The sequence below is a fragment of the Pseudorhodoferax sp. Leaf267 genome, assembly GCF_001422405.1.
GTDB lineage: Bacteria > Pseudomonadota > Gammaproteobacteria > Burkholderiales > Burkholderiaceae_C > Pseudorhodoferax.
The window spans coordinates 614,634-840,082 of the sequence record NZ_LMMV01000001.1 but is presented as its reverse complement, the minus strand read 5'-3'; the positions used below and the strand labels follow the sequence as shown (position 1 = coordinate 840,082).

204 protein-coding genes, 1 other RNA gene, 4 pseudogenes and 1 riboswitch (2 of these 210 cut by a window edge) are annotated in these 225,449 nt (G+C 68.9%); of the genes and pseudogenes, 100 read left to right on the top strand and 109 right to left on the bottom strand.

Going from position 1 to position 225,449, the window contains the following annotated elements; translation table 11 throughout:
* Positions 1-53, bottom strand: the beginning of a protein-coding gene (locus ASF43_RS03700; RefSeq protein ID WP_056176770.1) for a PA2169 family four-helix-bundle protein. 898 nt of this gene lie to the left of the window's left edge; only the first 53 of its 951 coding nucleotides appear in the window; the start codon lies at positions 51-53; its stop codon lies off the left edge, out of view.
* 280 nt (positions 54-333) lie between these two features.
* Here ASF43_RS03700 and ASF43_RS30375 point away from each other — a divergent pair, with 280 nt between their 5' ends.
* Entirely contained in the window at positions 334-678 is a 345-nt protein-coding gene (locus tag ASF43_RS30375) for a hypothetical protein (protein ID WP_056176767.1), read from the top strand.
* A gap of 58 nt (positions 679-736) precedes the next feature.
* Here the strand turns inward: ASF43_RS30375 and ASF43_RS03690 are convergent, their stop codons facing one another.
* Together ASF43_RS03690 and polA are read right to left on the bottom strand one after the other, a co-directional pair.
* Complete coding sequence (locus ASF43_RS03690; RefSeq protein WP_056176765.1) at positions 737-1,636, bottom strand: dienelactone hydrolase family protein; 900 nt, start codon at positions 1,634-1,636, stop codon at positions 737-739.
* A 93-nt stretch (positions 1,637-1,729) separates the two neighbouring features.
* Positions 1,730-4,534, bottom strand: coding sequence for a DNA polymerase I (polA, locus tag ASF43_RS03685; RefSeq protein ID WP_056176762.1), 2,805 nt, complete (start codon positions 4,532-4,534; stop codon positions 1,730-1,732).
* A gap of 54 nt (positions 4,535-4,588) precedes the next feature.
* Between polA and ASF43_RS03680 the strand changes: the two genes are divergently transcribed.
* From ASF43_RS03680 to ASF43_RS03670, 3 genes are read left to right on the top strand one after another with little or no spacing between them, the layout of a single operon-like run.
* Positions 4,589-4,915 (top strand): hypothetical protein, encoded by a 327-nt coding sequence (locus ASF43_RS03680; RefSeq protein ID WP_056176759.1) that lies wholly within the window; start codon positions 4,589-4,591, stop codon positions 4,913-4,915.
* A gap of 4 nt (positions 4,916-4,919) precedes the next feature.
* A complete protein-coding gene (locus ASF43_RS03675) occupies positions 4,920-5,891 on the top strand; it encodes a homoserine kinase (RefSeq protein WP_056176757.1) in 972 nt (323 codons plus the stop codon).
* Entirely contained in the window at positions 5,888-6,661 is a 774-nt protein-coding gene (locus ASF43_RS03670; protein ID WP_056176755.1) for a BPSS1780 family membrane protein, read from the top strand. The genes ASF43_RS03675 and ASF43_RS03670 overlap by 4 nt, the downstream gene beginning before the upstream one ends.
* A gap of 1 nt (position 6,662) precedes the next feature.
* Here ASF43_RS03670 and ASF43_RS03665 read toward each other — a convergent pair whose 3' ends face one another.
* The 5 genes from ASF43_RS03665 to ASF43_RS03645 all read right to left on the bottom strand — a co-directional run bounded on the left by ASF43_RS03665 (position 6,663) and on the right by ASF43_RS03645 (position 10,051).
* A complete protein-coding gene (locus tag ASF43_RS03665) occupies positions 6,663-7,463 on the bottom strand; it encodes an ABC transporter ATP-binding protein (protein ID WP_056176753.1) in 801 nt (266 codons plus the stop codon).
* Positions 7,460-8,143: a molybdate ABC transporter permease subunit gene (modB, locus tag ASF43_RS03660; RefSeq protein WP_056176751.1), complete on the bottom strand. Its 684-nt coding sequence runs from the start codon at positions 8,141-8,143 to the stop codon at positions 7,460-7,462. Before modB ends, ASF43_RS03665 begins: the two co-directional genes overlap by 4 nt.
* Positions 8,144-8,200: 57 nt before the next feature.
* Positions 8,201-8,548 carry a winged helix-turn-helix domain-containing protein gene (locus tag ASF43_RS03655; protein WP_056178081.1) on the bottom strand — a complete coding sequence of 116 codons (348 nt, stop codon included), beginning with the start codon at positions 8,546-8,548 and terminating at the stop codon, positions 8,201-8,203.
* 39 nt (positions 8,549-8,587) lie between these two features.
* Positions 8,588-8,950: a YqjD family protein gene (locus tag ASF43_RS03650; RefSeq protein WP_056176749.1), complete on the bottom strand. Its 363-nt coding sequence runs from the start codon at positions 8,948-8,950 to the stop codon at positions 8,588-8,590.
* Positions 8,951-9,103: 153 nt separating this feature from the next.
* Positions 9,104-10,051 carry a lysylphosphatidylglycerol synthase transmembrane domain-containing protein gene (locus ASF43_RS03645; protein ID WP_056176746.1) on the bottom strand — a complete coding sequence of 316 codons (948 nt, stop codon included), beginning with the start codon at positions 10,049-10,051 and terminating at the stop codon, positions 9,104-9,106.
* Between the two features lie 219 nt (positions 10,052-10,270).
* Here ASF43_RS03645 and ASF43_RS03640 point away from each other — a divergent pair, with 219 nt between their 5' ends.
* Positions 10,271-11,050, top strand: a complete 780-nt coding sequence (locus ASF43_RS03640) for a hypothetical protein (RefSeq protein ID WP_056176743.1) — start codon at positions 10,271-10,273, stop codon at positions 11,048-11,050.
* Positions 11,051-11,094: 44 nt separating this feature from the next.
* On the opposite strand, the gene ASF43_RS03635 is transcribed toward ASF43_RS03640, so the two are convergent.
* Complete coding sequence (locus ASF43_RS03635) at positions 11,095-13,491, bottom strand: UvrD-helicase domain-containing protein (RefSeq protein ID WP_056176741.1); 2,397 nt, start codon at positions 13,489-13,491, stop codon at positions 11,095-11,097.
* A gap of 100 nt (positions 13,492-13,591) precedes the next feature.
* Here ASF43_RS03635 and ASF43_RS03630 point away from each other — a divergent pair, with 100 nt between their 5' ends.
* A complete protein-coding gene (locus tag ASF43_RS03630; protein ID WP_056176737.1) occupies positions 13,592-14,281 on the top strand; it encodes an HPP family protein in 690 nt (229 codons plus the stop codon).
* 6 nt (positions 14,282-14,287) lie between these two features.
* On the opposite strand, the gene flhC is transcribed toward ASF43_RS03630, so the two are convergent.
* The 4 genes from flhC to ASF43_RS03610 form a co-directional block, all read right to left on the bottom strand.
* Positions 14,288-14,833 (bottom strand): flagellar transcriptional regulator FlhC, encoded by a 546-nt coding sequence (flhC, locus tag ASF43_RS03625; RefSeq protein WP_056176734.1) that lies wholly within the window; start codon positions 14,831-14,833, stop codon positions 14,288-14,290.
* A gap of 184 nt (positions 14,834-15,017) precedes the next feature.
* Positions 15,018-15,344, bottom strand: coding sequence for a flagellar transcriptional regulator FlhD (flhD, locus tag ASF43_RS03620; RefSeq protein ID WP_056176731.1), 327 nt, complete (start codon positions 15,342-15,344; stop codon positions 15,018-15,020).
* A 179-nt stretch (positions 15,345-15,523) separates the two neighbouring features.
* The gene (locus ASF43_RS03615) at positions 15,524-16,153 is read right to left on the bottom strand and encodes a DUF2242 domain-containing protein (RefSeq protein WP_056176728.1); all 630 of its coding nucleotides are present in this window, start codon (positions 16,151-16,153) and stop codon (positions 15,524-15,526) included.
* A 94-nt stretch (positions 16,154-16,247) separates the two neighbouring features.
* Complete coding sequence (locus ASF43_RS03610; protein ID WP_056178080.1) at positions 16,248-16,973, bottom strand: hypothetical protein; 726 nt, start codon at positions 16,971-16,973, stop codon at positions 16,248-16,250.
* 129 nt (positions 16,974-17,102) lie between these two features.
* Here ASF43_RS03610 and ASF43_RS03605 point away from each other — a divergent pair, with 129 nt between their 5' ends.
* From ASF43_RS03605 to ASF43_RS03595, 3 genes are all read left to right on the top strand, one after another.
* Entirely contained in the window at positions 17,103-17,342 is a 240-nt protein-coding gene (locus ASF43_RS03605; RefSeq protein WP_056176725.1) for a hypothetical protein, read from the top strand.
* A gap of 85 nt (positions 17,343-17,427) precedes the next feature.
* The gene (locus tag ASF43_RS03600; protein ID WP_056176722.1) at positions 17,428-19,260 is read left to right on the top strand and encodes a M14 family metallopeptidase; all 1,833 of its coding nucleotides are present in this window, start codon (positions 17,428-17,430) and stop codon (positions 19,258-19,260) included.
* A gap of 79 nt (positions 19,261-19,339) precedes the next feature.
* Complete coding sequence (locus tag ASF43_RS03595; protein WP_056176719.1) at positions 19,340-19,744, top strand: hypothetical protein; 405 nt, start codon at positions 19,340-19,342, stop codon at positions 19,742-19,744.
* A 12-nt stretch (positions 19,745-19,756) separates the two neighbouring features.
* Here the strand turns inward: ASF43_RS03595 and ASF43_RS03590 are convergent, their stop codons facing one another.
* The 14 genes and pseudogenes from ASF43_RS03590 to ASF43_RS03525 all read right to left on the bottom strand — a co-directional run bounded on the left by ASF43_RS03590 (position 19,757) and on the right by ASF43_RS03525 (position 36,321).
* Entirely contained in the window at positions 19,757-20,395 is a 639-nt protein-coding gene (locus ASF43_RS03590) for a hypothetical protein (RefSeq protein ID WP_056176716.1), read from the bottom strand.
* Entirely contained in the window at positions 20,392-21,501 is a 1,110-nt protein-coding gene (zapE, locus tag ASF43_RS03585) for a cell division protein ZapE (protein WP_056176713.1), read from the bottom strand. The genes ASF43_RS03590 and zapE overlap by 4 nt, the downstream gene beginning before the upstream one ends.
* Positions 21,502-21,514: 13 nt before the next feature.
* Positions 21,515-22,942: a dihydrolipoyl dehydrogenase gene (gene lpdA, locus ASF43_RS03580; protein ID WP_056176710.1), complete on the bottom strand. Its 1,428-nt coding sequence runs from the start codon at positions 22,940-22,942 to the stop codon at positions 21,515-21,517.
* 171 nt (positions 22,943-23,113) lie between these two features.
* On the bottom strand, positions 23,114-24,385 hold the full coding sequence (gene odhB, locus ASF43_RS03575) for a 2-oxoglutarate dehydrogenase complex dihydrolipoyllysine-residue succinyltransferase (protein WP_056176707.1): 1,272 nt from the start codon (positions 24,383-24,385) through the stop codon (positions 23,114-23,116).
* 35 nt (positions 24,386-24,420) lie between these two features.
* On the bottom strand, positions 24,421-27,300 hold the full coding sequence (locus tag ASF43_RS03570) for a 2-oxoglutarate dehydrogenase E1 component (RefSeq protein ID WP_056176704.1): 2,880 nt from the start codon (positions 27,298-27,300) through the stop codon (positions 24,421-24,423).
* Positions 27,301-27,494: 194 nt separating this feature from the next.
* On the bottom strand, positions 27,495-29,225 hold the full coding sequence (gene soxB, locus ASF43_RS03565; protein WP_235578113.1) for a thiosulfohydrolase SoxB: 1,731 nt from the start codon (positions 29,223-29,225) through the stop codon (positions 27,495-27,497).
* A 61-nt stretch (positions 29,226-29,286) separates the two neighbouring features.
* Positions 29,287-29,928 carry a sulfur oxidation c-type cytochrome SoxX gene (gene soxX / locus ASF43_RS03560; protein ID WP_056176701.1) on the bottom strand — a complete coding sequence of 214 codons (642 nt, stop codon included), beginning with the start codon at positions 29,926-29,928 and terminating at the stop codon, positions 29,287-29,289.
* 10 nt (positions 29,929-29,938) lie between these two features.
* A pseudogene (locus tag ASF43_RS03555) lies at positions 29,939-30,546 on the bottom strand (sulfur oxidation c-type cytochrome SoxA).
* 65 nt (positions 30,547-30,611) lie between these two features.
* On the bottom strand, positions 30,612-30,923 hold the full coding sequence (gene soxZ, locus ASF43_RS03550; RefSeq protein ID WP_200932414.1) for a thiosulfate oxidation carrier complex protein SoxZ: 312 nt from the start codon (positions 30,921-30,923) through the stop codon (positions 30,612-30,614).
* Positions 30,924-30,935: 12 nt separating this feature from the next.
* Positions 30,936-31,406: a thiosulfate oxidation carrier protein SoxY gene (gene soxY / locus ASF43_RS03545; protein ID WP_056176698.1), complete on the bottom strand. Its 471-nt coding sequence runs from the start codon at positions 31,404-31,406 to the stop codon at positions 30,936-30,938.
* Between the two features lie 66 nt (positions 31,407-31,472).
* Complete coding sequence (locus ASF43_RS03540; RefSeq protein ID WP_056176696.1) at positions 31,473-32,519, bottom strand: c-type cytochrome; 1,047 nt, start codon at positions 32,517-32,519, stop codon at positions 31,473-31,475.
* Positions 32,503-33,939 (bottom strand): annotated as a pseudogene (gene soxC, locus ASF43_RS03535) (sulfite dehydrogenase). The gene ASF43_RS03540 and the pseudogene soxC overlap by 17 nt, the downstream one beginning before the upstream one ends.
* Complete coding sequence (locus ASF43_RS03530; protein ID WP_082497566.1) at positions 33,936-34,310, bottom strand: helix-turn-helix transcriptional regulator; 375 nt, start codon at positions 34,308-34,310, stop codon at positions 33,936-33,938. The pseudogene soxC and the gene ASF43_RS03530 overlap by 4 nt, the downstream one beginning before the upstream one ends.
* 100 nt (positions 34,311-34,410) lie before the next feature.
* Positions 34,411-36,321 carry a propionate--CoA ligase gene (locus tag ASF43_RS03525; protein WP_056176691.1) on the bottom strand — a complete coding sequence of 637 codons (1,911 nt, stop codon included), beginning with the start codon at positions 36,319-36,321 and terminating at the stop codon, positions 34,411-34,413.
* 81 nt (positions 36,322-36,402) lie between these two features.
* On the opposite strand from ASF43_RS03525, the gene ASF43_RS03520 reads away from it, so the two are divergent.
* The 8 genes from ASF43_RS03520 to fghA all read left to right on the top strand — a co-directional run bounded on the left by ASF43_RS03520 (position 36,403) and on the right by fghA (position 44,612).
* On the top strand, positions 36,403-36,873 hold the full coding sequence (locus tag ASF43_RS03520) for a helix-turn-helix domain-containing protein (protein WP_235578112.1): 471 nt from the start codon (positions 36,403-36,405) through the stop codon (positions 36,871-36,873).
* On the top strand, positions 36,851-38,026 hold the full coding sequence (locus ASF43_RS03515) for a fumarylacetoacetate hydrolase family protein (RefSeq protein WP_056176688.1): 1,176 nt from the start codon (positions 36,851-36,853) through the stop codon (positions 38,024-38,026). Before ASF43_RS03520 ends, ASF43_RS03515 begins: the two co-directional genes overlap by 23 nt.
* 102 nt (positions 38,027-38,128) lie before the next feature.
* Positions 38,129-38,482 carry an FKBP-type peptidyl-prolyl cis-trans isomerase gene (locus ASF43_RS03510; RefSeq protein WP_056176685.1) on the top strand — a complete coding sequence of 118 codons (354 nt, stop codon included), beginning with the start codon at positions 38,129-38,131 and terminating at the stop codon, positions 38,480-38,482.
* A 186-nt stretch (positions 38,483-38,668) separates the two neighbouring features.
* Positions 38,669-39,241 carry a nucleotide exchange factor GrpE gene (gene grpE / locus ASF43_RS03505; protein WP_056176682.1) on the top strand — a complete coding sequence of 191 codons (573 nt, stop codon included), beginning with the start codon at positions 38,669-38,671 and terminating at the stop codon, positions 39,239-39,241.
* Positions 39,242-39,356: 115 nt separating this feature from the next.
* Positions 39,357-41,321 (top strand): molecular chaperone DnaK, encoded by a 1,965-nt coding sequence (dnaK, locus tag ASF43_RS03500; RefSeq protein WP_056176679.1) that lies wholly within the window; start codon positions 39,357-39,359, stop codon positions 41,319-41,321.
* A gap of 89 nt (positions 41,322-41,410) precedes the next feature.
* Positions 41,411-42,559, top strand: a complete 1,149-nt coding sequence (gene dnaJ, locus ASF43_RS03495; protein ID WP_056176676.1) for a molecular chaperone DnaJ — start codon at positions 41,411-41,413, stop codon at positions 42,557-42,559.
* An 87-nt stretch (positions 42,560-42,646) separates the two neighbouring features.
* A complete protein-coding gene (locus ASF43_RS03490) occupies positions 42,647-43,756 on the top strand; it encodes an S-(hydroxymethyl)glutathione dehydrogenase/class III alcohol dehydrogenase (protein WP_056176673.1) in 1,110 nt (369 codons plus the stop codon).
* A 10-nt stretch (positions 43,757-43,766) separates the two neighbouring features.
* Positions 43,767-44,612: an S-formylglutathione hydrolase gene (gene fghA / locus ASF43_RS03485; RefSeq protein ID WP_235578111.1), complete on the top strand. Its 846-nt coding sequence runs from the start codon at positions 43,767-43,769 to the stop codon at positions 44,610-44,612.
* Here fghA and ASF43_RS03480 read toward each other — a convergent pair whose 3' ends face one another.
* Positions 44,613-45,710: a PA0069 family radical SAM protein gene (locus tag ASF43_RS03480; protein ID WP_056176667.1), complete on the bottom strand. Its 1,098-nt coding sequence runs from the start codon at positions 45,708-45,710 to the stop codon at positions 44,613-44,615.
* Between the two features lie 284 nt (positions 45,711-45,994).
* Between ASF43_RS03480 and ggt the strand changes: the two genes are divergently transcribed.
* Positions 45,995-47,719: a gamma-glutamyltransferase gene (ggt, locus tag ASF43_RS03475; RefSeq protein WP_056176664.1), complete on the top strand. Its 1,725-nt coding sequence runs from the start codon at positions 45,995-45,997 to the stop codon at positions 47,717-47,719.
* A 60-nt stretch (positions 47,720-47,779) separates the two neighbouring features.
* Here ggt and ASF43_RS03470 read toward each other — a convergent pair whose 3' ends face one another.
* A complete protein-coding gene (locus ASF43_RS03470) occupies positions 47,780-48,676 on the bottom strand; it encodes a hypothetical protein (protein ID WP_156373117.1) in 897 nt (298 codons plus the stop codon).
* Positions 48,677-48,848: 172 nt separating this feature from the next.
* On the opposite strand from ASF43_RS03470, the gene ASF43_RS03465 reads away from it, so the two are divergent.
* The 3 genes from ASF43_RS03465 (at position 48,849) to ASF43_RS03455 (ending at position 52,219) form a co-directional block, all read left to right on the top strand.
* The gene (locus ASF43_RS03465; RefSeq protein ID WP_056176658.1) at positions 48,849-49,154 is read left to right on the top strand and encodes a hypothetical protein; all 306 of its coding nucleotides are present in this window, start codon (positions 48,849-48,851) and stop codon (positions 49,152-49,154) included.
* A gap of 39 nt (positions 49,155-49,193) precedes the next feature.
* Entirely contained in the window at positions 49,194-51,872 is a 2,679-nt protein-coding gene (locus tag ASF43_RS03460) for a CHAT domain-containing protein (protein ID WP_082497565.1), read from the top strand.
* A 140-nt stretch (positions 51,873-52,012) separates the two neighbouring features.
* Positions 52,013-52,219, top strand: coding sequence for a dodecin (locus tag ASF43_RS03455; protein ID WP_056176654.1), 207 nt, complete (start codon positions 52,013-52,015; stop codon positions 52,217-52,219).
* A 21-nt stretch (positions 52,220-52,240) separates the two neighbouring features.
* Here ASF43_RS03455 and ASF43_RS03450 read toward each other — a convergent pair whose 3' ends face one another.
* Complete coding sequence (locus ASF43_RS03450) at positions 52,241-54,043, bottom strand: YbhB/YbcL family Raf kinase inhibitor-like protein (protein ID WP_156373116.1); 1,803 nt, start codon at positions 54,041-54,043, stop codon at positions 52,241-52,243.
* Positions 54,044-54,316: 273 nt separating this feature from the next.
* On the opposite strand from ASF43_RS03450, the gene ASF43_RS03445 reads away from it, so the two are divergent.
* Both ASF43_RS03445 and ASF43_RS03440 read left to right on the top strand, forming a co-directional pair.
* Complete coding sequence (locus ASF43_RS03445; RefSeq protein ID WP_056176653.1) at positions 54,317-54,802, top strand: hemerythrin domain-containing protein; 486 nt, start codon at positions 54,317-54,319, stop codon at positions 54,800-54,802.
* A 94-nt stretch (positions 54,803-54,896) separates the two neighbouring features.
* Positions 54,897-55,121 carry a hypothetical protein gene (locus ASF43_RS03440; RefSeq protein WP_056178070.1) on the top strand — a complete coding sequence of 75 codons (225 nt, stop codon included), beginning with the start codon at positions 54,897-54,899 and terminating at the stop codon, positions 55,119-55,121.
* 103 nt (positions 55,122-55,224) lie between these two features.
* Here ASF43_RS03440 and ASF43_RS03435 read toward each other — a convergent pair whose 3' ends face one another.
* From ASF43_RS03435 to ASF43_RS03425, 3 genes are read right to left on the bottom strand one after another with little or no spacing between them, the layout of a single operon-like run.
* On the bottom strand, positions 55,225-57,561 hold the full coding sequence (locus ASF43_RS03435) for a xanthine dehydrogenase family protein molybdopterin-binding subunit (RefSeq protein ID WP_056176651.1): 2,337 nt from the start codon (positions 57,559-57,561) through the stop codon (positions 55,225-55,227).
* Positions 57,558-58,604 carry a xanthine dehydrogenase family protein subunit M gene (locus ASF43_RS03430; RefSeq protein ID WP_056176648.1) on the bottom strand — a complete coding sequence of 349 codons (1,047 nt, stop codon included), beginning with the start codon at positions 58,602-58,604 and terminating at the stop codon, positions 57,558-57,560. The genes ASF43_RS03435 and ASF43_RS03430 overlap by 4 nt, the downstream gene beginning before the upstream one ends.
* Complete coding sequence (locus ASF43_RS03425; protein WP_056176646.1) at positions 58,601-59,176, bottom strand: (2Fe-2S)-binding protein; 576 nt, start codon at positions 59,174-59,176, stop codon at positions 58,601-58,603. The genes ASF43_RS03430 and ASF43_RS03425 overlap by 4 nt, the downstream gene beginning before the upstream one ends.
* Positions 59,177-59,403: 227 nt before the next feature.
* Here ASF43_RS03425 and ASF43_RS31975 point away from each other — a divergent pair, with 227 nt between their 5' ends.
* The 5 genes from ASF43_RS31975 (at position 59,404) to ASF43_RS03405 (ending at position 62,948) form a co-directional block, all read left to right on the top strand.
* The gene (locus tag ASF43_RS31975) at positions 59,404-59,529 is read left to right on the top strand and encodes a hypothetical protein (RefSeq protein ID WP_255358082.1); all 126 of its coding nucleotides are present in this window, start codon (positions 59,404-59,406) and stop codon (positions 59,527-59,529) included.
* A gap of 77 nt (positions 59,530-59,606) precedes the next feature.
* Positions 59,607-59,858: a DUF3072 domain-containing protein gene (locus ASF43_RS03420; protein WP_056176644.1), complete on the top strand. Its 252-nt coding sequence runs from the start codon at positions 59,607-59,609 to the stop codon at positions 59,856-59,858.
* 83 nt (positions 59,859-59,941) lie between these two features.
* Complete coding sequence (locus ASF43_RS03415) at positions 59,942-60,406, top strand: (2Fe-2S)-binding protein (protein WP_056176642.1); 465 nt, start codon at positions 59,942-59,944, stop codon at positions 60,404-60,406.
* Positions 60,403-62,745, top strand: a complete 2,343-nt coding sequence (locus ASF43_RS03410) for a xanthine dehydrogenase family protein molybdopterin-binding subunit (protein ID WP_082497564.1) — start codon at positions 60,403-60,405, stop codon at positions 62,743-62,745. The genes ASF43_RS03415 and ASF43_RS03410 overlap by 4 nt, the downstream gene beginning before the upstream one ends.
* Before the next feature lie 17 nt (positions 62,746-62,762).
* A complete protein-coding gene (locus ASF43_RS03405) occupies positions 62,763-62,948 on the top strand; it encodes a hypothetical protein (RefSeq protein ID WP_056176640.1) in 186 nt (61 codons plus the stop codon).
* A gap of 26 nt (positions 62,949-62,974) precedes the next feature.
* Here the strand turns inward: ASF43_RS03405 and rng are convergent, their stop codons facing one another.
* From rng to ASF43_RS03360, 9 genes are all read right to left on the bottom strand, one after another.
* On the bottom strand, positions 62,975-64,486 hold the full coding sequence (gene rng / locus ASF43_RS03400) for a ribonuclease G (protein ID WP_056176633.1): 1,512 nt from the start codon (positions 64,484-64,486) through the stop codon (positions 62,975-62,977).
* Positions 64,487-64,553: 67 nt separating this feature from the next.
* On the bottom strand, positions 64,554-65,603 hold the full coding sequence (locus tag ASF43_RS03395; protein WP_056176631.1) for an aminotransferase class I/II-fold pyridoxal phosphate-dependent enzyme: 1,050 nt from the start codon (positions 65,601-65,603) through the stop codon (positions 64,554-64,556).
* A gap of 22 nt (positions 65,604-65,625) precedes the next feature.
* On the bottom strand, positions 65,626-66,069 hold the full coding sequence (locus ASF43_RS03390) for an SRPBCC family protein (protein ID WP_056176629.1): 444 nt from the start codon (positions 66,067-66,069) through the stop codon (positions 65,626-65,628).
* Positions 66,070-66,156: 87 nt separating this feature from the next.
* On the bottom strand, positions 66,157-66,462 hold the full coding sequence (locus tag ASF43_RS03385; protein ID WP_056176622.1) for a hypothetical protein: 306 nt from the start codon (positions 66,460-66,462) through the stop codon (positions 66,157-66,159).
* Positions 66,463-66,560: 98 nt separating this feature from the next.
* Positions 66,561-67,844 carry a TRAP transporter large permease gene (locus ASF43_RS03380; RefSeq protein ID WP_056176619.1) on the bottom strand — a complete coding sequence of 428 codons (1,284 nt, stop codon included), beginning with the start codon at positions 67,842-67,844 and terminating at the stop codon, positions 66,561-66,563.
* 3 nt (positions 67,845-67,847) lie between these two features.
* Positions 67,848-68,306, bottom strand: a complete 459-nt coding sequence (locus ASF43_RS03375; protein WP_056178067.1) for a TRAP transporter small permease — start codon at positions 68,304-68,306, stop codon at positions 67,848-67,850.
* Positions 68,307-68,356: 50 nt separating this feature from the next.
* Positions 68,357-69,346, bottom strand: a complete 990-nt coding sequence (locus ASF43_RS03370) for a TRAP transporter substrate-binding protein (protein WP_056176618.1) — start codon at positions 69,344-69,346, stop codon at positions 68,357-68,359.
* An 87-nt stretch (positions 69,347-69,433) separates the two neighbouring features.
* Positions 69,434-71,029, bottom strand: a complete 1,596-nt coding sequence (locus tag ASF43_RS03365) for a tannase/feruloyl esterase family alpha/beta hydrolase (RefSeq protein WP_056176616.1) — start codon at positions 71,027-71,029, stop codon at positions 69,434-69,436.
* 125 nt (positions 71,030-71,154) lie between these two features.
* Positions 71,155-72,105, bottom strand: coding sequence for a LysR substrate-binding domain-containing protein (locus ASF43_RS03360; RefSeq protein ID WP_056176615.1), 951 nt, complete (start codon positions 72,103-72,105; stop codon positions 71,155-71,157).
* A 147-nt stretch (positions 72,106-72,252) separates the two neighbouring features.
* On the opposite strand from ASF43_RS03360, the gene ASF43_RS03355 reads away from it, so the two are divergent.
* Entirely contained in the window at positions 72,253-73,671 is a 1,419-nt protein-coding gene (locus ASF43_RS03355) for an FAD-binding oxidoreductase (RefSeq protein WP_056176612.1), read from the top strand.
* A gap of 125 nt (positions 73,672-73,796) precedes the next feature.
* On the opposite strand, the gene ASF43_RS31540 is transcribed toward ASF43_RS03355, so the two are convergent.
* The 11 genes and pseudogenes from ASF43_RS31540 to ASF43_RS03305 all read right to left on the bottom strand — a co-directional run bounded on the left by ASF43_RS31540 (position 73,797) and on the right by ASF43_RS03305 (position 82,867).
* Positions 73,797-74,471 (bottom strand): HipA domain-containing protein, encoded by a 675-nt coding sequence (locus tag ASF43_RS31540; RefSeq protein WP_056176609.1) that lies wholly within the window; start codon positions 74,469-74,471, stop codon positions 73,797-73,799.
* A 338-nt stretch (positions 74,472-74,809) separates the two neighbouring features.
* A pseudogene (locus tag ASF43_RS32150) lies at positions 74,810-74,995 on the bottom strand (HipA N-terminal domain-containing protein); the annotation flags it as partial.
* Between the two features lie 55 nt (positions 74,996-75,050).
* The gene (locus ASF43_RS03345) at positions 75,051-75,269 is read right to left on the bottom strand and encodes a type II toxin-antitoxin system Y4mF family antitoxin (protein ID WP_369803215.1); all 219 of its coding nucleotides are present in this window, start codon (positions 75,267-75,269) and stop codon (positions 75,051-75,053) included.
* A gap of 260 nt (positions 75,270-75,529) precedes the next feature.
* Complete coding sequence (locus tag ASF43_RS03340; RefSeq protein WP_056176604.1) at positions 75,530-76,132, bottom strand: nucleoside triphosphate pyrophosphatase; 603 nt, start codon at positions 76,130-76,132, stop codon at positions 75,530-75,532.
* Positions 76,129-78,003, bottom strand: coding sequence for an ABC transporter ATP-binding protein (locus ASF43_RS03335; RefSeq protein ID WP_056176601.1), 1,875 nt, complete (start codon positions 78,001-78,003; stop codon positions 76,129-76,131). Before ASF43_RS03335 ends, ASF43_RS03340 begins: the two co-directional genes overlap by 4 nt.
* Positions 78,004-78,015: 12 nt before the next feature.
* On the bottom strand, positions 78,016-78,495 hold the full coding sequence (rlmH, locus tag ASF43_RS03330; protein WP_056176598.1) for a 23S rRNA (pseudouridine(1915)-N(3))-methyltransferase RlmH: 480 nt from the start codon (positions 78,493-78,495) through the stop codon (positions 78,016-78,018).
* Positions 78,496-78,501: 6 nt separating this feature from the next.
* Positions 78,502-79,266 (bottom strand): ribosome silencing factor, encoded by a 765-nt coding sequence (rsfS, locus tag ASF43_RS03325; protein WP_056176595.1) that lies wholly within the window; start codon positions 79,264-79,266, stop codon positions 78,502-78,504.
* Entirely contained in the window at positions 79,263-79,874 is a 612-nt protein-coding gene (nadD, locus tag ASF43_RS03320; RefSeq protein ID WP_369803214.1) for a nicotinate (nicotinamide) nucleotide adenylyltransferase, read from the bottom strand. The genes rsfS and nadD overlap by 4 nt, the downstream gene beginning before the upstream one ends.
* Positions 79,865-80,779 carry an oxygen-dependent coproporphyrinogen oxidase gene (gene hemF, locus ASF43_RS03315; RefSeq protein ID WP_056176594.1) on the bottom strand — a complete coding sequence of 305 codons (915 nt, stop codon included), beginning with the start codon at positions 80,777-80,779 and terminating at the stop codon, positions 79,865-79,867. The genes nadD and hemF overlap by 10 nt, the downstream gene beginning before the upstream one ends.
* Complete coding sequence (gene purD / locus ASF43_RS03310) at positions 80,776-82,065, bottom strand: phosphoribosylamine--glycine ligase (RefSeq protein WP_056176592.1); 1,290 nt, start codon at positions 82,063-82,065, stop codon at positions 80,776-80,778. Before purD ends, hemF begins: the two co-directional genes overlap by 4 nt.
* 82 nt (positions 82,066-82,147) lie before the next feature.
* Positions 82,148-82,867: a YebC/PmpR family DNA-binding transcriptional regulator gene (locus tag ASF43_RS03305; protein ID WP_056176590.1), complete on the bottom strand. Its 720-nt coding sequence runs from the start codon at positions 82,865-82,867 to the stop codon at positions 82,148-82,150.
* Positions 82,868-82,933: 66 nt separating this feature from the next.
* On the opposite strand from ASF43_RS03305, the gene ASF43_RS03300 reads away from it, so the two are divergent.
* The 7 genes from ASF43_RS03300 (at position 82,934) to ASF43_RS03270 (ending at position 91,537) form a co-directional block, all read left to right on the top strand.
* The gene (locus tag ASF43_RS03300; RefSeq protein WP_056176587.1) at positions 82,934-84,451 is read left to right on the top strand and encodes a helicase HerA-like C-terminal domain-containing protein; all 1,518 of its coding nucleotides are present in this window, start codon (positions 82,934-82,936) and stop codon (positions 84,449-84,451) included.
* Positions 84,448-85,341, top strand: coding sequence for an alpha/beta fold hydrolase (locus tag ASF43_RS03295; RefSeq protein WP_056176584.1), 894 nt, complete (start codon positions 84,448-84,450; stop codon positions 85,339-85,341). Before ASF43_RS03300 ends, ASF43_RS03295 begins: the two co-directional genes overlap by 4 nt.
* A 50-nt stretch (positions 85,342-85,391) precedes the next feature.
* Complete coding sequence (locus ASF43_RS03290) at positions 85,392-85,748, top strand: hypothetical protein (protein ID WP_156373115.1); 357 nt, start codon at positions 85,392-85,394, stop codon at positions 85,746-85,748.
* 124 nt (positions 85,749-85,872) lie between these two features.
* Positions 85,873-88,011 (top strand): TonB-dependent siderophore receptor, encoded by a 2,139-nt coding sequence (locus tag ASF43_RS03285; RefSeq protein WP_056176579.1) that lies wholly within the window; start codon positions 85,873-85,875, stop codon positions 88,009-88,011.
* A 6-nt stretch (positions 88,012-88,017) separates the two neighbouring features.
* Complete coding sequence (locus ASF43_RS03280; protein ID WP_056176570.1) at positions 88,018-88,758, top strand: ABC transporter ATP-binding protein; 741 nt, start codon at positions 88,018-88,020, stop codon at positions 88,756-88,758.
* Positions 88,755-90,182 (top strand): DUF3526 domain-containing protein, encoded by a 1,428-nt coding sequence (locus ASF43_RS03275; protein ID WP_056176567.1) that lies wholly within the window; start codon positions 88,755-88,757, stop codon positions 90,180-90,182. The genes ASF43_RS03280 and ASF43_RS03275 overlap by 4 nt, the downstream gene beginning before the upstream one ends.
* Positions 90,179-91,537 carry a DUF3526 domain-containing protein gene (locus ASF43_RS03270; protein ID WP_056176564.1) on the top strand — a complete coding sequence of 453 codons (1,359 nt, stop codon included), beginning with the start codon at positions 90,179-90,181 and terminating at the stop codon, positions 91,535-91,537. The genes ASF43_RS03275 and ASF43_RS03270 overlap by 4 nt, the downstream gene beginning before the upstream one ends.
* 19 nt (positions 91,538-91,556) lie before the next feature.
* On the opposite strand, the gene ASF43_RS03265 is transcribed toward ASF43_RS03270, so the two are convergent.
* Positions 91,557-92,069: a GAF domain-containing protein gene (locus ASF43_RS03265; RefSeq protein ID WP_056176561.1), complete on the bottom strand. Its 513-nt coding sequence runs from the start codon at positions 92,067-92,069 to the stop codon at positions 91,557-91,559.
* Positions 92,070-92,147: 78 nt separating this feature from the next.
* On the opposite strand from ASF43_RS03265, the gene ASF43_RS03260 reads away from it, so the two are divergent.
* The 6 genes from ASF43_RS03260 to ASF43_RS03235 all read left to right on the top strand — a co-directional run bounded on the left by ASF43_RS03260 (position 92,148) and on the right by ASF43_RS03235 (position 98,491).
* On the top strand, positions 92,148-93,194 hold the full coding sequence (locus ASF43_RS03260; protein ID WP_056176558.1) for a metal-dependent hydrolase: 1,047 nt from the start codon (positions 92,148-92,150) through the stop codon (positions 93,192-93,194).
* An 88-nt stretch (positions 93,195-93,282) separates the two neighbouring features.
* On the top strand, positions 93,283-94,542 hold the full coding sequence (locus ASF43_RS03255) for a GTP cyclohydrolase II (protein WP_200932412.1): 1,260 nt from the start codon (positions 93,283-93,285) through the stop codon (positions 94,540-94,542).
* Positions 94,543-94,666: 124 nt separating this feature from the next.
* Complete coding sequence (locus ASF43_RS03250; RefSeq protein ID WP_056176554.1) at positions 94,667-95,944, top strand: URC4/urg3 family protein; 1,278 nt, start codon at positions 94,667-94,669, stop codon at positions 95,942-95,944.
* 28 nt (positions 95,945-95,972) lie between these two features.
* Positions 95,973-96,602 (top strand): uracil phosphoribosyltransferase, encoded by a 630-nt coding sequence (gene upp / locus ASF43_RS03245; protein ID WP_056176552.1) that lies wholly within the window; start codon positions 95,973-95,975, stop codon positions 96,600-96,602.
* A gap of 10 nt (positions 96,603-96,612) precedes the next feature.
* Complete coding sequence (locus ASF43_RS03240; protein WP_056176549.1) at positions 96,613-97,446, top strand: LOG family protein; 834 nt, start codon at positions 96,613-96,615, stop codon at positions 97,444-97,446.
* Positions 97,447-97,489: 43 nt separating this feature from the next.
* On the top strand, positions 97,490-98,491 hold the full coding sequence (locus ASF43_RS03235) for a BMP family protein (RefSeq protein WP_056176546.1): 1,002 nt from the start codon (positions 97,490-97,492) through the stop codon (positions 98,489-98,491).
* A 6-nt stretch (positions 98,492-98,497) separates the two neighbouring features.
* Here ASF43_RS03235 and ASF43_RS03230 read toward each other — a convergent pair whose 3' ends face one another.
* Genes ASF43_RS03230 through ASF43_RS03220 form a run of 3 tightly spaced genes read right to left on the bottom strand, consistent with a single transcriptional unit; the run spans position 98,498 to position 100,503 of the window.
* Positions 98,498-99,493, bottom strand: coding sequence for a sensor domain-containing diguanylate cyclase (locus ASF43_RS03230; protein ID WP_082497562.1), 996 nt, complete (start codon positions 99,491-99,493; stop codon positions 98,498-98,500).
* A gap of 21 nt (positions 99,494-99,514) precedes the next feature.
* Positions 99,515-100,126, bottom strand: coding sequence for a chemotaxis protein CheC (locus ASF43_RS03225; protein ID WP_056176539.1), 612 nt, complete (start codon positions 100,124-100,126; stop codon positions 99,515-99,517).
* Positions 100,123-100,503, bottom strand: coding sequence for a response regulator transcription factor (locus ASF43_RS03220; protein WP_056176537.1), 381 nt, complete (start codon positions 100,501-100,503; stop codon positions 100,123-100,125). The genes ASF43_RS03225 and ASF43_RS03220 overlap by 4 nt, the downstream gene beginning before the upstream one ends.
* Before the next feature lie 188 nt (positions 100,504-100,691).
* Between ASF43_RS03220 and ASF43_RS03215 the strand changes: the two genes are divergently transcribed.
* The 5 genes from ASF43_RS03215 to ASF43_RS03195 all read left to right on the top strand — a co-directional run bounded on the left by ASF43_RS03215 (position 100,692) and on the right by ASF43_RS03195 (position 106,515).
* Positions 100,692-102,248, top strand: a complete 1,557-nt coding sequence (locus ASF43_RS03215; RefSeq protein WP_056176536.1) for an ABC transporter ATP-binding protein — start codon at positions 100,692-100,694, stop codon at positions 102,246-102,248.
* Complete coding sequence (locus tag ASF43_RS03210; RefSeq protein ID WP_056176532.1) at positions 102,245-103,306, top strand: ABC transporter permease; 1,062 nt, start codon at positions 102,245-102,247, stop codon at positions 103,304-103,306. Before ASF43_RS03215 ends, ASF43_RS03210 begins: the two co-directional genes overlap by 4 nt.
* On the top strand, positions 103,303-104,226 hold the full coding sequence (locus ASF43_RS03205; protein ID WP_056176530.1) for an ABC transporter permease: 924 nt from the start codon (positions 103,303-103,305) through the stop codon (positions 104,224-104,226). Before ASF43_RS03210 ends, ASF43_RS03205 begins: the two co-directional genes overlap by 4 nt.
* Before the next feature lie 38 nt (positions 104,227-104,264).
* On the top strand, positions 104,265-105,545 hold the full coding sequence (locus tag ASF43_RS03200) for an amidohydrolase family protein (protein ID WP_056176528.1): 1,281 nt from the start codon (positions 104,265-104,267) through the stop codon (positions 105,543-105,545).
* A 265-nt stretch (positions 105,546-105,810) separates the two neighbouring features.
* Positions 105,811-106,515, top strand: coding sequence for a glutathione S-transferase N-terminal domain-containing protein (locus ASF43_RS03195; protein WP_056176525.1), 705 nt, complete (start codon positions 105,811-105,813; stop codon positions 106,513-106,515).
* Between the two features lie 10 nt (positions 106,516-106,525).
* Here the strand turns inward: ASF43_RS03195 and ASF43_RS03190 are convergent, their stop codons facing one another.
* The 3 genes from ASF43_RS03190 to sbcB all read right to left on the bottom strand — a co-directional run bounded on the left by ASF43_RS03190 (position 106,526) and on the right by sbcB (position 109,308).
* On the bottom strand, positions 106,526-106,945 hold the full coding sequence (locus ASF43_RS03190) for an RcnB family protein (RefSeq protein WP_082497561.1): 420 nt from the start codon (positions 106,943-106,945) through the stop codon (positions 106,526-106,528).
* A 99-nt stretch (positions 106,946-107,044) separates the two neighbouring features.
* Entirely contained in the window at positions 107,045-107,863 is an 819-nt protein-coding gene (locus ASF43_RS03185) for an NAD-dependent protein deacetylase (RefSeq protein ID WP_056176518.1), read from the bottom strand.
* Positions 107,863-109,308: an exodeoxyribonuclease I gene (gene sbcB / locus ASF43_RS03180; protein ID WP_056176516.1), complete on the bottom strand. Its 1,446-nt coding sequence runs from the start codon at positions 109,306-109,308 to the stop codon at positions 107,863-107,865. The genes ASF43_RS03185 and sbcB overlap by 1 nt, the downstream gene beginning before the upstream one ends.
* A gap of 89 nt (positions 109,309-109,397) precedes the next feature.
* Between sbcB and ASF43_RS03175 the strand changes: the two genes are divergently transcribed.
* Positions 109,398-110,771 (top strand): serine hydrolase, encoded by a 1,374-nt coding sequence (locus tag ASF43_RS03175; protein ID WP_056176515.1) that lies wholly within the window; start codon positions 109,398-109,400, stop codon positions 110,769-110,771.
* 13 nt (positions 110,772-110,784) lie between these two features.
* On the opposite strand, the gene rnhA is transcribed toward ASF43_RS03175, so the two are convergent.
* Together rnhA and ASF43_RS03165 are read right to left on the bottom strand one after the other, a co-directional pair.
* Entirely contained in the window at positions 110,785-111,234 is a 450-nt protein-coding gene (gene rnhA, locus ASF43_RS03170) for a ribonuclease HI (protein ID WP_056176511.1), read from the bottom strand.
* Complete coding sequence (locus tag ASF43_RS03165; RefSeq protein ID WP_200932410.1) at positions 111,231-112,061, bottom strand: class I SAM-dependent methyltransferase; 831 nt, start codon at positions 112,059-112,061, stop codon at positions 111,231-111,233. Before ASF43_RS03165 ends, rnhA begins: the two co-directional genes overlap by 4 nt.
* On the opposite strand from ASF43_RS03165, the pseudogene ASF43_RS31535 reads away from it, so the two are divergent.
* Both ASF43_RS31535 and ASF43_RS03160 read left to right on the top strand, forming a co-directional pair.
* Positions 112,060-112,236, top strand: a pseudogene (locus ASF43_RS31535) (hydroxyacylglutathione hydrolase); the annotation flags it as partial. The gene ASF43_RS03165 and the pseudogene ASF43_RS31535 sit on opposite strands and share 2 nt — an antisense overlap.
* Before the next feature lie 209 nt (positions 112,237-112,445).
* Positions 112,446-113,984: a transglycosylase SLT domain-containing protein gene (locus tag ASF43_RS03160; RefSeq protein WP_056176504.1), complete on the top strand. Its 1,539-nt coding sequence runs from the start codon at positions 112,446-112,448 to the stop codon at positions 113,982-113,984.
* On the opposite strand, the gene ASF43_RS03155 is transcribed toward ASF43_RS03160, so the two are convergent.
* The 5 genes from ASF43_RS03155 to dnaX form a co-directional block, all read right to left on the bottom strand.
* Positions 113,981-115,603 carry a PAS domain-containing methyl-accepting chemotaxis protein gene (locus ASF43_RS03155; RefSeq protein WP_056176501.1) on the bottom strand — a complete coding sequence of 541 codons (1,623 nt, stop codon included), beginning with the start codon at positions 115,601-115,603 and terminating at the stop codon, positions 113,981-113,983. The two genes, ASF43_RS03160 and ASF43_RS03155, sit on opposite strands and share 4 nt — an antisense overlap.
* Before the next feature lie 111 nt (positions 115,604-115,714).
* Entirely contained in the window at positions 115,715-116,761 is a 1,047-nt protein-coding gene (locus ASF43_RS03150; protein ID WP_056176497.1) for an ABC transporter substrate-binding protein, read from the bottom strand.
* 124 nt (positions 116,762-116,885) lie between these two features.
* The gene (recR, locus tag ASF43_RS03145; RefSeq protein ID WP_056176494.1) at positions 116,886-117,476 is read right to left on the bottom strand and encodes a recombination mediator RecR; all 591 of its coding nucleotides are present in this window, start codon (positions 117,474-117,476) and stop codon (positions 116,886-116,888) included.
* A gap of 12 nt (positions 117,477-117,488) precedes the next feature.
* A complete protein-coding gene (locus tag ASF43_RS03140; RefSeq protein ID WP_056176490.1) occupies positions 117,489-117,821 on the bottom strand; it encodes a YbaB/EbfC family nucleoid-associated protein in 333 nt (110 codons plus the stop codon).
* 2 nt (positions 117,822-117,823) lie between these two features.
* Positions 117,824-119,698 carry a DNA polymerase III subunit gamma/tau gene (gene dnaX, locus ASF43_RS03135; RefSeq protein WP_056176487.1) on the bottom strand — a complete coding sequence of 625 codons (1,875 nt, stop codon included), beginning with the start codon at positions 119,696-119,698 and terminating at the stop codon, positions 117,824-117,826.
* Between the two features lie 61 nt (positions 119,699-119,759).
* Here dnaX and ffs point away from each other — a divergent pair.
* From ffs to ASF43_RS30365, 4 genes are all read left to right on the top strand, one after another.
* Positions 119,760-119,856, top strand: an RNA gene (gene ffs, locus ASF43_RS29610) — signal recognition particle sRNA small type.
* Between the two features lie 104 nt (positions 119,857-119,960).
* Positions 119,961-121,631, top strand: coding sequence for a DUF6538 domain-containing protein (locus tag ASF43_RS03130; RefSeq protein WP_082497560.1), 1,671 nt, complete (start codon positions 119,961-119,963; stop codon positions 121,629-121,631).
* 78 nt (positions 121,632-121,709) lie between these two features.
* Positions 121,710-122,036 carry a hypothetical protein gene (locus tag ASF43_RS03125; RefSeq protein WP_156373112.1) on the top strand — a complete coding sequence of 109 codons (327 nt, stop codon included), beginning with the start codon at positions 121,710-121,712 and terminating at the stop codon, positions 122,034-122,036.
* A gap of 453 nt (positions 122,037-122,489) precedes the next feature.
* Complete coding sequence (locus ASF43_RS30365; protein ID WP_156373111.1) at positions 122,490-122,702, top strand: hypothetical protein; 213 nt, start codon at positions 122,490-122,492, stop codon at positions 122,700-122,702.
* A 64-nt stretch (positions 122,703-122,766) separates the two neighbouring features.
* Here ASF43_RS30365 and ASF43_RS30360 read toward each other — a convergent pair whose 3' ends face one another.
* Together ASF43_RS30360 and ASF43_RS03115 are read right to left on the bottom strand one after the other, a co-directional pair.
* On the bottom strand, positions 122,767-122,952 hold the full coding sequence (locus ASF43_RS30360; protein WP_156373110.1) for a hypothetical protein: 186 nt from the start codon (positions 122,950-122,952) through the stop codon (positions 122,767-122,769).
* A 1,743-nt stretch (positions 122,953-124,695) separates the two neighbouring features.
* On the bottom strand, positions 124,696-125,304 hold the full coding sequence (locus tag ASF43_RS03115) for a recombinase family protein (RefSeq protein ID WP_056176476.1): 609 nt from the start codon (positions 125,302-125,304) through the stop codon (positions 124,696-124,698).
* A gap of 346 nt (positions 125,305-125,650) precedes the next feature.
* Between ASF43_RS03115 and ASF43_RS03110 the strand changes: the two genes are divergently transcribed.
* The 10 genes from ASF43_RS03110 (at position 125,651) to ASF43_RS03070 (ending at position 140,317) form a co-directional block, all read left to right on the top strand.
* Positions 125,651-125,905: a hypothetical protein gene (locus tag ASF43_RS03110; RefSeq protein WP_156373109.1), complete on the top strand. Its 255-nt coding sequence runs from the start codon at positions 125,651-125,653 to the stop codon at positions 125,903-125,905.
* A gap of 122 nt (positions 125,906-126,027) precedes the next feature.
* Positions 126,028-127,920 (top strand): hypothetical protein, encoded by a 1,893-nt coding sequence (locus tag ASF43_RS03105; RefSeq protein WP_056176470.1) that lies wholly within the window; start codon positions 126,028-126,030, stop codon positions 127,918-127,920.
* 234 nt (positions 127,921-128,154) lie between these two features.
* Entirely contained in the window at positions 128,155-128,886 is a 732-nt protein-coding gene (locus tag ASF43_RS03100; protein WP_056176467.1) for a hypothetical protein, read from the top strand.
* A gap of 27 nt (positions 128,887-128,913) precedes the next feature.
* On the top strand, positions 128,914-129,762 hold the full coding sequence (locus tag ASF43_RS03095; RefSeq protein ID WP_056176463.1) for a hypothetical protein: 849 nt from the start codon (positions 128,914-128,916) through the stop codon (positions 129,760-129,762).
* A complete protein-coding gene (locus tag ASF43_RS03090) occupies positions 129,759-130,019 on the top strand; it encodes a hypothetical protein (protein ID WP_056176460.1) in 261 nt (86 codons plus the stop codon). The genes ASF43_RS03095 and ASF43_RS03090 overlap by 4 nt, the downstream gene beginning before the upstream one ends.
* 86 nt (positions 130,020-130,105) lie before the next feature.
* A complete protein-coding gene (locus tag ASF43_RS30355) occupies positions 130,106-130,438 on the top strand; it encodes a hypothetical protein (protein WP_156373108.1) in 333 nt (110 codons plus the stop codon).
* Between the two features lie 319 nt (positions 130,439-130,757).
* A complete protein-coding gene (locus ASF43_RS03085; RefSeq protein ID WP_156373107.1) occupies positions 130,758-133,724 on the top strand; it encodes a hypothetical protein in 2,967 nt (988 codons plus the stop codon).
* A gap of 120 nt (positions 133,725-133,844) precedes the next feature.
* On the top strand, positions 133,845-134,519 hold the full coding sequence (locus ASF43_RS30350; RefSeq protein ID WP_156373106.1) for a hypothetical protein: 675 nt from the start codon (positions 133,845-133,847) through the stop codon (positions 134,517-134,519).
* A 418-nt stretch (positions 134,520-134,937) separates the two neighbouring features.
* Positions 134,938-139,257 (top strand): PAS domain S-box protein, encoded by a 4,320-nt coding sequence (locus ASF43_RS03075; protein ID WP_056176450.1) that lies wholly within the window; start codon positions 134,938-134,940, stop codon positions 139,255-139,257.
* 34 nt (positions 139,258-139,291) lie between these two features.
* Positions 139,292-140,317, top strand: a complete 1,026-nt coding sequence (locus tag ASF43_RS03070) for an HD domain-containing phosphohydrolase (RefSeq protein ID WP_056176447.1) — start codon at positions 139,292-139,294, stop codon at positions 140,315-140,317.
* Here the strand turns inward: ASF43_RS03070 and ASF43_RS03065 are convergent.
* Genes ASF43_RS03065 through ASF43_RS03055 form a run of 3 tightly spaced genes read right to left on the bottom strand, consistent with a single transcriptional unit; the run spans position 140,314 to position 144,775 of the window.
* The gene (locus ASF43_RS03065) at positions 140,314-142,293 is read right to left on the bottom strand and encodes a MacB family efflux pump subunit (protein WP_056176445.1); all 1,980 of its coding nucleotides are present in this window, start codon (positions 142,291-142,293) and stop codon (positions 140,314-140,316) included. The genes ASF43_RS03070 and ASF43_RS03065 overlap by 4 nt on opposite strands.
* Complete coding sequence (locus ASF43_RS03060) at positions 142,293-143,510, bottom strand: efflux RND transporter periplasmic adaptor subunit (RefSeq protein WP_056176442.1); 1,218 nt, start codon at positions 143,508-143,510, stop codon at positions 142,293-142,295. The genes ASF43_RS03065 and ASF43_RS03060 overlap by 1 nt, the downstream gene beginning before the upstream one ends.
* A complete protein-coding gene (locus ASF43_RS03055) occupies positions 143,510-144,775 on the bottom strand; it encodes a TIGR03862 family flavoprotein (RefSeq protein WP_082497558.1) in 1,266 nt (421 codons plus the stop codon). Before ASF43_RS03055 ends, ASF43_RS03060 begins: the two co-directional genes overlap by 1 nt.
* 170 nt (positions 144,776-144,945) lie before the next feature.
* Here ASF43_RS03055 and trxA point away from each other — a divergent pair, with 170 nt between their 5' ends.
* The 5 genes from trxA to ASF43_RS03030 all read left to right on the top strand — a co-directional run bounded on the left by trxA (position 144,946) and on the right by ASF43_RS03030 (position 150,227).
* The gene (gene trxA / locus ASF43_RS03050) at positions 144,946-145,278 is read left to right on the top strand and encodes a thioredoxin TrxA (RefSeq protein ID WP_056176437.1); all 333 of its coding nucleotides are present in this window, start codon (positions 144,946-144,948) and stop codon (positions 145,276-145,278) included.
* Between the two features lie 190 nt (positions 145,279-145,468).
* Positions 145,469-146,731 (top strand): transcription termination factor Rho, encoded by a 1,263-nt coding sequence (rho, locus tag ASF43_RS03045; protein WP_056176434.1) that lies wholly within the window; start codon positions 145,469-145,471, stop codon positions 146,729-146,731.
* A 119-nt stretch (positions 146,732-146,850) separates the two neighbouring features.
* Positions 146,851-147,108, top strand: coding sequence for a type B 50S ribosomal protein L31 (locus tag ASF43_RS03040; RefSeq protein ID WP_056176433.1), 258 nt, complete (start codon positions 146,851-146,853; stop codon positions 147,106-147,108).
* Positions 147,109-147,192: 84 nt separating this feature from the next.
* Complete coding sequence (locus ASF43_RS03035) at positions 147,193-148,881, top strand: hypothetical protein (protein WP_056176430.1); 1,689 nt, start codon at positions 147,193-147,195, stop codon at positions 148,879-148,881.
* Positions 148,881-150,227, top strand: coding sequence for an MATE family efflux transporter (locus tag ASF43_RS03030; RefSeq protein ID WP_056176426.1), 1,347 nt, complete (start codon positions 148,881-148,883; stop codon positions 150,225-150,227). Before ASF43_RS03035 ends, ASF43_RS03030 begins: the two co-directional genes overlap by 1 nt.
* Here the strand turns inward: ASF43_RS03030 and phoR are convergent.
* The 7 genes from phoR to pstS form a co-directional block, all read right to left on the bottom strand.
* Positions 150,221-151,558 (bottom strand): phosphate regulon sensor histidine kinase PhoR, encoded by a 1,338-nt coding sequence (gene phoR, locus ASF43_RS03025; protein ID WP_056176423.1) that lies wholly within the window; start codon positions 151,556-151,558, stop codon positions 150,221-150,223. The genes ASF43_RS03030 and phoR overlap by 7 nt on opposite strands.
* 48 nt (positions 151,559-151,606) lie before the next feature.
* Positions 151,607-152,356: a phosphate regulon transcriptional regulator PhoB gene (gene phoB, locus ASF43_RS03020; RefSeq protein ID WP_056176421.1), complete on the bottom strand. Its 750-nt coding sequence runs from the start codon at positions 152,354-152,356 to the stop codon at positions 151,607-151,609.
* Positions 152,353-153,054 carry a phosphate signaling complex protein PhoU gene (gene phoU, locus ASF43_RS03015; RefSeq protein ID WP_056176417.1) on the bottom strand — a complete coding sequence of 234 codons (702 nt, stop codon included), beginning with the start codon at positions 153,052-153,054 and terminating at the stop codon, positions 152,353-152,355. The genes phoB and phoU overlap by 4 nt, the downstream gene beginning before the upstream one ends.
* 16 nt (positions 153,055-153,070) lie before the next feature.
* Positions 153,071-153,850 carry a phosphate ABC transporter ATP-binding protein PstB gene (pstB, locus tag ASF43_RS03010; RefSeq protein ID WP_056176414.1) on the bottom strand — a complete coding sequence of 260 codons (780 nt, stop codon included), beginning with the start codon at positions 153,848-153,850 and terminating at the stop codon, positions 153,071-153,073.
* A 26-nt stretch (positions 153,851-153,876) separates the two neighbouring features.
* Complete coding sequence (gene pstA / locus ASF43_RS03005) at positions 153,877-154,764, bottom strand: phosphate ABC transporter permease PstA (protein ID WP_056176410.1); 888 nt, start codon at positions 154,762-154,764, stop codon at positions 153,877-153,879.
* The gene (pstC, locus tag ASF43_RS03000) at positions 154,761-155,762 is read right to left on the bottom strand and encodes a phosphate ABC transporter permease subunit PstC (RefSeq protein WP_056176407.1); all 1,002 of its coding nucleotides are present in this window, start codon (positions 155,760-155,762) and stop codon (positions 154,761-154,763) included. Before pstC ends, pstA begins: the two co-directional genes overlap by 4 nt.
* A gap of 75 nt (positions 155,763-155,837) precedes the next feature.
* Entirely contained in the window at positions 155,838-156,884 is a 1,047-nt protein-coding gene (gene pstS, locus ASF43_RS02995; protein WP_056176402.1) for a phosphate ABC transporter substrate-binding protein PstS, read from the bottom strand.
* A 196-nt stretch (positions 156,885-157,080) separates the two neighbouring features.
* Between pstS and ASF43_RS02990 the strand changes: the two genes are divergently transcribed.
* The 3 genes from ASF43_RS02990 (at position 157,081) to ASF43_RS02980 (ending at position 160,742) form a co-directional block, all read left to right on the top strand.
* Positions 157,081-158,583: a Ppx/GppA phosphatase family protein gene (locus tag ASF43_RS02990; protein ID WP_056176399.1), complete on the top strand. Its 1,503-nt coding sequence runs from the start codon at positions 157,081-157,083 to the stop codon at positions 158,581-158,583.
* 115 nt (positions 158,584-158,698) lie between these two features.
* Positions 158,699-159,901, top strand: coding sequence for a DUF3182 family protein (locus ASF43_RS02985; protein ID WP_200932407.1), 1,203 nt, complete (start codon positions 158,699-158,701; stop codon positions 159,899-159,901).
* Positions 159,885-160,742, top strand: coding sequence for a S9 family peptidase (locus ASF43_RS02980; RefSeq protein WP_082497556.1), 858 nt, complete (start codon positions 159,885-159,887; stop codon positions 160,740-160,742). The genes ASF43_RS02985 and ASF43_RS02980 overlap by 17 nt, the downstream gene beginning before the upstream one ends.
* Positions 160,743-160,754: 12 nt before the next feature.
* Here the strand turns inward: ASF43_RS02980 and ASF43_RS02975 are convergent, their stop codons facing one another.
* Genes ASF43_RS02975 through ASF43_RS02945 form a run of 7 tightly spaced genes read right to left on the bottom strand, consistent with a single transcriptional unit; the run spans position 160,755 to position 170,184 of the window.
* Positions 160,755-163,790, bottom strand: a complete 3,036-nt coding sequence (locus tag ASF43_RS02975) for a response regulator (protein WP_056176396.1) — start codon at positions 163,788-163,790, stop codon at positions 160,755-160,757.
* Between the two features lie 55 nt (positions 163,791-163,845).
* Complete coding sequence (locus ASF43_RS02970) at positions 163,846-165,405, bottom strand: cobyric acid synthase (RefSeq protein ID WP_235578110.1); 1,560 nt, start codon at positions 165,403-165,405, stop codon at positions 163,846-163,848.
* 24 nt (positions 165,406-165,429) lie between these two features.
* A complete protein-coding gene (locus ASF43_RS02965; protein WP_056176389.1) occupies positions 165,430-166,290 on the bottom strand; it encodes an oxaloacetate decarboxylase in 861 nt (286 codons plus the stop codon).
* Positions 166,280-166,822, bottom strand: coding sequence for a 3-isopropylmalate dehydratase (locus ASF43_RS02960; RefSeq protein ID WP_056176386.1), 543 nt, complete (start codon positions 166,820-166,822; stop codon positions 166,280-166,282). Before ASF43_RS02960 ends, ASF43_RS02965 begins: the two co-directional genes overlap by 11 nt.
* Entirely contained in the window at positions 166,819-168,084 is a 1,266-nt protein-coding gene (locus ASF43_RS02955) for an aconitase/3-isopropylmalate dehydratase large subunit family protein (RefSeq protein WP_056176383.1), read from the bottom strand. The genes ASF43_RS02960 and ASF43_RS02955 overlap by 4 nt, the downstream gene beginning before the upstream one ends.
* Positions 168,081-169,040: a tripartite tricarboxylate transporter substrate binding protein gene (locus ASF43_RS02950; RefSeq protein WP_056176380.1), complete on the bottom strand. Its 960-nt coding sequence runs from the start codon at positions 169,038-169,040 to the stop codon at positions 168,081-168,083. Before ASF43_RS02950 ends, ASF43_RS02955 begins: the two co-directional genes overlap by 4 nt.
* A gap of 25 nt (positions 169,041-169,065) precedes the next feature.
* A complete protein-coding gene (locus ASF43_RS02945; RefSeq protein WP_056176377.1) occupies positions 169,066-170,184 on the bottom strand; it encodes a TauD/TfdA family dioxygenase in 1,119 nt (372 codons plus the stop codon).
* Between the two features lie 96 nt (positions 170,185-170,280).
* Between ASF43_RS02945 and ASF43_RS02940 the strand changes: the two genes are divergently transcribed.
* From ASF43_RS02940 to ASF43_RS02920, 5 genes are all read left to right on the top strand, one after another.
* Positions 170,281-171,216, top strand: a complete 936-nt coding sequence (locus tag ASF43_RS02940) for a LysR family transcriptional regulator (RefSeq protein WP_082497555.1) — start codon at positions 170,281-170,283, stop codon at positions 171,214-171,216.
* Positions 171,217-171,257: 41 nt separating this feature from the next.
* Complete coding sequence (locus ASF43_RS02935) at positions 171,258-173,954, top strand: bifunctional acetate--CoA ligase family protein/GNAT family N-acetyltransferase (RefSeq protein WP_056176375.1); 2,697 nt, start codon at positions 171,258-171,260, stop codon at positions 173,952-173,954.
* A 65-nt stretch (positions 173,955-174,019) separates the two neighbouring features.
* Positions 174,020-174,394: a type II toxin-antitoxin system prevent-host-death family antitoxin gene (locus ASF43_RS02930; RefSeq protein WP_235578109.1), complete on the top strand. Its 375-nt coding sequence runs from the start codon at positions 174,020-174,022 to the stop codon at positions 174,392-174,394.
* Complete coding sequence (locus ASF43_RS02925) at positions 174,394-175,044, top strand: AAA family ATPase (RefSeq protein ID WP_056176372.1); 651 nt, start codon at positions 174,394-174,396, stop codon at positions 175,042-175,044. Before ASF43_RS02930 ends, ASF43_RS02925 begins: the two co-directional genes overlap by 1 nt.
* Positions 175,041-176,618: a phospholipase D family protein gene (locus ASF43_RS02920; protein WP_056176369.1), complete on the top strand. Its 1,578-nt coding sequence runs from the start codon at positions 175,041-175,043 to the stop codon at positions 176,616-176,618. The genes ASF43_RS02925 and ASF43_RS02920 overlap by 4 nt, the downstream gene beginning before the upstream one ends.
* A 6-nt stretch (positions 176,619-176,624) precedes the next feature.
* Here the strand turns inward: ASF43_RS02920 and ASF43_RS02915 are convergent, their stop codons facing one another.
* Complete coding sequence (locus ASF43_RS02915) at positions 176,625-177,281, bottom strand: YceI family protein (RefSeq protein WP_056176367.1); 657 nt, start codon at positions 177,279-177,281, stop codon at positions 176,625-176,627.
* Between the two features lie 216 nt (positions 177,282-177,497).
* On the opposite strand from ASF43_RS02915, the gene ASF43_RS02910 reads away from it, so the two are divergent.
* Complete coding sequence (locus ASF43_RS02910) at positions 177,498-179,159, top strand: L-lactate permease (RefSeq protein WP_056176364.1); 1,662 nt, start codon at positions 177,498-177,500, stop codon at positions 179,157-179,159.
* A gap of 19 nt (positions 179,160-179,178) precedes the next feature.
* Here ASF43_RS02910 and ASF43_RS02905 read toward each other — a convergent pair whose 3' ends face one another.
* Positions 179,179-179,601 carry an OsmC family protein gene (locus ASF43_RS02905; RefSeq protein ID WP_056176361.1) on the bottom strand — a complete coding sequence of 141 codons (423 nt, stop codon included), beginning with the start codon at positions 179,599-179,601 and terminating at the stop codon, positions 179,179-179,181.
* Positions 179,602-179,755: 154 nt separating this feature from the next.
* Here ASF43_RS02905 and ASF43_RS02900 point away from each other — a divergent pair, with 154 nt between their 5' ends.
* Complete coding sequence (locus ASF43_RS02900; protein WP_200932405.1) at positions 179,756-180,676, top strand: ketopantoate reductase family protein; 921 nt, start codon at positions 179,756-179,758, stop codon at positions 180,674-180,676.
* On the opposite strand, the gene ASF43_RS02895 is transcribed toward ASF43_RS02900, so the two are convergent.
* The 10 genes from ASF43_RS02895 to ASF43_RS02850 all read right to left on the bottom strand — a co-directional run bounded on the left by ASF43_RS02895 (position 180,673) and on the right by ASF43_RS02850 (position 190,163).
* On the bottom strand, positions 180,673-181,068 hold the full coding sequence (locus tag ASF43_RS02895) for a cytidine deaminase (protein ID WP_056176357.1): 396 nt from the start codon (positions 181,066-181,068) through the stop codon (positions 180,673-180,675). The two genes, ASF43_RS02900 and ASF43_RS02895, sit on opposite strands and share 4 nt — an antisense overlap.
* Positions 181,068-182,048 carry an aldo/keto reductase gene (locus ASF43_RS02890; protein ID WP_056176354.1) on the bottom strand — a complete coding sequence of 327 codons (981 nt, stop codon included), beginning with the start codon at positions 182,046-182,048 and terminating at the stop codon, positions 181,068-181,070. Before ASF43_RS02890 ends, ASF43_RS02895 begins: the two co-directional genes overlap by 1 nt.
* A 101-nt stretch (positions 182,049-182,149) precedes the next feature.
* Positions 182,150-183,049 (bottom strand): adenosylcobinamide-phosphate synthase CbiB, encoded by a 900-nt coding sequence (gene cbiB / locus ASF43_RS02885; RefSeq protein WP_056176351.1) that lies wholly within the window; start codon positions 183,047-183,049, stop codon positions 182,150-182,152.
* A complete protein-coding gene (gene cobO / locus ASF43_RS02880) occupies positions 183,046-183,615 on the bottom strand; it encodes a cob(I)yrinic acid a,c-diamide adenosyltransferase (RefSeq protein WP_056176349.1) in 570 nt (189 codons plus the stop codon). The genes cbiB and cobO overlap by 4 nt, the downstream gene beginning before the upstream one ends.
* Before the next feature lie 188 nt (positions 183,616-183,803).
* Entirely contained in the window at positions 183,804-184,565 is a 762-nt protein-coding gene (locus ASF43_RS02875) for an ABC transporter ATP-binding protein (RefSeq protein ID WP_056176346.1), read from the bottom strand.
* Positions 184,562-185,539, bottom strand: a complete 978-nt coding sequence (locus ASF43_RS02870) for an iron ABC transporter permease (protein ID WP_056178057.1) — start codon at positions 185,537-185,539, stop codon at positions 184,562-184,564. The genes ASF43_RS02875 and ASF43_RS02870 overlap by 4 nt, the downstream gene beginning before the upstream one ends.
* 20 nt (positions 185,540-185,559) lie before the next feature.
* Positions 185,560-186,429 (bottom strand): ABC transporter substrate-binding protein, encoded by an 870-nt coding sequence (locus tag ASF43_RS02865; protein ID WP_056176344.1) that lies wholly within the window; start codon positions 186,427-186,429, stop codon positions 185,560-185,562.
* A complete protein-coding gene (locus ASF43_RS02860; RefSeq protein ID WP_056176340.1) occupies positions 186,426-186,980 on the bottom strand; it encodes a bifunctional adenosylcobinamide kinase/adenosylcobinamide-phosphate guanylyltransferase in 555 nt (184 codons plus the stop codon). The genes ASF43_RS02865 and ASF43_RS02860 overlap by 4 nt, the downstream gene beginning before the upstream one ends.
* Positions 186,973-188,313 (bottom strand): cobyrinate a,c-diamide synthase, encoded by a 1,341-nt coding sequence (locus ASF43_RS02855; protein ID WP_056176336.1) that lies wholly within the window; start codon positions 188,311-188,313, stop codon positions 186,973-186,975. Before ASF43_RS02855 ends, ASF43_RS02860 begins: the two co-directional genes overlap by 8 nt.
* The gene (locus ASF43_RS02850; protein ID WP_056176334.1) at positions 188,298-190,163 is read right to left on the bottom strand and encodes a TonB-dependent receptor domain-containing protein; all 1,866 of its coding nucleotides are present in this window, start codon (positions 190,161-190,163) and stop codon (positions 188,298-188,300) included. The genes ASF43_RS02855 and ASF43_RS02850 overlap by 16 nt, the downstream gene beginning before the upstream one ends.
* An 88-nt stretch (positions 190,164-190,251) precedes the next feature.
* A riboswitch (cobalamin riboswitch) is annotated at positions 190,252-190,488 on the bottom strand.
* A gap of 27 nt (positions 190,489-190,515) precedes the next feature.
* On the opposite strand from ASF43_RS02850, the gene ASF43_RS02845 reads away from it, so the two are divergent.
* From ASF43_RS02845 to ASF43_RS02815, 7 genes are all read left to right on the top strand, one after another.
* A complete protein-coding gene (locus tag ASF43_RS02845) occupies positions 190,516-190,767 on the top strand; it encodes a hypothetical protein (protein ID WP_056176331.1) in 252 nt (83 codons plus the stop codon).
* Entirely contained in the window at positions 190,764-191,069 is a 306-nt protein-coding gene (locus ASF43_RS02840) for a cell division protein ZapA (RefSeq protein WP_056176328.1), read from the top strand. The genes ASF43_RS02845 and ASF43_RS02840 overlap by 4 nt, the downstream gene beginning before the upstream one ends.
* Before the next feature lie 283 nt (positions 191,070-191,352).
* Entirely contained in the window at positions 191,353-192,162 is an 810-nt protein-coding gene (locus ASF43_RS02835; protein ID WP_056176323.1) for a sulfite exporter TauE/SafE family protein, read from the top strand.
* Positions 192,162-192,986, top strand: a complete 825-nt coding sequence (locus tag ASF43_RS31315; RefSeq protein ID WP_056176321.1) for a cyclopropane-fatty-acyl-phospholipid synthase family protein — start codon at positions 192,162-192,164, stop codon at positions 192,984-192,986. The genes ASF43_RS02835 and ASF43_RS31315 overlap by 1 nt, the downstream gene beginning before the upstream one ends.
* 186 nt (positions 192,987-193,172) lie before the next feature.
* Positions 193,173-194,237, top strand: a complete 1,065-nt coding sequence (locus tag ASF43_RS02825; RefSeq protein ID WP_056176318.1) for a glycerophosphodiester phosphodiesterase family protein — start codon at positions 193,173-193,175, stop codon at positions 194,235-194,237.
* A 152-nt stretch (positions 194,238-194,389) separates the two neighbouring features.
* Complete coding sequence (locus ASF43_RS02820; protein ID WP_056176315.1) at positions 194,390-195,088, top strand: glutathione S-transferase family protein; 699 nt, start codon at positions 194,390-194,392, stop codon at positions 195,086-195,088.
* A gap of 57 nt (positions 195,089-195,145) precedes the next feature.
* Positions 195,146-196,051, top strand: coding sequence for a LysR family transcriptional regulator (locus tag ASF43_RS02815; protein WP_056176313.1), 906 nt, complete (start codon positions 195,146-195,148; stop codon positions 196,049-196,051).
* A gap of 48 nt (positions 196,052-196,099) precedes the next feature.
* Here the strand turns inward: ASF43_RS02815 and ASF43_RS02810 are convergent, their stop codons facing one another.
* On the bottom strand, positions 196,100-198,220 hold the full coding sequence (locus ASF43_RS02810; RefSeq protein WP_056176310.1) for a bifunctional diguanylate cyclase/phosphodiesterase: 2,121 nt from the start codon (positions 198,218-198,220) through the stop codon (positions 196,100-196,102).
* Between the two features lie 195 nt (positions 198,221-198,415).
* Here ASF43_RS02810 and ASF43_RS02805 point away from each other — a divergent pair, with 195 nt between their 5' ends.
* The 14 genes from ASF43_RS02805 to ASF43_RS02740 all read left to right on the top strand — a co-directional run bounded on the left by ASF43_RS02805 (position 198,416) and on the right by ASF43_RS02740 (position 212,240).
* Positions 198,416-199,561 (top strand): ring-opening amidohydrolase, encoded by a 1,146-nt coding sequence (locus ASF43_RS02805; protein WP_056178054.1) that lies wholly within the window; start codon positions 198,416-198,418, stop codon positions 199,559-199,561.
* The gene (locus ASF43_RS02800) at positions 199,554-200,957 is read left to right on the top strand and encodes an amidase (RefSeq protein WP_056176308.1); all 1,404 of its coding nucleotides are present in this window, start codon (positions 199,554-199,556) and stop codon (positions 200,955-200,957) included. The genes ASF43_RS02805 and ASF43_RS02800 overlap by 8 nt, the downstream gene beginning before the upstream one ends.
* Positions 200,954-202,255, top strand: coding sequence for an FAD-dependent monooxygenase (locus ASF43_RS02795; protein WP_156373105.1), 1,302 nt, complete (start codon positions 200,954-200,956; stop codon positions 202,253-202,255). Before ASF43_RS02800 ends, ASF43_RS02795 begins: the two co-directional genes overlap by 4 nt.
* Positions 202,252-202,773: a VOC family protein gene (locus ASF43_RS02790; protein WP_056176305.1), complete on the top strand. Its 522-nt coding sequence runs from the start codon at positions 202,252-202,254 to the stop codon at positions 202,771-202,773. The genes ASF43_RS02795 and ASF43_RS02790 overlap by 4 nt, the downstream gene beginning before the upstream one ends.
* Positions 202,760-203,743 (top strand): ABC transporter substrate-binding protein, encoded by a 984-nt coding sequence (locus tag ASF43_RS02785; protein WP_056176303.1) that lies wholly within the window; start codon positions 202,760-202,762, stop codon positions 203,741-203,743. Before ASF43_RS02790 ends, ASF43_RS02785 begins: the two co-directional genes overlap by 14 nt.
* Positions 203,743-204,573, top strand: a complete 831-nt coding sequence (locus tag ASF43_RS02780; protein WP_056176301.1) for an ABC transporter ATP-binding protein — start codon at positions 203,743-203,745, stop codon at positions 204,571-204,573. Before ASF43_RS02785 ends, ASF43_RS02780 begins: the two co-directional genes overlap by 1 nt.
* A complete protein-coding gene (locus ASF43_RS02775) occupies positions 204,570-205,334 on the top strand; it encodes an ABC transporter permease (protein WP_056176298.1) in 765 nt (254 codons plus the stop codon). Before ASF43_RS02780 ends, ASF43_RS02775 begins: the two co-directional genes overlap by 4 nt.
* A 4-nt stretch (positions 205,335-205,338) precedes the next feature.
* The gene (gene hpxZ, locus ASF43_RS02770; RefSeq protein ID WP_056176295.1) at positions 205,339-205,728 is read left to right on the top strand and encodes an oxalurate catabolism protein HpxZ; all 390 of its coding nucleotides are present in this window, start codon (positions 205,339-205,341) and stop codon (positions 205,726-205,728) included.
* Positions 205,729-205,755: 27 nt separating this feature from the next.
* Positions 205,756-206,718, top strand: a complete 963-nt coding sequence (locus tag ASF43_RS02765; protein WP_056176292.1) for a glycerophosphodiester phosphodiesterase family protein — start codon at positions 205,756-205,758, stop codon at positions 206,716-206,718.
* Between the two features lie 128 nt (positions 206,719-206,846).
* Complete coding sequence (locus ASF43_RS02760; protein ID WP_156373104.1) at positions 206,847-207,557, top strand: 3'-5' exoribonuclease; 711 nt, start codon at positions 206,847-206,849, stop codon at positions 207,555-207,557.
* Positions 207,558-207,940: 383 nt separating this feature from the next.
* Complete coding sequence (locus ASF43_RS02755) at positions 207,941-208,873, top strand: alpha/beta fold hydrolase (RefSeq protein ID WP_056176286.1); 933 nt, start codon at positions 207,941-207,943, stop codon at positions 208,871-208,873.
* Complete coding sequence (locus ASF43_RS02750) at positions 208,870-209,565, top strand: alpha/beta fold hydrolase (RefSeq protein WP_056176283.1); 696 nt, start codon at positions 208,870-208,872, stop codon at positions 209,563-209,565. Before ASF43_RS02755 ends, ASF43_RS02750 begins: the two co-directional genes overlap by 4 nt.
* Before the next feature lie 76 nt (positions 209,566-209,641).
* Entirely contained in the window at positions 209,642-210,928 is a 1,287-nt protein-coding gene (locus tag ASF43_RS02745) for an MFS transporter (protein ID WP_056176280.1), read from the top strand.
* Positions 210,929-211,001: 73 nt separating this feature from the next.
* Positions 211,002-212,240, top strand: a complete 1,239-nt coding sequence (locus ASF43_RS02740) for a TetR/AcrR family transcriptional regulator (RefSeq protein WP_056176277.1) — start codon at positions 211,002-211,004, stop codon at positions 212,238-212,240.
* Between the two features lie 43 nt (positions 212,241-212,283).
* Here ASF43_RS02740 and ASF43_RS02735 read toward each other — a convergent pair whose 3' ends face one another.
* The 10 genes from ASF43_RS02735 to ASF43_RS02690 form a co-directional block, all read right to left on the bottom strand.
* Positions 212,284-213,330 (bottom strand): porin, encoded by a 1,047-nt coding sequence (locus ASF43_RS02735; RefSeq protein ID WP_082497554.1) that lies wholly within the window; start codon positions 213,328-213,330, stop codon positions 212,284-212,286.
* A 150-nt stretch (positions 213,331-213,480) separates the two neighbouring features.
* Positions 213,481-214,617 carry an acyl-CoA dehydrogenase family protein gene (locus ASF43_RS02730; protein WP_056176271.1) on the bottom strand — a complete coding sequence of 379 codons (1,137 nt, stop codon included), beginning with the start codon at positions 214,615-214,617 and terminating at the stop codon, positions 213,481-213,483.
* 10 nt (positions 214,618-214,627) lie between these two features.
* Positions 214,628-215,821 (bottom strand): acyl-CoA dehydrogenase family protein, encoded by a 1,194-nt coding sequence (locus ASF43_RS02725; protein ID WP_056176268.1) that lies wholly within the window; start codon positions 215,819-215,821, stop codon positions 214,628-214,630.
* 84 nt (positions 215,822-215,905) lie between these two features.
* On the bottom strand, positions 215,906-217,996 hold the full coding sequence (locus tag ASF43_RS02720) for a 3-hydroxyacyl-CoA dehydrogenase NAD-binding domain-containing protein (RefSeq protein WP_056176265.1): 2,091 nt from the start codon (positions 217,994-217,996) through the stop codon (positions 215,906-215,908).
* 9 nt (positions 217,997-218,005) lie between these two features.
* Positions 218,006-219,208, bottom strand: coding sequence for an acetyl-CoA C-acyltransferase (locus ASF43_RS02715; protein WP_056176262.1), 1,203 nt, complete (start codon positions 219,206-219,208; stop codon positions 218,006-218,008).
* Between the two features lie 114 nt (positions 219,209-219,322).
* Positions 219,323-221,068, bottom strand: a complete 1,746-nt coding sequence (locus tag ASF43_RS02710; RefSeq protein ID WP_056178052.1) for a long-chain-fatty-acid--CoA ligase — start codon at positions 221,066-221,068, stop codon at positions 219,323-219,325.
* 71 nt (positions 221,069-221,139) lie between these two features.
* Entirely contained in the window at positions 221,140-222,117 is a 978-nt protein-coding gene (locus ASF43_RS02705; protein ID WP_056176259.1) for an ABC transporter ATP-binding protein, read from the bottom strand.
* A 12-nt stretch (positions 222,118-222,129) separates the two neighbouring features.
* Positions 222,130-223,098, bottom strand: coding sequence for an ABC transporter ATP-binding protein (locus ASF43_RS02700; protein ID WP_056176257.1), 969 nt, complete (start codon positions 223,096-223,098; stop codon positions 222,130-222,132).
* A 10-nt stretch (positions 223,099-223,108) separates the two neighbouring features.
* Complete coding sequence (locus ASF43_RS02695; RefSeq protein ID WP_056176254.1) at positions 223,109-224,830, bottom strand: ABC transporter substrate-binding protein; 1,722 nt, start codon at positions 224,828-224,830, stop codon at positions 223,109-223,111.
* A 43-nt stretch (positions 224,831-224,873) separates the two neighbouring features.
* Positions 224,874-225,449, bottom strand: partial view of an ABC transporter permease gene (locus ASF43_RS02690; protein ID WP_235578108.1) — the 3' portion only. The gene runs 342 nt beyond the window's last position; only the last 576 of its 918 coding nucleotides appear in the window; its start codon lies beyond the right edge, outside the window — the gene reads right to left on this strand; the stop codon is at positions 224,874-224,876.

The window sequence follows — 225,449 nt, the reverse complement described above, 5'->3', positions numbered from 1 at the left end:
GGTGCATCGGTGATCGGATCGAGGTTCTGGTGCCGTTCTTCTGCTGCTGCCATGGTGATGCTCCTTGCATGGTGTTGAGATCGCCCCAGGGATCTCTCCCGTTGGGCCCGTCCACTTCATGGTGGTGCAGGCTGCGGCGTTGAGTCGTCGTCCCTGCCCACGTGGAACCGTAGGAAGAGGCCGCGCGCTGCCGCACGATCGCTCACACCCGCAACGTCGCCCTGCGACTTGTGGCGCACGCTTGCAATCGCTTCACAACTCTTCGCAGCGCGGCGTGGGGCGCTTCATGGGCCATTTCCACAATGAAGGCTCCCACAACAACCGAGCAACTCCATGATCAATCGCAGCCTCCTCCTGGCCTCGCTGGCACTGGCCGGCCTCCTGGGTGGCGCCGCTCCCGCGGCCCTGGCCGACGACGACGGGCACAAGCGCAACCGCCACCACGACCACCGTCACCATGTCGAACGCAAGGCACTGCACCACCACGCGCAGCACGGCCACCATGGTCGCCACGACGATCGCCGCGCGTCGCATCGCCAGCAGCAGGACTGGCGCTACGGCCACCCCATGCAGGCCCGGCATGGCCACCACGGGGGCCGACCCGCGCGCTGGGACCGCGACGGTGACGGCGTGCCCAACCGCCACGACCGCCGGCCCAGCAACCCGCACCGCTCCTGAACGACAAAGGCCGCCTGGGCTTGCGCACAGGCGGCCTCGGTGCGCGGGCAGGCGCTGATCAGCCCACGCCGTTGGCCTTGAACCAGGCCAGCGCGCGCCTCCAGCCGTCCTCGGCTGGCGCCTGGCGGTAGCTGGGCCGGTAGTCGGCGTGGAAGGCGTGCGGCGCGTCCGGGTAGACGACGAACTGCGAGGCCTTGGCCGCCGCGTTGCCGCCCGCCAGCACGCCCTTCATCTTCTCCACGGTGTCCAGCGCAATGCCGGTATCGGCCGCGCCGTACAGGCCCAGGACCGGGCCGTTCAGCTTCGCGCCCACATCCACCGGGTGGCGCGGCGTGATGTCGCTGGCCGTGCCCACCAGCCGGCCATACCAGGCCACACCAGCCTTCACGTTCGGGCTGTGTGCGCTGTACAGCCAGGTGATGCGGCCGCCCCAGCAAAAGCCGGTGATGCCGACCTTGGACAGGTCGCCGCCGTTGGCGCCGGCCCACTGCACGGCGGCGTCCAGGTCGGCCATGACCTGCGCGTCGGGCACCTTGGAGACGATCTCGGCCTGCAGCTTGGCGATCTCGCCGTACTGTGCGGGGTCGCCCTGGCGCGCGAACATTTCTGGCGCGATGGCCAGGTACCCGGCCTTGGCAAAGCGGCGCGCCGTGTCGGCGATGTACTCGTGCACGCCGAAGATCTCCTGGATCACCAGCACCACCGGCAGCCCGGTCCTGCCGGCCGGCGCGGCGCGGTAGGCTGGCACCTTGAAGCCGTTGACCTCGAAGCTGATTTCGCCGGCCGTCAGGCCCTCGGCCGAGGTCTTGACCGCGGTCTGCGCCGCGATCGGCAGCGCGGCCGCCGCATAGCCGACGCCCAGCGCGGCCTTCAGCGCGGTGCGGCGCGAGGCGCCCTGCTCGGTGCTGCGGCCGGGCAGCAGGGAATCGAGATCGGACTTCAGATCGTCATGCAGCATGCGTGGCTCCTGTGGTGAATGGAATGAGACAGAGCGTCGCCACTGCAGATCGTTCCGCAGACGCGCCACGCGCGACGATAGCGCGGGCCCGCGTCAGTGCGCCTGATCCCAGTTGGCGCCCACGCCCACTTCGGCCAGCAGCGGCACCTTCAGCTGCGCCACGCCGGCCATCAGGCGCGGCACCTCGGTGCGCACCCAGTCTTCCTCGTCCTCCGGCAGCTCGAACACCAGTTCGTCGTGCACCTGCATGACGATGCGCGTCGACTTGCCGGCGCGGTCGAGCTCGGCCTGCACGGCGATCATGGCCAGCTTGATCAGGTCGGCCGCCGTGCCCTGCATGGGCGCGTTGATGGCCTGGCGTTCGGCACCGGCACGGCGCGGGCCGCTGCCGCCCAGGATCTCGGGCAGCACGATGCGCCGGCCGAACAGCGTTTCCACGTAGCCGGTCGCGGCAGCCTTGGCGCGCGTCTCGTCCATGTAGCGCTTGACGCCGGCGAAGCGGTCGAAATAGCGGTCGATGTAGGTCTTGGCCGCCTTCTGGTCGATGCCCAGGTTGCTGGCCAGGCCGAACGCACCCATGCCGTAGATCAGTCCGAAGTTGATGACCTTGGCATAGCGGCGCTGCTCGCTGCTGACCTCGTCCACGGCCACGCCGAAGACCTCCGACGCCGTGGCGCGGTGCACGTCGCGGCCCTCGGCAAAGGCGCTCAGCAGGCCCGGGTCTTCGCTGATGTGGGCCATGATGCGCAGCTCGATCTGCGAGTAGTCGGCGCTGGCGATGCGGTGCCCCGGCGGCGCGATGAAGGCCTCGCGCACGCGCCGGCCCTCGGGCGTGCGGATCGGGATGTTCTGCAGGTTCGGCTCGTTGCTGGACAGCCGGCCCGTCACGGCCACGGCCTGCGCATAGTTGGTGTGCACGCGGCCCGTGATCGGGTTGACCATCAGCGGCAGCTTGTCGGTGTAGGTGCCCTTGAGCTTGGACAGGCTGCGGTGCTCCAGCAGCCGCGCCGGCAGTGGATGGTCGGCGGCCAGCTTCTCCAGCACCTCCTCGTCGGTCGAATACGCGCCGCTGGCGGTCTTCTTCTGGCCCGGAATGCCGAGCTTGGTGAACAGGATCTCGCCGATCTGCTTGGGGCTGCCCATGTTGAAGGGCTGGCCGGCCAGCTCGTAGGCCTGCTGCTCCAGTGCGATCATGCGTTCGGCCAGGGCCTGGCTTTGCTTGTGCAGCACCTCGGCGTCGACCAGCACGCCATGGCGCTCGATGCGCTGCAGCAGTGCGCTGGTCGGCATCTCGATCTGCTCGTAGACATAGCGGCGGCTGGGCGCGGCGGCGGGCTCGGCATCGAGCTCGGGCCACAGCACGCGGTGCACGTCCAGCACCATCTCGCTGTCTTCGCCCGAGTAGGTGGTGGCGGTCGCTACGTCGACCTGCGCGAACGGGATCTGCTTGGCGCCCTTGCCGCAGATGTCTTCGTAGGAGAGGCCTTTGCGGCCCAGGTGGCGGTCGGCCAGGCTCTCCAGGCTGTGCGGCTTGTGGGCCTCCAGCACGTAGCTCTGCAGCAGCGTGTCGTGGCGCCAGCCGCGCACCTGGATGTCGTGGTTGGCGAACACGTGGCTGTCGTACTTGATGTTCTGGCCCATCTTGCCCGCGGCCTCGTCCTCCAGCCAGGGCTTGAGCCTGGCCAGCACCTCGTTCAGCGGCAGCTGGTCGGGCGCGTCGGCGTAGTTGTGGGCCAGCGGGATGTAGGCGGCCTCGCGCGTTTGCAGCGCGAACGAGATGCCGACGATGCGCGCGCGCATGGGGTCCAGCGAATCGGTCTCGGTGTCCAGCGCGGCCAGCGGCGCGGCGCGCAGGCGGGCCAGCCAGGCGTCGAACTGATCCCAGGTGGCGATGGTCTGGTAGTCGCCGCTGGGCGCGGCCGGTTCGCAGATGGTGGCGGCGGGCTCATCGGCCTCGCCCGGCCCTTCGGCGAACAAGTCGTCGGTCGATGCGGGGGCCGGCTTGGTCGCAGCCATGCGCGCTTCCAGGTCGCGGGCCATGGTCTTGAAGCCATAGCGCGTGTAGAAGGCCAGCAGATGCGCAGGATCGGGTTCGGCGAATTTGAGGGCGTCGAAGGGAGCCTCGGTCGCCCAGCCGGCCACGTGCTCGGCCAGGTCGCAGTCGGTGCGGATGGTGACGAGCTGGCGGCCCATGGGCAGCCAGTCCAGCGCCTTGCGCAGGTTCTCGCCGGCCACGCCCTTGATGCTGCCGGCGGCGGCCATCACGCCGTCCAGCGAGCCATGCTCGGCCAGCCACTTGGAAGCGGTCTTGGGGCCGACCTTGTCGACGCCCGGCACGTTGTCCACCGTATCGCCGATCAGCGACAGGTAGTCCACGATGCGCTCCGGCGGCACGCCGAACTTGGCCTGCACCCCCGCCGGGTCCAGCGACTCGTTGCTCATGGTGTTGATGAGCGTGACCTTGTCGTCCACGAGCTGTGCCATGTCCTTGTCGCCGGTGGAGACGATGACCTTGCCGCCGCGCGCGGCCATGCTGCGCGCCAGCGTGCCGATCACGTCGTCGGCTTCGATGCCCGGAATCGTCAGTACCGGCCAGCCGAGCAGCTTCACGACCTCGTGGATCGGTGCGATCTGCTGCGCCAGCGGCTCGGGCATGGCGGCGCGGTTGGCCTTGTAGTCGGCGTACAGGTCGTCGCGGAAGGTCTTGCCGGGCGCATCGAACACGCACACCGCATGCGCCGACGGGAACTGCGCGCGCAGCTTGGTCAGCATGGCGACCATGCCGTGCAGCGCACCGGTCGGGAAATTGTCGGGGCCGCGCAGGTCCGGCAGCGCATGGTAGGCCCGGTACAAATAGCTGGATCCGTCGACCAGCAGCAGGGTGTTCGTATCGCTCATCCGCGGCATTGTGCCTGCGGCAGCAGGGCCATCCCCGCCCCCTACAATGCCGCGATGCGCGCATTTCTCGTCACCTGTTTCTGCCTGTCGGCCATGGCTTCGGCCTGGTCGCAAGCCCCGGCTCCGCTGGTCGGCGACAACCCAGCCCCGCAGGGCCGCGACAAGCGCATCGAACACATCACCATCGAAGACCGCGGCGCACGCATCGAAGAGCTGCGTTACGGCGGCGAACCCCAGAGCATCACCGTGCAACCCCTGAACAGCGCCATGCCGGCGTACGAAATCGTGCCGCAGAACGGCGCCCGCACCCGACCCCAGGGCGAACGCGACAGCGCATCCGGCAACGCCGGGCAGCGCGTCTGGAAGCTCTTCGGTTTCTGACGCTGTGGCTGTCTATACCGAGGTCTCGAACGACGACGCCCAGACCTTGCTGACCCACCTGGAGCTGGGCCAGCTGCAGTCGCTGCGCGGCATCGAGGGCGGCATCGAGAACACCAACTACTTCGTCGACAGCGACAGCGGCCGCCATGTGCTGACGCTGTTCGAGCGCCTGAGCTTCGAGCAGCTTCCGTTCTACCTGTACCTCATGCAGCACCTGGCGCAGCACGGCGTGCCCGTGCCCGACCCGGCGGCCGACGCCAACGGCGGCATCCTGCACAAGGTCAACGGCAAGCCGGCTGCGCTCGTGAACCGCCTGCGCGGCAAGAGCGAGCTGGCGCCTGGCGTTGCGCACTGTGCGGCCGTCGGCACGATGCTGGCCCGCATGCACCTGGCCGGGCGCGGCTTCGAGCGCCACCAGCCCAACCTGCGCGGCCTGCCCTGGTGGAACGAAACCATGCCCGTGGTCCTGCCCTACCTCGACCCGGACCAGGCCGCCCTGCTGCGCAGCGAGCTGGCCTACCAGAACCATGTGGCGCAGTCGTCGGCCTACGCTGCGCTGCCGCGTGGCCCGGTGCATGCCGACCTGTTCCGCGACAACGTGATGTTCGACCAGGGCGCGGATGGCCGGCCCGAGCTGACGGGCTTTTTCGACTTCTATTTCGCAGGGGTCGACACCTGGCTGTTCGACCTGGCCGTGTGCCTGAACGACTGGTGCATCGATCTGGCCGACGGCAGCACCGACCCCGCGCGCACGGCCGCCCTGCTCGACGCCTACATCGCCGAGCGCCCGCTGATCGCGCAGGAGCGCCAGCTGTTGCCGGCCATGCTGCGCGCCGGTGCGCTGCGCTTCTGGATTTCGCGGCTGTGGGACTACCACCTGCCGCGCGAGGCGTCCATGCTCAAGGCGCACGACCCGGCCCATTTCGAACGGGTGCTGCGCGCGCGCGCCAGCCACCCTGTTGCCGTCGCCGCATGAACCTCAACATTGTTCCCGCCCGCACCGGCGTCCAATGGGTGCGCGATGGCGTGAAGACGTTCTTTCGCCAGCCGCTGGCGCTGATCGGCCTGTTTTTCATGTACATGGCGGTCATGCTGATCGTCTCGCAGCTGCCAGCGATCGGCGTGGTGCTGGCCGGCGTGCTCGTGCCGGCCAGCACGCTGGGCCTGATGGCCGCCACACAGGAGGCCAGCCGCGGCAAGTTCCCGATGCCGACCGTGCTGGTGAGCGCCTTCCGCGCCGGCCAGCAACGGCTCAAGGCCATGCTGCAGCTGGGTGTGATCTACACGGCGCTGTCCATGCTTGCATCGTTCGCCGTCTCGCTGCTGGTGCCCACCGGCCCGGCGCCGGGCGCGGAAGGCGGCGCCAACGAGCAGGTCAGCGCTGCGCTGCTGCTGACCCTGCTGCTGCACTTGCCGGTGTTCCTGATGTTCTGGCATGCCCCGGCCCTGGTGCACTGGCATGGCGTGTCACCGGTGAAGAGCCTGTTCTTCAGCGTCGTGGCCTGCCTGCGCAACGCGGGGGCTTTCCTGGTGTACGGCCTGGCCTGGGGCGGGCTGGTCATGGTGCTGGGCATGGTCATCGCGGTGTTCGCCTCGTTGCTGGGCAGCGCACAGGCGGCCAGCACCATCATGATGCCGTTCGCATTCCTGATGGCGGCGATGATGTCCACCTCGATCTTCTTCACCTTCCGCGACTGCTTCGTCGCGGATGGGCCGGCCGCCACCGAGCCGCCAGCGCTGCCCTGAACTACTCGACCGCTTGGCCGGACAACAGGCGCTGCATGCGCTGGCGCAGCGGCGACAGGGGCGCAGGCTGCAAGCCCGTGAGCGCCTCGCGCGCCAGATCGCGGTGCGTCGCATCGCGCAGGTCCACCGCGCGCACTACATGGCCTTCCTCGTAGACGAAGCACACCTCGGCCAGTGCCAGCACGTCTTCCACGTCGTGCGTGATCATCACCGCGGGAACGCCGGCACTGCGGCAGACCTGCTGCAGCTCACCACGCAATTCATCGCGCAGCATCGGGTTCAGCGCCGCAAAGGGCTCGTCCAGCAGCAGCAGTTCCGGCCGGCAGGCCAGTGCCCGGGCCAGCGCCACGCGCTGCTGCTGGCCGCCTGACAGCGTGGCCGGCCGGCTGTCGGCCATGGCCGACAGGCCGAAGCTGTGCAGCAGGCCGTCCACCTGGGCACTCTGCCCGGCCGACAGCCTGCGCTGGCGCCACGAGGTCAGCCCGAACGCCACGTTCTCGCGCACCGACAGGTGCGGGAACAGCGCGTAGTGCTGGAACAGGTAGCCGATGCGCCTGGCCCGCGGCGGCAGGTCCACGCCGGCCTGCGCGTCGAACAGCGTGCGACCGGCGATGCGCACATGCCCGGCATCGGGCCGCAGCAGCCCGGCCATGGCCTGCAGGCTCAGCGACTTGCCCGACCCCGAAGGACCGTACAGCGCCACGACGCCCGCGTCTGTCGCGAACCTGGCCGACAGGTTGAACCGACGCTGGCCATCGGCGACCGACAGGCGCAGGGCGACGTCGATGCGGGCCTGACTCATCGTGCGGCAAACAAGCGGTTGGACAGCACCAGAACGGCAATCGACACCGCACAGGTGATGAGCACCAGCACCAGGGCCAGGTCGTCCTGTCCGGCCTGGCTGGCGTCGTAGATGGCCATGGACAGGGTCTGGGTCTGTTTGGAAATGGAGCCGGCCACCATCAACGAGGCGCCGAACTCCCCCATGGCCCGTGCGAACGCCAGCAGCGTGCCGGCCAGGATGCCCGGCCACGCCAGTGGCAAGGTCACGCGCAGGAACACCGACACCGGCGACTGGCGCAGCGTGGCGGCGGCAGCCTCCAGTGAGCGATCGACACCTGCAAACGCCGCAATGGCGGACTTGAACACCAGCGGAAACGCCACCACTGCAGAGGCCACGACCGCGCCATGCCAGCTGAAGATGATCGAGTAGTCGAAGTGCGCGCGCAGCCAGGCCCCGAGCGGGCTGCGCCGGCCGGCCAGCACCAGAATCGCGTAGCCGACGACGGTCGGTGGCAACACCATCGGCAGCATGCACACGGCTTCGAGCAGTTGTCGGCCCAGAAATTTGCGCCGGCCGAATACCCAGCCGAGCGCGACGCCCAGCACCAGTGCCACGGCGGTCGCCCACGCAGCCACCTTGATCGACAGGATCAAAGGCGACCAGTCCATGCCGGCGAGGAGCGTCTGCGTACTGTCCATCGAGATACAGCGCGCGATTCTGGCACAGGCTGGCGTACCAGGCGGGCGCCGTATCCGTCAGGGAGCGATGAGGCGGTTGAGCGCGGCCAGGTCAGCAGCGGCCGCGACGCGCGCGGCGTTTTCCACGGCGCGGTAGCGCGTGATGAGTTCCTGACCCAGCGGCGTCAGCGCCGTGCCGCCGCCATGTGCGCCACCCGCAGCAGTGTTGACGGCGGGATGCACCATGGCGCGGTTGGTCTCATCGATCAGCAGCCAGGCGCGACGGTACGACATGCCGAGCTGCCGCGCCGCAGCCGAAATCGAACCGGTCTCCGCCACGGCCTCCAGCAAGGCGACCTTGCCCGGCCCGATCGCGATGCTGTCATCGCGATAGATGCGCATGCGGAACTGCACTTTGGACTTCATGGCGCGCATTGTGCAGGCGCCCCGCAGGCGCCGGCAGGGTCAGCGGTAGGCGCCCAGGCGGCCGATCAACCAGCCCATCACGAACGCCGCCCCGATGGCCTGCAGCGGGCGGATGCGCACATAGTCGCGCGCATGGTCGGCGGCCTGGTGCGGCAGCTCACGCACGGTGTCGCGCACGCGGCGTGCCTGTTCATCGACCCTGCTCGCGGCCGATCGCACGGAATTCGCGACCTTGTTGACGCTCTCGTGCGCTGTGTTGGACACCCGGTTGACGGCGCTCTGCACCGGCTCTGCAACCTTGTCGATAGTGTCGTGCAGCGTGTCGCCGACCTGACGCACGCCGCGCTGCAGCGTGCCGTCCTGTGCGATGCCTTCGAGGGTGCTCGTGGTGCCGTTGTGCATGAGGTGCTCCTTTGCGGTTTTTTAGCGTGAAGAAATGGAGCATGGAAGCCCCACGTCCGCAAGACTAGGCTCGCGCGCAGCGCACGGCTGTCGGATGAGGTGCAAACGGCTGTAGGACCAGGGCATGAATCAGGTGGCACACCCTGCCTTCGGTCAGGTGCTGCCTGCAAACGGCACGGGGCGCGCCAGCAACAGCGCCCCGAACAGCGCCTGCGCCACACCCATGAGCCCATACAGCAGTGAGGCCGCCACGGCCACCGGCGCAGCCACGCCGAACAGGCCCAGACTCAACGCCGCAGCAGCCTCGCGCGTGCCCCAGCCGCCGAAGCTGACCGGCAGTGCCGCCATCAGGAAGGTCGGAGCAGCCGCGACGGCGTAGCACCAGAACGGCAGCTCCAGCCCCATGGCCCGGCCGGCGCAGGCCAGCGCGCCCACGGACAGCAGTTGCACGGCGAGCGACGCCAGCAGCTGCCGTCCATATTCCCTGCCGCCGTTGCCGCGCTGCGCGAGCCGGTGCACGCGCTGGCGCCACAGGGCTGCCGATGCGTCCGCTCGCGTCGCACGCCGCAGGCCCAGCAAGGCCAAGGCCGGCATGAGCACGAGCGCGCCTGCCAGCACCAGCAGCGCGCCAGGCGCCAGGACGACGCCGAGCGCCGGCAAGGCCTCGGCGCCACCCCATGCCGCCGCCGACACCGCCAGCACCCACAGCATCCAAAGGCCGCTGAGCCGATCCAGCAGCACGGCCAGGCCGGCCTCCAGCGCGCCCTGCCCGCTGCGCCGCAGCGCCAGGGCGCGGAATACATCGCCGCCCACCACGGCCCCGGGCAGCAGCGCGCCGACGGCCATGGACTGGAAGTAGATCGTCTGGGCCCAGGCCTGCCGCACGGCGTGGCCGAGCCAGCGCACCAGCGAACACCAGCGCCAGGCCGACACCAGATTGGACGCAATGGCACTGGCCAGCCCCGCCAGCAGCCAGTGCGGTCGCGCACCGGCCAGCTGGCGCAGCACGGCCTCGACGTCCACCGTCCACAGCACGGCCAGCAAAAGAACGGGTGCGAGCGCCAGGCGCGCCCAGCCGGTCAGCCGCACACGGGCCTGCATGGAACAGCCGCACGACGCGGAGGATCTGGGGGCAAGCTGACGAGCATGGCGCGCATTGTGCGATGGCGCCTCGCCCGCCCCGCGCAGCGCGCATCCGCCTGCAAGCAACCGCAAATCCAGCGTATCAAACGCAACGAAAAGTGAGCCACCCTCTCACTAGACTGCCAGCGCCCGGCCACCCCGGAACAGGCCGGCGCATCCACAACAAATAGGACACCCATGCGACACGCATTCCAAAAAAATCTGCTGGCCACCGTCGTGCTCAGCTCTCTCCTGGTCGCCTGCGGCGGCGGCGGCGGTGACGGCGATGACGACATGCCCTCGAACCCGACAGCCGAAGGCGCCTACGTCGGAACCCTGAGCGGTGCGAACGACCTCAACGCCTTCAGCGCGGTGATCACCGACACCGGGGAGGTGTGGGCCTTCTACGGGGCCAAGCAGGCGTCCGGACTGTTCGCGATCAGCGGCTTCCTGCAGGGCAGCGGCAACTCCAGCGACGGCAACTACACCTCGACGGATCTGCGCGACTTCGGCGCATCGCCTGCGATGCCGGCCACGGCAACGGCGCGCTACGACGCACGGGCCAAGACGATCGACGGCAAGTTCAACTTCGACAGTTTCGCCGTCTCGTTCAAGGGCGATGGGAACACCGCGCCCTACAAGTACGACACGCCGGCGACGCTGGCTTCCGTCGCAGGCAACTGGTCTCTCAACGCGCTCACGGGCGAAAGCATCACGCTGAGCGTGGCGCCGAACGGCTCGGTCACAGGGGTCTCCAGCCTGGGCTGCACCATGACGGGCACGCTGACGCCACGCCCATCGGGCAAGAACGTCTTCAACGCGTCGCTGCGTTTCGGCCCTGCGCCATGCGCATTGCCGGACCAATCGGCCAGCGGCATCGCCCTCGCCTACCCCTTGGCGAACGGCATCCAGCAATTCATGTTCGCCGGCTTCGACGCGAGCCGTCAGCACGGCACGGCCGCGATCGGCATGCGCTGAGCGTGCGAGCGAGGGGGCAGGACTGCAGCCCCCTGCCCTGGCCTTCAGGGCACCGGCGTCAGCTTGGCCACGGCGAGCGCCAGCCACTTGACGCCGTGGCGCGGGAAGTTGATCTGCGCGCGCGCATCGTCCCCCGTCCCTTCGAGCAGCGTGACCGTGCCCTCGCCGAACTTGTTGTGAAACACCTTCATGCCGCTGCGCAGCCCATGGGCCGGCTCGGCCTTCTGCGGCGGCAGCGGCGCGCTGCTGGGGAAGTTGCCCGACTCGATGCCGAAGCCGCCCGGCCGCGACGCACCGCGCTGCGCGTTCCAGCCCGAGCCGAAGCCACCCTGTTTCGGCGTGATCCACTTCAGCGCGCCCTCCGGCAGCTCCTCGAAGAACCGGCTGCGCAGGTTGTAGCGCGTCTGGCCGTGCAGCAGCCGCGTCTGCGAAAAGCTCAGGTACAAGCGCTTGCGGGCGCGCGTGATGGCCACGTACATGAGCCGACGCTCTTCCTCCAGCCCGTCGCGGTCGCTCATGCTGTTCTCGTGCGGGAACAGTCCCTCCTCCATGCCGCCGATGAACACGCAATCGAACTCCAGGCCTTTGGCGGCGTGCACGGTCATGAGCTGCACGGCGTCCTGGCCGGCCTTGGCCTGGTTGTCGCCGGCCTCCAGCGCAGCGTGGGTCAGGAAGGCGGCCAGCGGCGACAGCGTCTCGCCCGTGTCGGGCACGATGCCGGCGATGGCTTCGCTCTGCGCCGCCGCAGGCAGCGACGGGTCCAGCCCCTGGCTGGCCGGCGACTGCGTGAGCCGCGTGCCGTGCTCGTCGATCGGCAAGGCCACGGCATCGCGGCCGAAGCCCTCCTGCGTCACGAAACTCTCGGCCGCGTTGACCAGTTCGTCCAGGTTCTCGATGCGGTCCGCGCCCTCGCGGTCGGCCTTGTAGTGCTCGATCAGGCCGCTGGTCTCCAGCACCTGCTCGATGATCTCGCGCAGCGTCAGGCCCTGCGTCTCCTCGCGCAGCACGTCGATCTTGGCGACGAAGGCGCCCAAGTTGGCGCCGGCCTTGCCGGTCATGGTGCTGACTGCGTCGTGCAATGAACAGCCGGCGCCGCGCGCCGCGTCCTGCAGCTGCTCGATGCTGCGCGCGCCGATGCCGCGCGGCGGGAAGTTCACCACGCGCAGGAAGCTGGTGTCGTCGTTCGGGTTCTCGAGCAGGCGCAGGTAGGCCAGCGCATGCTTGATCTCGGCGCGCTCGAAGAAGCGCAGGCCGCCATACACGCGGTAGGGCACGGCCGCGTTGAACAGCGCGGTCTCGATCACACGGCTCTGCGCATTGCTGCGGTAGAGCACGGCGATCTCCTTGCGCTCGACATCGTCCCGCACGAGCTGGCGGATCTCCTCCACCATCCACTGCGCCTCGGCAAAGTCGCTGCTCTGCTCCACCACGCGCACCGGCTCGCCCGGGCCCTGGTCGGTGCGCAAATTCTTGCCCAGGCGCTTGCTGTTGTGTTCGATGAGCGCGTTGGCCGAGTCGAGAATGTTGCTGAAGCTGCGGTAGTTCTGCTCCAGCTTGATCTGCTGGCGCACGTCGAACTCGCGCACGAAGTCGGCCATGTTGCCCACGCGTGCGCCGCGGAAGGCGTAGATGCTCTGGTCGTCGTCGCCCACGGCCAGCACGCTGCCGGCGTGCGGCGGGCGATCCTTGTCGACCTCGCCCTTGCCGGCCAGCATCTTGATCCAGGCGTACTGCAGCGTGTTGGTGTCCTGGAACTCGTCGATCAGGATGTGGCGGAAACGGCGCTGGTAGTGCTCGCGCACCGGATCGTTGTCGCGCAGCAATTCATAGCTGCGCAGCATCAGCTCGCCAAAATCGACCACCCCTTCGCGCTGGCATTGCTCTTCGTAGAGCTGGTAGACCTCGATCTTCTTGCGCGTCTCCTCGTCGCGCGCCACCAGGTTGTGCGGGCGCAGGCCCTCTTCCTTGTTGCCGCTGATGTAGTACTGCAGCTGCTTGGGCGGGAAGCGCTCGTCGTCGATGCTGAACTGCTTCATGAGCCGCTTGACGGCCGAGAGCTGGTCCTGCGTGTCCAGGATCTGGAAGCTCTGCGGCAGGTTGGCCAGCTTGTAGTGTGCGCGCAGGAAGCGGTTGCACAGGCCGTGGAAGGTGCCGATCCACATGCCGCGCGCGTTCACGGGCAGCATGGCGGTAAGCCGCATGACCATCTCCTTGGCCGCCTTGTTGGTGAAGGTCACGGCCAAGATGCCGCCGGGCGAGACACGGCCGGTGGACAGCAGCCAGGCGATGCGGGTCGTCAGTACGCGCGTCTTGCCGGAGCCGGCGCCGGCCAGGATCAGCGCGTGCTCATCGGGCAGCGTGACGGCGGCCAGTTGCTCGGGGTTGAGCTGGCGCAGCAGCGGCGACGCGTCGACGGCGCCCGGGGATTCGAATGGAGGCATCGGGCGATTGTAGGAAGCACCCCTATCCCGTACGGGCGATGCCGGCTGTGATAATTTCTGTCGCCACTGCGCCCACGGCGTTTGCGCAAGGAGGGCTGCCATGTTTTCCGTCTACGGCGTCGCCGGGCGCCAGTTCACCGGCTCTGCCGAACAGCTGCGCCAGATCGAGCGCGTCAACGCCGCGCCGCGCACGCGGCGCGTGGATTCCAATGAGACCGAGTTGCCGGAACGCGTGTCGGCCGACCCGGCCCTGCTGCCTGGTGCGCCGGCCGTGCCCGGTCCGGTGGTCGGCGGCCCGGCGGCGCGCCAGGCCCTGGCCGCCTACGCCCAGACGCAGCCGCGCGAGACGCAGCGCCAACCCCTGGTGCGCGTGGCCGAGATCATGAGCCAGCCCGCGCTGACGCTGGTGCAGGACACTTCGGTGCTGGACGCCTGGAAGCTGCTGAGCTACCACGGCTACGGCCAGGTGCCGGTGGTCAGCCCCTCCGGCATGCTGGTCGGGCTGCTGCTGCGCACCGACCTGCTGCGCGCCGAGCGCCTGGCCGTGTCCGAGCTGGACGCCGCGACCTGGCAGGCCGCCATGGCTCAGCCGATTGCAGAAGTGATGTGGACGCCCGTGCCGAGCGCCGCGGCCGACACCGAGATCCGGCGCGTGGCCGGCGTGCTGCACGACAACGGCCTGCCCGGCCTGCCGGTGGTGGACGAGGCCGGCATGGTGACCGGGGTGGTCACGCGCGGCGACATCGTGCGCGCCGTGGCGCAGGACCCGCCGCTCGATCTCTGGACGTAAAGCCGCTTACTGCAGCATCAGCGACCGCTCGCCCTTGCACTTGCCCGCACGCGCCGGCGGGTTGCACAGGCCGCAGACGTAGCTGCGCGGGTTCTCGTAGAGCTCCGAGACGAAATTGCCGCCGCAGCTGCTGCACTTGGTCATGTTGAGCATGTTGGCGTCGACGAACTTCACGAGGCGCCAGGCGCGCGTGAAGGACAGCAAAGGGTCGATCTCGGCTGCTTCCACCTGCTCCAGGTACAGCCGGTAGGCCTTGGTCAGGTTGTCGATCGAGTCGATGTCCAGGCTCTTGGACAGGTACTCGTAGATGTTCAGGAACAGCGAGGAGTGGATGTTCTCCTGCCAGGAGAGGAACCAGTCCGTGGAGAACGGCAATTGGCCCTTGGACGGCGACTTGCCCGCCACTTCCTTGTACAGGCGCAGAAGCCGCTCATAGGACAGCTCGGTCTCGGACTCCAGCACTTGCATGCGCGCGCCCATCTGGATCAGCATCGCAGCGCGCTCGATCTGGCGCGAATCGTTCAGGACACTCTTGGTGGAAGCGGCAGCCATATATTTCTCCTTGGGTCTATCTCGTCTGGGAACACGGCAGTGCCGCGATTCCGGTCTCAAGCAAGGGCAGCGACTTCGCCGGGGCACCCGCGGAACTGGCCCTGCCACTCCGTTGGGTGCGCCCCCTTCGCGCAGCAGAAGGGGGCTGGCGAAGCGCGCAGTGCGCAGCCTGGGGGTTGTTTCTCTAGATGATCTCGGCCAGGCGGCCTGCCATCAGGATGTTGGCGTGCAGCTTGTTGGTGGCTTCGTTGCCGACCTTCTTCACGTCGTGGTTGGTCAACAGGTTCCAGACCAGGTTGTCGTCCACGCGGAAGTGGCACAGCAGCATGTTGCCCGAGGCCAGCTTGAGGATCTGCGCGGCGGAGAGCGCGCCGAGGATGTCGGCGGCCTCTTCCTGGATACCCAGGCGGAACAGCGCGGCGGCCTTGTCCTGGCGGATCAGGTTCTGCGCCAGCATCAGGTAGGTGAGGTTGGCTTCGCGGATTTCCGCAATCATCTGCTCGGTGTTCATGGCTGCACTCCTTGGACATTTCCCCGGGTCTTCGGTTGCTGCACTTACTGCAGTCACTCCGTCTCGATCCGTTGAAATGAATTGTGGTTGCCGCCTAAAAAGATTTGAGTCGGGAGACGGATGTGCGCCGCGTCTCTTCGGGAATCGCACGGTGTAGGAAATTTCCCTACACCGGCACCTCATCCCCGCTGACTCGAGGACGGCGCCGCGAATGGCGCAAAGCTGGGCGCGTCAGGGTGAGGGGCACGGCCGCCGCCCTGCTGCTGCTGCTCCTCTTCTTCCTCGTCCAGCAGGAAGCGGTTGATCAGCACGAACAGGCGTTCGTAGAAGTCTTCTGTGGAGATGGTCTCGCTGCCGATGCGCACCAGCGAGTCGTCGCTCTGCGAGAACGGCAGCGACACCGAGCCCACCGCCCCCACGCCCAGGCTCGCCGCGGTGTTGCTCTTCTTGAGCGCGAAGCGGTCCTGCTGCGCCGTCACGAAGCCCAGCGTGCTCTTGCCGCTGCGCGTCTCGGGCGCGCAGACGACGCGGATCTCCATCTCCACATGGGTGTCCATGGCGGGCTGGAAATTCTTGCGGCCGTGGACCAGGTCCTTGGTCGCCGCATTGATCACATAGCCCTGGCTCAGCAGCGCGCGCCGCGCGGCCTCGCAGGTCTCGGTGGGCGTGGCGCCGAAGGAGCGCGAGAACGTCGAGCTGGAGTCGAACTGCTCCTGCGGCGGCAAGGGCGCGCGGGGGAACTGGCAGCCGGCCAGGACGGCGAGGCAGACCAGCAGGGGGATGGCAGTGCGGCGTGGTGTCCGGATCATGTGGCCGTCGCGTCTCTCGGGAAAAGCAAAGTGTAGGCGAGCGCCTCGCGGCTGCGCGGCGATTCCTCGGGCGCAGCAAAGGTCTTGGGCACCGTCAAAGTGCCTGCAGCACCTGTTGCGCCTCGGGGTCGGCACCAGCACAGGGCGTGGCACGTGCCAGGGACATCCAGACATGGAACGGCAAGGCCGCCACCTCACGCCGCGGCGCGTTGCGCAGCACGGCCAGGCTGCCCGCCTGCAGCGCCATCACGCCGCATTCCGGCGGCACGTCGTCGGCATCGCCGATGGCACGGCCGCGCGCGTCGTTGCCCAGCACGTACCAGCACTGCCCGCCCAGGTCCAGGTAGGCCGCGCGCTTGGCCGGCTTGCGCAGGTCGCCCAGCAGGTCGGCCCGGCTGACCTTGACCTCGTGCACCACGGGCTCCACGTAGGTCGCGACCGAGGTGTTGCGAATCGAGAAGACATCCGGGCAGGCCATGCACCAGGCCCGGGGCGCGTCCGGCTCCTGGCCCGGCACCAGGGCCCGCAAGGACAGCCCGCGCCACACGATGCGGCCCTCCCGGCCCATCGCGCGGGCCACCAGGTCGACCAGGTCCTCGTGCGCCGAGCGCGCACGCCGGCCCGCCGCCAGGCTCTGCGCCACTGCCTGGATGCCGGTCTCTGTCAGGCGCACGGTCTCGCGGCCGCCGTCGCAGCTGCGTTCGAGCAGGCCGCCGGCCAGCAGCTCGAGCTCCAGCGGGTCTTGGTAAGGCCAGCCTGCCGAGCGGTAGACCTCGCGCAGGCGGCGCGCGTGCACGCGCGGCAGGGAAATGGCGGACATGGTGGCAAGGGGCAGCAAAGCGGCGGGCCTGCCATTTTGCCCATGCGGCACGCGGGTTTGTCCGGCGCGGCGCAGGGGCAGGCGGGCCACGGCCCAGGGCATACTGTGCGCCTCATACCGGAGCTCACCATGCCTCACACCCACGACGACTCTGCAGGCTCGCAGCTGGCCTTGCTTGCCGCTGTGAAACTGCTGCTGGCACCCCACCGGGGCGACCTGGACTCCATCAAGGGCTTGCGCCACGAGCTCGATCTCACGCGCGACCTGCTGGCCTCGGTCGAAGGCACGGAGCGCAAGCTGCTGTCGTTCGAGGTCACGGCCGAAGCGCTGATGGCCGTGCTGGCCCCACCGAGCCAGAGCCAGTATTGACCCCGCGAGGGCCATCGGTCGCACCGATCGACTCTCGCGCACGCAGAACCCGCGCAGCCCGTCCCGCGCATAGCCCCATGCAACCATGACGCACCGCATCCCCACCCCGATCCCTGCCGCGCGCGCGCTCGCGCCCCTGCTGCTGGCCTTGCTGGCCGCCTGCGGTTCCACGCCGCTGCCGCCCTGGCCGGGCCAAGGCACCACCGGCGTCCGCACGGCCCCTGCCGTGACCGACATGGGCACCTCGGCCCAGCGCGCGCCGGAGCCGCCGCAGGCCGCAGTGGAGATCGCACCCGTGCTGCCGCCCGGCGCCGCTTCCAGCGCCGCCCCGGCCGCCGCGGCGCCGGCAGAGCCGGCCCCGCCCTACGGCCCCGAGGTGGCGGCGCGCTTTCCGGACCCGGCCATCGCCTACAGCACACCCGGCCTGGCGCCAGGCCGCGACAACTTCACGAGCAACGGCGAGATCGCCACGTGGCTGCGCGACCTGGCCGCCACGCGCGGCGGCGCGCAGTCGCCGCGCAGCAGCGTGCTCTCGTTGGGCCAGTCGCAAAGCGGCGTGCCGCTGGAGGCACTGGTGCTGACGCGCGCCGCTGGCACCGACCCGGCCAGCCTCATGGCCTCGGGCAGGCCCACGGTGTTGCTCATCGGCCAGCAGCATGGCGACGAGCCGGCGCCGGCCGAGGCGCTGCTGGTCGTGGCGCGAGAACTCGCGCAAGGCGTGCTGACGCCGGTGCTCGAGCGCATGAACGTGATCGTCGTGCCGCGTGCCAACCCCGACGGCGCGGCCGCGGGCAAGCGCGTCACAGCCGGCGGCATCGACGTGAACCGCGATCACCTGCTGCTGCGCACGCCCGAGGCCCGCGCCCTGGCGCGCCTGCAGCGCGACTACCAGCCCATCGTGACCGTGGACGCGCATGAGTACACCGTGGTCGGGCGCTTCCTGGAGAAGTTCGGCGCGGTGCAGAAGTTCGACGCGCTGCTGCAATACGCCACGACGCCCAACCTGTCGGAGTTCATGCCGCGCGCCTCCGAAGAATGGTTCCGCCGCCCGCTGGTCGCCGCGCTGACCAAGCAGCAGCTCAGCAACGAGTGGTACTACACCACGTCGACCGATCCGCAGGACCTGCGCATCTCCATGGGCGGCACCCAGCCCGACACCGGCCGCAACGTCTACGGCTTGCGCAATGCGGTCAGCCTGCTGATCGAGACGCGTGGCGTGGGCATCGGCCGGCTGCACATCCAGCGCCGCGTGCACACGCACGTGACGGCGATCGCCAGCGTGCTGCAAAGCACCTCGCAGCGTGCCGACGACCTGATCAAGCTGCGCTCGTACATGGACCGCGAGATGGCCGGCAACGCCTGCCGCGGCGATGTCGTGACGGCCGCCGGCGCCACGCCGCAGCGGCGAGCGCTCATGATGCTGGACCCGGCCACGGGCGCCGACCGCAGCATCGACGTCGAGTGGTATTCGGCGCTGGAGCTGCGGGTGCAAAAGAGCCGCCCGCGCCCCTGCGGCTACTGGCTGTCGGCCGCGTCCACCGCCACCGCAGAGCGGCTGCAGCTGCTGGGCGTGCAGGTCATGCGCATCGCCGAGCCTGGCGCCGTGCTGGGCGAGACCTACCGCGAGACCACGCGCAGCACAGGAGAGCGCAGCGATGTGCGCGGCAGCATCGCCGACGCCGCACCCGTCGTGCGCGTGCAGGTCGAGCTGGTGCGTGGCCTGTTGGACACCCCAATGGGCAGCTACTACGTGCCGCTGTCCCAGCCACTGGCCAACCTGGTCGTGGCTGCGCTGGAGCCGGACACGCAGAACAGCTACTTCGCCAATGGCGTGCAGGACGCCCTGCAGAACCAGGCGCGCATCGTTGGTGAGCCCACGATGCGCCTGGAGCCCCTGCCTACCCTGCCGGGGCTCTGACCTACAGCGTTCGGCCAATCGCGCCGACAGCGGCAATGGCCGCAACCGGCTGCAATCGAGGCAACCTTAAGGAGTTGCCATGCAAGCCCTCGACCTGCAGCCCAACATGCTCACCATGGCGGGCGTTTTCTACCCCACCGGGTACATCTTCGCCATGTTTCCGACGGAAGCTGATGCCAAGAGTGTGGGCCAGACGATCGAGCGCGCATCGCTGTCCAAGGAACCGGTGATCCTGCTCAGCCCGCAGGACGTGCTGGAAAAGGTGGTGCGAACGGTGGGCAGCGCTGACATCCCTCTTCCTTCGGCCGGCACCGAAGCGGCCACCGTGCGCCAGTACGCGGCCCTGGCCGGCCAGGGCCACTGGGCCCTGATGGTCCACGCACCCGATGCCGACGAGACCGAGGCGGTCATGGACGTGGTGCGCACCGCACCGTTCTCCTTCGCCGAGAAGTACCGCATGCTGGTGATCGAAGACCTGGCCTGACCAGGTCGGCCCTCATGGTGCGGGCAGGGGCTGCGCCGTGCTGGGCTTGGCCGCGTTGCGCTGCTCGATGCGTGCCTTGTAATCGGCTGCCTCGCGCTGCCGCGCCTCATAGCGCTGCGTCTCTTCGGCCGCCCTGGCCGCGTGCTCGGCGCGGCGGGCGTTGTCCTGCACGTTGCGCTCGTGCTTGCGGCGCATGGTCTCTTCGTATTTCTGGACCTGCTCCGCGTCAGGTGCGCGTGGCACGGGCGAGGCCGGCAGTCGGCCACCGGCAGGCTGCGGTGGCTGGTTCGGGGCGGCGGCGGGTACGGTCTCGCGCGTGGCCTGATCGGCTTGCTGGGCATCGCGCTTGTCCTGCAGCTTGGCCCGTTGCTCGGTCGCCTTGCGCTGGCGATCCTGGTCGTTCAACACGACCTCACGCCTGCGCAATGCATCGAGCTCTTTGCGCTCGACGGCGCGGCTGGCCTTCAGGCAATCGTTGACCGCAAAGCGCTGGTGGCAGGCCCGTTGCTCGGCCGCCACCCGCTGTGCGATCCGGCCGCGCTCGGCTGCGATGTGCGCGCGCTCGGCCTGCACCTCGTCGGGCTGGGCCCAGGCACAAGCCGCCGCAAGCAGCGCAGGCAGCAGGCACAGCCGAGACGCAAGGCGCTTCATGTGAGCCCCGTGTCCACGGTGCGGCGCTCCAGCGCCAGGAATTCGACCGATTGCATTTCGTTCAAGCGTGACACGGTTCGCGGAAACTCGTGCGACAAAGGGCCTTCGGTATACAGCAATTCGGGCACCGTCTGGGCCGACATGATGAGCTTGACGCGCCGGTCGTACAGCACGTCCACCAGCCAGGTGAATCGCCGTGCCTCGGACGCCATGCGCACCGGCATGGCCGGCACATCGGACAGCAGCACGGTGTGGAACTGGGTTGCCAGCTCCAGATAGTCGTACTGCGAACGCGGGCCGCCGCACAGCGTACGGAAGTCGAACCAGACCACGCCGCCGGCCTTGCGCCGCGACCTGATCTCGCGTGATTCGATGTGCAGTACCGGGTCTTCGTCGGCCGTCTCGGCCAGGCGGTTGAAGGCGTCGGCCATCTCCGCGTCGGCCTGCGGCCCCAGCGGCGTGTGGTACAGCTTGACCTGTTCCATGGTGCGGCGCCGGTAGTCCGTGCCGTTGTCCACGTTCACCACTTCCATGCGCTCGTTCAGCAGCGCGATGGCCGGCAGGATGCGGTCGCGGTGCAGGCCGTCCGGGTACAGGCCGTTCGGCTCGAAGTTGGAGGTGGTCACGAAGCCCACGTCGTTTTCGAACAGCGCGGCCAGGAGGCGGTGCAGGATCATCGCGTCGGTGATGTCCGCCACATGGAATTCGTCGAAGCAGATGAGCTTGTAGCGCTTGGACATGCGCTTGCCCAATTCGTCCAACGGATTCACCGTGCCCTGCAAGTCCACCAACTGGCGGTGCACCTCACGCATGAACTCGTGGAAGTGCAACCGCGTCTTGCGCTTGATCGGCACGGCGTTGAAGAAGCAATCCATCAGGAAGCTCTTGCCGCGCCCCACCCCGCCATACATGTAGACGCCTTTCGGCACGGGCAGGCGGTTGATGAGCTTTTTGAGCGCATTCGACCGCTTGTCCTTATAGGCCGCCCATTCGGCCGCGCAGCGCTCCAGCGCGTCCACCGCGCGCAGTTGCGCGGGATCGCTCTGGTAGCCACGGGTCTTCAGTTCCGCGTCATAAGCCGCGCGGACCGGACCGATCACCGTCATGCGGGGAAAGGGTTCAGAAGTTCAGCGTGCGCTTGTCGACGGCCAGCGCGGCTTCCTTGGTCGCCTCTGACAGCGACGGGTGCGCGTGGCAGATGCGGGCGATGTCCTCGGCGCTGGCCTTGAACTCCATGGCCACGACGGCCTCGGAGATCAGCTCGCTGACCTGAGGGCCCACCATGTGCACGCCCAGGATCTCGTCGGTCTTGGCATCGGCCAGGAACTTGACCATGCCGGTCGTGTCGCCCAGCGCGCGTGCGCGGCCATTGGCCAGGAACGGGAAGGTGCCAGCCTTGTAGGCCACGCCATCGGCCTTGAGCTGCTGCTCGGTGCGGCCGACCCAGGCGATCTCCGGGCTGGTGTAGATCACCCAGGGCACGGTGTTGAAGTTCACATGCCCATGCTGGCCGGCGATGCGCTCGGCCACGGCTACGCCTTCTTCCTCGGCTTTGTGCGCGAGCATCGGGCCGCGCACCACGTCGCCGACCGCCCACACGTTGGGCAGGCTGGTCTTGCAGTCGTCATCAACCACGATGGCACCGCGCTCGTCCAGCTTCAGGCCCACGGCCTCGGCGTTCAAACCGATGGTGTTGGCCACGCGGCCGATCGAGACGATGAGCTTGTCGGCCTCCAGCGTCTGCGCTTCGCCCTTGGCGTTGGTGTAGGCGATGGAAACGCCCTTCTTGCCGGTCTTGACCTCGCCGACCTTCACGCCAAGCTCGATCTTCAGACCCTGCTTGTCGAAGGCCTTCTTGGCTTCCTTGGCGATCTGCTCGTCGACCGCACCCAGGAAGGTCGGCAGGCCCTCGAGGATGGTGACGTCCGCGCCCAGACGGCGCCAGACCGAGCCCATTTCCAGACCGATCACGCCGGAGCCGATCAATGCCAGCTTCTTGGGCACGGTGCCCACGCGCAGCGCGCCGTCGTTGGACAGCACCAGTTCTTCATCGAACGGCGTGCCAGGCAGCGCACGGGCGTTGGAGCCGGTCGCCACGATGATGTGCTTGCCGGTGATGCTCTCTTCAGCCGCACCCGCGACCTTGAGCTCGTAACCGCCTTCGGCAGCCTTCACGAACGAGCCACGGCCATGGAAAAAAGTGACCTTGTTCTTCTTGAACAGATACAGGATGCCGTCGTTGTTCTGCTTCACGACGTTGTCCTTGCGCGCCAGCATCTTGGCGACGTCCAGGCCCAGGCCCTTGACCTCGATGCCATGGTCGGCGAAATGCTTGCCGGCGTGCTCGTAGTGCTCGGACGACTGCAGCAGCGCCTTGGACGGGATGCAGCCCACGTTGGTGCAGGTGCCGCCCGGTGCGGGGCCGCCCTTGCCGTTCTTCCACTCGTCGATGCAGGCCACGTTGAAGCCCAGTTGCGCGGCGCGGATGGCAGCGATGTAGCCGCCAGGGCCGCCACCGATCACGATGACGTCGAATTGTTTGGACATGTTGGATCTCTGTTGATGCTCGTGCGCACGTCGAGTGCCAACCGCAACATCAAGGGCCGGCGCAGCCAGGCCAGTTCGGGAGCCACCGCGGAACTGGCTCTGCCAGGCCGCTGGTGGCGCCCCCTTGAGGGGGGATTCGGCCACACGAAGTGAGCAAGAAACGGGGGTGGGTCAAATATCGAACAGCAGGCGCGTCGGGTCTTCCAGCGCTTCCTTCATCGCCACCAGGCCCAGCACGGCTTCGCGGCCGTCGATGATGCGGTGGTCGTAGCTCATCGCCAGGTAGTTGATCGGGCGGATCACGATCTGCCCGTTCTCCACCACGGCGCGGTCCTTGGTCGCGTGCACGCCCAGGATGGCCGACTGCGGCGGGTTGATGATGGGCGTGGACAGCATGGAGCCGAAGGTGCCGCCATTGGAGATGGAGAAGGTGCCGCCGGTCATCTCTTCGATGCCCAGCTTGCCTTCGGAGGCCTTCTTGCCGTACTCGGCGATCTTCTTTTCGATGTCGGCAAAGCTCATCTGGTCGGCATTGCGCAGGATGGGCACGACCAGCCCGCGCGGCGAACCGACGGCGATGCCGATGTCGAAGTAGCCGTGGTAGACGATGTCGTTGCCGTCCACCGAGGCGTTGAGCACCGGGTACTTCTTGAGCGCATGGACCGCGGCCTTCACGAAGAAGCTCATGAAGCCGATCTTCACGCCGTGTTCCTTGGTGAAGGTGTCCTGGAACTTCTTGCGCATGTCCATGACCGGAGCCATGTTGACTTCGTTGAAGGTCGTCAGGATGGCGTTGGTCGACTGCGACTGCAGCAGACGCTCGGCCACGCGAGCACGCAGACGACTCATCGGCACGCGCTGCTCGGGGCGGTCACCCAGGTCCGGCGCCGTGGGCGAGGCGACCTGCGGCAGCGTGCTCTTGGGCGCGCCGGTGGGGATGGCGACCGGTGCGGGCGCGGGCTTGGCAGCGCCTGCGGCCACGGCACCGAGTGCGTCGCCCTTGGTCACGCGGCCATCCTTGCCGGTGCCGGCCACGGCGCTGGCGGACAGGTTGTTCTCGGCCAGCAGCTTGGCAGCGGCCGGCATGGCCACGTCGCCCTTGCTGCCGCCGCCAGCGGGTGCCGGTGTCGACGCTGCAGCAGGCGCTGCGGCGGGTGCGGCCGCGGCCGGCGCTGCGGCAGGCGCGGCGGCGCCGGCCTTGCCTTCGGTGTCGATGCGCGCGATCAGCTGATCGGCGACGACGGTGGCGCCATCGGCCTGGACGATCTCGGCCAGCACGCCGGCGGCGGGCGCCGGCACTTCCAGCACGACCTTGTCGGTCTCGATCTCGATCAGGATTTCATCGATGGCGACAGCGTCGCCAGCCTTCTTCTTCCACTGCAACATGGTGGCTTCTGCCACCGATTCCGACAGTTGCGGAACCTTCACTTCAACGATCGCCATTTTTCTGCTTCCGGTTTTTTTGTTCAGTCAACGAATTACTTGGTCAGCACGAAGCCCTTGAGCTTGGCGAACGCGCCATCCACCAAGGCCTTTTGCTGCTCCTGGTGCAGGTGCGCGTAGCCCACCGCCGGCGAGGCCGAGGCCGCACGGCCGGAGTAGCCCAGCTTCTGCCCGTCGCTCATGTTCTCGTGGATGTAGTGCTGCACGAAGAACCAGGCGCCCTGGTTCTGCGGCTCGTCCTGGCACCACACCACGTCGACCAGGCTCGGGTACTTCTTGAGCTCGGTCGCGAACGCCTTGTGCGGGAACGGGTAGAGCTGCTCGACGCGGATGATGGCCACGTCGTCGGCACCGCGCTCCTCGCGCTTCTTGGCCAGGTCGTAGTAGACCTTGCCCGAGCAGGCGATCACGCGCTTGACCTTGGCCGCGTTCTTGGCCACGGCATCGCTCTGGTCCGGGATCACGGTCTGGAACGTGCCCTTGGTGAACTCGGTCAGCGGCGAGGTCGCGTCCTTGTTACGCAGCAGCGACTTCGGCGTCATGATGATCAGCGGCTTGCGCAGATTGCGGATCTGCTGGCGGCGCAGCACGTGGAAGATCTGGCTGGCCGTCGTGGGCTGCACCACCTGCATGTTGGTATCGGCCGACAGCTGCATGAAGCGCTCCAGGCGGGCCGAGCTGTGCTCGGGGCCCTGGCCTTCGTAGCCGTGCGGCAGCATCAGCGTGATGCCGTTGACCCGGCCCCACTTCACTTCGCCGGACGCGATGAACTGGTCGATCACGACCTGCGCACCGTTCACGAAGTCGCCGAACTGGGCTTCCCAGATCACCAGCGTGTTCGGGTCGTTGGAGGCGTAGCCGTACTCGAAGCCCAGCACCGCCTCTTCGGACAGGATGGAGTCGATCACGACGAATGGCGCCTGGCCATCGGCCGCGTGGTGCAGCGGCGTGTAGGTGCCGGTGTCCCACTTTTCGCGGTTCTGGTCATGGATGACGGAATGGCGGTGGCTGAAGGTGCCACGGCCGCAGTCTTCGCCCGACAGGCGCACCGGATAGCCGCTGGCCACCAGCGAGGCAAAAGCCATGTGCTCGCCCATGCCCCAGTCCACATTGATCTCGCCACGGCCCATGGCGGCGCGGTCGTCATAGACCTTCTTGACCAGCGGGTGCGGCGTGACGGTGGCGGGGATGGTGGTGATGCGCTCGGACAGGCGCTTCCACTCGGTCAACGGGATCGCGGTGTCGGCCGCATCGGTCCAGCGCTTGTTCAGGTACGGCGCCCAGTCGACGGCGTACTTGCTCTTGAAGTTGCTGATCGTGATCTCTTCGGTGTGCTTGCCGGCGTCCATGGCGGCCCGGAAGGCTTTCACCATGTCGTCGCCCAGCGTGTCACCCAGGCCCTGCGTGGCCAGCTTGTCGGCGTACAGCTTGCGCGTGCCGGGGTGCTGGGCGATCTTCTTGTACATCAGCGGCTGCGTCAGGCTGGGCGTGTCCTGCTCGTTGTGGCCCAGCTTGCGGAAGCAGACGATGTCGACGACCACGTCCTTGTTGAACTCCTGGCGGTAGTCCAGGGCCAGTTGCGTGGCCAGCACGACGGCCTCCGGGTCGTCGCCGTTCACGTGCAGCACGGGCGCCTCGATCATCTTGACGACGTCGGTGCAGTACAGCGTGGAGCGACTGTCGCGCGGGTCGCTGGTCGTGAAGCCGATCTGGTTGTTGATGACGATGTGGACCGTGCCGCCGGTGTAGTAGCCGCGCGTCTGCGCCAGCGCCAGCGTTTCCATGATCACGCCCTGGCCGGCGAAGGCCGCGTCGCCGTGCACCAGCACGGGCAACACGGTGTCGCCTTCGGTGTCGCCGCGGCGGTCCAGGCGAGCCTTGACCGAGCCTTCGACCACGGGGTTCACGATTTCCAGGTGCGAGGGGTTGAAGGCCAGCGACAAATGCACCGGGCCGCCGGGGGTCGCCACGTCGCTCGAGAAGCCCTGGTGGTACTTCACGTCGCCCGAGGTCAGTTCCTCCGGCGCGGTGTGGTCGAACTCGGCGAACAGGTCGGCGGGCATCTTGCCCAGGATGTTCACGAGCACGTTCAGGCGGCCACGGTGGGCCATGCCGATCACGACCTCCTGCACGCCGCGCGTACCAGCCAGCTGGACCAGCTCGTCCATCGAGGCGATGAAGCTCTCGCCGCCTTCGAGCGAGAAGCGCTTCTGGCCCACGTACTTGGTGTGCAGGAAGCGCTCCAGGCCCTCGGCCGCGGTCAGGCGGTCCAGGATGTCCTTTTTCTTCTGTGCGTCGAAGTTGGGCTTGCTGCGAATGCTTTCCAGGCGTTGCTGCCACCAGCGCTTTTCGGTCTGGTCGGTCGCGTACATGTACTCGGCGCCGATCGTGCCGCAGTAGGTCTCGCGCAGCGCGTTCGTGAGGTCGCGCAGGGACATGGTGTCTTTGCCGAAGAACGTGTTGCTGGTGTTGAACACGGTCTCCTGGTCGGCGTCGGAGAAGCCGTAGAACGACAGTTCGAGCTCGGGAATGTCATCGCGCACGTCGCGCTTGAGCGGGTCGAGATCGGCCCAGCGGGCGCCGACATTGCGGTAGGCGGCGATCAGCTGCTGGACGGCCGTGCGCTTGCGGCCCATCTCGGAATCGGCACTGGCCACCACGACCTTGGTCTGGCCCTGCTTGGCGCGCTCGGCGAAGGCGTTGACCACCGGCAGGTGGGGCACGTCGCGCATGTTGCTGCCGTCGACGGCGGGCACATGCTGCAGGGCGTCGAAATACTCGCGCCAGTTGTCGGGCACGCTGCCAGGGTTGGCGAGGTAGTTTTCGTAGAGCTCTTCGACATAGGGCGCGTTGCCCCCGAAGAGATAAGTGTTGCCCAAATAGGCGCTGTAGACCGACGATGTCGAGTCGCTCATATTCCGCTGACCTCCGTTCCCCTTGAGGGAACATTAGCTGGTTAAAGCTGTTTGATTAACCTTCCGCGGCACGGCTGAACCGGTTGGCGGATGCGACTGTGGCTGGGGAAGGGCCGAGTTCGGCGGCGATTATCACACTGAAAACTCGGGCCCGTGCGGCAATCTGATGCGCAAGGGCAACGGCATGCAACGCGTCAGCCCACCCCCGCGTTGCCTTGCACACCGCGCAAGAGCGGGTTGTTCAGACGGCGCGGCGCGACCACCGGGTGCGCCGCGAGCCACGTCTCCACGACCTCCCAGATCGGTGGCCCGGCATTGCGGCTGGCCTGCGCAACGGGCGCCCAGCCGGCCACCCTGTAGGTCTTGTCGGCCTCGATGGGCCGCCCGTTCAACCGCATGTCGGAGATGCGTGCACCCATGCCGGCAGCCGGCTCGCAGGCATACGTGAGCCCGCCCACGCGCACCATGTCACCACCTTGCTGGTAGTACGGGTCGGGGTTGAACAGGTTGTCGGCCACGTCTTCGAGCACGGTCTTGAGCATGTCGCCGCGCATGTCGGTGAGCGTGCTCCAGGGGTAGGTGATGGCGGTCTGGTCCATCACATGCTCGCGCGTGATGGCCTGCCCGGGCAGCAGGCTGGTGCCCCAGCGAAAGCCGGGGGAGAACGCCATCTCGGCGCCGCGCACATCCATCATGGCGTCCAGGATCAACTGGTCGAAGCTGCCGTTGAAATTGCCGCGGCGGTACAGCAGTTCGTCGCTCACGGCCAGCTTGTGGGCCAGCCGGCTTTCGTGCGGCGCACGGATGCGGTCGATCAACGCGGCCATCGCCGGGTCGGCCGGCAGCAGGTCGGCGAACACGGGCAGCAGCCGGTAGCGCAAGTCGCTCACCTTGCCGCCCTGCACCTGCAGGTCCAGCACGCCGAGGAACTTGCCGTTGCTGCCGGCGTTGGTGACCACGGTCTGGCCACCCGGGTTGCGCACGACGACGGGCACGGGCACGCCGTCGTGCGTGTGGCCGCCCAGGATCGCGTCGATGCCGCGCACGCGGCCGGCCAGCTTGAGGTCCACGTCCATGCCGTTGTGGCTCAGCAGCACGACAGCCTGCGCGCCCTTGCCGCGCACTTCGGTGACCAGGGCCTGCAGCTCCTGCTCCTGGATGCCGAAGGTCCAGTCGGGCACCAGCCAGCCGGGGTTGGCGATCGGCGTGTAGGGGAAGGCCTGGCCGATCACGGCGACCGTCGCGCCGTTCATCTGGCGCAGGCTGTAGGGCTTGAACACCGGGTCGCCGAAGTCACGCGTCTTCACGTTGTGCGCGAGGAACTCGATGTGGCCGGCCAGGTCGCGCTCGACGACCTGCTGCACGCGTTCGGCGCCATAGGTGAACTCCCAGTGGCCGGTCATCATGTCCACGCCCAGGAGCCGGGTCGCGTCCACCATGTCCTGGCCCTGCGACCACAGCGCGGTCGCACTGCCCTGCCAGGTGTCGCCACCATCGAGCAGCAGCGCGCCGGGCCGCGTGGCCTTGAGTTGCTGCACCAGCGTTGCCAGGTGCGCGAAGCCGCCCACCTTGCCGTACTGCCGCGCGGCGCGTTCGAAGTCCAGGTAAGTCAAGGCATGGGCTTCGCGGCTGCCGGCCTGCAAGCCCGCGGCGCGCAGCAGGTGTTCGCCGACCAGATGCGGCACCTGGCCCTGCATGCCACCCACGCCCAGGTTTACCGAGGGCTCGCGGAAATACACGGGCAGCAGTTGCGCGTGGCAGTCCGTCATGTGCAGCAGGTGCACGTTGCCGAAGCGCGGCAGGTCGTACAGCGTGCTGGCCGCCCGCTCGGGCTGGATGGCACAACCCATCGGCAGGCCCGAGGCCATGGCCGCGGCCAGCACGCCCGTGAACTCGCGGCGCGACAGCGTCACTGGTGCACCCATCGGCCTGCGGCCTGTCCCGCCAGGCGTGAGCGAGCTTTCCTGGGGCGGCCCAGCGCGGCGCTCATTGGGCGTTCACGGGCGACTGCGGGTCCAGCAGCAGCGCCATCACGTCGCGCAGTTGCTGCTCGTTCAGGATACCGGCGTGGCCGAAGCGCGGCATGCCGGAACACGCGTTCGTGCCCTTGGCGTTCCACAGCTTGCCCCAGGTGTATTCGACGATGGCGCGGCTGTCGGGCGCGGCCGGGTCGGCCACGCCGCGCAGCCGGCCGTACTGGTACAGGCTGGGGCCGATGCTGCCGAACGACAGCTCGGCCTTGCCGATCTGGTGGCAGTTGTGGCAACTGCCGCCGTTCAGCGCGCCGGGCGCGTCGGTCCAGGTCAGGCCCCGGCCGTTCTGCGCGATGCGCTCGCCCTCACGCCAGTCTCCGACATAGCGGCCATCGGCGGGCGGCCGAACGGTCTTCTGGTTGGCCTCTTCGATGGCCTTGGCCAGGCTGGCCTCCAGCGGCTGGCCCATGGCTTCGGAACAGGCCTGGTTCGACTGGTTCTGCAGGTTCGCCAGCCGGTCCATGCCGGCAATTCCCTGCGCGCGGAACGAGGATGCGATGGCCGCGCGCGTGGCGGCGTCCACGTCCTGCGGGGTGGGAGCGCTCGCGCAGGCGGACAGCAGCACGGCGGCGAGGGGCAGGTAGATGCTTTGCATGGACGCCCCTTCAGCGTTTGAGCGCGGGCGCGATGGATTCGCCACCCCGGCCGTTCACACCCATGTAGACCGACAGCGCGATCGTCGCGTCCGAGCCGAAACCCGGGTACGGAAAGCGCTGCTGCCGGTAGCAATCGTTGAGGCGGCGCTGCATGCTCCACAGCTCGCCGCTGGACACGCGGTAGGCAGGTCGAACTTCATGCCGCGCGACTCGGCCGAGATCCAGGCCACGAGCGACTCCATGTTCTTCTGCTCGCCGACGCCGAAGCGCTCGGCGGCAATGGCCGCGGCGTTCAGGCCCTGCAGCCTTTCCATGCAGGTGAGCAATCGCGATTCGAGGTCCTGCACGCGCTGCGTGTCGGCGAACCAGCGCGGCAGCTGGACGAAGGCGCCCTTGACCACGCCCGGCCCCTGGCCCAGGTCGCACTGCTGCAGCGACGCGTTCTTCGGGCCGCGTGGCTGCTTCCACAGGTCCTCGCCGCGCGCTTCGAACAGCTCGGCCGGGTTGCCATCGGCCAGCATGGCGCGGTACTCGGCGATGCCTTCGGCTGTGCTCTTGTGCGCCTGCGCAGCCAGCGGTAGCAGCGCCGCTGCCAGCAAGGCGGTGGTCCATCTCATCGTGCGTCTCCTCGTGCTGTCGTTGTGCGGGGCGCCTGTGCCGGCGCTTTGCAGGGCACCCCGCCTCAGGCGATCGTGGCCTCGTCGCTGCGCTTGTCGCCGCGGTTGTCGACCCAGCTCACGACCACCTTGTCGCCGGCCTTGCCGCCCCTGAACGCGAACTGCATGAACGGGTTCTTGGAAACCGCCGGGCCCCATTGCGCACGCATGACGACCTTGCCGTCGTGCGTGGCCTGGATGTTCTGGATGAACCAGGCCGGAATCAGCTTGCCGGCCGCGTCACGGCGCTGGCCGCTTTCCATCTCGTGGCTGACCAGCACACGCACCGTGGTCTTGTCGCCCTGGGCCTGGGCCCGGATTCGCATCGGATCGCTCATCTCGTCTTCCTTTCAGCCGCCGCAGCCACCGAGCGTGACCTTGACTTCCTTGACCGCGTAGTAGAACTTGTCGCCCGCCTTGGCCACTGCGTAGACGTTGGACGACTGCCCCATCTTCACGTTGGTCGACACGTTGGCATCGGTGCCGGCCGGCAGGTCGAACAGCGCGGCAAGGGCGTTCGGGTTCTTCTCGACGACCAGCGCGATCTGCGTCGTGGAGGCCAGGTTGCTCTGCGCGCCGATGCGCACCACGGCACCGTTCTCGGCGATCTCGGGCGCCTGCAGTACCAGGTCCTTGCTCTCGACCGCCGTGCCACCGCCCAGTGCCTTCACGGCCTCGGCCAGCGACTTCGAGTCGAAGGCCGCCTTGTTCCAGCCGGCTGCATCCTGCGCTGCAGCCGTGGCGGGCAGCAGGCCGCTGCCGACCGCCAGGCCCAACGCCGCGGCGCCGGTGCTCTTGTTCATGAATTCACGACGTTCCATGGGGGCTCCTAGTGAAGGGCGGGGATTCTAGTAACCGGGTGCGGGCCAGGGCCGCAGAAGGCTTTGTCATGGCGCGGCCCCTGCCGCCAGCCACTGCGCGATCCGCCGGGCATCGGCCTCGGGCAGGGTCTGGGCGGGCTTGGGCACATTGCCCCACGCGCCCTGGCTGCCGGCCTGGGTCTTGCCGGCCAAGTAGGCAGCGGCATCGGCCTGGCCCGCGTGACGGGCTGTGATCTCGCGGAACGAGGGGCCGACCAGCCTCGCGTCCATGGCATGGCAGGCCAGGCACGCGTTCCTCTGCAGCATGGGCATCAGCGCCGCGCCTTCGGTGGCGGGGACAGGCGTTGCGCCCTGCGCCTGTGCCGTGGTCTGCACACCGCGCGTGGCACCGATGCCGCGCGACTGTTCGGCCAGGTTGCCATGCGCGTCACGTGCATGGTCCGGCAGACGGCCGGCCACGTGGGCCTGGCCCGGGCAGTCGCGCATGCAGTCCGAGCCCTGCACGTCGGGCTTCGACAGCGCGCCGAACGCCTGGCCCGGCCACATGGCATGGCGCGTGTCCATGCCCTCGCGGTTCGGCATGCGCTGCTGCACCTCGCGCATGTTGCGGTCCGACAGCGCGCCGTCGTCGGGCAGCACGTGTGCCAGGTTCAGCATGTAGGCCGTCACGGCATAGACCTCGTCCACCGTCAGCGACCGGGGCGCGGTCCACGGCATGGCGCGGCGGATGTAGTCCCACAGCGTGGAGACGTGGGCCACCTTCATCATGGTCGTGCGCACTGGCGTGTTGGCGCCGGGCAGCAGGCCGGCGACGCGGCCCTGGCGGATGTCATCGGGCGTGGTGCCGCCCACCAGGGGCGGGAAGACTTCGTTGCTCTCGCCGAAGCTGCCGTGGCAGAACGCGCACTGCGCCTCCCAGATCTGCTCGCCGCGCCGCACCGTGTCCTGCCCTCGCGGCAGGCCCTGCAAGTCCGGCCGCACGTCGATGTCCCAGGCCGCAACCTCGGCCGGCGTGGCACCGCGGCCGATGCCGTCAAAGCGCGTTGCCTGCGCCAGCGCAGCCGTGCCGGCCAAGGCGCACGCCAGCAGCAGCGCATCACGACAGCTGGACATTGCGCACCTCGCCGCCAGGCTCCACCAGCCAGGTCTGGCTCGCGTTGTTGTGGTAGATGCTGCGCGTGCCGCGCCGCTGGCGCAGGGCCGCATAGGTCGGCTGCACATGGCCGGTCTCGTCGACGGCGCGGCTCATCAGCAGGGCGGCCTCGCCGTGCCAGGCCCAGTTGCACTGGAACCGTGTGAGGCATTTGGACAGCACCGGCGCCTGCAGCCGCGCCGGCCGCCAGTTGCGCCCGCCATCCACCGCGACGTCAACGCGCCGGACCTTGCCGCGCCCGCTCCAGGCCAGGCCGGTGATGTTGTGAAAGCCTTTCTCCAGCACCATCTGGCCGCCGCTGGGCGAGGTGATCACGCTCTTGACCTCCTGCACCGAGGTGTACTGCCGGTGCCGGCCGTCGGGCATCAGGTCGATGTAGTGGATAGCCTCGTCCTTGGTCGCCCAGGGAAGATCGCCCAGCTCGATGCGGCGCAGGTACTTGACCCAGCTGACACCCTGCACGCCCGGCACGACCAGGCGCAGCGGGTAGCCGTTCTCGGGCCGCAGCATCTCGCCGTTCTGGCCGTAAGCGACCAACACTTCGTCGTTCAGAACCTGCTCGATGGCAATGGTGCGCGTCATGCCCGAACCATCGGCGCCCTCGGCCAGCACGAAGCGCCCGCGCTTGAAGTCGGCACCGCACATCTCCAGCAGCACGCGCAAGGGCACGCCCGTGTACTCGCTACAGCTGAGCATGCCGTGCGTGTACTGCACCGTGGGCACGGCGACGTTGCCCCATTCCATGCCGGTGTTGGCGCCGCATTCGATGAAGTGCATGCGGCTCACGCTGGGCAGGCGCATGAGCGCCGCCCGGCCGCCCGAAGGCGCTCGCACCGCAGGCCGTCAGGCCGAAGGTAGTCCAGTGAGCGCGTCCATCGTGAACACCATGGGGCGCTGGAGCATGGTGGCGTCGCTGCCGTTGAGCATCAGCCGGTGGCGCGACGGGTCGATGTCCCACCAGCCCTGGTGGTGTCGTTCGACGTGCAGCCCGCTGGGCGTGACGATGCCGAACAGCCCCTGCAGCGGGCAGAAACTCACGCTGGACCGGCGCACGCGCGTGAGGCCCGGGCTCTCGCGGCGCTGCAGGTTTTGCTCCCATACGCTGGGCTGGCCGTAGCCACGCGCGGCGACGGGCTGGCCCAGAGCCTTGCTGTGCTCGGGCAGCTCCAGGATCTCCTGGTCGCCCTCGCCGGCTGCGCGTGCGCCGCCGGCCAGTGCTGCCGCCATCGCGCCGGCCAGGAAGCTGCGCCGGCCCGCCCGCACCTCGCGGATCTGCGCAGCATTGAGAAAACCCTCGGGCGCCCGCGTCAGGCTCCCAGGAATACCGTCGCGCTGCGCGCTGCGGTGATGCGTGTCTTCGGGCGGCTGGGCGAGGCTCATGGCACGGCCCGCCCCACCAGGCGTTCGGATGTCGGCACCTGCACCGGCTCGTCGACCTCGATGGCGATCTGCGTGCAGACGGCGCGGCACAGCATCACGGCGCGCTCGCTCTGCACGCGGTAGAGCACCTGCGTGCCTTCCTTGCGCCGCGCCAGCAGCCCCGAGCGGTACAGCACGTTGAGGTGCTGCGACAGGTTGGGCTGCGTGGTGTCGACCTGCTCGAGCAGTTGCCAGACCGAGCGCTCGCCGCCGCACAGTGCCGACAGGATGCGCAGCCGCATCGGCGTGGACAGCACGCCGAACAGCTCGGCTGCGAGTTCGAACACCCGGCCCGGGTCCACGTCCTGCGATGCGCTGAGCAAGGGCTTCATCAGATATCCGTCCATAAGCAATGACTGATATGTTGGCCGCGGGCCCGGCGTGCGTCTCTCAGGGGGTTACCCCAGCGTGCGGTCCACGCACGCCGGGCGCTCAACGCGCCATGAGCGCGCGGATCTGCTCCAGCGCCGCCGGGTCTTCCATGGTCGTCAGGTCGCCCGTGTCGCGCTGCTCGCAGACCGCCTGGATCGCGCGGCGCAGCAGCTTGCCGCTGCGCGTCTTGGGCAAGGTGTTCACGACCAGCACGCGCGCCGGCCGGGCCAGCGCGCCGAGCTGGCCATCCACGACCCGCATGACCTCGCCCTCCAATTGCAGCCGCGCAGCGGCATCGTCCAGGCCGGCCGCATCGCGCGCCACGATGAAGGCCATCGCCACCTGGCCCTTGAGCGCGTCGGCCACGCCGACCACGGCGACCTCGGCCACGTTCGGGTGGCTGGAGACGGCCTCCTCGATCTCGCGCGTGCCCAGCCGGTGGCCGGCCACGTTGATCACGTCGTCGGTGCGGCCCAGGATGAAGTAGTAGCCGTCGGCGTCGCGCACGCCCCAGTCGAACGTGCTGTAGACCTCTCGGCCAGGAATGCTCTGCCAGTAGGTCTTGACGAAACGCGCATCGTCGCGCCACACCGTCTGCATGAATCCGGGCGGCGTGGGCCCCTGCACCACGACGACGCCCTTGCGCCCCGGCTCGGTCAGCTCTTCGCCCGTGGCCTCGTCCAGCAGCCGCACGTCGAAGCCATACATGGGCACGCCCGGGCTGCCGAACTTGCTGGCGCGTTTTTCCACGCCGTTGGCAATGGTCATGAGCGGCCAGCCGGTCTCGGTCTGCCAGTAGTTGTCGATGATGGGCACGCCCAGCGCGTCGGCGATCCAGCGGCCCGTGGGCTCGTCCAGCGGCTCGCCGGCCAGGAACAAGGCCTTCAGGCTGGAGACGTCGTGCTGCTTCAGCGCGGCCGGATCCTGCTTCTTCAGCACGCGCACGGCGGTCGGCGCGCTGAACATCACCGAGACCTTGTATTTCTCGACCAGCGACCACCAGATTGCCGGGTTGGCCTCGCCGTCCAGTCCGCGCGTGGGCAAGCCCTCGTACAGGATGGTCGCCATGCCACCGATCAGCGGGCCGTAGACGATGTAGCTGTGGCCCACGACCCAGCCGATGTCGCTGGTGCAAAAGAAGGTCTCGCCGGGTTTGCCCATGAAGATGTGCGGCAGGCTGGCGGCCAGCGCCACGGCGTATCCACCCGTGTCGCGCTGCACGCCTTTGGGCTTGCCGGTGGTGCCGCTGGTGTACAGCGTGTAGCTGGTATGTGTGGCATCCACCCACACACAGGGCACCTGGGCGTCCCGATGCTGCTGGCGCAGCGTGGCGTAGTCGTGGTCGCGGCCGGCCACCCGCTCCATGGGCGCCAGGCCGCGGTCGACCAGCAGCACGGCTGCGGGCTTGTGGCGCGACAGCCGGATCGCCTCGTCCAGCAAGGGCTTGTACGGAATTACCTTGCCGCCGCGCGAGCCCGCATCGGCGCTGACGATGAGCTTGGGCTCGGCGTCCTCGATGCGCGAGGCCAGCGAGCCCGATGCGAAGCCGCCGAAGACCACGGAATGGATGGCGCCGATGCGCGTGCAGGCCAGCATCGCGAACACGGCCTCGGGCACCATGGGCATGTAGATCTGCACGCGGTCGCCGGTCGTGATCCCCAGGCTCTGCAGCGTGGCCGCCATACGCTGCACCTCGTCGTGCAGCGCGCGGTAGGTATAGGTCTTCTCGATGCCGACTTCGGTCGACACGAAGATCAGCGCATCCTGGTCGGCGCGCGCGGCCAGGTGCCGGTCCACGGCGTTGTGGCACAGGTTGGTCGTGCCGCCTGCGAACCAGCGCGTGAACGGCGGCTGGCTGTGGTCGCAGATGGTCTGCGGCGGCGTCTGCCAGGTGATCCACTCGGCTTGCTGGGCCCAGAAGGCGTCGCGGTCCTCGATGGAGCGACGGTGGAACTCGGCGTAGACGGACATCGGTTTTCCTTGTGTTGGCGCGGGCGCGCTGGCCAGAGCCGGCGAGCATGCACGTCGCGCCGCGCGCCGTGCAAGTAGGTGTTGCACTCGGGTACAGCCCTGGCGCAGTTCGATACAGCGCTGGCACAATTTGCCGATGCCCGCCGCCGCCCCACGCCCTGCCCCAGCCCGTTCGTGGGGCACCGCGGCGTGACACCGCGCGACAAGCCCGCAGTGTTCCAGTTGCTGGCGCTGCTCGAAGCCCGCTACGCCCTGCGCGTGCTGTGGGCCTTGCGGGACGGCCATGCCCAGACCTTCCGCCTGCTGCAGGACAGCGTGGGTGGCGTGACGCCGAACACCTTGAACACACGCCTGAAGGAACTGCGCGCGGCCGAACTCGTCACCCACGGGCCGGACGGCTACGTCATCACCCCCCTGGGCGCCGACCTGGCCAGGCGCCTGAACGAACTGCCGGCCTTTGCCCACAAGTGGGCCGCTGGCCAGACCAAGAAAAGCGTTCCACCACCTTCCCCGTTGAATGGAGACATCGATGCAAGAACACCTGCAGGCTGACGCCTTGCTGCCCGAAGACCACGAGGACGCCGTGCTGATCGGCCGCGTGTGGCAGGAGGGCCTGGGTGCCGTGCTGGTGCAGGTGCGCGCCGATGGCGTGTACGACCTGTCCCGGCTGGACGCCACGTGCAGCGCGCTGCTGGAGCACGACGACCCGGCCGCCGCCGTGCGGGCACACGGCGGCGAGCGCATCGCCGACACCCAGGCGGTGCTGAAGAACTCGGCCTGGAATGCACGCCACACCAGCCAACCCTGGCTGCTGGCGCCATGCGACCTGCAGGCCATCAAGGCGGCCGGCGTGACCTTCGTCGCGTCCATGCTGGAACGCGTGATCGAGGAACAGGCGCGCGGCGACGCAGGCAGGGCCGAAGCCGTGCGCGCCGCCGTGGTCGGCGTGATCGGCGACAACCTGGCCAGCATCCGCCCGGGCTCGGCCGAGGCAGCGAAGCTCAAGGAGGTTCTGATCGCCCAAGGCGCCTGGTCGCAGTACCTGGAGGTGGGCATCGGCCCGGACGCCGAGATCTTCACCAAGTCGCAGCCCTTGAGCGCGGTCGGCACGGGCGCCGAGGTCGGCATCCACCCCGGCAGTGTCTGGAACAACCCCGAGCCCGAGATCGTGCTGGCCATCGACAGCAACGGCCGCGTCAAGGGTGCGGCCCTGGGCAACGACGTGAACTTGCGCGACTTCGAGGGCCGCAGCGCGCTGCTGCTGGGCAAGGCCAAGGACAACAACGCCTCCTGCGCCATCGGGCCATTCATCCGCCTCTTCGACGACAAGTTCGGCATCGACGACGTGCGGCGCTGCGACCTCGCCATGCGCGTGACCGGCGAAGAAGGCTTCACCATGGAAGGCGCGAGCAGCCTCTCGAAAATCAGCCGCGACCCGCTGGACCTGGCCGGCCAGGCCATCGGTGAGAACCACCAGTACCCGGACGGGCTGGTGCTGTTCCTGGGCACCATGTTCGCGCCCACGCAGGACCGCCACGGCCCCGGCCAGGGCTTCACGCATGTGGTGGGAGACACCGTGACCGTGGCTACGCCGCGCCTGGGCCGCCTGGCCAACCGCGTCAACCACTCGGACAAGGTCACCCCCTGGACCTACGGCATCGGCGCGCTGATGCGCGACCTGGGCCGCCGGGGCCTGCTGGCATAATCGCCGGCTCCGCGCGCGCCACCTGGCCGTTTGCAGCTGCACACCACGGCCGGCGCGCTCCTTTCGCTACAACATCGGTAGCATCCGACCCAAGGAAACCGCATGACCACCACCGCTTCCGGCCTGCAATACGAAGACACCGTCCTGGGCAACGGCGACACGGCCGTCAAAGGCAAGAGCGTCACCGTGCACTACACGGGCTGGCTCTACAACGACGGCACGCAAGGCGCCAAGTTCGATTCCAGCAAGGACCGCAACGACCCCTTCGTGTTCTCGCTGGGCGCCGGCATGGTGATCCGCGGCTGGGACGAAGGCGTGGCCGGCATGCAGGTCGGCGGCAAGCGCACGCTGATCATCCCGGCGGAGCTGGGCTACGGCGCGCGCGGCGCTGGCGGCGTGATCCCTCCGAACGCGACGCTGAAGTTCGACGTGGAGTTGCTCGGCGTCTCTGCCTGAGCGCCCCGCGCTCCGTAAGGCCGGCAGATGCCGGCTTTTTTTCGACCGCAGTTTTGCGCTTCGGCTGACGGCTGGGCCGCCGCACATCGCCTAATTTTTTCTCGTGGCAGCCAGCGCGACCCTTGAAAGACCAGGGTCAATCCCCAGCTAGCGCCGTTGTCAGCAATTCTTGACCTTCCACACCGCATGACCGAACCCATCCAACCCAACGAAAAGCCTGGCGCCGAAGCGCCGCAAAGCCCCGAGGAACGCGAGGCCGCCATGTTCGCCAACGAAGCCGACGCGCTGGCGCAGGCCCAGGCCGAGCTGGCCACGCTGAAGGCCAAGAGCGGCGAACTCGCAGACCAGTTCCTGCGCGCCAAGGCCGAGGCCGAGAACGCGCGCCGCCGTGCGGATGAGGAGATCTCGAAATCGCGCAAGTTCGCGGTCGAGAGCTTCGCCGACAGCCTCCTGCCCGTCATGGACAGCCTGGAGACCGGCCTGGCCCACAAGGACGCCACGCCCGAGCAGATCCGCGAGGGCGCCGAAGCCACGCTGCGCCAGCTCAAGAGTGCGCTGGAGCGCAACAAGGTCATCGCCATCGATCCGGCGCCCGGTGACAAGTTCGACCCGCACCAGCATCAGGCCATCAGCGTCGTGCCGCTGGCGCCCGGCGTGCAGCAGGAACCGAACAGCGTGGTCACCGTGCTGCAAAAGGGCTACCTGATCGCCGAGCGCGTGCTGCGCCCTGCGCTCGTCACCGTCGCCGCGCCGCAATAAACCGCACCGAATCCACGGGTTGACCCCTTGAATCGCACAGGCTTATCCACACGTTAGCAACAGCTGGCGCCGTAACGGCACCACACCCACTTTTCAGACTCGCAGGAGAAACAACATGGCAAAAATCATCGGCATCGATCTGGGCACCACCAACAGCTGCGTGTCCGTGATGGAGGGCAACACGCCCAAGGTCATCGAGAACTCGGAAGGCGCGCGCACCACGCCGTCCATCGTGGCCTACCAGGAAGACGGCGAAGTGTTGGTCGGCGCCTCGGCCAAGCGCCAGGCCGTGACCAACCCGCGCAACACGCTGTACGCCGTCAAGCGCTTGATCGGCCGCAAGTTCACCGAGAAGGAAGTGCAAAAGGACATCGACCTGATGCCCTACAAGATCGTGGCCGCCGACAACGGCGACGCCTGGGTCGAAGTGCGCGGCAACAAGATCTCGGCCCAGCAGGTCTCCGCCGACATCCTGCGCAAGATGAAGAAGACCGCCGAGGACTACCTGGGCGAGACCGTGACCGAGGCCGTGATCACGGTGCCGGCCTACTTCAACGACGCCCAGCGCCAGGCCACCAAGGACGCCGGCCGCATCGCGGGCCTGGACGTCAAGCGCATCATCAACGAGCCCACCGCCGCGGCGCTGGCGTTCGGCCTGGACAAGCAGGACAAGGGCGACCGCAAGATCGCCGTGTACGACCTGGGTGGCGGTACGTTCGACGTGTCCATCATCGAGATCGCCGACGTCGACGGCGAGAAGCAGTTCGAAGTGCTGTCCACCAACGGCGACACCTTCCTGGGCGGCGAAGACTTCGACCAGCGCATCATCGACTACATCATTGCCGAGTTCAAAAAGGAACAGGGCGTGGACCTGTCCAAGGACGTGCTGGCCCTGCAGCGCCTGAAGGAAGCCGCCGAGAAAGCCAAGATCGAGCTGTCCAACGGCGCTGCCACCGACATCAACCTGCCCTACGTGACGGCCGATGCCTCGGGCCCCAAGCACCTGAACATCAAGCTGTCGCGCGCCAAGCTCGAGGCTCTGGTCGAAGAGCTGATCGAACGCACGATCGCGCCCTGCCGCACGGCCATCAAGGACGCCGGCGTGTCGGTGGCCGACATCCATGACGTGATCCTGGTCGGCGGCATGACCCGCATGCCCAAGGTGCAGGAGAAGGTCAAGGAGTTCTTCGGCCGCGAGCCGCGCAAGGACGTGAACCCGGACGAAGCCGTGGCCGTGGGCGCTGCGATCCAGGGCCAGGTGCTGTCGGGTGACCGCAAGGACGTGCTGCTGCTGGACGTGACGCCGCTGTCCCTGGGCATCGAGACGCTGGGTGGCGTGATGACCAAGATGATCACCAAGAACACGACCATCCCGACCAAGTTCGCGCAGACCTTCTCGACCGCCGACGACAACCAGCCGGCCGTGACGATCAAGGTCTACCAGGGCGAACGCGAGATGGCCACCGGCAACAAGCTGCTGGGCGAGTTCAACCTCGAAGGCATCCCGCCGGCCGCGCGCGGCACGCCGCAGATCGAAGTGTCGTTCGACATCGACGCCAACGGCATCTTGCACGTGGGCGCCAAGGACAAGGGCACGGGCAAGGAAAACAAGATCACGATCAAGGCGAACTCCGGCCTGTCGGAAGCCGAGATCCAGCAGATGGTGAAGGACGCCGAGCTCAACGCGGCCGACGACAAGAAGAAGCTCGAGGTGATCCAGGCCCGCAACCAGGGCGAAGCATCTGCCCACAGCGTGCGCAAGAGCCTGGCCGAGCATGGCGACAAGCTCGAAGCGGCCGAAAAAGAAGCCATCGAGAAGGCGCTGAAGGACATCGACGAAGCGCTCAAGGGTGACGACAAGGCCGCGATCGAAGAGAAGACCACCGCGCTGATGACCGCATCGGCCAAGCTGGGCGAGAAGGTCTACGCCGACATGCAGGCCAAGCAGGCGGCCGAAGGCGGTGCGGCCGGCCCCGAGGCCGCGGCAGCGTCCGCTGGCCCGGAAACTGCATCTGCAGCCAAGCCGGCGGCCGACGACAACGTCGTCGACGCCGAAGTCAAGGAAGTCAAGAAAGGCTGACCCTGCCGGCCTGATCCGCAGCGCGCCGCGTCGATCCCCCAAGGGGCCGACGCGGCGCTCGTGTTCCATCTTGCCGCGGCAGAACCAACATGTCCAAACGCGACTATTACGAAACCCTTGGCGTTCCCAAGAACGCCTCGGAAGACGAGATCAAGAAGGCGTATCGCAAGCTGGCGATGAAGCACCACCCGGACCGCAACCAGGGTGACACCGCCAAGAACGCCGAAGAGAAGTTCAAGGAGGCCAAGGAGGCCTACGAGATGCTGGCCGATCCGCACAAGCGTGCGGCCTACGACCAATACGGCCATGCTGGTGTCGACCCCAACATGCGCGGGCCCGGCGGCCCGGGCGCGGAAGGCTTCGGCGGTTTTGCGGAAGCCTTCGGCGACATCTTCGGCGACATGTTCGGCCAGCAGCGCGGGCGCGCCGGGGCCGGCGGCGGCCGCCAGGTGTTCCGCGGCAGCGACCTGTCCTACGCGATGGAGATCACGCTGGAAGAGGCGGCGCGTGGCAAGGACGCGCAGATCCGCATCCCGAGCTGGGAGAACTGCGAGACCTGCCACGGCAGCGGCGCCAAGCCCGGCACGCAGCCCAAGACCTGCACCACCTGCAACGGCCAGGGTGCCGTGCAGATGCGCCAGGGCTTCTTCAGCGTACAACAGACCTGCCCCACCTGCCGCGGCTCGGGCAAGATCATTCCCGAGCCTTGCACGGCCTGCCAGGGCCAGGGCAAGCTGAAGAAACAAAAGACGCTGGAAGTGAAGATCCCCGCCGGCATCGACGACGGCATGCGCATCCGCAGCGTCGGCAACGGCGAGCCAGGCTCCAACGGCGGGCCACCGGGCGATCTGTACATCGAGATGCGGATCAAGAAGCACGACATCTTCGAGCGTGACGGGGGCGACCTGCACTGCTCGGTGCCGGTCAGCTTCGTCACGGCCGCCCTCGGTGGCGAGATCGAGGTGCCCACGCTGGCTGGCAAGGCCGCGATCGACATCCCAGAAGGCACGCAGGCCGGCAAGCAGTTCCGCCTGCGCGGCAAGGGCATCAAGGGCGTGCGCGACAGCTATCCGGGCGACCTGTACTGCCACATCACGGTGGAGACGCCGGTCAAGCTGACCGAACACCAGCGCAAGCTGATGCGCGAGCTGGAAGAGTCGCTCAAGAAGGGTGGCGGCAAGCATTCGCCGTCCGGCGATTCCTGGACCGACAGGCTGAAGAAGTTCTTCAGCGCTTGATCCCACGATGCAGGCCTCGCGCCTGCATCGTGCATTTGGGGCGGCGTTTATAGTGCCCGACTCCCTATTACGTCAGGACTTACCGCCATGAAAACCAAAGCCGCCGTCGCCTGGAAATCCGGTGCTCCGCTGACGATCGAGACCGTGGACCTGGAGGGCCCGAAGTTCGGCGAGGTGCTGGTCGAGATCAAGGCCACGGGCATCTGCCACACCGACTACTACACGCTGTCGGGCGCCGACCCCGAGGGCATCTTCCCGGCCATCCTGGGCCACGAGGGCGCAGGCATCGTGGTCGATGTGGGGCCCGGTGTGACGACGCTCAAGAAGGGCGACCACGTCATCCCGCTCTACACGCCGGAGTGCCGCCAGTGCAAGTTCTGCCTGTCGCGCAAGACCAATTTGTGCCAGCTGATCCGCGGCACGCAGGGCAAGGGCCTGATGCCCGACGCCACCAGCCGCTTCAGCCTGGACGGCAAGCCCATCTTCCACTACATGGGCACCAGCACGTTCAGCAACTACACGGTGGCGCCCGAGATCTCGCTGGCCAAGATCCGCGAGGACGCACCCTTCGACAAGGTCTGCTACATCGGTTGCGGCGTGACGACCGGCATCGGAGCCGTGCTGTTCACGGCCAAGGTGGAGGCCGGCGCCAACGTGGTCGTGTTCGGCCTGGGCGGCATCGGCCTGAACGTGATCCAGGGCGCCAAGATGGTCGGCGCCGACAAGATCATCGGCGTGGACATCAACCCGGCCCGCCAGGAGATGGCGCGCAGGTTCGGCATGACGCACTTCATCAACCCCAAGGAAGTGCCCAACGTGGTCGATGCCATCGTGCAGCTGACCGACGGCGGCGCCGACTACAGCTTCGAGTGCATCGGCAACACCCAGGTCATGCGCCAGGCGCTGGAGTGCACGCACAAGGGCTGGGGCCGCAGCATCATCATCGGCGTGGCCGAGGCCGGCGCCGAGATCAGCACGCGGCCGTTCCAGCTGGTCACGGGCCGCAAGTGGGAAGGCTCGGCCTTCGGCGGCGCACGCGGCCGCACCGACGTGCCCAGGATCGTGGACTGGTACATGGAGGGCAAGATCAACATCGACGACCTGATCACGCACACCATGCCGCTCCAGGACATCAACAAGGGCTTCGACCTGATGAAGAGCGGCGAGTCGATCCGGGGCGTGGTCCTGTATGACTGAAGCCTCGGGCGTGAAGACACTGTCCGAACACCGCGCCTTCGGCGGCGTACAGGGCTTCTACGAACATGCCTCGGCGCAGGTCGGCCTGCCGATGCGCTTCGGTGTGTTCCTGCCGCCGCAGGCCGCGCGAGGCCCGGTGCCCGCTCTGCTCTATCTGGCGGGACTGACCTGCACTGAAGAGACCTTCGCGACCAAGGCCGGCGCGCAGAAGCTGGCTGCCGAGCTGGGTCTGGCGCTGATCACGCCGGACACCAGCCCGCGCGGCGCGCAGGTGCCGGGCGAGGCCGAGAATTGGGATTTCGGCGTGGGCGCCGGCTTCTACCTCGACGCCACGGCTGCGCCCTGGGCGAAGCACTGGCGCACCGAGAGCTGGCTGCTGCGTGAACTGCTGCCGCTGGTGGCGCAGCATTTCGCCATCGACGATCAGCGCCTCGGGCTGTTCGGCCACTCCATGGGCGGGCACGGTGCGCTGACCTTGGCACTCAAGCATCCGGGCCGCTTCCAGTCGCTGTCGGCCTTCGCGCCGATCTGCGCGCCGACGCAGTGCCCGTGGGGTGAGAAGGCCTTCAGCGGCTACCTGGGGCCGGACCGCAAGGCCTGGGCGGCGCATGACGCGAGCCTGCTGATGCAGGGCCAGCTTGCGGCGCCCTACCCGGCCGGCATCCTGATCGACCAGGGCCTGGCCGACAAATTCCTGGCCGAGCAGTTGCATCCCGAAGCCTTCGAGGCCGCCTGCTCGGCCGTGGGCCAGCCGCTGACGCTGCGCCGCCACGCAGGCTACGACCACGGCTACTACTTCATCCAGAGCTTCGTCGACGACCACCTGCGGCACCACGCCGCGCAGCTGGGCCTGTAGTCAGAACAGCGCCTGCTGCCCATCCAGCGTGGGGCGGCGGAACAGCGACAGATCGGAGCCCGCGCGCTCGCGGTTGAAACCGAGCCGCGCGCACGCTTTCTCGAAGCGTTGGCGGATCAGCTCCGCCCAGATGCCGCTGCCCTTCATGCGCGTGGAAAAGTCGCTGTCGTAGTCGCGCCCGCCCCGCATGTCCTGCACACGCGCCATCACGCGCTCGGCCCGGTCCGGGAAGTGCAGCGCCAGCCACTCGCGGAACAGCGGCGCCACCTCCCAGGGCAGGCGCAGCACGGTGTAGAACGCACTGCGCGCGCCCGCGTCCCAGGCCGCGGCCAGCACCTGCTCCATGTCTTCGGTGATGAACGGGATCTGCGGCGCCACGCTCACGCCCACCGGCACGCCCGCATCGGCCAGCGCGCGGATGGTGCGCAGTCGGCGGTGCGGCGCCGCGGCCCGCGGCTCCAGCGTGCGCGCAATGTCACCATCCAGCGTGGTCACGGTGATGTAGACGGCGGCCAGACGCTGCGCGGCCAACGGCGCCAGCAGGTCCAGGTCGCGCTCGACACCGCTGGATTTCGTGATCAGCGAGAACGCGTGCCGCGCCTCGCCCAGCGTTTCGATCAGCGAGCGGGTCAGCCGCAACTCGCGCTCCAGCGGCTGGTAGCAATCGGTCACCGTGCCGATCACGAGGCCCTGGGGCACATAGCGCGGTGATGCGAGCTCGGCGCGCAGCAGCGCGGCGATGTTGCGCTTGGCGATGATCCTGGTCTCGAAGTCCAGCCCGGGCGACATGTTGAGGTAGCTGTGCGTGGGCCGTGCGAAGCAGTAGATGCAGCCGTGCTCGCAGCCACGGTAGGGGTTGATGGACTGCTCGAAATAGATGTCGGGCGACTGGTTGCGTGAGATTGCGCTGCGCGCCGTCTCCCAGATCAGCTCGGTCGGCACGGCTGCGCCCGCGTCGGCCAGGCGCTCGTCCAGCCCGCCCCAGCCGTCATCGAAGCCGTCGCGCGCATCCTTCGAAAAGCGGTGCGCAATGCGCGTGGCGGCGCCTCGGCCTTTGATGGCCTCGATCGGGACATTCACGACAGTGGGTGGTGCCATGGGGAATTCCTCCGAACACGAAACTGTATTTATGAACAGTATAGGCAGGCGATGCCCATCGCGCCCGCCCTGGACGTTCGTCTAACACCAAGCGGCCGGCCACGCCATCCCGCAAACATGCATCGACGTAACGCTCCCGTCTCCCCAAAATGGTGCGCACGTCCCACGACTTCACGCGACCACAGGAGGCCCTGCACCCACGCACTTCACCGCACGCGACACACGGGCGGGTCACCTCTCCAGACACGGCTTGCGCCCACGACACCACAGAACAAGGAAGCAAGATGACGACATTCCATTTCGGGGACATCAGCCGGCGCGGCCTCATTGCGTCGGCCCTGCTCGCAGGCCTCGTCGGCTGCGGTGGCAGCAGCGACGACGAACCCCAACTCACGGCCGCAGCGGTCTCCTCGCCCGACCAGTTCGGCGCGCAGGCCGCCAAGCAGGTGCTGGACATGGGCGGCAACGCCGTGGACGCCGGCGTGGCCGTGGCCTTTGCGCTGGCCGTGACGCTGCCGGCCGCCGGCAACATCGGCGGCGGCGGCTTCATGACCATCTACATGGACGGCAAGCCCTATTTCGTGGATTACCGCGAAAAGGCGCCCGGTGCCGCCACGCCCACCATGTACCTGGACGCCAACGGCAACGTGATCCCGCGCCTGAGCCTGGACGGCTCGCTGGCCGCTGGCGTGCCCGGCACCGTGGCCGGCATGCAGGCCGCGCACCAGAAATTCGGCAAGCTGCGCTGGAACCAGGTGCTGGCCCCCGCCATCGGCTACGCGCGCAACGGCTTCACCGCCTATTCGACGGCCCAGCCCACCAGCTCGGCCGCACGCGGCAACTTCAACAACTATTTCGGCGGCAAGATGGTCGCCGGCCAGCTGTTCAAGCAGCCCGAGCTGGCCGACACCCTGCAGCGCATCAGCGACAACGGCGCCGACGAGTTCTACAAGGGCCGGACGGCCGACCTGCTGGTTGCGCAGATGGGCCGCACGAACGGCCTGATCTCCAAGGCCGATCTGGCGAACTACCAGGCCGTATGGCGCGACCCGGTGACCATCAACTGGAACGGGCACATGGTCTACACCGCGCCACCGCCCAGCTCGGGCGGCTTCGGCATCGGGCAGCTGCTCAAGATGAAGAGCTTCCTGGCACCGCAGTTCGCCAGCGCCCCGCTGAACTCGGCGCAGTACCTGCACCTCACGGCCGAGATGGAAAAGCGCCTGTTCGCCGACCGCGCGCAGTACCTGGGCGACTCGGACTTCTTCAAGGTGCCGATGACAGAGCTTCTGTCCGACGACTACCTGCGCCGGCGCGCGGCCGAGGTCAACCCGCTGGTGCCGACACCGCTGGCCAACATCAAGCCCGGCCTGGGCACCGACTACCCGGCCGGCCTGGCCGCCGACGAGAAGCCGCAGACCACGCACTTCTCCATCGTCGACAAGTGGGGCAATGCGGTGTCGAACACCTACACGCTGAACGGCGGCTACGGCAGCGGCATCGTGGTCGAGGGTGCAGGCTTCCTGCTCAACAACGAGATGGACGACTTCGCCGCCAAGCCCGGCGTGCCGAACCAGTTCGGCGTGGTCGGCTCGGACGCCAACTCGGTGCAGCCCAACAAGCGGCCCCTCTCGTCCATGAGCCCCACCATCGCCACCAAGGACGGCAAGGTCGCGCTGGTGCTGGGCACGCCCGGTGGCTCGCGCATCTTCACCAGCGTCTACCAGGTGCTCGTGAACGTTCTGGACTACCAGCTGCCCATCGCCCAGGCCCAGGCGCAACCGCGCTTCCACCACCAGCTGCTGCCCGACAACGTGATCGAGTTCGAGGCCAGCAAGTACCCTGCCTCCGTGGCCACCGACCTCACGGCGCGGGGCTGGATCATGCGCGACGGCGTGCTCGGCGGCTTGAACATCGAGGCCGTGCAGGTGGTCGACAACACACCGGTCCCCGTGACCGACCCGCGCAGCCCGAACGGCCTGGCGCTGGTGATTCCGCCCGTGAAGTGATCGCGGGCCGGGCCGGGTGCAACGCCCGGCCCGTCGGCCGCCGCCTTGCGGCAGCGCGGCTCAGGGGACCGCCTGCCGCTTGCCCGCCAGGTACTCGGCCAGGTCGGTCTCGTGCAGCTGGCGCGGGTAGCGCTCGGTGGCCTCGAACCAGCGCTGCATGCGCAGCTCACGCTGCCGCGTGGCCGGGGCGCGGCTGGCCGCGAACCAGGCCTCGATCGCAAGGTAGTAGCGCATGGCCGTGCGCTCGATCACGCCGCGCATGCCACCCACATAGACGTCTTCGCCCTGGCCCTCGACCTTGGTGAAGCCGACCTTGTCGCGGCCGAAGGTCGAGAGGTAGGTGCGCATGCCAAGGCGCGCCGCCGTGCTGAACCGGCAGGCATAGGCGAACGACAGAAAGCTCTTGCCGCCGGGCAGCGCGATGGCGTCCAGCACGATGCGGTAGTTGGCCGTGCCCAGTGGGCCTTCGGGCGCGGTCATGACGATCTGCAGCGCGTCGGGCCCGGCCTGCACGCGGTCCCAGCGGAAGTCCAGCAGGAACGCGTCCTTGGCCGCATGGTCGTGCTTGCGTGTGACGGCCATCGCCAGGTTGGTGCTGCCGCTGCTGCCGTCGCCCGCCACGCAGCGCTTGGTGTTCAGGTGCAGCACGAGGATCTCGCACCAGGCCTGCGGCCGGCTCAGTGCGGCGCAGAGGTCGGCGAATGCCGTGTCCACCACCGCATGCACCTGGCCGCGCAGTTCGGCATCCGCCTCCGAGGAGCTGATCAGCAGGGGCTGGCCCAGCGGGCTGCTGGCCAGCTGTGCACGCAGCGCCTGGTACTCGCGCATCAGTCGCTCGCGGACCGGCGCGTCCTGCGCCATGGCCACGCCGGCCAGGCCGGCGAGCAAGGCCCCCAGGACGCCGCGGCGCGCCCATGGCCTGGGCATGGAAGGCGTGGACGGCAGGGGCTCGTGCATGTGGTGACCCGGGAAATGCGCAACGCGATAAGGACATCGTGCGCCGCGCCAGGCGCGCGCGCATCGGCATCTTAGGGGACGTTGAACCGCTGCGGCGGGTGCCTGCAGCAACGCTTGCCCGAACGCCGAAATACTGTACATTCAACCAGTCATTGAGCACAGAGGACACACCATGGACACCACCACCGAGACCACCTACACCGTCGCCCTGTGCGACTACCCCGAACTGCCCGACCGCGAGCGCATCGCGGCCGAGGTGCGCTACGGCCGCGCGCTGGAGCGCCGGCTCGGCTCGGCCGAGGGCGTGGCACAGACGCTGCGCGCCGTGGTCGCGCTGGCCGAGGAAGGCCATGACGAAGACCCGTCAGCGCAGACACTTGCCTTGCGCTGGCGCCTGGCCAACACCGCTGCCCGCCAGCTGGGGCTGCAGGGGCTGGGCGACCTGCCCAGCGCCTACTTCCACGTCGCATTGCGCTGAGCCTGCCGGTGGCATGATGGCCCGCAGGAGGGGCCATCCATGCCAGGCATCGACGTCGGAACCCAGGAGTCCACAGCGACCCTGCTCACCCGGTTGCGCCAGCAGGAGCCGGGCCTTGCCGACCGCTGGCAAGCCTTCATGGCTGCGGACCAGAGCGACGCAGTGATGCTGGTCGAGGCGGCCACGCTGGCCCAGGCGCTGGCAGCGCGCGGCCAGCATGCGCTGGCCGCGCGGCTGTGGAAGCTGTGCGGCGACCTGCACCACCGCGGCGCGGCGCCCGACCTGGAGCTGGCCATCGCCGCCTATGGCGAAGCACTGCACGGCGCGCGGGGCGATGAACGCTGGCAGGTGCTCATGGCACTGTCGACATGCTGGGACACCCGCGTGACCGGCACGCGCGCCGGCAACATCGAGCAGGCGTTGCAGATGGCCGGTGCCGCCGCGGCATTGGCAGAGCACCTGACAGCCGACCAGCGCGCCGAGTCCGCCATGGAATTCGGCTTGCTCTACACCCGCCGCGTGGCCGGCGACCCGGCCTCCAACCTCGCGCAGGGCCGTGCGGCGCTGCACGATGCCATCGCCTGGAGCACCAACGCGCAGCTGCGGCTGCAGGCGCGCTACAACCTTGCCGTCGCCGACATCGAAGACGTGCTGGACCGCTCGGGCCATGCGCTGCAGGCCGGCGTCGCGGTGCTGCGCGGCATGCTCGAGGCCGAGGTCTTCGGCGTGTTCGATCCCCTGCAGCAGCAAAACCTGCTGCAGACCCTGGCGGTCGGGATGGCCCGGCAGGCCGCGCTGCCGGGCGGGGCCGGCCCTGTCGCCGCGCTGCGCGAGGCCGCCGCGCTGGCAGAGATCGCCCACACCATGGCCCTGCAGCACGGTACGCCCGTGCAGGCCGCGCGGCTGGCGCGCGTGCGGGCAAGCATCGCTGCCGACCGCACACGCGTGGGCGACGGCGATCACTTCGACGAGGCCCTGGACCTGTTGCGCGACGCCGGCCAGGTGCTGCGGCGCGACACCGCGCCCTACGACTACGCCCGCGTGCAGCTCGCCCTGGCCCACACCGTGGTCAGCCTGTCCGACCCCATGTTCGTGCCGGCGCTGGCCATCCCCATCCTGCGCGACGTCGTCGACATCCTGACGCCGGACGTCGACCCCGACCACTGCCGCCAGGCCCAGGTGGCGCTCGGCCGCCAGCATGCCAGCCTCGGCGAATGGGCGCAGGCCGCCCAGTGCTATTCCGTGGCTTGCGACGCCTGCGAGCGCCTGCTGGCCGGCACCGAGACACGCGCGCGCCGCGCCCACGAGACCGGGCCCAACGCCGAAGCCCATGCGCTGCACATCGATGCGCTCAGCCGGTTGCAGCCCGCCGATGCCGCTGCGCACGATGCGCGCGGCTGGGCGGTGCTGCAGGCCATGGAGCACGGCCGCGCCCGACTGTTCCTGGACATGATGGGCCTGCGCCCGCTGCCGCCGCAGCCAGGCCTTGCGCCGGGCGATCTCGAACAGGAAGCCCGCCTGATCGCGCAGCTGCGCTGGACGCTGCCCGCCACCGCGCCCGACGCGGCGCCGACGCTGGACGCCGACCTGGAACCGACGCGCCTGGCCGAGCAGCGCGACACGCGTGCGGCGCTGGATGCGCTGTGGACCCGCATGGCACTGGCCAGCGAGGCCGGCCGCCGCCATGTCGCCCTGCGCCGCACTGCGCCACCCGGCCAGGCTGCGCTGCAGGCGCTGGCGCTGGATGTGGGTCCGCGCAGCGCCAGCCTGAGCCTGTTCGTCACACCGCAGCGCATCGTCGCCGCCTGGCTGGCCCCTGGCGCGGCGCCACGCGTGCGCCACCTCGACATCGACGCAGCGCGTCTGCAGGCCGGCTTGCTGCAGCCGTTCGCGCGCAACGTGCTGTCGGGCGACGGCGAGCCCCGCCCCGTCCACGCCTGGCAGGCGTTCGGCGACACGCTGTTCGGCCCCTTCGCCGACCAGCTGGCCGGCATCGACACCTTGTGCATCGTGGCCCATGGGCCGCTGCACGGCCTGCCGCTGCACGCGCTGCACCTGCAGGGCGCGCCGCTCATCGCGCAGGTGGCCGTGGCCTACGCGCCCTCGCTGGCCGTTCTGGCCTCGGTGCGCAGCCGGGCGCAAGCCGCCGGGCCGGCGGGCGAGCCCCTGGTCGGCAGCTATGCCGACGAGGCCACGGACATCGAGGAATTCCAGGCCGAGACCAACGAGGTCGCCCGGCTCCACCACGCCCAGGCGCGCGCACAGCTGGCGCGCGCCGAGGTGCTGCGCGATGCGGCCAGCGCCCCACTCGTTCACCTGGCCTGCCACGGCGCCTACGACGCCGACGACCCGCTGGCCTCGGGCGTGGAGCTCGCCGGCGGCACGCTGACCGCACACGACATCCTGGCGCTGCAGCTGCGTTGCGAGCTGGCGGTGCTCAGCGCCTGCGAGACGGGTCGCCAGGCCGCCCCGCAGGGCGACGAATTGCTGGGCCTCACACGCGCGCTGCTGCAGTCTGGCGCGGCCTGCACCTTGTCCACACTGTGGCGCGTGTATTCCGACAGCACGACGCAGTGGATGCGCCTGTTCCACGACGCCTGGACCCAGCCTGGCACCACGCGCGCCGCCGCCTTCCAGTCGGCCACGCTCGCCCTGCGCGCCACCGACAGCGACCCGCGCGCCTGGGCTGCGTTCGTCCTGACCGGCGACGCGCGCTGATGGGCGGCGCATGTGCCGCGCGAGCTTGCCCTTCTATCAGCCCAAAAGCGTGGCCGTGGGGCTGGTACCAGCTGCCCCGCCTGTCCTGAAGCGCCCTAAGATGGCCCCGGCCTTCCACCAAAAACTTCTGGAGACAACCCATGTCCAACCATGTCTACAAGTCGCTCGAGCTGACCGGCTCATCGCCCACCAGCATCGAGGATGCCGTGCAGACCGCCATCGCCAAGGCGCATGAGACGGTGCGCAACATCCATTGGTTCACCGTCACCGAAACGCGCGGCCATGTCGTCGATGGCAAGGTCGCGCACTGGCAGGTCAGCCTGAAGGTCGGCTTCACGCTCGACTAGGCGCTTCGGCCGCGCCCGACCTCACTTGGGCGGCTTGACCTGCTGCTGGAAGGTGCCCACGAGCTCGCCCTGCGCCACCACGTGGCCGCGCATGGCGGCCAGCAGCTGGTCACGGTCGGCGCCGGGCGGCACCTGCAGCATGGTGTCCAGCGCGAACACCTGGAAGTGATAGCGGTGCGGCGCGTCCATCACGGGCGGGCGCGGGCCGTAGTAGCCGGGTGAGCCGCGCGTGGTGGCGCCCTGCAGCACGCCATCGGGCTCGGTCAGGCGCAGCTGCTCCTGCAGACCCTCGGGCAGGTGCGTCACGCTGGCCGGGATGTTCCACGCCAGCCAGTGCACGAACGGCGTCACGGGCCTGGCGTCCGGGTCCTCCATCACGATGGCGTAGGAGCGCGCGCCCGCGACGGCCGTCCACGTCAGCTGCGGCGAGACGCCGTCGGCGTATTCACTGTGCTTGGCCGGGATCGCCGCCTGCGGCGCGATGGTGGCCGAGGTGACGGTGATGGCGCCTGCGGCGCGCGTCTCCTCGCGGTCCTTGGCCAGCGGCACGCCGCCGCCACGCATGGCCTGCTGTTGCATGGGCCCGGCTGGCGGGGTGGCGGCTGCGGCCATCTGCCCGGCACCGCCGCGGTAGGCCACGCGGTAGATCGTGCCGTTAGCATCGTCGGACATCAACAGCGCGCCGTCCTTCGCCACCGCCAGCCCGACCGGCCGCGCGATGTGCGTACGGCCGCCGTCGGTCAGAAAGCCGGTGACGAAGGGCTCGAACTTCTGCGGCTGCCCGTCGGCAAAGCGCACCCGCAAGATCTCGTAGCCCGAGGCCGGGTTGCGGTTCCATGAGCCCCGCATGGCGACGAAGGCGTCACCGGTGTACTCCGCCGGGAAGGAGCCGCCGGGGTAGAACAGCATCTGCATCGGTGCGGCATGCGCCGTATAGCCCAGCACCATCGGCGTGCTGAGCGCCTTCCACTGTTCCTTGCTGATCTCGCCGACCGGCGTGCTTTGCGGATTGACGCCACCCGCACCCCAAATGTGCGGCCAACCGTACTGCCTGCCACGCTCGATGCGGTTGAGCTCCTCGGGCTGCACGTCATCGCCCAGGAAGTCGATGCCGTGGTCCATGCCCCACAGCGCGCCCGTGCGTGGCTCCCAGCCGAAGCCGATGGTGTTGCGCAGGCCACTCGCGAAGATCGTGCGGCTCTTGCCGTCCGGGGTTGCGCGCAGCAGCGTGGCGTTCTCCGGGTTGGACTCGTTGCACGCGTTGCAGGTCGAGCCCACGCTGATGTAGAGCATGCCGTCCGGCCCGAACGCGATGGTGCGGTTCGGGTGCTGGCCCGAATCGGGCAGGTCGCCGATCAGCATCTCCAACTCGCCCAGCGTGCCATCGGGCTTGATCGGTGCCTTGAAGATCTCCTTGACCGTGGCGATGTACAGGCTGCCGTCGCGGATCGCCAGTCCATGCGCGCCAGCACGGTTCGCCACGATGCGCCCGCCGTCGTCGGCGCGGCCGTCACCATCCTGGTCGCGCAGCATCACCACATCGCCCTGGTCGCGCCGGCTCACGTAGACCGTGCCATCGGGCGCGACGGCCAAGATGCGCGCATTCTTCAGGCCATTGGCGAACACGGTGACGCCGAAGCCTGCCGGCGCCTGGATGGCCGCCAGGCGCTCGTGCGTCAGGTCGACCTTGGCGGGCTTGAAAACATTGGTGCGGATGGGCACGTCGGTGCCGTCGCCCTGCTGGGCGAGCGCAGCCATGGCAAGGCCTGCAGCCACGGCGGCCACGGCCGTACGGCGCAGAAGTTGGATCGATTGATGGGGCATGGGGCTTCGAAAGTTGGGGTGAAGGGGGGGTGTGGCCTGCAGTGTCCGAAGGCGCGTGGAGCCTGCGTGTCGGCTGGGCCGACGGCGCTGCGTAGGACCGAGGGGGGGCTCGCCAGGCGCGCCCGCTTGTGCGCCCTGGCTGGCAGGCACGACGGCATCGCAGCTGACGCGCCCTCTGCCGCATCAACCCCGACAGCCACGCACAGCGCCTACGACCACGTGCCCGCAAGTGCGCCAATCTAAAGACCTCCACAACCCGAAGAGGACACCACGATGACCACCCGCCACACCCCCGATGCCTGCACGCTGCTCGATGCCGACCACCGCAACGTCAAGAAGATGTTCAAGGAGTTCGAGGAGCTGACCCATTCCAAAGCCCAGGCCACCGTGCAGAAGAAGCGCGCACTTGCCGACCAGATCTGCCGCGAACTGACCGTGCATGCGCAGATCGAGGAGGAAATCTTCTACCCCGCCCTACGCTCGGCCCTGAAGGACGCCGATCTGCTGGACGAAGCCGAGGTCGAGCATTCGACCGCCAAGGACCTCATCGCCCAGATCGAAGACGGCGATGAGAGCGACCCGAAGTGGGACGCCAAGGTCATCGTTCTGGGCGAGTACATCGACCACCACGTGAAGGAAGAGCGCAGCGAGATCTTCGTCAAGGCGCGCGCCGCCCGCGGCCTGGACCTGGTGGCCATGCGCGACGAACTGCAGGCGCGCAAGGAAGCGCTGATGGAAGAGCACACCGCCGCGGCCTGACGCGCCAGGCGGACTACGCCAAGGCTGGCCCGTGGATGACACGGCGCTGCCGCGCAAGCGTCACGATGGGGCCATCACAACACAGGGCTTCAACATGCTCACAAGACCAGGGGGCGCCAGCCCCGATACTCCCGCGGTGGACCGGGCCGAGAAGAAGATCGGCGCCGTGCTCGGCGATCTGGAGAAGGAGACGGGCGGCGAAGTCAAGGACATCGGCCTGGAGGACATGGTCGACACCGACGAGAACGGCCGGCCCGTGGTGCAACGTGCCGTCGATGTCCAGGTCCAACAGCGGCCCAAGCGCGAATGGTCGCGGTGAACTTCTAAAGCTGCAGCAGGCCCCGTTGCGATCCCCGCCTGTCCGGGCGCGGGATCGCTTGCACGTTCCGGCGCCGTACGTGTCAGCCCGGACGCATCGCTCCTCACGTCTGCACTGCCCCGATGCCGATGCCGCTGTCCCCTGCCGCCCACTCTTGCGACGGCGCCATGACCTTGTCCGGCGTCATTGGCGTGGACCGCACGCGGCGCCCGGTTGCGTGAAAGATGGCGTTGGCCACGGCGGCGGCGACGCCCACCAGGCCGATCTCGCCCACGCCCTTGGCGCCCAGCCGGCTCACGATGCGGTCGTCTTCGTTCACGAAGATCACATCGATGTCGTGGATGTCGGCGTTCGCTGCCACGTGGTACTCGGCAAAGCTGTGGTTCATGAACCGCCCCAGCCGGTGGTCGGCATGCGTTTCCTCGTGCAGCGCCTGGCTGATGCCCCAGACCACGCCGCCCAGGATCTGGCTGCGGGCCAACTGCGGGTTCATGATGCGGCCCGCAGCGATCGCGCTCACCACACGCGTGACGCGGACCGTGCCGAAGTCCTCGTCCACCCGCACCTCGCAGAACACCGCAGAGTGCGTGGCGCGCACGTACTTCCTCTGCTTGAGGATGTTGGGCAGCATCAGGTACTTTTCCTGCAGATGGTCGAGCCCGGCCTGCGCGAGCACGGTCGATAGCGCAACGGCCACCGGGCCGCTGGCCCCGTCGAAACACATCGCGCCGTCGCGAAACCGGATGTCGGCGAAGCGCGCGCGGGCAAAGGGCTTGCCGGGCAGTGACAGCGCCATGCCGAACAGCGTGCGCTGCAGCTTTTCGCACACGCCTTCGACCGCAGAGCCCACGGTGGCCACGTGCGAGGAGCCGCCTTCGATCGGCGCCACGGGCAGGGTCGAGTCACCCAGGCGGAACACCACCTGCTCCAGCGGCAGGCCCATGGCATGCGCGGCGATCTGCGCCATGACCGTGTAGGTGCCCGTGCCGATGTCACTGGCCGCGCTGCTGACCACCAGCCGCCCGTCCGCATGCAGCACGGCACTGGCGCGCGCGAACATCTGCATCGCGTCCCACTGGCCGGTGGCCATCCCCCAGCCGATCAGCTCGTTGCCCTCGCGCATGCTGCGCGGCGCCATGGGCCGCTGGCTCCAGCCGAAGCGCGCCGCGCCCTGTTCGTAGCATGCGCGCAGCTCCTTGGTGGAATACGGCAGGTCCTGCGCTTCGTCGCGCTCGCTGTAGTTTGCAAGGCGCAGCGCGAGCGGGTCCATTCGCAGCGCGTAGGCCAGCTCGTCCATCGCCACCTCCAGCGCGTGCACGCCGTGCGCGGCGCCGGGTGCGCGCATGTCGATCGGGCTGTAATGGTCGAGCTGCACGACCTGGTAGGCCAGCTTGACGTTCTCGCACTTGTAGAGCTGGCCCGACCAGTTCACGACGACCTCGACATAGTCTTCGAGCCGCGAGGTCTCGGCGATGGCCTCGTGCATGACGGATTGCAGCCTGCCCTGCGCATCGGCGGCCAGCCGCACGCGCTGCCAGGTCTCGGGCCGGTGGCCGAAGGTGAACATCTGCTGGCGCGAGAGCACCACGCGCACCGAGCGCTCGAGCCGCAGCGCCGCCATCACTGCGAGGATCAGGTTGTACTGCGGCCGCAGGCCCGAGCCGAACGCGCCGCCGACGAAGGGGTTGCGCACCGTCACCTGGTCCTTGGACAGCCCGAACACCTGCGAGACCATCCAGCGGCTGTTCTGCGAGCTCTGGCTCTTGTCGTAGATGGTCAGGTGGCCGTCGCGCGCGCGCAGCACGGTGGTGGCGTGCATCTCCATGGGGTTGTGGTGCTCGACACCGGCGTAGTAGGTGCTGTCGACTTTCACCAGGGCGGCGTCGAATGCCGCCTCGGCGTCGCCGGTTGCGGCCGGCGGCGGCGAGAAGCCGGCCTTGAGCCGGCTCGGCTTGTAGCCGCGCTCCAGGTTGGCCAGCAGATGCGTCTCGTGCGGCTGCTGTTCGTAGTCCACGCGCACCAGCGATGCCGCGTAGCGCGCCGCCTCGAAGGTGTCGGCCAGCACCAGCGCCACGGGCTGTCCGCTGTAGAAGATGGCGTCGCTGTGGAAGGGCTTGAACGGCGAGCCGGCGGGCGCCGTCATGTCCTTGTAGAACAGGTCGAGCTTGCGGGTGTTGGGCCGGTTGGCGTGCGAGAGGATCTGCGCAACGCCTGGCACGGCCAGTGCCTCGTCCAGGTGCATGGCGACGATGCGTCCTTTGGCGATGGTGCTGTTGACCACCACGCCGAAGGCCATGTCCTCCGTCAGGTGTTCAGCGGCGTAACGGGCCCCGCCCGTCACCTTGGCGCGGCCGTCGACGCGTGCGACCGCGTCGCCCTTGCGCACGTAGCCCGTGCCTGGCTCGGCGACGGGTTGCACATCGATGTCGTCGCGGTTCATGGCAGGTTGTCCCCGGTGTTGGTCACGGTGCCAAGCGCAGCGGTTGCCAGCGCACGCACGACGGCGCGGCGCGCCATCGGAATCTTGAAGGCATTGCTGCCCGGCCCCACGCCCTGGGCCTGCGCACCCTGCAGCAGCTGCGCCGCCGCACGGTCGAAGCTGGCCGTCGTCGCGGGTGCACCGACCAGCAAGGCCTCGGCCGACGGGTCGCGCCAGGGCTTGTGCGCGACGCCCCCCAGCGCGATGCGCGCACTGCGGATGCGCCCGTCCGCGTCCAGGTCCAGCGCCGCGGCCACCGACACCAGCGCGAACGCATACGACAGCCGCTCGCGCAGCTTGAGATAGGCCGAGTGCGCCGCGTAGTGCTGCGACGGCGGCACGACGATCGCCTCGATCAGTTCGTCCGGCGCCAGCGTGTTGTCGAGCTCGGGCTGGTCGCCGGGCAGGCGATGGAAGTCGGCAAACGCAATCTGCCGTGCACCGCGCACCGAGCGCACGTGCACCACGGCCTCCAGCGCCGCCAGCGCCACGCACATGTCGGATGGGTGCGTGGCGATGCAGTGGTCGCTGGCGCCGACGATCGCGTGCTGGCGCGCCAGGCCGTCGAGGGCGGGGCACCCCGTGCCCGGCGCGCGCTTGTTGCAAGGCACGCCGGCGTCGTAGAAGTAATGGCAGCGCGTGCGCTGCATGAGGTTGCCGCCGTTGCTGGCCATGTTGCGGATCTGCGCCGACGCGCCAGCCAGGATGGCCGTGGACAGCAGTGGCAGCTGTTCGCGCAGTTCGGGGTGGTAAGCGGTGGCGGCATTGCGCGCCAGCGCGCCCAGGCGGAACGCACCGTCCGGCAGCCGTTCGATGGCCTGCGGCGGCAGCCGGTTCAGGTCCACGATCTGGCGCGGGCGCACCAGGTTTTCCTTCATGAGATCGAGCAGGTTGGTGCCGCCGGCAATCAGCTTGCTGGCGTCAACCGCCGCAGCGCCCGGTGCTGCCATCTGCTGCAGCAAGGCGTCGACGTCGGTGGCGACGCTGTAGTCGAAGCCGTTCATGCCGGCACCGTGCCGGTGACGACTGCTGTGTGGGCGCGCTCGCCGCGCGCATGCGGCTGGCCCAGCGCGACCTCGGCCACCGCCTGCGCGATCTGCACGTAGGCCCCGCAGCGGCACAGGTTGCCGCTCATAAGTTCGCGCACGTCGTCCAGCGTCCTGGCCTGGCCTTCGCGGACCAGGCCAACGGCCGAGCACAGCTGGCCGGGCGTGCAGTAGCCGCATTGCAATGCGTCGTGCTGGATGAAGGCGCGCTGCAGCGGATGCAGGGTGTCGCCATCGGCCAGCCCTTCGACGGTCGTGACCTCGCAGCCGTCGCGCATCACGGCCAGCGACAGGCACGACAGCACACGCTCGCCATCCACGAGCACGGTGCAGGCACCGCATTGGCCGTGGTCGCAGCCCTTCTTGGTGCCCGTGAGCCGCAGCTTGTCGCGCAGCAGGTCTAGCAGCGTCACCCAGGCCTCGACCTGCAGCCGCTGCACGGCGCCGTTCACCGTGATGTCGATGCTGTGCGTGGAAGGTCGGAACGGTGTGGGGCTCTGCGAGGCAGACCCGGGTTGGCTCGCTGGCATGCTGGCTACTCCTTGGTGTGCTGCATTCTTCGAGGGCGCCTGTGCGGGCCAGTGTCGGACGGCGCGCCGTCGCAGCGGGTCTGAAACCCGCGACAGGCTGGCGCTGCGCAGCGGCCACGGCCTAGGCGACGCACTTGCGCGGCCCGACAGGGGGACCGGGCTGCGGCCTACGCGCCCGGTGCGGCCGCGCGCCGCATGCTGTGCTCCTCGGAGAACAGGAGCTTCCCATGATGAATTTCTCGCTGTGGTTCGCGCTGGCCTTTCAGCAGGGACAAAAGATGTCGCAGGTTGCCCTGTGGCCTGGCCTGTCCCAACTCGGCGCCAAACCGCCGGCTGCGCCCGACCGCAAGTAGCCGCTAGAACCCTCTTCCACCGACTGTGAGGGCCTTTGCCCGACCGGCCGTTGGCAACACCCGCCACAGGAATTCTGATGACCGACAAGCAGACACAAGCCATCGCCGACGAAGGCAACATGGAGAAGGACCCATCGACCTGGGTCACCGGCGATGAACCCATGACGGGGGCCCAGCGCTCCTACCTGACGACCCTCAGCGAGGAGGCCAAGGAGCCGTTCGACGGTTCGCTGTCCAAGGCCCAGGCCTCCGTGCGCATCGACGAGCTGCAACAGCTGACCGGGCGCAAGCCGCCGGACCACCAGCCGGTGACCGATCGACAGGAGTAACAGCCTGCGGCCACGGCCGCAGATCGGCCCCACGGCCGCCATGCGAGGTCTAAGATCGCCTTCCCACGAAGAAGGAGACCACGATGACCTCTCTGACCGTCAACGGCAAGGCGACGCAGGTCGCGGCGCCCGAGGACACGCCCTTGCTGTGGGTCCTGCGGGACCACCTCGGGCTCACCGGTACGAAGTTCGGTTGCGGCATGGCCTTGTGCGGTGCCTGCACCGTGCACCTCGATGGCGCACCGGTGCGGGCCTGCCAGACCCCACTGTCGGCCGCCGCAGGCAAGAAGGTCACCACCATCGAGGCCGTTGGCGCCAGCAGGGCCGGCAAGGCTGTCCAGGCCGCGTGGATGAAGATCGGTGTCGCGCAATGCGGCTACTGCCAGTCGGGCCAGATCATGAGCGCCACGGCGCTGCTGCAGACCAACCCCAAGCCGAGCGACGCGGACATCGACGCCGCCATGAGCGGCAACATCTGCCGCTGCGGCACCTACACGCGCATCCGTAGCGCCATCAAGAGCGCCGCCGGCATGGGGGACGCAGCATGACCGCCCCGCTCGACACCTTCGAGGCCCTGTCCGGCTACATCACGCCCGCCCAAGCCTCAACCGCCGGCAACAGCCGCCGCAGCTTCCTGAAGGCCGGTTCGCTCACCGGCCTGGTGCTGGTCGTGGGCCTGCAGCCCCTGGGAGCCGCCGCGCAGGAGCCCAAAAAATACGGCGGCGACGCCATGCCACAGGGCCTGCGCGACAGTCCCAAGCTCTTCGTCTCGATTGCGCCCGACGGCATCGTCACGGTGGTGGTGAACCGCTCCGAGATGGGCCAGGGCGTGCGCACCAGCATCCCGCGCATCGTGGCCGACGAGCTCGAAGCCGACTGGAAGCGCGTGCGCGTCATGCAGGCGCCCGGGGACGAGGCCAAGTACGGCAACCAGGACACGGACGGCTCGCGCAGCATCCGGCATTGGTTCGACCCCATGCGCCGCTGCGGCGCCAGTGCCCGCACCATGCTCGAGCAAGCCGCCGCCGCGCGCTGGAAGGTGCCCGTCGAATCGGTGCGCGCGCGCAACCACGAGGTGGTGCACACGCCGAGTGGCCGCAAGCTGGGCTACGGCGCGCTGGCGCTGGCCGCTTCTCGGCTCGAGGTGCCTGCCGCGATGAGCCTGAAGCTCAAGGACCCGAGCGCGTTCCGCTACATCGGCAAGGAAGACGCCTCGCTGGTGGACGGCCTGGCCATTGCCACGGGCACGACCCAGTACGGCATCGACACGCGCCTGCCCGGCATGCTGTACGCCGTGATCGCGCGCCCGCCCGTGATGGGCGGCAAGGTAAAGGACTTCGACGCCACCGAGGCGCTCAAGGTGCCGGGCGTGGTCAAGGTCTATGCGCTGGACGGCGCGCCGCCGCCCTCGGAGTTCCAGCCCATCGGCGGCATCGTCGTGGTGGGGAAGGACACCTGGGCCGCCATCAAGGGCCGCAGCCTGCTCAAGATCAACTGGGACGATGGCCCGCACGCGCGCTACGACTCGGCCGCCTACCGCGCCGAGCTGGAGGCGGCCGTTCTCAAGACCGGTGCCAAGGTGGTGCGCAACGATGGTGACGCCTATGCCGCGCTGTCGCAGGCCGCGAAGAAGGTCGAGGCCAGCTACTACGTGCCGCACCTGGCCCATGCGTCCATGGAGGCCCCGGCCGCCACGGCGCGCATCGTCAACGGCGCCTGCGAGGTCTGGGCCTGCACCCAGGCACCGCAGGCCGCGCGCGAGCGCGTGATGAAACGGCTGGGCCTGCCGGCCGAGAAGGTGACCGTGAACGTGACGCTGCTGGGCGGCGGCTTCGGGCGCAAGTCCAAGGCCGACTTCATCGTCGAGGCGGCGCTGGTCTCCAGGGAAATGGGCGGCCAGCCCGTCAAGCTGACCTGGACCCGCGAGGACGACCTGCACCACGACTACCTGCACACGGTGTGTGCGCAGCACCTGGAGGCGGGCCTGGACGCCAGCGGCAAGGTCACGGCCTGGCTGCACCGCACGGCCGAGCCGACCATCGTCTCCATCTTCGCGCCCGACCCGAAGACGCTGGCCCCGTTCGAGCTGGGCATGGGCCTGGTCGGCCTGCCCTATGCCATCCCCAACGTGCGCATCGAGAATGCCGAGGCGGTGGCGCATGCACGCATCGGCTGGCTGCGCTCGGTCAACAACATCCAGCATGTGTTTGCCTCGCAGTCCTTCCTGGCCGAGGTGGCCCAGGCCCAGGGCAAGGACCACCGCGACTTCCTGATCGAGATGCTGGGCACCGACCGCCGCATCGACCCGACCAAACTCAGCGACATGTGGAACCACGGCGAGTCGCCCGAGCGCTACCCGGTCGACACCGGCCGGCTGCGCCGCGTGATCGAGCGCGTGACGCAGGAGGCCAAGTGGGGCCGCAAGCTGCCCGGCGGCCAGGGCCTGGGGCTGGCGGCGCACTACAGCTTCGTGACCTATGTGGCTGCTGTGGTCGAGGTCGGCGTCGACGCCAAGGGCGAGCTTACGATCCCGCGCGTCGACGTGGCCGTGGACTGCGGCCCCACGGTGAACCCGGACCGCGTGCGCTCGCAGATCGAGGGCGCCTGCGTGATGGGCATCAGCCAGGCCGTGATGAGCGAGATCACCTTCAAGAACGGGCGCGTGCAGCAGGACAACTTCCACCAGTTCGAGGTGGCGCGCATGAACGCTGCACCCAGGAAGATCGTGGTGCACATCATGCCCTCGGCCTACGACGTGCCCATGGGCGGCGTGGGCGAGCCGGGCGTGCCCGTGGTCGCGCCCGCGCTCATGAATGCCATTGCGGCAGCGACGGGCCGGCGCATCCGGCAACTGCCGCTGGGCTCACAGCTGGCCACGGCGCAATAACGCCGAAAGGGATCACGATGAACCTGCACCATTTCAAGCGCGCACGGGCCCTGCTCTGGCTGGCCGCCGCGTTGGCCTGCACCGGCTGCGGCCTGCACAACCGCAGCGCCACGGCGGGCAGCCCGGGCATTGCCGACAGCGCGAAGGCGGCGGCCTCGGCGCCGGCCTCGCCCGCACCACCGGGGTCACCAGGGGCGAAGTAGGCCGGCGCGCCTGGCGGGCGTCGCCCTCAGAGGAGGACGATGTCGTACTGCTCCGGCCCCATCGCACTCTCACTCTGCAGCGAGATCGGCTTGCCGATGAAGTCCGACAGCCCGGCCAGGTGCTGGCTCTCCTCGTCCAGGAACAGCTCGACCACCTTGGGCGAGGCGATCACGCGGAACTCGCGCGGGTTGAACTGGCGGGCCTCGCGCAGGATCTCGCGCAGGATGTCGTAGGTCACGCTGCGCGCGGTCTTCACGGCGCCCGTGCCGCGGCAGATCTCGCAAGGCTCGCACAGGATGTGCGCCAGCGACTCACGCGTGCGCTTGCGCGTCATCTCCACCAGGCCCAGCTGCGAGAAGCCGCCTGCCGTGGTCTTCACGCGGTCGCGGCCGAGCTGCTTGCGGAACTCGGCCAGCACGGCATCGCGGTGCTCCTGCGGCGCCATGTCGATGAAGTCCGCGATGATGATGCCGCCCAGGTTGCGCAGCCGCAGCTGGCGCGCGATGGCACCGGCCGCCTCCAGATTGGTCTTGAAGATGGTGTCGTCGAAGTTGCGCGCACCCACGTAGCCGCCGGTGTTCACGTCCACCGTGGTCAGCGCCTCGGTCTGGTCCACGATCAGGTAGCCGCCGGATTTGAGGTCCACGCGCCGGCCCAGCGCCTTGGCGATCTCGTCGTCGATGGAGAACAGGTCGAAGATGGGCCGCTCGCCCTTGTAGTGCTGCAGCTTGTGCACGGCGGCGGGCATGAACTCGCGGCCGAAGGCGGCCAGCTTTGCGAACTGCTCGCGCGAGTCCAGGCGGATGGTCTGCGTCTCTTCGTTGACCAGGTCGCGCAGCACGCGCTGCAGCAGGTCCAGGTCCTGGTGCAGCAGCGAGGGTGCCGGCTGCTTCTGCGCGGCCAGCTTGATGCGGGCCCAGGCCTTGCGCAGGTAGGCGATGTCGTCGGCCAGCTCGGCGTCGGTGGCGTCCTCGCCATTGGTGCGCAGGATGAAGCCGCCACCGCCGCCCGTGGCCGGCTCGCCGACCAGGGCCTGCAGCCGGCGCCGCAGGTCGTCGCGCTGCGCGGCCGGGATCTTCTGCGACACGCCGACATGCTCGTCCTGCGGCAAAAACACCAACAGGCGCCCGGCGATGCTGATCTGCGTGGACAGGCGAGCGCCCTTGGTGCCGATCGGGTCCTTGATGACCTGCACCATCAGCGACTGGCCTTCGAAGACCTGGCGCTCGATGGGCACCTGGCCGGTGGACGCCGCGCGCGGCTGCTGTGAAGACTGCGCCGGCTCGCCCTCGCCACGCACGCCGGCGGCGCTGGGCAGCAGGTCGGCCACGTGCAGGAAGGCCGCGCGCTCCAGACCGATGTCGATGAAGGTGGACTGCATGCCGGGCAGCACGCGCGCGACCTTGCCCAGGTAGACGTTGCTGACGAGGCCGCGTTCCAGCGAGCGCTCGACGTGCAGCTCCTGCACGGCCCCGTGCTCGACGATGGCGACGCGGGTTTCCTGGGGCGACCAGTTGATCAGGATGTCCTGCTGCATGGGGCGGTCCGTTGCGGCATGGACAGGATGGCGCGATGGCGCGGCAGCGGCTGCGGCCTGGTGGTGGTCATGGCGACTCCTCGTTGTTCGAATTCTCGGAAGACGCATCGTAAGCGGACTCTCTCCAGGCGCGCGCCAGTGCGTCCTGGCTGGCCGGTGGCAGCACCGCCAGGCGCACATGGCCGGGCAGGCCGAAGGACGCGCAGTCACGCAGTTGCACGCCCTGTGCGCGCAGCGCGTGCAGGCGCGCGGCACTGTCCGTGCCCTGCGGCAGGCGCGCGCAGAAGTAGTTGGTGTCGCTGGCCAGCGGCTGCCAGCCCAGCGAAGTGCACAGCGCCGTCTGGCGCGCCTTCCAGACACGCAGCCGCGCCAGGCTGTCGGACAGCCAGGCCTGGGCGGCTGCCGTGGCCCAGGCCTGCAGCATGGCGACGGCATGCGCACCCAGCGGCCACGACGGCGCGAGCCGGCGCAGCTGCAGGGCCAGGCCTTGCGCGCCATGCACGGGCGCGATGGCATAGGCGCCGCGCACGCCCGTGAGGCCCATGGCCTTGTTCGGTGACCAGAGCTGCCAGGTGCGGTCCAGCGCATCGGGCTGCAGGCTTGACGCGCCAGACAGACGCAGCGGCGCATAGGCGCAATCGAGCACCAGCGGCACGCCGGGCGGCCAGGCCGCGACGCGCCTGGCCAGGCCGGCCTGTGGCTGGCCCAGCGGCGAGGACGGATCGCAGGCCCAGGCCAGCACGGGCGGCGCGCCGCCCTGCGGCCCCTGGTGCACGGCCAGGCCCTGCGCGCGGGCCGCCCGGGCGTAGTCGCCATAGGCCAGCGCAGGCACCTCGACGGCGCCACCGTTCACAGCCACGGCCGCCGTCATGCGCACGATGAACTCGCTGGCACTGCCCGCCACGACGATGCGCCCAGGCGCCACGCCGTGCAGGCTGCCGAGCTGCGCGCACAGCGCGGTGTAGGCCGGGTCGGGGTAGCGCGTGGGGTCGGCGCGCTGCACGGCGCCCTGCACCACGGGGCATGGCCCGCAGCCGTTGGCGTTGGTCGAGAAATCGTGTGCGGCCGCGCCGCGTGCGTCCGGCCCGCCGTGGACGGTGCCGTCCTCGGCCGGCATCAGGCGCAGCGTGGCTGGGCCGTCAACCCGGGATCTCGGCTTCGACGAGCTGCGCGAGCAGCGTCAGCGACTCCTGCCAGCCCAGGTAGCAGCCCTCGACCGGGATCAGCGCCGGGATCCCTTCCTGCGTGGCGAGCAGCTCGGTGCCGACCGAGACCGGCGTCAGCACGATGGTGGTCTGCATCTCGCCCGGCAGGTTGGCGTCGTCGAACCGGGCGGTGTAGCGCAGGCGCTGGCCGGGCACCAGCTCCAGGTAGGTGCCGCCGAAGGCATGCGACTGGCCGTTCGAGAAGTTCGTGAACGACATCCGGTAGCTGCCGCCGACCTGCGCGTCCATCTGGTGCACCTTGCCGATGAAGCCGTGCGGCGGCAACCACTTGGACAAGGCGTCGGCATCGAGGAAGGCGCGGTAGATGCGGTCTGCGGGCGAGCGCAGCACGCGGTGGAGTCTGACGGTGTTGGACATGGTGGACCTATGAAACAGAGGACGTCCCTCTGCATGCACGACGCACCGGCCGGGCCGGAATCGACAAGCGCAGCGCCGGCACGTGGATCAGCGCTTGGCGGGCGTTTTCGCCTGCTGCCGGCTGGCCTCCTCGGCCAGCAGGCGCCGCACCTCCAGCGCGTCCAGCGCGTAGGGCAGCAACGCGATCGCGTGCTCCGGCTTGGCCTGGTCGCCGAACACGGCCTGCGTGGCGGACCACATGAACTCCAGGGTCTCGGTGACTTCGCCGAGCGCGTCGCGCGTCAGGTTGGGCAGCAGCGCATCGGCCTTGGGCTCCGCTTCGGGGGCAGCGGCGCGCTGGGCGGTGGCGGTGCGCCGGGTGGTGGCAGGCTTGGCTGGCTTGGCAGTCTTCACATCGGCTCCTCGGTCTTCGGGGTCTCGCACAACGGATGGGCAGCCGCGGTGGGATCCGATCCCTGCCGCGCGCTGCCAGTGTAGTCCCGTGGCTGGCCTCAGAAGCCCAGCGTATGCGGCAGCCAGGTCGAGATCGCCGGCACGAAGGTGATGAGCAGCAGCACCACCAGATGCGCGACCAGGAACGGCGGCAGCTCGCGCGCCAGCGCCGCCATCGGCACGCGGGTGGCCACCGACACGACGAACAGCAGCCCGCCCACGGGCGGCGTGATCATGCCCAGCGTGAGGTTGACGATCACCACCATGGCGAAGTGCGTGGGGTCGATGCCCAGCGCAGCCGAGATCGGCGCCAGGATGGGCACCAGGATCATGATGCCGGGCAGCGGCTCCATGAAGATGCCGAACAGCAGCAAGAGCACGTTCACCACCAGCAGGAAGGCCACGGGCGGCAGGTTCCAGCCCATCACCATCTGCGACATCATCTGCGGGATGCCCTCCACCGTGAGCACCCAGGCGAAGGCCGAGGACGTGGCCATGACCAGCAGCACCGAGGCGGTGAGCAGTGCCGAGCGCGAGGCGATGGCCGGCAGCGCCTTCCACTCCAGCGTGCGGTAGATCCACTTGCCGCAGATGAGCGCGTAGAACACGGCCACGACCGAGGCCTCGGTGGGCGTGAAGATGCCGAAGCGGATGCCGACCAGGATCACGAAGATCAGCAGCAGCGCCGGGATGGCCTTGATGCTGTTGATCCACATCTCGCGGCCCGAGGGCCGGGCCTCGTGCGAGCGGTAGCCGCGCTGGTTGCACACGCGCCAGTTCACGAAGGCCATGGCCAGCGCGATCAGCGCGCCGGGCACGAAGCCGGCCATGAACAGACCGCCGACCGAGACCTGCTCGTCCTGCATGGCGTAGATGATCATCGCGATGGATGGCGGAATGATGGGCCCGACGATGGCCGTGCTGGCCGTGAGCGAGGCGGCATAGGCGCGCGAGTAGCCGGCCTTCTCCATCATCTTGACGGCCATGGAGCCCGGCCCTGCCGCATCGGCCAGCGCCGAGCCCGAGATGCCCGAGAACAGCGTGAGCGACAGCACGTTGGCATAGCCCAACCCGCCGCGCAGATGGCCGACGAACTGCGCCGCGAAGCGCAGCAGCACCTGCGTGAGCGCGCCGCCGCTCATGAGCTCGGCCGCCAGGATGAAGAAGGGCACGGCCATCAGCGGGAAGCTGTCGATGCCCGTGAACATCTCCTTGAACACGATGAGCTGCGGATAACGCCCGCCGACGAAGACCGCCAGCGAGGCTGCGATCGCCAGCGCGAACGCGATGGGGAACCCCAGGGCCATCAGCACGATGGCCGCAATGAACAGCGTGAGACTCATGATTTACAAGGATGCGGCGCTGTCGGCGTCAAGCTCGTCGGACTCGGCGTATTGGCCGGTGGCGATGAAGCGGCGCGCGATGAACATCAGGTGCACGAACAGCAGCACGAAGCCGATGGGCATGGCCAGGTAGATCCACGAGATCGAGATATCGGTCGCGGCCGTCGTCTGAAAGCGCGTCGCCCACACGTACAAGGACGAGAAGTACGTCATGACCAGGCAGAAGATGCCGATGCCGACCACGATGACGGAGCGGATCACGCGCGCCAGCGGTGGCTGCACAGCGGCGTGCAGGCTGTCCACCGCCACGTGGCCGCCGAAGCGCAGCACCAATCCTGCCCCGAGGAAGGTGACCCAGATCATGAGCTGGCGCGAAATCTCTTCGCCCCAGACAATGGACTCGCCCGTGGTGTAGCGCAGCACCACGTTGGCGAACACGATGCAGGCCATGGTGAGCAGCATCACGATCAGCAGCCAGCGGTTGCCGGCCACCAGAACGCGTTCCGCCTTGCTCACTTGACGGCCGCGATGTCGTCCAGCGTCTTCTGGCCGAACTTGGTCGCGAATTGCTTGTAGGCCGGCTCCAGCGCCTTGCGGAAGGCGGCCTTGTCGACCTCGGTCACCACCGCCACGCCGTGGCTCTTGATCTCATCGACGCCGCTCTTCTCCACGTCGTCGACGAACTTGCGCGAGGCCAGGCCGCCGGCACGCGCGCCATCGGTGAAGGCCTTCTTCTGTGCGTCGTTCAGGCTGTTCCACAGCGCGGGCGAGACGATCAGCGCCATGGGCGCATAGACATGGCCGGACAGCGTCATGTACTTCTGCACCTGCCACAGCTTGGCCGAGACGATGACGGAGATCGGGTTCTCCTGGCCGTCGATGATGCCTTGCTGCAGCGCGCCAATCACTTCGGGCCACGACATGGGCGTGGGTGCGATGCCGAGCTGGCGGAAGGCCGTGATGTGGGTCTGGTTCTCGGTCACGCGGATCTTCAGGCCCTTGGCGTCTTCGGGCTTGGCGACCGGGCGCTTGCTGTTGGTCAGGTGGCGAAAGCCCTGCTCGCCCCAGGCCAGCGCGATCAGGCCGCGGCCCTTGAACTTGGCCAGCAGGTCTTCGCCGAACTTGCCGTCCAGCACATTGCGGGCATGGGCCGTGTCGCGGAACAGGAAGGGCACGTCCATCACGCCGGCGTCCGGCACGAAGTTGCTGACCGCGCCGTTGGAGACGATGACCGCCTCCACCGTGCCCAGCGACAGGCCTTCGATCAGCTCGCGCTCGCCACCCAGCGCGCTGGAGGGGAAGTGCTTGAACTTGAAGGTGTTGTTCGTGGCCTTCTCGACCGAGTCGGACCAGGCCTGGGCGCCGGCACCGAAGTGCGAGTTGACGGCCAGCGCGTAGCCGATCTTGATCTCGCGCGGCTGCTGCGCCTGGGCAGACGTGAGGGGGGCGCCAACCGCCAGGGCAGCGGACAGGGCGAGCAGGGAACGGCGGATCATCGTCATGGAAACCTCGTGATGTCTCGGAAACAGCAGGAAAAAGGAGCACAGCGGTCGCGGCACCTGGCCGCGGCCTGACCGGGGGGCCGAAGTCTAATCGCTCACGCAGGCGAAGCTGGCCGCGCTGTTGACGTCGCCCGTGCCCTTGTAGCGCGGTGTGGTGGGGTACTTGCACAGCGGCCGCGTGAGCGCCACGTCGCCGGTGGCGGTCTTGCGCGCCTGCACCAGGTTCTGGCTTGACGGCGGCGTGCCGGCCGTGACCCAGGTGTCCAGCGACTTCACGAGGTCCACATGGTCGGCACCGGGGCCGCCGCCGCAGTGGCCCACGCCGGGCGCCTCGAATGCCTCCAGCGTCTGGTCGACCGCGGCCTGGCCCATGCGCGCCACGGTGGCCTGGTAGTAACGGCCCATGTCGCGCGAGGTGACCGAGCTGTCGTTCGTGCCGTTCCACATGATCAGCTTGGCGTTGCGCGCGCGCATGCCCGACAGGTCGGGGTTGAAGGCCTGGAACAGCGTGGCGACTTCGGCCATGCGCGGCAGCCAGTCGTTGGGGTTCCACAGGTTGGTGTCGTAGGCCAGGTCCCGCGTGATGAAGCCGCGCACGAAGCCATCGGCAAAACCGCCCTGCACCGACTGCCCGGCCGCGTTGGGCCAGATGTACTGGCCCCAGCCCACGGGGCTGTTCTCCAGGCCATGGTTGTAGCCCGGGTGGGTGTAGGCGCCATCGGCGCTCGCGTAGGGGCTGGTGACCAGCGCGACGGTGGCGAGCTGCGCATCGGACAGGCAGCCGTCGCCCGCATCGGCGCCGCCCGCGCAGCGCAGCGCCGACAGGTTGGGCTGGCAGGCGGCGGGCTTGGAGATGATGCCGTCGGCCAGGCCGTCCAGCCCGTCGCATTGCGCCAGCGCCGCATCGGCCACCAGCGTCTGCTTGGCGGGCGTGAGCCGGTTGGCCGGGTTGCGCACGGTGATCGACAGCCGGCTGAACGCGGGGAACAGGCCCATGATGTTGCCGGCCGGCGCGCGCGCCACGATGCCGTCGAAGTCCTCGGGGTAGCGCTGCGACAGCATCATCGCGTCGTGCCCACCCATCGAGCAGCCCTCGAAGTAGCTGCGCGTGGGCGCCTTGCCGTAGGCGGTGTTGACCAGTTCCTTGCCCCAGGGCAGCGCGCGGTGTTCGGAGGTCTGCGCGAACTCCTGCAGCTTGGTCGCGTCGAGCGCGAACGCGCCATTGGCGTTCTCGGCCGCCTCGTGGCCGCCGTTGGTGGCCATCACGGCGTAGCGCTCGCCGACGACCGAGGGGCTCATGTGGGCCAGCAGCAGGTTGGCCGTGGGCGCCGCGATCGCGCCGTCGAAGCCGCCGCCGCCCTGCATCAGCAGCTTGCCGTTCCAGCCCTCGGTGGGCAGCCACAGGCCCATCTTGAGGCCGGTGTCGCGCGCCGCGACGCTGAGCTTGCAGTAGGCCGGCATGGCCTGGGCCGTGGCGCCGGTGGCAGGTGTGGCGGCCTGCAGTTCGGCCGCGGTGATGGTGGCGCTGCCGTTGCCCAGCGTCTTGCCGGCAAGCGTGGTGCAGCTCTCGGCGATGGGGCGCGTGTCGTCGTCGCTGCCGCCGCACGCCGAAAGGGCCAGCAGCGCGGCCAATGCGGTGATGCGGATCGGGGCGCCCTGCCCTGGCTTGAAGTCCGTGCTCATGTCTGTCTCCATTCTGTGGGTGCCAGGCGGTGATCCGTGTGGCGTCGGCAATGTCGCCGAAAGCGTGGCCCTGCGGAACTAGCGAATCGAGACTGCGCTATCTCGCAACGAGATGGCGAGGGTTTTCACGGGCCTATGTAGGTGGCGCCTATCCACCGGCCATCGGCGCACAGTTGGCGGGCCGCGCTGAAGACCAGGTCGCACACGGCCTTCTTGGCGTTGGTCATCGGGATCTGGCTGCAGTGGCACACCGCGAGGATGCGCGAGGCACGTTCGGGCCGGATGCGGTGCGCGCGCATGCGGCCCTGGGCGATCTCGTTCGTAGCCAGCGCATGCGGCATCACCGTGGGCGCCATGCCGGCCTCGACCGCGGCTTTCAGGATGTGGACGGAGTTGATTTCGGTCGCCAGCTTGAGCGGCAGGCCGGCGCGCTCCAGCGCCGCCGTGTAGGGCGCGCGCGTGCAGTGGTGGTGCTGCAGCGTGGGCATGATGACGGCGTGGCGCGCCACGCTGGCCAGGTCCACGTCCCCCTCGTCGGGCAGGCCGTCCAGGGGCTCCACGCCGCGCAGCAGGTACAGCTCTTCCTCCACGAAGGGCAGGAACACCATGTCGGGCTGGCCCTCGACGGGCGAGAAGATCGCCAGGTCGATGTGGCCCTGGCGCAGCCGGTCCAGCATGTTGCCGGTCAGCTCCTCGTTCAGGTGCAGCGACACGCCGGGCAGTTGCTCGCGCGCAGCGCGGATCAGCGGGAGCGGCAAGGTCAGCTCGGCCGACACGCTCTGCGGAAAGGCCAGCACCACGGCGCCGACGATGGACTGCGGCGACGAGCGCACAGCGGCCCGGGCATCGCCCAGCTGCTTCAAGATGGCCTGCGCGTAGGCGTAGAAGGTCTTGCCCGCCTCGGTCATGGTGACGCCGGTGCGGCTGCGGTTGAGCAGCTGCACGCCGAGTTCCTGCTCCAGCTCGCCGATCTGCTTGCTGAGGGCCGACTGGGCGATGAAGACTTCGAGTGCGGCGCGCGACAGGCTGCCGCTGTCGGCCACGGCCAGGAAGTACTTGAGCTGTCGCAGTTCCACAGGGGGTTCCTGATGAGGCAATCGCTTTGCCAGATGGCGGGCACTCGATTCGGCATGGGCCAGCGCGGCGCGCTTGGCATAGAGTCGCAGCCCTGACGACACACGAGGCAGGCAATGAGCGTACTGGCAAACCCCCAACGATCCGACATGGTTTCCCCCAGCGCCACACGGCGCCCGCTGCCCGAGGCGGTGCGCGCCGCGCTGCAGCAGCACTTCGGCGAGCGCTTCACGCAGAACGCCAGCATCCTCGCGCAGCACGGTGCCGACGAGTCGCACTACGCGCCCACGCCGCCCGATGCCGTGGTGTTTGCACTGTCCAGCGAAGACGTGGCCTTTGCCGTGAAGACCTGCGCCGCGCAGGGCGTGCCCGTGATTGCGTTCGGCGTGGGCTCGTCGATCGAGGGCCATGTGCTGGCCGTCCACGGCGGCGTGTGCATCGATCTGTCGCGCATGGACCAGGTGCTGGCCGTGCGGCCCGAGGACATGACGGCCACCGTGCAGGCCGGCGTCACGCGCATGGCGCTGAACGCCGAGCTGGCGCATTCGGGCTTCTTCTTCTCGGTCGATCCGGGCGCCAACGCCAGCATCGGCGGCATGGTGGCGACGGCCGCATCGGGCACGAACACGGTGCGCTACGGCACGATGCGCGACAACGTCCTGAGCCTCACGGTGGTGACGGCCGAGGGCGCGATCATCCGCACGGCCTCGCACGCTCGCAAGTCGTCGGCGGGCTACAACCTCACGCAGCTGTACTGCGGCTCCGAAGGCACGCTGGGCATCGTGACCGAGGCGACCGTGCGCCTGCACCCGCGGCCCGAGGAAGTGCTGGCGGCCGTGGCCAACTTCCCCGACATCAAGAGCGCCGTGGACGCCGTGATCCAGGCCGTTCAACTGGGCCTGCCGCTGGCACGCGCCGAGATGCTGGACGCGCTGACCATCCGCGCGATCAACCGGCACAGCAAGACCAGCCTGGCCGAGGCGCCCACGCTGTTCCTGGAGTTCGGCGGCGCGGCCGGCGAGGCCGCCGCCCAGGCCGAGCAGATGCAGCAGATCGTGCGCGACTGCGGCGGCGGCGACTTCAAGATGGCCACGCGCGAGGAAGAGCGCTCGGCGCTGTGGACGCCGCGGCACCATGCCTACTTCGCCGTGCTGCAGCTGCGGCCGGGGTCGCGTTCGTTGACCACGGACGCCTGCGTGCCGGTGTCCAGGCTGGCCGAGTGCATCGAGGAGACACGGGCCGACCTGGAAGCCTCGGGCCTCGTCGCGCCGATCTTCGGCCATGTGGGCGATGGCAACTTCCACTGCCTGATCCTGGTCGACCCGGCCAACGAGGCCGAGCGCGAAGTGGCCGAGGCCCTGAGCCAGCGCCTCACGCGCCGCGCCATGGCGCATGGCGGCACCTGCACGGGCGAGCACGGCGTGGGCCTGCACAAGATCGGCTACCTGGCCGAGGAGCACGGCGAGGCGGCCGTGGACATCATGCGGCGCGTGAAGCAGGCGCTGGACCCGAAGAACATCCTGAATCCGGGCAAGGTGGTGCTGCTGCCGTTCGCGCCCGGGGGCTGACCTGTCTGGCTCCCTCTCCCTCTGGGAGAGGGCTGGGGTGAGGGCGGGCGGCGGTGGAAAAGTCGCACTTGTGCCACCGTCGGCCCCTCACCCCAACCCTCTCCCCAGAGGGGCGAGGGAGTAAGTCAGCCCTGTAGGCGCGCGGCGGTGTTCTTCGTCGTGGTCGCCACGAACTGCTGCAGCCGCTCCGCCAGGCTCAGCGCCCCCGCCGGCAGCAAGGGCGCGATCTGCGCCACCGCCTGCGCCATCGCGCCCGGAACGGTGTCCGCCATCTGCGCCGCCTGCTGCAGCACGAAGCGCGGCTGCATGCGCAAGGCCGCGGCCATGGCCTCCACATGCGCCCGCTGCAAGGCCCCCGGCCGCACCTCGCCCCCGATCGCGAACGCGAACTCGGGCGACAGCCCCGGGTACAGCCGCGTGCACATCAGGTCGTAGAACGGCGTCAGCCGCACACCCTGCCCCGGCAGGTAGTAGATCGACAGGTTCTTGGCGTGGCTGTCGTTGTTGCCTGTGTAGAGGTTGAAGAACACCCAGCGCACGAGCTGGCGCAGGTCCACGGCCGGCTGGCTGCTGTAGCGGCGCACCAGCTCGGCGCATGCCGCGAGGCCGGGGCCGCCCTCCTTCTCGTATTTGCGGTCGGACACCGTGCCCGCCAGCTGGCACAGGTCGTACTGCACGACGCGCGCCAGGCTGCCGTCGGCCTGCGCCGTGCGGTCGGAGCGGCGCACCACGCAGGACTGGGTGAGCGGCTCGTAGAACACCTCGGCCGTGGGCAGTCCGCACAGCGCGGCCGCGCGCATGACCAGCGTCTCGTTGCCGCCGAATGCCAGACCTTGGCCAGGCGCCGGATGTCGGGCTTGAGGATGTGGGTGCCGGGCGACGTGCCACGCGGCAGGCGCGGGATGCCATCGTCCCAGATCGCCAGGCTGGTCTTGTCTTGCGCACCGGCCAGCGAGATGCGGGCACCGGCAACACCCAGGTCGGTGGCGGTAGCGGAAGCCGATTGCAGCCGCTGGGCCAGCGCCTGCCAGGTCGTGGCGTCGTAGCGGGCCGGCCCGGGTGGCTGGCCGGCCGGCAGGATCACGAAGGCGCCGGCCGTGTCGCCCGCCACGGCCAGCAGCAGCGAGAACAGCGTGGAGGCTTTCCTCTGGTCGGCCAGGTAGTGGCGCAGCTCACCCTCGGGCAGCAGGTTTTCGAAGAAGGCCTCGACCGGCGCGCCGCTTTGTGGCCCGGCCTGCAGCGCGATCGCGGCCATTGCCATGGCCTGGGGCCGCGCCAGCCACTCGGGTGTGTAGACGAAGCTCAGCGGGCTGCTGTCGTGCACGCTGCCGACGCAGGCGTCGCCGAAGTAGACGTCCAGCCGCGTGGGCGCTCGGCCATCAGCAGCCCTTGCCCGCCTTGGGCCGCAGGACCAGTTCCAGCCCCAGCAGGTGCACCAGGTCCAGCACCTTTTGCAACTGCACCGTGGGCTTGCCGTTCTCCAGCTCGACGATGAAGCGGTTGCCGGTATTGCCCAGGCCCGCCATGTCGAGCTGCGTGAGGGCTTGCTGCTTGCGGTGCGTGCGCAGCAAGGCGCCGAGTTCGGCCGACGAGCGCACGGGCTGGCCAGCGGTGTCAAAATTACCGCTCGGTAAGGATGACTCGATATCCGCCATACCCGCCCTTCAAAATTACCTAGCGGGCATTTCGAGGCCGATCCGGCTGGATGTCAATCGAAAGTGACCGATCGGGAATATGAAGCGGCTTCGCTGCCGCTGCCCGAAATACAAGCACCGTGTCCGCAACCCGCATGGGCACTGGCTGCGTGCACCGGGGTCCCGTGCCTGTCCCCAACGATATCCACAGGCGGCCGAGACAACTACAGGTCGAATCCCGCCTGGCGCAGGAGCTGCGCGGTCTCGAACATCGGCAGGCCCATGATGCCGCTGTAGCTGCCGCGCATGGCCGAGATGAAGGCCGCCGCCCTGCCCTGCACGGCATAGGCGCCGGCCTTGCCCAGCGGCTCGCCGCCCGCTACGTAGCTGGCGATCTGCGCCTCGCTGAGCGGCGCGAATCGCACGTGGGACACGCTGAGCGCCTGCACCCGCCGGTCGCCATGCTGCAGCGCCACGGCCGTCAGCACGCGGTGGTCCTGGCCCGACAGCTCGCGCAGCATGCGCGCCGCGTCAGCCGCGTCCTCGGGCTTGCCCAGGATGGCCGGGCCCAGCGCGACCGTGGTGTCGGCGCACAGGATGGGCGCGGGTGGCAGGCCGCGCGTGCGGTGCCGCGCCACGGCGGCGTCGAGCTTGAGGCCCGTCACGCGTTGCACGTAGCGCGCGGGGGCCTCGCGGCCGTGCACGGCCTCCAGCGTCTCGGCGTCTTCCGTGGCATCGGCCAGCAGCAGCTCGTGGTGCACGCCCAGCTGGTCCAGCAACTGGCGCCGGCGCGGGCTTTGCGAGGCTAGGTAGACAAAATCTGTCATGCGGGCTCCTTTTCGCGTTCAGGCTCGTCATCGGCTTCTTCGCCCAGGAAGCCGCCGCTCTGGTGCGCCCACAGCCGCGCGTACAGGCCGCCCTGGGCCAGCAGGCTCTGGTGGTCGCCGGCCTCCACGATGCGGCCCTTGTCGAGCACGACGAGCCGGTCCATCGCGGCGATGGTGGACAGCCGGTGCGCAATCGCGATCACGGTCTTGCCTTCCATGAGCCGGTACAGGCTGGTCTGAATCGCTACCTCGACCTCGGAGTCCAGCGCGCTCGTGGCCTCGTCCAGCAGCAGGATGGGCGCGTTCTTGAGCATCACGCGCGCGATCGCGATGCGCTGGCGCTGGCCGCCCGAGAGCTTCACGCCGCGCTCGCCCACATGGGCGTCGTAGCCCTGGCGGCCCTTGGGGTCGGTCAGCGTGGCGATGAAACCCTCGGCCTCGGCGCGCCGGGCCGCGGCCTGCATCTGCTCTTCGGTCGCGTCGGGGCGGCCGTACAGGATGTTGTCGCGCACCGAGCGGTGCAAGAGCGAGGTGTCCTGCGTGACCATGCCGATCTGCGCGCGCAGGCTGTCCTGCGTGACGGTGGCGATGTCCTGGCCATCGACCAGGATGCGGCCACCCGCCACGTCGTAGAAGCGCAGCAGCAGGTGCACGATGGTGGATTTGCCGGCGCCGGAACGGCCGACCAGGCCGATCTTCTCGCCCGGGCGGATCGTGAGCGACAGGTTGTCGATGACCTGGCGCGCCTGCGGACCGGCCGCGCCGTAGGCGAAGCGCAGGTTCTCGAAACGCACCTCACCGCGCGGCACGTTGAGCGCAGGGGCGCCTGGTGCGTCCAGCACGAGCTGCGGGCGCGACAAGGTGTTGATGCCATCCTGCACCGTGCCCACGTGTTCGAACAGCGAAGCCATCTCCCACATGACCCAGTGCGAGATGCCCGACAGCCGCATGGCCATGGCGGTGGCCGCGGCCACCGCGCCCACGCCGACCTGGCCCTGGATCCACAGCCAGACCACCAGGCCGGTGGTCGACAGGATCAGCAACGCCGACAGCGCCTGGTTGGCGATCTCGAAGCCTGTCACCAGGCGCATCTGGCCGCGCGCGGTGACCAGGAACTCCTCCATGGCCGACTTCGCGAAACCCGCCTCGCGGCCCGCATGCGAGAACAGCTTGACCGTGGCGATGTTGGTGTAAGCGTCGGTCACGCGGCCGGTCATCAGCGAGCGCGCGTCGGCCTGGCTCTTGGATACGCGCGCCAGCCGCGGCACGAACCAGCGCATCACGACGATGTAGCACAGCGCCCAGGCGATGAAGGGCAGCAGCATCAGCGTGTTGAAGCCGCCGACCACGGCCGTCATGGTCACGAAATAGATCGTGACGAACACCAGGATGTCGCCCAGGATCATCCAGAACTCGCGCACGGCCAACGCGGTCTGCATGACCTTGGTGGCGATCCGGCCGGCGAACTCGTCCTGGTAGAAGCCCATGCTCTGGTTCAGCATGAGGCGGTGAAAGTTCCAGCGCAGCAGCATGGGGAAATGGCTGGCGATGGTCTGGCGCTTGATCAGGCTCTGCAGCCCGATCAGCAGCGGGCTGGCCAGCACGATGCCGGCCAGCAGCAGCAAGCGGCCCTGCTCCTGCTGCCACAGCTGGGCCGGCGCCACCTGGCCCAGCCAGTCGACGATGCGGCCCATCATCGCGAACAGCAGCGCCTCGAACGCACCGATCACGGCCGTCAGCAGCACCATGGCCAGGATGTAGCGGCGCACGCCATGGGTGCAGGCCCACACGAAGGGCCAGAAGCCGCGCGGCGCCACAGAGGGCGCCGCTTCGGGGAAGGGGTGGAGCAGTCGCTCGAACCAGGACAGCATGCGCTCGTCTCGCTATTCGCGGTGGTAAGGGTGGTTGGCGTTGATGGACCAGGCGCGGTAGAGCTGCTCGATCAGCAGCACGCGGGCCATGGCATGGGGTAGTGTCATGTCCGACAGGCGGATGCGCTCGTGCGCGGCCTGGCGGAACGCGGGCTCCAGGCCGTCGGGCCCGCCGATGACGAGGGCCACGTCATCGCCTTCGAGCTGCCAGGTCGACAAACGCGTGGCCAGTGCCTGGGTGGTCAGCGTCGTGCCACGCTCATCGAGCGCGACCACGCGTGCGTTGCGGCCGGCCGCAGAGACGATGGCGGCCTCGATGCGTTCGCGCTCGGCGGTCTGCATCTGCGGCACGGTGCGCGAGCCGCGTGGCTCGGCCTTGACCGCGCGCAGGTCCACGCGCAACTCAGCCGGAAAACGCTTGGCGTAGTCGTCGTAGGCCGTCTGCGCCCAGTCGGGCACGCGCAGGCCCACGGCCACGATGACGAGCTTCACACGCGATCAGGCGCGCGGCGCGGCCTTCTTGGCAGGGGCCTTGCGGGCCGGGGCGGATTTGGCCGCCGCCTTCTTGGCCACGGGGGCCTTGGGCTTGACGACGACGGTCTTCACGGGCGTGTTGCCCGGTGACTTGGCCGCCGCTTTCTTCGCCGGGGCCTTGGCCGGCGCAGCGGACTTGGCGGCGGCCTTCCTGGCCGGTGCCTTCTTCACGCCGGAGTCGACCTCGGGCCTGGGCGGTGCGTACTCGACCTCGGGCTTGCGTGCCAGCTTGGCCGCCGTGCGGCCGTTGACGGACCTGCCGCCCGCGGTCTTGGCCACGACCTTCTTGGCGGCTGCCTTCTTGGCCGGGGCCTTCTCGACTTCCTTGACCGGCGCCGCGGGCTTGACCGCGCCGAACTTCAGGCGGATGGGCTTCTCGCCCCACAACTCCTCGAGGTGGTAGTACTGGCGGATCGCGGGCTGCATGATGTGCACGACGGCGACGCCGCAGTCCACGATGATCCACTCGCCGTTCTCCTCACCCTCGATGCGCGGCTTGTTGAAGCCGGCCTCGCGCACCGCATCACGCACGCTGGCAGCCAGGGCACGCGTCTGCCGGTTGGACGTGCCCGAAGCGACGATGACGCGTTCGAACAGCGGGGACAGATGCTCGGTGTTGAACACCTGGATGTCCTGCGCCTTGACGTCTTCGAGCCCATCGACGATGGAGCGTTGCAGCTTTTGCGTGTCCTTCTTGGCGACAGATTCCGAGGTGGTTCCAGTGTTCATCGAGCGGTGTGGTAGAGGTGGTGTTGGGCAATATAGCGCGCAACGGCGTCAGGGACCAGATGGGCGATGCCCTGTCCGCTGGCCACGCGTTGGCGAATGTGGGTGGCGCTGGTGTCGACCGGCGCGAGTTGTAAGTAGTGGTATCTGGCGCCTGGTGGCGCCTCGGGTTCGAGCGGCTCGGCGGCATCGATGCGCGCCGCAATGACCAGCACCGCCATCGCCACGATGTCCTGCCAGGCGTGCCACTGCTCCAGTGCGCGCGCCTGATCGGCCCCGATGATCAAGTGCAAAAGGGCGCGAGGATACAGCGTTTGCAATTCCCTCAGGCTGTCCACGGTATAGCTGGGGCCGTGCCGCTCGATCTCACGCGCATCGACCACCGCGCCCTGCACCTGCGCGAACGCCAGCTGCGCCATGGCCAAGCGGTGCTGCGCGGCACTGGTCTGCTGCGCGCGGTGCCAGGCCTGGCCCGTGGGCAGGATGTGCAGCGCATCGAGCTGCAACTGGCGCACGGCAGCCTGGGCCAGCGCGACGTGCGTGACGTGCGGCGGGTCGAACGCGCCACCGTAAACGCCCACGCGCCGTACGCCGGCAGGGTTCAGGCCCAAGCGCGCGGCACCAGGAAATGCGTGGCCAACATGGCCTCGGCCGAGCCGGGCTCGCTCTGGTGCTGGTACGACCAGGCCGCCAGCGGCGGCATGGACAGCAGGATGGACTCGGTGCGCCCGCCCGACTGCAGACCGAAATGCGTGCCGCGGTCCCACACCAGATTGAATTCCACGTAGCGGCCACGCCGGTAGAGCTGGAACGCACGCTCGCGCTCGCCGTAGGGCATGTCCTTGCGCCGCTGCAGGATCGGCAGGTAGGCACCCAGGAAGGCCGCGCCGACGGCCTGCGTCATGGCCATGCTGCGTGCCTGGCCCAGCTCGGCGAAATCGTCGAAGAAGATGCCGCCGATGCCGCGGGCCTCCTGCCGGTGCTTGAGAAAGAAGTACTCGTCACACCAGGGCTTGAAGCGCGCGTACTTGTCCTCGCCATAGGGGGCCAGCGCATCGCGGCACGCCGCGTGGAAGTGCTGCGCGTCCTCGTCGAAGCCGTAGATGGGCGTGAGGTCCATGCCGCCGCCGAACCAGCACACGGGCTCTTCGCCCGGGTGGCCGGCGGAGATCATGCGCACGTTCATGTGCACCGTGGGCGCATAGGGGTTGCGCGGGTGGAAGACCAGCGAAAGGCCCATGGCCTCGAACGGTGCGCCGGCCAGTTGCGGCCGGTGCTGCGTGGCAGACGGCGGCAGCCTGGGGCCGCGCACATGCGAGAAGCCGCAGCCCGCGCGCTCGAACACGGCGCCGTTCTCCAGGATGCGCGTGATGCCCTCGCCCTGCAGCGGCTCGTCGGCCGCCTTGGTCCAGGGGTCGGAGCGGAACGTGCCGCCGTCGATGGCAGCGGCCTGCGTGGTGATCTCGTCCTGCAGGCCGCGCAGCCAGGCGGCGAAGCCGCTTGCCGGGAGCGTCATTTGACTGCGCGGTGGCCGATGTCGCGGCGGTACTGCATGCCGTCGAAGTGGATGCCACGCACCACTTCGTAGGCGCGTTGCTGCGCCAGCTTGACCTTGTCGGCCAGCACGGTCACGCACAGCACGCGGCCACCGCTGGTCACCGTGGCGTCGTCCTTGGGCTCGGTGCCCGCATGGAACACCATGGCGTCGGGCTCGGCCGGCGGCAGGCCCGTGATCGCATCGCCCTTGCGCGGCGACATGGGGTAGCCGTGCGCGGCCAGCACCACCCCCAGCGCGATGCGGCGGTCCCATTCCAGCTCGACCTGGTCCAGCTTGCCGTGCGCGCCGGGCTCCGTGGCGGCCCACAGCACCTCGAACAGGTCGGACTTCAGGCGCATCAGCAGCGGCTGGGTCTCGGGGTCCCCCAGGCGGCAGTTGAACTCCAGCGTCTTGGGCTTGCCCTTGGCGTCGATCATGAGGCCGGCGTACAGGAAGCCGGTGTAGGCGATGCCGTCCTTTTCCATGCCGCGGATGGTGGGCAGGATGATCTCGCGCATGGCGCGCGCGTGCACGTCGGCCGTGACCACGGGCGCGGGCGAATAGGCGCCCATGCCGCCCGTGTTCGGGCCCTGGTCGCCGTCCTGCAAGCGCTTGTGGTCCTGGCTGGTGGCCAGCGCGGTCACATTCTTGCCGTCGCACAGCACGATGAAGCTGGCCTCCTCGCCCTGCAGGAACTCCTCGATCACCACGCGCGCACCGCCGGCGTTGTGCGTCACGCCCAGCGTGTTGTCCACCAGCATGAAGTCGATCGCCTCATGGGCCTCGGCCAGCGTGGTCGCCACGACCACGCCCTTGCCGGCGGCCAGGCCGTCGGCCTTGACCACGATGGGCGCGCCCTTGGCGTCCACGTAGGCATGGGCCTGCGCGGGGTCGGTGAAGGTCTGGTATTCAGCGGTGGGAATCTTGTGGCGCTGCATGAAGGCCTTGGAGAAGGCCTTGGAGCTTTCCAGCTGCGCCGCGGCCTTGGTCGGGCCGAAGATGCGCAGTCCGTGCGCGCGGAACTCGTCCACCACGCCGGCCGCCAACGGGCCTTCGGGACCGACCACGGCGAGCGCGACGTGTTCCTTCTGCGCCCATTCGCGCAGGGCCACCACGTCGGTGATGGGCAGGTTGACCAGGCGCTCGTCCAGGGCCGTGCCGCCGTTGCCGGGAGCCACGTAGACCTTGGTCACGCGGGCAGACTGGGCCAGCTTCCAGGCCAGTGCATGTTCGCGGCCGCCGCCGCCGATGACGAGGACTTTCATGGCGACCTCCGACGAGCCGCCTCTAGGAGGTCGAGCGCCCCCTCGGGGGGCAGCGACGACACGAAGTGCAGAGCGGGGGGGTTCATAGTTGTGCGTTGTGGTAGACGTTCTGCACGTCGTCCAGGTCTTCCAGGACGTCGATGAGTTTTTGCATGCGCTCGGCGTCTTCGCCGGCCAGCTCGATGGTGTTCTCTGCGCGCATGGTCACTTCGGCGATCTCCGGCTTGAAGCCTGCGGCCTCCAGCGCATTCTTGACGGTTTCGAGCTCGGTGTAAGGCGTCAGCACCTCGATGGTGCCGTCCTCGTCGGTGATCACGTCCTCGGCGCCGGCTTCCAGTGCGAGTTCCATGACCTTGTCTTCATCGGCGCCCGGCGCCAGCACGATCTGGCCGCAGTGCTTGAACTGGAACGCCACCGATCCGTTCGTGCCCATGTTGCCGCCGTACTTGCTGAAGGCGTGGCGCACCTCGGCCACGGTGCGCACGTGGTTGTCGGTCATGGTGTCCACGATGATGGCCGCGCCGGCGATGCCGTAGCCCTCGTAGCGGATTTCCTCGTAGTGCACGCCTTCGGCGTTGCCGGTGGCCTTGTCGATGTTGTACTTGACGCGGTCCGCTGGCATGTTGGCGGCCTTGGCCTTGTCCACGGCCAGCCGCAGGCGCGGGTTGGCACCCAGGTCGCCGCCACCCTGGCGGGCGGCCACCGTGATCTCACGGATGATGCGAGTCCAGATCTTGCCGCGTTTCTCATCCTGCCGCCCCTTGCGGTGCTGGATGTTCGCCCATTTGCTGTGTCCCGCCACGAATAGCCCCTCTGGTTTGATTTAATCTCTGCGCGATTTTACTTTTCCATTCCCCGGGAGCCTGCCATGGCCGAGCCACTGCTGATTGCCAAGAACACCAACACCCACTGCGAACTGCTCCCCGGCCTCGCGAACCGCCACGGCCTGATCACCGGCGCCACCGGCACCGGCAAGACCGTGAGCCTGCAAACCCTGGCCGAAGGCTTTTCCAGGATCGGCGTGCCAGTCTTCATGGCCGACGTGAAGGGCGACCTCACCGGCATCAGCCAGCCCGGGGGCACCAACCCCAAGATGGCCGCCATCCTGGCCGAGCGCGGCATCGAGCCCCCTGCCCCGCTGGCCTGCCCGGTGCAGCTGTGGGACGTGTTCGGCGAGCAGGGCCACCCGGTGCGCGCCACCATTTCCGACATGGGGCCGCTGCTGCTGGCCCGCATGCTGAACCTCAACGAGACCCAGGCCGGCGTGCTGAACCTGGTTTTCAAGATCGCCGACGACAACGGCATGCTGCTGCTGGACCTCAAGGACCTGCGCGCCATGCTCCAGCACGTGGGCGAGAACGCCAAGACCTTCACGACCGAGTACGGCAACATCAGCGCGGCCAGCGTGGGCGCCATCCAGCGCGGCCTGTTGCAGATCGAGGGCCAGGGCGGCGACAGGTTCTTCGGCGAGCCCATGCTGGACATCAACGACTTCATGCAGACCAACGAGGTCGGCCAGGGCGTGGTCAACGTGCTGGCGGCCGACAAGCTCATGAATTCGCCGCGGCTGTACGCCACCTTTTTGCTGTGGATGCTGTCCGAGCTGTTCGAGCAGTTGCCCGAGATCGGCGACCCGGAGAAGCCCAAGCTGGTGTTCTTCTTCGACGAGGCGCATCTGCTGTTCAACGAGGCGCCCAAGGTGCTGGTCGAGCGCATCGAGCTGGTGGTGCGGCTGGTGCGCTCCAAGGGCGTAGGGGTGTACTTCGTGACACAGAACCCGCTGGACATCCCGGACACCGTACTGGCCCAGCTCGGCAACCGCGTGCAGCATGCGCTGCGCGCGTTCACACCACGCGACCAGAAGGCCGTGAAGGCGACCGCCTCCACCATGCGCCCCAAGCCCGGACTGGACATCGAGGCCGCGATCACCGAGCTGGCGGTGGGCGAGGCCCTGGTGAGCCTGCTGGACCCCAAGGGACGCCCCGGCATCACCGAGCGCGTCTACATGCTGCCGCCGGGCAGCCAGATCGGCCCGATCACCGCCGCGCAGCGCCAGGTGCTGCTGCAGAACTCGCTGGTGGCCGGTGTCTACGAAAAGACGGTGGACCGCGAATCGGCCTACGAGAAGCTCAAGGGCCGCACCGAGGAGGCTGCGGCCGGCGCCGCGCAGGCACAGAGCAAGGCCGCCACCCAGCAGGCCGACGGCGGCGGCTTGATGGGCGGGCTCAACGAGTTGCTGTTCGGCAGCACCGGCCCGCGCGGCGGCAAGCGCGACGGCCTGGTGCAGACCATGGCCAAGTCCACGGTGCGCACCATGGGCACCAAGGTGGGCAACGAGATCCTGCGCGGCGTGCTGGGCGGGATCTTCGGCGGGCGCAAGCGGTGAGCGCTGCAGCCGTTACCACGCAGTACGCGCAGGTCAACGGCATCCGGCTGCACTACGCCAGCAGTGGCCAGCCCGGCAGGCCGCTGATCGTGCTGCTGCACGGCTTTCCGGAGTTCTGGTTCGCCTGGCAGCACCAGCTGGGCGCGCTGGGCCACACGCATTTCGTGGTGGCCCCCGACACGCGCGGCGTCAACCTGTCGGACAAGCCCCCCGAGCTGAAGGACTACCGGGCCCCGCGCCTGGCGGCCGACATCGTGGCGCTGGCCGAATCGTTGGGTTACCGGGACTTCACGCTCGTCGGCCATGACTGGGGCGGTGCCATCGCCTACACGCTGGCCATCCAGCATCCCGAGCGCGTGCGCCGGCTCGTCATCCTCAATGCCGTGCACCCGGCCATCTTCCTGCGCGAGCTGCGCGACTCGCCGGCCCAGGCCGCGGCCAGCCAGTACATCCATGAGTACCGCCGGCCAGACGCCGCGCATCGGCTGGCGCGCGACGGCTGCGCGCACCTCATCGATGGCCTGCGCGAGGAGGACGGCAGCCTGCCCGCCTGGTTCGATGCCGACACGTGCAGCCGCTATGTCGCCGCCTGGTCGCAGCCCGGCGCGCTGGACGCCGCGCTGAACTACTACCGCGCCGGCACGCTGTTCCCGCCGCTGCCCGGCGAGCCCGCTTTGCCGACGCTGGACGAAAGCGCACTGGTGGTGCGTGCGCCCACGCTGCTGCTGTGGGGCGAGCGCGACCGCTACCTGCTGCCGGGCTGCGCGCAAGGCCTGGAGCGCGTCGTGCCCGACCTGCGCGTGCAGCGCTTTCCAAACGCCTCGCACTGGATCGCGCACGAAGAATCCGAGGCCGTGTCGCGGCTGATCGCGCAGCACGCGGACAGCTGAAGCGGCTGCCGCGGGCCCTGCCACGGCGGCTCGCTATGATCCACGCCCCCATGTCGCTACGCCGCCTGCTGCTCCGGTTCCTGCTGGCCACCGTGTTCCTGCACACGGTGGTCGCTGTGCCGCTGCACGAGGCCGGCCACCTGCGCGAGGCCTTGGCACCGCAGACGCTGGTGGAGCTGGCGACAGCGGCCGACCGCGAGCACGGTGAAGACGGGCAGCACAGCGCGACGGTTTGCGCCTGGTCCATGGTCCACGCCGGGCTGGCCGGGCCCGATGCGCCGCCCCGCGGCGTGGCCACGCCACAGGGCGAACCCACGCACGCACGGCCGCAGCGCTGCATCGGCGCGCCGACGGGTGAAGGCCGCTGGCCTTTCGCGGCACGCGATCCACCGCACGCACTGAGCTGAGCCGCCGCTCCCGGCGGCACCCCACCTCCTTCTCGTGGCCGTGCGGCGCCCAGGCGCTGCTGCGGCTGTTCGGCTCACGCCTGGCCCGCCGTTCGTGCGTGGCACGGCTCTTCGTGCTTTTTCCATGTCTCCACTTTTTCGCTCCACGCGGCGCGCGCCTGCGCCCGTCACCCTGGCCGTTGCGGCCTGCATCGCCCACCCGGCGCTCGCGCAGACCACGCCCGCCACACTCTCCACCGTCGAAGTCGTCGGCCGCACGGCCTCTGGCGCCTACCACGCCGAGGAAGCCGCCGGCGCCAAGACCGAGCTGCCGCTGCGCGAGCTGCCGCAGTCCGTGCGCATCGTCACGCGCCAGGCCATCGACGACCTGGGCGCGACCCGGCTCGACGACGTGCTCGACTACGTGGGCGGCGTTTCGCGGCAGAACAATTTCGGCGGCCTGTGGGACAACGTCTCCATCCGCGGCCTGCCCGGCAACGAGAACACCGGCATGGCCACCCTGCTCAACGGCTTCTCGTCCAACCGCGGCTTCAACGCGCCGCGCGACCTGGCCGGCGTGGAGCGCATCGAGTTCCTCAAGGGCCCGGCAGCCGCGCTGTACGGCAGCAGCGAGCCGGGCGGCACTCTGAACGTGGTCTCCAAGCGCCCGCTGTGGAAGGCCGCGAACGCGGTCGAGGGCTATGTCGGCAGCCACGGCTTGAAGCGTGGCGCGTTCGACAGCACCGGCCCCATCGGTCAGAACCTTGCTTACCGGCTCAACATCGCCGTGGAGGACAAGGACAGCTTTCGCGACCATGTGAACGCGCAACGCCACGTGATCGCGCCGGCCTTCACCTGGCGCCTGGGCCGCGACACGATGCTCGAGTACGCGGGCGAGTATTTGCGCCATGCCACGCCCTTGGACCGTGGCGTGGTGGCCGTGGACAACCGGCTGGGCGCCATCCCACGCAGCCGCTTCCTGGGCGAGCCTGCCGATGGCGACGTGACCGTCACCAACCAGACGCACCAGCTGATCCTGTCGCACGAGTGGAACGCCGCCTGGCGCAGCCGCTTCGGCCTGTCGTACCGCGACACCGGCATCGAGGGTTACTCCACCGAGGCCTCGGCCCTGCGCGCCGATGGCACGCTCACGCGCCAGCGCCGCTTTCGCGACTACAGCTCCGACGACATCGCCGTGCAGGCCGAGCTGCAGGGCGTGGTCGCCACGGGCGCGGTGGAACACGAACTGCTGCTGGGCGTGGAAGCTTTCCGCTTCGAGATGGACACCCTGGCCCTGCGCGCCAGCCCCACGGCCACGGCGGCCAACGCCATCGACATCCGCAACCCCGTCTACGGCCAGGCGCTGCCCACGCCCGGCCCCAACACCAGTACGCTGGAAAAGCAGCGCAACACCGCCTTCTACGTGCAGGACGCGATCAAGCTCACGCCCGCCTGGCGGCTCGTGGGCGGCGTGCGCGTGGACCGCTACGACCAGTCGCTGCACAACCGGCTGACCGGCAACACAGCGCGGCAGGACCCGTCGGCCACCTCGCCGCGCATCGGTGTCTCGTGGCTGCCCGCGGACCAATGGACGCTGTACGCGAACACCGGCCGCTCCTTCCGGCCCAACACCGGCTCCAACGCGGCCGCGCAGGGCTTCGACCCCGAGACCGGCCGCTCGCTGGAGCTCGGCGCCAAGTGGGAAAGCGCTGACCGCCGCATGGGCGCGACCGCCGCGCTGTTCGACATCCGCAAGCGCAATGTGACCACCGCCGACCCGGCCAACCCCGGGTTCTCGATCGCCACCGGTGAGGTGCGCAGCCGCGGGCTGGAGCTGGACCTGGCGGGTCAATTGACCACTCACTGGCGCGTGAACGCCAGCCTGGTACTCAACGACGTGGAGATCCTGCGCGACAACACTCTGGAGGTGGGCGGCCGGCTGCTGAACGTGCCGCGCGTGAACGGCAGCCTGCTGGCCGTGTACGACGACGCGCTGGCCAACGGCCAGCGCTACGGCATCGGCGGCGGCGTGACTCACATGGGCCGCCGCCTGGGCCAGGCCCGCACGCAGGCCGAGGCCAATGCCGGCACGCCCGCGTTCGAACTGCCGGCCTACACCACGGCCAAGCTGGTCGGCTACTGGCGGCTGAACCCCCTGCTCCGCCTGTCGCTGGACGTGGACAACCTGTTCGACAAGACCACCTACACCAGCTCCTACAGCCGGCTGTGGGTCACGCCCGGCACGGCACGCAGCGTGACGCTGGGCCTGCAAGCCAGGTTCTGAACGACCATGACCACCACCACTCCACCCCCCCACCCCGTGCTGCAGGCCAGTGGCGTGCGCGCCGGCTACGGCGGGCGCACCATCCTGCACTCGCTGGACCTGCAGGTGCATGCCGGCGAGATCTACGCGCTGCTCGGCGCCAACGGTGCCGGCAAAACCACCACGCTGAGCCTGTTCCTGGGCTTTGTGCAGCCCGGTGCGGGCCGCCTGCGCGTGGCGGATGCCGACCCCGCGAGCGACCCGGCCGCGGCGCGCCGGCAGATCGCCTACATCCCCGAAAGCGTGGCGCTGTACGAGCACCTGAGCGCGCGCGAGAACCTGGCCTACCTGCTGGCCCTGGCCGAGCAGCCCGCGCCGCAGGCCACCATCGACGCCGCGCTCACGGCCGCGGGCCTGGACGCCGCCGCCCATGGCCGGCGCGTGTCCGGCTTCTCGAAGGGCATGCGGCAGAAGGTGGCCATCGCGTTGGCCCTGGCGCGCCATGTGCCGGCCCTGTTGCTGGACGAGCCCACCTCGGGTCTCGACCCGCAGGCCACGGCCGAGTTCCACCGCCTGCTGGGCGTGCTGCGCGACCAGGGCGTGGCCATCCTGATGGTCACGCACGACCTGTTGAGCGCGGCCGACATCGCCGACCGCATCGGCTTCATCGGCGCCGGGCGCCTGGCCGAGGAAGTGGCGGCCACGGGTGCCGAGCGCTTCGACGTGCGCGCGCTGCACAGGCGCTATGCACAGGAGGCGGCCGTATGAAGGCGGCCTGGCGCATCGCCCGCGAGGAATGGCGCTGCATGGCACGCGACCGCGTCGCGGTGCTCGGACTTGTCTTGTTGCTGGTGCTGTCGTGCACGGCCGCGCTCACGGCCCATGAACGCCAGCGCACGGTCCAGGCCGAACGCGCGCGCTACCAGGCTCAGGTCGACGAGGAGTTCCAGGCCCAGCCCGACCGGCACCCGCACCGCATGGTGCACTACGGGCAGTTCGTGTTCCGCCCGCTGAGCCCGCTGGCCGCGTTCGACAGCGGCATCGACGGCTTCACTGGCCACACGCTGTTCCTGGAGGGCCACCGCCAGAACAGCGCCAACTTCGGCGACGTGCGGCAGTCCTCGCTGCTGCAGCGCTTCGGCCAGCTCACGCCGGCCTTCGTGCTGCAGGTGCTGGCGCCGCTGCTGCTGGTCTTCGTCGGCCATGCGGCGCTGGCGCGCGAGCGCGAAGCCGGCACCTTGCGTGTGCTGCTGGCGCAGGGCGTGAGTGCCTGGGCCATCCTGGCCGGCAAGCTGCTGGCCATGGCGGGGTTGGCGATGGCCTTGCTGCTGCCGGCCGCCGTGGCGCTGGGCTGGATCGCCGCGACGCAGGGCCAGGCCCAGGCCGCCGCGCTGCTGCTGGCCGGCCATGCGCTGTGGTTGCTGCTGTGGTCGACCGCCATCGTGCTGGTGTCGGGTGCGCTGCAGCGCCGTCGCGATGCGCTGCTGGGCCTGCTCGCGCTGTGGACGGTCACCGTGATCCTGCTGCCCCGCCTGCTGCCCGAGGCGGCACAGGTCGCCAAACCACTGCCCACGCGACTGGAGACCGACATCGCCGTCGCACGCGAACTCGCTGCGCTCGGCGACAGCCACAACCCCGACGACCCGTACTTCGCCAGCTTTCGCCAGAAGATCCTGGCGCAGTACGGCGTCGCGCGCGTGGAGGACCTGCGCGTCAACTACAAGGGCATCGTCGGTATGGAGGGAGAGCGCCTCACCAGCGCGCTGTTCGACCGCCATGCCGAGGCCGCGTTCAGGCTTCAGGCCGAACAGGGCGCGCTGGTCGCCACATGGGGCATCGCCAGCCCCATCGTCGCACTGCGCACGCTGTCGATGGCCGCCGCTGGCACCGACCTGGCCAGCTACAAGCGCTTTCTGGACCAGGGCGAGGCCTACCGCTACGGTCTGGTGCAGTCGCTCAACCGGCTGCAGGCCGAGCAGCTGCGCTACGCCGACGACCGCAACCCCACGCGCAACAACCGCGTGGACCGCGCGCTGTGGCAGGGCTTCCCGGCGTTCCACTACCAGGCCGAACCAACGGCCGACATGCGCAGCCGCGCGCTGCGCCCCGCGCTGGTGCTGCTGCTGTGGGCTGCCGCACTCGCGGCCCTGCTGCCGCTGCTGGCCAACCACCTTCGAAAGGGCACACGATGAGTTGGATCGCCCACGAATGGCGCTTGATGCTGCGCTCGCGCCTGTCGGCCTGCGCGCTGCTGTTGCTGCTGGCCCTGGCCAGCCTGGCGCTGGCGGCTGGCCTGCACGAGACCGGGCGCCAACGCGCCGACATCGCGCGCCTGGCCCCGCTGCAGGCCGAGGACATGGCGGCAGTCGAACGCAAGATCGCGCGCAGCGGGGATGCGGGCTACGCGGCCTACTACAGCTTCCACGCCACGGCCGACCCGCCGGCCAGCGCGGCCTTCATCGCCCTGGGCCTGCGCGACGTGGCGCCGCACGTGCTGCGCGTGCGTGCGCTGGGGCTGCAGGCGCAGCTGTACGAGGGCGAGGCCTTCAACCCCGAGCTGGCGCTGCCGGGCCCGTTCGACTTCGCCTTCGTGCTGGTCTACCTGGCGCCGCTGTTCGTGATCGCGCTGCTGCACGACCTCGTGTCGTCGGAGCGTGAGTCAGGCCGGTTGCCCATGCTGCGCGCCATGCCGGGCGCCGCCGGCCGGCTCTGGTGGCGCCGCGCGGCGCTGCGCGTGGCCTCTGCCTTCGCCTGCCTGGCGCTGCCGCTGGGGTTGGCCGCCGTCGTCGCCGGCCTGCCGCTGCCCAGCTTCGCCGCCACCCTGGCCATCGTCGCGCTGTACCTGGCCTTCTGGGCCGGGCTGTCGCTTGTGGTCGGCACGCGCGGCTGGACGTCCACGGCCAACGCCACGGCGCTGATGGGCTGCTGGGCGCTGCTCACGTTGGTGCTGCCTGCCCTGGCCAGCATCGCGCTGGCCCGCGCCCTGCCCGTACACCAGGGCGTGGAACTCATGCTGGCCCAGCGCCAGGAGATCCACGGCGCCTGGGACGAGCCGCGCGAGGCCACGATGCAGCAATTCTTCCGCAGCCATCCGCAGTGGCAAGGCACGGCGCCGCTCCCGGCGGGCTTTCACTGGAAGTGGTACTACGCCTTCCAGCAGCTCGGCGACGAGCATGTGGCCGACCGTGTGCAGGCCTACCGCACCGGCCTGCAGGCGCGCCAGCGCTGGACCGAGCGGCTGGGCTGGCTGCTGCCGGCCGTGGCCGCGCAGGCCGCGCTGCACCGGCTGGCCGCCACCGACCTGCCCGCGCAGCTGGCCTACCAGGACCGCATCGCGGCCTTCCATGCCGAGCTGCGGCACTTCTACTACCCCTATGTTTTCGATGAGCGCCGCTTCGGGCCGGCGGACTTCGCGCGGCAGCCGCGCTTTGTGGAGCAACCCTCTGCAGCGGCGATCGCCTGGCGCCAGCTCGCGGCGCTGGCCCTGGTGGCAACGCTGCTGGCGCTTGCCGGCCTGCGCGCGCTGCGCCGACCTTTGCACGTCTAGCGAGCGCGGGCGCGCGCTCCTAGCCTGCGGCCTGGCCCGGCGACAGCCTGGCCGCCAGCAGGCCAGCCGTGTAGCGCAGGCGGTCGATGTCCGCGCCCGCGCGCACGCCGCGGCTGAAGCAGCACAGGGTGCCGTAGACCGAGCCATCGGCCAGCCGCACCGGTGTGCTCAGGTGCGTGCCGATGGGCAGGCCCGGATTCGGCGCCAGCCCGGCGGCGATGAAGGGCGCGGCGTCGACCATGCGCTCAGGCAGGCGCCCCTCGACGACCCGCTGGCACCAGCTCTCTTCGATCGGATTGCACATGCCGACCTGCAGTGGTGCGAAGTCCGGCCCGCTGTCCACCGCCTTGAAAGTGCGCTGCCCGTCCGCGATCTGCGAGACGAAGGCGACGTCCATGTCCAGGCGCGCCCGCAGCAGTTTCAGAACCTCGGTCACCTGGGCCGGGAGATCAGGGTCTGCGAAGTCGCTGGTGGCGACCAGCAGCTCCGAGATCTGGACGTCCAGGTCGTCGGGTTTGTAGTCGAAGTACATGGCTGCGCAGTCTAGCCAGTCCGCGAACCCTGCAGTGCAGCCAGGGGTATGCGGCCCCCGCTGCTACATTGGCGGCCGATGGATTCCCTCACCCAAATCGTGCTGGGCGGCAGCGTGGCGGCGCTGGCTGTGCCGGCACCGCACCGCCGGCGCGCCGCCCTGGCCGGCGCCTTGCTCGCCACCCTGCCCGACCTGGACAGCCTGCCCATGAAGTGGATGGGCGTGGACGTCGTGACGCTCGTCACCTGGCACCGCGGGCCTTCGCATGCGCTGCCCGTTCTGTTCGTGTTCGGGCTGCTCGTGTGGTGGCTGCTCAGGCGCTGGTGGGCGCCCGTGCGCGAGGCACCGCGCCGCTGGCTCGCCGCCATCCTGCTGGCCTTGCTCACGCACCCGCTGCTGGACGCGTTCACGGTCTACGGCACGCAGCTGTGGTGGCCGCTGCCGCTGCGCCCGACCATGTGGTCCAGCATCTTCATCATCGACCCGGGCTACACGCTGGCCCTGCTCGTGGCCTTCATCGCCATCCTGGTCGTCGGCGCCAAGCCCATCGGCCAGCGCTTCCTGGTCGCCGGCCTGGTACTGAGCAGCGCCTACCTGGGCTGGTCGCTGCTGGCCAAGCAGATGGTCGAGCGCGACGCGCAGGCTGCGCTGGCAGCCATGGGCCAGGCCGATGCACCGCGCTTCTCGGTGCCCATGCCCTTCAACACGCTGTTGTGGCGCGTGGTGGTGATGACGCCCGGTGGCATGCTGGAAGGCTACCGCTCGCTGTGGGCCGACCACGGGCCCATGCGGTTCCAGCCGTATGCCGGCGAGACCGCGGCGCTGCAGGCGCTCGCGCACACACCGCCCGTGGCCCGGCTGCTGTGGTTCTCCAGCGGCTTCATGAAGGCCGTGGCCGATGGCGACCGGCTCGTGCTGTCGGACCTGCGCATGGGCGCCGAGCCCGCCTACAGCTTCCAGTACCTGATCGCCGAGCGCGCCTCGGCGAGCGCCGCCTGGCAGCCCGTCGCGCCCGTCGCGGTCACCGGCCCCATGGACACGCGCGGCGCGCTGCAGGCCATCTGGCAGCGGTTGCGGCACGAGCCAGCGCCCGGCGCGCCGCCGTTCGCGCTGCCACGTCCATGAGCGGGCCGGCCCCGTTGTGGCATAGAGTGTGCGAGCTTGTCACGTGCATGCCGCATCGCTACATTGAATCGAACCCCAAGGAACCATCGTGAGCACCTCCACCGAGACACCCGCGCCACGCCACATCCGCCTCACCTCGCACGCCGGCGGCTTCGGCGCCCTGCCCCTGCAGTGGGGCGCGGCCAGCCCCACTGCGCGCGGCCCCGTGGTCGGCACCACCACCAAGCGCAGCCACCGCAACGTGATCGGCACGCACAGCGGCTCCTACAGCATCTACCGCGCGCTGGCCGTGGCGGCCGGTGCGCTGTCGCGCGAGCACAGGGCCGACCTCACCAACACCTCGCCCACCGACCTGATCGGCCCCTACCCGCAGTGGAGCGAGCCCGGCAAGATCGTGAGCCTGGACCCCTGGGGCGCGGCCGTGGCCGACGTGTTCTCTGCCGAGCTGGCCGCGGGCTACGACATCCGCCCGACCATCGCCGTGACCAAGGCCCACGTCATCCTGCCCGAGGTGATCGAGGCGCTGCACAAGGGCCGGCTGAAGGCCGATGGCAAGTTCCTCACGGCCAATGGCGCGGCCGTGGTCACCAAGGCCGCCATCGAGCCGGTGTGGTACCTGCCCGAGGTGGCCAAACGTTTCAAGTGCAGCGAGACCGACCTGCGCCGCGTGCTGTTCGAGGAAACCGGCGGCATGTACCCCGAGCTCGTCACGCGCTCGGACCTGGAGGTCTTCCTGCCCCCCATCGGCGGCCAGACCGTCTACATCTTCGGCGACCCGCGTGACCTGGCGAACCCCGAGGTCGAGCTCACGGCCCGCGTGCACGACGAGTGCAACGGCTCGGACGTGTTCGGCTCGGACATCTGCACCTGCCGCCCCTACCTCACGCACGCCATCGAGGAATGCATCCAGGGCGCGCAGCGCGGCGGCGTGGGCCTGGTCTCGTACTCGCGCAAGGAGGGCCGGGCGCTGGGCGAGGTCACCAAGTTCCTGGTCTACAACGCGCGCAAGCGCCAGGTGGGCGGCGACACGGCCGACCAGTATTTCGCGCGCACCGAGTGCGTGGCCGGCGTGCAGGACATGCGCTTCCAGGAGCTCATGCCCGACGTGTTGCACTGGCTGGGCATCAAGAAGATCCACCGCCTGGTCTCCATGAGCAACATGAAGTACGACGCGATCACCGGCTCGGGCATCGAGGTCGGCGTGCGCGTGAACATCCCGGACGAGCTGATTCCCGACGACGCCCGTGTGGAGATGGACGCCAAGATGGCAGCCGGCTACTTCACGCCTGGCGTGGTGCCGGATGCCGAGGAACTCAAGAAGGCCAAGGGCCGGGGGTTGGACGCATGAGCCTCGCACGGCCGCCTGAAGAGGCTCAGCACCGCAGCACGCAGTGCGAAGGTACCCCCATGACATCTGCACCGGGCCGCCCCAAGCCAGCTCGCACCGCAGTGCGCAGCACGGAGGTTTTCGCATGACGTTCGAAGGCATCAGCTCCGAGCTGGACACGCAACACGCCGAGGGCGCGGCCGCCGCGCTGCGCACGACCACGGCCATTCGCAAGCGCGCCTCCCACCTGCTCGAACGCGCCCGTGTCGGCGCCTCGCGCTGGTTCACGGTCGACGACGCCGCGCTGCAGACCGCGGCCGGACAGGTCGCCGATCTCACGCGTGAGCGCTACCCCAGCCTCGTGATCCCGTTCCACAGCCGCTGGCGCCATTTCGAGGCCGGTGGCGTGGACCGCAAGGCCGAGCTCGACAAGCGGCTGGCGGGCCTGGCCGCACCCGCCAAGGCGCGCGCGCTGATCGACCTGGCGCTCGTCAGCGTGCTGCTCGATGCCGGCGCCGGGCCGGACTGGCAGTACCACGAGTCCGCCAGCGGCCAGGTGTTCACGCGCTCCGAAGGCCTGGCGGTGGCCAGCTTCCACGCCTTCACGGCCGGCCTGTTCTCCAGCGACCCGGCGCATCCGCTGCAGGTCGATGCCGCCGCGCTGCGGGGCCTGGTGGCCGACCGGCTGGCCGCAGCCTTCCAGGTCAGTTCGGTCAACCCGCTGGTCGGCATCGACGGCCGCGTGGTGCTGCTGCGCCGGCTGGGCGAGACGCTGGCAGCGCAGCCCGAGGTGTTCGGCCCGCAGGGTCGGCCGGGCGGCCTGTTCGACATGCTGGTGAGCCCGCTGGGGCCGTCCACGATCGCGCCCACCGCCACGATCAGCGCGCACGACATCCTGTCGCAGCTGCTGATGTCGCTCTCGCCGATCTGGCCCGCGCAGAACGCCATCGGCACCGTTCCGCTCGGCGACTGCTGGCGCCACGACGCCGTGCCCGGCGCGGGCCTCACGGCCGGATGGATGCCGTTCCACAAGCTGTCGCAATGGCTGACCTACTCGTTGCTGGAGCCCTTCCAGTGGGCTGGCGTGCATGTCGATGGCGTCGATGCGCTGACCGGCCTGCCCGAGTACCGCAACGGCGGCCTGCTGCTGGACGCCGGCGTGCTCGTGCTGACCGAGCCGTCCAACGCCAACCGCGTCTGGCACCCGGGCGACGAGCTGATCGTCGAGTGGCGCGCGCTGACAGTGGCGCTGCTCGATGCGCTGGCGCCGCTGGTGCGCGCACGGCTGGGCGGCGCGGCCGCGCAGATGCCGCTGGCCTGCGTGCTCGAGGGTGGCACCTGGGCCACCGGCCGCCTGCTGGCACAACGCTTGCGTGGCGGCTCGCCACCGTTCGCCATCCACAGCGATGGCACCGTCTTCTAGAACCATGCAACAACTCGAACAACCGACCATGTCCAACGTCCACCTGATCGACCACCCCCTGGTGCAGCACAAGCTCACGCTGATGCGCCGCAAGGACGCCAGCACCAACACCTTCCGCCGGCTGCTCAACGAGCTGTCCAGCCTGATGGCCTACGAGGTCACGCGCGACATGGCGATGCAGGACATCGAGATCGAGACCCCGCTGGAGACCATGACCTCCAAGGTGATCGACGGCAAGAAGCTGGTCTTCGTGTCCATCCTGCGCGCCGGCAACGGCATCCTGGAGGGCATGCTCAACATCGTGCCGGGCGCGCGCGTGGGCCATGTGGGCCTGTACCGCGACCCCAAGACGCTGACCGCCGTGGAGTACTACTTCAAGATGCCGCACGACATGCACGAGCGCGACATCGTGGTGGTCGACCCGATGCTGGCCACCGGCAACTCGGCCATCGCAGCCGTGGAGCGGCTCAAGGAGCTGAGCCCCAAGTCCATCAAGTTCGTCTGCCTGCTGACCTGCCCCGAGGGCATCGCCGCCTTCCACAAGTCGCATCCCGACGTGCCGATCTACACCGCCGCCATCGACCGCCAGCTCAACGACCACGGCTACATCCTGCCGGGCCTGGGCGATGCCGGCGACCGCATTTTTGGAACGAAGTAGGCAGGCGGCCATGCGTACGCTGTGGATTGTCACGACGGCCGCCCTGCTGGTGCTGCAGGGCTGCGCCAGCACGCCGGCGGGCGACGCCGCCTGCACCAGCACCGCCCCCAACGCCAGCTACACCGGCCCCTACAAGGGCACGGAAAACAGGCTGGCTGCCGCCGACATGGCGCGCGACCTGCACTGCGCCGAGCGCTTCAAGGCCGGCAAGTACCCGCGCGGCTTCGTCGCCATCTACGGCAGCTCGCGCCTGGCCGAGGACAAGGAAGGCGCGCCCGCCACCGACAACGGGCAGCTCTACCAGGGCATCCGTCTGTTCGCGCGGCAATGGACCGGCGCGCACGGCGACAAGCTGCCCATCCTGACGGGCGCCGGCCCCGGCATCATGGAAGCGGCCAGCCGCGGCGCAACCGAGGCGGGCGGCCCGAGCATCGGCTACACCACCTACTACGGCCCTGCGCGCGACCAGGGCGACGCGCGCCTGGCGTTCCAGACCTACCGCGGCCAGCCCATCGTCAGCGACGGGCTGATCTTCTCCAGCGTGGCGATGCGCGAATCGATGATGGTGCTGCACTCGGCCGCCGTGGTGATCGCCCCGGGCGGCACCGGCACCGAGTGGGAAACCTTCCAGATCATCGAGTCGATCAAGAGCCAGCAACTCGACCCGGTTCCCGTCTACCTGCTCGGCAAGCGCGAGGTGTATTGGAAGGGCCTGGAGCAGCGCATCGACGAGATGACGCGCCTGGGCACGATCCGTGCTGGTGAAGTCACCAACCTGATCCAGTTCGTGGAAGACCCCGAGCAGCTCATCGACCTGCTGGCCACGCACTTCCAGTTGCACTGAAGTCCCCGATCCACCATCCACCGCCGCCTCAAGGAGTTCCCCCGTGCACCAGCGCCGCCATCTGCTCACGCAATCCACCGCCCTTGCCATCGCCCTGGCTGCAGGCCTGCCGTCCATGGCCTGGGCCCAGGCCAAGCTCAAGGTCGCCGCGGTCTACACCGTGCCGTTCGAACAGCAGTGGGTGGGCCGCATCCACAAGGCGCTCAAGGCAGCCGAGGCGCGCGGCGAGATCGAGTACAAGGCGACCGAAAACGTGGCCAATGCCGACTACGAGCGCGTCATGCGCGAGTACGTGAACGGCGGCAACCAGCTCATCGTGGGCGAGGCCTTTGCTGTGGAGGCCGCGGCGCGTCGCGTCGCCAGGGACTTCCCCAAGACCATGTTCCTGATGGGCAGCTCGGGCAAGCCGCAGGCGCCGAACTTCAGCGTGTTCGACAACTACATCCAGGAGCCCGCCTACCTCTCCGGCATGGTTGCCGGCGGCATGACCAAGAGCAACAAGATCGGCATGGTGGGCGGCAACCCCATCCCCGAGGTGAACCGTCTCATGAACGCCTTCATGGCCGGCGCGCGCGAGACCAACCCCCAGGTGGAGTTCACCATCACCTTCATCAACAGCTGGTTCGACCCGCCCAAGGCCAAGGAGGCCGCCTTCGCCATGATCGACAAGGGCGTGGACCTGCTCTACGCCGAGCGCTTCGGCGTCAGCGACGCGGCCAAGGAGCGCGGCAAGCTGGCGATCGGCAACGTGGTGGACACGCAGGCGCAGTACCCCGACACGGTGGTCGCCACGGCCGTGTGGAACATGGAGCCGACGATCGACGAGGCACTCAGGCAGGTCAAGGCCGGCCAGTACAAGGCGGATGACTTCGGCAAGTTCTCGCACATGCAATACAAGGGCTCGGAGCTCGCGCCGCTGGGCACCTTCGAGAAGAAGGTCCCGGCCGACATCGTGGCCAAGGTGCGCGCGCGCCAGGCAGAGATCCTGGCCGGAAAGTTCGCCGTGAAGGTCGACGACACGCAGCCCAAGCCGACCGCGAAGTAATGCGCGTCAGCGCAGCGTGGACGGGAACGAGTCCAGCGGCGAGGCGCCGCTGACCGTCCAGCGCACCTGGTTGCGGCCATTGCGCTTGGCGTCGTAGAGCGCGCGGTCGGCCATCTCCAGCAGCTCGGTGGCCGTGCAAGGCGAGCGCGCATCGTGGCAGGCCACGCCCAGGCTGACGGTGACATACGCGGCCACGGTCGAAGCCGCATGCGGGATCGCCAGGGCCTCGACCGCGCGGCGGATCTTCTCGGCGATCCCTTGCGCACCGAGCTTGTCGGACGCAGGCAGCACGGCGGCGAACTCCTCGCCACCATAGCGCGCCAGCACATCGGTGGCGCGGTTGACCTGCTCGCGCACCGCGTCCGCAATGGCGATCAGCACGCGGTCGCCGGCCGGATGGCCATAGGTGTCGTTGTAGGCCTTGAAGCTGTCCACGTCGAGCATGAGCAGGGACACGGGCGTGTGGCTGCGCTGGGCGCGCTCCAGTTCCGCGCTCAGCTTCTGGTCGAAGTACTTGCGGTTGTAGACGCCGGTCAAGCCGTCGACCACGGCCTCGCGCGTGAGCTTGTCGGTGCGCGACTGCAGTACCCGCTCGCGCTTGGTCACCACGCTCGCATCGGTCACCTGGATCAGACACAGGTGGTGCGCGCCGGGCTGCGCCACGGGCGTGATCGTCACCGACTGCGGCATGCGCAGGTTGCCCGCGCGGTGCTCGTGCCGCGAGAACAGCGGCAGCGGCGAGTGGTGCAGCACGTTGGACAGCACGATGGGCAGGCGGCGCTGCAGCCCATTGCGCACGGCTTGGCGGAACGGCTGCGGCAAGGCGTCGGGGAACACCTCCTCGAGCGGCCGGCCTTGCGCCTGCGCGAGGGCCACCCCGCTATGGCGCGTGACCCAGGCATTCCAGTGCAGCACGCGGCCGCCCTCGTCGAGCAGGATCAGGCCCATGGTCACGGCATCCGCCAGCAAGGGCCAGTTGACCATCGCACTTGAAGGCGTCATCGGTTCAGCACCCCGGGGAACTCAGATGCGCGCTAGGAAGCGGTCGATGGCAGCGATCAGCTCGTGGAAGGAAGCCGAGCTGAGCAAAAACACCAGAACCCCGTCGGTTTCGCGCTTCTCGATGGTCAGGTCGATGTGCAGCACGAGCACGATGGGCTGGCCGAGATCGGCCGTGAGTTCGTCGATCACGGTGTCCATCTGGTCCACCGCGTACTCGGGCAAGGTGCTGTCCAGCTCGATGTCCAGCATGTTGGCCACGGCCGACATGCAGGCATTCAGGATGATGTTGCCCAGCTCGCACATGGCCTCGTGCTCGAAGTCCACGAGGTCGTCGACGCTGACCTGCGAGCCGATCATCTCGCGCACGATCTCCAGCGCCTTGTCCTCGGTGAACAGCAAGGAAGCATTGATCGTGAACGGGCCGCTGAAATCCTGGCGCACGGCGCCGATGCGCTCGCCCTGCAGGGCCAGCACGCCGGTGCCCAGCTCGCTGCGCCGGTAGAACGCGATGCGCGGCACCGACAGCAGCACCTCGTCGCCCACGATCTCCGACAGGCTGGCCGCGGCGTGGCCGGCGCCTACGTTGAAGACTTCGGCCAGGGCGTCGGTCTGCAGCTCGGTCAGTTCGATCACAGGCCCTCGTCGAAAAAATTCAGCGCCTGCAGCACGCTTTTCTCGTTGACGGGTTTGGCCACGAACTTCGCGCCCATGGACCGTGCGCGCGACTGGTGGCTGTCCTGCACGTTGGCCGAGAACAGCACCATGCGCAGCCCGGGATGCTCGTGGGAAATGCGCTCGGCGACATCGGTGCCCATGGTGCCTGGCATGTTGATGTCCATCGTGATGTGGTCCGGCACCGACTCGGCCACGATGCGCAGCGCCTCGTCGCCGCTGACTGCTTCATGGATCGTCCACTGCGGCCGATGCGCGGTGACCAGCGAACGGATCATCATGCGCGACACGCGGCTGTCGTCGACGATCAGGAGGGTTTTGCGGGGCGCGCTGGACATGGGGCCAATGGTGCGGCAGCTGCCGGCTGGACGCAATACTCGATGGATGTGCAAACGATTCTAGGCCCTGCCACCGGATATCCTGCATCATCGGCGCAACGACCCGGCCCGCTGCCTGTGGCACGGATGCTGCATCGGCCAGCGCCATCGCACCAACAACGAACGCCCCGCTCCTTGCCGCTCGCGCCATGGCCGACGACTCATCCAACCGCCCCGTGCTGCGCATCCGCGGCGTGACCAAACGCTTCGGCGCGCTGACGGCCAACGACGACATCTCGCTGGACTTGCACGCCGGCGAAGTGCTCGCGCTGCTCGGCGAGAACGGCGCGGGCAAGTCCACGCTGATGTCCATCCTGTTCGGCCACTACGTCGCCGATGCGGGGAGCATCGAGGTCTTCGGCGCGCCCCTGGCGCCGGGCCAGCCGCGTGCCGCACTGGCCGCGGGCATCGGGATGGTGCACCAGCATTTCATGCTGGCCGACAACCTCACGGTGCTGGACAACGTGGTGCTCGGCACCGAGCCGCTGTGGCAGCCCTGGTCGCGCCGCGCGATGGCCCGCACGCGGCTGTTGCAGCAGGCCCGGCGCTTCGGCCTGCAGGTCGACCCGGACGCGCGCGTGGCCAGCCTGTCGGTCGGTGAACGCCAGCGCGTGGAGATCCTCAAGGCGCTGTACCGCGGCGCGCGCATCCTGATCCTGGACGAGCCCACGGCCGTGCTGACGCCTGGCGAGAGCGAGGCGCTGTTCGACACGCTCGCGCAGATGGTGGCCGAAGGCCTGTCCGTGATTTTCATCAGCCACAAGCTGGCCGAAGTGCTGCGCGTCTCGCAGCGCATCGCCGTGCTGCGCGGCGGCAAGCTGGTGGCGCAGGCGCGCAGCGAAGGCGTCACGCAAGCACAGCTGGCGCAATGGATGGTCGGCCACGCGGTCGCCCCCCCGGCGCGCCACCGGGCCGCCGAGGTGCGCGATGCGGCCTGCGTGCTCGACGGTGTCAGCACCGAGGGGCGCGGCCACGACCGCCTGCGCGGCGTCTCACTGACCCTGCGCAGCGGGGAGATCACCGCGATCGCGGGCGTGTCCGGCAACGGCCAAGTGGCGCTGGCCGAGCTGCTGTCGGGCACGCGTCGGGCGACCGCCGGCAGGCTGCTGCTGGGCGGCAAGCCGTTGCGGCCTTCGCCGGCCTGGCTGGTCAGCCGCGGCGTGGCGCGCGTGCCGGAGGACCGGCATGCCGTGGGCGTGGTGGGCGACCTGCCGGTGTGGGAGAACGCGGTGTCCGAGCGCCTGCAGTCCTCGGCCTTCTCGCGCTGGGGGCCGCTGGGCCTGCGCTGGATCCGCCGCGAGGCCGCACGCGCCCATGCACAGGCCATCGCCAGGGCCTACGACGTGCGCGGCGCCGGGCTGGACGCCGCGGCCCGCAGCCTGTCGGGCGGCAACATGCAAAAGCTGATCCTGGGCCGCGCACTGACGACGCCGGACCAGCGCGGCCAGCGCGGCGGCGTGCCGCGCCTGATCGTGGCGCACCAGCCGACCTGGGGGCTGGACATCGGCGCGGTGTCGTTCGTGCAGCAGCAGTTGCTGCTGGCGCGCGATGGCGGTGCCGCCGTGCTGCTGATTTCCGACGACCTGGACGAGGTGCTGGCCCTGGGCGACCAGGTGGCCGTCATGCATGGCGGCAGGCTCACGGCCACGCGGCCGGCCGAGGCCTGGACGCGCGAAGCCATCGGCCTGGACATGGCGGGCGCATGAGACTGGAGCGCCGCAACGCCGCCTCGCGCGCCGCCCTGGTTCTGGCACCGGTGGGCGCCGTGCTGTTCACGCTGCTCGTCAGCGCGCTGCTGGTGGCCTGGGCCGGCGCACCCGTGGGCCGCACCTATGCGCTGCTGCTGCGGGGCGGCTTCGGCTCGGTCTTCGCATGGAGCGAGACGCTGACGCGCGCGATCCCGCTGATCCTGACCGGCCTGGCCGCAGCCGTGGCGTTCAAGGCAAGGCTGTTCAACATCGGCGCCGAGGGCCAGCTCTACGCGGGGGCGCTCGCCGCTGTCGCCGTGGGGGGCCTGCATGGCGGCAGCGGCCTGCCGCTGCCCGGGCCGCTGCTGTTCGCGCTGATGCTGGCAGCTGCGGCACTGGCCGGCGCGCTGCTGCTGCTCGGGCCGGCGCTGATGAAGACCCGGCTCGGCGTGGACGAGGTCGTGACCACGCTGCTGCTGAACTTCATCGTGCTGCTGGGCGTGGGCGCGCTGCTGGACGGCCCCATGAAGGACCCTTTGTCCATGGGCTGGCCGCAAAGCGTGGGCCTGCAGCCTGCATTGGAGCTGGCCAAGCTCGTGGCGCAGACGCGCGTGCACACCGGGCTGCTGATCGCGGCCGGGCTGGCCCTGGCCGTGTGGCTGGTGTTCAAGCACACGCTGCTGGGTTTCCAGATCCGCGCCGTGGGTGCCAACGCGCGCGCCGCGGCCTTCGCGGGCGTGCCGGTCACGCGCACGGTGGTGCTGACGGCCCTGCTGTCCGGCGCACTGGCCGGCCTGGCCGGCGCCATCGAGGTGGCAGGCCGCGCCGGTTACGTGACGCTGGACATGTCGCCCGGCTACGGCTACAGCGGCATCGTGATCGCGATGCTCGCCGGCCTGCATCCGCTGGGCGTGCTGGCCGCGGCCGTGTTCGTGGCAGGCGTGCTGGTGGGCGCCGACAGCATGAGCCGCGCCGTGGGCGTGCCGACCTACATCGCCGACGTGATCGTGGCGGCCTCGCTGATCGCGGTGCTGGTGGCCACGCTGCTCACGCAATACCGCCTGCGCTGGAAGTGATGGAACTGTTCGACATCCTCGCCAACCCGGCCTTCTGGGTTGCCGTGCTGCGCATCGCCACGCCGTTGATCCTGGGCACGCTGGGCGTGCTGCTGTGCGAGCGCGCCGGCGTGCTGAACCTGGGCATCGAAGGCATCATGGTCGCGGGCGCATTCGCGGGCTGGCTGGCCGTCTACCAGGGCCTGCCGCTGTGGGGCGGCGTCGCGGTCGCGGCGCTGGTCGGCGCGGCCTTCGGCCTGCTGCATGCGCTGCTGACGGTGGGCCTGGCGCTGTCGCAGCATGTGGCGGGCCTGGGCATCACCATGCTGGCGACGGCACTGTCGTACTACGGCTACCGCGTGAGCTTCCCCAAGGTCAGCACGCCGCCCACGGTCACGCCGTTCGCGGCCATGGACTGGCTGCCCGTTCCCGTGCTGGGTGCGCAGACCCCGCTCACGCTGCTGGCGCTGCTGCTCGTGCCGCTGATGGCCTGGGGCCTGGCGCGCACGCCGCTGGGCCTGGCGGTGCGCATGGTCGGCGAGAACCCAGGCGCGGCCGAGGGCCAGGGCCTGTCGGTCGTGCGGCTGCGCACAGGCGCCATCGTGGCCGGCTCGGCACTGATGGGCGTGGCCGGCAGCTTTCTCACGCTGTCGGCCTTCAATGCCTTCTTCTTCAACATGGTGAACGGCCGCGGCTGGATCTGCGTGGCGCTGGTGGTGTTCGCGTCCTGGCGCCCGGGCAAGGCCTTGCTGGGCGCCCTGCTGTTCGCGTTCTTCGATGCGCTGCAGCTGCGGCTGCAGCAGGCCGGCAGCGCGGCCCTGCCCTTCCAGCTGTACCTGATGCTGCCCTACGTGCTGTCGATCGCAGCGCTGGTGCTGGTGGCGCGCAAGGCCAGCTACCCTCAGGCGCTGATGAAGCCCTACCGCAAGGGCGAGCGCTGACACTTCGACATCCCCCCATACACGCAAGGCGCCCACCGATGCTCGACCTGCTCGTCACCCACGCCACGCTGCCCGATGGCCGCAGCGACATGTCCATCGCCGTGCAGGACGGCCGCATCGTCGAGGTGAGCCCCGGGCTGGCCGCACCCGCGCACGAAACGCTGGATGCGGGCGGCCTGCTCGTCAGCCCGCCTTTCGTCGATCCGCATTTCCACATGGACGCCACGCTCAGCTACGGCCTGCCACGCGTGAACGCCAGCGGCACGCTGCTGGAGGGCATCGCGCTGTGGGGCGAGCTCAAGCCCGACCTGACGGCCGACGCCCTGGTCGAGCGCGCGCTGGCCTATTGCGACTGGGCCGTGGCCAAGGGGCTGCTGGCGATCCGCACGCATGTGGACACCAGCGACGCCAGCCTGCTGGCCGTCGATGCCTTGCTCGATGTGAAACAGCGCGTGGCCCCCTACCTCGATCTGCAGCTCGTGGCCTTTCCACAGGACGGCGTGCTGCGTACGGCCGGCGGCGTGGCCAGCCTGGAACGCGCGCTCGACAAGGGCGTGGACGTGGTCGGCGGCATTCCGCATTTCGAGCGCACCATGGCCGACGGCGCGGCCAGCGTGAAGCTGCTGTGCGAGATCGCGGCCGCGCGCGGCAAGCTGGTCGACATGCACTGCGACGAGTCGGACGACCCGCTGTCGCGCCACATCGAGACGCTGGCCTACGAGTGCCAGCGCCTGGGCCTGCACGGCCGCGTGACCGGCTCGCACTGCACCTCCATGCACAGCATGGACAACTACTACGTCTCGAAGCTACTGCCCCTGGTCGCGGAGTCCGGCGTCAGTGTCATCGCCAACCCGCTCATCAACATCACGCTGCAGGGCCGGCACGACAGCTACCCCAAACGCCGCGGCATGACGCGTGTGCCCGAGCTGCTGGCGGCCGGCGTCAACGTCGCCTTCGGCCACGACTGCGTGATGGACCCGTGGTACAGCCTGGGCTCGGCCGACATGCTGGAAGTGGCCCACATGGGCCTGCACGTGGCGCAGATGACCAGCCAGGCCGGCATGCGGCAGTGCTTCGACGCCGTGACCGTGAACGCGGCGCGCGTGATGCACCTGCCGGGCTACGGGCTCGCGCCAGGCTGCGATGCCAGCTTCGTGCTGCTGCAGGCGCGCGACCCGGTGGAGGCCATCCGGCTGCGGGCCACGCGGCTCAAGGTCTGGCGCCACGGCCGGCTGCTGGCGCAAACACCGGCCGCACAGGCGCAGCTGCACCTGCCCGGCCGGGCGGACACGACAGCCTTCATGCCCGCGCGTCGATAGCATCGCGCCCGCACCAGCCGGTGCCTGGCTCGCCCACCGAGGGTCCAGCGCCTGGTTCGGCCTGGCCTTCGTCGCATGGCCGCTGGCATGCTGCTGGCACGCCACGCAGGGCGCTGGCTGCGCACGCCCACGCAGTGCAACGCGCCCGTGGCCAGCGTGACGGCCATGGAAGTGCCGGCTACTGGGCCGCCGCGCGCCGGGCTGAGCAGATCTCCGCGCGCCTGGGTATGCTGCGCTCCCTTCCACTGCCAGCACCACCCGCACCATGCCCGACCTGTCCGCCTTTCCCATCACCCAGAAATGGCCTGCGCAGCATCCCGACCGGCTGCAGCTGTATTCGCTGCCCACGCCCAACGGCGTGAAGGTGTCGATCGCGCTCGAGGAAACCGGCCTGCCATATGAAGTGCACCGCGTGGCCTTCGACCAGAACGACCAGATGTCGCCGGCCTTCCTGTCGCTGAACCCGAACAACAAGATCCCGGCCATCCTGGACCCGAACGGCCCGGACGGCAAGCCGCTGGCGCTGTTCGAATCCGGTGCGATCCTGGTCTACCTGGCAGCCAAGACCGGCCAGCTCATGCCCACCGATGACGCCGCGCGCTACGAGACGCTGCAGTGGGTGATGTTCCAGATGGGCGGCATCGGGCCGATGTTCGGCCAGCTCGGCTTCTTCCACAAATTCGCCGGCAAGGACTTCGAGGACAAACGCCCGCGCGACCGCTACGTGGCCGAGTCCAAGCGCTTGCTGGGGGTCCTGGAGCAGCGCCTGGCCGCTCGCGCGTGGATCATGGGCGAAGACTACGGGATCGCCGACATCGCGATCTTCCCGTGGGTGCGCAACCTCGTGGGCTTCTACGGCGCGCGCGACATCGTGGGCTTCGACAGCTTCCCCGCGGTGCAGCGCGTGCTGGACGCGTTCGTCGCGCGGCCGGCGGTGGCCAGGGGGCTCAACATCCCGCCCGCCCCCTGACACGCCAGCGTCAGTTCGACAACACGATCTGCGCGATCAGGCCCGTGGCCACGGCGATCAGCACGTAATCGGAATCGACCTGCAGCCAGCGATAGCCGCGCGGCGGCGCGCTCAGGCGGTGGCCGCGCCAGTCCTCGACCACGTAGTGCCGCGTGCGCAGGCCGGGCGGCAGGCGGTCGCCACGGTGGTAGCGGTGCTCGGGGCCGACGCCGCGGCCATGGTCGTGCGGATTTCCATGCCGGGCCTTTTGCCCGTGGCCGCGGTGGTCGGCGTCGCGATGGCGATCCGGCCCGCCGCGCCGATCACCACGGTCGTGTTGCCCGTGGCCGGGGCCGCGCTCGTCGCGGTCGCGCGGTTGGGCCGTGGCGGCGAGGCTGGAAAAGCCCAGCACGATCGCCATCGTGGTGGCCAGCAAGGGTCTGTGGTTCATGGTCGTCCTCTTGGAGTGCATCGTGACAGGGCCATGCTAGGCAGCCCATGTAAAGCCCAGGTTGCGCAGTGCATGCGGCAGGCAAAGTCCTGCCTGGCCTCAGGGCGCGGCAAGCTCGGAGACCAGCGCCTGCAGGCGTGCGCCGACAGGGCTTTCGACCTTCAGGCCGAGCAGGTCGTCGGCGCGCGTGCGCCCGATGTTCACCGCGGCGATCGGCTTGCCGAGCTGCGCGGCGGTCTGCACGAAACGGTAGCCCGAATACACCATCAGCGACGAGCCGGCGACCAGCACGGCATCGGCACGCGCCAGTGCCGCCTGCGCGGCGTCCACGCGATCGCGCGGCACGCTCTCGCCGAAGAACACCACATCGGGCTTGAGCATGCCGCCGCAGTCCGGGCATGGCGGCACGGCGAAACTGGCGAAATCGTCGTGCTCCAGGTCGGCATCGCCATCGGGCGCCGCACGCGCCTCCAGTGCGGCCCAGGCCGGGTTGCGCGCGCGCAGCAGCTCCTGCAAGGCGGCGCGCGGCGACCGCGTGCCGCAGCCCAGGCACACCACCGTGCCGATGCGCCCGTGCAGGTCGATCACCTGCTGGCTGCCAGCCGCGCTGTGCAGGCCGTCGACGTTCTGCGTCACGAGCAGCTCCACATGGCCGGCGGCCTCCAGCTGCGCCAGCGCCGCATGGGCCGGGCCGGGCCGGGCCTGCGCCATCGTGGGCCAGCCGACCAGGCTGCGCGCCCAGTAGCGACGCCGCGTCGCGTCGTCGCCCGTGAAGGCCTGGAAGGTGACGGGCTGCGGCCGTTTCCAGTCGCCGTTGGTGTCGCGGTAGTCGGGAATGCCGGACTCGGTGCTGCAGCCGGCACCGGTCAGCACGAACAGGCGCCGATGGCGGCGGGCGAAGTCGGCAAGCGCATCCATCAGACAGGCTCAGGCACGATGGCCTCCATGTACTCGTGCAGGGCTTCGAGGATCTCCATGCCGCGTGCATCGGCGGTCTGGGCGGCAGCCTCCAGCGCTTCGAGCATCTGGTCCACGTTGCGCACGCCGCCCTCGCCTTCGAGCAGGCGCGCGCTGCGGTGCTCCTCCCAGCGTTCGGCTTCCTCCGCCGTCAGCGTGGCGGGGAAGTTGCGCGCGCGGTAGCGGAACACGAGTTCGTGCAGGCGCGGGTCGTCGAAGCTGTTGCGCGCCTGTGCCAGCGCCTGCGGCGACAGGCCGCGCAGGTGGTCCAGCCGCTTGCGGTCCGATGGCGCGAGGAAACCGCCGTACAGGTCTTCGTCCACGTCGGCGCGGGCCGGCGCATCGCGCTGGAACAGGCCGGCCCACAGCGCGCTCAGGTCGGGCAGCGCGCGGGCGATGTGGGCATGTGCCAGCTGGGCCTGCAGGTCCAGCGCCCAGCGCGTGGCCAGGGCCGGGCTCAGCGTCTTGAGCGAGGACACGACCATGGGCGACTTGTTCAGGTGCACGGTCTTGATGGGCAGCCGCGTCACGCCCTCGGGCAGCGCATCGCTGCGGCTGAACAGGCGCAGCCGCGCGTCGTCGACCGACAGGCCGTCGAGCTCGCTCGGGTCGAACCGCAGGTCCCACGCGATCAGCTCGTTGCGGTTGGTCGGGTGCATCGCCAGCGGCCACATCAGCGCGATGCAGCCGCGCTCGGGCGGGAACATGCCCGACACGTGCAGGAACGGCCTGGCCGTCTGTTGCGTGGTGGGCAGGCCGAGCTCGGCGGCGACGCGGTCCTTGCGGCACAGCGAGAAGCAGAAGTCGAACAGCCGCGGCTGCTGCTGGCGGATCAGGCGCGCCAGCGCAATCGTGGCGCGCACGTCCGACAGCGCATCGTGCGCGGCCTCGTGCGCCAGGCCGTTGGCGGCCGACAGGTGCTCGAGCCGGAAGCTCACGCCGCCGCCCTCGGGCCGCTCGGGCCAGGTGATGCCGTCGGGCCGCAGCGCATAGGTCATGCGCACCACGTCGAGCAGGTCCCAGCGGCCGCAGCCGTTCTGCCACTCGCGCGCGTACGGGTCCATCAGGCTGCGCCAGAACAGGTGGCGCGTGATCTCGTCGTCGAACCGGATGGTGTTGTAGCCCACGCCAATGGTGCCGGGCTGCGCCAGCGCATCATGGATGCGCGTGGCGAACTCGGCCTCCGGCATGCCGCGCTCCAGGCAGGTCTGCGGCGTGATGCCGGTGATGAGGCAAGACACCGGATCGGGCAGGAAGTCCGGCGCGGGCTGGCAGTACCACATCATGGGCCCGCCGATCTCGTTGAGCTCGGCGTCGGTGCGGATGCCGGCAAACTGCGCGGGCCGGTCGCGCCGCACATTGGCGCCGAAGGTCTCGTAGTCGTGCCAGAGGAAGGTGTGGGCCATGGAGTGCAAGATGGAAGAAGGGGCAGGCCATCAGGCCTGCCCGACGTATTCTCCGTCACTGCCAGAGCAACAAACCCACGGAGCATGCGATGGAGCCTTGGACACGTGCCGCGCTGGAGTACGTCCCGCGCTGGATGGAGATGCAGATGCGCGCCACGGAGCGGCCTGGCGTGTCGCTGGCCGTGAACCACCGCCAGCGCACGGTATTGGAGCTGGCGCTGGGCCATGCCGACCTGCCGGCCGGCAAACGCCTGACGCCGCGGCACCGGTTCCGCATCGCCTCGCATTCCAAGAGCTTCACGGCAGCGGGCATCCTCAAGCTGCGCGAAGCCGGCCTGCTGCAACTCGACGACCCGGTCGGCCAGCACATCGCAGGCCTGCACCCGCGCCTGGCCGAGGCGACATTGGCACAGCTGCTCTCGCACAGCGCGGGCACCACGCGCGACGGGCCCGATGCCGGCCAGTTCCAGGATCGGCGGCCCTTTCTCGGCCAGCGCGAACTGATGCAGCAACTGGCCGAGGCGCCGCCACTGGAGCCGAACAGCCGCTTCAAGTATTCGAACCATGGCTTTGCGCTGCTGGGCCAGGTCATCGAGGCGCTGACCGGCGAGGCTTACGGTGACTGGATGCAGCGCGAGATCCTCGATGCCGCCGGGCTGCGCGAGACGCTGGTCGACGCCGACGCCGACGCGGCCTGCGCCAAGCTGCTGGCGCGCGGGCACTCGGGCAAGCTGCTGCTGGGCCGTCGCGTGGTGGTGCCGGGCGACCAGTCCACGCACGCGCTGGCGCCGGCTGCCGGCTTCGTCAGCACCGCGGCCGATGTGGCCAGCTTCTACGCCCAGCTGTTGCCCGATGCGCGCCGCAGCGTGCTGAGCCCGGCGAGCCGGCGCGAGATGCTGCGCCGCCACTGGGCCGTGCCGCACAGCAGCGCGCCGGGCTGGTACGGGCTGGGTGTGATGCAGGGTGGCCACCAGGGCTGGGATTGGGTCGGCCACACCGGCGGCTTTCAAGGCTTTGTCTCGCGCAGCCTGGCTCTGCCGGCGCAGCAGCTGTCCATCTCGGTCCTGTGCAACTCCATCGATGGCTTCTCGTGGCAGTGGATGGACGGCCTGGTGCAGATCCTGCAGACGTTCGAGCGCCACGGCGCACCGACCGCGGCCACACGCGCCTGGGATGGCCGATTCTGGAGCCCATGGGGGCCGACCGACCTGGTGCCGATGCGCGACCGGGTGTTTGCCGTCTCACCCAGCTTCGGCCTGCCCTTCACCGATGCCACTGAGCTCACGCCGCACGGCAAGGACCGCGCGGTGATGTCGCAGGCCAACGGCTACGCCAGCTTCGGCGAAGAGGTGCGCCTGGTGCGCGGCGCCAAGGGAGAGATCAAGGAGCTGTGGCTGGGCGGCTCGCGCAACGTGCCCGAGGCCATGGCGGCCCGGGCCATGCGCAAGCGCTACGAGCGCTGAAGCCGAGGCCGGCTCAGGCCCGTCCCAGGGCCTTGTCCACGCCGCGGTTGGCCAGCATGTCGGCGCGCTCGTTGCCGGGGTTGCCGGCGTGGCCGCGCACCCAGCGCCAGTCGATCTTGTGGCCGCCATTGGCGACCAGCGCATCCAGGCGTTGCCACAGCTCGACGTTCTTGACGGGTTGCTTGGCAGCGGTCTGCCAGCCGCGCGCCTTCCAGCCACGGATCCACTCCGTGATGCCCTTGCGCACGTATTCGCTGTCCAGGTACAGCGTGACCTCGCAGGGCTGCTTGAGCGCGGACAGGGCCTCGATCACGGCCATCATTTCCATGCGGTTGTTGGTCGTGCCCAGCTCGCCGCCGAACAGTTCCTTCTCGAGCGTGCCCGATTTCAAGACGACGCCCCAGCCGCCCGGGCCAGGGTTGCCCTTGCAGGCGCCATCGGTGTAGATCTCGACGTGGTTCAACGGGTTCCTTGTGATGAAGTGAGGGGAGCTGCGGGCGCGGCATGGGCCGGCTCGGCAATGGGGCGCTTGCGGCCCCGGCTGGCAACGGACACGGGCGCCGACGCGATGGCCGGCTTGCTCTTCCAGCGCGTCTCGAGCAGGCGCATGCCGCGCACCCGCTTGACTGCGACCACGAAATAGACCGCGCCCAGGATGGGCCAGCAACGTTCGCCGGCCGGGTCCATCCAGGAGAAACGGCCGAGCATGGAATCGCTGTCCACGGCCGGGCGGTAGCAGCCGAAGCGGCCGGACTCGACCTCGAAGCTCAGCAGCCGCAGCCAGTCACGCAGGCGCCAGTAGCCGATGAAATCGCCCTCGGCCGGCAGGTAGAGCCGGCCGAGGCCGAGCCGCCGGTACAGTCGCGCGCGGCGCTGGCGCAGGCCCCACAGGCTGGCCGCGTTGAAGCCGCAGATCACGGCACGGCCCTCGGGCACGAGGACGCGCTCGACCTCGCGCAAGGTCGCATGCGGGTCGGGGCTCAGCTCCAGCGCATGCGGCAGCAGCACCAGGTCCAGACTGTTCTCGGCGAACGGCAAGGCAGAGAAATCGTTGACCAGAGCAACGCGCTGCGGCGCGCGCTGCAGGGAGCGCGGCTCGTCCAGCGTGAGCCAGCGGTGCTGGATGCGGCTGGCGCGCAGGCCCTCGAGTTCGGCCACACCCATCTGCAGTGCGTGGTAGCCGAAGACATCGGCCACGGCACGGTCGAAGGCGGCTTGCTCCCAGGCCAGCAGGTAGCGCCCCGGTGGGGTCTCCAACCAATCGTGCAAACCTATAATTTGACCGCTCATGGAACTCATTCCGCTGCCCGCTTTCGCCGACAACTACATCTGGATGCTGCACGACGGGCAAGCTGCCCTGGTGGTCGATCCTGGCGATGCGCAGCCGGCCTTGGAGGCACTGCAGCGCAGCGGCCTGCAACTGCGGCCGATTCTAGTCACCCCCCACCATGCCGGCCGGGCCGGCTGGCACCCGAGCCGAACCGAAATTTACGCGTGGCGCGGAACCTCGCCGCGCCAATGCGCTCCACTACAGCGCGCAGTGCACGCAGCCCCCTCTCCTTGTCTGCGCGCACGCGAACCCGGAGCCGTACGAGCGGCACGGGGTTTCGACCGCAGCACCCACGACGACGCGCGCGTGCCCATGGCACGGCGTCAGTGGCATCACGAATTCCAATGAATCTTCTGAAATTTTTCTGCGTAGCCCTGGTGGTGGTGATCACAGGCTGCGCCAACCTCGACAAGACCGCCTCCGCACCCGACACCACCGACCCCTCGCGCACCGTGCGCGTGGACCAGCCCGCCATCGGCGTGTCGCCGCATGTCGCCATCATTCCGACGGGCCCGCTGCGCCCCATCACCGCGGCACAGGCGCAGTCCGGCGCGGTCACGCTGCAGTTGCCCCCGGCCGACCTGTGGGAACGCATCCGCCGCGGCTTTGCCATGCCCGACCTGCAGGGCGACCTGGTGCGAGACCGCGAGCAGTGGTATGCCACGCGGCCCGACTACATCCAGCGCATGACCGAGCGCTCCAGCAAGTACCTGTTCCACATCGTCGAGGAGCTCGAGGTGCGCGGCATGCCCACCGAGCTGGCGCTGCTGCCCTATATCGAGAGCGCGTTCAACCCGCAGGCCGTGTCCTCGGCCAAGGCCGCCGGCATGTGGCAGTTCATGCCGGCCACGGGCACCTACTTCGACCTGCGGCAGAACATCTTCCGCGACGACCGGCGCGACGTGCTGGCCTCCACCAAGGCGGCACTGGACTACCTGCAGAAGCTCTACAACATGTTCGGCGACTGGCACCTGGCGCTGGCGGCCTACAACTGGGGAGAAGGCAGTGTCGGCCGCGCCATCGCGCGCAACCAGAAGGCGGGCCTGCCCACCGGCTACACCGACCTGAACATGCCAGCCGAGACGCGCCTCTACGTGCCCAAGCTCCAGGCGGTCAAGAACATCGTGGCCACGCCGCAGCAGTTCAATGCCGAGCTGCCGCTGATCGAGAACCACCCCTACTTCCAGAGCGTGGAGATCGTGCGCGACATCGACGTGGCCCTGGCTGCGCAGCTGGCCGACATCACGCTGGACGACTTCCGCGCGCTGAACCCGTCGACGAACAAGCAGGTCATCCTGGCCGCGGGCACGCCGCAGATCCTCTTGCCCTGGGACAACGCGCTGGTCTTTCGCCGCAACCTGGAGGCTTACTCGCAGGGCCAGTATGCGAGCTGGGGCGCCTGGACGGTGCCCACCACGATGACGGTGGCCGCCGCGGCACAACGCGTGGGCATGACCGAGACCGACCTGCGCAGCGTGAACAACATCCCGCCGCGCATGCTGATCAAGGCCGGCTCGGCGCTGATCGTGCCGCGCTCGGCCAAGATGGGCGATGTGGCCGGCCACCTGGCGGACAACGCCTACCTGAGCCTGGCACCCGAAGCCGTCACGCGCAAGGCCGTGGTCAAGGCCGGCCGCAAGGACACCGTGGCCAGCATTGCGCGCCGCTACCGGCTCAATGCCGACCTGGTGGCCGACTGGAACGACGTGAAGGCCTCGGCCACGTTCCGCCCCGGCGAGGCCGTCACACTGTTCCTGCCCGTGCGTGCCACCACTCGTGCCGCCACGCGTGCCACTGCCCGGGCCTCGACGCGCGCGGCGGCGCCCCAGGCCAAGGCACGCGCCACCGCCGCGCCTGCCAAGCGCGCCGTGCGCAGGCGCTAAGCCGCGACCAGGCTCGCGCGCGCCTCGCGCCGCAGGGCCACGGCGTCCATCTCCGACAGCGAGGCCTCGCCGCTGGCCAGCCGGAACAGCCGCATCGAGTCGCTCACACCCTGGGCCCGCCCCTGCAGCGACTGCGCGGCTGCCGCGAGCTGCTCGACCAGCGCCGCGTTCTGCTGTGTGATGTCGTCGATCTGGTTGACGCCCGCATTGATCTGCGCGATGCCGCTCTGCTGCTCGAGCGCGGCCGTGCTGATCTCCTCCAGCGCGGTGCTGACCTTGGACACCGACTCCAGCGCCTGCTGCATGCGCGAGCGCGCATCGGCCGTTCGGCTGCTGCCCTGGTCCACGCGCGTGGCCGACTCGGCGATGAGCTGGCGGATCTCGCGCGCCGCGCCCGAGCTGCGCTGGGCCAGGGCCCGCACCTCGGTAGCCACGACCGCAAAGCCGCGACCGCTCTCCCCGGCGCGCGCAGCCTCCACCGCTGCGTTCAGCGCCAGGATGTTGGTCTGGAACGCCACGCCCTCGATCAGCTGCACGATGTCGCCAATCTGCTTGGACGACTGCGTGATGCGCTCCATGGTCTCGGCCACGGCCAGCACGGCCTCGTTGCTGCGGTGCGTGACCTCGGATGTCGCGCGCGCCAGCTCGGCCCCGCGCGTGGCCGACATGGCGCTCTGCTGCACGGTGCCGTGGATCTGCTCCATCGACGCCGAGGTCTGCTGCAGGCTGCTGGCCTGCGACTCGGTGCGCGCCGACAGGTCGTGGTTGCCGGCGGCGATCTCGCCCACGGCCGCGCTGAGCTGGCCCAGCTCCTGGCGCACGTCGGACACCACGGTGCGCAGGTTCACCGACATCTGCATCAGCGCGCGCTGCAGCCGGCCCACATCGCCGCTGGCATCGGTGGCCACGCGGTGCGACAAGTCGCCCGACGCGAGGCGGTTGGCGTCCCGCACCAGGCCCTTGAGTGGATCGAGCATGAGCCTGCGCGTGCCCCACACGGCGGCCCCCACCGCCAGCACGGCCACCAGCGCCACGGCCCACAGCGGCAGGCCCGCCGCACCCGCCGCCACGATGGCCGCCGCTGCGAGCAGTTGCACGATCAGCAGCTTGCCATTGGTCTGCGGCGTGAGCGCGTGGCGCAGGCGTCCCAGCAGGTCGCGCCGCACCAGGTCGCCACGGTGCAGCGCATGGCGCACCCGGCCGGCGCGCGCGTCCTCGCGCATGTCGGCATAAAGGCGTTGCGCACCGTCGACCATGGCCCGCGATGGCACCGTGCGCACCGACAGGAAACCCGTGATACGCGCGCCATCCATCATCGGCGTGGCGTTGGCCTGCACCCAGTAGTGGTCACCGTTCTTGCGGCGGTTCTTGACCAGCCCGCTCCAGGGCAAACCGCTCTGGATCGTGCTCCACAGGTCGCGGAACGCCTCGGGCGGCATGTCGGGATGGCGGACCAGGTTGTGCGGCTGGCCCAGCAGCTCCTCACGCGTGAACCCGCTGACCTCGATGAACGCCGGATTGCAGTACGTGATGCGGCCCTTGAGGTCCGTTACCGAGACCAGGGTCTGCTCAGGAGGAAACTGGTATTCATGGCCCGTGACAGGTTGGTTGTCCCGCATGCGCTCCCCCGTTCAGCGATTGATCGTGGCCTAGTTTAGACACAAATCGGTGCCAAATGGACCAGGAAATTCGCTCAAATGTTGATCTTGTCGAGGGACAAGCGGAGACGTTCAGATCTTGAACCGGTCCTTGGCCTTGCGCGCAAACATGTTGGTGTAGAGCCGGGCCAGGTCGATGCGATCGGGCTTGAGCGCGGTGTCGAAGCTGGCCAGCGCCCGCAGCGCCGTCGCGGCGCCGTCCTCCGGCATCAAGCCGTCGGGCGAGATGGCCTCGCGCATCTTGTGGAACGACGCCAGATACAGCGCGCGGTCGCCGAGCAGGTTGTTCTCGGGCACCGTCTTGACGATGTCGCCGGGGCCGGCGGTCTGCAGCCATTTGAGCGCGTGCACGATGGCATGGGCCAGCGCCTGGCAGGTGCGCGGATGTTTCTGCACGAAGGCCTCCGGCGCGTACAGGCAAGCCGCCGGCATGGCGCCGCCGAACAGTTCCTGCGTGCCCTTGAGCGTGCGCGTGTCCGCGATGATGCGCACGTCGCCCTGCAGCTCCAGCATGGTCATGACCGGCTCGGTGTTGCTCATGGCATCGAGCTGGCCCGCGCGCAGCGCCTCCAGGGCGCCTGCGCCCGTGCCCACGCCGACGAACTCGACCTCGCCATGCCGCACACCGAAGCGCGACAGCAGCAGGCGCGCCACCATGTTGGTCGATGAGCCGGGCGCCGACACGCCGATCCTGCGCCCGCGCAGCGAGCCCACGCCGCTGTAGCCGACCATCGTGCGCGTGGACACGCCGACCGCGATCTGCGGTGCCCGGCCCTGCAGCACGAAAGCCTGGAACATGCGGTTGCTGCTCTGCAGGTTGATGGTGTGTTCGAACGCCCCCGAGCAGACGTCGGCACTGCCGGCCAGCACGGCCTGCAGCGCGCGCGCGCCTCCGCTGAAGTCCTGGATGTCGACGTCCAGCCCTTCTTCCTTGAAGTAGCCCAACTGCTCCGCAATGGTCAGGGGCAGGTAGTACAGCGTGGCCTTGCCGCCCACGGCCAGGGTCAGCCTCGCCTTTTCGGGCCGGCTCTGTGCATGCAGCGCGGGCGCGGCGATGCTGGCTGCCAGCGCGAGACCGGCGACCGAGAAACGGCGTCGTTGCAGGAGGGTGGGCGGCATGCAGGGCGTTGAGGCAAGCTGTGGGCCAGCATAGTCATCGCCTCTTCACGCAGGCATCGGGAACATCCCCGCTCGGGAAAGCACGTACACCGGATGGCGGATGTCGCAGGCAGCGACACGGCCCTCAACGCCGGTCGACCAGCGCGTGGGCGATGGTGGACAGGTCCACGTACTCCAGTTCGCTGCCGGCCGGCACACCGCGCGCCAGCCGCGTGACCTGCAGGCCGCGTGCCTTCAGCGTGGCACCGATGGCATGGGCCGTGGCTTCGCCCTCGGCCGTGAAGTTGGTGGCCAGGATCACCTCCTGCACCACGCCGTCGCAGGCGCGGTCCACGAGCTCGTGCAGGCCGATGTCCTTCGGACCGATGCCGTCCAGCGGGCTCAGCTTGCCCATCAGCACGAAGTACAGCCCCTTGAACGCAGCCGTGCGCTCGATGGCCGATTGGTCAGCCGGCGTCTCCACCACGCACAGCTTGGCGGCATCGCGCCGCGGGTCGCTGCAGGTGCTGCAGATCTCGGCCTCGGTGAAGGTGTGGCACAGCGCGCAGTGCTGCACCTGCTCGACCGCCTGCGACAGCGCGCGCGACAGCGACAGAGCGCCCGGCCGGTCATGCTGCAGCAGATGGAAAGCCATGCGCGAGGCCGACTTCGCACCCACGCCGGGCAGGCGGCGCAGGCCCTCGACCAGGGCCTGAAGGGATCCCGAATCAGCCAATGGATGGCACGCTCAGAACGGGAACTTCATGCCTCCGGGCAGGCCAGGCATGCCCGCCGTGAGCTTGCCCATCTTTTCCTGGCTGGTCTCCTCGGCCTTGCGCACGGCGGCATTGAAGGCGGCAGCCACCAGGTCTTCGAGCATGTCCTTGTCGTCGGCCAGCAGGCTGGGATCGATGGTGATGCGCTTGACGTCGTGCTTGCAGGTCATGAGGACCTTGACCAGGCCGGCGCCGGACTCGCCCTCGACCTCGATGAATGCCAGTTCGTCCTGCGCCTTCTTCAGGTTGTCCTGCATGGCCTGGGCCTGCTTCATAAGGCCTGCCAGTTGTCCCTTGTTGAACATGCTTAACTCCTAGTTGCTTGTGAATGTGAAGATGGGGGGATCGGCTTGATGCCGCTGGCGACGATTTTGGCGCCAAAGTCGCGCACCATCGCCTGGACGAAGGCGTCGTTGCGCACGGTCTCTTCGGCCGCACGCTGGCGTTCCTGCGCGAACGCAGCATTGCGGCGCGCGGGGCTGTCGGTCACGACACCGACCTCCACGCTCAGCCGCGCACCGTGGCCGGCCTGCTCGAGCGCCGCGCGCAGACGCTCTCGGCTGGCAGGCTGGTTCAGCGACTCGCGCTCCACGCGCAGCATCCAGTGGTCGCCATCGCGCGCGATGAGCTGCGACTGCAGCGCGAGCTCCCGTGGCAATGCGTTGATGGCCTCGGCCGCGATCAGCTGCTGCACCGTCTGGTGCCACAGCTCGCCCTCCTCGGTCGCGACCAGGCGCGCCGGCGTGGCACCGGCGCGCGGCTGCTGACGTGCGCCGGGCTCGGGCTGGTCGCGCACGGCGATCGCCACCATGTCGGGCGGCATCTCGGTCGCGGCCTGCGCGGCGAGCGGCGCGGGTGCGGGCGCGATGACCTGCACGGGCGGCATGTCGACAACGCGCAGGCGTTCAGGCTGTGCCGGGGCTGCGGGCACGCGGGCCGGCGGTGCCGGGGCCAGCACGGTGGCCGCGGCGACCGGTGCGCGCGGCGGCGCCGATGGCGCCGACGGTGCGACAGGCGCGCCGCTCAGGCCGGCGCGGCCGTCAAGCGGAGTTTTTTTTTCCGCCGCTGCCACCGTGGCAGTTGCGGGCTTGAAGGCCAGCAGCCGCAGCAGGACCATGGTCAGGCCGGCATATTCGTCGGGGGCCAGGCCCAGCTCGGCCCTGCCGTGCAGGCAGATGCTGTAGAGCAGCTGCGTCTCGTCGGGCGGTAGCGCGGCAGCCAGGCGGGCCGCGTCCAGCGCCTCGGGGTCGTCGCCCGCCTGCACTCCGGCGGGCACAGCCTGCAGCACGGCCATGCGCTGCAGCACGGTCGCCATGTCTTCCAGCGTGGCCGCGGCCGACAGGCCCTGGCGGCGCAGTTCCTCGCAGGTGTCCACCACCGTCCTGCCATCGGCTGCGGCCAGGGCCTCGATCAGGCGCAGCACATGGCCGCGGTCGGCGCTGCCCAGCATCTGGCGCACCGTGGCCTCTTCGAGCGCGCCGGCGCCGAAGGCAATGGCCTGGTCGGTCAGCGACAGCGCATCGCGCATGGAGCCACGCGCGGCGCGCGCCAGCAGGCGCAGTGAGGCGTCGTCGGCCGGCACGCTTTCGCTGGCCAGAACGCGCGCCAGATGTTCGCGCACCGTTTCCGGGGCCATCGGCCGCAAGTTGAATTGCAGGCAGCGCGACAGCACGGTGACTGGCACCTTCTGCGGATCGGTCGTGGCCAGCACGAACTTCAGGTACTCGGGCGGCTCCTCCAGCGTCTTGAGCATGGCGTTGAAGGCCGTGTTCGTCAGCATGTGGACTTCGTCGATCATGAAGACCTTGAAGCGGCCCTGCACCGGCTTGTAGACCGCCTGCTCCAGCAGGGTCTGGACCTCGTCCACCCCACGGTTGGAGGCCGCGTCCAGTTCGGTGTAGTCAATGAAACGGCCGGCGTCGATCTCGCGGCAGGCCTGGCATTGGCCGCAGGGCGTGGCCGTCACACCGCCCTGGCCATCCAGGCCCTGGCAGTTCAGCGACTTGGCCAGGATGCGTGAGACCGTGGTCTTGCCGACGCCGCGCGTGCCCGTGAACAGGTAGGCGTGGTGCAGCCGCTGGCTGGTCAGCGCATTCTCCAGCGCCCGCACCACATGCTCCTGCCCCACCATCTCGCCGAAAGTCTTGGGTCGGAATTTGCGGGCCAGCACGAGATAGGACATCGGCGCATTCTACGAAGCCGGTCCGGCGGGGCCATCCGGCGCCGCGGCTACAATGCGCCCCGACGGGCCTTCCCGCATGGTGAAGCGGCCAACCGGGTCAGGTGGGGAACCAAGCAGCCCTAACTGTGGAGCCAGTGCCGGGGTCAAGGCTCGTCACCTTTTTACAACATTTCCTTTTGTTCTCAACAACTTAAGCGAAATCAAAGACTTAGAGCTGCCGGACGTTGCACACCAGCGTGTCACTTTCTCTCGAACAACGAGCATGAAAGTTGATCCAATGGCTAAGTTTCCTGGCCTGCATTTGCGGGCTGGCGTCTACCAGTTGCGCGTGGTGGTCCCCATGGACCTCAGGGCCGCATTAGGTCGCTCTCGCATCATCGAATCCCTAGGCACCAGCAACGTGCGAGAGGCCAACCTCAAGGCTTCCGTGAGGCGCGCCGAGCTGTTCCAACAGTTCGAGGCCAAGCGGCTGGAACTGAACCCGCAACGCCTGGAAGTCATCACCCCCGAACTGGCACTTGAACTGGCACAGCGCGTGGGTGCTACCGTGCTCAGGCAGGACGACTGGCTACGCGACGACCCCGAGGCCCCGAACATCCTTCGGGAGCTGCAGGCGGCCACCGCTGGCCCGCTGCAAGTCCTCACGCTGTCCGGGGGCGCCCCCAAGCCACACGCTCCCCGCTCTGCCCTTGAAGGCCTAAGCCGCAAGGAGGCTGCAACGCTGGCAGAGCTGAACCTGTACAGGGATGCCGACGCTGCTGCATCCCTCATCACCCGCTACAGGGCCGGGGTCCTTCCTCTTGTGGAAGCAGAAGCGAGGAAGCTGGGCCTTGCCTTCGACGTAGCAACACCCGGGGCACGCGAAGCGCTGATGCTGGCCCTGCAGCACTACCGGCAGGCTGTTGAGGCCGTGGTGCGCCGCGATGCTGGTGCAGTGGTCCTGACGCCCCCAGAGCCCCACAGGGACGCTCAGGCCGCCCCAGCGAAGCCGATGAAGCTCCGGGAAGTTTTCACCCGCTGGAAGGCCAGCAAGAAGGTTTCCGAGGATGCCGTGAAGGCCTGCGAGCGGGCCCTCGTGCTGTTCGAGGAGTTCACCGGTAACCCAGACCTAGCCAAGCTGGCTCGACATGAGGGTGATGCATTCCGGGCTCACCTCATGGCCAAGGGCACGGCCAGCAAGACTGCGCGCGACAGGCTGACCTGGGTGAAGTCACTGTTGAAGTACGCGTATCAGGACCTTGAGGTCATCCCTAGGAATCCCTGGGTCGGCCTGAAGATCGAAGCCGCGACCACCACCAGGCGCAAACCGTGGTCACAGGAGCAATTGGCCAAGTTGTTTGCCGATGACCTGTTCACGTCCTACTCGCTGCCGACAGCGTGGCGAGCTGGCAAGGATGCCGCGTACTGGATTCCCCTCCTCGCTCTCCACAGTGGCGCACGGGTGAGCGAGCTGGCCCAGCTCACGGTGGCGGATATCGATCCGGCTGGCCCAGTGCCGATGATGTCCCTGACCGATGAGGGGGACGGCCAACAGATCAAGACTGCTGCCGGGGTTCGCACGGTCCCAATCCACAGTGAGCTGGTGCGCCTTGGCTTCCTGGACTACGTGGCGTCTGTGCCCCCTGGGGGCCGGTTGTGGCCCGCCCTGCCCCTGCGCAAGAACAAGCCAGGCGGCTACTTCTCGGATTGGTTCGGTGCGTACCGGAACGAGCTGGGCCTCGTCCATGACTTCCACTCGTTCCGGCACACGGTGCGCAGTGAGATGGTGGAGGCTGGCGTATCCGAGACGGTCATAGACCGCATTTGCGGCCATGAGGCCAAGGGCAGCACGGGGGCCAGGGTTTACACCCATCACAAGCCCGAGACCCTCAGGAAAGCTGTGGAGGCATTGAGGTTCCCGGAGCTGCCCAGGGTCTACCGAGCTCCGAAATAGGGCCAACGCTCCTGGGGCCGCATCAAGGCAACCGCAGAGGAACAACGGGTTCTCTGGTTGGAAGTAGGCGTGGCCCTTATGCACGGCAAGGTGGACACGAACCGCCCCGTGGTCAAGACCGACAGCCGGGGCCGCCCGAGCTACCAGAAGTTCTCCGAGTGGGTGGCTGCGGCTTTCCCAGGCATCTGCACCAAGAACGAAGTCCCGGACGCACTGTGGCTTGTCCAAGATTTTCCCGTTGGACAGGAAATTCCTGGCGTCCTCTCCTACCCGTGCAGCATCCGCCGCTGGTTCAACGAGCAGGAAGCTGCAGCCACCCCGGACCCCTTCGATGCCACCACAGGCCAGCCGGATGAGGCCCCCGGCCTCTCCCCGGCCTCTCCCCGGCCGATGCGAAGTACCTGAGCTAGTCAGCCAGTGCGGCGGGCACCGGTGCCCTTTCGGTCGTCGCAGCGGCCTTCCTGATGAGTGCTGTACCCAGCATGAGGGCACCAGCCCCCATGGCCGCCATGAGCAGCCCTAGCGCCCATGCGCCCTGGGTGAGCGGGTCAACAGCCCCGGCCACGATGCGCAGCAGCCCGAAGCTGACGCACAGCAGTCCGCAGACACGCAGAGAGCTTCCAACAAATTCCATGCTTCCCCCATGCAACTGGAGGGCAGTGTAACGGCTAGTAAACGGTCCGCCTAGTGGGACAGTCTCAGTAATGAGACTATTATGTCTGGAGCGACAATTTGGGACTGTATCACAGAAGTCTATTGGGGTTCAAATATATCGTTACGCCTGTTTCGCCGTGTGTTTTCTGAGGCACATTAGCGGCGCCGCTGCACAGTGCACGGCATCTAACAGGAATAGAACCCGTGATTATTTTTGCAGTGATGACTCCCGAAGGCCCGACGAACTTCAAGATGACCGAGGCTTACCGCAGGACCTACTATCCTGAATGGATGCCAATCCTGGAAACTGCCGAGGACATCTATTTCCCCACCGCCGAGGAATTATTGGCGGTAGCTCGGGAATGCGAAGACCCGGAGGAACTAATAAGTCATCCGGGAGAGCTTCAGGCGGCCTGAGGGGCTATCAAGGCTTCCGCAGTAATCTGCTTGGTCGGCGCCAGGTCCAATCAGCCGGTAAAGGTCAGTGTGGCGAGAATCTTTCCAGCACGCGCCAAAGGTTCGCTGAAAAAAGAAATACGCCGGGCGCGATGGCTTCAACCATTGTCCATGATGTTGGCAGATTCTGCTCAAGCTTCAAAGTCAGCGACAAACCGCTGACCACAAAAATGACAAGAAAAGCAAAGTCCGAGATTTTGAAACGCTTCATTTTCATCCCTGAAAGTTGTGAACACTGCAACACTAACATCGAAAATGAAGCTGATCGCTCGATTTGCGAGTCGCAACGGGCTTTTATCGAACGATCAGCAGCTTGACGCCTCGTGTGCGGCGCAAGGCTCTGCTAGCCAAGATTCGTCGTCGGGCAAACAAGGCGAAGGCCGCAGACGCCTGCGGGTCCCATAGCGGGCACTGGGCGGCCTGGGGGCGCCAGGAGGTCCTGCAGGGGGCGTGAGGCTATGCACAGCCCCTGGAAGCCCTGGAGGGATTCCTGGCGGCCTTCAGGCTCGCGGGCAGGGAGTGGCAACCCCTGTGGAGCTTGAGGCGGCCTGAAGGGTTCTGGAGCCGTCGCCGACGGCCCACAGGTACGAACTTATTCCGAGGCGGACCAGCTAAAGCTTGTGGGTGCGCAGACTTCGTTTCTGTTCCTGCCAGCGGTGGTGATCTTTACTGTGAAGCTTGTGCGTGTCCTGCTTAGGACGTTCACCTCAAGGCTATCGTTTGCTGAGCCTGTAGCGGTTGAGATATTCACTGTTGGCATGCGCTGAAAACTACATTCGCTTCTAGGGAAGTTGATTGTTCTAGTTGCTCCCTCATAACTTCGACAACCTACCGGACCTCCAGCAAGTTCTACAGTTCCTTCACATGCGAATGCAGATGGGCTGAAGGCAACAAGCATGGAGACGACGAGACGGCCTGCGGGAGTCATTGCGAATCCTTCTAAGAAGATGTGGGGCCACCATACTGCCACGCTTGGTCACGATGAGCCATCCCGCCAAAGGGCCGAAAGTTGAGGCTCTATCCCCCACTTTGATGATGGCCGTCACTGATTAATGTGCTTGCGCCAGCGGCTTGGGTCTTACCCGGCTGGTAGTTCGACCGCAAGGCCTGGCTGGCGCAACCTGGCAGGTTCTGTCACACGATGTGACACTAAAACCACCCCCTGAACAGCGGCTGTTCACTAGCACGGCCTCCCCGAGGGCACGGGCCCCCCTTCGCCGCCTCAGCAGCCCTTGGCATCACCACTGGATGAGCGTACAGTACATGCCATGGACCGCGAACTCTGGATTGCAGCATGTGCCCACCGCCTGCAGCGCCAGTGGCGCACGGTGGACCCTGAGCAGCTTGAGGAGGTCGCGGGGGAGCTTTGGGCCGATGAGCGGCTGAGGGAGCTGGGGCCTGCTGAGGCGGCCTCTGAGTGGCTGAGGCCTGTGTCTCATGAGTGAGCGAGGACAGCCCGCAGGTGCAGCCTAGACAAGGTGGGCTATGCCTCTGTGTTCATACCCCCAGCCATGATGCAGCCAGCCTGATGCCGTCCTTAGGTAGCCTGAGGAAGCCTCTAGGTGTCCTCATCAGGATGAGGGGGGACCCTGGGGCAAAGGTGGGTGTTTAGGCGGCGTGAAGGTGACCGAGGGGGCCTGGCGCACTCGGAGCGGTTGTCGGACTATTAGGCCGAGCATCTTCCACCGGGTGGAAGACGGCGATTTCCGGCGAACTTTTCCGAGGGGGTATCTGATAAGCCCAACGGCCCAGATTCCCCCATGGCCCCCTCAGTTCCCCAAGGCCAGTCGGCTGCCAGCCCTCACTCTCCCAAGGCTACCCACCTCGTCCCAGCGCCTGCCTGATGAGGCACCAGGATGCACCCGCATCGCAGCGTGAATGCTGGCAATGAGGCCCTTTACGGGGGCTGTGGAGGCACCATACCCCGGCCCTTGCCAGACAGGTAGACCCTAGCTCAGACAGCAGCCATCACACGCTGGACGGTGGAGACACCACACCCCAGTGTCCTGGCTACCTTGAGGATGCCCATACCTTGGGACCTCAGTTCCTTGATGCTGTCCTCGATGCCCTGCTGGACCTTGGGCCGCCCGATGGCCTGTTTGCCAGGCGTGGGGTTTGCCTTCGCCCTGGCCATGCCTGCCCGTACCCGTTCCTGGATCATCTCCCGCTCGTACTCCGCAAAGATGCCGAGCATCCCGAACATGGCCCGGCCATCCTTGGTGGTGGTGTCTAGGTTGTTCTGGTGGAGGTACATCCCTGCGCCCTTCTCCCGGACAGCCTGCAGGGTGTTCATCAGGTCCAGCATGGAGCGCCCCAGGCGGTCTACGGACCACGCCATGACCATGTCCACCTTTCGGGCTGACACGGCCTTGAGCATGGCATCAAGCTGTGGGCGCTGGTCACGGGCCTTCGAGCCGCTGATAGGCGCCTCGATGAACTCCTGAACCACTGTCCACCCCTGGCGGTCTGCGGCGGCCCTGAGGTCCCGTAGCTGGTTCTCGCAGGTCTGGTCCGTGGTGCTCACGCGGGCATAGATGGCGACTTTGCAGGGCTTCTTTGTCATGCCCCGACTATACCGTTACCTAGTGGTTTTGGTATAGCTGTTTTCTGCACTCCTCCTCAGAGGGGAGCACACCCCTTTTTCCTCAGACCCTTTCGGTATAGGCACCAGCCATGACCACACCACGAATCCCCATCAAACCACCACCGGCCCCCGTGCGCCGCTGTGGGACCCAGCCAGGCATACCTCGCTGTGGCTTCCTGTCCAAACCACCACCACGACTCAAGAAATGATGATGACGACACCCCCTACCAACGGCATGGCCCCGTGGTCCAGCCTAGAACACCTTCACGGCCTCGTGTGCCAGCGCCTGCAGGAGGAGCTGAGCCGCAAGCGGTCTACCACGCCCATGACGCTGCTGATGGCAGCCCGGACCTTCCTGGGGCAGCAGTCGGCCTTGAGCTACCGCCCGCTGACTGAGCTGGAAGTGGTGCAACTGGAGGAGCTGAGGTCTCTGTACATAACCCGGACCATCGAGGCGGCAAGGGCCCCGGAGCCCTCCCTGGGCGTCCTCTCCGAGACCAGGCACCTGATTGACATGCTCGCTTCCCAAGCGCCCGCAGGCCCCATCCTGGGCCTGGAAGTGCCGTTCCTGACGGACTGAGGCTGGGTCGATGTGTCGGGGACCCCTACACAGTGCGGGGCTGCCTGCACGCGTCCTTCCGTGCCTGCGGCCTGGAGGGCATCTATATCTCACCCTGCGGCATCCATGCCTGACTCATCCTCATGACCACCATCGACACCCTCACGCTGACCCAAACAGCATTCGCGATCCTCAAGGCAGACCTAGAGCGCCGCAACGTCCTGAGCAGCATGCACAAGGCCGCCCTTTATCAGCTCCTGGACACCTGCGCGAGCTACTGCGCTGGCACGGAGCACGGCCGCAAGGCCTTCCCGATCCCGGCAGGCATGGGCAAATCGGCCAGCATCATTGCCTTCATCACGGCCCTACACCGGCTGGGCTACCGTATCCCGGTGTCCATCGCAGCAAGCAAGGTGGAGAGCCTGTGCGACACCTACAAGGGCCTGATTGCCAAGGGCGTGCCCGTTGGGGACATCGGCATCAAGCATTCGGTGTTGACTGCCAGTGTTCCATCTACCGGGGACGCTGACCGGCTCTATCAACTCGTGACGCATTCCCGCGTGAGGTCTGGGCGAGACTTCGAGCTGTTCGGGCAGCACCAGGGTGTTGACCGGGCCCTGTGCCTCTACGATGAGGCGCTGATCGTCTCTGACTCGTGGTCGTTCGCTGTGCGTCGCCTCAAGCTGGCTGAAAGCCTCCTAGGGGGCATGGCGAAGACCTCCAAGGACCATCACCTGGCCTCGCTGTTCCAGTTCGTCAGCGACTGCACAGACCTGATCGAAACCCAGCTTGAATTCATGGATGAGGCTGGCGATGCCGAGAACCGAGGGCGGCCCCTGTGGCTGCCCGAACGGGACCAGGAGACCATCGACGCATGGCAGTCCCTGATCCAGCGATGCAGCCGCGACCTCGGGCAGTATCGGCACACCCTGGAGGAATTCCTCAGTGTGGCCATGTCGCAGCTTCAGGTCCTAAAGACAGCCCAGGGGGACGGCATCATTTCCATCCGTCAGGCCGTTTCCAAGCACCTGCGCAATGTAGTCGTGCTGGACGCATCAGGCCCCATCTCGGACCTTGTGAACCTGGACACCAGCATCAAGCACATGAAGGATTTCGAGCTGGACTCCCTCAAGTCCTTTGAGCAGGTCGAGGTTCATCAGATCATGGCCTCGGGCTCCCGCAGTGCCGTCGAGCAGACCCTGAAGCAGGCTGGTGTCGAGAATGCGAAGGTCATCAAGGAAGTCCTAGCCATCATCCGGCGTGAGGCGCTGGAAGACCCGGCCCGGTGCTTCCTCCTGGTCAACTTCATTCCTAGGGACGGCCTGGACGTGGCCAAGCGCCTGCGCGAAGCCCTTACAGCCGAAGGTTTCGACCTGGAGGAGAGAGCACCGGCCGGCCAGGGGGACACTGCGCCGCGCAAGCGTTTCGAGTGGCTGACCTGGGGGGATCACCTGGGCCTGAACATGAAAGAGCATTGCCAGAGTGTCATCCTGGTGGGATGTCTGCACCGTAGCCATATCGACCTCAGCGCAGCAGCGCGGGGGCAGATGGGCAACATGGCTGCATCGACGCCCTACGACATGGTGAACAGAATCATGGAGTCGGAGATTGCTGGTGCAGTCATGCAGGCAGCATCACGGGGCTCCTGCAGGAACCTGAACAACGGCCTGGCCAACCCGATGCGCCTGCACCTTATCCACCGCAGCGCTACGCTGAAGACCATCCTAGATAAGGTCATGCCTAGGGCACAGTGGTTCTTCCCCGACCCGCTGTACTTAGAGAAGTCCTCATCCTCGAACATTGCGGATGAGATGCTGGGGCGCATCCTCGGACAGCTTCGGACCCTTGACGCAGCCATAACGAAAGTCTCCAGCATCAAGCTGAAGGCTGCCATGCAGATAGGCCCAGGCCGGAGCGATGGCCATGCGTTCAGCCGTGCAGTTGGAAAGCTCAACCTCGCTTTGCATGGTTGGGCCTTAGACGGCCGCTCACTGGTGAGGTCCACGGCGGAACTGTACGGGTTCAAGCCCACATAAAACAAGACCCTCGCCCTATAGAGCTGTAGGAGCTGGGTCTTGTTTTTCACCCAATGCTGGCGCGGCTTCCCGGGCCGTTTCAAGGCTATCGCAGCATGCCTAGGGCATTCCTTCACAGGTCTGTCTAACAGGTCTGATTCCCAGGCCACCCCACACCCCCGCAGGCCCCCTCGCGCTCCTCTGTCTCCAGAGGTCAGCCGTAGGCATGCCTAAGCCATTCACATTCACATCACCATGTACAGCAACACACACCCCACCGGCACCGGTGCTGCGGCCGCGAGGGCACGCGAACTGTCCGCCAAGCAAGTTTGCAGCGTCCCCGGCTGCGGAGGCAAGACCTCCGGTTTTCGCAAGCTCTGCGGCCACCACTACGACATGCACAAGCGGCGCGGCCATGCCCTGGCCCCCAAGACTGACCCGAAGGCTTGGGCGCTCGAAAGAGCCGAGGTCTTAGCCCTGTTCGCTGATAACCAGAACCATCCCGGCATCCTGTCCGGGGTGTCGTTCATCAATGGCCTGTACGTCCAGCACAAGGGCGGGACCAACAAGCCAGGCCTTGACTATGAGGTCTGCCGACTGGCAGATGCAGGCGTCGCAGCTATCACCGTCCTAGCCGAGGTGGCAGCCGTGGCCCTCTACATCAGCCGCAAGGCCACCAGGTTGCCCACGGTGGATTCCGAAAACCACCTCATCAGCCAGGCGGTCCTACGGCTGGCCCCACGGCCCCGCAATATGTCGGCATCGGCACTTCGCACCAGCAAGCGCGGCTATCCCACACGCCCCAGCGTGGCGGCGCTCAACTCCCTTGGAGCCACGATCCGAAATACCTTGTCCGGTCTCCTGGCGGCCATCGCCGTAGCGGCCACCGACAAGGCCGAGGCCGAGGCCAAGCGCCGCCAGGCCACCTATGAGGCGCACCGCGCGCCCTTCGTCATCACTGGGGCTGCCAGTCCTGTCTCTCACTGATCCCCTTCACTTCCCGCACCACCACCAATGACCATCCAATACCAATCCGGCAACATCTCCCAACATGGCGGCGTGACCCGCGTCACCCACGGCCAGGAAGACGCAGCAGTCCACAACCCCATGGCCGAGGCCTTCTCCACCGTAGGCCGCTTCAATAGCCCCACGCTGTCCGTGAACATGCGCACGGGCGAGACCGAAGCCAAGGGCCGCACCACCTACAACGCCTATGAAGACCAGGCCAGCCGCCCCGGCGTGATGGCGAGTTTCCAGCCGTACAACGGCGGAACCGTGGTGGTGGAAGGCATGCGCACCTCAGTCGCCAATGCCGTGCGCATGGGGGCTGTGCGAGCCGATGGCCATGGCGGTTTTATGGACGTTGCCAGCCTGGGAAAGTCTGAGGCCACCACGGCCACCACGGCCACCCCGGACCCCCTCACGCCCCCTGAGGCCGACAAGCTGCCATCCGCTGACCACTTCGACGATGCCGAGTGGCAGGCCTTCGAGACCGACATTGCAGACATGCCGCAACCGGTCTACGACAAGACGGTAGCGGTAGCAACCCTGGCATGCCTTGACGGCACCGACCTGGATGCAGCGGCTGACCGGCTGGCCCGTGAGGGTGGCATGGACCCCGCGCGGGCTCAGGAGCATGTGCAGTCGGCCTTCGGGATGTTCCGGGACGCCGTGGTGCGCTCGGTGGCTGCCGAAGGCGTGAGCCCTGCGCAGGCTGATGAGTTCTTCGCATGGTGTCGCGGCCAGCGTGGCTTGCAAGGCGCTATCTCCTCGCTGACTGTTGCCCGAGACGTGAAGCCCTTCCAGCACCTGGCCCGCGAGTACGCAGCGAAGCAAGCCCGCGCCGCTGGCGTCAACCAATGACCAGAGGTCGCGGCACCTTCAAGAAGCTTCACGCTGACCCCGTGGTCCGGCTGGAGACATTCATCCATCGCTGGTGCCTGTCGTCGGGCTTCGAGGGGCACGAGGCTGCCGTGAAGACCTGGGCGGAGACAGTGCAGTCCAAGGCCTTTAAGTCAGCCCTGAGCTACCTTGATGTCAACTTTTCCAGCCCCATGACGGACCTGCTGCACCGCTACCGCGCCTATGTCGCAGACCAGGCCAAGCAGACCCAGATGTGACCCTCATCACCCACGCACTTCGCACCTCAGGCCCGGCAATCGCTGGGCTTTTTCATTTCCTCGTTTCCATTTCCTGAAAGAACACCATGCCCGTTATCAATCAAGCCATTCCAGGCTCTGCCCTTCCTCCTGCTACAGGCCTCGTCACACCTTGGGAGACCACCTATCCAAGCCGCGCCAAGGCCAATCATGTGGGCCTGACCAGAACTCACTACCACCACGGCCCCTCTTACGCCGGCCAGCTTCCCATCAACGTGCCGGCCGAGTGGCTCGATGCTTATGGGCGGCCCCGCCCCGAAACGCCGATGGAGCTGCCGCCAAAGCCAGGCGATGAAGTGGAGTTCGGTCTAGGAGAGCCCGTATTCCGCCGTCCGGTCTTTACGCCTCCGGTAGCCGCCAAGCCGAATGGCCAGCCTTGACACCCTGAACGCTGGGGCTGCTGTCTGCAAGGTCGTGCAATGGGAGCCCTACGCCCCCAATCCACACACCTCGGACGGCCTGCCCCTGCTGTCGGTGGCTGTAGTGCCCTTCCCGGGTGTCCGGCCGGGAGATAAGGCCCAGGTCGCATGCAGACCCCCTCAGCACCCTATGGCCAGCTTCAACGCCTGGTGCCCCATCGCGGACCACGTAGTTCTAACGGCCACCGCATGCACGCATGAAGCGGTCCTAGACCCTGCGCCCATGCTCTGCGCCATCGTCATCAATCCATCCGGCCACGGCCTTTAGAACCCCTTTCCCATGGCAACCAGCAACCAGCGCGGCCCGGTCCTTGATCGTGTCGTAGCCACTCAGCAGAATTGGGGCATTCAGGCCCCTGCGCCCAATCACGAAATGGAAGGCCTCATCCGTGGCCTTTCCGAACTGAACCCCTCTTTGCAGCGCTACGCGGCCAGCTCCATGCAACTGGAGCAAGCCCAGATCGAAGCACAACGGGCAGAGGTCAACGCACTGGCCCAGCAGCAGGCCGATGCCCTGGATATGACCGGCAAGTCAGCGATGGAGTTCGCGGGCAACCCTACGCCAGCTCAGGTCCCCCCGGCGCTCGGCAAGCACTACCGGGAAGCGTTTTCCACGGCTCTTGGCCAGCGTGAAGGCATCAAGGCCAAAGACCAGGGCCTCGCAGCCTACAACGAGGCCAAGGAGCAACCCGGCTTCAATGTGGACGCCTTCCTGGGTGAATACCGCGCAAAGTCCTTGGGCGGCCTGGAAGGTGTGCCGATCCTGGCTGCGCAGGTCGGCAATCAGGTCAACGCCTTTGAGGTCCAGGTGCGTGCCGATGCCCAGCGCCGCGCGATGCTGCGACATGACGAAACCCGTAACGCCACGGTGGCCCAGAGCTTCACCGACAACCTGCGGGCAGACCTGCCACCTGATGCGCTGTTCGACATCTACACCAGTCGCCTCCTGCCGCAGGCTGAGTCCCTGGGTATGTCCAAAAAGGAAGCGGCCGGGAGCTTGCTTTCCACGCTGACGGCGCTGTCTACCAAGATGGGCGGCAACCCTGGTGTGTTCGACCTGTTCGACCGCAAGGGGGCCGATGGGCTTTCCCTGGGGGCGCATAACCCCGAGCTGGCCAACAACATCCAGGCAGCTCGCAACCAGGCGCAGGCCTTGTCCGATGCGAAGCTGAAGGACGACAGCCAGCAACGCAACTTTGTGACCATGACCAAGCTGGAGCAACAGCTTAAGGATGACCCGGCATCCATCACCCTGGATGTGATCCGGGCCAACATGGGCAAGTCCGGTCCGTTCGCTACCCATGATGAAGCCTTTGCCTACTGGAAGCGGGCCCAGGCTGCTGCAGTGGAAAAGCTCGGCATCCAACAGTTGCAGTCCGCATACGACAACCGCCAGATGTGGCTCCTAGATCCTGCAGACCAGCAGAAAGTCCTAGAGGCCAACCTAGGCCCCCATGCCCTGCGCATGGCTGAGGCTGCCCGCCAGGGTGATGTGGCCACGGTGGCAACCACTGCCGAGCAGTTGATGCGGGCACAGTCCGCCACGGGCGCTAAGGCCCCTCTGCAGGCCCTGGAGCAGTTCATCAATACCACGGTAACCTCGATGCCCGGGAAGGCTCCTACGCCCGCCTTCGAGGCTGCAGCGGCCATCTACAAGGCCTACTCCACAGACCCCGCATTCCGGGACATCTACTTCAAGGGTGACACGGCCGAAGTAATGCGGGGCTATGTGGCTGGCCTGGGCAGTGGCGACAAGGAAGCGGCCTACCAGGGCGCCTACCGTGCTGTGTCCCCCGAAGGCAAGGCCGCAGCGGCTGCCGTGGCCGCATCGCCAGAGTTCAAGGACAAGCTTGCGACGGTCTACAAGGACGTTCAGGGTTCCTCATGGTGGCCTCAGTGGGCAGGTGGCAACGGTCGGCCCAGCAATGCCCCTGCGGTCACCGCTATGGCCGGCCGCGCTGTGCAGGACTACTACGCCAAGAACCCCAATGCTTCCCCGGAGGCCTTGAAGGAATTCGCGGCGGACTGGACCTCTAAGAACTTCATTCACGACACCAACACCCGCATTGCCGTGAAGGTGCCTGCGGGGTCCGGTGGCCAGCTCGCGCAGGAGGCGCTGTCTGCCTATTCCAAGCGCGTCACCGAGGAGCAGCGGGCCGGATTGTCGGTCGGTCAGGCCGATGGCTGGCAAGTCAACTTCCTACCTACCGGGGACACTGGCCGATTCCAGGTGGTCATGCAGAACGGCTCTGCCATTCGTCACATTGAGTCCAAAACCCTGCAGGAGATGCAGCAGGAGCTGAGGTCCACCAAGATGTTCGAGACCCCCGAGGAGAAGGCAGGCATCGAGGCCATCTTCAAGCAGGTCCGATCCGGCCAGGTTGACCTTGCCTTTCTGGCAGCTCACGGCCCCCTCCTGGCCAAGATTCGCAAGGTAGGCGTACCGGGTCTAGGCGCTGCCGAGCTGGGCAAGCTCCATACCGCTGGCGAGGCTGAGATGCTGGCACGGGTGAAGTCCATTCCACTCCTGGCCCTGGGCCCGGTGGACACCAGCTCCCTGCAGTTCGTCCGCCAGCGTGGGGCCCGTGTCGACAACAAGCTTACGGCCCAGATTGCTGCGAGCTTCACCACGCAGGCCGTCGCATCCCCGGGTGCCATCGGGGCATCTCTGGCCGCATCGCTCATCACGATGGCCGAAGGCACGGTGTTGCAGGCCTACCCGGACCCCGCGAAGGATGCCGGCAACAACCTGGGGATGGGCTACAACCTGAAGGCCAACGCGGCAACGCGAGATGCTGACCTCAAGCGTGCTGGTGTCCCCGAGGACCGCATTCAAGACGTCATCGAGGGCCGCGCCCAGCTCACGCAGGACCAGGCCCGCAGGCTGCTGCAGGTAACCCTACCGACGTACACCCAGCGGGCACAGAGGGCCGCTGAGGCTGCCCAGCCGGGTCTGTGGAATCGCATGTCCCCCACCCAACAGGCAGTCATGACCGACATCGCCTATTCCGTGGGAGGTGCGGACCAGTTCAAGAAAGCATGGGCTGCGGTGGCCAGCGGGGACGCCGAGGGGTTCAAGGCGGCCGTGATGACCACCTACGTCAACAAGCAGGGAGAGCGGGTGAACGACACCCGGCGCTTTGCGCTGCGGGCGGCGATGCTGGCAGGCACTCCGCAGTGGAATGCGACCGTGGAAAAGTACGGTAGTTTTCCGAGCAACCAGATGGATGCGATGGCTTTGAAGTGAGATAGGTTTGCAGGTGTGGACGTGGCTTTCTGGCCATGCTCTGCACCTGCTTTTTTCGACCTTGACATTCGCTCACCTTCAAAGCAGGTAAGGCACACTTCCCCGAAAAGAGGGGCGGAGATGGAAAGCAAGGAAACGAGCTGGTTTGAGCGGATATGGATGTGCGTGGCTGTCCTGATTGCAGTTATCGCCGTTCTCGCCATCGTACCGGGGTACAACACTATCGCCAGATGGTTGGACCACATCAACGCACCTGCGTGGGTCCAAGCAGTCGGCTCCATTGTCGCTATTGCCGCTACCGGCGCAGTAGTCGCGTGGCAGCACGACCTAGAAAACAGACGCGCTAAAAAAGCTCAGGATGAGGAAATACGGCGAATCCTAAAGCTGCAGGGCGCAGTGTTCTTGGAAGCCCACTTCACACTGAAAAAGGTCGCAATCGAACGCAGAGACGCAGTGTTCACAGGCACGAGCCTTGGAACTGCTTTCGCGGCGGGCCGCCTGCGTCTTTATGCGCAAGCTCTCGACCGGCTGCCTGTAGATCAATTGCCTCATGCAGAAACGCTGGCGGTGGTTCTCGACGGTAGGACGCACCTTGGCCAAGCTCTCCACGTGTTAGACGCGGAACTATCTAGCGGAGTGGTCATGCACGGCCCGGCAGACGGTTCGCTGCCAAGTGCTGCACGAGCGGCTGAAGTCATTGGCAACGCTCTGAACGAGGCGGCAGCCCATCCAAACTACCAGTTCTTCGGCATGGAAAGAGAGTGGTCGAGGGCTCTCATTGAAATCGTAAAATAGAGCCTCTCGCGTGACACTTTGGTGTTGCACTTTTGGAATATCAGTCTTCGTAAGCTGTTGATTTCAAAGGATATGCTGAAGATTTTGACGTGGTCAAGGCTCGTCACCCCCCAATCTTTTCTGTCCGGCTGGTGCCACGACGGTGCCACGACATGGCTGTCGGGACGCTCTGCTCCCACTCGGCCTTCATTTCACGTCTACCGCATTCCTTCCGTCGGCCGGGCACGCCGCACGGGCCCGACGCATCTCTCACAGCATCCACTCGTGCGTTCCGCCCGGCGCACAGAAGGTGGTACAACTGTGTGCACAACCAATCCGCCTGAAAAGTGCAACATTTAAGACCCGATAATGCTATGAAATGAAAGCAAATCAAATCTCGGGTCGGCGTTCTGCGCCGGTTCGCGAATGGATTGTTCTGATGGCCGTCGTGGTGGCGCTAGGGGGTGTGATGGCGTACGCGCTGGTGCAGGAGCACCAACGCATCGATGGCGCAGAGCGGGCGCGCCTGCAGACGCAGGCGCAGGTGGTCGAGCACAACATCCGCCGCCAGCTCGAAGGCATCGACCGGGCGCTGCAGACCGTGCTGGCCAGTGCGGCGCACTGGCCGGCGCCGATGGCGCAATCCGGCGAGCCGCAACTGCGTGCGCTTGCCGACGTCATGCCCGGCGTGCGCACACTGGCCGTGATGGACGCGCAGGGCACGGTGCTCGCGTCGAACCGGCCTGAGCTGCTGGGGCGCAACTACCGCGAGCGCGACTACTTCCGCAGTGCGAGCGCGCAGCCCAGCGATGAGGTGCTGCACCTGTCCGCGCCGTTTCGCTCCTATCTGGGCAGCGTGGCCATCAATGTGGCCAAGGCATCTGTCGCAGCCGGCGGGGGGCTGGGCCTGCTTGTGACCGCCACGCTCGACCCGGAATACTTCGGCAGTGTGCTCGGCTCGGTCGTTTACGCACCGGACATGTGGGCCTCGGTGCTGCATGGCCGGGGCCAGCCGTTCCAGGTCAGCCCCGCCATGGCCAGCGAGGCCGTTTCGCGCCTGCCTCTGGCCGACACGCTGGCGCAGCGGCAGACCGGCAACGATGCCACCGCACTGGTGTCGATGGGCAGCGGCAGCGACGGCGATCCGGAGCGCCTGGTCGCGCTGCGCAAGGTGCAACCGCCCGCCCTCAACATGGACAACGCGCTGCTGGTGGCGGTGGGCCGCTCGCGCGCGGCGATCTATGCACCGATCTGGCAGCAGGCACGCGCCTATGCCCTGCTGTTCATGGGCCTGGCGCTGGCCTGCAGCCTGAGCCTGTGGCTGCTGCAGCGCCGCCGCACGCAGATGGCGCTGCTGGACCAGGCCAGCCGGGCCGCACGCCTGGAGAGCGAGGAACGCGTGGCGCTGGCACTGCGCGGCGCAGACCTGGGCCTGTGGGACTGGAACATCACCACCAATCAGCACGTGATGGACGAACGGGGCTGCGCGATCCTGGGGCTGACGCCGGCCCAGATGCAGCTGGAACGCCAGCCCTGGCACGAGCGCATGGAGCCCGAGGACTGGAAGGCCGTCCAGCTGCAGGTCGAGGCCCATGTGAACGGCCGCGCGCAACGCTACGAGGCCGAGTACCGCATGCGCCACGCCGATGGCCACTGGGTGTGGATCCTGTCGCGCGGCAATGTCGTGCAGCGCGACGGCACGGGCCGCGCCGTGCGCATGACCGGCACGCACATGGACATCACCGAGCGCAAGCGCGCAGCCGGCCTGATCGCCGCGCGCGAAGCGGAGCTGCGCGATTTCAAGAACATGCTGGACGAGACGCTGGACTGCGTGTTCATCCTCGATGCCCAGACCCTGCGATTCATCTACGTGAACGAAGGCGCAATCCGCACCACCGGCTACAGCGAGGACGCGCTGCTGCTGATGAGCCCGCCCGACCTGCTGTGGGACACCACGCCCGAGCAATACCGCGAGCGCACGCGCCCGTTGGTGGCCGGCGAGCAGCCGTCGCAGCTGATCGAGGCCACGCACCGCCACCGCGACGGCCATGCGATCCCGGTCGAAGTGTTCCTGCAGTACCTGCCGGCCACCGCCGAACGGGCACCGCGCTTCCTGGCGGTGGTGCGCGACATCACCAGCCGGCGCGCCGAGACCGCGCTCAAGCTGTCGGAGATGCGCTTTCGCATGCTGATCGAGCGCGCCCCCGTGGCAGTGGCCATCCTGCGCGGCGGGCTGTTCGACTACACGAACCAGGGATTCCTGGCCATGCACGGCTATGCCGACACCGATAGCCTGCAAGGAATGCCCTGGCGAGATTTTTTCGCAGCGAACAGCCATGCCGCGTTGGCAGTGGGCATGCAGGCGCGCAGCACAGGGCAACTGCCCAGCCAGGCCGCCGAGACCTACAGCGTGCGCAAGGACGGCACCCAGCTGCCGGTTCTGGCGGCCAGCGCATCCGTGCAGCTGTCCGAGGGCATGGCCACGATGGTGTTCCTGCAAGACATCTCGGCCCTGAAGCAGGCCGAGACGGAACTCATGCTGGCACGCGACGTCGCCGAGAAGGCCAGCCGCGCCAAGGCCGAGTTCGTCGCGAACATGAGCCACGAGGTCCGCACTCCGCTGAACGCCATCCTGGGCCTGGCCTATCTGCTCGAGCGCAGCACCGTGGGCCACGAGCCATTGGCGCTGGTGCGCAAGATCCATTCCGCGGGCCGCACGCTGCTGGGCATCATCAATCACATCTTGGACATCTCGAAGATCGAGGCCGGCCGCCTGGAGATCGAGCACGCACCGTTCCGGCTCGGCGACGTGATCGACAACGTGGCCACCATCATGGGCGTCAATGCCGGCGACAAGGCGCTGGCCCTGGTGATCGCGCCGCCGCCGGTCGGCACCGGCCACCTGGTCGGCGACGCCTTGCGTCTGGAGCAGGTGCTCGTGAACCTGACGGGCAACGCCATCAAGTTCACCGACAGCGGCCAGGTGGCCGTGCAGATGCGCCTGCTGCGGCGCGACCAGCGCCAGCTGGTGCTGCGCTTTTCCGTGACAGACACGGGCATCGGCATGGGGCCGGAGACACAGGCCGACATCTTCTCGCCGTTCACGCAGGCCGACACCTCGACCACGCGCCGCTTCGGCGGCACGGGCCTGGGCCTGAGCATCTGCCGCCAACTCGTGGAGCTGATGGGCGGCGAGATCGGCGTGAACAGCGTACTGGGCCAGGGCAGCGAGTTCTGGTTCACGCTGCCGTTCGAGCTAGCACCTCCGTCACATTTCTCCTCGCCGGCCATGCTGCAGGTCAGCGCCCTCGTGGCCGACGACAGCTCGATCGGCCGGGAGGCCGCCGTGGCCACGGCCCGGTCGCTGGGCTGGCAGATCGATGCCGTGGAGTCGGGCCGCGCGGCCCTGGAGACCATCGCCGACCGCGCCACGCGCCGCACCCTGCCCGACGTCGTGCTGCTGGACTGGCAGATGAGCGGCATGGACGGGCTGGCCGCAGCCCGCGCGATCCGCACCACCGTGGCCGTGGGCGAATGCCCGATCGTGATCATGGTCACGGCCCATGCGCGCGCCAGCCTGCTGGACGCCGCCGGCCAGGACGTGCTCGATGCCGTGGTGGACAAGCCGCTGACCGGCTCCAAGCTCTACGACGCCGTGGTCGCAGCGCAGCGCAAGCGCGCCACCGTGGCCGGCGCGGCGCCATTGGTGGAGGCGGCCCGCGAACGCAAGCTCTCGGGCCTGCACATCCTCGTCGTGGACGACAGCGAGATCAACCGGGAAGTCGCGCAGCGCATCCTGGAAAGCCAGGGCGCCGACGTGATGCTGGCCGCTGATGGCGAACAGGCCCTGGACCGGCTGAAAGACCGTGCGCACGGCATCGACATCGTGCTCATGGACGTGCAGATGCCGGTCATGGACGGCATCGAGGCCACGCGCCGTATCCGTGCGCATGCGGATCCGGCCACGGCGCAACTGCCCATCGTGGCGCTGACCGCGGGCGCCTTCAAGACACAGCAGGACGCCGCGCGTGCAGCCGGCATGAACGAGTTCATCAGCAAGCCGTTCGACGTGGGCCATGCCGTGGCGCTGATCCGGCGCCTGACCGGCCAGGCGCCGGCCCTGCCGGCGCAAGTCGCGCGCGCACGCATCGTCGTGACGCCGCCACCCGACGCGCCCGGCATCGACGTCGCGCAGGGCCTGCAGATCTGGAACGACCGGCAGGTCTATGGCCGCTTTCTTGCGAAGTTCGTGCGCGACCATGCGGACACGGCCCAGCAGATCGGGCGGCACCTGGCGCACGGCGAGCAGGATGCGGCCGCCGCCCTTGCCCACCGCCTGCGCGGTGTGGCCGCGCACCTGGCCCTGCCCGATACGGCGCAGCTGGCCACCGACGTGGAGCGGCTGCTGAGCGAGGGGCTGGACGCGACCGGCGCACTGGACCGGCTGGGCCAGGCCCTGGGCGAGGCCTGCACGTCCATCGCGCGCCTGCAGGCCGACGGCACGGTCGAGCCACCGCAGGCCGATCCCGCCGCCCCACGCGCAACGCATTCGCCCGAAGCCTTGAGCCTGCTGCACGACCTGCTGCAGACCCTGGACCACGACGACCCCTCCCACGCCGAGCCGGTGATGGCAGCGCTTGCCACCGCATTGCCGCCCGGCGAGCACCAGGCCTTGCAGCGCCTGCTGGACGACTTCGACTTCCGCGGTACCGAAGCGCTGGTCAGACGCATGCTCGATGCGTCCGTCACGGCAGCTTGAGGACCAGCACCCGCACCCCCCAGAGGACACCCGCATGCCGCACCGTCCCATCCTCATCGTCGACGACGAGCCCAGCAACCTCGCCACGCTGCGCCAGATCCTGGCTCCCGACCATGCGCTGGTGTTCGCACGCAGCGGCGCCGAAGCCCTCGCTGCAGCCGCCAAGCACCAGCCCTCGCTGATCCTGCTGGACATCCGCATGCCCGACATGGACGGCTACGACCTGTGCCGTCAGCTCAAGGCCAACCCAGCCACGCACGACACGCCGGTGATCTTCGTGACCGCGCTGTCCGATGTGGGCGACGAGGCGGCCGGCTTTGCCGCTGGTGGCGTGGACTACATCGTCAAGCCGGTATCGCCGCTCATCGTGCGGGCCCGCGTGCGCACGCACCTGTCGCTGGTGCGCGCCACGGCGCTGGAAAAAAGCTACCGCACGGCGATCTACATGCTGGGCGAGGCCGGCCACTACAACGACAACGACACCGGCGTGCACATCTGGCGCATGGCCGCCTACGCCAGGCTGCTGGCCGAGGCGCATGGCTGGACCAAGGAGCGCGCGGGCATGCTGGAGCTGGCCGCCCCCATGCACGACACGGGCAAGGTCGGCATCCCGCACACCATCCTGCGCAAGCCGGGCAAGCTGGACGCAGCGGAATGGGAGGTGATGCGCACGCACCCGCGCATCGGCCACGACATCCTGGTCAAGAGCGACGCGCCGGTCTTCGTGCTGGCAGCCGAGATCGCGCTGTGCCACCACGAGCGGTGGGACGGCACCGGCTACCCCACCGGGCTGGCCGGCAAGGACATCCCCGAGTCGGCGCGCATCGTGGCCATCGCCGACGTGTTCGACGCGCTGAGCATGCGCCGCCCTTACAAGGAGGCCTGGCCGCTGGACCGCATCATGGCCATGCTGCACGAGGGCAGCGGCAGCCATTTCGACCCGGCGCTGGTGGCCGTGTTCGACACCATCCTGCCGCGCATTCTGGAGGTCAAGAACAGCTGGGACCAGCGCGAGATGGACGAGCTGGACAAGGCACTGGCCCCCAGCCCCGCTGACTAATTGCGCGCCAGCGCGTCGACCGGGTTCAGCCGCGCCGCGTTGCGCGCCGGCAGGAAGCCGAAGACCACGCCGATCAGCGTCGAGCACAGGAAGGCCACCGCCATGGCCTGCACGGAAAACACCAGTGCGAAGTTGCCCGACACGCGCGCGAAGAGCGCGCCGATGCCCAGCGCCAGCAGGATGCCCAGCACGCCGCCGGCCAGGCACACAAGCACGGCCTCGATCAGGAACTGCTGCTGGATGTCGCCCTGGCGCGCGCCCACGGCCATGCGCACCCCGATTTCGCCGGTGCGCTCGGTCACGCTGACCAGCATGATGTTCATCACGCCGATGCCGCCCACCAGCAGCGAGATCACGGCGATGGCGGCGATCAGCAACGTCAGCGTGCGTGTGGTGCCCTCGATGGTCTGGCGGATGCTGTCGGTGTTGAGCACGTAGAAGTCCACGCGCCCGTGCCGACGCTCCAGCAGTTGGTGGATGCCCTGCTCGGCCGCGGCCATTGGCGCGCCATCGGCCACGCGCACCGTGATGCTGGACAGGTAGGGCTGGCCCACGAGCCGGCGCATGGCGGTGGTGTAGGGCACATACACGTTCAACCGGTCGCTGCCGGGGCCGAAGCCGCCGGTCTTCTTCTCGGTGACGCCGACCACGTAGACCGGCATGCCGCCCAGCAGCAGCACCTGTCCGATCAGGTCGGTGCCGGGAAACAGTTTGTCGCGCGCATTCGCATCGAGCACGGCGATCTGCGCCAGGCTGCGCTGGGCCTCGGCATCCAGGCCCGTGCCCGAGGCGATCTGCATGCCCTTGACGCGGAAGTACTGCTCGCCCACGCCGCTGACCGTGACCGCGGCATCGACATTGCGAAAGCGTGCCGTGACCGCGCTTTGCACATTGGGCGTCACGCTGTCGACATAGCCCTGCCCGGCCAGCGCATCGGCGTCGGAGGGCAGCAGGGTCTGGATGCGCGCCGCGCGCGGGTCGCCGAAGCCGGTGCCCGAATAGACCTCGATGGTGTTGGTGCCGATGGCGCTGATATCGGCCAGCACCTTGCGCCGCGCGCCCTCGCCCAGCGCCACGACCGACACCACGGACGCGATGCCGATGATGATGCCCAGCATGGTCAGCAACGTGCGCAACTTGTGAGCGTTCATGGCCAGCAGCGCCATGTGCAAGGCCTCGCCCAGGCGATCGAACCAGCCGCCCAGGAAGCCGCGGCCACGGGCGGGCGCCGGCGTGGGCGCTGCGGCGACCACGGCTTGCGCATGGGGCGTGGGCCGGTCCGACACGATGGCGCCGTCACGCAGCTCGACGATGCGCTGCGCATGGCCGGCCACGCCCATGTCGTGCGTGACGATGACGATGGTGTGGCCCTGGCCATGCAGCTCGGCCAGGATCTGCATGACCTCGGCGCCGGCATGCGTGTCCAGCGCGCCGGTGGGCTCGTCGGCCAGGATCACGCTGCCGCCGTTCATGAGCGCCCGCGCGATCGACACGCGCTGCTGCTGCCCGCCCGACAGCTTGCCGGGCGGGTGGTCCGTGCGGTCGGCCAGGCCCAGGCGCTCCAGCAATTGCAGGGCACGTGCCTGGCGCTGGCCGCGCGCCGCGTTGGCGTAGACCGCGGGCACCTCGACATTGGCCTGTGCGCTCAGGTCCGGCAGCAGCTGATAGCGCTGGAAGATGAAGCCGAAGTGCTCGCGGCGCAGCGCCGCCAGTTCGTCGGGTGCGCGCGTGGCCACTTCGCGGCCGCCCACGCGGTAGCTGCCGCGCGTGGGCTGGTCCAGGCAACCCAGGATGTTCATGAGCGTGGACTTGCCCGAGCCCGACTGGCCGACGATGGCCACCATCTCGCCGGCGTGGATGACCAGGTCGATGTCCTGCAGCACGGCCAGCAGGCCGTCGCCCACCGGGAACTCGCGCCACACGCCCTGCAGTGCGAGCAGGGGCGCCGGAGCGTCGGAATGCGCTGCCGCGTCCATCACATGCGCGGCGGGCCGCGGCGCGGGCCGCTGTCGGTCAGCGCCTTGGCATCGCCCAGCACGACCTGCTCGCCCTCGACCAGGCCTTCGAGCACCTGGGCACGCACCTTGTTGTTCATGCCGATGCGCAGCTGGCGTGCCTGTGGCTGGCCCTGCGCGTCGAGCACGCTGACCTCGTAGCGCCCGTCGGTCGTGCGCGCGCTCAGCGCGGCAGCGGGAATGGTCACCGCGCCCTTGGCCTCGCCGCGCACGATGTAGACCTGGGCCGTCATCGAAATGCGCAGCGCGCGGTCCGCGTTGTCCACGTCGAACAGGCCGTTGTAGTAGATGGCCGTGGCGTTCGCCGTGGTGGCGGCGCTGGTGCTGCTGCCCAGCGCGGTGGCGCTACCGCTGGTGCGGATCGCATCGGTCGCTGGCTCGATGGTGCGCAGCCGCGCCTGGTAGCGCTTGTCCGGCTCGCCCAGGATCGTGAAGTACACGCGCTGGCCGGGCTTGACGCTGGTGACGTCGGCCTCGGAGATCGACGCCTTCACGGTCATGGTGTCGACCTGCGCCACGATGATGATGGTGGGCGCCGCCTGGTTGGCGTTCACGGTCGTGCCCTCCTCCGTCACGATGGCCACGACCTGGCCGGCGATCGGCGAGACGATGCGTGCGTAGCCCAGGTCCACGCGCGCCGTATCCACCGTGATGCGCGCCTGCTCGACCTGGGCCTGCAGCGCGCGCACGCTGGCGCGGCCGGTGGCCACGGCGGCATCGGCCGCATCCAGGTTGGCTTGCGAGGTCGCGTCCTCGGCGCGCATGCGCTGCTCGCGGCCCTGCGTGATCTCGCCCTGCGCCAGCGTGGCGCGCGCCGAAGCCAGCTGCGCCTGGATGCTGGCCAGCGCGGCCTCGGCATTGCGCAGCTTGTTCTGCTGCGGGACGGAGTCGATCTCGGCCACCAGCTGGCCCTGCCGCACCTCGTCGCCCAACTTGACCTTGAGCGACTTGACCTGGCCCGAGACCTGGGCGCCCACGCTGACCTGCTTGAAGGCCTGCAGCGTGCCGTTGGCCAGCACCGTGTCCTCGATGTCCTGGCGCGTGGCGGGGGCGGTGATGAAGGCAGGGGGCGGTGGGGTGGTGAAGGCGTAGCGGTAGACGCCGTAGCCCAGCGCGAGCAGCACGACGAGGATGAGCAACAGGCGCGGGCGAAGCGCCGCCGGGCGTGCGGTGGCCATCAGCGACCTGCCGCCGCGAAGTGGCCCAGCACGCCCTGGGCGGCCACGGCACCGCTGGCCATGCACGCCGTCAGCAGATAGCCGCCGGTGGGCGCTTCCCAGTCGACCATCTCGCCGGCGCAAAACACGCCGGGCAGCGCCTTGAGCATCGAAGTGGAATCCATCGCATCGAATGCCACGCCACCTGCGGTGCTGATGGCTTCCTCGACCGGCCGCGCGGCAGAAAGTGGCAGAGGCAGGGCCTTGATCGCTGTGGCCAGCGCAGCAGGGTCGTGCATGGCCTCGGGCGTCAGCATCTCGTACAGCAGCGCGAGCTTGGTGCCGTCCAGCGACAAACGGCTCTTGAGGTGGCTCGACAGCGATCGCGCGCCGCGGGGATGGCGCACGGCGCCCAGCACCTGCTCGGGCGTACGGTCTGGCAGCAGGTCCAGCCAAGCCGTGGCCTGGCCCTCGCGCGCGATCTGCTCGCGCAGCAAGGCCGAGGCGGCGTAGACCAGGCTGCCCTCGATGCCGGTGGCGGTCGCGACGAACTCGCCCTTGCGCAGGAACTGCCCCCCCTGGCCGTCGTCGCAGCGCAGCGCCACGGACTTCAGCGGCTGGCCAGCGAAGCGCTCGGCGAAATGCGCGCTCCAACCCGGTGCGCCTGCCGTGCGCGGCGTGGCCGCCACATCGAAGCCGCAATTGGCCGGCCGCAGGGGCGCGACGGCCACGCCGCGTGCGCGCAGCGGCTCGACCCAGGCCCCGGTCGAGCCCAGGCGCGGCCAGCTCGCCCCGCCGAGCGCCAGCACCAGCGCGTCGGCCTCGATGCTGCGTGCACCATCGGGCGTCTCGAAGCGCGGATGCATCGCATCGTCCCAACCCGACCAGCGGTGGCGCATGTGCAGGCGCACGCCGCCAGCGCGCAGGCGGTGCAGCCAGGCGCGCAGCAGCGGCGCGGCCTTCATGTCGGTGGGGAAAACGCGGCCGGAGCTGCCTACGAAGGTGGCGATGCCGAGGGCCTGCGCCCAGTCGCGAACACCCTGTGCATCGAGCATGTCGAGCCAGGGCTGCACATGTGCCTGCCGCTCGCCGTAGCGCGACACGAAGCGGGCCTTATCCTCGCCATGCGTGAGGTTCAGCCCGCCCTTGCCGGCCAGCAAAAACTTGCGCCCCACGGAAGGCATCGCGTCGTACAGGTCGACTTGGCACCCTGCTTGTGACAGGCGCTCGGCGGCCATCAAGCCGGCTGGCCCACCACCCACGATGGCCACGTTGCGGTGCGCCATGTCAGCGCCCATCGCGCTGTGCAAGCACCCTGCTGCGCAAAGGTTTTCGCATGTGTCGAGAATGGGATTTCGCTATGGCTTCGATAGAAGCGGGTGCCCCTTGACGGTACTTGGTTTCTGTCACAATGCCGCGACTTTAGCCGTACCGATCACCGACAGAGGAAGCAGAGATGGCAAACGAATTGATCAAGCATGTGTCCGACGCGAGTTTCGAAGCGGATGTATTGAAGTCCGGCACGCCCGTCCTGGTGGACTACTGGGCCGAGTGGTGCGGGCCGTGCAAGATGATCGCGCCCATCCTGGACGAAGTCGCAACGGGCTATGCGGGCAAGCTGCAGATCGCCAAGATGAATGTCGATGAGAACCGCGACATCCCCGCGAAGTTCGGCATCCGCGGCATCCCGACATTGATGCTCTTCAAGGGCGGCGAGCTGTCGGCCACCAAGGTCGGCGCCATGAGCAAGGCCCAGCTGACCGCCTTCATCGACCAGCAACTGGCCTGAGTCCCCCGCCAGCGCTTCCCTGCCGGCCCCTGCGCCGGCCTCTCGGGAAGCCGCTCTTTCCTGTCATAATCCCCAGCAGTTCACCGGTGGCCCCCACAGCCGCCGGTTCGATTCGGTGACGAGGCGCCTCTAGCCTCTCCAGCACCACCTCCCCCGCGTTGCTTTTACGAACTCCCGACGGAGTCTTCCCATGCACTTAAACGAACTCAAGGCACTGCACGTGTCCGAAGTCCTCCGCCAGGCCGAAGAGCTTGAAATCGAGAACACGGGGCGCATGCGCAAGCAGGAGCTGATGTTCGCGATCATCAAGAAGCGCGCGCGTGCCGGTGAGCAGATCATTGCGGACGGCGTGCTGGAGATCCTGCCCGACGGCTTCGGCTTCCTGCGCAGCCCCGACACGAGCTACACGGCCAGCACCGACGACATCTACATCAGCCCCAGCCAGGTGCGCCGCTTCAACCTGCACACCGGCGACATGATCGAAGGCGAGGTCCGCACGCCCAAGGACGGCGAGCGCTACTTCGCGCTGAACAAGCTGGACAAGGTCAACGGCGGGGGCCCCGAAGAGAACAAGCACAAGGTCATGTTCGAGAACCTGACCCCGCTGTTCCCCAAGGAGCAGATGAAGCTCGAGCGCGACATCAAGGGCGAAGAGAACATCACCGGCCGCATCATCGACATCGTCGCGCCCATCGGCAAGGGCCAGCGCGCCCTGCTGGTCGCCCCGCCCAAGAGCGGCAAGACGGTGATGATGCAGCACATCGCGCACGCCATCGCGGCCAACTACCCCGACAGCTACATGATGGTGCTGCTGGTCGACGAGCGGCCCGAAGAAGTGACCGAAATGCAGCGCTCGGTGAAGGGCGAGGTCATCGCCTCGACCTTCGACGAGCCCGCCGCGCGCCACGTGCACGTGGCCGAGATGGTGATCGAGCGCGCCAAGCGCCTGGTCGAGCTCAAGAAGGACGTGGTGATCCTGCTGGACTCCATCACGCGCCTGGCCCGCGCCTACAACAATGTCGTTCCCTCTTCGGGCAAGGTGTTGACCGGCGGTGTCGATTCCAACGCGCTGCAGCGCCCCAAGCGCTTCCTGGGCGCGGCGCGCAACGTGGAAGAAGGCGGCTCGCTGACCATCATCGGCACCGCGCTGGTCGACACCGGCAGCCGCATGGACGAAGTGATCTTCGAAGAGTTCAAGGGCACGGGCAACTGCGAAATCCACCTGGACCGCCGCCTGTACGAAAAGCGCGTGTTCCCCTCGCTGCAGCTCAACCGCAGCGGCACGCGCCGCGAGGAACTGTTGCTGGCGCCCGAGATCCTGCAGAAGAGCCGCATCCTGCGCCAGTTCATGTACAACATGGACGAGATTGAGTCCATGGAGCTGATGCTCAAGAACATGCGCGCCACGAAGACCAACAACGAGTTCTTCGACATGATGCGCCGCGGCGGCTGATTACCGGGGCCTGTGCCATAATCGCAGGCTTTTCGCGGCAAGTATCCCGGCTTTGGATTGCATGAACGGTTCATGCAAGGCACAGGACGGCTGCCGCAACTGAAACACAAGGAATTCCCATGAAAGAAGGCATCCACCCGAACTACCGCGAAGTGGTGTTCCTGGACCTGTCGAACAACTTCAAGTTCGTGACCCGCTCGTGCGTGAGCACCAAGGAAACGCTCAAGCTCGAAGACGGCCGCGAACTGCCGCTGTACAAGCTCGATACCTCCAGCGAGTCGCATCCTTTCTACACGGGCACGCAGAAGTCCGTGGACAACATGGGTGGCCGCGTCGAACGCTTCCGCAACCGTTTCGGCAAGACCGCTGCCAAGTAAGCAGCCGCCTCGCACGCAACCCGCGCAAAGGGCAGCCCGGTTCAACCGCGCTGCCTTTTTTGTTGCCCGCTTTTCCCGCCAGCCTTGACCCAGACCAGCCCCGCCATCGTTGCCCAAAGTGCCGTGCGGCGCCTGCCGCGCACGGCCTTGCTGCTGCTGTGCGCGGCCTACGTGCTGGCCGGTTTCGTCGGGCGCGACCCACTCAAGGGCGCCGATGTCACGACCTTCGGCTACATGGTGGAGCTGGCCGCAGGCACCAGTGCCTGGCTGAGCCCGACCTTGATGGGCCAGCCCGAGGCGGGCGTGCTGCTGCCGCACTGGCTGGGCGCCGGTGCCCTGGCGCTGGCGCCGGCCTGGGTGGACCCGGCCTTCGCCGTGCGGCTGCCGTCCATGGTGCTGCTGTGGGTGGCGCTGGCCTCCACCTGGTACGGCGTGTACTACCTGGCGCGCGCCCCGCGTGCCCAGCCCGTGGCCTTCGCCTTCGGCGGCGAGGCACGGCCCACCGACTATGCACGTGCGCTGGCCGATGGAGGCCTGCTCGCCCTGCTGGCCTGCCTGGGCCTGGCCCAGCTGTCGCATGAGACGTCGCCGGCGCTGGCCCAGCTCGGTTTCGCCGCATTGAGCTTTTTCGGCCTGGCCGCCCTGCCCTTCCGGCAGACCCAGGCGCTGGCGGCACTGTCCGCCGGCCTGGCCGGGCTGGCACTGTCGGGCGCGCCCAGCGTGGCCACGCTCCTGGGCTTGGGCGGGGCCGGGATCTGCCTGCTGCCCTTCGACCACGAGACCGCGCCGGGCCGCTTGCGCCGCCATGCCCTGTGGGTGCTGGTCATCACGCTGGCCGTGGTGGCGCTGGCCACGTTGCTCGATCTGTGGCGCTGGCGCCTGGCCCTGCCGGCCGCGCAGTGGAGCACCTGGCGCAGCCTGGGCCGCTTGCTGCTGTGGTTCACATGGCCCGTCTGGCCCATGGCGTTGTGGACGCTGTGGCGCTGGCGCCATCAGCTCACGCAGGGCCGGCCCGAGCGCCACTTCGCCGTGCCCCTGTGGTTCCTGTTCGTGCTCCTCGGCGGCGCCCTGGTCGCACCACCGTCCGACCGCGCGTTGCTGCTCGGCCTGCCTGCTCTGGCGGCCCTGGCGGCCTTCGCTCTGCCGACCTTCGAGCGCAGCGCCGCCGCGCTGATCGACTGGTTCACGCTGCTGTTCTTCAGCAGTTGCGCGATCACGATCTGGGTCATTTGGATCTCGCTGCAGACCGGCGTGCCGGCCAAGCCCGCGGCCAACGTGTTCAAGCTGGCGCCCGGTTTCGAGCCCGTGTTCTCGCTGCCGGCCTTTTTGCTGGCCCTGGTGGCCACCGGCGTGTGGGTCTGGCTCGTGCGCTGGCGCATCGGACGCCACCCCGCGGCCATCTGGAAAAGCCTGGTGCTGCCGGCCGGCGGTACGGCGCTGTGCTGGTTCCTGCTCATGACGCTGGGCCTGCCCACGCTGAACTACGCGCGCAGCTACGCGCCGCTGGTGCGGCTGGTGCAGGTCCACATGGACGCACCGGGCTGCGTTGAGATCCACGGCTTCACGCGCGCGCAGATCGCGGCCTTTCGCTTCCACGGCCAGATGGACCTGCGTTACGCCAGCGACCAGCCCTCGGACTGCCCCTGGCTGCTGGTGCACTCCGACGCCATCTCCACGATGCGCGACACGGTCGGCACACGGCCCTGGACGCTCGTCGCCTCGGTCCGCCGCCCCGCCGACAAGGACGAGGACATGCTGCTGTTCCGGCGCTGATGGCGTCGGACCTGTCCGTCATCGGCCGCCACGCCGCCACCGTGCTCGTGGGCCAGCTGGCCGTGATGGCCTTCGGCGTCACGGACACCCTGGTCGCAGGCCGCCATTCCGACGCGGCGCTGGCGGCACTCTCGGTGGGCTCGGCAGTCTACATCAGCGTCTTCGTCGCCCTGATGGGCGTGCTGCAAGCCTTGCTGCCGATCTGGGCCGAGCTGCGCGGCGCCGACCGCGCGAGCGAGATCGGCCGCTCGGTGCGCCAGTCTCTGTACCTGGTGGCGCTGTGCGCCGTGCTCGGCTGCGCGGCGTTGCTCTCGCCCGGCCCGCTGCTGCGCTGGGCCGAGGTGCCCCCGGCCTTGCAGGCCGAGGTGCAAGGCTACCTGGCCGTGCTGGCGCTCTCGCTGCCGCCGGCCCTGCTGTTCCGGCTCTACAGCACGCTGAACCAGAGCCTGGCCCGCCCCCTGCTCGTGACCTGGCTGCAGATCGGCGGGCTGGCGCTCAAGGTGCCCTTGTCGCTGTGGTTCGCCTTCGGCGGCGCGGGCCTGCCCGCAGGTGGCGCGGTCGGCTGCGCCTGGGCCACGCTGGTCGTCAACTACGCCATGCTGGGCGTGGCGCTGTGGACGCTGCACACCCAGCCGCTGTACCGCGACTTCGCGATCTGGCAACGCATCGAGCGCCCGGACTGGCGCCGCATCTCCGAGTTCCTGCGCCTGGGCGTGCCGGGCGGCCTGGCGGTGATGGTCGAGGTGACCTCGTTCACGCTGATGGCGCTGCTGATCGCACGCATGGGGACGGTCGCCTCGGCCGGCCACCAGATCGCATCCAACCTGGCGGCGGTGCTCTACATGTCGCCGCTGTCGCTGGGCCTGGCGACCAGTGCGCGCGTGAGCTGGTGGCTGGGCCAGGGCGATCCGGCACGCGCCAGCGCCAGCCTGCGCACGGGCCTGCGGCTGGCCTGCAGCGCTGCGGTCGTGCTGGCCGGCACGCTCGCCCTGTTGCGCGAGCCCATCGCCGCGCTGTACGCCGGCAGCGCCGCCGTGGCCGCGACCGCGGCTGCGCTGCTGGGCTGGGTCGCGCTGTACCACCTGGCCGACACCGTGCAGGCCATGTGCGTCTTCGTGCTGCGCTGCTACCGCGTCACGCTGGCGCCGCTTGTGGTCTACGGCCTGCTGCTGTGGGGGCTGGGCCTGGCCGGCGGGCAAGCGTTGGCCTACCGCGGCGTCGGCCCTTGGCCGGCCCTGCAGTCACCGGCGGCGTTCTGGATGGCCGGTGCCGGGGCGCTGGCCCTGGTGGCCCTGATCTTCCTGGCCCTGCTGCGCCGCACGGTGCGGCGCTCGCTGCCTCATTGAAGGGCCGGCGCGGGCTCGCTGCTGGTGCGCCGCAGGCGCTGCTTCGGAAACACGATCGCGAAGCGCGAGCCGCGGCCCAGCGTGGACTGCACGCGCAGCTCGGCCGCGTGGCGCTGCACCACGTGCTTGACGATGGCCAGGCCCAGGCCCGTGCCACCCGTCTCGCGCGAGCGGCTGCGGTCCACGCGGTAGAAGCGCTCGGTCAGCCGCGGCAGGTGCTCGGGCGCGACGCCCGGCCCGGTGTCGGTGACGGAGAACTCCAGCTGGCCGTCCGGCAGGCCCTGCCAGGCCACGTGGATGCTGCCGCCCGCCGGCGTGTAGCGCACGGCGTTGCTGACCAGGTTGGACATCGCACTTTGCAGCTCGCTGCGCGAACCGGCCACCGCCATGTCGGGCGCGGGGTCGAAACGCAGCTGATGCGCCGCGCCCTGCCCAGCCGTCAGCAAGGACGACAACGCACCGGCCTCTTGCGCGCACAGCGCCGCCAGCTCCTGCGCCGAAGTCCACTCGTCCTTGCGCGGCGGCGGGCTGCCCTCGATGCGCGACAGCGTCAGCAGGTCGTGCACCAGCGACTGCATGCGCGCGGCCTGCTGTGACATCAGTTCCAGGTAGCGCGCGCGCTCCGCCTCCTCCAGCGGCAGCGACTGCAAAGTCTCGACGAAGCCGGTCAGCACCGTCAGCGGCGTGCGGATCTCGTGCGACACGTTGGCCACGAAATCGCGCCGCATGGCCTCGGCCTGCTCCAGCGCCGTGACGTCGTTGGACAGCATCAGCCGCTTGCCCTCGCCGTATTCGTGCAGCCGCACGGCCAGCCGCATGGGACGGCCCGCGCTGTCGCCGCGCCCCGTCAACGTGGCCGCGCCGCCCTGCGCATAGCAGGCCGTGAACTCGGGGTCGCGCACCAGGTTGCCGATCAGCTGGCGCCGGTCGCGCTCCTCGTCGAAGCCGAAATGCATGGCTGCCATCTGGTTGCACCACTCGATGCGCCCCTCGGCATCGAGCAGCACCACGCCGTTGGACGACGCCTGGATGGCCTGCAGGAACTGCGCGAGCCGGCGGTCGCTGTCCTGCACGCGCTGGCTGTGGTGGCGTTGCTGGCGGCGCAGCCGATCCGAGAACTCACCCCACATCCCGCGCATGCGTGGCGGCTCGCCGGTCTGCCCGTCACGCAGCCAGCGCAGGACGCGCATCGCGCGCAGCACGTCGAGGAGCCACCAGGCCAGTGCGGCCAGCAGCAGCCCGGCGCTCGTGCCCGGCCAGCGTGCCACGAACCATCCGGCCCCGGCGCCGCCCAGCAGGAACAGAAAGAAACTAGAAAAACGCAGCCACATCCCGCCGATTCTCTTTGCAACCGGACGACAGGCCGCCCGGCCTGGCCGTCAGGCGGAGGTCTGCGCTGCGCGGCCCAAGCTCGCCGTGGCGGCGCCGGGCACGGCGACCATGGGTTGCGCCGTGATGCGGTAGCCCGCGCCCCGCACGGTCTCCACCATGGTGCCGGCGGCGCCCAGGGCTTCGCGCAGGCGCTTCACGTGCACGTCCACGGTGCGCTCCTCGATGAACACGTGGTCGCCCCACACGCGGTCCAGCAGCTGCGAGCGGCTGTGCACGCGCTCGGCATGCTGCATCAGGTAGTGCAGCAGCTTGAACTCGGTCGGACCCATCTTGAGCGGTTGCTCGGCAAAGCTCACGCGGTGCGTGGACGCATCGAGCAGCAGCTGGCCGATCTGCACCGAGCCACCGGCCTGCTCCGGCGCGCGGCGGCGCAGCACGGCGCGGATGCGGGCCAGCATCTCCTTGGTCGAGAAGGGCTTGGTGATGTAGTCGTCGGCGCCCGCGTCCAGCCCCGACACGCGGTCGTGCTCGTCGCCGCGCGCCGTCAGCATGATGATGGGCACGACCTTGGTCCGCGCATCGGCGCGCCACTTGCGCGCCAGCGACAGGCCGCTCTCGCCCGGCAGCATCCAGTCCAGCAGGATCACGTCGGGCAGCACCGCGTCCAGCTCGACCTGCGCGGTCACGCTGTCCATGGCCCAGGTCGGCTGGAAGCCGCTGTGGCGCAGGTTGACGGCCAGCAGCTCGGCGATGGCCGGCTCGTCCTCGACGATCAGCACACGGGGCATGTGCTTCATAGGACTGCCGACTCGACCTGCTCCATGCTGGCATGGCGCACGTCGGCTCCCTTGACGATGTAGATGATGAACTCGGCGATGTTCTTGGCGTGGTCGCCGATGCGCTCGATGGCCTTGGCCAGGAACAGCAGGTCCAGGCTCGCGGAGATCGTGCGCGGGTCTTCCATCATGTAGGTGATGAGTTTGCGCACGAAGCCGTCGAACTCACGGTCGATCTGGTCGTCTTCCTTCAGGATGCTGACCGCCGCGGCCGTGTCCAGCCGCGCGAACGCATCCAGCGCCTTGCGCAACAGGCCCGAGGCCAGGTCGGCCGACACGCGCAGGTCCAGCGTGGGCAGCGAGCGGGCCGAGCCGCTCTCGACGATGGACTTGACCATGCGCGCGATCTTGGCCGACTCGTCTCCCACGCGCTCCAGGTTGGCCGTGGTCTTGGAGATCGCCAGCAGCAGGCGCAGGTCGCGCGCCGTGGGCTGGCGCCGGCCGATGATGGAGGCCAGGTCGCGGTCGATCTCGACCTCCATCGCGTTCACGCGCGCCTCGGTGGCCTCCACTTCGTCGGCCACTTCGCTGCTGAACTGCGACAGCGCGTAGATCGCCTTGCGGATCTGCGATTCGACCAGCCCGCCGAGCTCCATCACGCGGCTGGAGACGGCATTGAGCTCGGTGTCGAACTGCGTGGAAAGATGTTTGTCCGCCATGGGTTTCTCCTGTGCCTTAGCCGAAGCGGCCGGTGATGTAGTCCTCGGTCTCCTTGCGCTTGGGCTTGAAGAACAGCTCCTCGGTGGCGCCGAACTCCATCAGGTCGCCCAGGTACATGTAGGCCGTGTAGTCGCTGCAGCGGGCCGCCTGCTGCATGTTGTGGGTCACGATCACCACCGTGTATTCGGTCTTCAGCTCGGTGATCAGTTCCTCGATCTTCGAGGTGGAGATCGGGTCCAGCGCCGAGCAGGGCTCGTCCAGCAGCAGCACTTCGGGCTTGATCGCGATGCCGCGCGCGATGCACAGGCGTTGCTGCTGGCCGCCCGAGAGGCCGGAGCCGCTCTGCTGCAGCTTGTCCTTCACCTCGGTCCATAGCGCGGCCTTGCGCAGCGCCCATTCCACACGCTCGTCCATGTCGGTCGCGTTGAGGTTCTCGAACAGCTTCACGCCGAAGGCGATGTTGTCGTAGATCGACATCGGGAACGGCGTGGGCTTCTGGAAGACCATGCCGACCTTGGCGCGCACCAGGGCCACGTCCTGCTTGGACGTCAGCAGGTTCTCGCCGTCCAGCACGATCTGGCCTTCGGCGCGCTGCTCGGGGTACAGCTCGAACATGCGGTTGAAGGTGCGCAGCAGCGTGGACTTGCCGCAGCCCGACGGGCCGATAAAGGCGGTGACCTTCTTCTCCGGGATTTCCAGGTTGATGCCCTTCAGGGCGTGGAACTTGCCGTAGTAGAAGTTCAGGTCCTTGACGGAGATCTTGGCGCGCTCGGGCGCGGTGACAGTGGTTGGCATGGTGATGCTCTCGCTCTGCGTTGCGGTTAGTTCTTGCTGCGTGTCAGCACGCGCGCCAGGATGTTCAGGCCGAGGACCGCCACGGTGATCAGGAACACGCCGGCCCAGGCCAGTTGCTGCCAGTTCTCGTAGGGGCTCATGGCGAACTTGAAGATGGTGACCGGCAGGCTGGCCATGGGCTCGCCCATGCTGGAGGTCCAGAACTGGTTGTTCAGCGCCGTGAACAGCAGCGGCGCGGTCTCGCCGGCGATACGGGCCACGGCCAGCAGCACGCCGGTCACGACACCGGCACGTGCGGCCCGCAGCGTGATGCTCATGATCACCTTCCACTTGGGCGTGCCCAGGGCGTAGGCGGCTTCGCGCAAGCCGGGCGGCACCAGTTGCAGCATGTTCTCGGTGGTGCGGATCACGACCGGGATCACGATCAGCGCCAGCGCGATGGAGCCCGCGATGCCCGAGAAGGCACGCATCTGCGTCACCACCACGGCATAGACGAACAGGCCGATCACGATGGACGGGGCCGACAGCAGGATGTCGTTCACGAAACGCGTGACCGAGGCCAGCCAGCCCTTGGGCTCGTACTCTGCCAGGTAGATCCCGGCCATGATGCCGATGGGCGTGCCGATGAAGGTCGCCACCAGCACCATCAGGAACGAGCCGTACAACGCGTTGGCGATGCCACCGACCTCGTTGGGCGGCGGCGTCATCTCGGTGAACGTGGCGAGCGCCAGGCCACCGACGCCCAGGCGGATGGTTTCCCACAGGATCCACACCAGCCAGAACACGCCGAAGGCCATGGCCGCGAGCGACAGGGCCAGCGCGACTTGGTTCACGCGCTTGCGGCTGGCGTACTTAGCGGCACGGCCCTTGTCGTACTCTGCCTTGCGGACCAGGTTTTCTGCGGTGGTGCTCATGATTTCGCTCCCTCGCTCTTGCGCAGCTGGGCCAGCAGCAGCTTGGAGCACGACAGCACCACGAAAGTGATGAAGAACAGCACCAGGCCCAGGTACATCAGTGCCGCCTGGTGCAGGCCGGCGCCGGCTTCGGCGAATTCATTCGCCAGGGCCGAGGTGATGGAGTTGGCAGCCTGGAACAGGCTCAGCGAGTCGAGCTGGTTCATGTTGCCGATCACGAAGGTCACGGCCATGGTCTCGCCCAAAGCGCGGCCCAGGCCGAGCATGATGCCGCCGACCACGCCGGCCTTGGTGTAGGGCAGCACCACGCGGGACATCACTTCCCAGGTCGTGGCGCCCAGGCCGTAGGCCGATTCCTTGAGCAGCGGCGGCGTCACTTCGAACACGTCGCGCATCACCGAGGCGATGAACGGGATGATCATGATCGCCAGGATGATGCCGGCCGACAGGATGCCGATGCCCACCGGCGGGCCGGAGACCAGCGCGCCCAGGTAGGGCACGCCGTTGAAAAGGCTTTGCAGCGGTTGCTGCACATAGGTGGCCAGGATGGGGCCGAACACCAAGAGGCCCCACATGCCGTAGACGATGGACGGCACCGCCGCCAGCAGCTCGATGGCCGTGCCCAGCGGGCGCTTGAGCCAGGCCGGCGACAGCTCGGTCAGGAACAGCGCGATGCCGAAGCTCACCGGCACGGCGATCACCAGCGCAATGATGGACGTGGCCAGCGTGCCGTAGATCATGACCAGGCCGCCGTACTCTTCCTGCACCGGGTCCCAGGTGGTACTGGTCAGGAAGCTCAGGCCGTACTTGGAGATCGCCGGCCACGCGCCCTGCACCAGCGACGCGAGGATGCCGATCAGCAGCAGCAATGTGAGCCATGCCGCGCCCTTGGCAGCCCACCCGAACAGGCGGTCCACCATGGGGCCGCTGCGGGCCTTCTTGGGGGGAGGTGTTGTCATCGCGCGTTCGCCCCCTTTGCCAGCACCCTTGCCGGACATGTCGAAAGGGGCGCCGTTCGCTGGAAGTGTAGAAGACACGGCGGTGGCTCGGCTGTTGGACGGGTCGGCCGGCGATCAGTTGGCGGCCAGCGCGACCGGCTTGCCGGAGGCGTCGACGACCTGCTCCCACGACTTCTGGATCGTGGTCTTGACCGCTGCCGGCATGGGCACGTAGTCCAGGTCGCTGGAGGTCTTGTCGCCGTCCTTGTAGGCCCAGGCGAAGAACTTCAGCGCCGAGGCCGCGACGGCCGGCTTGTCCTGCTTCTTGTGCATGATGATGAAGGTCGCGCCCGTGATGGGCCAGGCGCCGTCGCCGTTCTGGTTGGTGAGGATCTGGTAGAAGCTCTTGTCCCACTGGGCGTTGGCGGCGGCGGCCTTGAACGCGTCGTCATCGGGCTGGGGGAACTTGCCCGATGCGTTCTGCAGCAGCGCGTAGTTCATCTTGTTCTGCTTGACGTAGGCGTACTCCACGTAGCCGATGGAGTTCGGCAGGCGGCCCACGAACGCAGCCACGCCTTCATTGCCCTTGCCACCCGCGCCGGTGGGCCAGTTCACGGCCGTGCCTTCGCCGACCTTGCTCTTCCACTCGGCGTTGACCTTGGACAGGTAGTTCGTGAACAGGAAGCTGGTGCCCGAGCCGTCGGCGCGGCGCACCGGGGCGATGGCCGCATCGGGCAGCTTCACGCCGGCATTCAGTGCCACGATGGCGGGGTCGTTCCACTTGGTGATCTTGCCCAGGTAGATGTCGCCCAGCACCTGGCCGTTCAGCTTCAGTTCGCCGGGCTTGATGCCGGCGATGTTGACCACGGGGATCACGCCACCGATCACGGTGGGGAACTGCATCAGGCCCTTGGCGGCCAGGTCTTCGTCCTTCAGGGGTGCGTCGGAGGCGCCGAAGTCCACGGTCTTGGCCTCGATCTGCTTCAGGCCGGCGCCGGAGCCCACGGACTGGTAGTTGATCTTGGTGCCGGTGGCCTTGTTGTAGTCGGCAGCCCACTTGGAATACAGCGGTGCCGGGAAGCTGGCGCCAGCGCCGGTCACGTCTTGTGCATGGGCAACGCCGGCCAGGGCGGTCAGGCCGATGGCCAGGGTGATCGAAGAGAAACGGGTAACGGGGTGCATGTCAAAACCTCTCGGTGGGGGTTGAGGGAACCGGAACCGGACGGCGCTTGCCATCCGCGATGGTTGGAATTTAAGAAGCTTGTGTGACAGCAACATGACATGTGGCGGCCCCCTGGCGGCCCCGAACCGCCTGTCGATTGCCCGCGACGCCGCCTTGGTTGCGGTGCAACACCGGTGCTAGCATCCCGCCCCAGCCATGCAAAACGGAACCCTCCTCGCCGCCCTCGATCTGGGCTCCAACAGTTTTCGGCTGGAAATCGGCCGTCTCGAACATGGCCAGATCCGCCGCACGGAGTACCTCAAGGAGGTCGTGCGCCAGGGCAACGGCCTGGACGAGGCCCGCAATCTGACTCCCGAGGCCATGCAGCGCGGCCTGGACTGCCTGGCCCGCTTCGGCGAGCGGCTGGCCGGCTTCAAGAAGCACCAGGTCCGTGCCGTCGCCACGCAGACCCTGCGCGAGGCGCGCAACCGCGAGGAATTCCTGGCGCGCGGCCACGAAGTGCTGGGCTTTCCGATCGACGTGATCCCCGGGCGCGAAGAAGCGCGGCTGATCTACCAGGGCGTGGCCCGGCTGCTGCCGCAGTCCGACGAGAAGCGCCTGGTCGTGGACATCGGTGGGCGCTCCACCGAGATGATCCTGGGCCAGGGCTACGAGGCCCGCGTCATGGACTCGTTCCGCGTGGGCAGCGTGGCCTGGTCCATGCGCTACTTCCCCAAGGGCGAATTCAAGGCCGACGCGTTCCGCGTGGCGCAGATCGCCGCCAAGGCCGTGCTCGACGAGGCGCTGGACGCCTATGGCAAGGGCCGCTGGACCATGGCCTACGGCGCCTCGGGCACCGTGGGCGCCGTGGCCGACATGCTGACCGCCGCGGGCTGGGCACCGGGCGTGATCCCGCGTGCCGGCCTCACCTGGCTGATGGACAAGCTGCTGGAGGCCCGGACGGTCGATCGGCTGCGCATCGAAGGCATGAAGGACGACCGCAAGCTGGTCATCGGCGGCGGCCTGTCCGTGCTGCTGGCCGTGTTCGACCTGCTGGGCATCGAAGAGATGCACGCGGCCGACGGCGCGCTGCGCCACGGCGTGCTGTACGACCTGATGGAGCGCGACGGACCCGACAGCGACGTGCGATCGGCCTCGGTACGCCGTCTGGCGCTCAAGTTCGACACCGATGCAGCGCAGAGCCGGCGCGTGGGTGCGGCCTCGACGCGCTTTTTCGAGCAGCTGCAAAAGAGCGCTGGCCAGGCCCTGGACGACGCCGACCGGCTGCAGCGCAAGCTGGGCTGGGCCGCCCAGCTGCACGAGATCGGCTTCCTCGTCTCGCACAGCGACTACCACCGCCACGGTGCCTATGTGCTGGAGCACGCCGACGCGCCCGGCTTCGCCACGCCCGAGCTGCACCGCCTGGGCCTGCTGGTGCTGGGCCACCGCGGCAAGCTGCGCAAGCTCGAAGCCGAGCTCAGCGATGCGGCCTTCGCCCAGCAGCTGCTGGCGCTGCGCCTGGCCGTGATCCTGTGCCATGCGCGACGCGACCCCGATCTGCAGGGCCTGCAGCTCAGCGCCAAGGCCGGCCAGCCAGCCCGCACACTGAGCTGCCGCGCCGGCTGGGCCGATGCCTTTCCGCAGTCGGCCCATCTGCTGCGTGAGGAAGCCGCGGCCTGGAACAAGACGCCCTGGCCACTGCACATCCAGGGCCTATAAGCCGTTTGGCCCTGTAGTCCTGCGCCCACGAGCGCACCGGCCATTGGACGATGGCTGGCGCCGCGCCACGCGGCGACATTCGAGGCATTTCAACCCTTTGCGACGAGGTGCCACCATGCTGACTCCCTCTTCCATCTCGGGTCTCGCAGCCCTGCCCGGCACGCCAGCCCCACTGGTCAGTGACGTCGCCGCACCGGCCGCAGCGGCGGTGCGCGGAACGGCCATGGCCTACACGCAAGGCCTGCGCGGCTACGCCTGCGAGCACGAACAGATGACGCGCATGGAGGTGGTGCGCCGCCTGGCCCGGCTCAAGGGCGGGTACGCGGTATCCGAGGAGTTTGCGCAAGCCCCTGCGCTGGGCCCGGTCTACCTGGTGCCCAGCGACACCCTGGTCGGCGTGGAGCGCGCCCAGGCCCTGGGCATCCGCGGCAAGGAAGATTTCTTCGGCGGCGTCGTGCCCTTCCCTTTCGTCTCGACCAAGGCGATCACGCACCCGCTGGTCGCGCCCGACGCGCCAGCGCCCGAAGGGTGGAGCCACGAATTCAGCCGCATGGTCGGCGATGCCGTGCTGCCGGGCTTCACGGCCTTCAGCCGGGCCGACGCGCTCACAGCGGCAGGGCAGCTGCTGGCCGTGGGGCCGGTGCGCATCAAGATCGTGCGCGAGACCGGCGGCAACGGCCAGTCCGTGGCGCGCGACATGGCCGAGGTGCAGGCGTGCCTGGCGCCGCTGGACGACAGCATGCTGGCCGCCGACGGCGTGGTCCTCGAGCAGAACCTGCGCCACGTGGACACGCTGAGCGTGGGCCAGGTCACGGTGGCCGGCATCGTCGCCACCTACTACGGCTACCAGCGTCTCACGCCGAACAACAAGGGCGCCGAGGTCTACGGCGGCTCCGACCTGACCGTGGTGCGCGGCGACTTCCAGGCCTTGCTGCAATTGCAGTTGCCACGCGAGGTGCGCATCGCGGTCGAGCAGGCCTTGCTGTACGACAGCGCCGCCACCGCCTGCTTCCCGGGCTTCTTCGCCTCGCGCATCAATTACGACGTGGTGCAGGGCACTGCGGCAGACGGCACCTGGCACTCCGCCGTGCTGGAGCAGTCCTGGCGCGCGGGCGGTGCGACAGGCGCGGAGATCGCCGCGCTGGAGGCCTTGCAGGCCGACCCGCAGCGCCACGTCGTGCGCGCCAGCGGTCACGAGATCTTCGGCTCCGACGAGGCGCCGCCGCCCGGCGCGGTGGTGTACTTCAACGGTGTCGACGAGCAGGTCGGCCGGCTGACCAAGTACACCACCCTGATCCACGATGACCACCCGACATAACACCATCCACATCCCGGTCGGCGACCGCAGCATCGCCGGCACCCTCGTCGGCCCCAATACCCTCATGCCGGGCGTCATGCTGGTGCACGGCTGGGACGGCAGCCAGGAGCAGTACATCGCGCGCGCCCATGAGATCGCGGCGCTGGGCTGCATCTGCCTGACCTTCGATCTGCGCGGCCATGCCAAGGACCAGGGAGCGCGCGACGCCGTCACGCGCGAGGACAACATGGCCGACATGCTGGCCGCCTATGACGTGCTCGTCGGCCACCCCTCGGTCGACGGCTCGGCCGTGGCCGTGGCCGGCAGCAGCTACGGCGGCTATCTCGCGGCCATCCTGACCACGCTGCGCCCGGTGCGCTGGCTGGGCCTGCGCGCGCCGGCGCTGTACAAGGACCAGGACTGGATGGTGCCCAAGCGCGCGCTGAGCCGCGAGGAGCTGGTGGCCTACCGCAACATGCAGCTGCCGCCCGATGCGAACCGCGCGCTCGCCGCGGCGGCGAAGTTCAAGGGCGACGTGCTGCTGGTGGAGTCCGAACACGATGTGATGGTGCCGCACCCGGTCATCAAGAACTACCTGGACGCGTTCCAGCAGGCGCACTCGATGACCTACCGCGTGATCAAGGGCGCGGACCACAGCCTGTCGCAAAAGGCCTTCAGCCAGTCCTACACCAACCTGCTGGTCAAGTGGGTGTGCGAAATGGTCGAGGGCGCCAAGGAAGAAGCCGAGGCCATGCGCACGGCCAAGGCCGCGCACAAGGACAGGGCTGCGGGCTCCAGGCCCGTGCACTCGGCCAGCGGCAAGGTGCTGGCGTCCAGCTCCGATTCGGCGGCCATCGCCTGAGCCTGCCGGCCGCTACGCCGGCCGCCCTTCCCACCGATCCAGCGCCTCCAGCGCATCGTCGAAGCGGAACTCGCCGACCGCCACCATCACCGATTCCAGAACCGGCTGCGCGCTGCTGCCCTGCGCGGCGGCCTGCAGCGCATCGCGCAGGCCCACCGCATCGGGGTCGGAGTCCACCAGCAGCGCGCGCAGCTCGCGCGTCAGCCGCAACAAATCGGCCCGTGCCTCGGCCGGCGCCAGCCTGGGTGCGGGCGGCGGCCCGGCGGGCTGGGCCTCGGCCAGGGCGCCCAGGCCAGCCAGCACGGGCGCCAGCGCATGCGTCACGCGCGACAGGGCCGCGATGACTTGCGGGCGCGGCCGGCCCTGGTCGCAGGCCAGCTCCAGGTCGGTCGCGGCCTGCCAGACTTCGTTGGCGCCCACCGTGCCCGCCGTGCCACGCAGGGTGTGGGCCAGGCGCGCGGCCAGCGCCATGTCGCCCGCGTCCAGCGCCTGCACGAAGCTCTGCGCGAAGCGCGCATGGCCGTTGGCGAACTGGTCCAGCATGCGCCGGTACAAGGCCGCGTTGTTCTGCGTGCGGCGCAGGCCGGCGCCCACATCGATGCCCGGCAGCCGTGCGAGCGAGGGCGTGGCCGAAGGCCTGGGGGCGGGAGGGTCGGCCGCCGCCGGCATGCCAGGGGCTTTGCGCCGCACGTCCGGCTTGATCCAGCGCGCCATGGTCGCGAACATCTCATCCACGTCGATGGGCTTGGAGATGTGGGCGTTCATGCCGGCGGCCAGCACGCGCTCGCGGTCGCCGGCCATGGCATTGGCCGTCATCGCCAGCACAGGCAGCGCCGCCAGCCGCGCATCGGCCCGGATCGCGCGCGTGGCCTCGAAACCGTCCATGACGGGCATCTGGCAGTCCATCAGCACGCCATCGAAATCGCCGTCGCGCCCGAGGATCTCCAGCGCCTCGCGGCCATGCTCGGCCACCACGACCTGCAGGCCGGCCTGGCCCAGCAGGTCCAGCGCCAGTTCCTGGTTCAGCGCGTTGTCCTCCACCAGCAGCACGCGCGCGCCGGCCAGGCTGGCCAGCGCGTCGATCTGGGCCTGCGTGCGGTCCAGCACGCCGGAGGCCTGGGTGTCCACGCCCAGCACCTCGCCGATGGTCTCCAGCAGGGTGGACGGCGTGACCGGCTTGGTCAGCACGGCCTGCAACGCCACGCCGGCCGCGCGCGCCGAGTCCAACACGTCTTCACGCGCGTAGGCCGTCACCATGATGCTGGCCCGCGCATGGTCGATGCGGCGCTCCTGGATCTGGCGCAGCGCCTCCACGCCGCTGATGCCGGGCATCTTCCAGTCCACCAGCATGAGTTCATACGGTTGGCCGGCCAGTGCCGCTTCGGCTGCCAGTCGCACGGCGGCCTCGCCGGTCTCGGCCATGTCCACCGCCAGGCCCATCTCGCTGGCCAGCGCCGCCGTGATGTCGCGCGCCATGGCGTTGTCGTCCACGACGAGCGCGCGCATGCCCGACAGGTCGCGCGCCAGCGGCATGCGCGGTGCGGCCTGGCGCGCGACGCCCGCGCCGGGCTGCAGGCCGAAGCCCAGCACGAACTGGAACGCCGAGCCCTGGCCCGGCTGGCTCTCGGCCCAGATGCGGCCGCCCATCAGCGTCACCAGGTGCCGGCAGATCGTGAGTCCCAGGCCCGTGCCGCCGTACTTGCGCGAGGTCGAGCTGTCGGCCTGCGTGAACGACTCGAACACCTTGTCGCACTGCTCGGCCGTCATGCCGATGCCGGTGTCGCGCACTTCGAAGCGCAGCTCCGCGCGCTCGTCGCCCAGGGCGTGGCGCCGCACCCGCACGCTGATCTCGCCGCTGTCGGTGAACTTGACCGCGTTGTTGGCCAGGTTCACGAGCACCTGGCCCAGGCGCAATGGGTCGCCGACCAGCGCGGTGGGCACGTCGGTCGGCAGGTCGAACACCAGCTCCAGGCCCTTCTCGTCGGCCTTGAAGTTGATCTGGTTGGCCAGGTCGTCCAGCACGCGGTCGAGCTCGAACGGCACGGCCTCGATGTTGAGCTTGCCGGCCTCGATCTTGGAGAAGTCCAGGATGTCGTCGATGATGCCCAGCAACCCTTTGGCCGCGCGGTGCGCCTTGTCCACATAGTTGCGCTGGCGCGGCGTGAGGTCGGTCTGCAGGGCCAGGCGCGACATGCCGATGATGGCGTTCATCGGCGTGCGGATCTCGTGGCTCATGTTGGCCAGGAAGTTGCTCTTGGCCTGGGCCGCCTGCTCGGCCTGCTCCTTGGCCGCCAGCAGGTCGGCCATGAGCTGCGAATTGCGCTCGCCCATGCGCTGGTCCATGACGGTCAGCAGGATCGTGAAGCCCAGGATCACGAGCGCCAGGATGCTGACCGCGGCGGCCAGGCCCTGCGCCGGCAGGCTTTGGGCCGTGGGCACGCTGATGCAGTTGTCGGCGAAGCGCGCCGCCGCCATGCCGGTGTAGTGCATGGCCGCCACCGTGCAGCCCATGACCAGGGCTGCCACCAGGCGCACCCAGCCTGAGCCGGCCTTGCGCGCGTGGCGGAACGCGAGCCAGACCGCGCCGATGGACAGCAGCACGGCCACCAGGACCGACAGCAGCACCATGCTCCAGTTAAAGCCCAGCACGGGGTTGAGTTCGATGGCGCCCATGCCCGCGTAGTGCATGGCGCCGATGCCCGAGCCCAGCACCACGGCGCCAACCAGCACATGCTCGACGCGTGGCTCGGAGATCCGCCGGATCATGTACAGCAGCACGGCCGAGGCCAGCGTGGCGGGCACCATCGAGGCCACTGTCCACACCGCGTCGTAATGCAGGTCGATCGGCAGTTTCAGCGCCAGCATGCCGACGAAATGCATGGCCCAGATGCCGAAGCCCATGGCCAGTGCGCCGCCCGCGATCCACCCGCGCCAGGCCTTCCCCTGTATGGACGCCAGCCGCCCCGCCACGCCCAGCGCCGTGTAAGACGCCACCGTGGCAATCAGGATCGACAGTGCGACGAGCCAGAGGCTGTAGCTGGTGATCATGTCAGTTACACAATGTGTACACCGCCCAGTCTACCGGCTCCGCATGAGATTGGGCTCACAACGCGTGCAAGTCTCGCAAAACATTCGCGCAAAAGTTGTGCTCTATGAAATCTGCCAGTCCGTCGAAAACGCTGTCCAGCGTCGGCACAAGGGCGCCGAACAGGGCCTGCAACACCGCCGCGTTTTCCAGCAGGCCATGCAGGTACAGCCCCAGCACATGGCCCTGCCCGTTCTGCCACGCCAGGGCGCCGGGCATCACGGGGCGGGCCTGCGCGCCGGCCTGTGCCATGGCCGGGTGCAGCGCGGTCTGGCCGTGGTGGATCTCGTAGCCCTGGACCTCCAGCCCGGACAGTCCTTCCCATGGGCCCTGGACCGCGCCGAACGTCGCGCGGGTCGAGCGCACGGTCTTGTCGGGCGCGAACACGGTCACCAGCGGGAGCAGGCCCAGCCCCGGCGCATTGCCGTCGATGCCGTGCGGGTCGATCAGCGCCTTGCCCAGCATCTGCAGCCCGCCGCAGATGCCCAGCACCGCGCCGCCGACGGCCGCGTGGGCAGCGATGGCCGCGTCCAGCCCCTGCGCGCGCAGCCAGGCCAGGTCGGAACTCGTGTGCTTGGAGCCGGGCAGCACGATCCAGTCCTCGCGCGACAGGCCGGCCAGTTGCAACGGGCTGCGCACCCAGATGAGACGCAGGCCCGGCACGTTCTTGAGCGGCTGGAACTCGTCGAGGTTGCTGATGCGCGGGTAGGCGATCACGGCGATGGTCTTGCCGGCCGCACCCGGCCGCGTGCTGCGGGTCCCGCCGCCGGGCCGCCCCAAGGCGGCACGCGCCCCCTCGGGGAGCAGCGAGGACACGCCAGTGCCGAGTGTGGGGGTCATGTCGAACACGCCGTCTTCCTCGGGCAGGCCGTGCTGCCACCACATGGGCAGCACCGCCACCGTGGGCACGCCCGTCATCTGTTCCAGCATCTGCGGCCCGGGTGCCAGCAGCGCCGCGTCGCCCCGGAACTTGTTGAGCACGAAGCCGCGGATCAGCGCGCGCTGCGCCGGCGGCAGCAGCGCCCAGGTGCCATACAGGTGGGCGAACGCGCCGCCGCGGTCGATGTCGGCCACGAGCAGGCAGGCGGCCCCCGCATGCTCGGCCACGCGCATGTTCACGATGTCGCTGTCGGCCAGGTTGATCTCGGCCGGCGAGCCCGCGCCCTCGATCACGACCAGGTCGTTCTCGGCGCGCAGCGCGTCCAGCGCCTGAGTCACTTGCGGCCACACGTGCTGGCTGCGGTCTCGCCACGGCATGGCCGTGAGCTCGGGGCTGACCTGGCCCAGCAGGATGACCTGGCTGTGCGTGTCGCGCTCGGGCTTGAGCAGCAGCGGGTTCATGCGCACGTCCGGCACGGCGCGCGCGGCCAGGGCCTGGAAGTACTGGGCGCTGCCGATCTCGCCACCCGCCACCACGCGCGCGTTGTTGCTCATGTTCTGGGCCTTGAAGGCAGCCACCTTCAGACCCTGGCGCGCATAGTGCCGGCACAGCGCCGTGGTCAGCCAGCTCTTGCCGGCGCCGCTGGTCGTGCCCAGCACCATCACGCAGCGGGCCAGCCCTGAATCCTGTTTGCTCATGCGGCGGATTCTCGCCGCCGCGCCTCAGCGGTAGCGGCGCGAGAGGTCCATGAGGGCCGGCGTGCCGATCACCTCGTTGAGCTGGTCGAAGTCCAGCATCTTCTCGCGCCAGGGGTCGGTGCTCTGGTGCTGCTTCAGGCTGTTGTAGTAGCCCTGCAGGCCATGCACCACCGCGCGCGCCGTGCCACCCGGGAAGATCACGACGCGGTAGCCGCACTCGCGCAGCGCGGCCACGTTGCGCAGCGGCGTCTTGCCGCCCTCCACCATGTTGGCCAGCAGCGGCACGCGGTGGGCGAAGCGCTGGCAGATCGCGTCCATCTGCGCCAGCGACTGCGGGGCTTCGATGAACAGCACGTCGACGCCGCAGGCCAGGTAGGCCTCGGCGCGGTCCAGCGCGGCGTCCAGGCCCTCGATGGCCAGCGCGTCCGTGCGGGCCATGATGAGGGTCTTGTCGGATTGCCGCGCGTCGAGCGCGGCCTTGAGCTTGCCGCACATCTCGTCCACCGCGATCACGCCCTTGCCGTCCAGGTGGCCGCAGCGCTTGGGGAAGGTCTGGTCCTCCAGTTGCAGCAGCGCCGCGCCGGCCCGCTCGAACAGGCGCACGGTGCGCTGCGTGTTCAGCGCGTTGCCGAAGCCTGTGTCGGCATCGACGATGACCGGGATCTGCACGCGCTCGGTGATGTGGGCCAGCGTGTCCACCACTTCGGTCGCCGTGGTCAGCCCCACGTCGGAACGGCCGAGCTTGCTGTAGGCGATGGAGGCGCCCGAGAGATAGACGGCTTCGAAGCCGGCCTGCTCGGCCACCAGCGCGGTCAGCGCGTCGTAGACGCCGGGGGCGAGCACGGTGCCGCCTTCGGCCAGGCGGGTTTTCAAGTCAATGGGCATGGGGTTCCTGGGAGACGCGGGGTGAGGGGTCGCGGGCGGCGAAGCGGGCTTGCAGCAAGGGCATCAGGCCGCCACCACGCACCATGTCGAACAAGAAGCCGGGCACGGGCTCGCAGGCCAGGCGGCGCTCGGCCGTGACCACGGCCAGCGGGTCCTGCGCAATGCGGATCTGCGCGCCATCGGCCAGCTGCTCGGCTTCGGCGCACGTGAGCAGCAGCAGGCCCACGTTGAAGGCATTGCGGAAGAACAGCCCGCTGTACGAGGGCGCGATCACGGCCGCCACGCCCAGCGTGACCAGCGCCGACGCGGCCTGCTCGCGCGAGGAGCCGATGCCGAAGTTCGGCCCGGCCACGACCACGTCGCCCGGCCGTACCTGGGCGGCGAATTCGGGGCGCACGAGTTCCAGGCAGTGCCGGGCGATCACCTCGATGCCCTGCTTCATGTAGGCGCCGGGCGCCAGCAGGTCGGTGTCGATGTCGGCGCCCACGCGCCACACGCAGCGCTGCAGATCGGGGTCAAGGCCGGCGTTCATGCCATCACCTCGCGCGGATCGCCGATGCGCCCGCGCAGCGCGGCGGCCGCCACGGTGTACGGCGAGCCCAGGTAGACGCGCGCCGTGGCGGCGCCCATGCGGCCTTTGAAGTTGCGCGCCGTGGTCGAGATCACGGTGGCGCCCTCGGGCACGACCGCGCCGTAGCCCGAGCATGCGCCGCAGCTCGTGGCCAGCAGGTCGGCGCCCGCGTCCAGCAGCACCTGCAAGCTGCCATCGGCGCGCGCCGCCTCCTGGTCGCGCAGGCTGGCCGGTGCGAGGCGCAGGCTGACGCCCTTGGCCACACGCTGGCCGCGCAGCACCTGGGCCGCGGCGCGCATGTCGGCCAGCTTGGCGCCCGTGCACGAGCCGATATAAGCCAGGTCGATGGCCGTGCCCGCGTGCTCGGCCACGGGCGCGGCATGGGCCGGGCTGTGCGGCGCCGCCACCTGGGGCGACAACGCGCCGGCATCGAAATCGAAGCGCTCGCCCGCGGCGCCCTCGTCGCTGCGCCAGTCGCCAGGCTCGGCCGGGCCGGCGCCCGCGCTGTCCAGCCACGCGCGCGTGGTGGCGTCGGGCGCGATCAGGCCGACCTGGGCGCCCAGCTCGGCGCTCATGTTGGACAGCGTCATGCGCTCTTCCATGTCCAGCGCGCGCACGGCCTCGCCGCAGAACTCCAGCGCGCCATACGCCGCACCGTTCATGCCGAAGCGGCCGGCCAGGTGCAGCGCCATGTCCTTGGCGCACACGCCGCTCGACAGCCGGCCGTGCCACTGCATGAACTGCGTGGGCGGCACGCGCACCCAGGTCTCGCCCGTGGCCACGGCGCCCAGCAGGTCGGACGCACCCACGCCGAACATGTAGACGCCGAACGCACCACCCGTGGTCGAGTGCGAATCGCCGCCCACCGCGAACATGCCGGGCCGCAGGTGCCCCTGCTGCGGCAGCACCACATGGCAGATGCCCACGGCGTCGTGCACATGGGGCAGCGCCTGCTCGCGCGCCCAATCGCGCGTGAAGCGCAGGATCTGGCGCGAGTCGTCGTCCTGCTCGGGCACGTAGTGGTCGGTGATGAGCACGACCTTCGATTTGTCCCAGATGCCCGTGCCCAGCTTCTCGAGCAGCGGCGCGAGCCGGCGCGGGCCGGACGAGTCGTGGAACATGGCCAGGTCGATGCGGCAGGTGACGACCTCGCCCACCGCCACGTGGTCGCGCCCGGCGGCGCGCGCGATGAGCTTTTGCGCCAGCGTCTGCGGTGTGGTCATTCGGCCTGCGCTCCCGAAGCCTTCACGATCGCGCCCCAGCGCGGGATCTCCTGCTTCACGAACTCGGCGAACTCGGCCGGCGAGCTGCCGACCACCGTGGCGCCGTCGTGCTCCAGCCGCTTGCGCACCTCGGGCGTCTCGATGGCCTTGCGCGCAGCGTCGCTGATGGTCTTGACGAGTTGCGGCGACATGCCGGCCGGCCCGAACAAGGCGTACCAGGCGTTGGACTCGAAGCCCGGCAGCACCTCGGCAATCGCCTGCACGTCGGGGAACTCGGGCATGCGCTTGGCGCTCGTGATGCCGATGGCGCGCAGCCGGCCGGCCGCCACATGGGGCTTGGCGTTGCTCACAGTCGCCATGGTCATCTGCACCTCATTGGCCATCATGGCGGTGATGACGGGCGCCGTGCCCTTGTACGGAATGCTCACGATGTCCAGCCCAGCCTGCATCTTGAACATCTCGCCGGCCAGGTGCGTGGAGGCGCCCACGCCGGGAATTCCGAAGTTAAGCTTGCCCGGCTGGCGCTTGGCCAGCGCGATGAATTCCTCCAGGTTCTTCACCGGCAGCGAGGGCGGCACCACCAGCACGCCCGGTGCCGTGGCGATCTGCGTGAGCGGCGTGAAGTCCTTGATCGGGTCGAACGGCAGGCTGGGGTACAGCGTGGCGTTGATGGCGTGGCTGGTGTAGCTCAAGAGCAGCGTGGTGCCGTCGGGCGGCGCCTTGGCCACCATCTGCGCGGCGATGTTGCCGCCGGCACCCGCGCGGTTCTCCACGATGACGGCGCGGCCCTTGAGCACCTTGCTCATCTCGATGGCCAGCGAGCGGGCCACGGTGTCGGTGAAGCCGCCGGGCGAGGCGCCGACCAGGATCTTGATCGGCAGGTCGTTGGCCACGGCAGGCAGGGCCAGCGTGGTGGCGGCCAGCAAGGCGGCATGCAGGGCAAGGCGTCGTTTCATCGGGAAGTCTCCTGGTTCTGAAAATTCAAGCGGCAGCCGTGGCGGGCTGCGGCGCGCGGAACGGCCGGTAGGCCATGCCCAGGCGCGCGGCCTGCCGCGCCTCGTAGGCCGTGAACGCGGCCGGCATGGCCTGGCCGCGCAGGCCACCGCGCACGGCGCCGGCTCGTACGTCGGCAAAGTATTCCTCCCAGTCCGCCGGCAGCGGCTGCGACTGCGGAATCGCCAGCCACAGGCGCAGCAGATGGCGCTTGCGCTCGGGCTCGGGGAAGTCCTCGAAGTCCGTGCGCGAGTGCACGGCCACGTAGTTGTTGAGCAGCTGCAGGTCGCCCTGCTCCAGCTGCATCGAATAGCACAGCTGCGGGTCGGCATAGAGGCGGTCCAGCAGGTCCAACGCTTCGACCTGCACGGGGGTGAGGCGCGGCACCTCGGGGAAGTCGTTCTGCGCCGCCGTGATGTTCTTGCGGTTCACGCGAAAGCTGAAATGCTCGCCGGCCTGACCCAGGATGGGGCAGGCGTAGTACGGCGGCAGCGACGGGTCCTGCGCGCCCTGGTAGCTGTAATAAAAGGGCTGGCGCAGCACCTCCAGCAGCTCGGGCCGCTGGCGCGCCACGGCGTCGCGCAGCGCGATCGAGCTGGTCACCAGGCTGGTGCCGCCGGCCTTGGCACCGTGCAGGCACAGCAGCGCCACCACGTCGCAGGAATCGACATGGAAGTCCAGCCCCTTGTTGGTGTTGTAGCCGCGGCCGTTGGTCACCTTGTAGGTGCCGCCTGCGTCGCGCACGTCGTTCATGAAGTCGCTGGCGCGGTTCTGCGTGCGGCCCACGCCGGCATGCAGGCCGATGCACCAGTAGGCGAGCCGCGCGTCCTCCACGCTCCAGCGTTGCACCGGGAAGCCCTTGACGAGGCAGAAGCCGAAGCCGGTCTGCGTCCTCGCGAAGGCCTGGCGCAAGGCATCGCTGGACGCTGGCGGCAGCGGGAAGTCGTCGGCCGTGAGCTCCAGCACGGGCTTGCCGCTGGCCTTGGCCACGGCCAGCGCGCTGTCGAACCCCTCTGCAGCCTCGGGCGTCAGGCGCTGCATCCAGGAGTCGTCGCGGCGCAGGTCTTCGGGGTACCAGGCATGCGGGGGTGGCAAGGCGTTGGGCATGGGCTTGTGTCTCGGTTGCGGTTCGTGCCGTCCATGGTACGGACCGCATCAACAAAAAAAAGCGAAACTTGGTGAAGTCCAACATCAGGAATTTTGATGAAGATCGACTACTTCCACACGCTGGCCGCCGTGTTGCAGAGCGGCTCGCTGGCGGCCGCGGCGCAGCAGATCAACATCACACCCAGCGCGGTCAGCATGCAGATGAAGCTCATGGAGCAGTACTTCGGCGCGCCGCTGTTCGACCGCTCGGGCCCGCATGTGCGGCCCACGCCGTTCGCGCTGACGCTGGCGGCCAGCATGGCGCCCGCGCTGGCCGAGATTGAGCGGCTGCGCCGGCGTGAGCAGGTGGCGGTGCAGGCCACGCTGCGCGTGGGCGTGATCGATTCGCTGCAGCCCACGCTGATGCCGGCCATCCTGTCGCTGGCGCGCGAGCGCTACCCCACGCTGGACCTGCGGCCCCTGCGCGGGCGCAGCGCCGAGCTGACCGGGGCCGTGAAGGCCGGCACGCTGGACGCGGCCATCGTCGCCCAGCCCGAGCGCGGCGGTACGCAGCGCCTGGCCTGGCGGCCGCTGTTCCGCACGCCGCTGATCGTGATCGCGCCGCCCGGCACGCACGAGGCCGACCTGCATGCGCTGTTCGCCCAGCACGAGTGGATCCGCTTCGACCGCGACAGCATCACCGGCCGCATGGCCGCACGCTTCGCGCTGCTGCACAAGCTGCGCACCCATGGCGAGATCGAGCTGCATTCGGCCCAGTCGGTGTTCGCCATGGTCAGCGCCGGCCTGGGCGTCTCCATGCTGACCGCGCCCGACCCGCGCCTGTTCATGGGCTACCCGGTGCGCACCCTGGAGCTGGGGCCGCTGGGGCCGGTGATGCAGATGTCGCTGGTGTTGCGCCCGGCCGATGTGGAGCGCCGCGCCATGCTGGCGCTGTGCGAGGTGTGCACCGACGCGGTCGCGCGACTGCACCACAAGGGTGCGGGTGCGGCCAAGCCACGCGGCGCCGCCAGCGGCAAGCGGGCTTTGCGCTGAGGCCAGCACGAGGCAGGTTCGTCGCTCCACAATCCCATGCAATGGACAAGCACTACCTGACCCCGCTCTTCGCGCCGCGTTCCATCGTGGTGCTGGCCGGCGACGCCGAGGCGCCCGACACGCTGACGCCGCAGGCCCGCGCGCTGCATGCCGCGCTGCGCGCCCAGCCCTACCCCGGCACGCTGAGCTTCTTCCACGTGCGCACCAGCGGCACGCTGGCCGACCTCACGCAGCTGCACGCCGACCTGGCTCTCATCGCACTGCCGCAGGGCGACCTCGCCGCCGCGCTGGAGCTGGCCGGCCGCATGGGCTGCCGCAGCGCGCTGGTGCTGTGCAGCGGCATCGACGCCGCGCGCGCCGCGGAACTGCACCGCATCGCCAGGCGCGAGGGCGTGCATCTGCTCGGCCCCAATGGCCTGGGCATCCAGCGCCCCAGCCTGGAGCTGAACGCCAGCACGCTGGGGCCGCTGGCGGCCAAGGGCTCGCTGGCACTGGTGTCGCAGTCTGGCGCGCTGACCTCGTCCATGCTGGACTGGGCGCGCAGCAACGCGGTGGGCTTCTCGTCCGTGGTGTCGCTGGGGCCGAACACGTCGGTGGACATCGCGCAGACGCTGGACTTCCTGGCCAACGACGCGGCCACGCACAGCATCATCGTGTACCTGGAAGGCATCTCCAGCGCGCGCCGCTTCATGAGCGCGCTGCGCTCGGCCGCCAATGCCAAGCCTGTGGTGGTGCTCAAGGCCGGGCGCCGGCCCGCGGGCAACGAGGCCGCGCAGACGCACAGCGGCGCCATCGTGGGCAGCGACGACGTGTTCGACGCCGCGCTGCGCCGCGCCGGTGCCGTGCGCGTGCGCTCTTTCGTCGAGCTGTTCTCGGCCGCCAAGTGCCTGGCCTCGCGCTACCGGCCCGTGGGCAAGCGGCTGGCGGTGGTCACCAACGGCGGTGGTCCCGGCGTGCTGGCGGCCGACTGGGTGAACGAGATCGGGCTGGAGCTGGGCAAGCTGGGCGCCGAGTCGGTGGCCGCGCTGCAGGGCAGGCTGCCCCCGCTCGCCTCGCTCCACGATTTGATCGACCTGTCCGAAGACGCGGGCGCGGCGCACTACGTGGCGGCCATCGACGCGGCCGCGCGCGACAGGCAGGTGGACGGCATCCTCGCGATCTACTCGGCCAAGACCGGCGGCGACGCCATCGGCGTGGCGCGCGCGCTGGCCGAGGCCAAGCGCCAGCTCGGCAAGCCGCTGCTGGCCTGCTGGATGGGCGACGCCACGGTGGCCGAGGCGCGCGCTGCGCTCAACGAGGCGGCCGTGCCGCAGTTCCGCACGCCCGAGGCGGCCGTGGGCGCCTTCGGCAACATCGCCTCGTTCTACCAGAACCAGCTGCTGCTGCAGCAGACGCCGCCGCCGCTGTCCACGCTGGCCAAGCCCGACATCGAGGGTGCGCGCCTGGTCATCGAAAGCGTGCTGGCCGAGCGGCGCAAGGTGTTGACCGAGATGGAGAGCAAGACGCTGCTGTCGGCCTTCCACATCCCGGTGACCAACACCATCCTGGCACGCACGGCCAACGAGGCCATGATGATCGCCACGCAGCTGGGCTTCCCGGTGGCGCTGAAGATCGACTCGCCTGACATCACGCACAAGAGCGACGTGCAGGGCGTGGCACTGAACATCATGAACGGCGCCACCGTGCGCGACACCTACGCCGACATGGTCGAGCGCGTGGCGCGGCTGCAGCCTGGCGTGCGCATCCACGGCGTGACGGTACAGAAGATGGCGCGCGCCCAGCGCGGCCGCGAGATCTGCATCGGCATGGTGACCGACGACCCGTTCGGCCCGGTCATCGTGTTCGGCGCGGGCGGCACCATGATCGAGCTGATCCGCGACCGCGCGATGGAGCTGCCGCCGCTCAACAAATTCCTCGCGCGCCGGCTCATCGAGCGCTCGCGCGTGGCCGAGACGCTGGTCGAATGGCGCGGCGCCGCGCCGGTGGACATGGCGGCGCTGGAACAGGTGCTGCTGCGCGTGTCCGAGATGGTCTGCGAGCTGCCGCAGCTGCGCGAGATGGACATCAACCCGCTGATCGTCGACGAGAACGGGGTCGTGGCCGTGGACGCGCGCATCGTGATCGACCACGCGCCGCAGGGCACGGGCCTGGGCGCCGGCACCAACCCCTATGGCCACCTGGCCATGCTGCCCTACCCCGCCCGCTACGAGCAGGTCTGGCCGCTGCGCGGCGGCGGCGAGTACACGGTGCGCCCCATCCACCCCACCGACGCGCAGATGCTGCAGACGCTGGTGCAAAGCCTGTCGCAGGAGAGCCGCTACTTCCGCTTCGTCTCGTCGATGACCCAGCTGCCGCCGGCCATGCTGGCGCGCTTCACGCTGATCGACTACGACCGCGAGATGGCGCTGGTGGCCGTGTGCAAGCAGCGCAGCGCGGCCACCGACGGCTCCATCGTGGAGACCGAGCGCGTGGTCGGCGTGTCGCGCTATGTGACCAACCCGGACCAGTCCAGCTGCGAGTTCTCGCTGGTCGTGGCGGACGACTTCGCCGGCAAGGGCATCGGCTCGCGGCTCATGGAGGCCATCATGGACGTGGCGCGCGAGAAGGGCCTGGCGGAGATCGAGGGCCTGGTGCTGGTCAACAACCCGAACATGCTCAAGCTCATGCGCAGCCTGGGGTTCACGGTGAAGGCTTTCCCGGAAGACCCGGACTTCAGGCTCGTGACGCACGCCCTGTGAGCCCCCATGCCAAGATGGCTATATCGGGCAATTTCTGACAATTCAGGCTATTATGGCCAGACTTCATGCCCACCCACGCACTGGAACCCGCCATGCTCAACGCACTGATCGCCCTGGATGACCTGCCCCGCCAAAACGCCTCGCAGGTCAAGAACAAATGGGGTGAGGTGGTGCGCCTCGTGCGCCAATCGGGCAGTGTGGCGGTCACCAACCATTCTGCGGTCGAGATGGTGCTGGTGGACGCGTCCACCTACCGGCAACTCACCGAGGACGTCCAGGCCCTGAAGGACCGCGAACGCGCGGTGCTGCAAGAGCTCGAACAACGCTTCGACGCGCGGCTGGCCGTGCTGCAGCAGCCCGACGCGGCACGCAAGGTGACGGCGCTGTTCGACACGCGCGGCAAGCTGGGCCGCCGCCCCAAGGCCGGCGCGTCCTTCTGATGGCCCGGGCCGCCGCACGGCCGTTCCTCTTCGTGCTGGCCGGTGTGAACGGCGCGGGCAAGAGCTCGGTTGGCGGCGCCATGCTGGCCGAACATGGCCTGGCCTGGTTCAACCCCGACACCTATGCGCGCGAACTGGTCGCGCAACTGGGCCTGCCGGCCGCCGAGGCCAATGGCCGCGCCTGGGAGTACGGCCGCGCGCTGCTGGAGGCGGCGATCGCCCAGGGCCGCAGCCACGCGTTCGAGACCACGCTGGGCGCCAAGACCATTCCGGCCATGCTGGTGGCGGCCAGCCGCAGCCACGATGTGGTGATGCTGTTCTGCGGCCTGGCATCGCCCGAGCAGCACCTCGCGCGCGTGCAGCTGCGCGTCACCGCGGGCGGCCACGACATCCCCGAACACAAGATCCGCGAGCGCTGGGTGACCTCGCGCGCCAACCTGATCGCGCTGCTGCCCGTGCTGGCGCGGCTGCAGGTGTTCGACAACAGCGCCGAGGCGGCGCCGGGCGAGGACATCCCCGACCCGGTGCTGGTGCTGGAGACGGTCGCCGGGCGCATGGTGTTCCCCGACGCCGGCGACCCGGCCGCACTGCAGGCCACGCCCGCCTGGGCCCGGCCCATCGTGCAGGCGGCCATCGAGCGGCTGGCATGACGGCCACGGCGGCCCGGCTGCTGCTCGCCTGCCTGCTCGCGCTGCTGACCGGCTGCGCCAGCCTGCCGGACGGCCTGGCCGGCCCACCTTCGACGGCCCTGCCCCCCATGGCCGACGCGAGCCTGGTCCGCATCGCGCGGCTGAGCCAGCCCGATGCCGATCTCAGCGGCTTTCGCCTGTTGCCCAGCGGCGACTTTGCGCTCGATGCGCGGCTCACGCTGATCCAGCGCGCAGAGGTCTCGCTGGACGTGCAGTACTACCACGTCGAGAACGACGCCACCGGCCGCCACTTCCTGCGCGCGCTACGCGATGCGGCGCAACGCGGCGTGCGCGTGCGCCTGCTGCTGGACGACCTGTACACGGCCGGCGACGACGGCCTGTTCCTGAGCCTGGCCGCCACGCCCAACCTGGAACTGCGCATCTACAACCCGTTCCCGCAGCGCGAGGGCGGCAGTGCGCGGCGCTTCGCGGCCTCGTTGCTGCAGTTCGACCGGCTGCAGCGCCGCATGCACAACAAGCTGCTGCTGGCCGACGGTGCCATGGGCGTGGCCGGCGGGCGCAACATCGGCGCGCGCTACTACACGCAGACCAGCGGCGAGAACTTCCTGGACATGGACACCATCGTGGCCGGCGCGCTGATGCCGCGGCTGGCCGCCCTGTTCGACCTGTACTGGAACAGCCCGCACGTGGTGCCCATCGAGCGGCTCGCCAAGGCCGACCCCGACCTGGCCGCCATGCGCGAACGCTTCGAGGCCCTGACCGCGCCCGGCCAGGCCCCGCCGCCGCGCCCCAGCGCGCCGAACGACATGCTGGGCTACGCGCCCGTGTCCAGCGAGCTGGCGGGCGGACGCATCGGCCTGGTCTGGGCCACGGCCGAGGCCTACGCGGATTCTCCCGAGCGCGCCATCGGCAAGCAAAGCGCATACGGTGGCGTGCCGCTGCTGGACGTGGACAGCGTGCGCTACAACGTGGCCGAGAGCATCCGCCGTGCGCGGCGCGAGGTGCTGCTGAGCTCGCCCTACCTCGTGCCCGGCGCCTCGGGCATGCAGGTGCTGCGCGAGGCGCGCGCGCGCGGCGTGGCCGTGCACCTGGTCACCAACTCGCTGGCCGCCAGCGACGAGCCCTTCGTGCACACGGCCTACCGGCGCTACCGGGCCGACCTGGTGCGCCTGGGCGTGGAGATCGACGAGATCAGCGGCAGCCGCGTGCGCCGCAGCGTGCGCCTGGGCCTGTTCGGCACGGCCACGGGACGGCTGCACGCCAAGATGGCCGTCATCGACCGCTCGTTGGTGTTCATCGGCTCGCTGAACTTCGACCCGCGCTCGGAGCTGCACAACACCGAGATCGGCCTGTTCATCCGCAGCGAGACGCTGGCCGGCCAGGTGCTGAAACTGGCCGAGGTGCTGCGCGACCAGGGCGCCTGGCGCGTGCGGGCCGACGCCGACGGCCGCCTGCAATGGCATGGCACGGACGACGGCGTGCCCCAGGTGCTGCACACCGAGCCCGACGCGAGCTGGTGGGACCGGCTGCTGCGGGAGCTGGTGGCGCCGTTCACGCCCGAGAGCCTGCTGTAGAGGCTGTCAGCGCCCGATGCGCACGGCCTCGATCTGGGTCAGCAGCCGCACCTTGTCCTCGAAGCCGAACTGCAGCCCCCAGGTGATGCCCCACTGGCTGCGCTCGATCACCGCGTCGAAGTCGCCGCCGCACACCTGCTGGCCGTGGATGGGGCTCATATAGCAGTTAAAGCGCGTGGCGCGCAGCGTGACCGGGTGGGTCTGGCCCAGCATGGTCAGGGCGCCCGGGATCTCGCGCACCATGCCGCCTTCCAGCACCATGCGCTCGGCCGTGAAGCGTGCCGTGGGGTAATCGGCCACGTTCAGGAAGTCGCGGCTCTGCACGTGGCGGTTCAGCAGGTCCACGCCGGTGTTGATCGTGCCCATGTCGATGGTGATGTCCACCGTGCCGCTGGTGCCGGCCGCGTCGATCTGCACCTGGCCGTCCTTGGTGCTGAAGCGGCCGCGGTTGGTGCTGGTGCCGTAGTGGCCCATCTCGTACATCACGAAGGTGTGGGTCGGGTCGACGACATAGCGCGCGCCCGCGCCGAGCTGGCCGCCGGGGCGGGCCGGCATCTCGGGCATGGCATTGGGCACGCTTTGCGCCGACACGGTGGCCACGCACGCGGCGGCCAGAGCCAGCGACAGCACAGCGGCTGGCGCGCAGGCAAGGGGATTTTTCATGCGCCGAACTGTGCCCGCATGCGCTCGCGGACGCAACCGGCCTGTGGGTACTACGTACGACGAAGAAAGATCACATCCGCAAACAAAATTCTTCAAACCGTTGCAACCGTGAGGGGCCTACATTAGCGCCGGCCCGATTCTCCGGGCCACGGCGTTCGCGCGACCGTGCCAGCGTACTGGCGTCCACTACAACTCAGCACAACAGGAGATAGCGTCATGACCTGGCAGCAGATCTACGACCCCTTCGGCAACATGATCATCTCGACCGCGCTCGCCGCGATCCCGGTGGTCGTCATGCTCGGCGCCCTCGGCTTCTTTCACATCAAGGCCCACATCGCGGCCGGCATGGGGCTCGTCGCGGCCCTCATCGTGGCGGTGTTCGCTTATGGCATGCCGATCGACATGGCCGGCCGCGCCGCCATGCTGGGCGGCTTCACGGGCCTGCTGCCGATCGGCTGGATCGTGCTGAACATCATCTTCCTGCACCAGCTGACCGAGCAGAACGGCAGCTTCAAAGTGCTGCAGGATTCGCTGTCGGGCATCACCGAGGACCGGCGCATCCAGCTGCTGCTGATCGCGTTCTGCTTCGGCGCGTTCTTCGAGGGCGCGGCCGGCTTCGGCACGCCGGTGGCGGTGACGGCGGCGATCCTGATCGGCCTGGGCTTCTCGCCGCTGGCGGCCTCCGGCCTGAGCCTGATCGCGAACACGGCGCCCGTGGCCTTCGGCGCGCTGGGCACGCCGGTGATCACGCTGGCCCAGGTGCACGGCTACGACCTGATGCAGGTCACGGCCATGATCGGCCGCCAGCTGCCGTTCTTCTCGCTGCTCGTGCCGTTCTGGCTGATCTGGGCCTTCGCCGGCCGCAAGGGCATGATGGAAATCTGGCCCGCCATCCTGGTGACCGGCCTGTCCTTCGCGATCCCGCAGTACCTGGTCTCCAACTTCATGGGCCCGGAACTCGTGGACATCATCGCCGCCATCGTCTCCATGCTGTGCCTGGTGGGCTTCCTGCGCGTGTGGCAACCCAAGAAGATCTGGACCTCGCCCGCGCTGCGCGGCAAGGACGTGAGCGCCGCCGAAGCGAAGCCGCCGCAGCCCGTGGTGCAGCACTCCCGCCAGGCGCTGGTCGCCGCGTGGACGCCCTGGGCCATCCTGTCGGTGTTCGTGTTCATCTGGGGCCTGCCGCCTGTGAAGGCCTGGCTCAACAGCATCTTCGCGCCCAAGTTCCCGATCGAAGGCCTGCACAACCTCATCATGAAGGTGCCGCCCGTCGTGCCCGTGCCGCATCCCGAGGCCGCGGTCTATACGCTGAATCTGCTCTCGGCCACCGGCACCGGCATCCTGCTGGCGGCGCTCGTCAGCGCCATCGTCATGAAGTACAACCCGGTCGCCATCGTGCGCACGTTCCTCAAGACGGTGTGGCTGGTCAAGTACTCGCTGCTGACCATCGTGCTGATGCTGGCCCTGGGCACGCTCACGCGCTTCTCGGGCACGGACACCACGCTGGGCCTGGCGTTTGCCAACACCGGCGTGTTCTACCCCTTCTTCGGCACGCTGATGGGCTGGATCGGCGTGGCGCTGACGGGCTCGGACACGGCATCGAACGTGCTGTTCGGCGGCATGCAGAAGGTGGCGGCCGAGCAGCTCGGCCTGTCGCCCAACCTCATGGGCGCGGCCAACAGCTCGGGCGGCGTGATGGGCAAGATGATCGATGCGCAGTCCATCGTCGTGGCCTCCACCGCCACGCGCTGGTTCAACAAGGAAGGCGAGATCCTGCGCTACGTGTTCTTCCACTCGATCGCGCTGGCCTGCCTGGTCGGGCTGTACGTAACGATGCAGGCCTATGTCTGGCCGTTCACGCTGATGGTGGTGCGGTAAGGGGCGCGGGCGCGGCTGTTCAGGCTGCCGCGCCCATTGGCGTCGCTTCGGTGGTGATCGCGATGTCGCCCGACAGCGTCTTGTGCACCGGGCACGCATCGGCCACGCGCAGCAGCGTGGCCCAGTCGGCCGGCGTGACGTCGGCATCGATGGCCAGGGCGCGGGCCATGCGGTAGACACCGTCCACCGTGGTGTGCGTGACCGTCACCTTCAAACCGCGCAGCGCGATGCCCCGGCGCGCGGCATACAGGCGCAGTGTCAGCGCGGTGCAGGACGCGAGCGCGGCGTCGAGCAGGTCATGCGGCGATGGCGCGGCAGCGTCCTCATCGGTGCCGACCGGCAATTCGACTTCCTTCTGCGCTGGCGCGAAGCGCAACACGGCGCGGTTGTCGGGCGTGGTTTGGTCCCAGCGGGCGCTGGTGTCCATGGTGTGCAGTGGCATGGCGTTCTCCTGGATGTCCTGTGTGGTCGATCGTCGCAGCACAGGCGCCGCAGTCTAAGGGCCAAGCCGGCACTGGGAGCCGCGGCCACGGGCGCGCATTTGAAGCAAGCACGGATGACAATGCGCGCCGTTGTCCACTTCGCAAGGCCTGCGCATGTCCACCTCCACGTTCTCATCGCCGCTGCGGGTCGCCGTTGTCGGCGCTGGTGCGGTCGGCTGCTACTACGGCGGCATGCTGGCGCGTGCCGGCCATGCCGTCGTGCTGATCGGCCGCCCAACCCATGTGCAGGCCATTGCCGCCAACGGCCTGCGCGTGCAGACGCAGGCTTTCGACGAGCAAGTCGGGCTGCAGGCCAGCACCGACCTGGCGGCCGTGGCCGGCGCCGATCTCGTGCTTTTCAGCGTGAAGTCACCAGACACGGAACCCACCGGCCGGGCGCTGGCCGCGCACCTGTCGCCGCAGGCCCTGGTGCTCACGCTGCAGAACGGCGTGGACAACGCCGAGCGCCTGCGCACGGTGCTGCCGAACGAGGTGGCAGCCGCCGTGGTCTATGTGGCCACCGAGATGGCCGGCCCAGGCCATGTGCGCCACCATGGCCGCGGCGAGCTCGTCATCGAGCCCGGGCCCCGCGCCGAGTCGCTCGCGCGGCTGCTGCACGAGGCCGGCGTGCCGACCGAGGTCTCGCCCGATGTGCGCGGCGCGCTGTGGGCCAAGCTGGTGCTGAACTGCGCGTACAACGCGATCTCGGCGATCACGCAGCTGCCCTATGGCCGCATGGTGGAAGGCGCTGGCGTGCCGCGGCTGATGGGCGACCTGGTCGCCGAATGCCTGGCCGTGGTGCAGGCCGAGGGGGTGCAGCTGCCCGGCGACATCCACACTGCCGTGGAGCGCCTGGCCGGCACCATGCCGGCGCAGAGTTCGTCCACGGCGCAGGACCTCGCACGCGGCAAGCCCACCGAGATCGACCACCTGAACGGCTTCATCGTGCGCCGCGGCGAGGCGCTGGGCATCGCCACGCCGGTCAACCGTGCGATGTGGGCGCTGGTCAAGCTGCTCGAGGGCCGCAGGCCTTAGCCAACCTGCAGATGCGCGGGGCCGAAGGACGCCGGCAGCAACTCGTCCATCGTGAAGCTGCGCGCTACGCCCGCCGTGCCCGCCGCGTGCACGCGCGTGGCTGCGGTCGCGAACTCGCGGATGCGCTGGCGGCAGTTGCCGCAGGGCGTGACCAGCTCGGGCCCGTCGCCCACGACCACGATGTCGGAGATCTCGCGCCCGCCAGCCGCCACCATGGCCGCGATGGCACCGGCCTCGGCGCAGGTGCCGCTGGGATAGGCCGCGTTCTCCACATTGCAGCCTGCGAACACGCGGCCGTCCGGCGTGGCGAGCGCAGCGCCGACCCGGTAACGCGAGTACGGCGCATAGGCCTGGGCCTGCGCGGCGCGTGCGGCATCGAGCAGAGCCTGCATCACGAGAAGCCGACGACGGCGTGCGGGACGTAGGGCGCCTCCAGCACCGCCGTCTCCTCGGGCGTGAGCTTGAGCGCCAGCGCCGCCACCGCATCGTCCAGCTGTTCCAGCTTGGTCGCACCCACGATCGGCGAGGTCACGCCCGGCTGCTGCAGCACCCAGGCCAACGCCACTTGCGCGCGCGGCACGCCGCGGGCCGCGGCGACCTGGGCCACGGCCTCGACCACCTTGCGGTCGGCCTCGGCCGTCTTCGCATACAGCGTGCGGCCGAAGTCGTCGGTCTCGGCGCGGCTGCTCTCGGCGTCCCAGTCGCGCGTGAGCCGGCCACGCGCCAGAGGGCTCCAGGGCATCACCGCCACGCCCTGGTCGCGGCACAGCGGCAGCATCTCGCGCTGCTCCTCGCGGTACAGCAGGTTCAGGTAGTTCTGCATCGAGACGAAGCGCGTCCACCCGTGGCGCTCGGCCACGGCCTGGGCCTTGGCGAACTGCCAGGCGTACATGGACGAGGCGCCGATGTAGCGCGCCTTGCCGGCCTTGACCACGTCGTGCAGCGCCTCCATGGTCTCCTCGATCGGCGTGGCGTAGTCCCAGCGGTGGATCTGGTACAGGTCCACGTGGTCCATGGACAGGCGCATGAGGCTGTGGTCGATCTCGGCCAGGATGGCCTTGCGCGACAGGCCCGCGCCGTTCGGGCCGGGCCGCATGCGGCCATGCACCTTGGTGGCGACCACAAAGGCGTCGCGCGGCGCGTATTCGGCCAGCGCGCGGCCCACGATCTCCTCGCTGCTGCCGGCCGAGTACACGTTGGCCGTGTCGAAGAAGTTGAAGCCCAGGTCCAGCGCCTTCTTCAGGAACGGCCGGCTCGCGGCCTCGGGCAGGGTCCACGGGTGGTTGCCCTGGTCGGGCGCGCCGTAGCTCATGCAGCCCAGGCACAGACGGGAGACTTGCAGGCCGGTGCGGCCGAAGGGGATGTGGTGCATTGGTGGCCTCGATGGGAGAGCGGGCCATGATATCGGCCGGCCTTGCCTTCAGGCGTCTGAAGGCCAGCAGCGCTGCTTCCTTCGAGCCGGCCACTGCTGTCCTACACCAGCAGCATCGCAGCGCTGAGCGAGCCCATGGCGAGCACGGCGAGTCCGCCACGCCAGACCGCCCGCGCCGCATCGGCCGCCGTGGGCGAGCGGCCCCCTGCGTTCAGCACATAGACCCCGGGCTTGCCCAGCCGCACCCCGAGCCGCAACGCCATCGCCGCCATCGGCCAGCCGCTGTTCGGCGATGGCGTGCGCCCAGCCTCGACAGGCAGCGCGGCGTAGGCACGCACGGGGCACAGCAGCAGCGCCGTGATGCGCGCCGGCACCCAGCTCAGCACATCGTCGGCGCGGGCCGCCCATTTGCCAGCCCACTCCCAGTCGCGGCCGTTGCGCACGCTGCGGTAGCCCCACATCGCGTCGGCCGTGTTCGCGAAACGGTAGACGGCCGCGCCCGGCAGGCCCAGCAGCACGAACCAGAAGAGCGGTGCGACGACGGAGTCGTTGAGGTTCTCGGCCAGCGATTCGATGGCGCTTTCGCGCACGGCGCTGGCGTCGAGTGGCGCCGTGTCGCGGCTGACCAGGAAGGCCAGGCGCGCCCTGCCCGCGTCCAGCGACTGCGCCAGCGCCGCCTCGACCGCCTGCACCTCGTCGCGCAGCATGCGCCAGGCCAGCAAGGGTTTGAGCAGCACGCCCAGCAGCACGGCCGCGGCCCAGGCCGGCAGCCAGCGCCACAGCGCCCACTGCACGACCGCCGCCAGCAGGCCGACCATCAGCGCACCCGCGCACCACCCCGCGGCACCCAACCAGAACGCCGCGCGCGGCGGCTGCGGCAGGCGCCGGCCGGCCCAGCCCAGGTAGCGGCCCATGGCGACGACCGGATGCAGCGCGGCCGGCGGCTCGCCCCACAGGCGGTCCACCAGCAGCGCGATCCACAGCGCCGCGGCGGCCGTCAATCCTCGATGCCGCGCTGCGCCGGGATGCCGGCCTTGAACGCGTGCTTCACCATGGTCATCTCGGTCACGGTGTCGGCCAGCTCGATGATCTCGGGCGGGCAGCGCCGGCCCGTCAGCACGACGTGCACCTCGCGTGGCCGCGCGCGCAGCGTGGCGAGTACGTCGTCCAGCGGCAGCCAGCCGTAGACCAACGGATAGGTGATCTCGTCCAGCGTGACCATGAAGTAGTGGCCCGACACGATGGCGGCCTTGGCCTTCTCCCAGCCGTCGCGCGCGAGCTGGGCCGAGCGCTCCAGGTCCTGGCTCTTCCAGCTGAAGCCGTCGCCCAAGCCCTCGATCGGGATGCCCAACTGCTCGAACATGCGGTGCTCGCCGAAGCGTGCGCTCGGCACCTTCATGAACTGGTAGATCTTGACGGCCTTGCCGCGTCCGTGCGCGCGCAGCGCGAGGCCGAACGCGGCCGTGCTCTTGCCCTTGCCGTCGCCGGTGTTGACGATGACGAGGCCGCGGCGTTCGCCCTCGGGCTTCTCGTAGGGTTTGGTGCTGGGTGGGGTTTCGATCTGCATGGATGAATCTCAGTGACGGGTTGTGCTGCTCGTCGCTTCTATCGCACAGGGCCTGGTCGCAAGCGCTTGTTCGAGAGGCCGCGGAGCAGGCCAAGCCAGCGGCCGCCGCGGAACTGGCTCTGCCAGGCCGCTGGCGGCGCCCCCTTGAGGGGGTTGGCGGAGCGCGCAGCGCGCAGACTGGGGGTGTTTCATTGTGGGACGGTGATCCATTGGCCGGCCACGTGGTGGACGGCCACACGTTGGGCGAACACGGACTCCAGCGCCCGGTGCGTCGCGGCGTCGCTGCTGGCGCCGTGGTGCGCGATGCGGCCACGCTCCACGATGACCAACGCATCGGCCTGCAGCGCGGCCGGCAGCTCGTGCAGCACGCTGACCACCGTGCGGCCCTCGTGCGCCAGCGCGCGCGCCATCGCCAGCCAGTCGGCCTGATGCGGTGGGTCCAGGTTGGCCAGCGGCTCGTCCATCAGCACGATGGGCGCCTGCACCGCGAGCGCGCGGGCCAGCAGCACGCGCTGGCGCTCGCCGCCCGACAGCCGGGCCAGCGGGCGCGCCTGCCAGTCCAGCGCATGCGTGGCGCGCAGCGCCTGCAGCACGGCGGCGTGGTCGGCCTCGGACGGCGCGGCCAGCCAGGCGCGGTGCGGCAGGCGGCCCAGCATGACCACGTCGTAGACCGAGAGGTCATCGGCCGCGGTTTCGTTCTGGCCCAGCCAGGCGATCTGGCGTGCGCGTTCGCGGCTGCGCCAGTCCGCGAGAGGACGGCCGTGCAGCAGCAGCTCGCCGGTGCTGGGCAGCAGCCCGGCCAGCGCCTTGAGCAGCGTCGATTTACCGGCGCCATTGGGGCCGACGATGGAGGTCCAGCGCCCGGCCATCAGCTGCAGCGCCACGCCGTGCAGCACTTCCACGCCGCCCTGCGCGGCATGCAGATCGCGGGCTGCGAGGGTGAAGCTCACAGCCCGCCCCCGGCACGCGTGCGCTGGCGCATCAGCCACAGCAGATAGGTGCCGCCCAGCACGGCCGTCAGCACGCCCACGGGCAGCTCCTGCGGCGCGATCAGCCAACGGGCCAGGATGTCCGCCCCCAGCAGCAGCACGCCGCCCGTGCCCGCGGCCAGCAGGATCAGCCGCCCGTGCGTGACCTTGACCAGCGAGCGCGCCAGGTGCGGCGCGGCCAGCCCGACGAAGGCCACCAGCCCGGTCTGCGCCACGGCCGCGCCCGTGGCCAGGCCCAGCACCGCCACCAGCGCCATGCGCATGGCCGGCAGCGGGATGCCCAGGCTGGTGGCCGTGGCCTCGCCCAGCGCCAGCGCATCCAGCGTGGGCGACAGCCCCCACGCCACCAGCGCGCTGAGGGCCAGCGGCACGGCCATCAGCGCGCAGGCCGACCAGCCCACCGTGCCGGTGCTGCCCAGCATGAAGGCCTGCAGCGCCTGCATGATCTCGGGCGACAGCAGCATCAACAGCGAGGTGAAGGCGCTCAGCACCACGCCCACGATCACGCCGGCCAGCAGCAGCCGCAGCGTGTGCTGCACGCCCTGGGCCAGTGCCAGTGTCAGCAGCACGCCGGCCACGGCACCGATGAAGGCCGCACCGGCCAGCCCCGTGCGCGCCAGCCACGACATCGCGAACGGCGAGCCGCCCACTGCCGCCATGCTGGCAGCCACGGCCAGCAGCGCGCCCGAGCCACTGCCCAGCAGGTAGGGGTCGGCCAGCGGATTGCGGAACAGGCCCTGCGCCACGGCACCGGCCAGGCCCAGCAGCGCACCGGCCAGCCAGGTGCCCAGCGTGCGCGGCAGGCGGATGTCGCGCACGATCTGCCAGCCCATGGGGTCGGCCTGCAGGCGCCAGGGCCAGTCAAAGCCGGTGCTGCCCACGCTGGCACCCAGCAGGGCCAGCAGGCCCGACAGCAGCGCCAGCGCCAAGGCCAGCCAGGTCGCGCGCCGCTGGTTCACGGGGCCCTGGCCTTCAAACAATCGGCCATCACGCGCGCCGCCTGGTCCATGCGCGGGCCGGGCCGCACCACGATCTCGGCGTCGTCGAGGGAGAACAGGCAGATGCGCTGTTCGCGCACGGCGCGCATGGCCTGCCAGCCCGGGTAGTCGATCTCGGCCTGCATAGTGCGGTTGGCCAGCATGATGAGGTCGGGGTCGGCGCGCACCACGTACTCGGGGTTCAGCTTGGGGAACGGGCCCAATGCAGCCGGCACCACGTTGGCCACGCCCAGGCGCGCCAGCGTCTCGCCGATGAAGGACGCCTCGCCCGCCGCATACGGCCCTCGGCTGACCTCGATGTAGACGCGGGCACGGCGCGCGTTCTCGGGCAGTGCGGCCGCAGCCTGCGCCATGCCCTGCTCGATGCTCTGCCAGACCGCGGCCTCGGCGCCCGGCACGCCCAGCAGCTGGCCCACCGTGCTTAGCACGCGGCGCACGTCGGCATGGTTCTTGGGCTCCAGCACCACGACCTTGAGGCCCAGCGCGCGCAGCCGCTCGCCTACGCGGCCGCTGTGCGAGACCAGCACCACGTCGGGCCGCGCACGCACGATGGATTCGATGTTGGGGTCGATGCCACCACCCAGCTGCGGCAGCGCGCGCACCTCGGGCGGCCAGTTGGAGAAACGGTCCACACCCACCAGCCGCGCGCAGGCGCCGAGCGCGCAAACGGTCTCGGTCAGCGAAGGCAGCAGCGAGACCACGCGCTGGGGCGGCGCGTCGAAACGCAGGCGCGCACCGGTCTCGTCGACGATCTCGTAGGGCGCAGCCAGCGCGTGGCCGATGCAGCCCATCCACAACGCCAGGCCCAGGCGCAACAGCTTGTTCATCCGGAGTCCTTGAGCACCAGCGGCAAGCCCGCGGCCATGAGTGTGACGCGGCTGCAGGCGGCGGCCATGCGCTGGTTCAGGCCGCCGAGCGCATCGACGAACTGGCGCACCTCGCGGCCCAGCGGGATCACGCCCAGGCCGATCTCGTTGCCCACCAGCAGCACAGGGCCGCGCGTGGATCGCACCGCGGCTTCGAGTGCGTCGATGGCAGCGGCCGGGTCGCCGGCGCGTGGCGCTGCCGACATCGGCATCAGCCAGTTGGTGAGCCACAGCGTCAGGCAGTCCACGACCACGAGTGTGCCGGGCGCGCTGTGCGCGGCGATGGCGGCGGCCAGCTGCAGCGGCTCCTCCACCGTGCGCAGGCCAGGCACGCGCCGGGCGCGATCGAGCCGGTGGCGGGCGATGCGCGCGCGCATCTCGTCGTCGTACGGCTGGCCGGTGGCGATCAGCACGGCGTCGCGCGCCGGATCGCCTGCCAGCCAGTCGCGCGCGAGCAGCTCGGCGCGTCTGGACTTGCCGCTCTTCTGGCCGCCCAGGATCAGCTCAGCCATGGCGCTCTGCCTCCCGCGTGAACAGCGCCGCCGTGGCGCGCGGGTTCGACGCGAACCACGCGTGGAAGTAGCTGGCGCGGATGGATCCCTGCTGGAACACGGCCTCGACCGGCGCATCGCTGCCCGGCCGCGTGGTGTGCGTGCGCGGCACCAGCGTGGTGCTGCAGGTGGAGTAATGGAAGGTGTGGCCGCGCAGCACCTGGCCGTCCAGGTCCAGCTGCTGCGGCCCCAGCGCGGCCAGCCGCGGCTGCATGGCGACGTGGCCGGGCAGCAGGCCCCATTGCGGCACGTCCTGGCCGTCGGCCAGGGTGATGCGCTCGAACAGCGCCATCATGCCGCCGCACTCGGCCCACACGGGCTTGCCGGCCTGCACATGGGCCGCGAGGCTGGCGCGCAGGGCGGCGTTGCCCGTGAGCCGCCGCGCATGCAGCTCGGGATAACCACCGGGCAGCCACAGCGCGTTGCAGTCGGGCACGGCCGTTTGCTGCAAGGGCGAGAAGAAGACCAGCCGCGCGCCCAGTGCCAGCAGCGTGTCCAGGTTGGCGGCGTAGAGGAAGCAGAAGGCCGCGTCGCGCGCCACGGCGACCGTGGTGCCGGCCAGCAGCCGCGGCACGGGCGGGGGCGCCTGCGGAGGCGCGAAGTCCACGGCGAAGCGCTGCAGGGCGGGCAGCTCCATGCGGCCCAGCGGCGTGCGGGCCAGGGCGTCGGCCGCCGCGTCCAGGCGTGCCAGCGCATCGCCGACCTCGTGCGCGGCCGTGAGGCCCAGATGCCGCTCGGGCAGCGCCAGTGCGGCGTCGCGCATCAACGCACCCTGCCAGTCCTGCGGCGTGCGCAGGCCGTCCTGCAGCATCTGCGCGTGGCGTTCGCTGGCCACGCGGTTGGCCAGCACGCCGGCCCAGCGCAGGCCTTGCTGGTAATGCTGCAGGCCATGGGCCAGCGCGCCGAAGGTGCCGGCCATGGCCGACGCGTCCACGACGGCCAGCACCGGCAGATCGAAGCGCCGCGCCAGGTCGGCCGCGCTGGGCTGGCCGTCGAACAGGCCCATCACGCCCTCGACGATGACGAGGTCGGCCTCGGCCGCTGCGGCATGCAGGCGCGCGCGGCAATCGGCCTCGCCCGTCATCCACAGGTCGAGCTGGTACACGGGCGCGCCGCTGGCCAGGGCCAGCCAGAACGGGTCGAGGAAGTCCGGCCCGCACTTGAACACGCGCACGCGCCGGCCCTGGCGCGTGTGCAGCCGCGCGAGCGCGCAGGCCACCGTGGTCTTGCCCTGGCCCGAGGCCGGCGCGGCGACCAGGACGGCCGGGCAGCGCTGGCTTATTGCGGCGCCCATTTCAGGCCGACCCAGACCGTGCGGCCGGCGTTGGCGTACAGGCGCGCGTTCTGGTAGTCCTTGTCGGTCAGGTTGTCCAGGCGTGCCGTCAGCATGATGTCGCGCGCCACCTGCGTGCTGGTGTACAGGTTCACGAGCGTGTAGCCGCCCAGCACGTTGGTGTTGGCGGCGTTGTCGAAGCGCTTGGCCGTGGCCTGCACCTCGGCGCCCACCGTCCAGCCGGCGATCTGCGTGTCGGCCCCGACGGTGGCGTAGCGCTTGGCGCGGCGCGCGAGCTGCTTCTCGGTGTCGCGGTCCTTGGGGTTCTGGAAATCCAGCGAGGCGCGCAGTTGAACGTTGCCCACCTGGTGGTTGCCCGACAGCGTGATGCCTTCGTACTGCGCACGGCCCACGTTCTCGTAGCACCCGAAGTCATTGGCGCAAGGGCCTGCCGCGCCGAAGATGATCATGTTGCGCACGCGGTTGCGGTAGGCCACCACGCCGACGCTGCTGGCGCCCTCCGTCCAGCGCAGGCCGGCCTCGATGTTGCGGCCCTTCTCGGGCTCCAGGCTGCCGACACCGTATTCGCTGAAGCGCTGGTACAGCGTGGGGGCGCGGAACGCGGTGCCGGCCGACACGGTGGCGCGCAGCTGGCGCGTGATGGCGTAGCCGTAGGCGGCGCTGCCCGTGGTGTGGCCGCCGAACTCGCTGTCGTCATCGCGGCGCAGATGCAGTTGCAGCGCATGCGCGCCGCTCGTGAAGCCGTAGCCCAGGGCCAGCGCGTTCTGGTTGCGGTCGCGGTCGATGCTGCCGTTCTCCAGCGCATCCTCGCGGCGCTCCAGCGTGGCGCTCAGCAGGTGCGCGCCGATGCGGTACTCGTTTTGCCACAGGTAGCCGCGCAGGTCGGTCTCGCTGCGGTAGTAGGAAGGGTTGGTCGCATAGCGGGAATGCGAGTCCGTGACCTGCAGGCGCGTGGTGTAGGCGTCGGTCCACTTCGCCGACCAGGTGAGGCCCGCGGTGCGCAGGCGGTGGTCGTTGCGGTCGTCCACGGGCGCAGCCGCGGGGCTCACGAATGCGTCGTAGCCGGAATTGAGCTTGGTCATGAGCAGCGTGGCGTCCAGCCGGTGCGCGCTGTTGACCTGCAGACCCAGGCGCGCATTGCCCGACAGACGCTCGTAGCCGTCGGCGTCGTGGTTCACGGTGCTCGCGGTCGGCGCGCGCAGGCGCAGCGGCTGCGCGTCGAACCCTTCGCTGCGCTCCTTGTCGATGCCCAGCGCATAGTCGACGGCACCGTCCACGCCGGTGCGGCCGCTGACGCCGGCTTCGAGGCGGTAGGTGCGGTGGCTGCCCAGGCCCACGCCGGCATAGACCGCAGGCTTGCCGGGCTCGCCCTTCTTCGTGAACAGCTGGATCACGCCGCCGATGGCGTCGGAGCCATACACCGCCGCGGCCGGGCCGCGCAGCACCTCGATGCGGTCGATCTGCGACAGCGGGATCTGCTCCCACTGCACGCCGCCCGTGGCCTGCGAGTCGAGCCGCACGCCATCGAGGTAGACCGCGGTGTAGCGCGACTCGGCGCCACGCAGGAAGACGCTGGTGGCGTTGCCCGGGCCGCCATTGCGCGCGATCTGGACGCCGGGCAGACGCGCCAGCACATCGGCCACGCCGACTGCGCCGCTGCGCTCGATGGTGGCGCGGTCGACGATGGACACGTCGGCCACCAGGTCGGCCAGCGCCTGCGCCGTGCGGTTGGCTGTGACCACGGTGGATGCCAGGGAGGGATTGGCTTGCGCCGATGCCGCCAAGGGCCAGCAGACGGACAGGGCCAGGGGGAGCGCGGCCAGGCGCACGTGGGACGTTGCAATTCTCATGGGACAGATGCCGATCAAAAAATACCCGCGCCGGCTTCCCCGCCGGCGAATGGGCGCACGGGCCACGCCACGCCGTGCGAGCACGGCGTGGGCGGACCACCTCGTTGGCCGGTATCCGGGCTGGCGGCGCTCGCTTCAACGCCTTCCCAGCGGGCCTTGCGGGCCGCCAGTGGCGATGTGTTGAAGTGGAAGTCGCGAGGACTTCGGCCGCTTACCGTTGCGGGGGCAGCGCAGGTTAGACACCCCTTGGTCGGGCACCCTCCTGCTTCCCGTTGAACCGCAGCGCGTGAACCACGCCGCGAGCACCAACGGCGCGGATTCTACGGGTGCAAACCCTACAATGCGGGCCGCCATGGACCATGCCACCCAAATCCAGCAGATCGCCGAACGCACGGAGCGCCTGCTGCTGCGCCACCGCGAGTTGCAGCGGACCAACGCCTTGCTCACGGAACAGGTGGACGCACTGACGCGCGAGCGCGATTCGCTGCGCTCGCGCCTGGCCGCTGCACGTGCGCGCATCGACGCATTGCTCGAGCGCCTGCCCGAAGGCGGCCCCCTGAGCCCGCCAGCGCCTGCGCATGCGCCCCACCAGGACACGCCATGAAGCAGCTCGAAGTCAAGATCCTCGGCCAGAGCTACCTGCTCGGCTGCCCCGAAGGCGGCGAGGCCCGCATGCTGCTGGCCGTCGAGCGCGTGGACGGCGCCATGTGCGCGATCCGCGATGCCGGCCGCATCAAGGCGCGCGACCGCATCGCCGTGCTGGCCGCGCTGAACCTGGCCTTCGACCAGTCCACGCCGCCCGCCACCGAGCCCGGTGCCGAAGCGCCCGGCGACCAGCAGGCTGCGCTCGCCGCCATCGTGGCCCGGCTCGACGAGGCTTTGGGTGACGACGGCCGGCTGTTGTAAAGCCCCCTCGCAACAACACCGCGCGCCGTGCGTCTTTTGCGCCAACTGCGCGGCGCATTCGTCCTAGAATGAAGCCGTCTGCAGTGCATGCCGGGCTTTATATTTCCTTGAACCAATGCTCATATGAGCCCGGGCCTGGAACATTTCCTGGGGAGCGTGAACGTCTCGCGTCAGATGATCCCAACTCCAGGCTGACCTAGCCCACCTGAACCCCGGTTCAGGATGCCGGTCCGGTGGCACTTGCAGACACCTTTCTTCTCTCTCCCCCTCCCCCCCCCGTTCGATGTCATCCCTGTTGCTGATCGAGCTCGCCCTGCTGGGGCTGGGCAGTGGTTTCCTGGCCGGCTTGCTCGGCATCGGCGGTGGCATGCTCATGGTGCCGTTCCTGACCTTCCTGCTATCCCGGCAGGGCGTGGAGGCGGACCTGGCCGTGAAGATGGCGATCGCCACCTCGATGGCCACCATCATGTTCACATCCATCGCCAGCGTGCGCGCGCACCACAAGCGCGGCGCGGTGCGCTGGGACCTCGTGAAGACGCTGGCGCCCGGCATCGTGCTCGGCAGCCTCGTCGCCAGCCTGGGCGTGTTCGCCTTGCTCAAGGGCGCCTACCTGGCCATCTTCTTCGGCCTGTTCGTGGGCTTTTCGGCCACGCAGATGTTCCTGGACAGGAAGCCCAAGCCCACGCGCCAGTTGCCGGGCCCGGCCGGCCGGGTGGCCGCGGGCAGCGGCATCGGCTTCCTGTCGGGCCTGGTCGGTGCGGGGGGCGGCTTCATCAGCGTGCCCTTCATGACCTGGTGCAACGTGCCCATCCACAACGCCGTGGCCACCAGCGCGGGCCTGGGTTTTCCGATCGCGCTGGCCAATGTGATCGGCTATGTGCTGGCCGGCCGCAACGTGGCCGACCTGCCGGCCGGCTCGCTGGGCTATGTGTGGCTGCCTGCCCTGGGCGTGATCGCCCTGGCCAGCGTGCTCACCGCGCCGCTGGGCGCCCGGGCCGCCCACACCCTGCCCGTGGCCACGCTCAAGCGCGTGTTCGCCAGCGTGCTGTACCTGCTGGCCGCGTACATGCTCTACAAAGGGATCACCGCCTGATGCGTTTGCGCCGACTCTCGAGCGCCCTGCTCATCGCCTGCCTGCCGCTGCTCGCGCAGGCCATGGAAGAGGTGCCGTTCGTCACCTCGCCCGACAACGTGACGCTGGAGATGCTGCGCATTGCCGGTGTCGGCAAGGACGACCACGTGATCGACCTGGGCTCGGGCGACGGCCGCATCGTGATCCTGGCCGCGCAGCGCTTCGGCGCCAGCGGCCTGGGCGTGGAGATCGTGCCCGACCTGGTGCGCCAGAGCCAGGAGAGCGCGCGCAAGGCCGGCGTGGCCGACCGCGTGGAATTCCGCGAGCAGGACATCTTCAAGACCGACCTGTCCAAGGCCAGCGTGATCACCATGTACCTGCTGCCCGAGGTCAACCTCGCGTTGCGCCCCGAATTGCTCAAGCTCAGACCCGGCACGCGCATCGTCTCGCACGACTGGGACATGGGCGACTGGAAGCCCGACCAGACCACCGTGCTGCCCGTGCCCGACAAGAAGGTCGGGCTGGAGAAGACCAGCAAGGTCCACCTGTGGACCGTGCCCGCCGACGTGCAGGGCCTGTGGTGCGGCACGGGGCTGGTGCGAGGCGTGCAGTTCGCCGTGGAGCAGAGCTTCCAGAACTTCACCGCGACCATGACACGCGCCGGCCGCGTGCGCGAGTACGAGGGCACGGTGCAGGGCAACCGCCTGCACTCTCTGCCCGGTGCGAAGCGCGCGATGGAACTGCGCGTGCAGGGCCCGCACCTGGAGCTGGTGGGCGGCGACAGCACGTTCGCGCTGCTCAAGGGCGCGCAGCTGGCGCGCTCGGCCCACGGGCGCTGCGACTGAGCCCATCCGCTGCGCCCCGGCGCGATTGCGGCCAAGGCGCTTGTGGGCGGCAGCGCACCGGCTCGCGCCGATGCGCCGGCAGTTTGTGGGGATTTGGCTCAGAACTGTCACACGGCCTGCCTAAGCTGGCCTGCGGCAGCCGCCTTGCGGGCGCCACGCATCCCTCCACACTACAAGCCATCACCCATGCACCTGAGCTTCTCGCGCCGCTTCACCGGCCTCGCCTTCGCCCTGGCCACCACCCTGCCGGCCAGCATTGCCTACGCCGCACCGCAGACCACGCTGCACGGCCAGGCACCCATCGTCATCGCACACCGCGGCGCCTCGGGCTACCTGCCCGAGCACACGCTGGCCGGCTACGAGCTGGCCGTGAAGATGGGCGTGGACTACATCGAGCCCGACCTGCACCTGACCCGCGATGGCCAGCTGGTCGCGATCCACGACGCCACGCTGACGCGCACCACGAACGTGGCCGACGTCTTCGCCCAGCGCAACGGCGGCTACCGCGTGGCCGACTTCACGCTGGCCGAGCTCAAGACGCTGGAGATGAAGTTCGTCGGCACGGCCAAGCCCAGCTACCCCGGCTTCACGCCCACCTCGGCCGACGCGTTCCGCATCCCCACGTTCCAGGAAGTCATCACGCTGGCGCAGCGCCTGAGCCTGGAGACCGGGCGCGAGATCGGCATCTACCCCGAAGCCAAGGCCGGTGGCGCCACCATGGAAGACCTGGTGCTCAAGACGCTGGCCGACAACGGCTACGGCAACGCCAGCAAGCTGTTCATCCAGTCCTTCAGCGCCGACACCATCAAGAACCTGCACGACAAGCAGAGCGCGCTGGGCCTGGACTTCCAGCTCGTGGTGCTGGGCTCGGCCACTTCGCTGACCAACCTGGGCCTGGCCGCCATCGCCGCCTATGCCGACGGCGTGGGCCCCTCGATCAGCGGCCTGGGCGAAGCCTTCATCGGCGCCGCGCACGACGCCGGCCTGCTGGTGCACGCCTACACCTTCAGCCGCCCCGACCCGGCCACGGCGCTGCCGCAGTACACGCAGTTCTTCGAATGGGGCCTGGACGGCGTTTTCTCCAACTACCCCGACCTGGCGCTGATCGCGCGTGACGAGTTCGTGGCCGCCGTGCCCGAGCCGTCGAGCGCGTTGCTGGCGCTGCTGGGCGTGGCCGGCATCGCGGCCATCGCGCGGCGCCGGCGCGGCGCGGCTGCATTGCAGCAGGCAAGCGCAGCAGTGCCCGCCTGAGTTCCGCGTGCGCCTGCGGGCGCCTGCGCCCTCCTGCGCGGCGCGCCTGCATGTCAGCCATTTCCGGCACGCGGATGCGCTGCATCCCGACCAGGCCGCGGATCGGTGATGCCTTTACTGGAAGGCTGTGCCGACATGCCAAGGGGGACACCATGATTACCGTCACCGCCATGAAGTGGGCGCCGCCGTTCGCGGCGGGCCAGGTGCGCGACCACCGCGTGCGCTGGATCCTCAACGAAGTGGGCTGGCCTTATGAAGTGCGGCTCGTCGATGCGCCGACCATGAAGTCGGCCCGCTACCTGGGCGCCCAGCAGCCGTTCGGGCAGCTGCCGGTGCTGGAGGAGGAGGGCCGGCCGCCGCTGTTCGAGAGCGGCGCCATCGTGCTGGACGTGGCCATGCGCGCCGGCCGCTACATCGGCGCCGATGGCACGCCCGAGCGCTCGGCCGCGATCCAGTGGGTGGTCGCCGGCCTCAATTCGGTCGAGCCCTTCCTGTTCAACGTCGCCGAGGTCGAGTACTTCATGGACGACCCGGCGGCGCAGGCCGCCCGGCGGCCGGCGGTCACGGCCATGGCCAAGGAACGCCTGGCCCTGCTGGAGAAGGCACGCGACGGCCGCGCCTGGTTCGTGGGCGACGCCTTCTCGGTGGCCGACCTGATGGTCGCCTCCATCCTGAAGATCGCGCACCGGCTCGAGCTGCTGAACGATCTGCCTGCGCTGGCTGCCTGGCAGCAGGCCATCCTGGCGCGGCCAGCCCATGTCAAGGCCGAGCAGGACCAGATGGCCGAGATCGCCCGGCACTCCAGCGCTGACATGCGCTACGACGCCGTGCCCAAGCCGCCCGCACGCTGAGCGCCATCGCCACCACGGCGCGCGGCCGGTGCAGGCGGCCATGAAAGAATCCCGCCCATGCTGCATGCGCCCCGCCACTTCGTCTACCTGGATGCGGTGGCCCGCGCCGGCTCCATCCGCAAGGCCGCCGACAAGCTGCACGTGGCCTCCACCGCGCTGAACCGCAAGATCCTGGAGATCGAATCGGAGATCGGCACGCCGCTGTTCGAGCGGCTGCCGCGCGGCGTGCGGCTCACCGCCGCGGGCGAGGTGCTGCTGACGGCCGTGCGCCGCACGCTGGCCGATCTGCGTGCGGCCGAATCGCAGATCGAGCAGCTGCGCGGCCTGGTGCGCGGCACCGTGCGCGTGGGCTGCGCCGAGTCGGTGGCCACCGACCTGATGCCCGCCACCATCGCCCACTACCAGCAGACGCACCCGGGCGTGCAGTTCCAGGTCCTCGCGGGCGTCACGGCGCAGCTCGTGCAGGCGCTGCTGGCCGACGACGTGGACCTGGTGCTGGTGCACGACCCGCAGCCCTCGGAGAGCCTGCGCGTCGTCACTGCCGTGCCCCAGCCGCTGTGCGCCATGCTGCGGCCCGACCACCCGCTGGCCGACCGCGCCAGCCTGCGCCTGGCCGACTGCCAGGACCACACGGTGGCGCTGGGCGACCGCTCCTTCGGCAGCCGGCGGCTGATCGACGCCGTCACGGCCCGCTCGCGGCTCACGCTGCAGGTGGCGCTGGAGGCCAGCTCGGTGCAGACGCTCAAGGAGTTCACGCGCGCGACCGGCGCCATCAGCTTCCAGTTCCAGATCGGCACGCTGCGCGAGGCCCGGCTGGGCGAGCTGCGCTCCATCCCGCTCAGCGACCCGGCGTTCTCGCAGAGCCAGCTGGTGCTGGCCACGCGCGAGGGGCGGGTGCTGCCGATCGCCGGCCTGTCGTTCCTGGAGACGCTGGTGGGCCGGCTGGCTCTGCTGCCGGACTGACCACATCGCGCGGGGCCAGGCCTCGCAGCAGGCGCGCCCTCCCACCGATCAGGTCGGCACGAACGACGACAGGCCGAAGGGCACCTGGCCCGGGGCCCGGTTGTCCTCGGCCCACCGGGCCATCGCATCCGCAGCCATGGGCCGGGCGAACAGGAAGCCCTGCAAGTCGTCGCACTGCAGCTGCGTCAGCACCTCCTGCTGGCCGACCGTCTCCACCCCTTCGGCGACGACCTTGAGCCCCAGCACATGGGCCAGGCGGATCACGGCCTCGACGATGGCGCGCGCATCGGCGCTGGACTCCAGGTCCTGCACGAACGACCTGTCGATCTTGAGCTCGCCTACCCGCAGCCGTCGCAGGTAGGACAGGCTGGAATAGCCCGTGCCGAAGTCGTCGATCGACAGGCGCACGCCGATGCGGCTCAGCTCCTCGAACGCGCGCAGCGTGCCCTCGGCATCTTCCATCGCCACGGACTCCGTGATCTCGAAGGTCAGCAGCGCGGGGTCGATGCGGCGGCGCTCGATGACGGCGGCCACGCGCCGCGCGAAGTCGTCCTGGCGCAGCTGGTGCACCGACAGGTTGATCGCCACGCGCACGCGCAGGCCCTGGGCCAGCCAGTCGGCCACCTGGCGGCAGGCCTCCTCGATGACCCAGCCGCCGATGGCGTTGATCAGGCCGAAGCGCTCGGCCACGGGGATGAACACGGCCGGGCTCACCATGCCGCGCGCCGGATGGCGCCAGCGCACCAGTGCCTCGGCGCCGGTGATGACGGTGCGCCCGGCGCTGACCTTGGGTTGGTAGTACAGCTCGAGCTCGTTGCGCTCCACCGCCGAGCGCAGGTCGCGCTGCAGCTCGATCTGCTCGCGCACGCCGGCATTCATGTGCGCTTCGAAGAAGGCGTAGGACGCACCGCCCGCGCGCTTGGCCGCGTACATGGCCGCGTCGGCATGCGCCATGAGGTCACTCTGCGGGCCGTCCGACGGGAACAGCGCGATCCCGATCGAGCACGACAGCCGCAACTCGTGGCCATCGATGTGCATGGCGGCGCTGACCAGGTCGATCAGGCGCTGCGCCGTCTGCGCGATGGCGGCCGAGTCGGCGCTGCCCTCCAGCAGCAGCACGAATTCGTCGCCGCCCACGCGCGCCGCGGTGTCGGCCGCGCGCAGCTGCGTGGCCAGGCGCCGGCCGACTTCCTTCAGCACGGCGTCGCCCACGCGGTGTCCGAAGGAGTCGTTGATGGGCTTGAAGCCGTCCAGGTCGATGAACAGCATGGCCATGCTGACGCGGTCGCGGCGGCAGCGTTCGACGGCCGAGTTCACGCGGTCGTCCAGCAGCAGGCGGTTCGGCAGGCCGGTCAGCGCGTCGCGAAAGGCGATCTGCTGCAGCTCGGTGTTGGCGCTCTTGAGCGATTCCGCCAGCAGTTCGGCCTTGCTCTGCATGCGGGCGTCCAGCAGCGAGCTGAACATGGTCAGGCTCAGCAGCACGGTCGTGGCCACGGCCACCAGCAGGCCCAGGTGGTCGCCGCGCAGCTGGTCCACGCTCATGCAGACGCTGCCCACGGAGAATTCGGCCGCGGCCATGCCGGTGTAGTGCATGCCGCAGATGGCCGCGCCCATGACCAGTGCGGCCAGCACCTGCAGGTTGCGCTGCATGCTGCCGCCGTAGCGGCGCAGCGCGAAGAAGATCAGCAGCGCGACCGCCGAGGCGACGACCGCGATGGCGGCCGATGCCGCCACCAGCAGCCAGTTCCACTGGATGCCGGGCGCAAGCTCCAGCGACGCCATGCCGGTGTAGTGCATGACGCAGATGCCCGCACCCATCACCGCCGAGCCACGGACCAGCCTGCCCAGGCTCAAGTGCGCACGGCTGGCCACATGCAGGCCCACCCCCGACACCGCCACCGCTGCCACCCAGGACAGCGCCGTGATCGCATAGCCGTAGCCTACGGCGAACGGCAGGGACGCCGCCAGCATGCCGACGAAGTGCATGGACCAGATGCCCGTGCCCATCGCCAACGAGCCGCCGATCCACCAGGCCCTGGCGATGGTGCGGTCCTTCGATCGCACCCGGCTCGCCAGGTCGAGCGCGACGTAGGCCGCGAAGCTGGCGATCAGGAACGAGAGCAACACCCCCCAGGGGTTGTGGGTCACGTCAACGAAGGCTGCTGGCATGGGGTCGGTCCGGTGGGCTGGTCTTGGGTTGGATTTTCCGGGCGTGCGCCCGTGCGAATGTGGCGCAAGCATGTCGGCGCCACTGGAGCGGCGCCGTTCCAGTGCACACAAATTGCGCTCGGTGCGGTCGAAACTATGCGCTGGTGGTTTGCGCACGCGCTGCCCATACTGCGGTTTCTGTTGCACCGCAGCACCATGCACACCACCAACTCCACCCCCCTCGACACCCGCCCGCAGCTCCAGGTGCGGCGCCTGGCCATGGCCCACCCGGGCGACCTCTCGGCGCTGGCCGCGCTGCTGGACGCTGGCGCGCTGCAGGCCCGCGACATCGTGGCCGTCATCGGCAAGACCGAGGGCAACGGCGGCGTCAACGACTTCACGCGCGGCTACTTCACGCAGTCGCTGATGGGCCTGCTGGCCGCGCGCCTGGGCCGCCCGGCCGAGGCGCTGGTGCGCGAACTGCCGTGCGTGCTGTCCGGCGGCACCGAGGGCGTGCTGAGCCCGCACTACGTGGTCTTCGCGCGCAGCGGCCGGCCCGAGGGCGCGGAGCCGGCCACGGGCGAGGCAGCGCTGGCCATCGGCACCGCCATGAGCGCGCACACCCCGGCGCACGAGGTCGGCCGCTGGGCGCAGGTCGCCGCAGTGGCCGACGCCGTGCGCGCCGCCATGCGCGACGCCGGCATCGCGCGCGCCGAGGACGTGGCCTTCGTGCAGCTCAAGACCCCGTGCGTCACATCGGCGCGCGCCCAGGCCGCAGCCGCCGAAGGCCATGCGGTGCTGACGGCGGACCCTGGCCGCTCCATGGCCTATGCACGCGCGGCCGGCGCTTTCGGCACCGCCATCGCACTGGGCGAGCTGCCCGACGATGCGGCGCTGGAGCCAGCGTTGCTGCGCGACTTCGAGCACTTCTCGTCGCGCGCCAGCGTGTCCTGCGGCGTGGAGGTCGAGTGCAACGAGGTCATCGTGCTGGGCCACAGCCGGCGCTGGCAGGGCCCGCTGCGCATGGGCTGCGCGCCGATGCGCGACGCGCTGGACATCGCCGCCGTGGGCGCGGCGCTGTCCGCCGTGGGCCTGCGGGCCCGCCCCCAGCTGGCCGCCGAGGACGCCAGCCGCATCGCCGCCGTGTTCGTCAAGTGCGAGCCCGACCGGCGCGGCCAGGTGCGCGGCGCGCGCCACACCATGCTCGACGACACCGACATCAACGCCCAGCGCCACATCCGCGGCGCCGTGGGCGCGCTGGTGGCCGGCGTGCTGGGCGACCCGCGCATCTTCGTGTCCGGCGGTGCCGAGCACCAGGGGCCGGACGGTGGCGGCCTTGTCGCGGTGATCGCCCATGTCTGAGCACGTCAAGGAGCCCTGGCAGCTGCTGGCCGGCGATCTGGTCGCCGGCTATGCCGACGGCAGCCTTTCGCCCGTCCAGGCACTGGCCAGCGTGCTGGCGCGCCTGCACGCCGTGAACCCGGCCCTCAACGCCGTGATCGCCCGCGACGATGCCGCCGCCCACGCGGCCGCCCAGGCCAGCGCCGAGCGCTGGCAGCGCGGCACACCGCTGTCGCCACTGGACGGCGTGCCCATCAGCGTGAAGGACAACATCCCCCAGCGTGGCCTGCCCTGCCGCTGGGGCAGCCGGCTGTTCGCGGAGCACCGCCCGGCCCGCGACGAATCGCCCGTGGCGCGCCTGCGCGCGGCCGGCGCCGTGCTGTTCGGCAAGACCAACGTGCCCGAGTTCACGCTGCAGGGCTATACCGACAACGCGCTGTTCGGCGTCACGCGCAACCCCTGGGACCTGGCGCGCACGCCGGGCGGCTCCAGCGGCGGCGCCGTGGCCGCGGTGGCAGCCGGCATCGGCCCGCTGGCGCTGGCGACCGATGGCGGCGGCTCCATCCGCCGGCCCTGTGCCTACACCGGCCTGGTCGGCTTCAAGCCCGGCCGGGGCGTGGTGCCGCGCGCCGACGGCCTGCCCGAGATGCTGCCGGGCCTGGAGGTGATCGGCCCCATCGCGCGCAGCCTGGACGACCTGGTACGCATCCTGCAAGTCATCGCGCCTGCCATGCCGCACGCCCTGCCCGCCGTCCAGCGCCCCCTGCGCATCGCCCACTGGCGCCGCATCGGCGCGAGCGCCGTCGACGCCCGGATCGCGCAGCGCGTCGACGCCGCCGCCGAGCGGCTGCGCGCCATGGGCCATCGCGTGGACGTGACCGAAGCCCCGGCCGAGGTGGAGGACTTCAACCGCCGCGCCTGGCCGGTGCTCAGCAGCACCGGGCTGGCCGCCGTGCTGGAGCCGCTGCGCGGCCGCGAGGCGCAGCTCACGCCGGCCCTGGGCAGCATGCTGCTGGCCGGCCGCGCCTGGCGCGCCACCGATCTGTTCGAGGCCCAGGCCGTGCAGCGCACACTGAGCGAGGCCATGGACCGCGTGTTCGCCGGCCACGATGTGGTGCTCACGCCGGCCTGCGCCGCCATGCCCTGGGCCGCCGACCAGAGCCACCCCACCGAGATCGACGGCCAGGCCGTGGACGCACGCGGCCACGCCGTGTTCACGGCCTTCGCCAACGGCGCCGGCCTGCCCGCGCTGGCCCTGCCGGCCGGCCAGGCCGACGGCCTGCCCATCGGCCTGCAACTGCTGGGCCCGCGCAGCAGCGACGCGCTGCTGTGTGCGCTCGGCCAATCCTTTTTGCAGCACCAGGGCCTTCCATGGCGCTGGCCGGTGTTGCCCCAGATGGAAAGTCTCCCCGCATGAAGATCGTGATCATCGGCGCCGGCGTGGCCGGCGCCATCCTGGCGCGCCGCCTGTCCCGCCTGCCCGGCCTGAACGTCCATTGCCTGGAACGCGTCGGCCCCGAAGACCATTCGGAATCGGGCACGGGCCTGAACGTCGGCCCCAACGCCATCAAGGCGCTGCGCCGCTGCGACCCGGCGCTTGCCGCCAGCGTCGAAGCCGCCAGCCTGCCCTGGAAGCACTGGCATGTGGCGATGGCCGACGGCACGGTGCTGATGGACCTGCCGCTCACGCAGGTGGCCGACAACCCGGGCATCCGCATCCGCTGGTCGGAGCTGTACCGCGTGCTGCGCGAAGGCGCGGGCACTGCCATCCGCTACGGCTGCCAGGTCGAGCACATCGGCCCCTGCACCCAGGCCGGCAAGACCTGCGTGCGCTACACACAGGACGGCCAGACCATCACGCTGGACGGCATCGACCTCTTGATCGGCGCCGACGGCCGCTACTCCGCCACGCGCGCCGCGTTCTCTGGGCTGCCCGAGCCACGCCACATCGGCGTGGCCATCCTGCGCACGCTGGTGCCCGACACCAGCGCCGGCCTCATCGACGACTACGGCCAGTGGTTCAACGGCGCGCACCGGCTGCTGGCCTTCCGCGTGCCACCCGGCCAGGTCTACATCGCCGCGACCTACCCCGTGGAGCCCGGTGCGCCATTGAAGGACGAGTGGAAGACCGAGGCCAGCATGCGCGCCACCTACACGCCCGCCAGCGGCCAGCCCAGCGCGCAGATGGCGTGGCTGCTCGATGCGCTGTGCGCCAACCTGGCCGAGGCGCATTGGGCGCGCATGCAGGAGTCCGACGTGCTGTTCGCCGAGCCGCAGGCCGACGTGCTGTACCTGGGCGACAGCGCCCACGGCATGGCCCCCACGCTGGGCCAGGGCGCGACGCAGGCGATGGAGGACGCGTGCGCGGCGGCGCTCTTGATCGAGGCGGAAGTCGCTGCGGGCCGGCTGGCCGCACGCGGCTGGCTGCAAGCCATCGACGCCGCGCGCCGCGAGCGCATCCGCTTCGTGATGGCACTGTCCGTGCAGGCCACCGACACCATGCTGGCCGGCGCCGACCCGGTGGCGGGGACGCGGTGGAAGACCGAGGCGCCGTTTCTGGCGGATCTGGCGACGCTGTTCCGCGATGTGCCGCTCCCCTCACCCCAACCCTCTCCCCAGAGGGGCGAGGGAGCAAATCCCACGCGCGCCTCTTCACTCCCTCTCCCCCTGGAAGAGGGCTGGGGTGAGGGCCCGCACGGCCGCAACTTCCCATGACCCAAGCCCTCACCCACGGCCTCTTCCACCTGGCCATCAAGACCGCCGACCTGGCCCGCACGCGCGCCTTCTGGACCGGCGTGATCGGCCTGCGCGAGGTGCCGCGCCCCGACTTCGGCTACCCCGGCGCCTGGCTGGCCTGTGGCCAACCGGGCGGCCAGGCCATCATCCATGTCTATGCCGGCGGCCCCGCGCTGGCAGGCTCGGCCACCGTGCCCCAGGGCACGGCCGCCATCGACCACGTCTCTCTGGCCTGCAGCGGCTACCACGCCTACGTGCGGCGCTTTCGCGACGCAGGCCTGGATTGGCGCGAGTTCCTCGTGCCCGGCACCACGCTGTGGCAGCTGTTCGTCTACGACCCCAGCGGCGTGCAGCTGGAGCTGACCTTCGAGGGCGCCGTGGAGCCCGGCGCCCCGCCCGACATGTCGCCCGGCCGCGTCTACCGCGCCGGCCACTCGTTTTTCGACTTCGACCATTACCCCACCTTCTCCGGAGAACCCCCGCATGCAACGCTCTGACTTCCTGCGCCGCACCGCCGCCCTGGCCCTGGCCGCCTCCACGCTTGCGTTGCCGCTGGCCGCCCACGCGGCCGACAAGATCAAGTTTGGCGTGTTCCCCTCCAGTGCCGCGCTGCCCTTCTACATCGCGCAAAACCGCGGCTGGTTCAAGGACGCGAACCTGGAGGTCGAAGAGATCCCCATGACCAGCCACCCGCTGACCGTGCAGGCGCTGATCTCCAATGGCATCGACGGCGCGGCCAACCTCGTCACGCTGGAAGGCGCCAACATGGAATCGCGCCGACCCGGCACGCTCAAGTACATCTCGCTGAACGGGCAGAACAGCCAGTACGTGATCGAGCAGTTCGTCGTCAAGGCCGGCAGCCCCGCCAAGACCCTCGCCGACTTCAAGAACGGGTTCAAGCTGTTCTCGGCCCCCGGCCCGGCCAACATCGGCGCGGCGCGCGCGGTGCTCAAGAAGGTGGGCCTCACCGAGGGCAAGGACTTCACGATCCAGGAACAGCAGATCGGCGTGCACCTGGGTGCGCTGCAGTCCGGCAACTTCGACGGCGGCTACACGCTGGAGCCGGCCGCCACGGTGATGGTAGCGCAGAAGATCGGCCGCCGCGTCGAGGCCGGCGTCATCGCCACCCACCTGCTGGGCCGCAAGGACGCCTCGGCCTTCGCCGCCGGCGCCGTGCTGTCGGACAAGTTCATCGCCGACAGGCCCGACGTGGCCAAGCGCTTCGCCGCCGTGTGGGCGCGCGGCGTGCAGGCCGCGCAGAGCGACAGCAGCACGCGCGGCTATCTCATCGCCGGCATGAAGGTGCCGCCCGAGCTGGCCGCCTCCGTGCCGTTGCCGCGCATCGTGATGGCCGCCGACATGAAGCCGGCCGACACCGACGACTTCCAGAAATTCCTGGACATCGGCCAGCAGCTCGGCGTGGTCAAGGACAAGGTCGACGGCAAGGCCCTGGTCAAGGCCTTGTGATGCGCGCGATGCCCTCCAACACCCCCATGGCCGCCACGCCCGCGCCCGCCGCCGCCGGCGGCCGCTGGTTCCCGGCCGGCACGCACATCACGATCCGCGGGCTGACCAAGCGCTTCGCGGGCGCGGCCGTCTACGAGAACTTCGACCTGGACATCCCGCACGGCAGGATCACCTCGGTGTTCGGCCCCAACGGCTGCGGCAAGAGCACGCTGATCAACATGATCGCGGGCATCCTGCCTTACGACGGCGGGCAGATCCTGTTCGAGGGCAAGGAAGCCCGCGAGACGCGCATCGGCTACGTGTTCCAGAACTACCGCGAGGCCGTGTTCCCGTGGATGCGCGCCATCGACAACATCCGCTACCCGCTGCAGTACCTCAAGCTCTCCAAGGGCGAGCAGGCCGAGCGGCTCGACCGGCTCATGCAGGCCTTCGACGTGAAGCTGGACCTCAACCGCTACCCCTACCAGATGTCGGGCGGCCAGCAGCAGATGGTCTCCATCATGCGGGCGCTGGTGGTGGACCCGGAGGTGCTGTTTCTCGACGAGCCCTTCTCGGCGCTGGACTACGAGATGGTGATGTTCCTGCGCGAGCGGCTGCAGAAGGTGCTGGTCGAGCGCAAGGTCACCACCATGCTGGTCTCGCACGACCTGGACGAGGCCGTGCTGCTGGCCGACCACGTGCTGCTGCTGACCAAGCGGCCCACGCAAGTGGCCGACAACCTGCTGTTCGACGCGCCGCGCCCGCGCACGGCCGACACCACCGTCACGCCGCGCTTCATCGAGGTGAAGTCCGAGGCGCTGGCGATCTTCCAACGCGAGGTGCGCAAATGACGTTCAACGATGTACTGGGCAAGCTGCGCCCGCTGTGGGGCATTGCCGCGCTCATCGGCCTGTGGGCCTTCGCGCACACGACCAAGGCCGTCGACCCGGTGTTGCTGCCCTCGCCGCTGGAGACGCTGCAGGCGTTCTGGAACGGCCTGTTCCAGGGCACGCTGTGGGCCGACTTCGAGAAGACCATCGTGCGCACCGTGCTGTCGTTCGGCATCGCCACCGCGATCGCCGTGCCGCTGGGCGTGCTGCTGGGCAGCAACGAGAAGATCTACGCCGGCATCGAGTTCGCGATCGACTTCTTCCGCTCCACGCCGGCCTCGGCCATGTTCCCGCTGTTCCTGGTGCTCTTCGGCGTGGGCGAGCAGACCAAGATCGCCGTGGCCGCCTTCGGCGCGGCGCTGGCCATCCTCTTCAACGTGGCCTATGGCGTGATGAGCGCGCGCAAGCAGCGCCAGCTGGCGGCAAAGGTCATGGGCGCGCCGAGCTGGCGCGTGCTGACCGACGTGACGCTGCTCGAATCCATGCCGCAAGTCTTCGTGGGCATGCGCTCGGGCGTGTCCATCGCGCTGGTCATCGTGATCGTGGCCGAGATGTTCATCGGCTCCACCGACGGCCTGGGCCAGCGCATCATGAACGCGCAGACCATCTTCGACATGCCCGACATGTACGCTTCGATCTTCGCGGCCGGCCTGCTCGGCTACGTGATGAATCTCGTTTTTTTGCTGGCCGAGCGCCGCTTCGTCCACTGGGGCGGAAAGTAACACCATGACCATCCAAGCCGACCAGATCAACCTGCCCGACGTGCTGGCCGAAGTCCAGGCCCAGTTCGACGCCTACGAGCAGGCCCTCGTGACCAACGATGTCGCCACGCTCGACAAGCTGTTCTTCGACTCGCCGCACACGTTGCGCTACGGCGCGGGCGAGAATCTGTACGGCTTTGCCGCGATCCAGGCCTTCCGCCAGGGCCGCCCGGCCGTGAACCTGGAGCGCGAGGTCACGGCCCGCGTGCTCACCAGCTATGGGCGCGACCTGGCCGTGGCCAACATCGAGTTCCGCCGCACCGGCAGCGAACGCATCGGCCGCCAGAGCCAGACCTGGGTGCGCCTGGCCGAGGGCTGGCGCGTCGTGGCCGCCCACGTGAGCCTGATGAGCTGAGCCGCCGGGCCGGCTACAGTGGTAGCCATGCCTTCGATCTCGCTCCCCCGCATCCGACAGGCCGCCCTCGCGTCGGCACTGGCCCTCGGTTCCCTCGCGTCGGCCGCGGCCGATCGCCTGCCCACGCTGGATGGCAAGCCCCCACTGGTCATCGCGCACCGCGGCGCCTCGGGCTACCTGCCCGAGCACACGTTGGCCGGCTACGAGCTGGCCGTGCGCATGGGCGCCGACTACGTCGAGCCCGATCTGCAGCTCACGCGCGACGGCCAGCTCGTCGCCATGCACGACCTCTCGCTGGAGCGCACCACCGACGTCGCCGCCAAGTTCGCTGCGCGCAACGGCGGCTACCTGGTGTCCGACTTCTCGCTCGAAGAAATCCGCTCGCTGAGCATGCGCCCGCAGGGCACGGCGCAGACCAGCTACCCCGGCTTCACGCCCAGCACGCCCCACCCGCTGCGCGTGCCCACGCTGGAAGAAATCATCGCGCTCGTGCGCCGGCTGGAAGCCAACGGCTCGCGCGCCATCGGCCTGTACCCCGAGGCCAAGCAGCCCGGCCCCCGCCTGGCCACGCAGATCCTGACCGTGCTGTCGGCCAGCGGCTACGTGGGCACCGACAAGGTGTTCATCCAGTCCTTCGACGCCGACACCATCCGCAGCCTGCAGCGCCGCCAGGCCGCCATGGGGTTGAACTTCAAGCTCGTGCTGCTGAACGGCTCGGCCAACCGCCTGCTGGCGATGGACCTGCAGCGCATCGCCGGCTACGCCCAGGGTGTGGGCGTGAGCATCCGCGGCGAGGGCATGTCGCGCAGCTTCATCGAGATGGCGCATGCCGCCGGGCTCACGGTGCATGGCTACACGTTTGCCGAGGGCCGTCCGGCGCAAGGCGAGCCGGAAGTGCGCAAGCATCTGAATTGGGGGATGGATGGCGTGTTCGCGAACTATCCGGATGTGGCGCTGAGGGCGCGGGCGCAAGCTGCAGCGCCGCGGTAACACCACTGGCCCCTGAGCCGCGTGCCGACCGGGACGGCCGACATCGAAAGCGACCACCTTCTCAGCGGCCACCAGGCGATGCGCGACCTGTCGTACCCTTGCGCACCCGTCACGTCTGCAGCCTTCACATGCGCATTTGGTCCTCCTTCTTTTCCAGCGTGCCCACCATCCCACCAAGCCCTGCGGTTTCCACGGTGGACCCCCGCGACCGCCAGGACCTGCTTGGCTCCGTGGCCAGGTTCAGGGCGCAGCTGGAAGCGGGCGAGACCGTTGCGCTGACCAAGGTTTTCTTCGATACGGAATTCACGGAGTTTCGCGGGGGCCAGTTGCTGTCGATCGGGATGGTGACGGCATCAGGGACCGAGTTCTACGTCGAGCGTGCCGACCATTCCCGCATGGACGTGCGCCAGGATTTCGTGCGCGATACCGTCCTGACCTTGTTCGGGCGCGTGCCGGGCGCTGGCGCGCAGGGGCATAGGGAGATGACGGGCCGCATCTCCGACTTCCTGCTGTCGCTCCCCGCGCCCGTCGAGGTCTTGTACGACCACAAACTCGATCGCCATTTCCTGGTCGAAGCACTGGTCGCATCGGGCAGATGGGCGGAACACTGGGCCCGTACGACGGAAAGCAACATCGGCGGGCAGTCCAACTCGGACGCGGCCCGGACGGCTGCGACGGCTTCGTTTTCCGACAGCGCCGCTGCCGGGCTGCTGCAGCACCACGCGCTTGCCGACGCACGGGCCCTGCGCGCGGCGTGGTTGACCGCGCATGATGGTGAGCGGCTGACCCCCATCGCCACGAACACCGAGCGTCCGTCCGCCACGCGACCGACGCCCTGACGCCGCGCACCGGCGAACCCATCGATCCGCCAGGCACAGCCTCAAGCCGTACAGCCGCCGACCCGCAGCCTGGGCCGGCCATACCGCGCACCACGATCGTTGCCTGCGTGTCAGTGCACGCACCCTCGTGACCGTGCGCTCCGCACACGCGACGTCCCTGTGCGCAGCCTGTCACGCAGTGGTCAGCAGGCCAGTTGTGCCACCGCTAGAATTACCATACCATGAACACCAATAATCGTACCCTTCCAGTGAACTAACGTCTTGCGAGCCCATCCAGAAGCAATCGATGGCGCCGCCAAAGCGGCTCTCCAGTCAGAACCATCCATACCGACAACCCAGATATGCACCTTTCTGCCTCCCCTGCTGCAGCGACCGCGCCGCCAATGCCCGCTGGGTACAGCCCCGAAGACGCCCCCTTCTTCCACTACCCCGGCGCCCGCGCGCCCGACCGCCAACGCCGCATCGAAGCCAACGGCATCAGCCTGGCCACCTACGAATGGGGCGACATCGACGCCCCACCGGTGCTGCTGGTGCACGGCGCGCTGGACTTCGCGCGCACGTTCGACGTGTTCGCGCCGCTGATCGCCGACGCGGGCTTTCGCGTCGTCTCCTACGACCAGCGCGGCCATGGCGACTCGGAACACGCGGCGCTGTATGGCTGGGTGGCGGACGAGCGCGACCTGCTGGCCGTGGCCGACTCGGTCACGCGCCAGCCCATGCCGGCCATCGGGCACAGCAAGGGCGGCTCGCTGCTGATCCATGCCATGGAGGCGCTGCCGCACCGCTTCACGCGCTTTGCCTGCATCGACGGCATGCCGTTCCGCAGCCCGCACCCGGACACGGCCATGCACGAGAAGCGCTACATGTCGCCCGAGATCATCAGCAACTGGCTGAACCACCGGCACACGCCCGCCACGAGCCAGCGCAAGTCGTCGCCGCTGCAGGACATCGCCGGCCGCCGCGCGCGGCTGAACCCGCGGCTCAGCCACGAGTGGCTGTGCTACCTCGTCACGCAGGGAGCGCAGCACGACGCCGCAGGCTGGCGCTGGAAACTGGACCCGGCCATCCGCCCCGGCGGCTTCGGCGCCATGCGCTCGCGCTGGATGACCGACCGGCTGCCGGGCTTCCCGGTGCCGCTGCTGGCGCTGTTCAGCACCATCGACGAGCCCATGGGCTGGGACTGCACTTACGACGACCTGGCGCCCTACTTGCCCACGTCCGCACGCGGCCTGGCCATGGCCGACACCGGCCACTTCATCCACATCGAGCGCCCGCGCGAAACCGCCGACCTCGTCATCGACTTCCTGCGCACATGACCGAATTCCTGCCCCACGGCCGCATCCGCCTGGCCCTGCACCGCCTGCAGAGCGCACGCGAGCCCGACGCCCACCCGCTGCTGCTGCTGCACGGCCTGGGCGAGTCGCATGCCGCGCACCCGGCCTTCAGCTACGCGCAGTGGCCCGGCGCCGTGCACGCGCTGGACTTCACGGGCCACGGCCAGTCCACCATCCCCGCCGGCGGCGGCTACAGCTGCGAGGTGCTGATGGGCGACGTGGACATCGCGCTGGCCCACATCGGCCCGGCCACGGTCTGCGGCCGCGGGCTGGGTGCCTACATCGCGCTGCTGATCGCCGGCGGGCGGCCCGACCGCGTGCTGGGCGCCATCTTGCTCGACGGCCCGGGCATGGCGGGCAGCTGCGCCGCGTCCACGCCGCACATCCCGCTGGTGGACAGGCTGCAGCCCGCGCCGCCCGACCCGTTCGCCATCGCCGAGCTGGCCACCGACGCGCGGCCCCCGGAATACGCCTCGCACTTCGCGCGGCTGGCCGCGCAGCGCTCGCCCCTGCCGCGCCCCATCACGGTCTGCACGCGCGAGCAGCCGCCCTGGCTGCAGGCCGCCGTCGAGGTGCTGGGCGGCCCCCCGGCCGAACCCGTCGCGCCCGCGGACGCATGGCGCGCCTATGCCAACGCCAACGCCCTGCCGAAGCCTGCGCCCGTGCCTGCATGAAAGACGCGCCGGGCCTCCCCAGGCAAGCTCGCGCCCGCTCAGGCGGGCAACAGGCCGCTGGCCGAGGGGTGCACCCATGACCACCGCCTGCGCCACCTGCGCCGCGGGCGAGGCCGCCTACCACGCGCAGGTGCAGCGCGACCTGCCGCGCAACTTCGCGGCCAACCTGGCGCACGGCCTGATGGGCATGACGGGCTTCTACCTGCTCGCCGCGCCCACCTTCGTGCCGGCCTACATCTACCTGCTCTCGGGCTCCAAGCTGGCCGTTGGCCTGGCGCTGGGCGCGCAGTTCCTGGGCATGGCGCTGTCCTCCATCTGGGGCGCCACGCTGATCGAGCACCGCAACCAGGTCATGAAGGTCGTCTACTCGGTCGGCTGGCTCATGCGGCTGCAGATCCTGGGGCTGGCGGTCAGCGCGTTCCTGCTGCCGGCCCACTGGGCCTTGACGGCGGCCTGCGTCTTCCTCGCGCTGTTCGGCTTCTTCGGCGGCGTGCAGAACGTGACCTTCAACGTGCTGATGTCCAAGGTGATCCCCGTCACGCAGCGCGGGCGGCTCACAGGCTTGCGCAACTTCCTCGGAGGCCTAACGGCGTCGGGCGTGGCCTACCTGGGCGGCGAGTACCTGGTGGGCTCCAACGCCTTCGGCAACGGCTACGCCTCCACCTTCATGCTGGCCTTCATCCTGACCAGCATCGGCATCAGCGCACTGACCTTCGTGCGCGAGCCGCGCTCGCTGTCGGTGCGGGCCGCGCCCTCGCGTTTCATGCAGCGGCTGGCCGACGTGCCCGGCCTGCTGCGTGCCGACCCGCAGTACCGCCGCTTCTTCTTCGCGCGTGCGCTGGCCGCGCTGGGCACCTCGGCCGTGCCGTTCTACATCCTGCACGTGGGCCAGTTCGTGAGCCTGTCGGGCGCCACGCTGGGTTACTTCTCTCTGGCGTTCCTGCTGTCGCAGACGATCAGCAACCTCGTGTGGGGCCGCATCGCCGACCGGCATGGCTACCGGCTCGTGTTCATTTTGAGCGTGTGCCTGTGGTGCGCGGCCACGCTGCTGCTGGTGCTGGGTTCCTCGCTGCCGCTGTTCCTGCTGGCCTTCTGCGGCCTGGGTGCGGGCTACGGCGGCTACCAGGTGGCGGCGCAGAACTTCGTGCTGGAGTTCGGCAAGACGCACGAGCTGCCCATGCTGATCGCCGTCTCCGACACGGCCTCGCACCTCATGATGGCCATCGGCCCGCTGCTGGGCGGCCTCATCGCCATGCAGTTCGGCTACACGCCCATCTTCTGGATGGCGCTGGCCTTCAAGGCCAGCGCCGTGGCCATCATCTGGAGCATCGCCGAGCCGCGCTTCGATCCGCAACGCGCCTAGGAGGAACCCTGCCCGCTCGCCAGATGCCCCTTCTAGAATCCGCGTCCACCGCGCCACACTCCCACGCTCGACCATGAACCCTCAATCGGCCGACGCCGGCGACCGCACCACGGGCCGCTACAAGCAGAAGCGCGAAGCCATCCTGAACGCGGCCGCCCGCCTGTTCGACGAGAACGGCATCAAGGGCACCATGCTGTCCGAGGTGGCGCAGCAGGTCGGGCTCAGCACCAACAGCATCACCTACTACTTCAAGAAGAAGGAAGACCTGGTGTTCGAGTGCCTGATGCACACCACGAGCACCATCTCGGCCATCGCCGCCGAGAGCGCGGCCGGCGCCACGCCCGAGGAACGGGTCACGCGCTTCGTCACCGGCCGCTGGAAGAAGCTGGCCGAAGCGGCCGAAGGCCAGTACCCGGCCATGATGTCGTTCCGCGACGTGGGCGAGCTCGATGCCTCGTACACCAAGACCATCTTCTCGGCCTACGGCGACATGTTCCGGCGCGTGCGCGGCCTGCTGGCCCAAGGCCCGGTCACGTCGGACAACCGCATGTCGCTCACGATCCGCACGCACCTGCTGCTCACGTCGACGCAGTGGACGCGCACCTGGCTGTCGAACTTCAGCGTGACCGACTACGGGCGCCTGGCCGCCTACATGTGCGACGTGCTCATCAACGGCCTGCTGGCGCCCGGCAAGCCCTGGGCGCCCACGGCGCTGGACGAGAAGGTGGCCGCCATCAAGCTGCCCGAGCCCTCCAACCGCAACTTCATCGCGGCGGCGATCAGCCTGCTCAACGAGGTGGGCTACAACGGCGCGTCCATCGACCGGATCTCGGCGCGCCTGTCGGTGACCAAGGGCTCGTTCTACCACCACATCCCGAGCAAGGACGACCTGTTTGCCGAATGCGTGAGCCGCACGCTGGCCGTGGTCGAGGGCATGCAGGCCGCCGCCATCGCGGGCGAAGGCTCGGGCGGCGACAAGCTGGCCGCGCTCGCGCGCTCGCTGGTGGGCTTCCATTTCTCGCCGCGCGGGCCGCTGCTGCGCATGACGGCGTGGACCGAGCTGTCCAACCTGGAGCAGTTCTACGGCCAGGTCCAGCCCATGCGCCAGCTCACGCAGACCGTGGTCGACTTCCTGGCCACCGGCATGATGGACGGCTCCGTCCGCCCCACGCACCAGGCGATCGCGGCCTGGATGGTGGTGGGGGCCATCAACGGCTCGGCCACGCTGGACAAGTGGGTGCCCGGCTCCGAAAAGACCGATGCGGTCGAGCTGTACCTGAAGCCCTTCTTCTGCGGCATCTGCTCCGAATGAGGGTGCCGCAGGCCGGCCCAGCCTGCCCACGGCGCCCGGTCGATCAGAACCTGTGGGTGATGCCCAGCTGCACCGCCGAGTGGCCGCCGTTGGCCGCGGTCGTGCCCGTGTAGCTGTTGGCCAGCTTGTAGGGCTTGGCCGGGTTGCGGTTGTGCATGCGCGCGTAGCCCACCGTGAACTTGGTGCGCTTGGAGAGCAGGTAGTCGTAGGTAGCGCCCACCATGGTGCCGTCGCTGTTCGCCGGCAGCTTGTCGTTCTTGTGGATGACCACCACCGTCACGAGGCCCAGGTCGCCGGCCAGCACCGACACCCCGAGCAGGAAGTCATTGCTGTTCTTGGTCTTCAGGGTGGAGATCACGTTGCGCGCGTTGTTGTCCGAGAACGCGATGTAGCCCGTGGCCGGGCCGAAGTCGTAGTTGGCCGCCAACAGGGTGCTGGTGGAGTCCACATCCTGCGTGGCCGAGGTGTACAGGTTGGTGCGCTGGTGCGACAGCTCCACCACCAGCGGCCCCAGGCCGTAGCCCAGGTTCAAGCCGTTGGCCGAGTTGCGCGACATGCCGCCAGTGGGCGCCTCACCGAAGTAGTGCGCCACCGCGCCATACCAGCCAGTGCGCTTGTAGGTCCAGGGGTCGAAGCCGGGCGAGTTGTAGATGATCCCGTTGTTCAGCCGCACGCCATGGCTCTCCATGAGCGTGGTGCTGGTCAGCATGGAATTGGTGGCGCTCGGGTCGGCCACCAGCGCCAGCGTGGCGAAGGCCGGCGTGTAGACGCGCCCGGCGCGCACGGTGCCCCAGTCGCCCTGCAGGCCGACGAAGGCCTGCTTGTCGAAGAAGGTCGTCGCACTGGCGTTCGAGCCGGTGGTCGCGTTGAATCCGTTCTCCAGCTTGAACAGCACGGCGTTGCCGCCGCCCAGGTCCTCCTTGCCGCTGAACATGATGGAAGACGGCCCCGCCACGTGCGTGCGCGACGGCGCACCGCCACTCAGGCCGATGCCACCGTAGACCGAACCCGAAATCCTCACCGAAGACTGGGCGTACGCGGGGCTTGCCGCGGCAGCCATCACGACCCAGGTCACTACCAATCTCTTCATCACGAAATTCCTTGGTTGAAATCGACGCGAACAGACGGACACGGGCCCGCCGCCGGATAGGCGCAGCCGAACCTTCCCTGCAGGGATCTATCCGGGCGCGGGCCCGGCCGGGGGACGAGGGCCCGTCAGAACGACAGGCCCTTTGCGCGATCAGACAGCCGCGAAACCGGGCTGGCTGATGAACCGACTACGGTGGAAGTCGGTGTTGCCCAGCGTCATCTCAATGGCGGTCAGCCGCTTGAAATAGTGGGAGATGGACATCTCGTTGGTCATGCCCATGCCGCCGTGCATCTGGATGGCCTGTTGGCCGACGAATTGCATTGCCTTGCCCACGCGCACCTTGGCGGCCGAGACCAGCTTGCGCCTCTCCTCGGGCGCGGCGGTCTGCACCTTCACCGCAGCCAGCGTGGTGATCGAGCGGGCCTGCTCCTGGTGGATGTACATGTCGGCCATGCGGTGCTGCAACACCTGGAAGGTGCCGATCGGCACGCCGAACTGCTTGCGTGTCTTGAGGTAGTCCAGCGTCAGCGCGTTGGCCTGCTCGATGGCGCCCACGGCCTCGGCGCACAGCAGCGCCACGCCGTAGTCGGTCACCCATTCCAGCAGGTCCCAGCCCTTGCCGACCGGGCCGATGGCGGCGGATGCCGGCACGCGCACGTCGGCGAACGCCAGGTCGGCGCCGCGCTGGCCGTCGTAGGTGCGGTAGTCGGTGACGCGCAATCCCTGCGCGTCGCGCGGCACGTAAACCAGCGTGATGCCGTCCTGGTCGCGCTGCGCACCGCCGGTGCGCACCGAAACCACGTAGCCGTCGGCCTGGCCGCCGTGCACCACCGCGCCCTTGGCGCCATGGAGCACGAAGCCGTCGCCGTCCTGGCGCGCGGCCAGGGCGATGTTGAACAGCTCGTGCCCGGCACCCTTCTCGTTCAGGGCACAGGCCAGCTTGATGCTGCCCTCTGCCACACGCTCCAGGATGGGCTTGTGCGCGCCGGCCTGCTTGAAGAACTCGGCCGCCAGGATGGTGGCGAAGAAGGGCTCGACCACGAGGCCGCGGCCGATCTCCTTCATTACGATCATCAGGTCTTCGGAGCTGCCGCCCATGCCGCCTGCCTCCTCGGGCACGGCCAGCGCCAGCGCGCCCAGCTCGGTCAACGCGGCATAGGCGGGCTGCGACACGCCGGTCTCGGAACGGATGATCTTCTGGCGGGCTTCGAAGCCGTAGTCCTTTTCGATCCAGCGGCGCAGCGAGTCGGAAAACTGCTGCTGTTCTTCGGAAAGTCGGAAGTCCATGGTCGTCTCCTTACAGGCCCAGAATCATTTTGGAAATCACGTTGCGCTGGACCTCGTTGGAGCCACCGAAGATCGTGATCTTGCGCAGGTTGAAGTAGTGCGCGGCCAGCGGCGCCGCGTCGTCGTCGCCGGTGATGGCGTGCTCGCGCTCGCCGTCCAGGTAGGCCGGGTCGAAGGCCAGGCCCATGGGGCCGGCCGATTCGAGCTGCAGCTGGCTGATCTCCTGCGAGATCTCCGTGCCCTTGACCTTCAACAGCGAGGCCTCCGGGCCGATCTTGCTGCTGGCGCCATCGGCCACCAGGCCCAGGGCCGTCATCTCCAGCGCCATGAGCTCGATCTCCACGTCGGCGATGCGGGCGGCGAATTGCGGGTCCTGCAGCAGCGGCTTGCCGTTCACCTGTGCCTTGGCGGCGCGGCGCTTGAGCACCTTGAGCTCGCGCTTGGAATTGCCGATCGCCGCGATGCCCGTGCGCTCGTGGCCCAGCAGGTACTTGGCGTAGGTCCAGCCCTTGTTCTCCTCGCCGATCAGGTTGGCCGCCGGCACCTTCACGTTGTCGAAGAACACCTCGTTCACCTCGTGCCCCTCGTCCAGCAGCATGATGGGCCGCACCGTGATGCCCGGTGTCTTCATGTCGATCAGCAGGAACGAGATGCCCTGCTGCTTGGTGCCCTCGCTGCTCGTGCGTACCAGGCAGAAGATCATGTCGGCATGCTGGCCCAGCGTGGTCCAGGTCTTTTGGCCGTCCACGATGTAGTGGTCGCCCTGGCGCACGGCGCGCGTCTTGAGCGAGGCCAGGTCCGAGCCGGCGCCCGGCTCCGAATAGCCCTGGCACCACCAGTCCTCGGCGTTGTAGATGCGTGGCAGGTAGTGCTGCTTCTGCTCCTCGCTGGCAAAGCCCAGCAGCACCGGGGCCAGCAGGTTCAGGCCGAACGACAGCGTGGGCGGCGCATAGGCCAGCGCGTATTCCTCGGCCCAGATGTGGCGCTGCATGGCGCTCCAGCCCGTGCCGCCGTACTGCTTGGGCCAGCCTGGCGCGATCCAGCCCTTCTTGGCCAGGATCTTGTGCCAGCGCACCGCGTCCTCGCGCTTGAGGTGCTTGCGCGCACGCACCTTGTCGCTGAGCTCCTTGGGCACGTTCTCGCGAAAGAACGCCTGCACCTCTTCGCGGAAGCGAAGGTCTTCCTCTTTGTACTCCAGGTCCATCACTGCTCCTTTGGGTGAAAAATGGGCAAATCCTCCCCCGCGACCGGCGCCAGGGGCCGGCCGTGGGGCTCGGGGTTGCGGTGGTTAGTGGGCGGGCTTCAGGTCGCTGAACCGGCGGCCGGTGGCCACCAGTTCCTCGAGCAACTTGGCGGGCTTGAACTGCGGCCCGTACTTGGCTTCGAACTCGCGCATCCTGGTCAACACCTTGGGCAGGCCGACGCGGTCGCCGTAGTGCATGGGGCCGCCGCGGTAGACCGGCCAGCCGTAGCCGTTGATCCAGACCACGTCGATGTCGGAGGCGCGCGAGGCCATGCCCTCTTCGAGGATCTTGGCGCCCTCGTTGATCATGGGGTAGATGCAGCGCTCCAGGATCTCGTCGTCGCTCACCTCGCGCGGCGTGATGCCCTTTTTCTCGGCGAACTGCTTGATGACGCCTTCGACCAGGGTGGACGGGCGGGCCGTGCGCTTCTCGTCGTAGTCGTAGAAGCCCGCGCCTGTCTTCTGCCCGCGCCGGTCCATCTCGCACAGCACTTCGCGCAGCGTGGAGCCGGTGGACTTCTCCTTGTTCCAGCCCAAGTCCAGCCCGGCCAGGTCGCTCATCGCGAACGGGCCCATCGGGAAGCCGAAGTCATACAGCACGCGGTCCACGGCCCAGGGCATGGCGCCCTCGAAGATCAGCTGGTTGGCCTCGCGTTGGCGCTGGCCCAGGATGCGGTTGCCCACGAAACCCGGGCACACGCCCACGAGCACGGCCACCTTGCCGATCTTCCTGGCCAACTGCATGGACGTGGCGATCACGCTGTCCGATGTCTTGTCGCCGCGCACCACCTCCAGCAGTTTCATGACGTTGGCCGGCGAGAAGAAATGCAGGCCGATGACCGACTCGGGCCGCGACGTGGCCGAGGCGATCTGGTTCAGGTCCAGCGCCGAGGTGTTGGACGCGAGGATGGCACCGGCCTTGGCCACGCGGTCCAGCCGGCCGAAGATGTCTTTCTTGACCTCCATGTTCTCGAACACGGCCTCGATCACGAGGTCGCAGTCCGACAGGTCCTGCAGGTCCAGCGAGCCCGTGACGAGCGCCATGCGCTCCTCGATGGCCTCGACCTTGAGCTTGCCCTTCTTGGCCGTGTTCTCGTAGTTGGTGCGGATGGTCTTGAGGCCCCGGTCCAGCGCCGCCTGCTGCGTCTCCACGATGTGCACCGGAATGCCCACGTTCAGGAAGTTCATCGCGATGCCGGCGCCCATGGTGCCCGCGCCGATCACGCCCACGGTCTGCACGGGCACGATGGCGGCGTCCTTCTTGAGCCCCGGCACCTGCCAGGCCTGGCGCGAGGCGAAGAAGTAATGCCGCTGCGCGGCGGACTGGTCGCCGTGCATGAGCTCCACGAACAGCTTGCGTTCGAGCTTCAGGCCCTCGTCGAACGGCAGGTTCACGGCCGCCTCCACGCACTGCACGATCTTCTCGGGCGCCGCAAAGCCGCGGAATTTCTTGGCGTTGGCCTTGCGGAATGCGGCGAAGATCTCGGGCTTGCCGCGCGCGGCCTCCACCTTGGCGTTCTCGTCGCGCAGCTTGCGCAGCGGGCGCTGCTCGGCGACGACACGTTTGGCCAGCGCGACGGCCGCGCCCTGCAGATCGTCCTCAGGCGCCAGCGCGTCGATGAGGCCGCTCTCGAGCGCGTCGGCCGCCTTGACCTGCGTGCCCGCCGTCATCCATTCCAGCGCCACCTCCGGCCCCACGACACGCGGCAGCCGCTGCGTGCCGCCGGCGCCGGGCAAGAGGCCGATGTTCACCTCCGGCAAGCCCAGCCTGGCCGTGGGCACGGCGATGCGCCAGTGGCACACCAGCGCCACCTCCAGCCCGCCGCCCAGCGCCGTGCCGTGGATGGCGGCGATGACGGGCTTGGTCGATTCCTCCAGCACGCGCTGCACCTCGCCCAGGCCCACGCCGGCCGGCGGCTTGCCGAACTCGGTGATGTCGGCCCCGGCGATGAAGGTGTTGCCGTCACAGCGCAGCACGATGGCCTGCGCATCCGCATCGGCCAGCGCCTTCTGCACGCCGCCATGGATGCCGTCGCGCACGGCGGCCGACAAGGCATTGACGGGCGGCGAGTTCAGCACGATGACACCGACACCGTCGATGTTCGTGTAGGTCGTCACATCATTGATCTGGACCATGGTGTCTCCTCAGTAGATTTCGAACAGGCCGGCCGCGCCCATGCCGCCGCCCACGCACATCGTCACCACGCCGAACCTGGCGCCGCGGCGCTTGCCCTCGATCAGCACGTGGCCGGCCATGCGCGCGCCCGACATGCCGAACGGGTGGCCGATGGAGATGGAGCCGCCCGACACGTTGAGCCGGTCGTTCGGAATGCCCAGCTTGTCGCGGCAATAGATGACCTGGCTGGCGAAGGCCTCGTTCAGCTCCCAGATGCCGATGTCGTTGACCGTGAGGCCGTGGGCCTTGAGCAGCTTGGGGATGGCGAACACCGGGCCGATGCCCATCTCGTCGGGATTGCAGCCGGCCACCGCCATGCCGCGGTAGGCGCCCAGTGGCGTGAGGCCGTGGCGTGCGGCCTCCTTGGCCTCCATCATCAGCATGGCGGACGCGCCATCGGACAGCTGCGACGCATTGCCGGCCGTGATGAAGCGGCCTTCCTTGATGACCTGGCCGTCCTTGAACACGGGGTTCAGCTTCTGCAGGTCGGCCAGCGTCGTGCCAGGGCGGTTGCCTTCGTCGGCCGAGATGGTGATGGGCTTTTCGGACACCGCCCCCGTGGCCTTGTCGGTCACCGTCATCACGGTGGACATCGGCACGATCTCGGCGTCGAAGCGGCCCTCGCTCTGGGCTTTGGCCGTGCGCGCCTGCGACTCGACGGAGTACGCGTCCTGCTGCTCGCGCGAGATGCCGTAGCGGTCGGCCACGATCTCGGCGGTCTCGATCATCGCCATGTAGAGCTGCGGGATGTTCTGCGTCAGCCACGGGTCGCGCGCACGGTGCGTGTTGGGCTTGCCCGACTGCACGAGCGAGATCGACTCCAGCCCCCCGCCCACCGTCACCTGCATGCCGTCCACGATGATCTGCTTGGCGGCCGTGGCCACGGCCATGAGGCCGGACGAGCACATGCGGTCGATGGTCATGCCCGAGACGGTCTGCGGCAGGCCGGCGCGCAGCAGGCTCTGGCGCGCGGTGTTGCCGCCGCTGGTGCCCGACTGCGCGGCGCAGCCCATCACCACGTCGTCCACCAGCGCCGGGTCGATCCTCGCGCGCTGCACGGCATGCGAGATGGCATGGGCGCCCAGCTCCTGCGCCTGGGTGTTGTTGAAGGCTCCCCGAAAGGCCTTGCCGATCGGGGTACGGGCGGTCGAAACGATCACGGCTTCACGCATGTCTCACTCCTGTGGAATCAAAAAAACTCGGACTCGAAGAATCTGGGCCAAGGCCCTCCCCGGCGCCCACGCAGGGCGCGTTTCAACGAGGAGGTGGTGGAAGAGCGGGGCCGGCTACGCGGGCTGGCGCGCCGTGTCCTTGGCGATCGCCAGGAACTGCGGCAGGTTGTCGCGGATGGCCTTCTTGTTGTACTTGCCCACGCTGGTCTTGGGGATCTCGCGCGTGAAGGCCACCAGGCGCGGCAGCATCCACTTGGTGATCTTGCCGGTGTCCACGCCGTGCTCGATGAGGAAGTCGACGACGTCGCTCTCGGCCACCTCGTGGCCGGGCCGCAGGCTGACCACGGCCATGGGCACCTCGCCCCACACCGGGTCGGGCACGCCGACCACGGCGGCCTCCAGCACGAAGTCGGCCATGGCGATCAGGTTCTCCAGCAGCACGGTGGGCACCATCTCGGCGCCGCTGCGGATCACGTCCTTCAGGCGGTCCGCGATGACGACGAAGCCCTCCTCGTCCACCTTGGCCAGGTCGCCGGTGTGGAACCAGCCGTCGTACCAGACCTCGGCCGTGCGCTCGGGCGCCTTGTAGTACTCCTTGGTCACCCAGGGGCCGCGGATCACGATCTCGCCCACGGTGGCGTTGTTCCAGGGCACGGGCACGCCATGCTCGTCGACCACCTCCACCTCCAGCCCCAGCGACGGCAGGCCGGTCTTGACCATGACCTCGTCGATGGCCTCCTTGGGCCACTGCACCATGTGCTTCTTGACGAAGGCGCCGATGGAGACGGGCGCGGTCTCGGTCATGCCGTAACCCGAGCCGGCGCGGAAGTGCGGCAGCGCCTTTTCCAGCTTGGTCTTCAGGCCCAGCGGCAGCGCGCCGCCGCCCACGCCCACGTTGACCAGGCTGGACAGGTCGTACTTGTCGAAGTCCTTGAACTCCAGCAGCAGCGCGGCAATGGTGGGCACGATGCCGACCGATGTCACCTTCTCGCGGTCCACCAGCTCGCAAAAGCCGCGCACGGTGAAGGTGCCGGGCAGCACGATCTTCTGCGCGCTGAACACCGTGGTGAACGGTGCGCCCCAGCCGTGGATGTGGAACAGCGGCGTGTTCAGCATGGGCACGGCGTTCTCGCCCAGGCGCTCCACAGCCACATGGCCCGGCGTGTTGACGATGCTCTGGCGCGCCATGCCGTGCAGCGTCATGAGGTAGAGCTGGCGGTGCGTGAAGGTCGCGCCCTTGGGCTGGCCCGTGGTGCCGGTCGTGTAGCACAGCGTGGCGGTGGTGTCCTCCGCCAGGTAGGGCCAGTCGAACTGGCTGGACTCGGCGGCGATCAGCTCCTCGTACTCGATCAGGTTGGGCAGCTTGGTGGCCGGCAGGCCAGGCTTGTCGGACATGTAGACGAAGACCTGCACCGTGTCCTTGATGCGCTCGTAGATGTTCTCCAGCATCGGCAGCACCACGTCGTCCACGAAGATCACCGAGTCCTGCGCGTGGTTGATGGTGTAGACGATGTGGTCTTCGGACAGCCGGATGTTGATCGGGTGCAGCGTGGCGCCGATGCAGGGCACGGCGTAGTACAGCTCTAGGTGGCGGTGCGTGTTGTAGGCCATGGTGCCCACGCGGTCGCCGAGCTGGCCCGGCTTGCCGGGCTGGATGTTCAGCCGCGTCTGCAGCGCGTGGCCGAGCTGGCAAACGCGCTGGTACCAGGCGCGCCAGGTGAAGCGCTGGTAGTCGCCGCTCACGTGGTTGCGGTAGACGACGCCGATCTGGTCCGGGTAGTAGCGCACCGGGCGTTTCATGAAGGTCGTCAGCAGCAGCGGGTAGTTGGTGCTGAACTCGGGGAAGGTCTGGTGGTCCATGAGGTCTCCGTTGTGCGGTGGCGTGGCGGGGCCCGCCTGCGTCACCGGCGTGGTTCTGGGGTAGGCGCGATTCAGCTGTAGAGGTGGCAGGCCACGGCGTGGCCGCCGCCGTGCTCGCTCATCTCCGGGTCCTGCGTCTTGCAACGCTCCATGGCCGCCGGGCAGCGCGTGTGGAAGCGGCAGCCGCTCGGGATGCGCAGCGGGCTCGGGATCTCGCCCTGCAGCACCACGCGTTCCTTGCGGGCCTCTGCGTCCACGTCGGCCACCGGCACGGCCGACAGCAGCGCCTGCGTGTACGGGTGCTTGGGCGTCTTGTACAGGTCGTCTCGCGCGGCGATCTCCACGACGCGGCCCAGGTACATCACGGCGATGCGGTCGCTGATGTGGCGCACCACGGCCAGGTCGTGCGCGATGAACACGTAGGTCAGGCCCAGGCGCTTTTGCAGGTTCTTGAAGATGTTGATGACCTGCGCCTGGATCGACACGTCCAGCGCCGACACGGGCTCGTCGCACACGATCAGGCTGGGCTCCAGGGCCAGCGCACGCGCGATGCCGATGCGCTGGCGCTGCCCGCCCGAGAACTCGTGCGCGTAGCGCTCGGCCATGTCGGGCAGCAGGCCCACCATGCGCAGCAAGTCGGCGATGCGCTGGTCGTAGGCGTCGCGGTCCTTGTCCAGGCCGTGCACCTCCAGCGGCTCGCCGATGATGTCCTTGACCTTCATGCGCGGGTTCAGCGAGCCATAGGGGTCCTGGTAGACCATCTGCACCCGGCGGCGGAACTGCTTGACCTGCTCGCGCGAGAAGCTGGCCGTGTCCTGCCCCTCGAACAGGATGCGGCCGCTGGTGCTCTGCAGCATGTGCATCAGCGCCAGGCCGGTGGTGGACTTGCCGCAGCCGCTCTCGCCCACCACGCCTAGCGTCTCGCCGCGCTTGACGGAGAACGAGACGCCGTCCACGGCCTTGACGGTGGCGACCTGCTTCTTGAACACCACGCCCTTCATGACGGGGAAGTGGATCTGCAGGTTCTCGACTTTGAGGATGTCTTCCATGGTGTCCCGTTCCTAGGTGTTGAAGCAGGCCTTGACATGCGATGCGCTCACCGCCGTGAGCGGCGGGCGCGCGGCCACGCAGGCGGCCGTGGCCAGCCGGCAGCGCGGGCCGAACGCACAGCCCGGCGGCAGCGCAGACAGGTCGGGCGGCATGCCTTCGATGGCCTGCAGCGGCTGGTCGGTGTCGCTGTCGATGCGCGGGATGGAAGCCAGCAGCCCGCGCGTGTAGGGATGGGCCGGACGGTTGAAGATGTCGCGCGCCGGGCCCTGCTCGACGATGCGCCCGCCGTACATCACGGCCACGCGGTCGGCATAGCGCGCCACCACACCCAGGTCGTGCGTGATCAGGATCATGGACGTCTGCGCCTGGCGCGTGAGCTGCTTGAGCAGGTCCAGGATCTGCGCCTGCACCGTCACGTCCAGTGCCGTGGTGGGCTCGTCCGCGATGATGAGCTTGGGCTCGCAGGCCAGGGCCATGGCAATCATGGCGCGCTGGCGCATGCCGCCGGAGAACTGGTGCGGGTAGGCGCCGAGCCGGCTCTCGGCATCGGGGATCTGCACCTTGCCCAGCAGCTCGCGGGCGTTCCGGTAGGCCTCGGCCCAGCCCGCGTTGCGGTGCAGCGTGATGGGCTCGGCGATCTGCTTGCCGATGGTGATCGACGGGTTCAGCGAGGACATCGAGTCCTGGAAGATCATGGCGATGCGGTCGCCGCGGATGCCGCGCATCTCGTCTTCGCTGAGCTTGAGCAGGTCCTTGCCGTCGAACAGGATCTCGCCGGCCTCGATGCGGCCCGGCGGCGACGGGATCAGCCGCAGGATGGACATCGAGGTCACGCTCTTGCCCGAGCCCGACTCGCCGACGATGGCCAGCGTCTCGCCGGCGTTCACGTCGAACGAGACGCCGTCGACAGCGGTGACGACGCCGCGCTCGGTCTTGAAGCGCGTGGTCAGGTTGCGCACCTGGAGGACAGGGGTGGCCATGTGCGTTCCTTTAGAAGCCGAGCTTCTTCTTCAGGTCCTGGTCGACCCAGACGCGCGCATGGATGGGCGCGTTGCGGCCGGCGCCGACGAACAGCTCGCCGCCGTAGTTCTTGACCCAGGGCCACCAGGCCGTGTACCGGTACGGCGCCGGCATCCAGATCGCGGGCGCGGCGTCGACGATCTGCGCCGTCAGCTCGCGCAGGATCTGCTGGCGCTTGCCCTCGTCGCGCTCGGCCAGCGCGTCGGCCACACGTGCGTCGAACTTGGGATCGTCGTACATCGGCGCGTTGTAGACCTGGCCCTTGCCGAAGTTGATGCGCAGCGAGGTCGTGGGGTTCACGTCCGGGATGGTCGTGAGATAGCCCGCGCCGTTGGTGTGGCTGGTCATGGCCGACAGGTGCGCGCCGTACTCCATCGGCACGATTTCCATCTTCACGCCCACCATCTCCAGGTAGGCGGCCACCAGCGGCATCAGCTCCATCTGCTCGCCGTTGCAGGTGCAGATCTGCATCTTGAACGCGAAGCCCTTGGGGTAGCCGGCTTCGGCCAGCAGCTTCCTGGCCTTGTCCGGGTTGTACTGGAACAGCTCCTGCACCGAGGCGGGCATTTCCTTGAGCGGGGTGTGGTAGCCCACGTACTCCGGGTTCATCGGGAACACGAACATCGCGCCCTCGCCGCCGAAGAACTTGTCGATGATCTCCTGCTTGTTCACCGCCATGTTCAGCGCGCGGCGCACACGCACATCGGTGAAGGGCTTGGTGTCCACCCGCAGCGCCACGCGCGCGGCCGAGGTGGACAGCCAGCGGTTCCACTGCAGCTGCGGCGTGCTCTTCTTGAGCTCGCGCGCGGCCTCCCACGAGATGGACGACAGGATGTCCAGCTTTCCGGTGCGCAGCGCGGACTGCTGCGTGGCCTCGTCCTTGATCACGCGATGCGTGAGCTTGTCGACGAAGGGCAGCTTGTAGGCCTTGCCGCCGATGGTCTCCTGGTCCCAGTAGATGGGGTTCCTGGTGAACGTGAGCGAGTTGCCCTGCGCCACGTTGGTCAGCATGAAGGGGCCCGTGCCGTTGGCGTTCTTCCAGTTGCCTCCGCCGGCCTCGGTGACCTCCTTGGGCATGATGCCGCTGAAGAAGCCGTTGCCGAAGCGGTAGTCCCAGTCGGCCAGGAACTGCTTGAAGGTGAAGACGACGGTGTGCTTGTCCTTGGCCTCGACCTTCTCGAGGTGGTCGTAGTAGCCCTGGGTCTTCTTCGGGCTGTTGTTCAGGCGGTTGAAGCTGTAGACCACGTCGTCGGCGACGAACTCGCGCTCGGCCATCACGCCCTGCTTGGCCGGGAACTTCACGCCCTGGCGCAGCTTGATCTCCAGCACCAGCGGCGTGACCCAGCTCCAGCTCTCGGCCAGCTCGCCGCGCACCGCGTCGGTGGGCTGCCAGCCGCTGATGGTGAACGGGTACTTGCCGCCGCGGCTCTTGGCCTTGGACAGGTCGACCGAGAACAGCTGCTCGTAGAACTGGCCCGTGTCACGCGTCTGCAGCGTGGCCTGCCAGTCGGCCAGGTCCCACGACAGCGTGGTGACGCCGGTGCTCGTGGTGGCCACGTCCAGCGAGCCACCGTACTTGGGCACCTCGGCCGAAGCGTTGGCCTGGGCCAGCGCGGTGCCGGCAGCGGCGGCCAGCGCGAGCGTGGCGGCCATGGGCGCCAGGCGGGCGAGCAGCTTCCTGTTCTTCTTCATGCGTTGTGTCTCCTTGTGGTGTGGTGGCCGGGATGGGCGCGCCTCAGCGCGAGCCCCGCATCCGCGGATCGAGCATGTCGCGCAGCGCATCGCCGAACACGTTGATGGCGTAGACGACCAGCGTCAGGCACAGGCCGGGCGCCAGCGCCAGCCAGGGGCCTTGCAGCATGTAGGTGCGGCCGTTGCCGGACAGCATGCCGCCCCAGGTCGGGTGCGGCGGCGGCACGCCCAGGCCCAGGAACGACAGGCCCGACTCGGCCAGGATGGCCGTGCCCACGCTGGACGTGAACAGCACGATCAAGGGGGCGATCACGTTGGGCAGCACATGGCGCCACAGGATGCGCAGGGGCGACGCGCCGATCGACTTGGCGGCGTGGATGTACATGTCTTCGCGCACCGAGACCACCGCGCTGCGCACGATGCGCGAGCCGCCGATGCCGATCAAGAGCCCCAGCGTGATGATGATCTGCGTGATGCCCGAGCCGAACACCGAGGCCACGACGATCAGCACGATCAGGCCGGGAAAGCTCATCCACGCGTCGACCACGCGCTGCACCAGCATGTCGACCTTGCCGCCGAAGTAGCCCGAGACGATGCCGATCAGCGCCGAGATGCAGGT

Bases quoted from the DNA above. Each gene is read 5' to 3' on its own strand.
- ASF43_RS02750 (WP_056176283.1), top strand. From the start codon at position 208,870: ATGACCGAATTCCTGCCCCACGGCCGCATCCGCCTGGCCCTGCACCGC.
- ASF43_RS02965 (WP_056176389.1), bottom strand. From the start codon at position 166,290: ATGCCCATTGACTTGAAAACCCGCCTGGCCGAAGGCGGCACCGTGCTC.
- ASF43_RS03155 (WP_056176501.1), bottom strand. From the start codon at position 115,603: ATGCGGGACAACCAACCTGTCACGGGCCATGAATACCAGTTTCCTCCT.
- sbcB (WP_056176516.1), bottom strand. From the start codon at position 109,308: ATGGCCCACACCTTCCTCTGGCACGACTACGAGACCTTCGGCGCCAAT.
- ASF43_RS03240 (WP_056176549.1), top strand. From the start codon at position 96,613: ATGCGTACGCTGTGGATTGTCACGACGGCCGCCCTGCTGGTGCTGCAG.
- ASF43_RS02785 (WP_056176303.1), top strand. From the start codon at position 202,760: ATGCAACGCTCTGACTTCCTGCGCCGCACCGCCGCCCTGGCCCTGGCC.
- ASF43_RS02700 (WP_056176257.1), bottom strand. From the start codon at position 223,098: ATGGCCACCCCTGTCCTCCAGGTGCGCAACCTGACCACGCGCTTCAAG.
- ASF43_RS03420 (WP_056176644.1), top strand. From the start codon at position 59,607: ATGACCGACAAGCAGACACAAGCCATCGCCGACGAAGGCAACATGGAG.
- ASF43_RS03055 (WP_082497558.1), bottom strand. From the start codon at position 144,775: ATGGCGCACCGCAACGTGGCCATCGTGGGTGGTGGGCCAGCCGGCTTG.
- odhB (WP_056176707.1), bottom strand. From the start codon at position 24,385: ATGGCGATCGTTGAAGTGAAGGTTCCGCAACTGTCGGAATCGGTGGCA.
- ASF43_RS02775 (WP_056176298.1), top strand. From the start codon at position 204,570: ATGACGTTCAACGATGTACTGGGCAAGCTGCGCCCGCTGTGGGGCATT.
- ASF43_RS02955 (WP_056176383.1), bottom strand. From the start codon at position 168,084: ATGACCACACCGCAGACGCTGGCGCAAAAGCTCATCGCGCGCGCCGCC.
- ASF43_RS02765 (WP_056176292.1), top strand. From the start codon at position 205,756: ATGCCTTCGATCTCGCTCCCCCGCATCCGACAGGCCGCCCTCGCGTCG.
- ASF43_RS03185 (WP_056176518.1), bottom strand. From the start codon at position 107,863: ATGGATGCGCTTGCCGACTTCGCCCGCCGCCATCGGCGCCTGTTCGTG.
- ASF43_RS03570 (WP_056176704.1), bottom strand. From the start codon at position 27,300: ATGAGCGACTCGACATCGTCGGTCTACAGCGCCTATTTGGGCAACACT.
- ASF43_RS03095 (WP_056176463.1), top strand. From the start codon at position 128,914: ATGACCATCCAATACCAATCCGGCAACATCTCCCAACATGGCGGCGTG.
- ASF43_RS03090 (WP_056176460.1), top strand. From the start codon at position 129,759: ATGACCAGAGGTCGCGGCACCTTCAAGAAGCTTCACGCTGACCCCGTG.
- ASF43_RS30355 (WP_156373108.1), top strand. From the start codon at position 130,106: ATGCCCGTTATCAATCAAGCCATTCCAGGCTCTGCCCTTCCTCCTGCT.
- pstC (WP_056176407.1), bottom strand. From the start codon at position 155,762: ATGTCCGGCAAGGGTGCTGGCAAAGGGGGCGAACGCGCGATGACAACA.
- ASF43_RS03085 (WP_156373107.1), top strand. From the start codon at position 130,758: ATGGCAACCAGCAACCAGCGCGGCCCGGTCCTTGATCGTGTCGTAGCC.
- ASF43_RS02705 (WP_056176259.1), bottom strand. From the start codon at position 222,117: ATGGAAGACATCCTCAAAGTCGAGAACCTGCAGATCCACTTCCCCGTC.
- ASF43_RS03455 (WP_056176654.1), top strand. From the start codon at position 52,013: ATGTCCAACCATGTCTACAAGTCGCTCGAGCTGACCGGCTCATCGCCC.
- ASF43_RS03525 (WP_056176691.1), bottom strand. From the start codon at position 36,321: ATGTCCGTCTACGCCGAGTTCCACCGTCGCTCCATCGAGGACCGCGAC.
- ASF43_RS02735 (WP_082497554.1), bottom strand. From the start codon at position 213,330: ATGAAGAGATTGGTAGTGACCTGGGTCGTGATGGCTGCCGCGGCAAGC.
- ASF43_RS02695 (WP_056176254.1), bottom strand. From the start codon at position 224,830: ATGAAGAAGAACAGGAAGCTGCTCGCCCGCCTGGCGCCCATGGCCGCC.
- ASF43_RS02930 (WP_235578109.1), top strand. From the start codon at position 174,020: ATGCCCACCCACGCACTGGAACCCGCCATGCTCAACGCACTGATCGCC.
- ASF43_RS03540 (WP_056176696.1), bottom strand. From the start codon at position 32,519: ATGTCCAGCTGTCGTGATGCGCTGCTGCTGGCGTGCGCCTTGGCCGGC.
- ASF43_RS02780 (WP_056176301.1), top strand. From the start codon at position 203,743: ATGCGCGCGATGCCCTCCAACACCCCCATGGCCGCCACGCCCGCGCCC.
- ASF43_RS03270 (WP_056176564.1), top strand. From the start codon at position 90,179: ATGAGTTGGATCGCCCACGAATGGCGCTTGATGCTGCGCTCGCGCCTG.
- ASF43_RS03650 (WP_056176749.1), bottom strand. From the start codon at position 8,950: ATGCACAACGGCACCACGAGCACCCTCGAAGGCATCGCACAGGACGGC.
- ASF43_RS03460 (WP_082497565.1), top strand. From the start codon at position 49,194: ATGCCAGGCATCGACGTCGGAACCCAGGAGTCCACAGCGACCCTGCTC.
- ASF43_RS02900 (WP_200932405.1), top strand. From the start codon at position 179,756: ATGTCCACCTCCACGTTCTCATCGCCGCTGCGGGTCGCCGTTGTCGGC.
- ASF43_RS03410 (WP_082497564.1), top strand. From the start codon at position 60,403: ATGACCGCCCCGCTCGACACCTTCGAGGCCCTGTCCGGCTACATCACG.
- ASF43_RS31540 (WP_056176609.1), bottom strand. From the start codon at position 74,471: ATGCGCGCGGCCGCGCTGTGCGGACTGCCCACGGCCGAGGTGTTCTAC.
- lpdA (WP_056176710.1), bottom strand. From the start codon at position 22,942: ATGTCCAAACAATTCGACGTCATCGTGATCGGTGGCGGCCCTGGCGGC.
- ASF43_RS03195 (WP_056176525.1), top strand. From the start codon at position 105,811: ATGCCCGACCTGTCCGCCTTTCCCATCACCCAGAAATGGCCTGCGCAG.
- ASF43_RS03530 (WP_082497566.1), bottom strand. From the start codon at position 34,310: ATGAAGCCCTTGCTCAGCGCATCGCAGGACGTGGACCCGGGCCGGGTG.
- polA (WP_056176762.1), bottom strand. From the start codon at position 4,534: ATGAGCGATACGAACACCCTGCTGCTGGTCGACGGATCCAGCTATTTG.
- ASF43_RS02840 (WP_056176328.1), top strand. From the start codon at position 190,764: ATGAAGCAGCTCGAAGTCAAGATCCTCGGCCAGAGCTACCTGCTCGGC.
- phoR (WP_056176423.1), bottom strand. From the start codon at position 151,558: ATGTGGCTGCGTTTTTCTAGTTTCTTTCTGTTCCTGCTGGGCGGCGCC.
- ASF43_RS03275 (WP_056176567.1), top strand. From the start codon at position 88,755: ATGAAGGCGGCCTGGCGCATCGCCCGCGAGGAATGGCGCTGCATGGCA.
- ASF43_RS02725 (WP_056176268.1), bottom strand. From the start codon at position 215,821: ATGGACCTGGAGTACAAAGAGGAAGACCTTCGCTTCCGCGAAGAGGTG.
- ASF43_RS02945 (WP_056176377.1), bottom strand. From the start codon at position 170,184: ATGCCCAACGCCTTGCCACCCCCGCATGCCTGGTACCCCGAAGACCTG.
- ASF43_RS03365 (WP_056176616.1), bottom strand. From the start codon at position 71,029: ATGAGCACGGACTTCAAGCCAGGGCAGGGCGCCCCGATCCGCATCACC.
- rsfS (WP_056176595.1), bottom strand. From the start codon at position 79,266: ATGAACACTGGAACCACCTCGGAATCTGTCGCCAAGAAGGACACGCAA.
- ASF43_RS03175 (WP_056176515.1), top strand. From the start codon at position 109,398: ATGGAGCCTTGGACACGTGCCGCGCTGGAGTACGTCCCGCGCTGGATG.
- ASF43_RS03405 (WP_056176640.1), top strand. From the start codon at position 62,763: ATGAACCTGCACCATTTCAAGCGCGCACGGGCCCTGCTCTGGCTGGCC.
- ASF43_RS03480 (WP_056176667.1), bottom strand. From the start codon at position 45,710: ATGGCACCACCCACTGTCGTGAATGTCCCGATCGAGGCCATCAAAGGC.
- ASF43_RS02835 (WP_056176323.1), top strand. From the start codon at position 191,353: ATGTCATCCCTGTTGCTGATCGAGCTCGCCCTGCTGGGGCTGGGCAGT.
- ASF43_RS03210 (WP_056176532.1), top strand. From the start codon at position 102,245: ATGAGACTGGAGCGCCGCAACGCCGCCTCGCGCGCCGCCCTGGTTCTG.
- dnaJ (WP_056176676.1), top strand. From the start codon at position 41,411: ATGTCCAAACGCGACTATTACGAAACCCTTGGCGTTCCCAAGAACGCC.
- ASF43_RS03160 (WP_056176504.1), top strand. From the start codon at position 112,446: ATGAATCTTCTGAAATTTTTCTGCGTAGCCCTGGTGGTGGTGATCACA.
- ASF43_RS02790 (WP_056176305.1), top strand. From the start codon at position 202,252: ATGACCCAAGCCCTCACCCACGGCCTCTTCCACCTGGCCATCAAGACC.
- rng (WP_056176633.1), bottom strand. From the start codon at position 64,486: ATGCAGCAGGACATCCTGATCAACTGGTCGCCCCAGGAAACCCGCGTC.
- ASF43_RS02820 (WP_056176315.1), top strand. From the start codon at position 194,390: ATGATTACCGTCACCGCCATGAAGTGGGCGCCGCCGTTCGCGGCGGGC.
- ASF43_RS03635 (WP_056176741.1), bottom strand. From the start codon at position 13,491: ATGCCTCCATTCGAATCCCCGGGCGCCGTCGACGCGTCGCCGCTGCTG.
- ASF43_RS03250 (WP_056176554.1), top strand. From the start codon at position 94,667: ATGACGTTCGAAGGCATCAGCTCCGAGCTGGACACGCAACACGCCGAG.
- ASF43_RS03220 (WP_056176537.1), bottom strand. From the start codon at position 100,503: ATGTCCAGCGCGCCCCGCAAAACCCTCCTGATCGTCGACGACAGCCGC.
- hemF (WP_056176594.1), bottom strand. From the start codon at position 80,779: ATGACGCTCCCGGCAAGCGGCTTCGCCGCCTGGCTGCGCGGCCTGCAG.
- ASF43_RS02825 (WP_056176318.1), top strand. From the start codon at position 193,173: ATGCACCTGAGCTTCTCGCGCCGCTTCACCGGCCTCGCCTTCGCCCTG.
- ASF43_RS03260 (WP_056176558.1), top strand. From the start codon at position 92,148: ATGGATTCCCTCACCCAAATCGTGCTGGGCGGCAGCGTGGCGGCGCTG.
- ASF43_RS02960 (WP_056176386.1), bottom strand. From the start codon at position 166,822: ATGAACGCCGGCCTTGACCCCGATCTGCAGCGCTGCGTGTGGCGCGTG.
- ASF43_RS02800 (WP_056176308.1), top strand. From the start codon at position 199,554: ATGTCTGAGCACGTCAAGGAGCCCTGGCAGCTGCTGGCCGGCGATCTG.
- ASF43_RS03060 (WP_056176442.1), bottom strand. From the start codon at position 143,510: ATGGCCACCGCACGCCCGGCGGCGCTTCGCCCGCGCCTGTTGCTCATC.
- ASF43_RS03110 (WP_156373109.1), top strand. From the start codon at position 125,651: ATGACGCTGCTGATGGCAGCCCGGACCTTCCTGGGGCAGCAGTCGGCC.
- ASF43_RS02905 (WP_056176361.1), bottom strand. From the start codon at position 179,601: ATGCCACTGCACACCATGGACACCAGCGCCCGCTGGGACCAAACCACG.
- ASF43_RS03065 (WP_056176445.1), bottom strand. From the start codon at position 142,293: ATGGACGCGGCAGCGCATTCCGACGCTCCGGCGCCCCTGCTCGCACTG.
- ASF43_RS03465 (WP_056176658.1), top strand. From the start codon at position 48,849: ATGGACACCACCACCGAGACCACCTACACCGTCGCCCTGTGCGACTAC.
- ASF43_RS02920 (WP_056176369.1), top strand. From the start codon at position 175,041: ATGACGGCCACGGCGGCCCGGCTGCTGCTCGCCTGCCTGCTCGCGCTG.
- ASF43_RS03595 (WP_056176719.1), top strand. From the start codon at position 19,340: ATGCAAGCCCTCGACCTGCAGCCCAACATGCTCACCATGGCGGGCGTT.
- pstB (WP_056176414.1), bottom strand. From the start codon at position 153,850: ATGCCAACCACTGTCACCGCGCCCGAGCGCGCCAAGATCTCCGTCAAG.
- ASF43_RS03300 (WP_056176587.1), top strand. From the start codon at position 82,934: ATGGCCGAGCCACTGCTGATTGCCAAGAACACCAACACCCACTGCGAA.
- ASF43_RS03425 (WP_056176646.1), bottom strand. From the start codon at position 59,176: ATGCCAGCGAGCCAACCCGGGTCTGCCTCGCAGAGCCCCACACCGTTC.
- ASF43_RS03370 (WP_056176618.1), bottom strand. From the start codon at position 69,346: ATGACGATGATCCGCCGTTCCCTGCTCGCCCTGTCCGCTGCCCTGGCG.
- ASF43_RS03200 (WP_056176528.1), top strand. From the start codon at position 104,265: ATGCTCGACCTGCTCGTCACCCACGCCACGCTGCCCGATGGCCGCAGC.
- phoB (WP_056176421.1), bottom strand. From the start codon at position 152,356: ATGAAGCACATGCCCCGTGTGCTGATCGTCGAGGACGAGCCGGCCATC.
- ASF43_RS03630 (WP_056176737.1), top strand. From the start codon at position 13,592: ATGTTTTCCGTCTACGGCGTCGCCGGGCGCCAGTTCACCGGCTCTGCC.
- ASF43_RS02935 (WP_056176375.1), top strand. From the start codon at position 171,258: ATGGACAAGCACTACCTGACCCCGCTCTTCGCGCCGCGTTCCATCGTG.
- ASF43_RS03390 (WP_056176629.1), bottom strand. From the start codon at position 66,069: ATGTCCAACACCGTCAGACTCCACCGCGTGCTGCGCTCGCCCGCAGAC.
- rho (WP_056176434.1), top strand. From the start codon at position 145,469: ATGCACTTAAACGAACTCAAGGCACTGCACGTGTCCGAAGTCCTCCGC.
- ASF43_RS03230 (WP_082497562.1), bottom strand. From the start codon at position 99,493: ATGACGCCTTCAAGTGCGATGGTCAACTGGCCCTTGCTGGCGGATGCC.
- ASF43_RS02745 (WP_056176280.1), top strand. From the start codon at position 209,642: ATGACCACCGCCTGCGCCACCTGCGCCGCGGGCGAGGCCGCCTACCAC.
- ASF43_RS03615 (WP_056176728.1), bottom strand. From the start codon at position 16,153: ATGATCCGGACACCACGCCGCACTGCCATCCCCCTGCTGGTCTGCCTC.
- ASF43_RS02855 (WP_056176336.1), bottom strand. From the start codon at position 188,313: ATGGGCGCCGCAATAAGCCAGCGCTGCCCGGCCGTCCTGGTCGCCGCG.
- ASF43_RS02915 (WP_056176367.1), bottom strand. From the start codon at position 177,281: ATGAAAAATCCCCTTGCCTGCGCGCCAGCCGCTGTGCTGTCGCTGGCT.
- ASF43_RS03165 (WP_200932410.1), bottom strand. From the start codon at position 112,061: ATGAGCGGTCAAATTATAGGTTTGCACGATTGGTTGGAGACCCCACCG.
- ASF43_RS03380 (WP_056176619.1), bottom strand. From the start codon at position 67,844: ATGAGTCTCACGCTGTTCATTGCGGCCATCGTGCTGATGGCCCTGGGG.
- ASF43_RS03265 (WP_056176561.1), bottom strand. From the start codon at position 92,069: ATGTACTTCGACTACAAACCCGACGACCTGGACGTCCAGATCTCGGAG.
- ASF43_RS03285 (WP_056176579.1), top strand. From the start codon at position 85,873: ATGTCTCCACTTTTTCGCTCCACGCGGCGCGCGCCTGCGCCCGTCACC.
- ASF43_RS03040 (WP_056176433.1), top strand. From the start codon at position 146,851: ATGAAAGAAGGCATCCACCCGAACTACCGCGAAGTGGTGTTCCTGGAC.
- ASF43_RS03665 (WP_056176753.1), bottom strand. From the start codon at position 7,463: ATGAGTCAGGCCCGCATCGACGTCGCCCTGCGCCTGTCGGTCGCCGAT.
- ASF43_RS03070 (WP_056176447.1), top strand. From the start codon at position 139,292: ATGCCGCACCGTCCCATCCTCATCGTCGACGACGAGCCCAGCAACCTC.
- ASF43_RS03215 (WP_056176536.1), top strand. From the start codon at position 100,692: ATGGCCGACGACTCATCCAACCGCCCCGTGCTGCGCATCCGCGGCGTG.
- ASF43_RS30360 (WP_156373110.1), bottom strand. From the start codon at position 122,952: ATGAAGCGTTTCAAAATCTCGGACTTTGCTTTTCTTGTCATTTTTGTG.
- ASF43_RS02845 (WP_056176331.1), top strand. From the start codon at position 190,516: ATGGACCATGCCACCCAAATCCAGCAGATCGCCGAACGCACGGAGCGC.
- ASF43_RS03105 (WP_056176470.1), top strand. From the start codon at position 126,028: ATGACCACCATCGACACCCTCACGCTGACCCAAACAGCATTCGCGATC.
- ASF43_RS03655 (WP_056178081.1), bottom strand. From the start codon at position 8,548: ATGAAGTCCAAAGTGCAGTTCCGCATGCGCATCTATCGCGATGACAGC.
- modB (WP_056176751.1), bottom strand. From the start codon at position 8,143: ATGGACAGTACGCAGACGCTCCTCGCCGGCATGGACTGGTCGCCTTTG.
- purD (WP_056176592.1), bottom strand. From the start codon at position 82,065: ATGAAAGTCCTCGTCATCGGCGGCGGCGGCCGCGAACATGCACTGGCC.
- ASF43_RS03030 (WP_056176426.1), top strand. From the start codon at position 148,881: ATGGCGTCGGACCTGTCCGTCATCGGCCGCCACGCCGCCACCGTGCTC.
- ASF43_RS03515 (WP_056176688.1), top strand. From the start codon at position 36,851: ATGCAAGAACACCTGCAGGCTGACGCCTTGCTGCCCGAAGACCACGAG.
- ASF43_RS03590 (WP_056176716.1), bottom strand. From the start codon at position 20,395: ATGAAGCGCCTTGCGTCTCGGCTGTGCCTGCTGCCTGCGCTGCTTGCG.
- zapE (WP_056176713.1), bottom strand. From the start codon at position 21,501: ATGACGGTGATCGGTCCGGTCCGCGCGGCTTATGACGCGGAACTGAAG.
- ASF43_RS03670 (WP_056176755.1), top strand. From the start codon at position 5,888: ATGAACCTCAACATTGTTCCCGCCCGCACCGGCGTCCAATGGGTGCGC.
- ASF43_RS03640 (WP_056176743.1), top strand. From the start codon at position 10,271: ATGCGACACGCATTCCAAAAAAATCTGCTGGCCACCGTCGTGCTCAGC.
- ASF43_RS03445 (WP_056176653.1), top strand. From the start codon at position 54,317: ATGACCACCCGCCACACCCCCGATGCCTGCACGCTGCTCGATGCCGAC.
- ASF43_RS03600 (WP_056176722.1), top strand. From the start codon at position 17,428: ATGACGCACCGCATCCCCACCCCGATCCCTGCCGCGCGCGCGCTCGCG.
- ASF43_RS03100 (WP_056176467.1), top strand. From the start codon at position 128,155: ATGTACAGCAACACACACCCCACCGGCACCGGTGCTGCGGCCGCGAGG.
- ASF43_RS03610 (WP_056178080.1), bottom strand. From the start codon at position 16,973: ATGTCCGCCATTTCCCTGCCGCGCGTGCACGCGCGCCGCCTGCGCGAG.
- flhD (WP_056176731.1), bottom strand. From the start codon at position 15,344: ATGAACACCGAGCAGATGATTGCGGAAATCCGCGAAGCCAACCTCACC.
- ASF43_RS02990 (WP_056176399.1), top strand. From the start codon at position 157,081: ATGCAAAACGGAACCCTCCTCGCCGCCCTCGATCTGGGCTCCAACAGT.
- ASF43_RS03605 (WP_056176725.1), top strand. From the start codon at position 17,103: ATGCCTCACACCCACGACGACTCTGCAGGCTCGCAGCTGGCCTTGCTT.
- ASF43_RS03415 (WP_056176642.1), top strand. From the start codon at position 59,942: ATGACCTCTCTGACCGTCAACGGCAAGGCGACGCAGGTCGCGGCGCCC.
- ASF43_RS02730 (WP_056176271.1), bottom strand. From the start codon at position 214,617: ATGGACTTCCGACTTTCCGAAGAACAGCAGCAGTTTTCCGACTCGCTG.
- grpE (WP_056176682.1), top strand. From the start codon at position 38,669: ATGACCGAACCCATCCAACCCAACGAAAAGCCTGGCGCCGAAGCGCCG.
- pstS (WP_056176402.1), bottom strand. From the start codon at position 156,884: ATGCACCCCGTTACCCGTTTCTCTTCGATCACCCTGGCCATCGGCCTG.
- ASF43_RS03355 (WP_056176612.1), top strand. From the start codon at position 72,253: ATGGTTTCCCCCAGCGCCACACGGCGCCCGCTGCCCGAGGCGGTGCGC.
- ASF43_RS03075 (WP_056176450.1), top strand. From the start codon at position 134,938: ATGGCCGTCGTGGTGGCGCTAGGGGGTGTGATGGCGTACGCGCTGGTG.
- ASF43_RS02980 (WP_082497556.1), top strand. From the start codon at position 159,885: ATGACCACCCGACATAACACCATCCACATCCCGGTCGGCGACCGCAGC.
- ASF43_RS03280 (WP_056176570.1), top strand. From the start codon at position 88,018: ATGACCACCACCACTCCACCCCCCCACCCCGTGCTGCAGGCCAGTGGC.
- ASF43_RS30375 (WP_056176767.1), top strand. From the start codon at position 334: ATGATCAATCGCAGCCTCCTCCTGGCCTCGCTGGCACTGGCCGGCCTC.
- ASF43_RS02925 (WP_056176372.1), top strand. From the start codon at position 174,394: ATGGCCCGGGCCGCCGCACGGCCGTTCCTCTTCGTGCTGGCCGGTGTG.
- ASF43_RS02910 (WP_056176364.1), top strand. From the start codon at position 177,498: ATGACCTGGCAGCAGATCTACGACCCCTTCGGCAACATGATCATCTCG.
- ASF43_RS03340 (WP_056176604.1), bottom strand. From the start codon at position 76,132: ATGACAGATTTTGTCTACCTAGCCTCGCAAAGCCCGCGCCGGCGCCAG.
- ASF43_RS02810 (WP_056176310.1), bottom strand. From the start codon at position 198,220: ATGCCAGCAGCCTTCGTTGACGTGACCCACAACCCCTGGGGGGTGTTG.
- hpxZ (WP_056176295.1), top strand. From the start codon at position 205,339: ATGACCATCCAAGCCGACCAGATCAACCTGCCCGACGTGCTGGCCGAA.
- ASF43_RS02850 (WP_056176334.1), bottom strand. From the start codon at position 190,163: ATGAGAATTGCAACGTCCCACGTGCGCCTGGCCGCGCTCCCCCTGGCC.
- ASF43_RS03435 (WP_056176651.1), bottom strand. From the start codon at position 57,561: ATGAACCGCGACGACATCGATGTGCAACCCGTCGCCGAGCCAGGCACG.
- ASF43_RS03335 (WP_056176601.1), bottom strand. From the start codon at position 78,003: ATGCTGTCCTGGTTCGAGCGACTGCTCCACCCCTTCCCCGAAGCGGCG.
- flhC (WP_056176734.1), bottom strand. From the start codon at position 14,833: ATGGCTGCCGCTTCCACCAAGAGTGTCCTGAACGATTCGCGCCAGATC.
- trxA (WP_056176437.1), top strand. From the start codon at position 144,946: ATGGCAAACGAATTGATCAAGCATGTGTCCGACGCGAGTTTCGAAGCG.
- ASF43_RS02940 (WP_082497555.1), top strand. From the start codon at position 170,281: ATGAAGATCGACTACTTCCACACGCTGGCCGCCGTGTTGCAGAGCGGC.
- upp (WP_056176552.1), top strand. From the start codon at position 95,973: ATGTCCAACGTCCACCTGATCGACCACCCCCTGGTGCAGCACAAGCTC.
- ASF43_RS03690 (WP_056176765.1), bottom strand. From the start codon at position 1,636: ATGCTGCATGACGATCTGAAGTCCGATCTCGATTCCCTGCTGCCCGGC.
- phoU (WP_056176417.1), bottom strand. From the start codon at position 153,054: ATGGCGGACAAACATCTTTCCACGCAGTTCGACACCGAGCTCAATGCC.
- soxX (WP_056176701.1), bottom strand. From the start codon at position 29,928: ATGCAAAGCATCTACCTGCCCCTCGCCGCCGTGCTGCTGTCCGCCTGC.
- soxB (WP_235578113.1), bottom strand. From the start codon at position 29,225: ATGGGTGCACCAGTGACGCTGTCGCGCCGCGAGTTCACGGGCGTGCTG.
- ASF43_RS02805 (WP_056178054.1), top strand. From the start codon at position 198,416: ATGCACACCACCAACTCCACCCCCCTCGACACCCGCCCGCAGCTCCAG.
- ASF43_RS02950 (WP_056176380.1), bottom strand. From the start codon at position 169,040: ATGAAACGACGCCTTGCCCTGCATGCCGCCTTGCTGGCCGCCACCACG.
- ASF43_RS02710 (WP_056178052.1), bottom strand. From the start codon at position 221,068: ATGGACCACCAGACCTTCCCCGAGTTCAGCACCAACTACCCGCTGCTG.
- ASF43_RS02860 (WP_056176340.1), bottom strand. From the start codon at position 186,980: ATGGCTGAGCTGATCCTGGGCGGCCAGAAGAGCGGCAAGTCCAGACGC.
- ASF43_RS02985 (WP_200932407.1), top strand. From the start codon at position 158,699: ATGCTGACTCCCTCTTCCATCTCGGGTCTCGCAGCCCTGCCCGGCACG.
- ASF43_RS03440 (WP_056178070.1), top strand. From the start codon at position 54,897: ATGCTCACAAGACCAGGGGGCGCCAGCCCCGATACTCCCGCGGTGGAC.
- ASF43_RS02975 (WP_056176396.1), bottom strand. From the start codon at position 163,790: ATGATCACCAGCTACAGCCTCTGGCTCGTCGCACTGTCGATCCTGATT.
- ASF43_RS02895 (WP_056176357.1), bottom strand. From the start codon at position 181,068: ATGCAGGCTCTGCTCGATGCCGCACGCGCCGCGCAGGCCCAGGCCTAT.
- ASF43_RS02890 (WP_056176354.1), bottom strand. From the start codon at position 182,048: ATGCACCACATCCCCTTCGGCCGCACCGGCCTGCAAGTCTCCCGTCTG.
- ASF43_RS02795 (WP_156373105.1), top strand. From the start codon at position 200,954: ATGAAGATCGTGATCATCGGCGCCGGCGTGGCCGGCGCCATCCTGGCG.
- ASF43_RS03290 (WP_156373115.1), top strand. From the start codon at position 85,392: ATGTCGCTACGCCGCCTGCTGCTCCGGTTCCTGCTGGCCACCGTGTTC.
- ASF43_RS03190 (WP_082497561.1), bottom strand. From the start codon at position 106,945: ATGAACCACAGACCCTTGCTGGCCACCACGATGGCGATCGTGCTGGGC.
- ASF43_RS02815 (WP_056176313.1), top strand. From the start codon at position 195,146: ATGCTGCATGCGCCCCGCCACTTCGTCTACCTGGATGCGGTGGCCCGC.
- ASF43_RS02760 (WP_156373104.1), top strand. From the start codon at position 206,847: ATGCGCATTTGGTCCTCCTTCTTTTCCAGCGTGCCCACCATCCCACCA.
- soxZ (WP_200932414.1), bottom strand. From the start codon at position 30,923: ATGAGCGATCCGATGCGAATCCGGGCCCAGGCCCAGGGCGACAAGACC.
- ASF43_RS03490 (WP_056176673.1), top strand. From the start codon at position 42,647: ATGAAAACCAAAGCCGCCGTCGCCTGGAAATCCGGTGCTCCGCTGACG.
- ASF43_RS03510 (WP_056176685.1), top strand. From the start codon at position 38,129: ATGACCACCACCGCTTCCGGCCTGCAATACGAAGACACCGTCCTGGGC.
- ASF43_RS03395 (WP_056176631.1), bottom strand. From the start codon at position 65,603: ATGCCGGCCGAGGACGGCACCGTCCACGGCGGGCCGGACGCACGCGGC.
- dnaK (WP_056176679.1), top strand. From the start codon at position 39,357: ATGGCAAAAATCATCGGCATCGATCTGGGCACCACCAACAGCTGCGTG.
- ASF43_RS31975 (WP_255358082.1), top strand. From the start codon at position 59,404: ATGATGAATTTCTCGCTGTGGTTCGCGCTGGCCTTTCAGCAGGGACAA.
- dnaX (WP_056176487.1), bottom strand. From the start codon at position 119,698: ATGTCCTATCTCGTGCTGGCCCGCAAATTCCGACCCAAGACTTTCGGC.
- ASF43_RS02755 (WP_056176286.1), top strand. From the start codon at position 207,941: ATGCCCGCTGGGTACAGCCCCGAAGACGCCCCCTTCTTCCACTACCCC.
- ASF43_RS03130 (WP_082497560.1), top strand. From the start codon at position 119,961: ATGAAAGTTGATCCAATGGCTAAGTTTCCTGGCCTGCATTTGCGGGCT.
- ASF43_RS03450 (WP_156373116.1), bottom strand. From the start codon at position 54,043: ATGCCCCATCAATCGATCCAACTTCTGCGCCGTACGGCCGTGGCCGCC.
- ggt (WP_056176664.1), top strand. From the start codon at position 45,995: ATGACGACATTCCATTTCGGGGACATCAGCCGGCGCGGCCTCATTGCG.
- ASF43_RS03470 (WP_156373117.1), bottom strand. From the start codon at position 48,676: ATGCACGAGCCCCTGCCGTCCACGCCTTCCATGCCCAGGCCATGGGCG.
- ASF43_RS02715 (WP_056176262.1), bottom strand. From the start codon at position 219,208: ATGCGTGAAGCCGTGATCGTTTCGACCGCCCGTACCCCGATCGGCAAG.
- ASF43_RS02865 (WP_056176344.1), bottom strand. From the start codon at position 186,429: ATGAACAAGCTGTTGCGCCTGGGCCTGGCGTTGTGGATGGGCTGCATC.
- ASF43_RS03125 (WP_156373112.1), top strand. From the start codon at position 121,710: ATGCACGGCAAGGTGGACACGAACCGCCCCGTGGTCAAGACCGACAGC.
- ASF43_RS03430 (WP_056176648.1), bottom strand. From the start codon at position 58,604: ATGAACGGCTTCGACTACAGCGTCGCCACCGACGTCGACGCCTTGCTG.
- ASF43_RS03150 (WP_056176497.1), bottom strand. From the start codon at position 116,761: ATGCCGCCCACCCTCCTGCAACGACGCCGTTTCTCGGTCGCCGGTCTC.
- ASF43_RS03140 (WP_056176490.1), bottom strand. From the start codon at position 117,821: ATGTTCAACAAGGGACAACTGGCAGGCCTTATGAAGCAGGCCCAGGCC.
- ASF43_RS02720 (WP_056176265.1), bottom strand. From the start codon at position 217,996: ATGGTCCAGATCAATGATGTGACGACCTACACGAACATCGACGGTGTC.
- ASF43_RS03115 (WP_056176476.1), bottom strand. From the start codon at position 125,304: ATGACAAAGAAGCCCTGCAAAGTCGCCATCTATGCCCGCGTGAGCACC.
- ASF43_RS02740 (WP_056176277.1), top strand. From the start codon at position 211,002: ATGAACCCTCAATCGGCCGACGCCGGCGACCGCACCACGGGCCGCTAC.
- ASF43_RS03375 (WP_056178067.1), bottom strand. From the start codon at position 68,306: ATGCTGCTCACCATGGCCTGCATCGTGTTCGCCAACGTGGTGCTGCGC.
- pstA (WP_056176410.1), bottom strand. From the start codon at position 154,764: ATGAGCACCACCGCAGAAAACCTGGTCCGCAAGGCAGAGTACGACAAG.
- cobO (WP_056176349.1), bottom strand. From the start codon at position 183,615: ATGCAGATCGAAACCCCACCCAGCACCAAACCCTACGAGAAGCCCGAG.
- ASF43_RS30350 (WP_156373106.1), top strand. From the start codon at position 133,845: ATGGAAAGCAAGGAAACGAGCTGGTTTGAGCGGATATGGATGTGCGTG.
- soxY (WP_056176698.1), bottom strand. From the start codon at position 31,406: ATGGAACGTCGTGAATTCATGAACAAGAGCACCGGCGCCGCGGCGTTG.
- ASF43_RS03680 (WP_056176759.1), top strand. From the start codon at position 4,589: ATGCGCGCATTTCTCGTCACCTGTTTCTGCCTGTCGGCCATGGCTTCG.
- ASF43_RS03645 (WP_056176746.1), bottom strand. From the start codon at position 10,051: ATGCAGGCCCGTGTGCGGCTGACCGGCTGGGCGCGCCTGGCGCTCGCA.
- ASF43_RS31315 (WP_056176321.1), top strand. From the start codon at position 192,162: ATGCGTTTGCGCCGACTCTCGAGCGCCCTGCTCATCGCCTGCCTGCCG.
- ASF43_RS02970 (WP_235578110.1), bottom strand. From the start codon at position 165,405: ATGAGCAAACAGGATTCAGGGCTGGCCCGCTGCGTGATGGTGCTGGGC.